The sequence below is a fragment of the Mesorhizobium sp. M0030 genome (genome assembly GCF_040323695.1).
Taxonomy (GTDB): domain Bacteria; phylum Pseudomonadota; class Alphaproteobacteria; order Rhizobiales; family Rhizobiaceae; genus Mesorhizobium.
This window is the reverse complement of record NZ_JAMYVE010000005.1, coordinates 226,380-410,370: the sequence shown is the minus strand read 5'-3', so window position 1 is coordinate 410,370 and position 183,991 is coordinate 226,380. Positions and strand designations below refer to the sequence as shown.

General features: G+C 63.7%; 185 protein-coding genes, 1 tRNA gene and 4 pseudogenes (1 of these 190 running past the window's edge). 111 read left to right on the top strand and 79 right to left on the bottom strand.

The window, feature by feature from the left end:
• Window positions 1-364 precede the first annotated feature (364 nt).
• The 4 genes from NKJ80_RS14085 to NKJ80_RS14070 are packed head-to-tail and all read left to right on the top strand — an operon-like array spanning window position 365 to window position 5,382.
• Complete coding sequence (locus NKJ80_RS14085; RefSeq protein WP_352497745.1) at window positions 365-1,903, top strand: DUF4153 domain-containing protein; 1,539 nt, start codon at window positions 365-367, stop codon at window positions 1,901-1,903.
• 4 nt (window positions 1,904-1,907) lie between these two features.
• On the top strand, window positions 1,908-2,603 hold the full coding sequence (locus NKJ80_RS14080; RefSeq protein ID WP_352497744.1) for a response regulator transcription factor: 696 nt from the start codon (window positions 1,908-1,910) through the stop codon (window positions 2,601-2,603).
• Window positions 2,591-4,186, top strand: a complete 1,596-nt coding sequence (locus NKJ80_RS14075) for a sensor histidine kinase (RefSeq protein ID WP_352497743.1) — start codon at window positions 2,591-2,593, stop codon at window positions 4,184-4,186. The genes NKJ80_RS14080 and NKJ80_RS14075 overlap by 13 nt, the downstream gene beginning before the upstream one ends.
• Before the next feature lie 29 nt (window positions 4,187-4,215).
• Complete coding sequence (locus NKJ80_RS14070; RefSeq protein ID WP_352497742.1) at window positions 4,216-5,382, top strand: NAD(P)/FAD-dependent oxidoreductase; 1,167 nt, start codon at window positions 4,216-4,218, stop codon at window positions 5,380-5,382.
• 209 nt (window positions 5,383-5,591) lie between these two features.
• Here the strand turns inward: NKJ80_RS14070 and NKJ80_RS14065 are convergent, their stop codons facing one another.
• Both NKJ80_RS14065 and NKJ80_RS14060 read right to left on the bottom strand, forming a co-directional pair.
• Window positions 5,592-6,323 carry a DUF72 domain-containing protein gene (locus NKJ80_RS14065; RefSeq protein WP_023687646.1) on the bottom strand — a complete coding sequence of 244 codons (732 nt, stop codon included), beginning with the start codon at window positions 6,321-6,323 and terminating at the stop codon, window positions 5,592-5,594.
• 144 nt (window positions 6,324-6,467) lie between these two features.
• Complete coding sequence (locus NKJ80_RS14060) at window positions 6,468-6,893, bottom strand: GNAT family N-acetyltransferase (protein WP_023687647.1); 426 nt, start codon at window positions 6,891-6,893, stop codon at window positions 6,468-6,470.
• Window positions 6,894-7,060: 167 nt separating this feature from the next.
• On the opposite strand from NKJ80_RS14060, the gene leuD reads away from it, so the two are divergent.
• The 5 genes from leuD to leuB all read left to right on the top strand — a co-directional run bounded on the left by leuD (window position 7,061) and on the right by leuB (window position 10,960).
• Entirely contained in the window at window positions 7,061-7,666 is a 606-nt protein-coding gene (gene leuD / locus NKJ80_RS14055) for a 3-isopropylmalate dehydratase small subunit (protein ID WP_023694556.1), read from the top strand.
• Between the two features lie 64 nt (window positions 7,667-7,730).
• On the top strand, window positions 7,731-8,654 hold the full coding sequence (locus NKJ80_RS14050; RefSeq protein ID WP_023694555.1) for an Ivy family c-type lysozyme inhibitor: 924 nt from the start codon (window positions 7,731-7,733) through the stop codon (window positions 8,652-8,654).
• A gap of 306 nt (window positions 8,655-8,960) precedes the next feature.
• Complete coding sequence (locus tag NKJ80_RS14045) at window positions 8,961-9,344, top strand: RidA family protein (protein ID WP_023683820.1); 384 nt, start codon at window positions 8,961-8,963, stop codon at window positions 9,342-9,344.
• A gap of 13 nt (window positions 9,345-9,357) precedes the next feature.
• The gene (locus NKJ80_RS14040; protein ID WP_023740123.1) at window positions 9,358-9,708 is read left to right on the top strand and encodes a VOC family protein; all 351 of its coding nucleotides are present in this window, start codon (window positions 9,358-9,360) and stop codon (window positions 9,706-9,708) included.
• Window positions 9,709-9,856: 148 nt separating this feature from the next.
• A complete protein-coding gene (gene leuB, locus NKJ80_RS14035; RefSeq protein ID WP_023706813.1) occupies window positions 9,857-10,960 on the top strand; it encodes a 3-isopropylmalate dehydrogenase in 1,104 nt (367 codons plus the stop codon).
• Between the two features lie 8 nt (window positions 10,961-10,968).
• Here leuB and NKJ80_RS14030 read toward each other — a convergent pair whose 3' ends face one another.
• The 4 genes from NKJ80_RS14030 to NKJ80_RS14015 form a co-directional block, all read right to left on the bottom strand.
• On the bottom strand, window positions 10,969-11,367 hold the full coding sequence (locus tag NKJ80_RS14030) for a MarR family winged helix-turn-helix transcriptional regulator (RefSeq protein WP_245259985.1): 399 nt from the start codon (window positions 11,365-11,367) through the stop codon (window positions 10,969-10,971).
• 49 nt (window positions 11,368-11,416) lie between these two features.
• Window positions 11,417-11,734, bottom strand: a complete 318-nt coding sequence (locus NKJ80_RS14025; protein ID WP_352497741.1) for an SRPBCC family protein — start codon at window positions 11,732-11,734, stop codon at window positions 11,417-11,419.
• 302 nt (window positions 11,735-12,036) lie between these two features.
• A complete protein-coding gene (locus NKJ80_RS14020; RefSeq protein ID WP_023687653.1) occupies window positions 12,037-12,759 on the bottom strand; it encodes a DUF805 domain-containing protein in 723 nt (240 codons plus the stop codon).
• Window positions 12,760-13,084: 325 nt separating this feature from the next.
• Complete coding sequence (locus NKJ80_RS14015; RefSeq protein WP_352497740.1) at window positions 13,085-14,923, bottom strand: DEAD/DEAH box helicase; 1,839 nt, start codon at window positions 14,921-14,923, stop codon at window positions 13,085-13,087.
• Window positions 14,924-15,113: 190 nt separating this feature from the next.
• Between NKJ80_RS14015 and NKJ80_RS14010 the strand changes: the two genes are divergently transcribed.
• The 3 genes from NKJ80_RS14010 (at window position 15,114) to NKJ80_RS14000 (ending at window position 17,101) form a co-directional block, all read left to right on the top strand.
• A complete protein-coding gene (locus NKJ80_RS14010) occupies window positions 15,114-15,239 on the top strand; it encodes a hypothetical protein (protein WP_023671697.1) in 126 nt (41 codons plus the stop codon).
• Between the two features lie 107 nt (window positions 15,240-15,346).
• The gene (locus tag NKJ80_RS14005) at window positions 15,347-16,381 is read left to right on the top strand and encodes an aspartate-semialdehyde dehydrogenase (protein WP_023671698.1); all 1,035 of its coding nucleotides are present in this window, start codon (window positions 15,347-15,349) and stop codon (window positions 16,379-16,381) included.
• Window positions 16,382-16,561: 180 nt separating this feature from the next.
• A complete protein-coding gene (locus NKJ80_RS14000; RefSeq protein WP_023814782.1) occupies window positions 16,562-17,101 on the top strand; it encodes a GNAT family N-acetyltransferase in 540 nt (179 codons plus the stop codon).
• Here the strand turns inward: NKJ80_RS14000 and NKJ80_RS13995 are convergent.
• A complete protein-coding gene (locus tag NKJ80_RS13995) occupies window positions 17,017-17,418 on the bottom strand; it encodes an ACT domain-containing protein (protein ID WP_023814781.1) in 402 nt (133 codons plus the stop codon). The two genes, NKJ80_RS14000 and NKJ80_RS13995, sit on opposite strands and share 85 nt — an antisense overlap.
• Window positions 17,419-17,774: 356 nt before the next feature.
• Between NKJ80_RS13995 and NKJ80_RS13990 the strand changes: the two genes are divergently transcribed.
• From NKJ80_RS13990 to NKJ80_RS13980, 3 genes are all read left to right on the top strand, one after another.
• On the top strand, window positions 17,775-18,185 hold the full coding sequence (locus tag NKJ80_RS13990) for a DoxX family protein (protein WP_023687655.1): 411 nt from the start codon (window positions 17,775-17,777) through the stop codon (window positions 18,183-18,185).
• Window positions 18,186-18,199: 14 nt separating this feature from the next.
• Window positions 18,200-18,727: an SRPBCC family protein gene (locus NKJ80_RS13985; RefSeq protein WP_023805919.1), complete on the top strand. Its 528-nt coding sequence runs from the start codon at window positions 18,200-18,202 to the stop codon at window positions 18,725-18,727.
• A gap of 152 nt (window positions 18,728-18,879) precedes the next feature.
• Window positions 18,880-19,143 carry a YMGG-like glycine zipper-containing protein gene (locus NKJ80_RS13980; protein WP_023834710.1) on the top strand — a complete coding sequence of 88 codons (264 nt, stop codon included), beginning with the start codon at window positions 18,880-18,882 and terminating at the stop codon, window positions 19,141-19,143.
• A gap of 86 nt (window positions 19,144-19,229) precedes the next feature.
• On the opposite strand, the gene NKJ80_RS13975 is transcribed toward NKJ80_RS13980, so the two are convergent.
• From NKJ80_RS13975 to NKJ80_RS13945, 7 genes are all read right to left on the bottom strand, one after another.
• On the bottom strand, window positions 19,230-20,075 hold the full coding sequence (locus NKJ80_RS13975) for an acyl-CoA thioester hydrolase/BAAT C-terminal domain-containing protein (RefSeq protein WP_352497739.1): 846 nt from the start codon (window positions 20,073-20,075) through the stop codon (window positions 19,230-19,232).
• Window positions 20,076-20,162: 87 nt separating this feature from the next.
• Window positions 20,163-20,564 carry a 30S ribosomal protein S16 gene (gene rpsP / locus NKJ80_RS13970; protein ID WP_023671705.1) on the bottom strand — a complete coding sequence of 134 codons (402 nt, stop codon included), beginning with the start codon at window positions 20,562-20,564 and terminating at the stop codon, window positions 20,163-20,165.
• Window positions 20,565-20,669: 105 nt separating this feature from the next.
• Entirely contained in the window at window positions 20,670-20,996 is a 327-nt protein-coding gene (locus tag NKJ80_RS13965) for a chorismate mutase (RefSeq protein ID WP_023671706.1), read from the bottom strand.
• A 7-nt stretch (window positions 20,997-21,003) separates the two neighbouring features.
• The gene (gene ffh / locus NKJ80_RS13960; RefSeq protein ID WP_023831885.1) at window positions 21,004-22,590 is read right to left on the bottom strand and encodes a signal recognition particle protein; all 1,587 of its coding nucleotides are present in this window, start codon (window positions 22,588-22,590) and stop codon (window positions 21,004-21,006) included.
• Between the two features lie 382 nt (window positions 22,591-22,972).
• On the bottom strand, window positions 22,973-23,923 hold the full coding sequence (locus NKJ80_RS13955) for a CPBP family intramembrane glutamic endopeptidase (protein ID WP_023702592.1): 951 nt from the start codon (window positions 23,921-23,923) through the stop codon (window positions 22,973-22,975).
• Window positions 23,924-24,070: 147 nt separating this feature from the next.
• Window positions 24,071-24,670, bottom strand: coding sequence for a DUF1236 domain-containing protein (locus tag NKJ80_RS13950; protein ID WP_023671709.1), 600 nt, complete (start codon window positions 24,668-24,670; stop codon window positions 24,071-24,073).
• A gap of 62 nt (window positions 24,671-24,732) precedes the next feature.
• A complete protein-coding gene (locus NKJ80_RS13945) occupies window positions 24,733-25,830 on the bottom strand; it encodes a zinc-binding metallopeptidase family protein (RefSeq protein WP_352497738.1) in 1,098 nt (365 codons plus the stop codon).
• A 293-nt stretch (window positions 25,831-26,123) separates the two neighbouring features.
• Here NKJ80_RS13945 and NKJ80_RS13940 point away from each other — a divergent pair, with 293 nt between their 5' ends.
• A complete protein-coding gene (locus tag NKJ80_RS13940; RefSeq protein WP_023671711.1) occupies window positions 26,124-26,921 on the top strand; it encodes a lytic murein transglycosylase in 798 nt (265 codons plus the stop codon).
• Window positions 26,922-27,021: 100 nt separating this feature from the next.
• Here the strand turns inward: NKJ80_RS13940 and NKJ80_RS13935 are convergent, their stop codons facing one another.
• The 3 genes from NKJ80_RS13935 to NKJ80_RS13925 all read right to left on the bottom strand — a co-directional run bounded on the left by NKJ80_RS13935 (window position 27,022) and on the right by NKJ80_RS13925 (window position 29,310).
• Window positions 27,022-27,330 carry a hypothetical protein gene (locus NKJ80_RS13935; RefSeq protein ID WP_352497737.1) on the bottom strand — a complete coding sequence of 103 codons (309 nt, stop codon included), beginning with the start codon at window positions 27,328-27,330 and terminating at the stop codon, window positions 27,022-27,024.
• Window positions 27,331-27,515: 185 nt separating this feature from the next.
• Complete coding sequence (locus tag NKJ80_RS13930; protein ID WP_023710248.1) at window positions 27,516-27,938, bottom strand: hypothetical protein; 423 nt, start codon at window positions 27,936-27,938, stop codon at window positions 27,516-27,518.
• Window positions 27,939-28,077: 139 nt separating this feature from the next.
• Window positions 28,078-29,310 (bottom strand): argininosuccinate synthase, encoded by a 1,233-nt coding sequence (locus NKJ80_RS13925; RefSeq protein ID WP_023698861.1) that lies wholly within the window; start codon window positions 29,308-29,310, stop codon window positions 28,078-28,080.
• 187 nt (window positions 29,311-29,497) lie between these two features.
• Between NKJ80_RS13925 and NKJ80_RS13920 the strand changes: the two genes are divergently transcribed.
• Window positions 29,498-30,139 carry a LysE family translocator gene (locus NKJ80_RS13920; protein ID WP_023805920.1) on the top strand — a complete coding sequence of 214 codons (642 nt, stop codon included), beginning with the start codon at window positions 29,498-29,500 and terminating at the stop codon, window positions 30,137-30,139.
• Here the strand turns inward: NKJ80_RS13920 and NKJ80_RS13915 are convergent.
• The 5 genes from NKJ80_RS13915 to NKJ80_RS13895 all read right to left on the bottom strand — a co-directional run bounded on the left by NKJ80_RS13915 (window position 30,111) and on the right by NKJ80_RS13895 (window position 33,511).
• Complete coding sequence (locus NKJ80_RS13915; RefSeq protein ID WP_023805921.1) at window positions 30,111-30,578, bottom strand: hypothetical protein; 468 nt, start codon at window positions 30,576-30,578, stop codon at window positions 30,111-30,113. The genes NKJ80_RS13920 and NKJ80_RS13915 overlap by 29 nt on opposite strands.
• On the bottom strand, window positions 30,575-31,807 hold the full coding sequence (gene rlmN / locus NKJ80_RS13910) for a dual-specificity RNA methyltransferase RlmN (RefSeq protein WP_352497736.1): 1,233 nt from the start codon (window positions 31,805-31,807) through the stop codon (window positions 30,575-30,577). Before rlmN ends, NKJ80_RS13915 begins: the two co-directional genes overlap by 4 nt.
• Before the next feature lie 109 nt (window positions 31,808-31,916).
• Window positions 31,917-32,420 carry an invasion associated locus B family protein gene (locus NKJ80_RS13905; RefSeq protein WP_023671718.1) on the bottom strand — a complete coding sequence of 168 codons (504 nt, stop codon included), beginning with the start codon at window positions 32,418-32,420 and terminating at the stop codon, window positions 31,917-31,919.
• Window positions 32,421-32,732: 312 nt separating this feature from the next.
• Window positions 32,733-33,095 carry a YkvA family protein gene (locus NKJ80_RS13900; RefSeq protein WP_352497735.1) on the bottom strand — a complete coding sequence of 121 codons (363 nt, stop codon included), beginning with the start codon at window positions 33,093-33,095 and terminating at the stop codon, window positions 32,733-32,735.
• Window positions 33,096-33,214: 119 nt separating this feature from the next.
• Entirely contained in the window at window positions 33,215-33,511 is a 297-nt protein-coding gene (locus NKJ80_RS13895; RefSeq protein ID WP_023706758.1) for a 4a-hydroxytetrahydrobiopterin dehydratase, read from the bottom strand.
• 104 nt (window positions 33,512-33,615) lie between these two features.
• Here NKJ80_RS13895 and NKJ80_RS13890 point away from each other — a divergent pair, with 104 nt between their 5' ends.
• Window positions 33,616-34,143, top strand: coding sequence for a low molecular weight protein-tyrosine-phosphatase (locus NKJ80_RS13890; protein ID WP_023671721.1), 528 nt, complete (start codon window positions 33,616-33,618; stop codon window positions 34,141-34,143).
• Here the strand turns inward: NKJ80_RS13890 and thpR are convergent.
• Both thpR and NKJ80_RS13880 read right to left on the bottom strand, forming a co-directional pair.
• The gene (gene thpR, locus NKJ80_RS13885; RefSeq protein ID WP_023671722.1) at window positions 34,047-34,643 is read right to left on the bottom strand and encodes an RNA 2',3'-cyclic phosphodiesterase; all 597 of its coding nucleotides are present in this window, start codon (window positions 34,641-34,643) and stop codon (window positions 34,047-34,049) included. The two genes, NKJ80_RS13890 and thpR, sit on opposite strands and share 97 nt — an antisense overlap.
• A gap of 271 nt (window positions 34,644-34,914) precedes the next feature.
• The gene (locus NKJ80_RS13880; RefSeq protein ID WP_023687672.1) at window positions 34,915-35,559 is read right to left on the bottom strand and encodes an arylesterase; all 645 of its coding nucleotides are present in this window, start codon (window positions 35,557-35,559) and stop codon (window positions 34,915-34,917) included.
• Between the two features lie 86 nt (window positions 35,560-35,645).
• On the opposite strand from NKJ80_RS13880, the gene NKJ80_RS13875 reads away from it, so the two are divergent.
• From NKJ80_RS13875 to NKJ80_RS13860, 4 genes are all read left to right on the top strand, one after another.
• Entirely contained in the window at window positions 35,646-36,347 is a 702-nt protein-coding gene (locus NKJ80_RS13875) for an ABC transporter ATP-binding protein (RefSeq protein ID WP_023805925.1), read from the top strand.
• A complete protein-coding gene (locus tag NKJ80_RS13870; RefSeq protein WP_352497734.1) occupies window positions 36,347-38,896 on the top strand; it encodes an ABC transporter permease in 2,550 nt (849 codons plus the stop codon). The genes NKJ80_RS13875 and NKJ80_RS13870 overlap by 1 nt, the downstream gene beginning before the upstream one ends.
• 239 nt (window positions 38,897-39,135) lie before the next feature.
• Window positions 39,136-39,876 (top strand): Bax inhibitor-1/YccA family protein, encoded by a 741-nt coding sequence (locus NKJ80_RS13865; protein WP_023671726.1) that lies wholly within the window; start codon window positions 39,136-39,138, stop codon window positions 39,874-39,876.
• A gap of 118 nt (window positions 39,877-39,994) precedes the next feature.
• On the top strand, window positions 39,995-40,585 hold the full coding sequence (locus NKJ80_RS13860; protein ID WP_352497733.1) for a GNAT family N-acetyltransferase: 591 nt from the start codon (window positions 39,995-39,997) through the stop codon (window positions 40,583-40,585).
• A gap of 110 nt (window positions 40,586-40,695) precedes the next feature.
• On the opposite strand, the gene NKJ80_RS13855 is transcribed toward NKJ80_RS13860, so the two are convergent.
• The 3 genes from NKJ80_RS13855 to acnA all read right to left on the bottom strand — a co-directional run bounded on the left by NKJ80_RS13855 (window position 40,696) and on the right by acnA (window position 45,528).
• On the bottom strand, window positions 40,696-41,082 hold the full coding sequence (locus tag NKJ80_RS13855; protein ID WP_352497732.1) for a DUF2794 domain-containing protein: 387 nt from the start codon (window positions 41,080-41,082) through the stop codon (window positions 40,696-40,698).
• A gap of 583 nt (window positions 41,083-41,665) precedes the next feature.
• Window positions 41,666-42,445 (bottom strand): DUF1223 domain-containing protein, encoded by a 780-nt coding sequence (locus tag NKJ80_RS13850; protein WP_352497731.1) that lies wholly within the window; start codon window positions 42,443-42,445, stop codon window positions 41,666-41,668.
• A 392-nt stretch (window positions 42,446-42,837) separates the two neighbouring features.
• A complete protein-coding gene (gene acnA / locus NKJ80_RS13845) occupies window positions 42,838-45,528 on the bottom strand; it encodes an aconitate hydratase AcnA (protein ID WP_352497730.1) in 2,691 nt (896 codons plus the stop codon).
• Between the two features lie 285 nt (window positions 45,529-45,813).
• On the opposite strand from acnA, the gene ccmA reads away from it, so the two are divergent.
• The 4 genes from ccmA (at window position 45,814) to NKJ80_RS13825 (ending at window position 48,209) form a co-directional block, all read left to right on the top strand.
• Window positions 45,814-46,422, top strand: a complete 609-nt coding sequence (gene ccmA / locus NKJ80_RS13840) for a heme ABC exporter ATP-binding protein CcmA (RefSeq protein WP_023687677.1) — start codon at window positions 45,814-45,816, stop codon at window positions 46,420-46,422.
• 229 nt (window positions 46,423-46,651) lie between these two features.
• Window positions 46,652-47,317, top strand: a complete 666-nt coding sequence (gene ccmB, locus NKJ80_RS13835; protein WP_023698868.1) for a heme exporter protein CcmB — start codon at window positions 46,652-46,654, stop codon at window positions 47,315-47,317.
• A gap of 122 nt (window positions 47,318-47,439) precedes the next feature.
• Window positions 47,440-47,631 carry a heme exporter protein CcmD gene (gene ccmD / locus NKJ80_RS13830; RefSeq protein WP_023671735.1) on the top strand — a complete coding sequence of 64 codons (192 nt, stop codon included), beginning with the start codon at window positions 47,440-47,442 and terminating at the stop codon, window positions 47,629-47,631.
• Window positions 47,628-48,209: a DsbE family thiol:disulfide interchange protein gene (locus NKJ80_RS13825; protein WP_023671736.1), complete on the top strand. Its 582-nt coding sequence runs from the start codon at window positions 47,628-47,630 to the stop codon at window positions 48,207-48,209. Before ccmD ends, NKJ80_RS13825 begins: the two co-directional genes overlap by 4 nt.
• 185 nt (window positions 48,210-48,394) lie before the next feature.
• Here NKJ80_RS13825 and NKJ80_RS13820 read toward each other — a convergent pair whose 3' ends face one another.
• The gene (locus NKJ80_RS13820; protein WP_023671737.1) at window positions 48,395-48,562 is read right to left on the bottom strand and encodes a hypothetical protein; all 168 of its coding nucleotides are present in this window, start codon (window positions 48,560-48,562) and stop codon (window positions 48,395-48,397) included.
• A 286-nt stretch (window positions 48,563-48,848) separates the two neighbouring features.
• Between NKJ80_RS13820 and NKJ80_RS13815 the strand changes: the two genes are divergently transcribed.
• Complete coding sequence (locus tag NKJ80_RS13815) at window positions 48,849-49,769, top strand: SMP-30/gluconolactonase/LRE family protein (RefSeq protein ID WP_023671738.1); 921 nt, start codon at window positions 48,849-48,851, stop codon at window positions 49,767-49,769.
• Between the two features lie 164 nt (window positions 49,770-49,933).
• Window positions 49,934-50,140 (top strand): tautomerase family protein, encoded by a 207-nt coding sequence (locus tag NKJ80_RS13810; RefSeq protein WP_023683852.1) that lies wholly within the window; start codon window positions 49,934-49,936, stop codon window positions 50,138-50,140.
• A gap of 83 nt (window positions 50,141-50,223) precedes the next feature.
• Here NKJ80_RS13810 and NKJ80_RS13805 read toward each other — a convergent pair whose 3' ends face one another.
• The 8 genes from NKJ80_RS13805 to NKJ80_RS13770 form a co-directional block, all read right to left on the bottom strand.
• Window positions 50,224-50,772, bottom strand: coding sequence for an NADPH-dependent FMN reductase (locus NKJ80_RS13805; protein WP_023683853.1), 549 nt, complete (start codon window positions 50,770-50,772; stop codon window positions 50,224-50,226).
• 59 nt (window positions 50,773-50,831) lie between these two features.
• On the bottom strand, window positions 50,832-51,452 hold the full coding sequence (locus tag NKJ80_RS13800; RefSeq protein WP_023683854.1) for a pyridoxamine 5'-phosphate oxidase family protein: 621 nt from the start codon (window positions 51,450-51,452) through the stop codon (window positions 50,832-50,834).
• 59 nt (window positions 51,453-51,511) lie between these two features.
• Complete coding sequence (locus NKJ80_RS13795) at window positions 51,512-52,183, bottom strand: septation protein A (protein ID WP_023687683.1); 672 nt, start codon at window positions 52,181-52,183, stop codon at window positions 51,512-51,514.
• 61 nt (window positions 52,184-52,244) lie between these two features.
• Window positions 52,245-54,236 (bottom strand): signal recognition particle-docking protein FtsY, encoded by a 1,992-nt coding sequence (gene ftsY, locus NKJ80_RS13790; protein ID WP_352497729.1) that lies wholly within the window; start codon window positions 54,234-54,236, stop codon window positions 52,245-52,247.
• Between the two features lie 3 nt (window positions 54,237-54,239).
• Window positions 54,240-55,568 carry a tRNA (N(6)-L-threonylcarbamoyladenosine(37)-C(2))-methylthiotransferase MtaB gene (mtaB, locus tag NKJ80_RS13785; RefSeq protein ID WP_031195600.1) on the bottom strand — a complete coding sequence of 443 codons (1,329 nt, stop codon included), beginning with the start codon at window positions 55,566-55,568 and terminating at the stop codon, window positions 54,240-54,242.
• On the bottom strand, window positions 55,568-56,452 hold the full coding sequence (gene dapF, locus NKJ80_RS13780) for a diaminopimelate epimerase (RefSeq protein ID WP_023687687.1): 885 nt from the start codon (window positions 56,450-56,452) through the stop codon (window positions 55,568-55,570). Before dapF ends, mtaB begins: the two co-directional genes overlap by 1 nt.
• Window positions 56,453-56,525: 73 nt before the next feature.
• Window positions 56,526-56,687 carry a DUF1328 family protein gene (locus NKJ80_RS13775; protein ID WP_023683859.1) on the bottom strand — a complete coding sequence of 54 codons (162 nt, stop codon included), beginning with the start codon at window positions 56,685-56,687 and terminating at the stop codon, window positions 56,526-56,528.
• Window positions 56,688-56,785: 98 nt separating this feature from the next.
• Complete coding sequence (locus tag NKJ80_RS13770; RefSeq protein ID WP_245263098.1) at window positions 56,786-57,409, bottom strand: hypothetical protein; 624 nt, start codon at window positions 57,407-57,409, stop codon at window positions 56,786-56,788.
• A gap of 373 nt (window positions 57,410-57,782) precedes the next feature.
• Here NKJ80_RS13770 and NKJ80_RS13765 point away from each other — a divergent pair, with 373 nt between their 5' ends.
• A complete protein-coding gene (locus NKJ80_RS13765) occupies window positions 57,783-58,322 on the top strand; it encodes a protease inhibitor Inh/omp19 family protein (protein WP_023687689.1) in 540 nt (179 codons plus the stop codon).
• 30 nt (window positions 58,323-58,352) lie between these two features.
• Window positions 58,353-59,537 carry a cell division protein ZapE gene (zapE, locus tag NKJ80_RS13760; RefSeq protein WP_027050498.1) on the top strand — a complete coding sequence of 395 codons (1,185 nt, stop codon included), beginning with the start codon at window positions 58,353-58,355 and terminating at the stop codon, window positions 59,535-59,537.
• A 209-nt stretch (window positions 59,538-59,746) separates the two neighbouring features.
• Here zapE and NKJ80_RS13755 read toward each other — a convergent pair whose 3' ends face one another.
• Window positions 59,747-60,175: a GNAT family N-acetyltransferase gene (locus NKJ80_RS13755; protein ID WP_023687691.1), complete on the bottom strand. Its 429-nt coding sequence runs from the start codon at window positions 60,173-60,175 to the stop codon at window positions 59,747-59,749.
• Window positions 60,176-60,408: 233 nt separating this feature from the next.
• On the opposite strand from NKJ80_RS13755, the gene mdh reads away from it, so the two are divergent.
• From mdh to lpdA, 11 genes are all read left to right on the top strand, one after another.
• On the top strand, window positions 60,409-61,377 hold the full coding sequence (gene mdh / locus NKJ80_RS13750) for a malate dehydrogenase (protein WP_023670541.1): 969 nt from the start codon (window positions 60,409-60,411) through the stop codon (window positions 61,375-61,377).
• 32 nt (window positions 61,378-61,409) lie between these two features.
• Window positions 61,410-62,603: an ADP-forming succinate--CoA ligase subunit beta gene (gene sucC / locus NKJ80_RS13745; protein WP_352497728.1), complete on the top strand. Its 1,194-nt coding sequence runs from the start codon at window positions 61,410-61,412 to the stop codon at window positions 62,601-62,603.
• A gap of 6 nt (window positions 62,604-62,609) precedes the next feature.
• Window positions 62,610-62,981 (top strand): cupin domain-containing protein, encoded by a 372-nt coding sequence (locus NKJ80_RS13740; RefSeq protein WP_023706740.1) that lies wholly within the window; start codon window positions 62,610-62,612, stop codon window positions 62,979-62,981.
• Window positions 62,982-62,984: 3 nt separating this feature from the next.
• A complete protein-coding gene (locus NKJ80_RS13735; protein ID WP_023699238.1) occupies window positions 62,985-63,476 on the top strand; it encodes a DUF1579 family protein in 492 nt (163 codons plus the stop codon).
• A 12-nt stretch (window positions 63,477-63,488) separates the two neighbouring features.
• Window positions 63,489-64,394, top strand: a complete 906-nt coding sequence (gene sucD, locus NKJ80_RS13730) for a succinate--CoA ligase subunit alpha (RefSeq protein WP_023699237.1) — start codon at window positions 63,489-63,491, stop codon at window positions 64,392-64,394.
• 128 nt (window positions 64,395-64,522) lie between these two features.
• On the top strand, window positions 64,523-67,510 hold the full coding sequence (locus tag NKJ80_RS13725; protein WP_023706737.1) for a 2-oxoglutarate dehydrogenase E1 component: 2,988 nt from the start codon (window positions 64,523-64,525) through the stop codon (window positions 67,508-67,510).
• A gap of 48 nt (window positions 67,511-67,558) precedes the next feature.
• A complete protein-coding gene (odhB, locus tag NKJ80_RS13720) occupies window positions 67,559-68,851 on the top strand; it encodes a 2-oxoglutarate dehydrogenase complex dihydrolipoyllysine-residue succinyltransferase (protein WP_023670535.1) in 1,293 nt (430 codons plus the stop codon).
• 16 nt (window positions 68,852-68,867) lie between these two features.
• The gene (locus NKJ80_RS13715; RefSeq protein ID WP_031195599.1) at window positions 68,868-69,605 is read left to right on the top strand and encodes a DUF4241 domain-containing protein; all 738 of its coding nucleotides are present in this window, start codon (window positions 68,868-68,870) and stop codon (window positions 69,603-69,605) included.
• Window positions 69,602-70,108 carry a hypothetical protein gene (locus NKJ80_RS13710; protein ID WP_023818324.1) on the top strand — a complete coding sequence of 169 codons (507 nt, stop codon included), beginning with the start codon at window positions 69,602-69,604 and terminating at the stop codon, window positions 70,106-70,108. The genes NKJ80_RS13715 and NKJ80_RS13710 overlap by 4 nt, the downstream gene beginning before the upstream one ends.
• On the top strand, window positions 70,105-70,860 hold the full coding sequence (locus NKJ80_RS13705; protein ID WP_352497727.1) for an SDR family oxidoreductase: 756 nt from the start codon (window positions 70,105-70,107) through the stop codon (window positions 70,858-70,860). Before NKJ80_RS13710 ends, NKJ80_RS13705 begins: the two co-directional genes overlap by 4 nt.
• Window positions 70,861-70,883: 23 nt before the next feature.
• The gene (gene lpdA, locus NKJ80_RS13700) at window positions 70,884-72,290 is read left to right on the top strand and encodes a dihydrolipoyl dehydrogenase (RefSeq protein WP_352497726.1); all 1,407 of its coding nucleotides are present in this window, start codon (window positions 70,884-70,886) and stop codon (window positions 72,288-72,290) included.
• An 825-nt stretch (window positions 72,291-73,115) separates the two neighbouring features.
• Here the strand turns inward: lpdA and NKJ80_RS13695 are convergent.
• A complete protein-coding gene (locus NKJ80_RS13695; RefSeq protein WP_023702624.1) occupies window positions 73,116-74,177 on the bottom strand; it encodes a TraB/GumN family protein in 1,062 nt (353 codons plus the stop codon).
• Window positions 74,178-74,251: 74 nt separating this feature from the next.
• Window positions 74,252-75,190, bottom strand: a complete 939-nt coding sequence (locus NKJ80_RS13690) for a tyrosine recombinase XerC (protein WP_352497725.1) — start codon at window positions 75,188-75,190, stop codon at window positions 74,252-74,254.
• Between the two features lie 96 nt (window positions 75,191-75,286).
• Between NKJ80_RS13690 and rimM the strand changes: the two genes are divergently transcribed.
• Complete coding sequence (gene rimM, locus NKJ80_RS13685) at window positions 75,287-75,886, top strand: ribosome maturation factor RimM (RefSeq protein ID WP_023730247.1); 600 nt, start codon at window positions 75,287-75,289, stop codon at window positions 75,884-75,886.
• Window positions 75,883-76,581, top strand: a complete 699-nt coding sequence (gene trmD / locus NKJ80_RS13680; protein ID WP_023726048.1) for a tRNA (guanosine(37)-N1)-methyltransferase TrmD — start codon at window positions 75,883-75,885, stop codon at window positions 76,579-76,581. The genes rimM and trmD overlap by 4 nt, the downstream gene beginning before the upstream one ends.
• Here trmD and NKJ80_RS13675 read toward each other — a convergent pair.
• Window positions 76,563-77,315: a sulfite exporter TauE/SafE family protein gene (locus tag NKJ80_RS13675; RefSeq protein WP_023683874.1), complete on the bottom strand. Its 753-nt coding sequence runs from the start codon at window positions 77,313-77,315 to the stop codon at window positions 76,563-76,565. The genes trmD and NKJ80_RS13675 overlap by 19 nt on opposite strands.
• A gap of 326 nt (window positions 77,316-77,641) precedes the next feature.
• On the opposite strand from NKJ80_RS13675, the gene rplS reads away from it, so the two are divergent.
• From rplS to leuC, 8 genes are all read left to right on the top strand, one after another.
• Window positions 77,642-78,202: a 50S ribosomal protein L19 gene (gene rplS, locus NKJ80_RS13670; RefSeq protein ID WP_023747377.1), complete on the top strand. Its 561-nt coding sequence runs from the start codon at window positions 77,642-77,644 to the stop codon at window positions 78,200-78,202.
• Window positions 78,203-78,354: 152 nt separating this feature from the next.
• Complete coding sequence (locus NKJ80_RS13665) at window positions 78,355-78,783, top strand: organic hydroperoxide resistance protein (RefSeq protein WP_352497724.1); 429 nt, start codon at window positions 78,355-78,357, stop codon at window positions 78,781-78,783.
• A complete protein-coding gene (locus NKJ80_RS13660) occupies window positions 78,780-79,277 on the top strand; it encodes a MarR family winged helix-turn-helix transcriptional regulator (RefSeq protein ID WP_352497723.1) in 498 nt (165 codons plus the stop codon). The genes NKJ80_RS13665 and NKJ80_RS13660 overlap by 4 nt, the downstream gene beginning before the upstream one ends.
• A gap of 239 nt (window positions 79,278-79,516) precedes the next feature.
• The gene (locus tag NKJ80_RS13655) at window positions 79,517-80,317 is read left to right on the top strand and encodes a transporter substrate-binding domain-containing protein (RefSeq protein WP_352497722.1); all 801 of its coding nucleotides are present in this window, start codon (window positions 79,517-79,519) and stop codon (window positions 80,315-80,317) included.
• A gap of 169 nt (window positions 80,318-80,486) precedes the next feature.
• The gene (locus tag NKJ80_RS13650) at window positions 80,487-81,302 is read left to right on the top strand and encodes an amino acid ABC transporter permease (protein ID WP_352497721.1); all 816 of its coding nucleotides are present in this window, start codon (window positions 80,487-80,489) and stop codon (window positions 81,300-81,302) included.
• A gap of 58 nt (window positions 81,303-81,360) precedes the next feature.
• Entirely contained in the window at window positions 81,361-81,996 is a 636-nt protein-coding gene (locus NKJ80_RS13645) for a class I SAM-dependent DNA methyltransferase (RefSeq protein WP_352497720.1), read from the top strand.
• Window positions 81,993-82,202, top strand: coding sequence for a hypothetical protein (locus NKJ80_RS13640; RefSeq protein ID WP_197031338.1), 210 nt, complete (start codon window positions 81,993-81,995; stop codon window positions 82,200-82,202). The genes NKJ80_RS13645 and NKJ80_RS13640 overlap by 4 nt, the downstream gene beginning before the upstream one ends.
• A 72-nt stretch (window positions 82,203-82,274) precedes the next feature.
• Window positions 82,275-83,684, top strand: coding sequence for a 3-isopropylmalate dehydratase large subunit (leuC, locus tag NKJ80_RS13635; protein WP_023670518.1), 1,410 nt, complete (start codon window positions 82,275-82,277; stop codon window positions 83,682-83,684).
• Window positions 83,685-83,790: 106 nt separating this feature from the next.
• Here the strand turns inward: leuC and NKJ80_RS13630 are convergent, their stop codons facing one another.
• Window positions 83,791-84,102 carry a hypothetical protein gene (locus tag NKJ80_RS13630; RefSeq protein WP_023670517.1) on the bottom strand — a complete coding sequence of 104 codons (312 nt, stop codon included), beginning with the start codon at window positions 84,100-84,102 and terminating at the stop codon, window positions 83,791-83,793.
• Window positions 84,103-84,265: 163 nt separating this feature from the next.
• Here NKJ80_RS13630 and NKJ80_RS13625 point away from each other — a divergent pair, with 163 nt between their 5' ends.
• Window positions 84,266-85,462 (top strand): GGDEF domain-containing protein, encoded by a 1,197-nt coding sequence (locus NKJ80_RS13625; RefSeq protein WP_023715865.1) that lies wholly within the window; start codon window positions 84,266-84,268, stop codon window positions 85,460-85,462.
• A gap of 37 nt (window positions 85,463-85,499) precedes the next feature.
• On the opposite strand, the gene NKJ80_RS13620 is transcribed toward NKJ80_RS13625, so the two are convergent.
• A complete protein-coding gene (locus NKJ80_RS13620; protein ID WP_352497719.1) occupies window positions 85,500-85,871 on the bottom strand; it encodes a hypothetical protein in 372 nt (123 codons plus the stop codon).
• Window positions 85,872-86,124: 253 nt separating this feature from the next.
• Between NKJ80_RS13620 and NKJ80_RS13615 the strand changes: the two genes are divergently transcribed.
• The 6 genes from NKJ80_RS13615 to NKJ80_RS13590 all read left to right on the top strand — a co-directional run bounded on the left by NKJ80_RS13615 (window position 86,125) and on the right by NKJ80_RS13590 (window position 91,178).
• Window positions 86,125-86,595 carry a hypothetical protein gene (locus NKJ80_RS13615; protein WP_023687710.1) on the top strand — a complete coding sequence of 157 codons (471 nt, stop codon included), beginning with the start codon at window positions 86,125-86,127 and terminating at the stop codon, window positions 86,593-86,595.
• A 240-nt stretch (window positions 86,596-86,835) separates the two neighbouring features.
• On the top strand, window positions 86,836-87,255 hold the full coding sequence (gene sdhC, locus NKJ80_RS13610; RefSeq protein ID WP_023683884.1) for a succinate dehydrogenase, cytochrome b556 subunit: 420 nt from the start codon (window positions 86,836-86,838) through the stop codon (window positions 87,253-87,255).
• Complete coding sequence (gene sdhD / locus NKJ80_RS13605) at window positions 87,255-87,653, top strand: succinate dehydrogenase, hydrophobic membrane anchor protein (protein ID WP_023683885.1); 399 nt, start codon at window positions 87,255-87,257, stop codon at window positions 87,651-87,653. The genes sdhC and sdhD overlap by 1 nt, the downstream gene beginning before the upstream one ends.
• Before the next feature lies 1 nt (window position 87,654).
• Window positions 87,655-89,484 (top strand): succinate dehydrogenase flavoprotein subunit, encoded by a 1,830-nt coding sequence (gene sdhA / locus NKJ80_RS13600; protein ID WP_023687711.1) that lies wholly within the window; start codon window positions 87,655-87,657, stop codon window positions 89,482-89,484.
• A 40-nt stretch (window positions 89,485-89,524) separates the two neighbouring features.
• Window positions 89,525-90,304 carry a succinate dehydrogenase iron-sulfur subunit gene (locus NKJ80_RS13595; protein ID WP_352497718.1) on the top strand — a complete coding sequence of 260 codons (780 nt, stop codon included), beginning with the start codon at window positions 89,525-89,527 and terminating at the stop codon, window positions 90,302-90,304.
• 241 nt (window positions 90,305-90,545) lie between these two features.
• A complete protein-coding gene (locus NKJ80_RS13590; RefSeq protein ID WP_352497717.1) occupies window positions 90,546-91,178 on the top strand; it encodes a YceH family protein in 633 nt (210 codons plus the stop codon).
• A gap of 205 nt (window positions 91,179-91,383) precedes the next feature.
• Here NKJ80_RS13590 and NKJ80_RS13585 read toward each other — a convergent pair whose 3' ends face one another.
• Window positions 91,384-91,809, bottom strand: coding sequence for an OsmC family protein (locus NKJ80_RS13585; protein WP_023745404.1), 426 nt, complete (start codon window positions 91,807-91,809; stop codon window positions 91,384-91,386).
• A gap of 219 nt (window positions 91,810-92,028) precedes the next feature.
• On the opposite strand from NKJ80_RS13585, the gene NKJ80_RS13580 reads away from it, so the two are divergent.
• Both NKJ80_RS13580 and NKJ80_RS13575 read left to right on the top strand, forming a co-directional pair.
• Window positions 92,029-92,244 (top strand): hypothetical protein, encoded by a 216-nt coding sequence (locus tag NKJ80_RS13580; protein ID WP_023726056.1) that lies wholly within the window; start codon window positions 92,029-92,031, stop codon window positions 92,242-92,244.
• Window positions 92,241-92,597 (top strand): YciI family protein, encoded by a 357-nt coding sequence (locus NKJ80_RS13575; RefSeq protein ID WP_023698373.1) that lies wholly within the window; start codon window positions 92,241-92,243, stop codon window positions 92,595-92,597. The genes NKJ80_RS13580 and NKJ80_RS13575 overlap by 4 nt, the downstream gene beginning before the upstream one ends.
• A 12-nt stretch (window positions 92,598-92,609) precedes the next feature.
• Here the strand turns inward: NKJ80_RS13575 and NKJ80_RS13570 are convergent, their stop codons facing one another.
• Together NKJ80_RS13570 and NKJ80_RS13565 are read right to left on the bottom strand one after the other, a co-directional pair.
• Window positions 92,610-94,217, bottom strand: coding sequence for a GMC family oxidoreductase (locus NKJ80_RS13570; protein WP_023742127.1), 1,608 nt, complete (start codon window positions 94,215-94,217; stop codon window positions 92,610-92,612).
• Window positions 94,214-94,804 (bottom strand): annotated as a pseudogene (locus NKJ80_RS13565) (FGGY-family carbohydrate kinase); the annotation flags it as partial. The gene NKJ80_RS13570 and the pseudogene NKJ80_RS13565, both read right to left, overlap by 4 nt.
• 197 nt (window positions 94,805-95,001) lie before the next feature.
• Between NKJ80_RS13565 and NKJ80_RS13560 the strand changes: the two are divergent.
• Window positions 95,002-95,532 (top strand): hypothetical protein, encoded by a 531-nt coding sequence (locus NKJ80_RS13560; RefSeq protein WP_023698376.1) that lies wholly within the window; start codon window positions 95,002-95,004, stop codon window positions 95,530-95,532.
• A 16-nt stretch (window positions 95,533-95,548) separates the two neighbouring features.
• Window positions 95,549-96,187, top strand: a complete 639-nt coding sequence (plsY, locus tag NKJ80_RS13555; RefSeq protein ID WP_023670502.1) for a glycerol-3-phosphate 1-O-acyltransferase PlsY — start codon at window positions 95,549-95,551, stop codon at window positions 96,185-96,187.
• Window positions 96,188-96,209: 22 nt separating this feature from the next.
• Here the strand turns inward: plsY and NKJ80_RS13550 are convergent, their stop codons facing one another.
• Complete coding sequence (locus NKJ80_RS13550; protein ID WP_352497716.1) at window positions 96,210-97,466, bottom strand: ubiquinone biosynthesis hydroxylase; 1,257 nt, start codon at window positions 97,464-97,466, stop codon at window positions 96,210-96,212.
• Window positions 97,467-97,578: 112 nt separating this feature from the next.
• Between NKJ80_RS13550 and tesB the strand changes: the two genes are divergently transcribed.
• The 6 genes from tesB (at window position 97,579) to xth (ending at window position 105,313) form a co-directional block, all read left to right on the top strand.
• Window positions 97,579-98,454: an acyl-CoA thioesterase II gene (gene tesB, locus NKJ80_RS13545; protein WP_023687727.1), complete on the top strand. Its 876-nt coding sequence runs from the start codon at window positions 97,579-97,581 to the stop codon at window positions 98,452-98,454.
• A gap of 218 nt (window positions 98,455-98,672) precedes the next feature.
• Window positions 98,673-99,011 carry a P-II family nitrogen regulator gene (locus NKJ80_RS13540; protein WP_023670499.1) on the top strand — a complete coding sequence of 113 codons (339 nt, stop codon included), beginning with the start codon at window positions 98,673-98,675 and terminating at the stop codon, window positions 99,009-99,011.
• A gap of 31 nt (window positions 99,012-99,042) precedes the next feature.
• Window positions 99,043-100,473 carry an ammonium transporter gene (locus NKJ80_RS13535; RefSeq protein WP_023670498.1) on the top strand — a complete coding sequence of 477 codons (1,431 nt, stop codon included), beginning with the start codon at window positions 99,043-99,045 and terminating at the stop codon, window positions 100,471-100,473.
• A gap of 346 nt (window positions 100,474-100,819) precedes the next feature.
• Window positions 100,820-103,489, top strand: coding sequence for a DNA translocase FtsK (locus tag NKJ80_RS13530; protein WP_023670497.1), 2,670 nt, complete (start codon window positions 100,820-100,822; stop codon window positions 103,487-103,489).
• A 138-nt stretch (window positions 103,490-103,627) separates the two neighbouring features.
• Entirely contained in the window at window positions 103,628-104,308 is a 681-nt protein-coding gene (locus NKJ80_RS13525) for an outer-membrane lipoprotein carrier protein LolA (protein WP_023683897.1), read from the top strand.
• Between the two features lie 198 nt (window positions 104,309-104,506).
• The gene (xth, locus tag NKJ80_RS13520; RefSeq protein WP_023670495.1) at window positions 104,507-105,313 is read left to right on the top strand and encodes an exodeoxyribonuclease III; all 807 of its coding nucleotides are present in this window, start codon (window positions 104,507-104,509) and stop codon (window positions 105,311-105,313) included.
• Window positions 105,314-105,477: 164 nt separating this feature from the next.
• Here xth and NKJ80_RS13515 read toward each other — a convergent pair whose 3' ends face one another.
• Both NKJ80_RS13515 and NKJ80_RS13510 read right to left on the bottom strand, forming a co-directional pair.
• Window positions 105,478-105,933 carry a cyclic nucleotide-binding domain-containing protein gene (locus NKJ80_RS13515; RefSeq protein ID WP_023730228.1) on the bottom strand — a complete coding sequence of 152 codons (456 nt, stop codon included), beginning with the start codon at window positions 105,931-105,933 and terminating at the stop codon, window positions 105,478-105,480.
• Window positions 105,934-106,110: 177 nt separating this feature from the next.
• Window positions 106,111-106,794 (bottom strand): response regulator transcription factor, encoded by a 684-nt coding sequence (locus NKJ80_RS13510; RefSeq protein WP_023670493.1) that lies wholly within the window; start codon window positions 106,792-106,794, stop codon window positions 106,111-106,113.
• A gap of 145 nt (window positions 106,795-106,939) precedes the next feature.
• On the opposite strand from NKJ80_RS13510, the gene NKJ80_RS13505 reads away from it, so the two are divergent.
• Window positions 106,940-107,476, top strand: coding sequence for a L,D-transpeptidase family protein (locus NKJ80_RS13505; protein WP_196813612.1), 537 nt, complete (start codon window positions 106,940-106,942; stop codon window positions 107,474-107,476).
• Window positions 107,477-107,561: 85 nt separating this feature from the next.
• Here NKJ80_RS13505 and NKJ80_RS13500 read toward each other — a convergent pair whose 3' ends face one another.
• Window positions 107,562-107,801, bottom strand: coding sequence for a hypothetical protein (locus tag NKJ80_RS13500; protein WP_352497715.1), 240 nt, complete (start codon window positions 107,799-107,801; stop codon window positions 107,562-107,564).
• A 136-nt stretch (window positions 107,802-107,937) separates the two neighbouring features.
• On the opposite strand from NKJ80_RS13500, the gene gcvA reads away from it, so the two are divergent.
• Window positions 107,938-108,858 (top strand): transcriptional regulator GcvA, encoded by a 921-nt coding sequence (gene gcvA / locus NKJ80_RS13495; protein ID WP_023670490.1) that lies wholly within the window; start codon window positions 107,938-107,940, stop codon window positions 108,856-108,858.
• A 15-nt stretch (window positions 108,859-108,873) separates the two neighbouring features.
• Here gcvA and NKJ80_RS13490 read toward each other — a convergent pair.
• From NKJ80_RS13490 to tsaD, 6 genes and pseudogenes are all read right to left on the bottom strand, one after another.
• A pseudogene (locus NKJ80_RS13490) lies at window positions 108,874-109,294 on the bottom strand (DUF1761 domain-containing protein).
• Between the two features lie 105 nt (window positions 109,295-109,399).
• On the bottom strand, window positions 109,400-110,098 hold the full coding sequence (locus tag NKJ80_RS13485; RefSeq protein WP_023683903.1) for a class I SAM-dependent methyltransferase: 699 nt from the start codon (window positions 110,096-110,098) through the stop codon (window positions 109,400-109,402).
• Window positions 110,053-110,478 (bottom strand): EVE domain-containing protein, encoded by a 426-nt coding sequence (locus NKJ80_RS13480; protein ID WP_023683904.1) that lies wholly within the window; start codon window positions 110,476-110,478, stop codon window positions 110,053-110,055. The genes NKJ80_RS13485 and NKJ80_RS13480 overlap by 46 nt, the downstream gene beginning before the upstream one ends.
• A gap of 88 nt (window positions 110,479-110,566) precedes the next feature.
• A complete protein-coding gene (locus tag NKJ80_RS13475) occupies window positions 110,567-110,863 on the bottom strand; it encodes a YciI-like protein (protein ID WP_023670486.1) in 297 nt (98 codons plus the stop codon).
• Between the two features lie 24 nt (window positions 110,864-110,887).
• Window positions 110,888-111,904, bottom strand: coding sequence for an NAD(P)H-dependent glycerol-3-phosphate dehydrogenase (locus tag NKJ80_RS13470; RefSeq protein WP_352497714.1), 1,017 nt, complete (start codon window positions 111,902-111,904; stop codon window positions 110,888-110,890).
• Entirely contained in the window at window positions 111,901-112,986 is a 1,086-nt protein-coding gene (tsaD, locus tag NKJ80_RS13465; protein WP_352497753.1) for a tRNA (adenosine(37)-N6)-threonylcarbamoyltransferase complex transferase subunit TsaD, read from the bottom strand. Before tsaD ends, NKJ80_RS13470 begins: the two co-directional genes overlap by 4 nt.
• Window positions 112,987-113,106: 120 nt before the next feature.
• Between tsaD and hemC the strand changes: the two genes are divergently transcribed.
• The 8 genes from hemC to NKJ80_RS13425 all read left to right on the top strand — a co-directional run bounded on the left by hemC (window position 113,107) and on the right by NKJ80_RS13425 (window position 120,397).
• Window positions 113,107-114,030, top strand: a complete 924-nt coding sequence (gene hemC / locus NKJ80_RS13460; protein WP_023705005.1) for a hydroxymethylbilane synthase — start codon at window positions 113,107-113,109, stop codon at window positions 114,028-114,030.
• A 1-nt stretch (window position 114,031) separates the two neighbouring features.
• Window positions 114,032-114,745, top strand: a complete 714-nt coding sequence (locus NKJ80_RS13455) for a uroporphyrinogen-III synthase (RefSeq protein WP_352497713.1) — start codon at window positions 114,032-114,034, stop codon at window positions 114,743-114,745.
• Window positions 114,746-114,857: 112 nt separating this feature from the next.
• Window positions 114,858-116,348: a COG4223 family protein gene (locus tag NKJ80_RS13450; protein ID WP_352497712.1), complete on the top strand. Its 1,491-nt coding sequence runs from the start codon at window positions 114,858-114,860 to the stop codon at window positions 116,346-116,348.
• 10 nt (window positions 116,349-116,358) lie between these two features.
• Window positions 116,359-117,966: a heme biosynthesis protein HemY gene (locus tag NKJ80_RS13445; RefSeq protein WP_023736798.1), complete on the top strand. Its 1,608-nt coding sequence runs from the start codon at window positions 116,359-116,361 to the stop codon at window positions 117,964-117,966.
• A 76-nt stretch (window positions 117,967-118,042) separates the two neighbouring features.
• A complete protein-coding gene (locus tag NKJ80_RS13440) occupies window positions 118,043-118,522 on the top strand; it encodes a tellurite resistance TerB family protein (protein ID WP_023687738.1) in 480 nt (159 codons plus the stop codon).
• A 14-nt stretch (window positions 118,523-118,536) separates the two neighbouring features.
• Entirely contained in the window at window positions 118,537-119,253 is a 717-nt protein-coding gene (locus tag NKJ80_RS13435) for a glutamine amidotransferase (protein ID WP_023834670.1), read from the top strand.
• A gap of 187 nt (window positions 119,254-119,440) precedes the next feature.
• Window positions 119,441-119,704: a YMGG-like glycine zipper-containing protein gene (locus NKJ80_RS13430; RefSeq protein ID WP_023670477.1), complete on the top strand. Its 264-nt coding sequence runs from the start codon at window positions 119,441-119,443 to the stop codon at window positions 119,702-119,704.
• A 57-nt stretch (window positions 119,705-119,761) separates the two neighbouring features.
• Window positions 119,762-120,397 carry a LolA family protein gene (locus NKJ80_RS13425; protein ID WP_023705001.1) on the top strand — a complete coding sequence of 212 codons (636 nt, stop codon included), beginning with the start codon at window positions 119,762-119,764 and terminating at the stop codon, window positions 120,395-120,397.
• 30 nt (window positions 120,398-120,427) lie between these two features.
• On the opposite strand, the gene NKJ80_RS13420 is transcribed toward NKJ80_RS13425, so the two are convergent.
• From NKJ80_RS13420 to NKJ80_RS13380, 9 genes and pseudogenes are all read right to left on the bottom strand, one after another.
• Window positions 120,428-123,631: an efflux RND transporter permease subunit gene (locus tag NKJ80_RS13420; RefSeq protein ID WP_023745388.1), complete on the bottom strand. Its 3,204-nt coding sequence runs from the start codon at window positions 123,629-123,631 to the stop codon at window positions 120,428-120,430.
• Complete coding sequence (locus tag NKJ80_RS13415; protein WP_023694469.1) at window positions 123,628-124,734, bottom strand: efflux RND transporter periplasmic adaptor subunit; 1,107 nt, start codon at window positions 124,732-124,734, stop codon at window positions 123,628-123,630. The genes NKJ80_RS13420 and NKJ80_RS13415 overlap by 4 nt, the downstream gene beginning before the upstream one ends.
• 361 nt (window positions 124,735-125,095) lie before the next feature.
• The gene (locus NKJ80_RS13410) at window positions 125,096-126,337 is read right to left on the bottom strand and encodes an MFS transporter (protein WP_352497711.1); all 1,242 of its coding nucleotides are present in this window, start codon (window positions 126,335-126,337) and stop codon (window positions 125,096-125,098) included.
• A 158-nt stretch (window positions 126,338-126,495) separates the two neighbouring features.
• A complete protein-coding gene (locus tag NKJ80_RS13405; RefSeq protein WP_352497710.1) occupies window positions 126,496-127,596 on the bottom strand; it encodes an aminotransferase class I/II-fold pyridoxal phosphate-dependent enzyme in 1,101 nt (366 codons plus the stop codon).
• A gap of 124 nt (window positions 127,597-127,720) precedes the next feature.
• Complete coding sequence (locus NKJ80_RS13400) at window positions 127,721-128,185, bottom strand: Ros/MucR family transcriptional regulator (protein ID WP_023730212.1); 465 nt, start codon at window positions 128,183-128,185, stop codon at window positions 127,721-127,723.
• Window positions 128,186-128,399: 214 nt separating this feature from the next.
• Window positions 128,400-129,104: an ROK family protein gene (locus NKJ80_RS13395; protein WP_023730211.1), complete on the bottom strand. Its 705-nt coding sequence runs from the start codon at window positions 129,102-129,104 to the stop codon at window positions 128,400-128,402.
• Between the two features lie 117 nt (window positions 129,105-129,221).
• Window positions 129,222-130,596, bottom strand: a pseudogene (gene zwf, locus NKJ80_RS13390) (glucose-6-phosphate dehydrogenase).
• Window positions 130,597-130,619: 23 nt separating this feature from the next.
• Entirely contained in the window at window positions 130,620-131,633 is a 1,014-nt protein-coding gene (gene gnd, locus NKJ80_RS13385; RefSeq protein WP_352497709.1) for a phosphogluconate dehydrogenase (NAD(+)-dependent, decarboxylating), read from the bottom strand.
• 41 nt (window positions 131,634-131,674) lie between these two features.
• Window positions 131,675-134,095 (bottom strand): glucan 1,4-alpha-glucosidase, encoded by a 2,421-nt coding sequence (locus tag NKJ80_RS13380; protein WP_352497708.1) that lies wholly within the window; start codon window positions 134,093-134,095, stop codon window positions 131,675-131,677.
• A 204-nt stretch (window positions 134,096-134,299) separates the two neighbouring features.
• Here NKJ80_RS13380 and NKJ80_RS13375 point away from each other — a divergent pair, with 204 nt between their 5' ends.
• The 8 genes from NKJ80_RS13375 to NKJ80_RS13340 all read left to right on the top strand — a co-directional run bounded on the left by NKJ80_RS13375 (window position 134,300) and on the right by NKJ80_RS13340 (window position 143,919).
• On the top strand, window positions 134,300-135,313 hold the full coding sequence (locus NKJ80_RS13375) for an ABC transporter substrate-binding protein (protein ID WP_352497707.1): 1,014 nt from the start codon (window positions 134,300-134,302) through the stop codon (window positions 135,311-135,313).
• 48 nt (window positions 135,314-135,361) lie between these two features.
• The gene (locus NKJ80_RS13370) at window positions 135,362-136,879 is read left to right on the top strand and encodes a sugar ABC transporter ATP-binding protein (RefSeq protein WP_023732918.1); all 1,518 of its coding nucleotides are present in this window, start codon (window positions 135,362-135,364) and stop codon (window positions 136,877-136,879) included.
• A 1-nt stretch (window position 136,880) separates the two neighbouring features.
• The gene (locus NKJ80_RS13365; protein ID WP_352497706.1) at window positions 136,881-137,852 is read left to right on the top strand and encodes an ABC transporter permease; all 972 of its coding nucleotides are present in this window, start codon (window positions 136,881-136,883) and stop codon (window positions 137,850-137,852) included.
• A 2-nt stretch (window positions 137,853-137,854) separates the two neighbouring features.
• The gene (locus NKJ80_RS13360) at window positions 137,855-138,802 is read left to right on the top strand and encodes an ABC transporter permease (protein ID WP_352497704.1); all 948 of its coding nucleotides are present in this window, start codon (window positions 137,855-137,857) and stop codon (window positions 138,800-138,802) included.
• Window positions 138,803-138,928: 126 nt separating this feature from the next.
• On the top strand, window positions 138,929-139,954 hold the full coding sequence (locus NKJ80_RS13355; RefSeq protein WP_023670460.1) for a BMP family protein: 1,026 nt from the start codon (window positions 138,929-138,931) through the stop codon (window positions 139,952-139,954).
• 174 nt (window positions 139,955-140,128) lie between these two features.
• Window positions 140,129-141,640 carry an ABC transporter ATP-binding protein gene (locus NKJ80_RS13350; RefSeq protein ID WP_352497703.1) on the top strand — a complete coding sequence of 504 codons (1,512 nt, stop codon included), beginning with the start codon at window positions 140,129-140,131 and terminating at the stop codon, window positions 141,638-141,640.
• A 282-nt stretch (window positions 141,641-141,922) separates the two neighbouring features.
• Window positions 141,923-142,978 (top strand): ABC transporter permease, encoded by a 1,056-nt coding sequence (locus tag NKJ80_RS13345; RefSeq protein ID WP_352497702.1) that lies wholly within the window; start codon window positions 141,923-141,925, stop codon window positions 142,976-142,978.
• A complete protein-coding gene (locus NKJ80_RS13340; protein ID WP_023694455.1) occupies window positions 142,975-143,919 on the top strand; it encodes an ABC transporter permease in 945 nt (314 codons plus the stop codon). The genes NKJ80_RS13345 and NKJ80_RS13340 overlap by 4 nt, the downstream gene beginning before the upstream one ends.
• Before the next feature lie 19 nt (window positions 143,920-143,938).
• Here NKJ80_RS13340 and NKJ80_RS13335 read toward each other — a convergent pair whose 3' ends face one another.
• Complete coding sequence (locus NKJ80_RS13335; RefSeq protein ID WP_023698402.1) at window positions 143,939-144,706, bottom strand: SDR family NAD(P)-dependent oxidoreductase; 768 nt, start codon at window positions 144,704-144,706, stop codon at window positions 143,939-143,941.
• Between the two features lie 233 nt (window positions 144,707-144,939).
• Between NKJ80_RS13335 and NKJ80_RS13330 the strand changes: the two genes are divergently transcribed.
• The gene (locus NKJ80_RS13330; protein ID WP_023670454.1) at window positions 144,940-145,095 is read left to right on the top strand and encodes a hypothetical protein; all 156 of its coding nucleotides are present in this window, start codon (window positions 144,940-144,942) and stop codon (window positions 145,093-145,095) included.
• A gap of 158 nt (window positions 145,096-145,253) precedes the next feature.
• Window positions 145,254-146,213 carry an LLM class flavin-dependent oxidoreductase gene (locus tag NKJ80_RS13325; RefSeq protein ID WP_023704992.1) on the top strand — a complete coding sequence of 320 codons (960 nt, stop codon included), beginning with the start codon at window positions 145,254-145,256 and terminating at the stop codon, window positions 146,211-146,213.
• A 194-nt stretch (window positions 146,214-146,407) separates the two neighbouring features.
• Here NKJ80_RS13325 and NKJ80_RS13320 read toward each other — a convergent pair whose 3' ends face one another.
• Entirely contained in the window at window positions 146,408-147,076 is a 669-nt protein-coding gene (locus tag NKJ80_RS13320) for a cysteine hydrolase family protein (RefSeq protein ID WP_023704991.1), read from the bottom strand.
• A gap of 326 nt (window positions 147,077-147,402) precedes the next feature.
• Between NKJ80_RS13320 and exbB the strand changes: the two genes are divergently transcribed.
• From exbB to NKJ80_RS13260, 12 genes are all read left to right on the top strand, one after another.
• Window positions 147,403-148,392, top strand: coding sequence for a tonB-system energizer ExbB (gene exbB, locus NKJ80_RS13315; protein ID WP_023687757.1), 990 nt, complete (start codon window positions 147,403-147,405; stop codon window positions 148,390-148,392).
• A gap of 6 nt (window positions 148,393-148,398) precedes the next feature.
• Window positions 148,399-148,857 (top strand): TonB system transport protein ExbD, encoded by a 459-nt coding sequence (gene exbD / locus NKJ80_RS13310; RefSeq protein ID WP_352497701.1) that lies wholly within the window; start codon window positions 148,399-148,401, stop codon window positions 148,855-148,857.
• Window positions 148,854-149,813 (top strand): energy transducer TonB family protein, encoded by a 960-nt coding sequence (locus NKJ80_RS13305; RefSeq protein WP_023713408.1) that lies wholly within the window; start codon window positions 148,854-148,856, stop codon window positions 149,811-149,813. Before exbD ends, NKJ80_RS13305 begins: the two co-directional genes overlap by 4 nt.
• 171 nt (window positions 149,814-149,984) lie before the next feature.
• Window positions 149,985-151,079, top strand: a complete 1,095-nt coding sequence (locus NKJ80_RS13300) for a transporter substrate-binding protein (protein ID WP_023693237.1) — start codon at window positions 149,985-149,987, stop codon at window positions 151,077-151,079.
• The gene (locus tag NKJ80_RS13295; RefSeq protein ID WP_352497700.1) at window positions 151,076-151,690 is read left to right on the top strand and encodes an ANTAR domain-containing response regulator; all 615 of its coding nucleotides are present in this window, start codon (window positions 151,076-151,078) and stop codon (window positions 151,688-151,690) included. Before NKJ80_RS13300 ends, NKJ80_RS13295 begins: the two co-directional genes overlap by 4 nt.
• Complete coding sequence (locus NKJ80_RS13290; RefSeq protein ID WP_023668590.1) at window positions 151,668-152,570, top strand: ABC transporter permease; 903 nt, start codon at window positions 151,668-151,670, stop codon at window positions 152,568-152,570. The genes NKJ80_RS13295 and NKJ80_RS13290 overlap by 23 nt, the downstream gene beginning before the upstream one ends.
• 13 nt (window positions 152,571-152,583) lie before the next feature.
• Complete coding sequence (locus NKJ80_RS13285) at window positions 152,584-153,504, top strand: ABC transporter permease (RefSeq protein WP_023815305.1); 921 nt, start codon at window positions 152,584-152,586, stop codon at window positions 153,502-153,504.
• A gap of 76 nt (window positions 153,505-153,580) precedes the next feature.
• Window positions 153,581-155,176 (top strand): ABC transporter substrate-binding protein, encoded by a 1,596-nt coding sequence (locus NKJ80_RS13280; RefSeq protein ID WP_460221874.1) that lies wholly within the window; start codon window positions 153,581-153,583, stop codon window positions 155,174-155,176.
• Window positions 155,166-156,110, top strand: coding sequence for an acetamidase/formamidase family protein (locus NKJ80_RS13275; RefSeq protein WP_352497699.1), 945 nt, complete (start codon window positions 155,166-155,168; stop codon window positions 156,108-156,110). The genes NKJ80_RS13280 and NKJ80_RS13275 overlap by 11 nt, the downstream gene beginning before the upstream one ends.
• A 187-nt stretch (window positions 156,111-156,297) precedes the next feature.
• Window positions 156,298-158,079, top strand: a complete 1,782-nt coding sequence (locus tag NKJ80_RS13270) for an ABC transporter ATP-binding protein (protein WP_352497698.1) — start codon at window positions 156,298-156,300, stop codon at window positions 158,077-158,079.
• A 128-nt stretch (window positions 158,080-158,207) separates the two neighbouring features.
• A complete protein-coding gene (locus NKJ80_RS13265; protein WP_031196424.1) occupies window positions 158,208-159,158 on the top strand; it encodes a hypothetical protein in 951 nt (316 codons plus the stop codon).
• Between the two features lie 52 nt (window positions 159,159-159,210).
• Window positions 159,211-160,425, top strand: coding sequence for a hypothetical protein (locus tag NKJ80_RS13260; RefSeq protein WP_352497697.1), 1,215 nt, complete (start codon window positions 159,211-159,213; stop codon window positions 160,423-160,425).
• Between the two features lie 48 nt (window positions 160,426-160,473).
• Here the strand turns inward: NKJ80_RS13260 and NKJ80_RS13255 are convergent, their stop codons facing one another.
• The 3 genes from NKJ80_RS13255 to NKJ80_RS13245 form a co-directional block, all read right to left on the bottom strand.
• Window positions 160,474-163,899 (bottom strand): acyl-[ACP]--phospholipid O-acyltransferase, encoded by a 3,426-nt coding sequence (locus tag NKJ80_RS13255; RefSeq protein WP_352497696.1) that lies wholly within the window; start codon window positions 163,897-163,899, stop codon window positions 160,474-160,476.
• A gap of 91 nt (window positions 163,900-163,990) precedes the next feature.
• Window positions 163,991-164,278 (bottom strand): YiaA/YiaB family inner membrane protein, encoded by a 288-nt coding sequence (locus NKJ80_RS13250; protein ID WP_023698730.1) that lies wholly within the window; start codon window positions 164,276-164,278, stop codon window positions 163,991-163,993.
• 111 nt (window positions 164,279-164,389) lie between these two features.
• On the bottom strand, window positions 164,390-165,076 hold the full coding sequence (locus NKJ80_RS13245; protein ID WP_023715889.1) for a PspA/IM30 family protein: 687 nt from the start codon (window positions 165,074-165,076) through the stop codon (window positions 164,390-164,392).
• 107 nt (window positions 165,077-165,183) lie between these two features.
• On the opposite strand from NKJ80_RS13245, the gene NKJ80_RS13240 reads away from it, so the two are divergent.
• Both NKJ80_RS13240 and NKJ80_RS13235 read left to right on the top strand, forming a co-directional pair.
• On the top strand, window positions 165,184-165,792 hold the full coding sequence (locus NKJ80_RS13240; protein ID WP_023815302.1) for a TetR/AcrR family transcriptional regulator: 609 nt from the start codon (window positions 165,184-165,186) through the stop codon (window positions 165,790-165,792).
• A gap of 103 nt (window positions 165,793-165,895) precedes the next feature.
• The gene (locus NKJ80_RS13235) at window positions 165,896-167,857 is read left to right on the top strand and encodes an acyltransferase family protein (RefSeq protein ID WP_081740621.1); all 1,962 of its coding nucleotides are present in this window, start codon (window positions 165,896-165,898) and stop codon (window positions 167,855-167,857) included.
• A 101-nt stretch (window positions 167,858-167,958) separates the two neighbouring features.
• Here the strand turns inward: NKJ80_RS13235 and NKJ80_RS13230 are convergent.
• Window positions 167,959-168,034: transfer RNA gene (locus NKJ80_RS13230), tRNA-Ala, on the bottom strand.
• A gap of 148 nt (window positions 168,035-168,182) precedes the next feature.
• Here NKJ80_RS13230 and NKJ80_RS13225 point away from each other — a divergent pair.
• Together NKJ80_RS13225 and NKJ80_RS13220 are read left to right on the top strand one after the other, a co-directional pair.
• Window positions 168,183-168,473, top strand: coding sequence for a YggT family protein (locus tag NKJ80_RS13225; protein WP_023668602.1), 291 nt, complete (start codon window positions 168,183-168,185; stop codon window positions 168,471-168,473).
• A 13-nt stretch (window positions 168,474-168,486) separates the two neighbouring features.
• A complete protein-coding gene (locus tag NKJ80_RS13220) occupies window positions 168,487-168,798 on the top strand; it encodes a DUF167 family protein (protein WP_023698733.1) in 312 nt (103 codons plus the stop codon).
• Window positions 168,799-168,801: 3 nt separating this feature from the next.
• Here NKJ80_RS13220 and NKJ80_RS13215 read toward each other — a convergent pair whose 3' ends face one another.
• The 3 genes from NKJ80_RS13215 to NKJ80_RS13205 are packed head-to-tail and all read right to left on the bottom strand — an operon-like array spanning window position 168,802 to window position 171,572.
• A complete protein-coding gene (locus NKJ80_RS13215; RefSeq protein WP_023681445.1) occupies window positions 168,802-169,683 on the bottom strand; it encodes a MurR/RpiR family transcriptional regulator in 882 nt (293 codons plus the stop codon).
• A gap of 48 nt (window positions 169,684-169,731) precedes the next feature.
• Window positions 169,732-170,799 carry an ABC transporter ATP-binding protein gene (locus tag NKJ80_RS13210; protein ID WP_023698734.1) on the bottom strand — a complete coding sequence of 356 codons (1,068 nt, stop codon included), beginning with the start codon at window positions 170,797-170,799 and terminating at the stop codon, window positions 169,732-169,734.
• Between the two features lie 2 nt (window positions 170,800-170,801).
• A complete protein-coding gene (locus NKJ80_RS13205; RefSeq protein WP_023688835.1) occupies window positions 170,802-171,572 on the bottom strand; it encodes an SDR family oxidoreductase in 771 nt (256 codons plus the stop codon).
• A gap of 178 nt (window positions 171,573-171,750) precedes the next feature.
• Here NKJ80_RS13205 and NKJ80_RS13200 point away from each other — a divergent pair, with 178 nt between their 5' ends.
• The 4 genes from NKJ80_RS13200 (at window position 171,751) to NKJ80_RS13185 (ending at window position 176,506) form a co-directional block, all read left to right on the top strand.
• On the top strand, window positions 171,751-172,983 hold the full coding sequence (locus NKJ80_RS13200) for an ABC transporter substrate-binding protein (protein ID WP_023736814.1): 1,233 nt from the start codon (window positions 171,751-171,753) through the stop codon (window positions 172,981-172,983).
• 331 nt (window positions 172,984-173,314) lie between these two features.
• On the top strand, window positions 173,315-174,184 hold the full coding sequence (locus tag NKJ80_RS13195) for a carbohydrate ABC transporter permease (RefSeq protein ID WP_352497695.1): 870 nt from the start codon (window positions 173,315-173,317) through the stop codon (window positions 174,182-174,184).
• Window positions 174,181-175,005, top strand: coding sequence for a carbohydrate ABC transporter permease (locus NKJ80_RS13190; protein ID WP_023668609.1), 825 nt, complete (start codon window positions 174,181-174,183; stop codon window positions 175,003-175,005). The genes NKJ80_RS13195 and NKJ80_RS13190 overlap by 4 nt, the downstream gene beginning before the upstream one ends.
• A 25-nt stretch (window positions 175,006-175,030) precedes the next feature.
• Window positions 175,031-176,506 carry a M81 family metallopeptidase gene (locus NKJ80_RS13185; RefSeq protein ID WP_352497694.1) on the top strand — a complete coding sequence of 492 codons (1,476 nt, stop codon included), beginning with the start codon at window positions 175,031-175,033 and terminating at the stop codon, window positions 176,504-176,506.
• A 160-nt stretch (window positions 176,507-176,666) separates the two neighbouring features.
• On the opposite strand, the gene NKJ80_RS13180 is transcribed toward NKJ80_RS13185, so the two are convergent.
• The 6 genes from NKJ80_RS13180 to NKJ80_RS13155 form a co-directional block, all read right to left on the bottom strand.
• A complete protein-coding gene (locus NKJ80_RS13180) occupies window positions 176,667-178,721 on the bottom strand; it encodes a M3 family metallopeptidase (protein WP_352497693.1) in 2,055 nt (684 codons plus the stop codon).
• 88 nt (window positions 178,722-178,809) lie between these two features.
• Window positions 178,810-179,223 carry a hypothetical protein gene (locus NKJ80_RS13175; protein ID WP_023688839.1) on the bottom strand — a complete coding sequence of 138 codons (414 nt, stop codon included), beginning with the start codon at window positions 179,221-179,223 and terminating at the stop codon, window positions 178,810-178,812.
• A 67-nt stretch (window positions 179,224-179,290) separates the two neighbouring features.
• Window positions 179,291-179,935: a carbonic anhydrase gene (locus NKJ80_RS13170; RefSeq protein ID WP_023681438.1), complete on the bottom strand. Its 645-nt coding sequence runs from the start codon at window positions 179,933-179,935 to the stop codon at window positions 179,291-179,293.
• A gap of 149 nt (window positions 179,936-180,084) precedes the next feature.
• Window positions 180,085-180,849, bottom strand: coding sequence for a DUF429 domain-containing protein (locus NKJ80_RS13165; protein ID WP_352497692.1), 765 nt, complete (start codon window positions 180,847-180,849; stop codon window positions 180,085-180,087).
• Window positions 180,846-181,730 carry a pyridoxal kinase PdxY gene (pdxY, locus tag NKJ80_RS13160; protein WP_023668615.1) on the bottom strand — a complete coding sequence of 295 codons (885 nt, stop codon included), beginning with the start codon at window positions 181,728-181,730 and terminating at the stop codon, window positions 180,846-180,848. Before pdxY ends, NKJ80_RS13165 begins: the two co-directional genes overlap by 4 nt.
• A gap of 133 nt (window positions 181,731-181,863) precedes the next feature.
• The gene (locus tag NKJ80_RS13155; protein ID WP_023818268.1) at window positions 181,864-182,115 is read right to left on the bottom strand and encodes a hypothetical protein; all 252 of its coding nucleotides are present in this window, start codon (window positions 182,113-182,115) and stop codon (window positions 181,864-181,866) included.
• A 162-nt stretch (window positions 182,116-182,277) separates the two neighbouring features.
• On the opposite strand from NKJ80_RS13155, the gene NKJ80_RS13150 reads away from it, so the two are divergent.
• The 3 genes and pseudogenes from NKJ80_RS13150 to NKJ80_RS13140 form a co-directional block, all read left to right on the top strand.
• Window positions 182,278-182,910 (top strand): LemA family protein, encoded by a 633-nt coding sequence (locus NKJ80_RS13150; protein ID WP_023681434.1) that lies wholly within the window; start codon window positions 182,278-182,280, stop codon window positions 182,908-182,910.
• 239 nt (window positions 182,911-183,149) lie between these two features.
• On the top strand, window positions 183,150-183,920 hold the full coding sequence (locus NKJ80_RS13145) for a TPM domain-containing protein (protein WP_352497752.1): 771 nt from the start codon (window positions 183,150-183,152) through the stop codon (window positions 183,918-183,920).
• 49 nt (window positions 183,921-183,969) lie between these two features.
• Window positions 183,970-183,991: pseudogene (locus NKJ80_RS13140) on the top strand (TPM domain-containing protein); its annotated part runs 434 nt beyond the window's last position; the annotation flags it as partial.

The window sequence follows — 183,991 nt, the reverse complement described above, 5'->3', positions numbered from 1 at the left end:
GTCCGTTCGCGGCGATTGCCAGGTGGTTCCCCCACTCCGTCTCGGCTTCGCCGAGCCACCTCTCCCCCCTCCGGAGGGAGAGGAAAAAGGAGCCTGGCTGGAAGCGCAGGTCCTGCACGAAAACTGCACATCCCTGCGGAAAACCTCCTCCGCTCCGCCCCGCCGTTTCCATGCGAGCCCGCGACAACAGCGGCATGCAACAGCGAAACGCTCACCTTTGGTCCTTGCCCTATCGCCTGCGCAGCGAAAGCTGGTGGTTGGTCGATCCGCCCCGGGCGGAGGCCCGCCCTTACCTGGAAGCGAGCCTGCTCCCTTTTATCCGCCCACCGGCCGAGCGGACCCAGCCCATCAGGAAAATCCGCGCATGACATCGTTTGCAAGCTTTTCCAGCCGCTTCGGCATCGCCGTCCTGCTCGTCGCCCTGGCGGATTTTTTCTTCTATGGCCAGCCCGCCGGGATCACTGTCCTGCTGTTTGCCATCCTGATCGCCGGCGCGGTGGTCGCTGTGCATCCTGCCGCGCTGAATTCCACCCGACCCTGGCTCAAGCCGGCCGCTTTGTTCGTCGCGCTGCTGCCGCTGGCCGAGAACGTCAGCCCGCTGTCGGTGGCGATAGCTGTCGTGGCGCTGGTGGTGTTTGCGCTGTCCCTGTCCGGGCGGCTGCGGCACGGCATCGCCCGCATTGCCGGCCAGGTCGCGCTGTTCCTGCTGGCGGCGCCGCTGCGCCTTATCCGTGACTTTTTCCAATGGCGCCGCACGGTGCGCCGGCTTGGCGGCCGCCGCATCCGCCTGGCGTCCATCATCGTCTGGGTCATGCCGGTGACGCTGGGCGCGGTGTTCCTGTTCTTGTTCGGCGCCGCCAATCCGGTCATCGAATACTGGCTGTCGCTGATCGACCTGATGAAGCTGCTCGATCTCATCCAACTGGCGCGGATCGTCTTCTGGCTGTTCGTGCTCGCCGGCGTCTGGGCTTTCCTGCGGCCTCGCCTGCCGCGTTTCCCGCGCCGCCTTCCACGCCGCCTTCCACCTTTGACGCCGCCTGCAGCTGTGGCCGCACCGGCCGCGACTAAACCAGCGACAACGATCGAGGCCGTCGTCTTCGGCAAGGCCGCGATCCTGCGCGCGCTGATCGTCTTCAATGCCCTGTTTGCGCTGCAGACCGGGCTCGACGCCGCCTATCTCTGGGGCGGGGCCGCCCTTCCCGACGGGTTGAGCTATGCCGCCTATGCCCATCGCGGCGCGTATCCGCTGATCGCCACCGCGCTGCTGGCCGCCGGCTTCGTGCTGGCGGCGCTGCGGCCGGGCAGCGAAACCTCAGGCGATCCGCTGATCCGCCGGCTGGTCTATGCCTGGGTGGCGCAGAACATCGTGCTGGTCATCTCGTCGATTCTCAGGCTCGATCTCTATATCGGCGTCTATGCACTGACCTACTGGCGCATCGCCGCCTTCGTCTGGATGGGGTTGGTGGCGTCAGGGCTAGCACTGATCATTGCCCGCATCGCGCTTGGAAAATCCAACGAATGGCTGCTCTCCGCCAATCTTGCGACGCTATCGGCGACGCTTTATGCCTGCTGCTTCATCAACTTCGCCGCAACGATCGCCAATTTCAATGTCGACCATTCCCTTGAAATGACCGGCGACGGCACGCCTATCGATACCGAATATCTGCGCTCGCTCGGCGCTGCCGCCATGCCGGCGCTGGACCGCCTCTACATGCACCAATTCGGAAACCAAACCACCTGTCTGGCCGACCAAATGATGATCGACGACACTATCGCCGAGCAGAAGCAGTGGCGCGCCTGGAGCTTTCGCGGCTGGAGGCTCGTGCAGGTTCTCGACAAGAGAGGTCCGCTCGTGCTTCCTCCACCTACCCAGCCCTCGCAACCTTCAGTGCCGGACCGTTAGATCCATGCCGCATCAGATCCTGGTCGCCGACGACGATCCGCACATTCGCGAGATCATCTGCTTTGCGCTGGAGAGGGCCGGGATGAAGACGCAGGCCGTCGCTGACGGCGCAGCCGCCCTGCAGGCGATCGAAGGCCGCGAGCCCGACCTCGTCGTGCTCGATATCGGCATGCCGGAGATGGACGGGCTGGAAGTCTGCCGGCGGCTGAGGCAGCGCTCCGATGTGCCGATACTGTTCCTGTCGGCGCGAGACGAGGAGATCGATCGCATCCTCGGGCTCGAAATGGGCGGCGACGACTATGTGACGAAACCGTTCAGCCCGCGCGAGCTGGTGGCGCGCGTCAACGTCATCCTGCGCCGCGCCCGCCCGGTGGCGCCCGACCCCGCCGACGACAAGAACTTCGCGCATGGCAAGCTCAGCCTGGTGCCGGCCAGCCACGGAGCCAGTTTCGACGGCAAGGCGCTGGCGCTGACGGCGATCGAATTCTCGATCCTCAGGGGATTTCTGGCGCGGCCGACGCATGTGCTGGGCCGCGATCTGGTGGTCGCCAGCGCCTATGCCGCCAACATCCACGTCGCCGACCGTACCGTCGATAGCCACATCCGCAACATCCGCGCCAAGCTGGCGGCGGCGGGCTGTCTCGACGCCATCGAAACCGTGCATGGCGTTGGTTTCCGGCTCGGCCGATGCGGCGCCTGAGCGACGCCAAATGGATCGGCACCAAATGGCGGCCAAGGCTGGCCACGGTGGTTCTCGCCATCCTCATCATGGTGCTGGCGCTGCCGCTGGTCGGCCTGTTCTTCTTCCGGCTTTATGAAAACCAGCTGATCCGCCAGACCGAGGGCGAGTTGATCGCGCAAGGCGCCGTCATCGCCGCCATCTATGCACAGAGTATCAGTGACGCCGCCATTGCCCCGGAGAAGCTAGGGGTGCCGATGCAGGCTGACAGCGGCGATGCCAGCCGCGGCGACGACACGCCTTACCAGCCGATCGAGCCGACACTCGATCTCGCCTCGGACTATTTGCTGCCGACCCGGCCCGCCGGCGTCGCTGCCGCCACCGATCCGGCCTTTGCAGCGATCGGGGCGCGGTTGTCCGGCATCCTCGACACGACGCAAAAGACCACGCTGGCCGGCTTCCGGCTGCTCGACCCACATGGCGTCGTCATTGCCGGGCGCGACGAGGTCGGACTATCGCTGGCCAATGTCGAAGAGGTGCGCGAGGCCCTTGCCGGCCACTACGCCAGCGTGTTGAGACAAAGAATTCCCGACCAGCCGCCGCCGCCGCTCTATTCGGTCAGCCGCGGCACGAAAGTTCGCGTCTTCGTCGCCATGCCGATTGCGGTCGACGGCCATGTCGCCGGCGTGATCTATCTGTCTCGAACGCCGAACAACATCGTCAAGCATCTCTATGGCGAACGCGGCAAGGTGACGCTGGCGGCCATCGCCATGCTGTTCGGCACGCTGCTGATCGCGCTGGTGTTCCTGCGCACCGTCAGCCGGCCCATCTACGCGCTGATGGAGCGCACCAGGCGCATCGCCGCCGGCGACCGCGACGCGATCCGGCCGCTCGACCATCACGGCACGCGCGAAATGGCGGAGCTGTCCGCGGCCTTTCTCGACATGGCCGAAAAGCTGCAGGCGCGCTCCGACTCGATCCAGACCTTTGCCACCCATGTCTCGCACGAGCTCAAATCGCCGCTGACGGCGATCCAGGGCGCGGCCGAACTCTTGCGCGATTCCGGCGAGGCGATGGACGCGGCAGAGCGCAAGCGGTTTTCCGGCAACATCGTCAACGATGCCGGAAGGCTCAATCTGCTGGTACGGCGCCTGCTCGATCTGGCGCGCGCGGAAAACCTGGCGCCGAGCGGCGAAAGCACATCGCTCGATGCGGCGCTGGCGCTGCTTCCGGTCGATGGCCGGCTGGCGGTCAACATTGAGGCGGGTGGCGAAATCGGCCTGCGGATATCAGCCGAGAATGCGGCGATCGTGCTTGCCAACCTGATCGACAATTCGGCCAGGCACGGAGCCACCCAGGTTCTTCTCTCTGCGGCCACCGCCGACGGCAAGGCGACCGTTGCGGTCAGCGATGACGGCGCCGGTATTTCGCCGAGCAACAGGGCCCGCATTTTCGAGCCGTTCTTCACCACGCGCCGTGAGTCCGGCGGCACCGGCATGGGCCTCGGCATCGTGCTGGCCCTCCTGAAAGCGCATGATGGCACGATCGCGCTGGTTGACTCCGGACGCGGCACGCGCTTCGAGATCATTGTGCCGGCGGCGTGAAGCATACCGGCAGCCGGATCGGAGAAAACGTGCGCTACGACATTGTCATCATCGGCGGGGCCATCGTCGGCTCCTCTGTCGCCTATTATCTGCGCGAGGAAGGCTTTACCGGCTCGATTGCGCTGATCGAACGCGATCCGCAATTCGCCCATGCGGCAACGACGCTGTCCATGGCCTCGATCCGTCAGCAATTCTCGATCCCGGAAAACATCCGGCTGTCGCAGTTCACGCTAAACCTGTTCCGGCGGCTGAAGGAGACCTTCGGCGCCGATGCCGATATCGGCTTTCGCGAGGGCGGCTATCTGATCCTGGCCGGCGAGGCCGGGCTGCCGATCCTGAAAGCCAATCACGAGGCGCAGGTCGCAGAGGGCGCCGACATTCTGCTCGAGGATGCCGACCAGCTGGCAAAGCGTTTTTCCTGGCTGTCGACGGAAGGCATCAGCGCCGGCGCCTTCGGCCGCACCGGCGAGGGCTGGTTCGACGCGCATGCCATGCTGACGCTGTTTCGCAAGGCATTGCGCGACAGACAAATCGATTTCATCGCCGCCGATGTCACCGGCATCGAAAGGCAGGGCAACCGCGTCACCGGCATGGACCTCGACAATGGCGAAAGACTGCAAGCCGGCATCGTCGTCAATGCCGCCGGGCCGAATGCCGGCAAGGTGGCCGGCATGGCGGGACTCGTGCTGCCCGTCGAGCCGCGCAAGCGCAACGTTTTCGTCTTCGAGGCGCGGGAAAAATACGCCGACATGCCGCTGCTGGTCGACCCATCCGGCATCTATGTCCGGCCTGAAGGCTCGGTCTATCTCACCGGCGGCGCCGAACCGGAGGAGGGCGATGGCCCCGCCGATCCAGCCGATTTCGAGGTCGACTGGCCGCTGTTCGAAGAGGTGATCTGGCCGGTGCTGGCCACCCGCATCCCCGCCTTCGAGGCGATCAAGCCGACACGCGCCTGGGCCGGCCACTACGACTACAACACGCTCGACCAGAACGCGGTGATCGGGCCGCATCCCGAGGTCGGCAATTTCATCTTCGCCAACGGTTTTTCCGGCCACGGCCTGCAGCAGGCGCCGGCCGTCGGCAAGGCGCTGGCGGAGTTGTTGGTGCATGGCGGGTATCGGACGGTGGATTGCTCGGCGTTTGGGTACGAACGGGTGGCCGAAGGTCGGGCGTTTCGGGAATTGAACGTGATTTGAGGCGGGCGGAATAGGATCGCTCTGTCGAGTTCCCGCCCACCCCCCTCTGCCCTGCCGGGCATCTCCCCCGCAAGGGGGGAGATGGCAGCTTCGGCGAAGGCGCCATTCTTGCAACGTCGGAGATTGGCGAAAACGGTCGCGGCATCTGATCTCCCCCCTTGCGGGGGAGATGGCCGGCAGGCCAGAGGGGGGTGCTGTCCCGCGAGAGTCTAAGCAACCATCGCACTGACAGCCATCGCGTTGCCCAGCGCATGCCCGTTGGCCGTATTGTCAAAAATCCCCCAGACCTCGGCGCCGGAATCTGCTGCTGCTTCCACTTGCCGCGCAAACCGGTCGAGCGTTTCGGCATCGTAACCCGAATAGTAGATCCGCGGCGCGCCGTGCCAGCGGAAATAGGCAAGGCCGGGCCAGCCACCTGGCCCTGCTGCCTCCGGAACCGAAGCCGGGTCGGCGGCGACCCGTGCGACCTGGTGACCGGCCAGCAGTGCGTCCGCCTCGGCACTGAACCAGGTGGGATGGCGCGGCTCGCATGCCAGCCTTGCCCGGATACGCCTGCCCAACATGTCGAAGAAGCCGCCGGCGACCTCCGGCTCGAAGGGCAAGCTCGGCGGCAGCTGCACCAGAAGCACGCTCAGCTTTTCGCCGAGACCTTCGACCTGCCCGAGAAAGTCCTCCGTCAGCCCCTCGCAATCGGCGAGGCGATGATCATGGGTCATGTTCTTCGGTGCCTTGACCGCGAAGCGGAAGTGCTCCGGCACGGCGTGCGCCCAGCGCTCATAGGTCTCGCGGCGGTGCGGCTTGTAGAACGTGGTGTCGATCTCGACGGCCGGAAAGCGTTTTCCGTAACGTTCGAGATGCGAACCGGATTGCGGAAAGTCAGCCTTGTATCGAGACGGAATTCCCCAGCCGGCGGTGCCTATCAGAGATCGGCGATTTCCCATCCTGCGGATTTGGACCGGATGAAGCGCGGGTCAAGGGCGACAAAGGAGGCGTTGCTCCGCGGTGTCCTGAACACCGTTCCGCATTGCCGAGAACCTTGCCCGCCTTGACTGCCCAACCCGATCGGCAATTGCGCTCGACGCTCGTCAGCCCTCGCGGGAGAACCAGAACGCGTCGGCCATTCGCGTCATGCCGATACGCTCATAGAAGCCGACGGCGTCGGGCATCGAGATCAGGCTGATGGCGACCGAAGGCCCAAGCTGCCGGCGGGCCGCGTCCATCAGGCCCTTGCCGATGCCGAGGCCTTGCGCAGATTGGGATACGGCGAGCTCTGAGACATAGCACACCCAGGAAAAGTCGGTGATGGCCCTGATAACGCCTATCAGCGGCCTGCCTTCGATGTCGAGCCGCGCCGTCAGCACCAGGTTCGCGGCCGAAAGCATCGCCTGCAGCCGGGCGTCGTCATCGACGGGGCGTGTTTCGCCGAGCGTGGATTCGACCAGCACGCGGCGGAATTCGGCGACGTCGAGCTCAGGCTCCCGGGCATAGATAATCTTCGATTGTGCGGTCATGGGCGTAAGGTGCACCAGCGGCAGCTGGTTTTAAAGACAGTGCCGCGCCGATCTTTCGATCGGGGCCGCGCACCAACAGTTGCCTTTTATTTGCCGGCGGCTTTGTGTAAACCGGGCGCCAGCAAACCCTGACGCAACGAATTATCGATCAAGAACGGGCAAAAGCCATGGAAAAATTCACCAAGCTCACCGGCGTCGCCGCACCGATGCCGATCGTCAATGTCGACACCGACATGATCATCCCCAAGGATTATCTCAAGACGATCAAGCGCACCGGGCTCGGCAGCGGCCTGTTCGCCGAAATGCGCTACAAGGACGATGGCTCGGAAAACCCCGACTTCGTGCTCAACAAGCCAGCCTACCGCAAGGCGCAGATCCTGGTCGCCGGCGACAATTTCGGCTGCGGTTCGAGCCGCGAACACGCGCCGTGGGCGCTGCTCGATTTCGGCATTCGCTGCGTCATCTCGACGTCGTTCGCCGACATTTTCTACAACAACTGCTTCAAGAACGGCATCCTGCCGATCACCGTCAGCCCCGAAGACCTGGAGAAGCTGATGGACGACGCCTCGCGCGGCTCCAATGCGACGGTGTCGGTCGACCTCGAGGCCAAGGAAATCCGCGGCCCCGACGGCGGCGTGGTCACCTTCGACCTCGACGACTTCAAGCGCCACTGCCTGCTGAACGGTCTCGACGATATCGGCCTGACCATGGAGAAGGCCGGCGCCATCGCCTCGTTCGAGAAGAAGAACGCTGCCGAGCGTCCTTGGGCCTGAGTGGTACGAGATGGCCCGGCCGCCACAAAGCCGGGTTCGTGGCGGCTGAACGGAGGGGACAGTCATGACACGTTTTCTTCTTGCCGGCGCCTGCGCGCTGGCGTGGATGCTGATGCCGGTGGCCGGCGCGCAAGCACAGACCGACACGGTCCTCGTGCCGGCAGAAGATCCGTCCGCCGCCGATCCGGGCGCGTCGAGCAATGCGGCCCTGGCGGACGATGACAGCCAGGGGCCGGTCCCGTTCGAGGGCGGGCAGCTGACCATCACCCAGCCGGAGCAGGATGGCGAAAAGGTGCTGGCCTATGACGGCAAGCAGCTGGCCAGCAATTACGACGTGTTCTTCGACAGAACAGTCAAGGTCGGCGGCGTCGACGTGGCGCTGGTCGATGTCGGCGACGGCGGCAACCAGTGCGGCCCGGCCAAGGTCATCGTCTGGAAGCCGGAAGGCGGCGAGATACAAAGCCTCAAGGTCGAACAGGACGAATGCGGCGCGCCGCCGGCGGCGGTGGCCGACAACGCCATCTTTTTCGTGCCGTATCTGTTGCCGGGCGATACGAAGCAAGCGCTGCAATGGTCGCCCAGCGACGGGCTGACGATCTCGGGCGACCTGACCTACGCGCCGGAGCCGGGTACGGACTGGAAGGACGTCGATCCGGCCAAATACCAGAACATCATCGACGCCTTCCACAATGAGGCCGTCTACAAGGCGGCGCAGACGCTACTCGGCGACACCATGCCCGACATGGCGACCAGCCTGCTGGTCGGCGGCGGCACCGAAAAGACGGCGTCGGGCGCCTTCTACGCCACCGGCTGCGTGCCGCACGCATGCGGCAGCAATGACGGTTTCATGGCGGTCGACCCGGCCAAGCACACGCTCTACTTCGCCCGGCGCGGCGACAATGGCGAGCCGCAGGCGTGGCCTGACGTGAAGACCTGGCCTGCGGATGTGAAGGAAGCAATGGACAAGGCGCAGGAGTCGGGGAACTAGAGTTCGCGGCAGCGCGGCGAACAATCGGTGTTCATGCTTGTTCCGTCGCGATCCGTCACACCCCCCTCTGCCCTGCCGGGCATCTCCCGCTCAAGGGGGGAGATCAGACGTCACTCTGGCTTTCGCCAATCGCAAATGTGGAAAGCGAGAAAGGCGTCCGAACTGCTAATCTCCCCCCTTGAGGGGGAGATGGCCGGCAGGCCAGAGGGGGGTGCTGTCCCGCCGACGACCAAGATTTGCACCTGACTTGGCCCATGGCCTGGCCGGTCCTTTCCTGCAAAGTGTCCGAAACCACAGCGAGGCTCCATGCGCACACTCATCTCCACCGGTTCGCCCTTCGAAAAAACCGCCGGCTATTCGCGCGCGGTGGTGCAGGGCGACTGGTGCTTCGTGTCGGGAACGACCGGCTACGACTATGCGACGATGACCATGCCGGAAACGGTGGAGGCGCAGACGCGCAATTGCCTGGCGACCATCGCGGAGGCGCTGAGGGATGGCGGCTTCGACATGGCCGATGTGGTGCGGGCGCATTACTACATCACAGACCGGGCCATCGTGGACGTCGTCTTCCCCATCCTCGGCGAGGCTTTCGGCGAGATCAGGCCGGCGGCGACGATGATCGTGTGCCAGCTCAACAAGCCGGAAATGAAGATCGAGATCGAAGTCACGGCGCTGCGGCGCACGGCTTGAGGAGGCCAAAGCCATGACGGTCCGGCGCATCGTAGCCAATATCGGGACGCAGGACGCGGCGGCGGCGAAACGCTTCTATCAGGACGTGCTTGGCCTCGATGTGCTGATGGATCAGGGCTGGATCGTCACCTACGGGTCCGACGAACGGATGCAGGTGCAGATCAGCTTCATGGCCCAGGGCGGCTCCGGCACGCCGGTGCCGGACCTCTCCATCGAGGTCGACGATGTCGATGCGGCGCTGCAAGGCATGAGGGCCGCCGGCTTTGCCGTCGAATACGGTCCGGCCGACGAGCCGTGGGGCGTACGGCGGTTTTATGTGCGCGATCCGTTCGGCCGGTTGGTGAATATTTTGTCGCACAAGTGATTTGTTCCTCTCCCCCGCCTCTGGCCACGGCGAGGAACCCAGGTCTTGAGAGGCGGGCGCCGTCGTAGCGTTCTTCATCCCCTTGCGCCGCAAGCTCTTGGCGTTTAGCAAGGCCGCGGTTTCTCCAAACAGCATCGGACGGTTCTCCATGGCTTCGAAAAATCTTCTCCTGCTCGCCGGCGACGGCATCGGCCCCGAGGCGATGGCCGAGGTGAAGAAGCTGATCGCGGCCATGAACGCAAAGCTCGGCAGCGGTTTTGCCACTGATGAAGGCTTGGTCGGCGGCTGTGCCTACGACGCGCATGGCGCGGCGATTTCGGATGGCGACATGGCAAAGGCGATGGCTGCGGACGCCGTGCTGTTCGGCGCCGTCGGCGGGCCGAAATGGGACAAGGTGCCTTACGAGGTGCGTCCCGAGGCCGGGTTGCTACGGCTGCGCAAGGATATGGAGCTGTTCGCCAATCTCCGGCCCGCCATCTGCTATCCGGCGCTGGCCGCGTCGTCCTCGCTGAAGCAGGAAGTCGTCGAGGGCCTCGACATATTGATCGTGCGCGAGCTTACCGGCGGAGTCTATTTCGGCGAGCCGAAGCAGATCATCGATCTCGGCAACGGCCAGAAGCGCGGCATCGACACGCAGGTCTACGACACGTTCGAGATCGAGCGCATTTCCGGCGTCGCTTTTGAGCTGGCGCGCACGCGCAAGAACCACGTGACATCGATGGAAAAGCGCAACGTGATGAAATCCGGGGTGCTGTGGAACGAGGTCGTCACCCAGACCCACGCAGCCAGATATGCTGACGTCAAGCTCGACCACATGCTGGCCGATGCCGGCGGCATGCAGCTGGTGCGCTGGCCAAAGCAGTTCGACGTCATCGTCACCGACAATCTGTTCGGCGACATGCTGTCCGACATCGCCGCCATGCTGACCGGATCGATCGGCATGCTGCCGTCGGCCTCGCTCGGCGCGCCCGATGTGAAGACCAGGAAGCGCAAGGCGCTGTACGAGCCGGTGCATGGCTCGGCGCCCGACATTGCGGGACAGGGCATCGCCAACCCGATCGCCATGATCGCGTCGTTTGCCATGTGCCTGCGCTACTCCTTCGGCATGGTCGATGAGGCCGACAAGCTCGAAGGCGCCATAGCCGCCGTGCTCGACGACGGGCTGCGGACGAAGGATATTATGTCCGAGGGCATGACCGAAGTCGGCACTGTCGCAATGGGCGATGCCATCATCGCCAAGTTCCTGGCTTAGCGGCCGACTCAGCGGATCTCGCCGGCCAGCCGTTTCAGCAGGCCGACGAGTTGCGCCTCATCCACGGCTGAGAAAAAAGCAGCGTCGGCGGCTTCGACGGCGACGATAGCGCGCTGGACTGCGGCCGTCCCCGTCGTGGAGACGCGGATCACCTTGGCGCGGGAATCCCGCGGGTTGGTGTCCCGCACAATCAGTCCCTTTGCCTCGAGCCGGGCGACGACGTCCGATGTCATCTTCACCTCGGTGCCGGCCTGGGCGGCGAGCTGCACCTGGTTGGGCGGCTCGCCATAGCGGCCGAGCCACATCGCCGAAGCCAGCAGCACGAACTGGACATGGGTAAGGTCAAGCGGGGCCAGCGCCGCCGTCATGACGCGCTGCCAGCGCATGGTGGTTCGCCAGAGCAGCAAGCCGGGGCTCTCGGATGGTCCGCTGAAGCGCGTGTTCAGATCCCCCCGATCAGCCACCGTTCGCCAACACCCTTGCCTGCTCGAACAGTTTGGCCATCGAAGTGTCGAAATCGCCGCTGATCTGCGGCCCGAGCTCTGGTCCGACCTCGGCGGCCGATGGGCCGGAAATCTCGAGGCGATGAGTCACTTGAGTGCCACCCTCGACCGGCGTCAGCGTATGCCTGAACAGCAGTTTCGTGTCGCCGAACGAGGTCTCGTCGGCATACGTCACAGTGTCGACAAGATCGACGATCGTCGATTCGAAGGTGTCCTGCCCGACGGGCGTTACAGAGACGCGGGTGCCCTTGGCGAACGGGCCGTGCAGCACGAACGTATCGGACCCTTCGTAGGTGAGGCGGCCTTCGTGCAGCGCCTTGAGCGCGTTCCAGATGGCGTGCGCCGAAAGGGGGGAAATTGCGGTGTACTCGTTGGTTCACATTTGTCTTGGCTCCATCATCCGTTTTCGATCGTCGATTTGATGAGTGCACAGATTATCTGTGCGCAGACTAAACGGCAAGAGAAATATCTTGTTCGTCCGGTCAAAACAGCAGCTGCCTTCCTGGCTGCGACCTAAGCCATTGTTAAATCGCGGCTGTCCGCAAACAGCCGGCAGTTCATTTCTGGTGCGGTCTAGGCTCCGCCTCCTCCAGGCACCGGCCCCCACTGGTTTTCGTGGGCCTGGGTCGGGATCAATCCGAGTATCAGCGCGAGGATCAGCGTAGCCGGAGCGAACATGAAGGTGATTGCGAAGTAAGGTATTGCCAGCCAGCCGGTCAGGCCGATGTCGTGCAAGCGGCGCACGACGAGCCCGACCCAGGGCAGGAACGTCGCTAGCCAAAACAGCCCCCAGACGCCGATCATCACAATCGGCCAGTTGCCGGCATCGAAATTGCCGACGGCCTGGTCGGCGAGGCCGCCGGCAATTCCGACCAGGATGAAGCTGACGGTCCAGAACAGGCAGTAGCCCCAGAATTCCTTGCGGCGGGCGCGTTCGGCGAAGTTGATGTAGTTGCGCGTCACGCCTCGCCAGAAATAACCCGGCAGTCCGCTATCGCGAACCGCGCCGTCTTCCGCCAGGCGGCCGAAATGCTGTGGCGCGGCTGAAGCGGCAGCCGCCTTGGGCGGCGCGGCGCTTGCCGCTGGCGCAGCGGTGGCGGGACTGGCGGGCTGGGCGCGGATTGAAAAAACGTCGCGCGCCTGACCGCTTGCCGGCAGAAACTCGACCACTGCGCCGTTCGCGATCACGGTATCACGGCGCAGATCCTCGCGCGCGAAGGTGTAGCGGTTGCCGTCCGCCCCGGTGATGAAGCCGAAACCCTGGGCCTCGTCATAGTGAAGAACTTCGCCGCGCATTTAGCCTCGCCCCCGTGTAGGCACAGACTGTTCAAAGTTGCGGCGGACTGCAAGGGGTTGGACGAAATGGAGGGTAAACGGTTCAGGCATGAGTTGCTTCATTTTCCCGTCCGTTGGCGCTGCCCCTCACCTGCCTGCCGGCATCCTCTCCCCGTATAATGGCGGGGAGAGGGGTCGCTGTTATTGACGATTCCGCCAATCGCCAACGTTGCAAGAAGAGCGCCAAGGCTGCGGTCAGCCGTTTCTCCCCGTCACTATACGGGGAGAAACGCCAGGCAGGGCAATGAGGGGCAGCGCCTGCATCTGTAATTGGCCGATAAGAGCCTCAAACCGGCCGCTTCTTCGGTTTCTTGTTCTTCGGCGGTCCAGCCTTGTCGAATTTCGGTTTCCCGGCCCAAGGCTTTGCATCGCCGGCGGGCCGTTCCCGCTTCTCGAATTTCGGCTTGTGTGCGCTTTGCGGCGCCTCGAACGGTCGCTTGCCGCGATGCGGTTTCTTGTCCGGCTTCGGCGCCTGGTAGCCGGCCCGCGACAGGTCGGGCGTGCCGTCCAGGCGCTTCACCACGATGTTGCCCTGCAGCTTCTTGTCGGGGCCGATGGCGGCGAGGAAGCGATCGGCCCAGTCGGCCGCGATCTGCACGTAGGTCTCATCCTGCTGCATCTTGATGGAGCCGATCTCGCGCTTGGAGATGTTGCCGGTGCGGCACAGCATCGGGATCAGCCAGCGCGGCTCGGCATTTTGCTTGCGCCCGATCGACAGCGAGAACCAGACACTGTCGCCGAAGTCGTCGCGCCGGCTTGGCGCTTCATCGCGCTCGAATTTTTCGCCCGCCGGTTTGTCACGCGAAGGCGTGAACGGTGCGACATCCGTAAGCTCCTCGGGCGCCGAGCGGCTGGCGCGGCATTGGCGCACGAAGGCGGCGGCCACCTGTTCGGCGCCATGCTTGGCCAGAAGCGCGTCGATGAAGCCGCGCTCGTCCTCGGCAATCGGCTCTTCGAAGGCTGGATCGGCAAGGATGCGCTCGTCGTCGCGCTTGATGACGTCGTCGGCGGAGGGCGGGCTCGCCCATGTCGCCTTCAGCCCTGCATTCTGCAGCAGCCGTTCGGTGCGCTTGCGGGCGCCGTTGGGCACGATCAGCGCGCTGACGCCCTTGCGTCCGGCTCGGCCGGTTCGGCCGCTGCGGTGCAGCAGCGTTTCGGGATTGGTCGGCAGATCGGCGTGGATGACCAGTTCGAGATTGGGCAGGTCGATGCCGCGCGCTGCGACGTCCGTGGCAATGCAGACCTTGGCGCGGCCGTCGCGCATCGCCTGCAGCGCGTGGGTGCGTTCGTTCTGGCTGAGCTCGCCCGACAGTGCGACGACGGAAAAATTGCGGTTGTTGAAGCGTGCCGTCAGATGGTTGACGGCGGCGCGGGTGTTGCAGAACACCAGCGCGTTCTTCGCCTCGTAAAACCGCAGCACGTTGATGATGGCGTTCTCGCGGTCGGGATAGGCGACATTCAGCGCCCGGTATTCGATATCGAGATGCTGCTTTTCCTCGCCGCCGGCCGAGATGCGTACGGCGTCGCGCTGATAGCCTTGCGCCAGCGTGGCGATCGAGCGCGGCACGGTGGCCGAAAACATCAGCGTGCGGCGCTGAGCCGGTGCGGCATCGAGGATGAATTCGAGGTCCTCGCGAAAGCCCAGGTCGAGCATCTCGTCGGCCTCGTCCAGCACCACGGCTTTCAGCGCCGACATGTCGAGGGAGTTGCGGGTGATGTGGTCGCGCAGGCGGCCGGGCGTGCCGACGACGATGTGGGCGCCGCGCTCCAGCACGCGCCGTTCGGAGCGCATGTCCATGCCGCCGACGCAGGACGCGACGGTGGCGCCGGTCGGCGCGTAGAGCCATTGCAATTCGCGCATCACCTGCAGAGCGAGCTCGCGCGTCGGCGCCACGGCCAGCGCCAGCGGTGCGCCAGCCTGGTCAAAACGTTCGGCGCTTCCAAGAAGGGTCGGCGCCAAAGCGAGGCCGAAGGCGACGGTCTTGCCTGAGCCGGTCTGCGCCGACACCAGAGCGTCGGACTCGCCGAGCTCCAGCACGGCCTTCTGCACTGGCGTCAGCTCGGTATAGCCGCGTTTTTCCAGCGCTTCTGCCAGCGCAGGAACAATAGCTTCGAAATTGGACATCTCACTCTTTCGGAATTCAGGGTCTGGGCTCATCATGGAGCACATGCCGGGGCTGACGCACGCCAGCCAAACACTATTTGGGCGTTCGTACTTCTTGCGGCCGCTATTGTACAGGGCAGGCGTGTGCCTGGCCGCAATTGACTCCTGACGCAAACCGCGTAAAAGCCGGCATCGAACGGGATCATTTTCGATGCGCGGCCTTCTGATGGCTCTTCTTGCCTTCGACTTCCCCGGCCACAATCATGGGGCCGGGCGCGTCGGCGCGTCTTACCGTTCCAGCAAAACCATGGCCAAAAAAACCACCACCACGGTGTGATTCCCTTGGCCTAACCACCCTCTCCCGGGTCCGGCCCGGGGGACGGAACCCGCATTGGCCGGCGGGTTTTCTCCAAAAACCAAGCGGAGAGGGACAGGAGATTTCTGATGAGTTTCAAGGTTGCGGTAGTCGGCGCCACGGGCAATGTGGGTCGCGAAATGCTCAACATACTGGAAGAGCGCGGCTTTCCGGTAAGCGAAGTCGTGGCGCTGGCCTCGCGGCGCAGCCAGGGCACCGAAGTGTCGTTCGGCGACCGTTCGCTGAAGGTCAAGACGCTCGACCAGTATGATTTTTCCGACACCGACATCTGCATCATGTCGGCCGGCGGCAACGTCTCGAAGGAGTGGTCGCCGAAGATCGGCAAGCAGGGCTGCGTCGTCATCGATAACTCGTCGGCCTTCCGCTATGATCAGGACGTGCCGCTGATCGTGCCGGAAGTGAACCCGGATGCGATCTCGCTGTTCACCCGCAAGAACATCATCGCCAATCCGAACTGCTCGACGGCGCAGCTGGTCGTGGCGCTGAAGCCGCTGCACGATGTCGCCACCATCAAGCGCGTCGTCGTCGCCACCTATCAATCGGTATCCGGCGCCGGCAAGGAAGGCATGGACGAACTCTTTACACAGACCCGCGCGGTGTTCGTCGCCGATGGCGTCGAGGTCAAGAAGTTCACCAAGCGCATCGCCTTCAACGTCATTCCGCATATCGACGTCTTCCTCGACGACGGCTCGACCAAGGAAGAGTGGAAGATGGTCGCCGAGACCAAGAAGATGCTCGACCCCAAGATCAAGCTGACGGCGACCTGTGTGCGCGTGCCGGTGTTCATCGGCCATTCCGAAGCCGTCAACATCGAGTTCGAAAAGCCGATCACCGCCGACGAGGCGCGCGATATCCTGCGCGAAGCGCCGGGCTGCCAGGTCTTGGACAAGCGCGAGGATGGCGGCTACATCACGCCGCTGGAATCGGCCGGCGAGGACGCCACCTTCATCTCGCGCATCCGCGAGGATTCGACCATCGACAACGGCCTGTCGATGTGGATCGTCTCCGACAATCTGCGCAAGGGCGCGGCGCTCAACGCGGTGCAGATCGCCGAGCTTCTGGTCGAGCGCGGCCTGATCCAGCCGAAGAAGAAGGCGGCATAGTTTATTCGCTCACGGGCCGTATCGCCGCTGCCGCGGCGGGCCCTCCGCGGGGGCGCCGGAAAGCCGGCGGCCCGCAGTCGCGGGCTCGGCCTTCGGCCGAAGCCTTCCTTCTCCCCGTTCACGGGGAGAAGGTCCCGGCAGGGGGATGAGGGCAGCGCTGACCTCTGTTGAGAAACGCCTTTGAACGATCCCACCAAAATCGTGCTGCGACCCGCCACGGCTTTGGATGCCGCGACCATCGCCATTGTCATGCGGGCCGCACTTGGCTCGTTCTCCTGGATGCCGGTCATCCACACGCCGGATGAGGATCTTGCCTTCATCCGCGAGATCGTGCTGTCCCGGCAGCAGGTGACGGTCGCCGAGGCCGGCACCGGCATTGTCGGCTTCATTGCCCTGAGCGGCGATTGGGTGGAACAGCTCTATCTCGACCCCGCCTGGATTGGGCAAGGCATCGGCAGCCGGCTGCTGGTGCAAGCGACCGCCGCGCTACGGATCGTTAAACTGCATTGCTTCCAGGGCAACACCGGCGCGCGTCGCTTCTACGAGCGCCATGGCTTTCGCCCCGAGGCGTTCGGCGCGGGCACCACCAACGAAGAAGGCCTGCCGGATATTCTCTACGTGCGTCGGCTTGATATTCAGCCGGCGTTATCCTTGGCCAGTTGGCGCAATAACTCCATCGCTTCCTCGGCCCGCTCAGCGGGCACGAACAGATGGTCATGATAGAAAGCAGAGACCGGATTGACGCCCATGCCGGCGGCGGCCAGCCGGGCGGTGATGGCGGCGAGGAAGCCGACGGCTTCCAGCGAGGAGTGGACGTTCAGGGTGATCATGCGGCAGCGGAAGGCGGACTGCAGCCCGGCGGCCTGGTCTTCGGGCAAGATCAGCGTCGTGCCCTCCTTCTCGCGAAACAGCATCACCGGATTGAGCGTCTCGGGAACCGGTGCACCGGGGACCAGGGTGGCGAAGACATGGATGCCGGGAAGCAGTTCCGGCGTCATCGCCGCCAGCAGCTTTTTCAGATCAGTCTCGCCGGCCATTCGCTCGTCTCTCGCCCAGCCCTAACAATAGCCGTGACTGGTGGATGTCGATAGTCCGTCAAGGTCGAGGGACAGCACCCCCCTCTGCCCTGCCGGGCATCTCCCCCGCAAGGAGGGAGATCGGCGGTTTCGATGCTCCGCTCATTCATGGAACATTGCCGAAGCGGTCGAGCGTGTAATCTCCCCCCTTGCGGGGGAGATGGCCGGCGGGCCAGAGGGGGGTGTGAAGGATCGCCACGCAGCGGCTTTTGCTTGCTGCTACCCAAAAAGAATCCGCACCCTGTAGGATCGCCGCCCCATCGCTCGTCCTTGGTCCGAAGCCAGCAAACGGCTCGAACCGCTTAGGAGGGAACACCGTGAGTATTTCTCAAACCATGCCCGTCTCGTCGGGCGCCCTGTGGACCGGCCGCGTGCTCAGCGGCCTCATCATCCTGTTCATGATCTTCGACGGCGTCATCAAGCTGCCGCCGCTCGATGTCGTCACCCAGACCATGGTGCCGCTCGGCTGGCCGGCCGATGTCAATGTCGCGCGCACGCTCGGCATTATCGGGCTGATCTCGACCGCGCTCTATGCGCTGCCCCGCACCTCGGTGCTCGGCGCCATCCTGCTCACCGGCTATCTCGGCGGCGCCATCGCCACAAACATGCGCGTCGGCAGCCCGTTGTTTTCGCACACGCTGTTTAGCGTCTATCTCGGCATCATCCTGTGGGGCGGTCTCTATCTGCGCGACCCAAGCGTGCGCGCCCTGATCCCGTTCAGCCGTTAAGCGAGGAGAAAAACATGCTCAGCACCATTCTCATCATCCTGGTCGTCATCATCGTCGCCGTGCTCATCTATGCGGCGACGAGGTCGAATGATTTCGTCACCGCCCGCACCGCCAGCATCAAGGCCGCGCCGGAAGCGATCTTTCCACTGATCAACAATTTCAAGCACTGGCCGGAGTGGTCACCCTACGAAAAGCTCGACCCCGAGATGAAGCGCACGCTGTCGGGCGCTGATGCCGGCAAGGGCGCCGCCTACGCCTGGGAAGGCAATGCCAAGGCCGGCAAGGGACGCATGGAGATCGTCAATTCCGTGCCATCCTCGCTGGTGTCGCTGAAGCTCGACTTCGAGAAGCCGTTCCGGGCCAACAACAGCGTCGACTTCACCCTGAAGCCCTCGGGCGACACCACCGCAGTCACCTGGGCAATGCGCGGCAGCCGGCCCTTCATTGCCAAGCTTTTGGGCCTCTTCATGAATTTCGATACGCTGATCGGCAAGGATTTCGAGGCTGGCCTCGCCAATCTGAAGAAGGCCACTGAAAGGTAAAACGTCCTGCATTTCAACAAGCTCGGCGGCGGTCGTTACGAATGTGACAGGCACGCGCACCGGGATCTCTCACGTCTTCGGGATCAAATCAGCTGTCTGGGAGTTAGAGCCGTGGCGGCGAGGACGGCGATCCGCGTGAGAGAGGAACGACAATGAAAAAAGCGATGATCATTCTGGTACTGGCGACCGCACTGGGTGCGTGCTCGCAAACCGAAAAGGGTGCCGCGGTCGGCGGCCTCGGCGGCGCGGCGGTTGGCGCAGCTGTGGCAAATGATCCGGTTCAGGGCGCCGTCGTCGGCGGCGCCGTCGGCGCCGTGGCCGGCGCGCTGATCGGCCGTGCCAGCGAAAGCGGTCAATGTCGCTACCGCGGCCGCAACGGGCGCACCTACATCGCCAGATGCCCCGACGGTTATTGAACACAGCCAGGTCCAACATCGGAAACCGGCGGCTATGATCGCCGGTTTCGCTGTTGCCCAAGGCAGCTGGACCATGGCTGCCTGCGCTACAGCAATCCCCGGATATGCTCCCAAGCCAGGCGGCCCAGGCGCGTGTCGGCGTCGTCATTGCCGCCATGGGCATGCAGCCTCGAGCGCGGCGTGATTTCGCCCGGCAGCAGAATGCGGTGGCCGGCGTCGGGCACTGAGACGAGGCAGGTGGTCGTTGCTGTGTCCTGGCGACGCCGAACGATCGACTGGGCAAAATCCAGCGATGGCCATAGCGCGTCGTCGCCGCCCGCAACCAGAACAATGTCGGCTGAAATAGCTTCGGCGGGAATGGCAGCCTTGGCCGCTGCGTCCTTGAAGGTTTGCAAGGCACGTAGGAAGAGCCCCCGGTAGGACACCAGACCATCGACATACTCAGCGTTCCAAGCGGGACTGCTTGGGACAAACGGCAAAGGAATCCCCTCGAGCGTCCACGACGATCGTTCCGGCCAGCTGACGCCGTCGCGGCCCGGCCCGATATTGCCCCAGACCACCGATGTCGGGCTGATCGCAACCACGAGGCCGATGCGTGGATCGTGAGCCGCCGCAAGCAGGGAGGCCTCGGCGCCTTTCGAGGTCCCGACATAGACGATGCGCCGGCATCCCATCTGGACAAGATAGTCGGTCGCCGCGAAAAACGTTTCGAGCGGGATCTCGCAAATGCCGGGCACCTGACCTTCGCCGCCAAACCATTGCAGCGCGAGAGCGGATGCTCGTTCCTTGGCAAAGAGCCGGGCGCGGGTGACGTCGATGCGGCCGCTCGATCCGCTGAGCACGACGACGCCTGTCGTGGCGCCGGCGCATCGCAACAGCGTTCCGGCTACGCCGCCGAAAAGGGTCTCTTCCGTGACGGTCCGCTCAGTCATCTTTCGTTCGAACGCATATGACATCGCCGCACATTAGCAAAACGGCGGGCACAGGCCCGCCGTTTTGTCGATGCGATGACGCGATGCTTATTCTGCGGTGGCGGCTTCCGCTTCGGCCGGGGCTGCAGCAGCGGCGGCAACGGCGGCGGCAGCGTCTTCCTGGGCCTTCTTCAGCAGAGAGGCGCGTTCCTGCGCCTTCTTGCCGGGCTCGGCCTTCTTCGGGTTGGAGCGGGCTTCGCGCTTGAGGAGGCCGGCCTCATCGAGGAAGCGCAGCACGCGGTCGGTCGGCTGGGCGCCGTGCGACAGCCAATGCTTGACGCGGTCGGCGTCGACCTTGACGCGCTCGCCGTCCTTGGGCAGCAGCGGGTTCCACGAGCCGATCGACTCGATGAACCGGCCGTCGCGCGGCGAACGGGCGTCGGCGATGACGACGTGGTAGTAAGGGCGCTTCTTCGAGCCCGCACGGGCCAGTCTGATCTTCAAGGGCATTTCATTTCTCCTAAAATTTCTGATCTCAGTGTTGGGTTAATGGCTTTGTCTGGTGCAGGTCGTTGTCCCAAAACCGCTGCGCACTTTTGGGCGACATGCACTTTGTTAGCCGGTTTTGCTTGCGCCGTTGGACGCGGCGATCTGCTCGTGATGGCGGATCACTTCGCGGACGACGAAGTTGAGGAATTTTTCCGCGAAATCGGGGTCGAGATGGGCGTCCTTCGCCAACTGGCGAAGGCGGGTGATCTGCTCCTGCTCGCGCGCCGGGTCAGCGGGCGGCAGGCCATGCTCGGCCTTGAGCACGCCGACCGCCTTGGTGCAGCGGAAGCGCTCGGCCAGCATATGAATGAGGGCGGCGTCGATGTTGTCGATCGAGGCGCGATAGCCGGCCAGGATGGTGCGTGCGTCGGCCATGTCTTTTTCTTCGTTCATAGCGTCCTCACTTCTTCTTTCCGAGGCCGGGCAGACCACCGCCGCCAAGGCCGGGAAGCTTCATGCCGCCGGGCAGACCGGGCAGGCCACCGCCGCTCGGGGCGGGCCGGCCCTTCATGCCGCCAAGACCGGGCATCTGCTTCTGCAAGGCTTCGAGCTGCTTGGGATCCATCTTGGAGAGGTCGGGCATGCCGCCACCCATCATGCCGCCGGGGCCACCCGGCATCATGCCGCCGAGGCCCATCTTGGAGGCAAGGCCGCCCATCATGCCGCGCATCAGGCCGCCGCCTTTGCCCTTGCCGCCCATCGCCTTCATCATGTCGGCCATGCCGCGATGCATTTTCAAGAGCTTGTTGATCTCGGCCGCATCCGTGCCTGAGCCGGCGGCGATGCGCTTCTTGCGCGAATGTTTCAGCATGTCCGGATTGGCGCGCTCGGCCTTGGTCATCGACGAGATGATGGCGAGTTGGCGGCCGAACATCTTGTCGTCGAGGCCGGCGGCCGCCATCTGGTCCTTCATTTTGCCCATGCCGGGCATCATGCCCATGATGCCGCCCATGCCGCCCATTTTCGACATCTGCTGAAGCTGGCCGGCAAGGTCGTTCAGGTCGAACTTGCCCGACTGCATCTTTTTGGCCATCGCCGCCGCCTGCTCGGCGTCGATGTTTTCGGCGGCCTTTTCGACCAGCGAGACGATGTCGCCCATGCCGAGGATGCGGTCTGCAATACGCTTGGGGTGGAATTCCTCCAGCCCGTCCATCTTTTCGCCGGTGCCGATCAGCTTGATCGGCTTGCCGGTGACGGCTCGCATCGAAAGCGCGGCACCGCCACGGCCATCGCCGTCCATGCGGGTCAGCACCAGGCCGGTGATGCCGACGCGCTCGTCGAAGCTTTTGGCAAGGTTGACGGCGTCCTGGCCGGTCAGCGAATCCGCGACCAGCAGGATTTCGTGCGGGCTCGACATCTTCTTGATGTCGGCCATCTCCACCATCAGCGGCTCATCGATATGGGTGCGGCCGGCGGTGTCGAGGATGACGACGTCATGACCGCCGAGCTTGGCTGCCTGGACGGCGCGCCTGGCGATGTCGACCGGGTTCTGGCCCGCAATGACAGGCAGGGTCGCGACTTTGACCTGCTCGCCGAGCTGGCGCAGCTGCTCTTGCGCCGCGGGCCGCCGCGTGTCGAGCGAGGCCATCAGAACCTTCTTGTTCTGGCGCTCGGTCAGGCGCTTGGCGATCTTGGCGGAGGTCGTCGTCTTGCCGGAGCCCTGCAGGCCGACCATCATGATGACGACCGGCGCCGGCGCATTGAGGTCGATGGCGACGCCCTCGGCGCCGAGCATGTCGACCAACTCGTCATGGACGATCTTGACGACCATCTGTCCGGGCTTGATCGACTTGACGACGGCGGCGCCGACGGCCTTCTCGCGCACCTTGTCGGTGAAGGAACGCACCACTTCCAGCGCAACGTCGGCTTCGAGCAGCGCACGGCGCACCTCGCGCAACGCCGCCGAGACATCAGCCTCCGACAGCGCGCCGCGGCCTGTCAGGCCGTTCAGGATGGAGCCAAGGCGCTCCTGAAGTGATTCAAACATTGGTCAACCCGCCGCGCGAGAGCGCCTTGGATTCATGGTGATCCCTGTCGGGCCGATGGCCCTCCACGCCTCTTGTGCGCTCCTGCAGCGATTCAAACATTCCGTTTCCTTTTCTCAGGCACCCCGATGGTGCCCGAGAGGTAGTGCGTTCGCGCCGCTCATCCAAGCAAAGCTCAAAACCAAAAAGCACCCGGGGGCGCTCAGCGCTGCCGGGTGTTGGCCTCCAGGATCTGTTTACAGCACCCACCTCAAAAGGTTTTGGCGTCCTGGTCGGCTTGCTCGGAGGGATACTCGTCGCGGATTTCGGGGCTGTAGACAGGAAATCGGCCGAAGAGTCAAGACAAGGGCGGCTTCCCGGTCTCTGGATCGGTCCCTGTTTAGTTCACCCTGCATCCCGAGGGTCGGCCGTAACCTTCAGCGGCGAGCGCGGGTGCAGAAGCAGCAGGATCGTCAGCAAGGTGCAGACGATACCGATGGCGGCGATGATGACGGCATCCGTCGTCGTCCAGTCCGGACCTTCCAGCGGCTTGGCGTTGAACAGGGCGAAGGAATTGTAGTTCTCCTGATGCGAGATCAGCAGGAAGCCGGTGAGATTGTTGCCGAGATGGGCGCCGAAGGCGGCGCCGAGATTGCCGGTGACATAAACCACCAGCGTCAACAGCAAGGCGAAGGCGGCGATCGAGGCCAGCACGCAGGCGTTGATGGCGGGGGTCGAGCCCGGGCTCCAATGCAAGGAGGTGAACAGCAAAGCGGGCAATAGCGCCCACACGTAAGGGCTCTCGAAGCGCCTGGCCAGGCCGCGCAGCAGATAGCCGCGAAACAGCATCTCCTCGGACGAGGTCTGCAGCAGGGTCAGCGCCACGATCGGGAGCAGGAACAGCAGCCAGGTCGACAGGTTGATCGTGCCGCGGGCGATTTCGGGCTGTAGCCAGTAGAGCAGGATTTCGGAAAGCGCCGATGTGATCAGCACCGCGACCAGGCCCTTGAGGAAGCCCGACAAGGACACGCGGCGGCTGGCGCCGAAAAGCGCCGAGAGCGGCTCGCCATGGACGAAACGCATGGCAAGCCAGAGGCCGAGCCAGATGCCGGTAAACGAAGTGAGTGCGGTGAGTATGCCGATGGGCGAGGCCAGAAAGCCCTGAAGCGGCCCGCGCGGATCGTCCGGCAATACATGCCAGACGATCGCGACATAGGTGCCGCCAAGCACCACAACCAGGGTGATCGCCACCCAGAACAGGACGACGACTGCCGTTCCAATTATCAGCCGCGGCAGGTTCGTCTTTTCGGTGGCCGTGTTGCTATAGCGCTCGAAGGCGGCTGGATCTGATATCACGCGAATTCCTCTGCCGAACGCATCGGGTCGCATGATCTAGGGGATCGTCGGCTCTCGCGCAATTGCTGCTGTTCAGCGACCCTTTTGCCGCCCTCAGCCTCGGCAGGAGGGCGGCACGAGTTCACTTGTCATTCTTTCCAGGCAAAATCAGCGCACGACGTACATGATGCGCCGTGTCTGCGGGTCGACCAGCGCCTGCTGGCCATTCACATAGACGTAGCGGTAGCGGTAGTCGGGGATTTCGCGCAGTTCGACCGTGTCGGGCAAGGTGGCACCGGTCACCACCTCGCCCTCGAGATAGACAGGATCGAGCCGGTGCGTGCTGACATAGGTGCCGACTTCCGCCGGTGGCCTGTCGATGGCGTCGACGGGGCCGTCGTCGGACAGAATCGCACCGGTATAGGTATCGGGATAATCATCCTGCGGCGGTGTAACCACGGTGATGGCGGCGTTGGCGGGGCGGCGTGTCAGAACGACCCGGTTGCCGCCGAAATCGGCCGTGACATAGTCGGAATAGACCCAGCCCTGGCCTCCGGCTTCGGCAATGGTGCACCATTTGCTGTTTTCGATGCAGCCATTGAGCGTCGCCGACTGGCCGGCGGCGAGCACGCCGATCACAGGATATTGCGGGCCGGGGCCGGCGCGCACATTAAGATCGGTGACGGCCGAGACGGCGGTATCGGCGAGTGCCGCACCCGACATCGCGACAAGCGCCCCGGCGACGGCCGGAAACAATATGCGTCTCATGGTTTCTCTCCCTTTCATGGTCCCTCGCGACACCAAACGAAACCAGAACGCATGCGTTCCGGCTAAAATACCGACGCCAGCTCACGATTTGTTCCGGTTTCTTTCGGCAAACCGGTCAAAAGCTCATGCACGAAGCTGAGTTTCTGCGCCGTCACGTCCGAAATGACGAAGGGATAAAGGTCGGGCAGGCCCATGCAGCGGTTGATCGAGTTGGAGGCTTCCGAGAGTACCAGCCAGCGGGCGAGAATCTTTTCGAACGGCTCGGGCACGGCGTTGGGTTCCGCGGGCGCCGCCTGCAACCGGCCGCCGGTGTCGCCTTGCGGCAGCACATTGGTCTCCATCGTCTCAAGCTGGCCGAGTGGAAAATTCAGCGCGTGCACCATCTCCAGCGTGTCGGTGATGTGGAGGTGGTGCGCCCAGGTCTCGGCCCAGTCTTCCCATGGATGCGACGTCGCATAGGCGGAGATGTGGTTCTGCTGCCAGTCGGGCGCAGCGCCATTGGCGTAATAGGCCTTCAGCGCCTGCTCGTAGTCGGGGCGTTCGTCGCCGAACAGCGCCCGGAAGGCATCGAGCCGTTGCGGCTCGTCGCGGATCAGCCGGTCCCAGTAGTAATGGCCAAGCTCATGACGGAAATGACCGAGCAGCGTGCGGTAATTTTCGCCCATCTCGACGCGACGCCGCTCGCGCTCGGCCGAGTCCGCCTCGGCGACGTTGAGCGTGATCAGGCCGTTGTCGTGGCCGGTAAGGATGCGTTCGCCGCCGGGACCGCCGCCGATCGGATCGGCAATGAAGTCGAAGGCGAGGCCGATTTCGTCGCCGTGCTTGTGCTTGGGCACGACCGGAAGGCCGAAGGCGAGCAGCGAATAGACGGCGCGCTTCTTGGCCGCCTCGACGCGAATCCAGCGGCGGCGGTTGCCGTCGACGGAGAGGTCGGGGATCAGCTGGTTCAGCACGCAGGCGCGGCAGTAGGTATGACCCGGTTCGGCCATCCAGTTGCAGGCGCATTCATCCGCATTGGTGCAGTGGAAGATGCCGTCGACGTCAGACAAGGCAAAGCGCGCATGCTCGGGATCGTAAAGCACGAGACTCCCGCAATTCAGGCACTGCGCATTCTCGAAGTAGAGGCGATGGCCGCAATGCGGGCAGTCGAACAGTTTCATGTCGATCTCGATGCGTCAGGCGTTGGCGTATGGCGTCAGAGGAGGAATATGGTGCGGAGCGGCGCCTCGCCCAAACGCCCGCCACGGGCCGCCGTTCCATGCCCCCGTCACCTCTTTTTACCCGAGCAGCGAATTCGCCTGCCCGGCACCGGGCGTTTCGGCCACAATAAGCACTTGATCGTAAGCAAATTCCGCTGCATTGGCCAGGGTAGCGCCGGGGGTACGGTGACAATGGCGCGTTTCGCTGGCAAGTTCGCAACCGGGACGTGATTCAGGCAATCAGGAGAAAAAGCATGGCATTGCTTGCCAAGGGAAAGATTATTGCTGCCGCGGTGGTCGCGGTACTTGCGCTGGCGACGGGCGCGCAGGCGGCGGCCAGCTGCGGCAAGACCGGCGCGGGCTTCGAGGCGTGGAAGCAGGACTTTGCCGCGCAGGCCAGGTCCGAAGGTGTTGGTGGGAAGGGTCTGGCTGCTCTGGCCGGTGCCAGCTACGCGACAAAGACAATCTCCGTCGACCGCGCCATCCACAAGGCGTTCAGCGGTTCGGTGGACGCCTTCATGAAGCGCCGTGGCGGAGCTGCGATCATTTCCAGGGGCCGTGCGCTGAAGAAGTCGAATGCGGCGATGTTCGACAGGATCGAGAGCAATTACGGGGTGTCGCCGGGCGTGTTGCTGGCCATCTGGGGCATGGAAACCGGCTTCGGAGCCTCCCTGGGCAACCAGAACACGGTCTCCGCCATTCTGACGCTTGCCTATGATTGCCGTCGCCCGGGGTTCTTTTACCCGCACGCCATTGCGGCGCTGAAGCTGGTCGATCGCGGCGCGCTGAGCGCCTCGTCGGTCGGCGCTGCGCATGGCGAGATCGGCCATACGCAGTTCCTGCCCGGCAATGTCCTGAAGTATGGCGTCGGCAACGGAAATCTGCGCGACAAGGCGACGGCCTTGGCTTCGACGGCCAACTTCCTCAAGGCTCATGGCTGGCGGGCGGGTGCGAGCGCGAGTGCGAATATGGGGGCCATCGCCGGCTGGAATTCCGCCAGCGTCTACCAGCAGGCCATCGCCCAGATCGCCGACGCGATCGACGGCGGCTGACAGAAATATCCAGATCGAAGAACGGAAAGCCCGGCCATGCGCCGGGCTTTTCTGCAAGGACTGGAGCTTTTGGCGGTCAAACCGTTCAGCAGCCAAGCGGCTACCCGCCTTTTATGACCTTCCAGATGTCCGTGGACTGGTCGAACTGGAGGCGGTTTATGTCGGAGAAGGTCAGCCGGCCGGTCTTCATGGCATCGACAAGGCGGCGGCACAGCAGTGGCGGCATGCGCTCCAGGGAAACGTCCATAAAAGCGGCGATCTCGTGTTTGGCCGATATATTCGATATGGCCACCTTGCTGACGCAGCGATCGAATGCCGCCTCGGGATCCTGTTTCACTTGCTCCTGCCCAGTCTGGCAACCGGCCAGCATGACGACCATTGCAGGCAGGGCCACAAACCACGGCTTCATTGTCAGCTGCCCCCATCGATTGTGAGGAGGCTAGATAAGGGCCCGAAAAGATCAAGCAGGAAAAGCACTGAGTTCTTTGCCGCCGCTCTATTTCTTTGTTTTTACGCAGTTACGGACAAAGTCGGGCATGCTCTTTCTCGAATTGCTCGATCGTTGGCGCAAATGCCGGCTGAGCGCCTGGGCTCTCAATAATGTGCGTAGCCGCTCAACGGGCACTTCTGGGAAATAGGAACCTCGAAGGCGCCTTCAGTACCTTTGCAGCTCCGGAATTTGGAGTTGCGCAGCACCGGCGCGGCCCTGGCAGCCGCCTTTGACTTGCCCTTGATGACCAGCCATATCTCGGTCGGCAGGTCTAGCTGCACTCTGTTCAAATCGGAGTAGCTGATCCGCCCGCTGCGTACTCCTTCGGTGATGCGCTGGCAGAACAGGGCTGGCATGCGCTCCTGCGAGACGCCCATGAAAGAGGCGATTTCGTGCTTGAACGTGATGCTCCACAAATGGACTGCGGAGATGCACCCGTCCTGCTCGCGTTTCGCGGCCGCCTGCGAGGACTGGCATCCGGTAAAGACGATGGCCGCCGCAAGCATGAGAAAAATGGCGTTTTTCACGATCAGAATCCCTCGTCCCGCGAAGGAATTTAGATGAGGCTTTTAAAAGGTCAAACGAAAACCATGTCAGCCAGCTTGGCCTCTTATATTAGAGGTACCAAATAAAAACCCTGCGTGACCGCCGGGTTTTCCTGGAACACTAGTTTGGTTCACCCTTGCGGCTCCTTGCCGCCAGCGTCCTCAGCCGCAGCGCGTTGAGGCGGATGAAGCCGGCGGCGTCCTTCTGGTCGTAGGCGCCGCGGTCATCCTCGAAGGTGACCAGCGCGTCGGAATAGAGCGTCTTCTTTGACTTCCGGCCGGTGACCATGACATTGCCCTTGTAGAGTTTCAGGCGCACCGTGCCTTCGACGTCTTCCTGGCTCTTGTCGATCATCGCCTGGAGCATCAGCCGCTCGGGCGAGAACCAGAAGCCGTTGTAGATCAGCTCGGCGTAGCGCGGCATGAACTCGTCCTTGAGGTGGCCGGCGCCGCGGTCGAGCGTGATCGATTCGATGGCGCGGTGGGCGACGATCAGGATGGTGCCGCCGGGGGTCTCGTAGACGCCGCGCGATTTCATGCCGACGAAGCGGTTCTCGACCAGATCGAGCCGGCCGATGCCATTGTCGCGGCCAAGATCGTTAAGCGCCGTCAGCATGGCGGCCGGCGACAGCTTCTTGCCGTTCAGTGCAATCGGATCGCCCTTCAAAAATTCGATCTCGATCTCGGTGACCTTGTCCGGCGCCTCCATCGGCGAGACGGTGCGCTGATGGACGAATTCCGGCGGCTCGCTCCACGGGTCTTCCAGCACCTTGCCCTCGGAAGAGGAGTGCAGAAGGTTGGCGTCGACCGAGAACGGCGCCTCCCCCCGCTTGTCCTTGGCCACCGGGATCTGGTGCTGCTCGGCGAAGTTGATCAGGTCGGTGCGCGACTTGAACGACCAGTCGCGCCACGGCGCGATAACCTTGATGTCGGGATTCAGCGCATAGGCCGACAGCTCGAAACGCACCTGGTCGTTGCCCTTGCCGGTGGCGCCATGCGCAATAGCATCGGCGCCGACCTCCTGGGCGATCTCGACCAGGTGTTTGGAGATCAGCGGCCGGGCGATCGAGGTGCCGAGCAGGTAGGTGCCTTCATAGACGGCATTGGCGCGAAACATCGGGAAGACGAAGTCGGCGACGAATTCCTCGCGGACATCGACGACGCGGATATCCTTGATGCCCATCATCTCGGCCTTCTTGCGCGCCGGCTCCAACTCGCCACCCTGGCCGAGATCGGCGGTGAAGGTGACGACTTCGGCGCCGAGCTCGGTCTGCAGCCATTTCAGGATGATGGAGGTGTCGAGACCGCCGGAATAGGCGAGCACGACCTTCTTGACGTCTTTTGTCTTGGGCATTGCTGGGGACATTTTGGCGGTTCCGCGATGAGTTTCGGGGGCGAGGTATCACGGCATTTCCGGCCAGCGCAAGGGATGAACGGGCTCCGGCCGCCGCAGCCGCTGGACCAGATGCCACGCCAGTCAGTTGCTGGCGTGAGCGGGGAGGCTGCGTTATAGACCGACGATCATTCGCTAGGGGCCACCGATGTCCTTCATTCCCGATACCACGACGCTGATCCAGTTCGCCATCGCCACCATGGTCCTGGCGATCACGCCGGGGCCGGATATGACGCTGTTCGTCTCGCGCACACTGAGCCAGGGCCGCGCCGCCGGCTTTGCCTCGCTGGCGGGTGCTCTGTTCGGAACGCTGATCCACACAACTTTGGTGGCGGTCGGCATCTCGGCGCTGATCGTCGCCTCGCCAATGGCCTTCCTGGTGCTGAAAATCTTCGGCGCCGTCTATCTGGTGTTCCTGGCCTGGCAGGCGATGACCAAGGGCTCGGCGTTTTCACCGCAGAAGAAGAATGGCCCGCAGATTTCGCTGTTCCGCAGCTGGGCCGCCGGACTCGGCGTCAACCTGCTCAACCCGAAGATCATCCTGTTCTTCATGACGTTTCTGCCGCAGTTCGTCTCGGCTCACGATCCGAACGCGCCGGGAAAACTGTTCTCCCTCGGCCTCATGTTCATCGTGCTGTCGATCCCTGTGACGGCGCCGATGGTGTTTGCCGCGGAAAGGTTTTCGGCGGCGATGAAGGCCAGCCCGCGGGTGACGCGGGTGGTAGACTATCTCTTTGCCGGTGTGTTTTCGGCCTTCGCGCTCAAGGTCCTGACCGCTCAGGCGAAGTAGCGGCCTGCCACCAGCTTCCGGCCCAGCGGCCGGCGCTTAGCCAGTAGAAGATGCCGCCGACCATGCCGCAGCCGATCACCGCGGCGATGGCGCGCGGTTCGGTGACGTCGAAATCCACGTTCTGGTGGACGAAGCCGAGGAAGGCCGCGGCCACCAAGCCGCCCGCGAGTGCATAGAACAGCCAGTCGCGGCGGCTGAGGACCTCGGAGATCAGGATTGCGACCACCGCCGGTATGAAAGCGAAATAGGCGACAAACAGCGCCACGAACGGGATCGAAAAATACAGCGCCGCGGCCGCCGCTGGGTGCGCATCGTCCGGCATATAACCGACGGAAGCCAGGAACAGCACGTTGAGAAAGGCGCTCGCCGCCAATGAGGCGACGACATAGCCGAACAGGATGACAGCGAAACGGAGGATATAGGCGAAGAGGCGGCTCACGCCTCGCCATGCCCCGCAATCATCATGGCTTCCAGCGCCAGGCGGTCGACCTTGCGCATGCGTTCGGAGTCCGATTTGAGCTGCCCGCAGGCGGCCAGGATGTCGCGGCCGCGCGGCGTGCGGATCGGCGAGGCATAGCCGGCATTGTTGATGTAGTCGGCAAACTTCTCGATCGTCTCCCAGTCCGAGCACTGATAGTTGGTGCCCGGCCACGGGTTGAACGGGATCAGATTGATCTTGGCTGGAATGCCTTTGAGCAGCTTGATCAGCCCCTTGGCCTCCTCGATGGAATCGTTGACGTCCTTCAGCATCACATATTCGAAGGTGATGCGCTTGGCGTTGGACAGGCCGGGATAGGCGCGGCAGGCCTCGATCAGTTCCTTCAGCGGATACTTCTTGTTGATCGGCACAAGCAGGTCGCGCAGATCGTCATTGGTGGCGTGCAGCGAGATCGCCAGCATGACCCCTATCTCCTCGCCGGCGCGGAAGATCTCGGGCACGACGCCGGAGGTCGACAGCGTGATGCGGCGCTTCGACAGCGAAAGCCCATCACCGTCGGAGGCGATCAGCAGCGCCTTCTTCACGGCTTCAAAATTGTAGAGCGGCTCGCCCATGCCCATCATGACGACGTTGGAAACTTTGCGGCCCTCGGCCGGGACGATGGCGCCGTCGGGTGTGTCGCGGTCGGGGAAGTCACCCAGCCGGTCGCGGGCGGTGAGCAATTGCGCCAGGATCTCTTCCGCCGTCAAATTGCGCACCAGCTTCTGCGTGCCGGTGTGGCAGAACGAGCAGGTCAGCGTGCAGCCGACCTGCGATGAGATGCATAGCGTGCCGCGGCCTTCCTCGGGGATGTAGACGGTCTCGATCTCGACGGGACGGCCGGCGCCGCGCGGCGGAAAGCGGAACAGCCATTTGCGCGTGCCGTCGGAGGAAATCTGCTCCTCGACGATTTCGGGCCGGGCGACGGTAAAATGCTTGTCGAGTTCGGCGCGCAGATCCTTGGAGATGTTGAACATGCCGGCAAAATCGGAGACGCCGCGCACATACATCCAGTGCCAGAGCTGTTGGGCGCGCATTTTCGCCTGGCGCTCGGGCACGATGCCGGCACTGATGAGGGCCTCGCCGAGCTCGGTCCGGGTCAGGCCGATCAGCGACGGCTTCTCGGGCGTGGCGCGAGTGCGCAACGCGTCGCGTGCGCCCTCATTGGTGAGATCGAAGGAAAGGGTCATATCAGCGCCAATATAAGCGAATTGCGGCCGATTTCATCCATCGTGCCGAAAGAAGCGCGGCGCATAGCACAGGTTGCGGCGAGAGTCATGCGGCGGGAACCGCGCTAGCCTACTTGCACTTGGCGATCGACGTCAGCGCGGCCGAGATGCCTTTCAGCGAAAACACATAGGTCGTCGGATTGCCGCGGCCAGACTTCGCCGAGACCTTCATGTCGGTGCCAGTCTTCATGGCGGCGATCAGCACAGGCTCTTCGGCGGCGTTCTCGACCCAGGCCGACTTGCCGCGGGTGAACATCGAGAACGTCTTCTTGTCGATGGTGACGGTGGCCTTGGAGCCTTCCTGGAATGTGTAGCCGGCGATGAATTGCGGCTCGTAGGACACTTGCTGGCCCGGGCGCTGGCTGACGAAGAAGAACATGTCGCCGTGATCGAGCGTCGGCGGCTGCTTGTCGGTCGGCACGGTGAGCACATAGCAGACCTTGCCGCCCTGCGCCTGGTAGCTGTAGGTGCCCCAGGCATTGTGCTGGCCGATCTTGGTCGCCTGCTGCGCCAGCGCCGGCGCGGCAAAGGCCACCAGGACCAGGCTCGAGACTAGTGCAATCAATCCGCGCATCGCTTTTCCCGTATTCCAAATGGTGCGGGGCAGGCCGGCTTGGCGTCCTGCCCGTCGCTTCATTTTGATTTAATCTGGGTTACCAAACGGTGAATTTCCCTTGGAAAAGGACATTCACCCATGGAAACCACCGCCATTTCCGCGCCGCTTCTTGAAAAAACGGCTTTCGCAATGTCCCTGCGGCGACTTGGAGGCCACGAAAGCGGCAAGAGTTTGACTTTTCGAACGGCCGCAGCGGAACCCGAAGCCAAGCCGCTATCGTCCTGTTTGAGCGGAGGATTTCTTCTGAACCCAGTTGCCAACGACGCCGATTCAGCTCTTGTCGGCGATCGCCTCCTTGGCGGCCTTGCGGTGCGCAGGGGTGATATGGGCGCTTACCGCGGAGATCGCGGCGGTCAGCACGGCGATGTCGTCGGTGAAGCCGAGGCCGAAGACGAAATCGGGTATGACATCGACCGGCAGCACGAAATAGCCAAGCGCTGCCAGCAATATGCCCTTGGCACGCAAAGGCGTCTTCCTGTCGAGCGCGCAATAATAGCCGGCGACGACCTCTTCCATGAACGGAATCTGCCGGGCGGCCTTCTTGGCCGTGCGCCAGAATTTGGCGCGCACTTCACTCTCGTCGCCGAGCTTGCTGCCGAAGCCCAAGAAATCAAAACCGGGCTGCTGCGCCATCAATCCTCTCCTTGCCGGCCGTCGCGCTACGCGTTGCGCGCGGCCGCCACGGGAAATGTGGTGAAAGTCCCGGTCCACTGCAAGAGGATGGCGCCGATTTGGCGTTGCCGCCCCAGCGTTCAGCCGCCTGCATACCCATTCATCTTCTTGGCCAGCGCGATGTCGAGCGCGGTGACACCGCCGGCATCATGGGTGTTGAGCGTCACGTCGACAGTCTTGTAGACGTTCGACCAGTCGGGATGATGGTCCATCTTCTCGGCGGCCAGCGCGACGCGGGTCATGAAAGCGAAGGCTTCGGAAAAATTCTTGAAGACAAAGCTGCGCTTGATGGAGGCGCCATCGGCTGCCTGCGACCAGCCAGGCAGTTCGGCCAGTGCGGCAGCGATGGCGTCCTTGCTGAGTTTCTCTCTCTTCATGATGATTTCCCGTGCTATCCCAGATATCGACCCTCACCATAATGCAAGTCCCCCAAAAGTCCTTTGCGTTTTGGGCTTCCAAATGCACGAACGGCGCATATCGAATGAGCGTAAAGCCGATAAATTCCATACTCTTCGTCTGCCTCGGCAACATCTGCCGTTCACCCCTGGCCGAAGGCGTGTTTCGCGCCGTGCTGGCGGAGCGCGGCCGCGACATGGTGCTGGACGATATCGTGCTGGACTCTGCGGCGACCGGCGGCTGGAACCTCGGCGAAGCGCCCGACCCGCGCTCGATCGCGATTGCGGCCCGCCACGGCATCGACATATCAGGGCAGCGGGCACGCAAGGTCAGGCCGGGGGATTTTTCGCGCTTCGACCTGATCCTCGGCATGGATCGGCAGAATGTCCGCGACCTCAAGGCGTTGGCGCCGGCCGGTGCGCGCGAACGTATTCATCTCTTGGCAGAGTTTGCGCAGGGCAAAACCCGCGACGTGCCGGATCCCTATTATGACGGGGCCGAAGCGTTCGCTTCGGTCTACCGCATGATCCGCGAAGCGTCGGAGGCGCTGGCGACGAGATTGGTGGCGCGGGCGTCGACGCCGGAGAGCGGCCACGCCTCCTCGACAATGTAGGGACCGCCGCCGACCGAATCGCGCGACGACATCAGCACGAAGCGGCCGACGCGAAACGGTAGCGTCGCAAAATTGCCGCGCGCCGACAGGTACTGGGCGACGTCGAGCGGGCTCGAATTGCGCAAGCGTGCCAGCGTAACATGCGGGGTGAACTTGCGCGGGTCGGCGGGCAGGCCGAGCCGCTGGCAGATGCGGTCGATTTCGCTCTGCAGCGCCGAAAGGTCGGGCGAGGCGAAGACGCCGGCCCAGACGGCGTGCGGCTTCTTCTGGCCGAAAGCGCCAACTCCGGACAGGGTGAGCGAGAAGGATGGGCGGTGCACCCGGTCGAGCGCGTTGGCGATTTCGTCGGCGATATGGCCTTCGACGTCGCCGATGAAGCGCAGCGTCAGATGGTAGTTTTCGACATCGATCCAGCGGGCTCCGGGCAGGCCGCCCCTGAGCAGGGACAGCGAAAGAGCGGCGTCACGGGGTATTTCGAGGGCGGTGAAAAGACGCGGCATGGTGAGCCTCCCTTCCTCGAATCGAACTGTGCCCCTAGCGAATCATCGATAGTCAAACGGGGCAAGTGGTTTGTTGGTTGCAGGCATTTTTACGAACAGGCGCCTCCAAGCGATGAATAAGCACTTGCCGTGCCGCTTCGGCGCTTGCATTACCCAGATGCTGCATATGCTCTTCGAGCGCAGCATAAATGACTCGGGTCATCGGCAGCCCGGTCTTTTGTTTCAAAGTTCGCGCGAGGCGAACGCCGCGTTATTCTCGTCAGGCCGGCGTTCAACCGCCACCCTGAACTGCCGCAACAGCCTTCTCCACGGCGGGCAGGATGCGCTCGACCATCACTGCGACGCCCTTCGGATTGGGATGCAGGCCGTCCTCCAACTGCAGGCCGGACTGTCCGGCGACGCCATCGAGAAAGAACGGATAGAGCGGCACATCGTATTTCGCGGCAAGCTTTGGATAGATCGCATCGAAGGCGTTCTGGTAGTCGGCGCCGAGATTGGGAGCGGCGCGCATGCCGGCCAAAAGCACCGCGATCTTGCGCGCTTTCAGCTTCGCCAGCATGTCGTCCAGGTTCTTTTCCGTAATGCTGGGCGAGACGCCGCGCAGCATGTCGTTGGCGCCGAGTTCGAGGATAACCAGCCTTGTCCCATCCGGCACCGACCAGTCAAGCCGCGCCAAGCCGCCGCTCGAGGTGTCGCCTGAAACGCCGGCGTTGGCTACGGTGACGTCATGGCCTTTGGCGCGCAGCGCAGCTTGCAATTTGTCGGTAAAGCCATCGCCAGGCCCGAGGCCGAAACCGGCCATCAGGCTGTCGCCGAAGCCGACGATGGTGAACGTCTCGGCGCGCACGGACGAAATGGCGCCGCAAAGGGTGACGAAAAGGACGAGCCCTGCGGCATTCAAGCGTTTGAAAGACATGTGGCAGGCCCCATATACCCGAGGAATTCTTCCGGCGGCGGCTTCCGGCAAGCAGAGCCTTCATCCTGATATAGGACGCTTTAATTGTGACAGAAGCCGTCATCGCGCTGAAAGACATATCCCTGACCCTGGGCCAAGGGGCTTCGTCCGTGCATGTGCTGAAAGGCGTCAGCCTTGACGTGACGCGCGGTGAGGCGACCGGCATTGTCGGCCCTTCGGGTTCCGGCAAGTCGACCTTGCTGATGGTGCTTGCCGGGCTAGAGCAGGTCGATTCGGGGACGGTGCGGATCGCCGGCGAATTGCTGAACGGCAAAAGCGAGGACGAGACCGCATCGTTTCGGGGCCGAAACATCGGCATCGTCTTCCAGTCGTTCCATCTCATTCCCAACATGACGGCGCTCGAAAATGTCGCGGTGCCGCTGGAACTGGCCGGCCATGCCGATCCGTTCGGTGTCGCGGCGCGCGAGCTGGCAGCGGTGGGCTTGAGCGACCGCGTCACCCACTATCCGGGCGAGCTGTCCGGCGGCGAACAGCAGCGCGTGGCGATCGCCCGCGCGCTGGCGCCGTCGCCGCGCATTCTCATCGCCGACGAGCCGACCGGCAATCTCGATCAGGCGACGGGGCGGCAGGTTGCCGACCTTTTGTTCGCCAAGGCGGCCGAGCGCGGCATGACCTTGGTGCTGGTCACGCACGATCCGGCCCTTGCGGCGCGCTGCTCGCGCCAGGTGTCGATGCGCTCGGGCCGCATCGAGGATGCGCCGGTAGCGCAGGTCAAGGTGCCGGCCTGATGCCTCTGTCGCAGACGCTGAAGCTCGCGTTCCGCTTCTCGCTGCGCGAGATGCGCGGCGGGTTGTCGGGTTTCCTGATCTTCCTTGCCTGCATTGCGCTCGGCGTCGCTGCAATCGGCGGGGTCAATTCGGTGGCGCAGGCGATCACCGCAGGCGTTGCAGACCAGGGCCAGACGCTGCTTGGCGGCGACTTGCGCTTCCAGCTCAACCAGCGCGATGCGACGCCAGCCGAAAGCACCTTCCTCGACCGCCTCGGCACTGTGTCGCACAGCGCCAATATGCGCTCGATGGCGCGGCTGGATGACGGCTCCGACCAGGCGTTGGTTGAGGCCAAGGCCGTCGACGACGCCTATCCGCTCTATGGCGCGCTCGATACCGCGCCGCAGCTTGGCAGAAAGGATTTGTTCGACGAGAAATCAGGCGTCTTTGGCGCCGCCGCGCCCGACCTGTTGTTCGACCGGCTGAATGTGAAGATCGGTGACCGGCTGAAGGTCGGCAGCGCGACATTCGAATTGCGGGCCAGGCTGGTGAGCGAACCGGATGCGGTGTCGGACGGTTTCGGCTTCGCGCCACGGCTGATGGTCTCGACCGCGGGGCTTGCCGCGTCCGGCCTGATCCAGCCGGGCAGCCTGGTCGAGAATGCCTACAAGGTTCGGCTGCCGGCCGGCGCCAGCGAGGCCGATCTCAAGACCATCCAGGATCGGGCGGCGAGCGATTTCCCTGAAGCCGGCTGGTCGATCCGCACGCGTTCCAATGCGGCGCCGGCGCTGTCGGCCAACATCGAGCGCTTCTCGCAATTCCTGACGCTGGTCGGGCTGACGGCGCTGGTCGTCGGTGGCGTCGGCGTTGCCAATGCGGTGCGCGCCTATCTCGACGGCAAGCGCGGCGTCATCGCCACCTTCAAGAGCCTTGGCGCCTCGGGCGGCTTCGTCTTCACCGTCTATCTCGTGCAGATCCTGATGATCGCCGGCCTCGGCATCGCGCTTGGCCTCATCCTCGGCGCCGCCATGCCGTTTGCTGCCAGCGCTGCGCTCCAGTCAGTCATTCCGGTGCCGGCTAAAGGCGGCTTCTATCCCGGTGCGCTGGCTCTTGCCGCGCTGTTCGGGCTGCTGGTGACGCTTGCCTTCGCGCTGTTGCCGCTCGGCCGCGCCCGCGATGTGCCGGCGACCGCGCTGTTTCGCGAAATGGGTTTCGAGGGCCGCGGCTTTCCACGCCTGCCCTATCTTGCCACGGCGGTCGGTATCGCGCTCGCTTTGGCGGCGCTCGCCATCCTGTTTTCCGGCGACCGGCGCATCGCCTTGATCTTCGTCGGCGCGACGATCTTTGCCTTTCTGGTGTTGCGCCTGGTCGGTGCGCTGGTGCAGTGGGTGGCGCGCAAAAGCCCGCGTGTGCGCTCGGTCGCGCTCAGGCTCGCCATCGGCAACATCCACCGGCCCGGCGCGCTGACGCCGTCCGTCGTGCTGTCGCTGGGCCTCGGGCTGACGCTTTTGGTGACGCTGGCGCTGATCGACGGCAATCTCAGGCAGCAGATCTCCGGCAGTCTGCCGGAACGGGCGCCGAATTTCTTCTTCGTCGACATCCAGAATAGCGAGGTCGATGCCTTCTCGACACTGATCGGCAAAGAGGCGCCGAAGGGAACGCTGGTCAAGGTGCCGATGCTGCGCGGCCGGGTGATGGCGCTGAACGGCGTTAGTGTCGACAAGGCCAATGTGCCATCGGAAGGCGCATGGGTGCTGCGCGGCGATCGCGGCCTGACCTACGACGCCAAACAGCCGGCCAATGCGACATTGACCGAGGGCAGCTGGTGGCCGGAGAACTACAGCGGCGAACCGCTGGTCTCGTTCTCCAACGATGAAGGCAAGGCGCTAGGCCTGAAGCTCGGCGATACCGTCACCGTCAATGTGCTCGGACGCAATGTAGCGGCCAGGATCGCCAATTTCCGAGAGGTGCAATGGGAGACGATGGGCATCAATTTCGTCATGGTGTTCTCGCCCAGCACCTTTGCCGGCGCCCCGCATGGCTGGCTGGCGACGCTGACCGAAAAGGATGCCACGGCAGCAGAGGATGCCCGCCTGCTCAACGCCGTCACCCGCGCCTTCCCGGCGGTGACGACAGTTCGGGTCAAGGACGCGCTCGACGTCGTCAACCGGCTGGTCGGCCAGCTCGGCACGGCGATCCGGGCCGCGGCCGGCGTGGCGCTGATCGCTTCGGTGCTGGTGCTGGCCGGCGCGCTCGCCGCGGGAAATCGCGCCCGCATCCACGATGCCGTGGTGCTGAAGACGTTGGGCGCCACGAGGCGCACGCTGATCGCGGCGTTTTCGCTGGAATACATGCTGATCGGCCTGGCCACCGCGGTGTTTGCGTTGGCTGCCGGCGGCATCGCCGCCTGGTACATCGTTGCCCGCATCATGACGTTGCCGTCGCATTTCATGCCGGAGGTGGCAGTGGCGACCTTGGTGTTTGCGCTGGTGATCACAGTCGGCATCGGCCTTGCCGGCACCTGGCGGGTGCTCGGGCACAAGGCGGCGCCGGTGCTGCGCGACCTCTAGGCCCAAAACGGCAAGGTTGGCCGAATCTGCCGTTTCCGATTAAATCTTGGTAATGTGCAGTCATGGAAGCCCAAGAAAACCGGCTTCCGGAGATTCACCAAGCGTTGCAGCCCGTTACGGTCTTGTTCTTGACGTCAAGAACCATCATATTTCGCCACAGGCATGCTGGAGCCCCGCCAGCGGCGCCCAGGTCCGAAAGGGCCTGACACCGTACGGGGCAGAAGCAACAGAGGATTCCAATGGCTGAGCCCATTCGCAACTACCAGACTTCGGCCGTGCCCGGCGCGCGCGCCGACATCGACCAAGGCCTGCGCACTTACATGCTCAAGGTCTACAATTTGATGGGGCTTGGCCTCCTCATCACCGGCGTCGCCGCCTGGGGCGCTTTCCAGCTCGCCGTCACCGGCGACGGACAGCTGACCGCTTTCGGCACGCTGATCTATGCCAGCGCCTTCCGCTGGGTGGTCATCCTGGCTCCGCTCGCCGCCGTCTTCTTCCTGTCGTTCAGGATCCAGTCGATGAGCGTGGCAGCGGCGCAAACCACCTTCTGGGTCTATTCGGGCCTGGTCGGCCTGTCGCTGTCGACCATCTTCCTAGTCTACACCGGCGCCTCGATCACCCAGACCTTCTTCGCCACGGCGGCCGCCTTCGGCGCGCTGTCGCTCTACGGCTACACGACAAAGCGTGACCTTTCGGCCTTCGGCTCGTTCCTGGTCATGGGCGTCGTCGGCCTTGTGATCGCCATGCTGATCAACATCTTCCTGCAGTCGTCGGCGCTCGGCTTCGCTATCTCGGCGATCGGCGTGTTGATCTTCGCCGGCCTCACCGCCTACGACACGCAGACCATCAAGGAAATGTACTACGAAGGCGATCAGGCCGACGTTGCCGGCCGCAAGGCGATCATGGGCGCGTTGAGGCTATATCTCGACTTCATCAACCTGTTCATGTTCCTGCTGCAGTTCATGGGCGATCGCCGCTAGGCGGTCTTCCCATCAGGCAACTGGACCAGCTGATATCAAGAGGGCGGCCCAACGGCCGCCCTTTCCTTTTGTGCCGGCCTTTGCTGTCATGGAGGCACATGAATCGTCTGCATAATTCATGAGCACTATTTCCATCCGCGCGGCCATGGAAGGCGACCTCGGCCGAATCACCGAGGTTTACGCCGATGCCGTGACGCATGGCACCGCGAGCTATGAGCTGGAGCCGCCCAGCCGCACTGAGATGGGTGCGCGCTTCGACAGCCTGACGGCGGGGGGCTTTCCCTATCTGGTGGCGGAACGAGATGGCGCGCTGCTCGGCTACGCCTATGCCGGCGCGTTCCGGCCGCGCCCGGCCTACCGCTTCATCGTAGAGGATTCCGTCTATGTCGCGCCTGATGCGAAGGGCCAGGGCGTCGGGCTGCTGCTGATGCAGGCGCTGATTGAAGCCTGCCGTATGGCGGGCTTTCGCCAGATCGTCGCGGTGATCGGTGACGGCCATGCAGACAGCGCCTCGGTGCGGCTGCATGAAAAGCTCGGCTTTCGCCATTCCGGTCGCCTGGAAGGCTCCGGCTACAAGCATGGGCGCTGGCTTGACACGGTGTTCATGCAGCTGTCGCTGAATGGCGGCGCAACGGTTCCGCCCGATCCGCATTCGCTGCCGGAGCGGAAGTTTCGTGAGAGCCTGAGGAGGGGAATTGAGGAGAACTGAAGAGAACTGAAGAATTGAGGATCCGAATAGCTGAGAACAAACCCTGCGGTATTTCGACCGTTACATCCTCTTTTTTCAATTCTTCAGCTCTTCAATTCCCCAATTTTCAATTAGGCCTGGACAATCTTCAGCTTAGCATCGAAGACGTTGAGCACGCGACCGAGTTCCTGGCCGCGCTTGAGGATTCGGCCGCCGGCGGCGATGACGGCGAAGGCGCCTTGCCGGCGCGCCAGTTTCGGATCCTTGACGATCTGGAACAGCGGCACTTCGCTGGCCCGGCGGAAGACTGAAAACACAGCCCGATCAGACAGATGATCGATGGCATAGTCGCGCCATTCGTTGGCGGCGACCATGCGTCCGTACAGCTTCAGGATCTCGTCGAGTTCACGCCGGTCGAAACGGACCGGCTGGTCGAGGCGTTCGCGTCGCGCCTCGTGCAGCGGGATCAATATTGCGGATGCGTCCCCATCCTCCGTCCCACCGCTGCGATCGGTCATCCCGCGATCCCTTTGAAAATGAATCTCGCTTGCAGAAGTTGGCGTGTTCGCCGTGGAATTGCAAGGCCCGGCTAACCATCCCGGGACTGCGCTGTTTTCGCAACGTCCAGTCACTTTTATAAAACGCGGTGTTTGAATTGGTGATGCCTCGCCACATTTCCGCCTTTTTTTATCCGCGCTCATGCCCCAATGTCCGACGAATTTACCGGCGTTGCCTGAGACGGTTCGGTCCGGCACCGGCTCGTAAACCCCAAGCCCCCCGCCCACGGGTCTGCGTCGGATCGAACCAACCTCGGACTTTCCTCAGGGAGAGACCGGGTGCGACGATCCCAAAACCTAAATGACCGACGTCAGAAGCAAGCTGACGTCGGTTTTTTTGTTTTTGGCTGCTTGAAGAATTTGCTGGAGGCTGCGGTGCCCAGTTTGCGGGCGCATCCCCTCACCCGGATTGCCAGCCGAATTGCAACAGCAATTCGGGCCAATCCGACCTCCCCCGAGCGGAGAGGAGTTCGCGCCAGCGCTGATTCAGCCCCTTCTCCCCTCGGGGAGAAGGTGGCCGAGAGCGGCCGGATGAGGGGGCCTCTTAAGGCTTGTGAATAAACGCAGCGCCCAGAATAGGGCCCGGCAGGCCGTCCTTGCCGACCGACTGCAGCAGTACGGCGCAGCCGCCTTTCTTGGCGATCTCCGTCATCGGCAATTCGTAGCGCTGCGCCTTGCCGTGCCACATGCCGGCGGTCTGGATGCCGGTGACGGCGTTCCAGTAGGTCATGCTGCGGCCGGTGTTCTCGCCCTTGGCGATGGTCACCGTCTGCGGTGGTTCGAAATAGACGATGACGACATGGGCGTCGCTGGGGCCGCTACCGGCGTCGCCGGCATCGATCATGACGCGATCGCTGGTGCGGCTGACCTTGACGCTGACCCGCATGCCTTCACCGGATTTCTCCATGCGGACAAGCGCGCCGTCGACCTCCTTGCGGCTGGCGCCGTTGACATGGCTGCGACCATTGATGACGGCTTGCGGCGTGTAGACGGAGCGGGTGCCGAAGGCGCGCATATAATCATATTGCCGGTCGGTATTGTCCTTGCTGCTCAGCGTGTCCTGCCAGCCGAGATAGTCCCAGTAATTGACGTGGTAGGCGAGCGCGACGACGTTGTCCTTGGCCGCCAGCTCGGCAAAGAAAGCGTCCGCCGGCGGGCAGGAATTGCAGCCCTGGCTGGTGAACAGCTCGACCACGCCCAAGGGCCTGTCAATCTGCGGTTTGTCGGTCTGGGTCGTTCCCGATTCCTCGGCGAACCCGGTCCCGGCAAGCGCCGAGAAGGCCAGCGCAAAAGCCGCAAGCCGCAGAGGGTGTCGAGGTGCCATGATCGTTCCGATTCCCGCCGGTGACGCCGGCCTTGTTCTGGTTGCCCAGATTTGTGGCAGAAGCGACAGTCAACGGGAAGTCACGTTGCGGTGAAATTTTTGCTGCCGCAACCATGGGTATGGCCATCACAGGGGGAGCACTTCACCGCCCGGTTCGATCGGGAGCATGGCATCAGGAGCGTGGGGCAGATCTTGCTGAGCCCAGCCGGTTTTTACTCCTGTCGGACAGGGCGGGGCTTCGATCGGGTCGGGCGATGCTTTGGAGAGACTGGGAGTAGGGAGTAGGGAGTAGGGAGTAGGGAGTAGGGAGTAGGGAGTAGGGAGTAGGGAGTAGGGAGTAGGGGATGTCGTTCCCCGCTACCGCCCAATCCCTACTGCCTAAGCCCTGGCCGCTACGCGGCCAGATCGCGCAGCACGTATTGCAAAATGCCGCCATTCTTGAAGTAGTCGAGCTCGTCCAGCGTATCGATGCGGCAGATGATCGGCACGTTCTTCACGGTGCCGTCGCCATAGGTCACCTTGGCGATCATTGTCTGGCGTGGCTTGATGGTGCTTATGCCGTCGATCTCGACCAGCTCGTCACCCTTGAGGTTGAGCGAGGCCCATGAGGTGCCTTCCTCGAAGACGAAGGGGATGACGCCCATGCCGACCAGGTTGGAGCGATGGATGCGCTCGAAGGACTGGGCGATGACGGCACGGACACCGAGGAGATTCGTTCCTTTAGCTGCCCAGTCGCGCGAGGAGCCGTTGCCGTATTCGACGCCGGCGAAGATGACCAGCGGCACGCCTTCCTTTTTGTATCTCATCGCCGCGTCGTAGATCGATTCCTCTTCCTTCGACGGGTAGTGGATGGTGTAGCCGCCCTCGCGGCCGTTCTCGCCCAGCATGTGGTTGCGGATGCGGATGTTGGCGAAGGTGCCGCGCATCATCACCTCATGGTTGCCGCGCCTTGTGCCGTACTGGTTGAAGTCGGCAACGCCGACGCCATGGTCGGTGAGGTATTTGCCGGCCGGGGAAGCGGCCTTGATCGAACCCGCCGGTGAGATGTGATCGGTGGTGATCTTGTCGCCGAACAGGCCGAGCACGCGCGCGCCCTTGATGTCGCCGATCTTGCCGAAACCGGAGGTCATGCCGGCGAAATAGGGCGGGTTCTGCACATAGGTCGAGTTGTCGTCCCAGGCATAGGTCTGGCCTTCCGGCGCCTTGACGTTCTGCCAGTATTCGTCGCCCTTGAAGACGTCGGCATATTTGCGGGCGAACAGCTCACGTGTGACGTTCTTCTCGATGAACTCCTGGATCTCGGCCGAACTCGGCCAGATATCCCTGAGATAGACCGGCTTGCCGTCGCGGCCTACGCCGAGTGGCTCGGTGGTCAGGTCCTTGGTGACGGTGCCGGCCAAAGCATGGGCTACCACCAGCGGCGGCGACGCCAGATAGTTCGCCTGCACGTCAGGCGAAACGCGGCCTTCGAAATTGCGGTTGCCGGAGAGCACCGCGGCGGCGATCAGGCCCTTATCGTTGATGGTCTTGGAGATCGGCGCTGGCAACGGGCCCGAATTGCCGATGCAGGTGGTGCAGCCGAAACCAACCAGGTTGAAGCCGATCTGGTCGAGCTCCTTCTGCAGGCCGGACTTTTCCAGATATTCGGCGACCACCTGGCTGCCCGGCGCCAGCGAGGTCTTCACCCACGGCTTCTGCTTGAGGCCGAGCCGGTTGGCGTTGCGCGCCAAGAGGCCGGCGCCGATCAGCACACTCGGATTCGAGGTGTTGGTGCAGGACGTGATGGCGGCAATGACGACATCGCCATGGCCGAGATCATGGTCGGTGCCTTCGACGGCATAGCGCTTGTGGATTTCGGCAGCCTTCTTGTACTCGGTCTCCATTGCCTTGGCGAAGCCGGCCGGAATGCCTTCGAGCGGAACGCGGCCTTCGGGACGCTTGGGACCTGCCATCGACGGCACGACGCTGTCGAGCTCGAGTTCGAGCAGGTCGGTGAAGACAGGGTCGGCCGAGCCGGCGTCACGCCACATGCCTTGCGCCTTGGAATAGGCTTCGACCAGGGCGATGCGGCTTTCCTCGCGGCCCGACATTGTGAGGTAGCGGATGGTCTCGCCATCGACCGGGAAGAAGCCGCAGGTGGCGCCATATTCGGGCGCCATGTTGCCGATGGTGGCGCGGTCGGCCAGCGTCATGTTGGACAGGCCCGGGCCGAAGAACTCGACGAACTTGCCGACGACGCCCTTCTTGCGCAGCATCTGGGTGACGGTCAGCACCAGGTCAGTGGCGGTGATGCCTTCCCTGAGTTTGCCGGTGAGGCGGAAGCCGATGACTTCGGGCAACAGCATGGAAACCGGCTGGCCGAGCATCGCCGCCTCGGCCTCGATGCCGCCGACGCCCCAGCCGAGCACGCCAAGGCCGTTGATCATGGTGGTGTGCGAATCGGTGCCGACGCAGGTGTCGGGATAAGCGGTGGTTTCGCCGTCTTCCGTGTTGGTCCAGACGACCTGACCGAGATATTCGAGGTTGACCTGATGGCAGATGCCGGTGCCGGGCGGCACGACGCGAAAATTGCGGAACGCCTGCTGGCCCCATTTCAGGAATTTATAGCGCTCTTCGTTGCGCTCATATTCGAGCTCGACATTCCTGGCAAAGGCCAGTGGCGTGCCGAATTCGTCGACGATGACGGAGTGGTCGATGACGAGGTCGACCGGCACCAGCGGATTGATCTTCTGCGGATCCCCGCCGAGCGCCTTGAGGCCGTCGCGCATGGCGGCAAGGTCGACCACCGCCGGGACGCCGGTGAAATCCTGCATCAGGACACGCGCCGGGCGATAGGCGATCTCGACGCCGGCGGTGCCCTTGTCCGTCAGCCAGCCGGCCACAGCCTGGATAGAGTCCTTGGTGACGGAGCGGCCGTCTTCATTGCGCAAAAGGTTTTCCAGCAGCACCTTCATCGAATAAGGCAGATGGGCAATGCCGGTGAGGCCGTTCCTCTCGGCCTCGACCAGATTGTAATAGACATAGTCCGCGCCACCCACGGTGAGGGTGCGGCGGCAATTGAAACTGTCGAGGGATTTTGACACGTGCGGTCCGTCCTTGTCTGTTCAGCCTGAAAGGGAACGGACGCCGATGGGCATGCAATCACGCGCAAAGGTGCGGGTACGGCCATTTCCGCTGTCCGTTCCCAGCCAACCCGAGCCGTTCAAGGCGGCGCGTGCGCTGGTTCGGCGCAAATTCTGTTCCCGTGCCGACCGCTGGCACGGATGTCCCGCATATAGAGAATTTTCTGGAATAGTTCTAGACAGTTGCGGAGCAAATTTGTGCGATGCGGCAGCTATCGCGCGGTAAAGTTTTCGGGACGGGCAGGCATGCGGCTGATTGCCGAAAATCTGGGCGGCGAACGCGGCGGCGAGACGGTCTTTTCCGGCATCGGTTTTGCGCTCGACAAGGGCCAGGTGCTGGTCGTCACCGGGCCGAACGGTTCGGGCAAATCGACGCTGCTCAGGGTCATCGCCGGGCTGCTGCCGAAGGCGCAAGGCGACGTGCGCATCGAGGGCGGCGGCGAGACGTTTCCGACGATCGCTTCGGCGGTCCACTATCTCGGCCACCTCAATGCAATGAAGACGGCGCTCAGCGTGGCGGAGAATCTGCGCTTCTGGCGCGATTTCAACGGCGATGGGCAGTCGGGTGTCGAAGAGGCGCTGGAGACGGTTGGTCTCGGCGGCATCGGCCACCTGCCTTTCGGCTATCTGTCGACCGGGCAAAGGCGGCGCGCGGCAATTGCGAAATTGCTGGTCAGTCATAAGCCGCTGTGGCTGCTGGATGAGCCGACGGCTGGGCTGGACAAGGCTTCGGAGGCGCGGTTTGCGGGGCTGATGACGAGGCATTGCGCGGAGGGCGGGATTATTGTCGCGGCGACGCACTTGCCGCTGGGATTGGATGGGGCGAAGGAATTGAGGATGGGAGCAACAGGGTGATGTCGGCATTCCCGCCCACCCCCCTCTGCCCTGCCGGGCATCTCCCCCGCAGGGGGGGAGATCAGATGTCATGCCGGCTTTCGCCAATCACCGGCATTGAAAAAGAGGCGTCAGCAACGGAGCTGCCAATCTCCCCCCTTGCGGGGGAGATGTCCGGGAGGACAGAGGGGGGTGTGAAGGAACGCCACCTTCGGCAAGATGGCGATCAAACGGCAGGCGCGGCTTGGCAATGCTAGCCCTCTTCCTGCGCGACATCCGCCTCTCCATCCGGGCCGGCGGCGGAGCGCTCACCAGCGTCATCTTCTTCCTCGCCGTCATCGCCACCATCCCCTTCGGTGTCGGACCGGACCTGAAGCTGCTCGCCCGCATCGGTCCGGCGATCCTTTGGATCGGCGCTCTGCTCGCCTGCCTGCTCGGCCTCGACCGGCTGTTTCAGGCCGATCGCGAAGACGGGTCGCTCGATCTTCTGGTGCTGGGCAATGACCGCCACATGCTGGCGTTGACGGTGCTGGTGAAGTGCCTGGCGCATTGGGCGGGCAGCGTTCTGCCGCTGGTGGTTGCGGCACCTCTGCTGAGCCTGTTCATGAACATGGAGCCGCTCAGCATCGGCGCCACCGCGCTCACGCTGCTGGTCGGCACGCCGGCGATCACTTTCATCGGCGCGGTCGGGGCGGCGGTGGCGGTGGCGCTGCCGCGTGGCGGTCTGCTGATCTCGGTGCTGGTGCTGCCGCTGACCATCCCGGTGCTGATCTTCGGGGTGTCGGCGAGCTACGGCGCGGTGGCCGACCCTGATCCGTTCCTGCAGCCCTTCCTCATTCTTGCCGCGCTGACGCTGTTTCTTGCCGTGCTGGGTCCGGTGGCGGCAGCACTGGCGCTGCGGCATGGAACGGATTGATATGACCGCTGCGGCGCGACGATCAATTGCGAAGCCCCAGCCGCAAAGCTAAGAAAGCCGCAAAGCCATGGGAAGGCCATGATCGAGCACGACGAAGTGACGGTGGAAGGGGAGCGAAGCGCATGAGTGCACACGCACTCTATGTCGCGGCCGCCTATGGCATCACGGTGATCGTGCTGGCCGGGCTGATCGGCTGGATCCTGCTCGACCAGCGGACCCGCAAGCGCGAACTGGCAGACCTCGAAGCGGCCGGCGTGCGGCGTCGCTCGGACAAAGCCGGTACTGGGGCCAGCACTGGGGCCAGCAAGCCATGAGCACGGAAAGCGAAACGACGGCGTCGCCGCGCCGCCGCCTGATCGTGCTGTTGCCGCTGCTGGTTTTTCTCGGCCTCGCCGGATTGTTCCTGTCGCAGCTTTTGTCGGGACGCGATGAGGCGGCAGTGCCGTCGGCGCTGATCGGCCTGCCGGCGCCGCAGACCAACCTGCCGGCGCTGGAAGGGTCAAACCTGCCCGGGCTGGATTCGAAAGCCTTCGCCGGCAAGGTAACGCTGGTCAACGTCTTTGCATCGTGGTGCGCGCCGTGCCGGGAAGAGCATCCGGTGCTCTTGCAGCTGTCGCAGGACAAGCGCTTCGTCATGGCCGCGCTAAACTACAAGGACCAAGCGCAAAACGCGCGCCGGTTCCTTGGTGATCTCGGCAATCCGTTCCAGGCGATAGGTGTCGACGAGGCCGGCCGCACGGCCATCGACTGGGGCGTCTACGGCGTGCCGGAAACCTTCGTCATCGGCAAGGACGGCAAGATTGCCTACAAGCATGTCGGGCCGCTGACAGGGGAGTCGGCGAGGGATGTTCTGTTGCCGCAGATTGAAAAGGCGCTCGCGGCACCGAGCTGACGTTGGCGCCATGCCCCCTCATCGGGCCGCTACGCGCCCCCTCCTCCCCGTGGGGGAGAAGAGGGAAGCATCGGCACAGGCTAGCTCCTCTCCCCGGGGGGAGAGGTCGGATTGCCCGAATTGCTCATGCAATTCGGTTTGGCAATCCGGGTGAGGGGGCGGTGCCCCGCTGAGGTCTGAAATGCTCAGCCGTAGATCTGCCTGTGGACCTGGTAGAGCATTTCCGAGCGGTCGGCGCGCAGGTCGGCCAGATCGCGGCTCGTCAGGTTTTCGATTTCCGCGACGAGGCGGTTATAGTGGCGGCGCTTGGCCATCGAGGTGCGCGCGCGGGAGAAGAGGTTGTCAAAAGCCATAGCAAGGGTCCTTTCGTGCCGCATATCAGCGGTGAATTTGTTCCTCCCTTGGTCGTTCGCACCATGACATAGGAATGGTGCGATGCAAAAAGAAGATGTTGCAATGCACCATTGCACAGGGCGCATAGCGGGTTAATACAGCGCTCCAGCACCATAAACGGCCGGACAGGCTGGCGGGCCATGCCGGCCGGGCACCTTTTGTCTTACAAATTGCGCCTGCGCCACCTTGCCATCGCGCCCGCAGGCTGGCTTGATCCGCGCGTCACGTGATGCCCGGAGGAAATGCATGGCGACCGCAGACTATTACGAAATTCTGGATCCGCGTTTCGCGCGGCTGTTCAACGGCAACGCCCAGGTGGAAAAGCTGTTTACCGGATGTCAGTGGGCGGAAGGGCCGGCCTGGTTCGCCGCCGGCCGCTATGTCGTCTGGTCCGACATCCCCAACAACCGCATGCTGCGCTATGACGAGACCGACGGCAATGTCAGCGTCTTCCGTCAGCCCTCCGGCAATTCCAACGGCAACACCGTCGACCGCCAGGGCCGACTGGTGACGTGCGAGCATTCCGGCCGCCGCGTCAGCCGCACCGAGCATGACGGTTCCGTCACCACCATCGCGGCCGAATGGAAAGGCAAGCGGCTGAATTCGCCCAATGACGCGGTCGTGAAATCCGACGGCTCGATCTGGTTCACCGATCCGAGCTACGGCATCGACACCGACTATGAGGGCGACAAGGCCGAAAGCGAGATCGGCGCTTGCAATGTCTACCGGGTCGATCCGGATACGGGCGAGGTCGAGGCCGTCATCACCGACATGGTCCGGCCGAACGGGCTTGCCTTTTCACTGGATGAAAGCCAGCTCTATGTCGTCGACACCGGCCGCACCCATGGCGCGCAGAACCCCGCGCATATGCGGGTCTTCAACGTCGGCAAGCACGGCAAGAAGGTCTCGGGCGGGAAGGTGTTCGCTGACTGCACGGCCGGTCTATTCGACGGCTTCCGGCTCGACGAGGCCGGCCGCATCTGGACCAGTGCCGCCGACGGCATCCATTGCTACGATCCCGACGGCACGCTGATCGGCAAGGTCAAGGTGCCGGAAGTGACCGCCAATTGCGTGTTCGGCGGCAACAAGCTGAACTGCCTCTACATCGCCGGCACCACGTCGCTCTACATGGTGCGGCTGATGGTGAACGGGGCGAAGACGTATTGAGGCTGCTGGAAACGCTTCTCTGGCGGCCCTTGATGGCGTTTCTGCGCCTGCCGGCGGCGCCTGTAGCGCTGCGGCCGCGGAACCACCGCCAAGCGGTTCGCCGGAGCGGATTTCGAAGCCGCCCAGCGGCGGCGGTATCAGACACAATTCAAGGGGAGGACGTCATGCCATTCGTCAACATCCGCATCGTCAAGGAAGTGATCGCCGCTGATCCCGCTGGCAAGAAGGCCGACATTGCCAAAAAGGTCACGGCGGCGATCATGGACGCCACCGGGCTTAGCAATGACGACGTCTGGGTGGTGTTCGAAGAGGTCAACGCGCGCGACTGGTATGTCGGTGTGACCGATGTCGAGACGTTGCGGAAGGGGTAGCACAGCGGCACGTTGGGGTGCGCCGCACCCTTTCGTTCGTCATCCTAGGGTCTGCGCCGCGTCGCTTCGCTCCTTGCTCCGCCCTAGGATGACGAGGCAACGTTTGCGCGTATAAAACTCGCGAAAACCTGCACCGCTTCGCGCATGGCCCGCAGGTTCTCGTCCTCTCCCAGGATCGCTTCTATCTCCGGCGGTTTCTTGCCGAGCAAGGCAATCTCCAGAACCGCATTCTCACAAAGCGCGAACGACATGGTGCGCATGATCTCGGCCAGCGCGGCGCGGGCATAGAGCGAGCGCGCGGAGGCGTGGGCCAGCATGGCGGGCTTGCCGACTGCGGCGTCGCGCGAGACCAGCCAGTCGAGAGCGTTTTTCATGCCGCCGGGCACGCCATGGGCATATTCGGGGCAGGAGACGATGATGCCATCGGCGCTGGTGACGGCCTCGATCAGCCGCATGGCCTCGGCCGGTGTGCGCTCGCCTTCGTCATCCGGGTTGAAGATCGGCAGCAGGCCGAGCCCGTCATAGACAGTTACGCGGCAATCCGAAGGCGCGTTCGCGGACAGCGCCGCCAGCAGCGCCGAATTGGTCGAGGCGGCGCGCAGGCTGCCGGAGATGGCGAGGAGTTCGATCACGGGGAAACAGGGCTAGGGAAAACCGGCAAAGGACCGCAATGGCGAATCGTACCCGAAATCTACCACAGGGTCTTGCTGTAGGCTTCGTCCAGCGAGCGGTCGAAATCGTCGGCAGTTTCGGCATGCGCCATCTGATCGGACAGGATCTGACCGAGCGTCGGCAACGTCGCGCGGTCGTGCCAGCTGTCCGGCTTCCACAATTCGGAGCGCATGAAGGCCTTGGCGCAGTGCATGTAAGCGGCCTTGACGCTCACCACGACGACGCTTTGCGGTTGCTTGCCGTCGACGGTGAGGCGCTCGCGCAAACCGGCATCGACGGTTATGCGGGCGTCGCCATTGATGCGCAGCGTCTCGTTCATGCCGGGGATGAGAAAAAGCAGCCCGACCGAAGGGTTGAGCAGGATGTTTTCCAGCGTGTCCAGCCGGTTGTTGCCGGGCCGGTCGGGAATGGCGATGGTCCTGTCGTCGAGGACAAGGGCAAAGCCCGGTCTGTCGCCTTTCGGCGTCACGTCGGCATTGCCGGCGCCGTCGGAAGAACCGATCAGCACGAAAGGGCTCTTGCCGATGAAAGAGCGGCAGTGGCCGTCGAGCGCCCTGAGTTCCTTGCGCATCGAGGTGTCGGTCGGCCGCGGGGTCTTGTAGATCGTCCTCAGTTCATCGCGCGTGGTGACGAATTCCATGGCCGTCTCCGTTTATTCTGACGCAATTCCGGACGGCTTCACACTTTCCTGGAATTGCTCTACTTGCCGGCTTCTTCCACCTTCTCGGCCTTATCCTCGATCGAATGGTGCAGGATCAGCGGCATCTGGCTGAAGGTGAACAACAGGGTGATCGGCATGATGCCCCAGACCTTGAAGGTAACCCAGAAGTCGGTGGAAAAATTCCGCCACACCACTTCATTGGCAAGAGCCAGGAACAGGAAGAACAGGCCCCAGCGGAAAGTCAGCTTGCGCCAGCCTTCGGCATCGAGGCGAAAGGCCGAATCGAAGACATAGCCGAGCAGCGATCGGCCGAAATACAGACCGCCGAGCAGCACGCCGCCGAACAGGGTGTTGACGATGGTCGGCTTCATCTTGATGAACACGTCGTCCTGCAGATAGAGCGTCAGCGCGCCGAAGATGAAGACGACGACGCCCGAGACCATCGGCATGATCGGCAAGGTGCGCAGCAGCAGCCAGGAGGCGATCAGCGCGATCGCCGTCGCCGCCATGAAAAGGCCGGTGGCGACGAAGATCGGCCCGCCGAATTCGGCCAGGACAGGAAATTTCTGCACCAGCCAGGCGCCGCGTGCATTGGCGAAGAAGAACACCATCAGCGGCCCGAGTTCCAGCACCAGCTTGAGCAGCGGATTGACGCTTTCTTTCTTCTTTCGCGGGTCGGACGGGTCGCGTTCGAGGATGGGTGGGTTCATGACTTCCTTCTGACGCATGATCTTGTCCAAAAAGCCGTCAGCTCTTCGGGATCATTGCCTGTTACGCTACGCCGGCGATCGCCCTGGCGAATTCGCCGGCCGAGAATGGTTCGAGGTCGTCGACCTGTTCGCCGACGCCGATGAAGTAGACCGGCAGTTTGTGCTTTGCCGCGATCGCGACCAGAATACCGCCGCGCGCCGTGCCGTCCAGCTTGGTCATCACCAGGCCGTTGACGCCGGCGACATTGCGGAAGATCTCGACCTGATTGAGCGCATTCTGGCCGGTGGTGGCGTCGACCGTCTGCAGCACGGTATGCGGCGCTTCCGGATCGAGCTTGCCCAGCACGCGCACGATCTTTTCCAGCTCCGCCATCAGTTCGGTCTTGTTTTGCAGCCGGCCGGCGGTGTCGATGATCAGTACGTCGGAGCCGGCCTCCTTGGCGCGTTCGAAAGCGTCGTAGGCAAGGCCGGCGGCATCCGCGCCGATCTTCGAGGCGATGACCGGAGACTTCGTCCTCTCGCCCCAGATCTTCAGCTGCTCGATGGCTGCAGCGCGAAAGGTATCGCCGGCGGCCAGCATCACCGACAGGCCACCATCGGTCAGTTTGGCGGCGAGCTTGCCGATGGTCGTGGTCTTGCCGGTGCCGTTGACGCCGACCACCAGAATGACATGCGGCTTGTGCGACAGGTCGAGCTCCAGCGGCATGGCGACATGGGCCAGCACCTTCTCCACCTCGGCCGCCATGATGGTGCGGACATCCGCGTCGGAGACATCCTTGCCGTAGCGGCTGGCAGCGAGGGCATCGGTGACGCGCAAGGCTGTTTCCATGCCCAGATCGGCACGGATCAGCACGTCCTCCAGATCCTGCAGCGTCTCCTCGTCGAGCTTGCGCTTGGTGAAGACGCCGGCGATGTTGCCGGTGAGTTCTTTCGAGGAGCGGGCAAGCCCGTCGCGCATGCGCTGGAACCAGGAGCGTCGCGGCGCCGGTTCGGGCGCCTTTTGCGGCTCGGCTTTCTGCTCGACCTTTCTGGTGACGGTGACTTTGCCGACTGACGGTGTCGGCTGTGGTGTCGGCGGAAAACCCGGTTCAGGCATGGGCGCAACCCCCGCCGTGGCAGCCCGGACTTCGACCGGCGCGGGTGTGGCTTCGACCGGAGTGCGCTTTACCTCCCCCTCGATGGGGGAGGTCCCAAGCGAAGCTTGGGGGTGGGGGTGATTTGCGCTGGCGTCAGCGCTGTCACCCCACCGCGCCGCTTCGCGTCGACCCTCCCCATCGAGGGGAGGGTGGGTCGCCTCGTCCTTCTCCCCGTGGCTATACGGGGAGAAGGTGCCGGCAGGCGGATGAGGGGCGGCGCTGACCTCTGAGGTAGGCTGTGCGGGAGGCGCGGACGGTTGCGGCACTTCGATCGGGGCGGCCGGTTCTGCGGGAGTCTCGGCAGGCGTCGGCACTTCGACGGGAGCGGGCTCCAGCTGCGGTTCCGGACGCGATGGTTCGATCTCCGGCTCGGCCGGCGCCGGCGGCACTTCTTGGGGCTGCGGCTCGGGAGCCGGCTCCGGAACGGCTGGCGGCGCAGGAACTTCTTCCGGTGCAGGCGGCTCGGGTATCTCCGGCTCAGGCTGCGGTTCTTCTACCGGCGCGGGCTCCGGCAACGGTTCCGGCTCGGATGGGACGACCGGTTCCGGCGCGGGCGGGATGGTCGGCGTGGGTTCGGGCTTCGGTTCTTCTGGCGCCGACTGCGGCGCAGGCTTTACCTCCCCCTCGATGGGGGAGGCCCCAAGCGAAGCTTGGGGGTGGGGGTGAGTGGCGTCGGCGTCGGCGCTCTCACCCCTCCCCGCCACTTCGTGGCGACCCTCCCCATCGAGGGGAGGGTGGGGCGTCGGCGGCTCGGGCTCCTCGCGCTTCAAGAACTCCGGAACGACCTGCTCGGCCGCCGGCTTCAGCGCCTCAAGCGCATCCCATTTGATCGGCGGCAGGGGAGCGGTTTCGTCGATGCGCTCCTCGACGACTTCCTTCTTGCCGAACGAAAATATGTTCTTGAAAAAACCGGCCATGCTTCAATCGTCGCAGGCGGCGCGGGCAGTGAGCGGGGCCGCTATCAGGCGCACGCCGTCATGGCCGGTGATGTCTGCCTCGACGATCTCGCCCGGCGCGCCTGTGCCGAGCCCGGCAAGCGTGAACCCTTCGGTGCGGCCGACGCCGTCGCGCTCGATAAGGATCGTTTGGCGCGTTCCGGGAAGCGACGACAGATGGCGGCGATACGCAGCCTCACCAGCGGCGCGCAGCTGGGCCGCGCGCTGCTTGACCAATTCGCGGCGGACCTGCGGCATGCGCGCGGCGGGCGTGCCTTCGCGCGGCGAAAACGGGAAGACATGCAGGTGCGTCAGCCCACATTCCTCGACGATCTTTATCGAATTCTGAAACATTTCCTCGGTCTCGGTCGGGAAGCCGGCGATGATGTCGGCGCCGAAGACGATTGCCGGGCGCAATTTGCGCACATCCTCGCAGAAGCGGATCGACTGGTCGCGCAAATGCCTGCGCTTCATGCGCTTCAGGATCATGTCGTCACCTGATTGCAGCGACAGATGCAGATGCGGCATCAGCCTGGGCTCGGTGGCGATGGCGTCCAGCAGATCGTCGTCGGCCTCGATCGAATCGATGGAGGACAGCCGCAGCCGCCTCACATCAGGCACCTGCTTCAGGATGGTCTTCACCAGCTTTCCCAGCTTCGGCGCGCCCGGCAGGTCGGCGCCGAAAGAGGTCATGTCGACGCCGGTCAGCACGATCTCGGCGTAGCCGTTGCCGACGAGACGCTTGACCTGCTCGACAACCGCGCCCATCGGCACCGAGCGTGAGTTGCCGCGGCCATAGGGGATGATGCAGAAGGTGCAGCGATGGTCGCAGCCGTTCTGCACCTGGACGAAAGCACGTGCCCGGCCGTCAATGGCGTCGACCATGTGGCCGGCGGTCTCGCGCACCGAGAAAATGTCGTTGACGCGCGCCTTCTCGCTGTCGTTGACGCCGAAATCCGGCAGCGCGCGGTAGGAGTTGGCCTTCAGCTTCTCTTCGTTGCCAAGCACGAGGTCGACCTCGTCCATGGCGGCAAAATTCTGCGGTTCGGTTTGCGCGGCGCAGCCGGTGACGATGATGCGCGCCGCCGGATTTTCGCGGCGGGCCTTTCTGATCGACTGCCTGGCCTGGCGCACCGCTTCGGCGGTGACGGCGCAGGTGTTGAAGATAATGGCGCCGCCTTTGAGCGCGCCGAGACCTGCGCTTTCGGCCTCGCGGCGCATCACTTCGGATTCATAGGTGTTGAGACGGCAGCCAAAGGTGACGACGTCTATGCCTTGGGAGTTGGGGCCCTTGGTATCGGCAAGCGCAGACATCAGGCCGCGCTTTCGGTGTCGCGGGCCCAGGTGCCGGTCGACGGATCGAAATTGCCGGAAAACTCCCATTCGGCAGCGCCGGTCAGGATGACGTGGTCGTCGTCGCGCCATTCCACATGCAGCGAGCCGCCGCCGGGCGTCATCAGCGTAACGCTGCGGCCGGTGCGCCGGGTGCGGGCAGCGGCGACGACGGAAGCGCAAGCGGCCGAGCCGCAAGCCCTGGTCAGGCCGGCGCCGCGCTCCCAAGTGCGGATGATCATCGTCTCCGGCGACGTTACCTGGGCGATGGTGATGTTGGCGCGCTCGGGGAAGATCGGATGGTTTTCGAGCAGCGGGCCGAAACGCTCGAGTTCGTAGGACCAGACATCGTTGTCGACCCAGAAGATAGCGTGAGGGTTGCCCATCGAGAGAGCCGAAGGCGAATGCAGCACCGGCGCGTCGATGGGGCCGATCTGCAACTCGATCATGCGGGTGTCGCGGAATTCCTCGGCCAGCGGAATGTCCTGCCAGCCAAAGCGCGGAGTGCCCATGTCGACCGAGATGGTGCCGTCGGCATGTTCGACGGCGTTGAGGATGCCGGCGCGGGTCTCGAAGGTGAAAGTCTTCTGGCCGGTTTCGGCGGCCAGCGCCTGGACGACACAGCGCATGCCGTTGCCGCAGGCCTGCGCGCCCGAGCCGTCGGAATTCAAAATGTCGATGTAAAACGCGGTGCCCGGCGTGCGCGAATCGTGGATCGCCATGATCTGGTCGAACCTAGTCGCCGCATCGGCGTTCAGCGCGACAGCCGACGCCGCCGTGACCCTATCGGCACGGCCACGCATGTCGGCGACGATGATTTCGTTGCCGATGCCGTTCATCTTGGCGAAGGGGGCAGTGCCTGCCATGATCTGAGGTAATTCCTGTACGTTTCGCCGCTATATGGCGGAAACGGGCGGGAATTACCAGTGTGGGCTGCGTTTAGGTTACCGCGAAAACGCCGAGCACGATCAGCAGGAAGATGACGAGAACGATGCCGATCAGCACGCGCGCGCCGGTGGCGGCGGCACCGGCCAGCGCCGGCATGCCGAGCAGGCTGGCGGCGGCAGCAACGATGAGAAGAATGATGATCCATTTGATCATGGACAATGCCTCGCAAATTGACTGGCCTGCAGCCGGCTTAAGAACGCATCTGCGGCGCTCTGGTTCCGTTGCCGCGAGGCTCTTTCCGACTGGGCGCGCTATTCGGCAATCTCGAAGTCGGTCGTGAAAGGCGCCGTCTTTTGCGAGTTCTCGTCGTGCATGAGGAAATCCGCGCGGTATTTGCCGGGGGGAACGCCATCCAGGGAGACGTTTAATTTGAAGAACATCTCTCGGTTATGCGAGCGCGAGGCGAGCTGGACCCGGCCAAGCTTTTCGACGGTTCCCAGCTTCTCGCCCGACTGGGAAAGCACGGTAAGGTCAACGTAAAGCGCGATCTGGTTGTTGCCGAGCCCATCCGAGCCGTAGCCGTAACCGACCGGCTCCATATAAAGCACAATCTCTTCGCCCGGCTTGTAGACATGGTTCGGGCGCTCGGCGTAGGCCCCGAACCCGCTGGCCGACATGATGTGTTTCACATTTTGCACGCCAAGCGGCATCGCTTGCCACAGAGCGTCCTCGGCGCTGCGGAATTTGTCCAGCGCGCCGGCACCATCACCCGCCTGCAGTGCCTTTTCGGCTTCAGCGGCGCGATCGGTGATTTCACCCGCGAAAGCGGCCGGCGTCGAAATTACCAGCGCGATCAAAACTGCCAAGATTGATTTCATCTGTTCCCCCTGTTGCGATAGACCATCGGCTAAAACGGCAGTGCCGTAAACGGCCAAATGCAGACTTCAGCCGCGCTCGATCTCGGGAACGTCCCAAAGCTCGCCCGGACGGAAGGCGCGAAACCGCTCACCCAGGCCTTGCGCCTCAAGCGCTTCAGTCAGTTTTGCGCCGGCATTTGCGCTCGACCGCCGATGCGCCGACCTGCCGCGGGCTCCGGTGCCGCTTTCGCAACCAATGTACCGGTTGGAACCGCGCTAGAGCGAAGACATGCCTTTTGTCCGCCAGCCATTTTGCGACAAATTTACAACAATTCGTGGTGCAAACCCTATTTTAACCATATCGGGTTGAAATTTCGCCACCTTCTCCATCTTGGTGAGGGGTGAGATTGTGCGGACGGCTTCCCCCCAGCCGGATCCGACGGAGGTTGGAATGATTTTTTCGAGAAGCGGGCTGATGGCCGTATCGCTGGCAGCGCTCGTTGCGAGCGGCTGTTCGACCTCGCGTTTTTCATCGATGGATGACCAGCAGCCCGCCCCGCTGCAGCCCGCGCCCGCCGGCACGGTGAGCGGAAGCCAACTGCCGCCCCCGGCAGCGCCGGGCACCACCGACCCATCGCAATTCCCGACCGCGCCGGCAGGCGCGCAGGTCGCCTCGCTGCCGCCGGACGGATCGGCGCCGGCCGGAGCCTCCGACCTTACCGCTGCGAGCGTTGCCGGCGTTTGGAACGCCAGCGTGTCCGGACAGAGCTGCAAGGTGGCGACGCCGCAGACCAAATTCGGCGCCGGCTTCCGCGCCGGGCCGCTGCATTGCCCGCCGCCCATCGACGGCATCAAATCGTGGAACGTCGCCGGCAAGCAGCTGACGCTCTATGACGAGAATGGCGGCACGCTGGCGCGGCTCTATTCCTCGGGCGGTTCGAAATTCGACGGCCAGACTACCAACGGCTTGCCGATATCGCTTACAAGATAGGCTGCCTATCCCTAGACAGCGACGTGACCGATGCATCTGCGTGACGGCCTCCAGACCCATGCGACCGTCAGGCAGCGCTACAACCATCTGGTCGCAACCGGCGCCATCGAGCGCGATGCGGCGCAGGAGCGCATTGCCGCCGCGCTCGACCGGCTGACCGACGAGATCTCGGTCAAGCGGCTGGCGCACAAGTCGAGCGCGCTCGGCTGGCTGTTTGCCCGCAAGCGCGAGACGCGCGAGGTCGTCAAGGGCCTCTACATTCATGGCGGCGTCGGTCGCGGCAAGACCATGCTGATGGATATGTTCTTCGAGTTGTTGCCGGTCAGGCGCAAGCGCCGCGTTCATTTCAACGACTTCATGGCCGATGTGCAGGACCGCATCCAGAAGCACCGGCAGGCGCGCAAGAACGGCGACGTCAAGGAGGACGACCCGATCCCGCCGGTCGCGCTTCAGCTTGCCGAACAGGCCTGGGTGCTGTGCTTCGATGAGTTTTCGGTCACCGACATTGCCGATGCGATGGTCCTGTCGCGGCTGTTTTCGGCGCTGTTCGCCAATGGCGTGGTTCTGGTCGCCACCTCGAATGTCGCGCCGCAGGACCTTTATCGCGACGGGCTGAACCGCCAGCTTTTCCTGCCCTTCATCAGCATTCTCGAGCGCCACGCCCATGTGCTGACGCTTGATGCCGACAAGGACTACAGGCTGGAAAAGCTCGCCCGCACGCCGGTTTATGTCACCCCGGCGGATGCCGAAGCCGACCGTGTGCTCGACGAGGCCTGGCAGGCGATGACGCGTGGAGCGCTGACGGCCGAGACCTCGCTGACGCTCAAGGGGCGGCAAGTGAGGATACCGGCTGCCGCCGGGGATGCAGCGCGGTTTTCCTTCGCCGACCTCTGCGAAAAGCCGCTCGGCGCACGCGATTTCCTGGCCATTGCCGGCCGCTTCTCGACCGTCTTCATCGATCACGTGCCGGTGCTGGGCGAAGGCAAGCGCAACGAGGCCAAGCGCTTCATCCTGTTGATCGACACGCTCTACGATCATCACACGCGGCTGGTGGTGAGCGCTGAGGCTCCCCCGCCTGAGCTTTACACGGCCAGGCGCGGCGTCGAGGTGTTCGAATTCGAACGCACCGCCTCGCGGCTGATCGAGATGCAAAGCCGCGACTGGCTGGAGGACTGGGCGGAACGGCAGAAGGACAACGCGGAAGCGCAGGTCTGAGGGTTCCAAGAGGTCATTATGTAGTGATCCTTCGCGCCCCCCTCTGTCCTGCCGGACATCTCCCCCACACGGGGGGAGATTGGCGGTTTCGGCGCTCCGCTCATTCATGCGGCCATTGGAGATTGGCGAAAGGTCGCGTGACGTCCGATCTCCCCCCTCGTGGGGGAGATGCCTGGCAAGGCAGAGGGGGGGCGCTGTCCCGCCGACGCCTAAAGCTCGTACACATACATCACAAACGACTCCGCCGGCCCATGCACCTCCTTGCGCGATTCATAAAGCGCGCGCGCTGGCACATTGTCCGGTTCGGTGCCGACCCAGGCTTCGCCGCATCCCTGCTCGCGGCCGAGCGCGAACATGGCGTCGAGCATCTTTCGCGCGATGCCATGGCGCTGGTAGGCGGGTGAGACGCCGACCTCGTCGATGTAGAGTTCGCTGACCTTGTCCAGGTGGCGGTGGATGACGGCAGCACACTGGCCGACGACGACGCCATCGGCCAGTGCCACAATCATCATATGACCTGAGGAGGCGAGGTAGGCGGACAGTCTGTCGGCCCGTACCGGTTCATCGAACACGTCTTCGGCGATGCGCTTCACAAGGGCGTCATCGCCTGGATATAGTCTTCTGATTTCCACGTTCATTGTGTAAAATCTCTCAAGTCGGCTTACAAATTTTGACGTTTACGTAAATCCCAATGTTTCTAACCGATTGAAATTATTCACTCGAAAATAATCGATTGAATATATTTTCCACCAGGGCTACTGGATGCGGCGAAATCCGCTGACACCACAGCATTCCGGCCTCTTCCTCGACGCCGTCAACCAGATCGCCAGAGATTTGGGCGTCGTCACAGACAAAGGGAAAATTTCCTCACATGGCACGCAACAAGATAGCGCTCATCGGCTCCGGCATGATCGGCGGCACGCTCGCTCACATGATCGGCCTCAAGGACCTCGGCGACGTGGTGCTGTTCGATATTGCCGAGGGCATCCCGCAAGGCAAGGGGCTCGATATCGCGCAGTCTTCGCCGGTCGATGGTTTTGACTCCCGGCTGACCGGGGTCAATGATTATGCCGGGATCGAGGGCGCCGATGTCTGCATCGTCACTGCCGGCGTGCCGCGCAAGCCGGGTATGAGCCGCGACGATCTGCTCGGCATCAACCTCAAGGTCATGGAACAGGTCGGCGCCGGGCTGAAGAAATACGCGCCCAAGGCCTTCGTCATCTGCATCACCAACCCGCTCGACGCCATGGTCTGGGCGCTGCAGAAGTTTTCGGGCCTGCCCAAGACCCATGTCGTCGGCATGGCCGGCGTGCTCGACAGCGCGCGCTTCCGCTATTTCCTCGCCGAGGAGTTCAAGGTCTCGGTCGAGGACGTCACCGCCTTCGTGCTCGGTGGCCATGGCGATTCCATGGTGCCGATGATCCGCTATTCCACGGTGTCGGGCATTCCGCTGCCGGACCTCATCAAGATGGGCTGGACCTCGAAGGAAAAGCTCGACCAGATCGTCCAGCGCACCCGTGACGGCGGCGCCGAGATCGTTGGCCTCTTGAAGACCGGCTCGGCCTTCTACGCGCCGGCGGCTTCCGCAATTTCGATGGCCGAATCCTATCTCAAGGACAAGAAGCGCGTGCTGCCTTGTGCTGCGCATCTCTCGGGCCAGTATGGCGTCAAGGGCACCTATGTCGGCGTTCCCGTTGTCATCGGCGCCGGCGGCGTCGAGCGCATCATCGAGATCGACCTCAACAAGGCCGAGCAGAAGATGTTCGACGCTTCGGTGGCGACAGTGCAGGGCCTGACCGAGGCTTGCGTCAAGATCGCCCCGCACCTCGCCTCGAAGTAATCCCCCAAAGCAGCCGATCCGGAGACATCCAGATGAACATCCATGAATATCAAGGCAAGGCGCTGCTGAAGTCGTTTGGTGCGCCGGTGGCCGAAGGCGTGCCGGTGTTCAAGGCAAGCGAGGCGGAAGCCGCGGCACAAGCGCTGCCCGGCCCGCTCTATGTGGTGAAGAGCCAGATCCACGCCGGTGGCCGCGGCAAGGGGAAGTTCAAGGAACTGTCGCCCGACGCAAAGGGCGGCGTGCGGCTGGCTAAGTCGGTTGCCGAAGTCGTTGCCAACGCCAATGAGATGCTCGGCCACACGCTGGTGACCAAGCAGACCGGCCCCGCCGGCAAGCAGGTCAACCGTCTTTATATCGAGGACGGCGCCGACATCGAGCGCGAGCTTTATCTGTCGATCCTGGTCGAGCGCTCGGTCGGCCGCATCGCTTTCGTCGTCTCGACCGAGGGCGGCATGGACATTGAAGGCGTCGCCCACGACACACCGGACAAGATCATCACCCGCGCCATCGATCCGCTGGCCGGCGTGACGACCATCGACGTCGACATATTGGTGGAAGCGCTGGGACTAAACGGCGATGCCGCCAAGGATGCCGGCACGCTGTTCCCGATCCTCTACAAGGCCTTTGTCGAGAAGGACATGAGCCTGCTCGAGGTCAACCCGCTGATCGTGATGAAAAACGGCCGCCTGCGCGTGCTGGACGCCAAGGTGTCGTTCGACAACAACGCGCTGTTTCGCCACCCCGAACTGATGGAATTGCGCGACACCACCGAAGAGGACGAGAAGGAGATCGAGGCGTCGAAATACGACCTCGCCTATGTCGCGCTCGACGGCAATATCGGCTGCATGGTCAATGGCGCCGGCCTCGCCATGGCGACTATGGACATCATCAAGCTCTACGGCGCCGAGCCCGCCAACTTCCTCGATGTCGGCGGCGGCGCGTCGAAGGAGAAGGTGACGGCGGCGTTCAAGATCATCACCAAGGATCCGGCCGTCAAAGGCATACTGATCAACATCTTCGGCGGCATCATGAAGTGCGACATCATCGCCGAGGGCGTCATTGCCGCAGTCAAGGAAGTCGGCCTGGAAGTGCCGCTGGTGGTGCGTCTTGAAGGCACCAATGCCGAGCTCGGCAAGAAGCTCATCAACGACAGCGGCCTCAACGTCGTGTCGGCCGACGATCTCGACGACGCAGCCAAGAAGATCGTGGCGGCGGTGAAGGGCTGAAGGCGAATGCCTCCGCGCAAGATAAACCTGGTCGAGGCGGCGGATCGAACGATCACCAAGGTCTTCGATCCGCATATTGCCGGCGACGTCAATGACAGCCAGGCCAAGGTCGCCAAGTTCGGCGAGACCTTCGACTGGCATGCGCACGAGCATGAGGACGAGGCTTTTCTCGTGCTGCGGGGCAAGATCGCCATCGATTTTCGCGACGGCCCGGTCGAGCTCGGCGAGGGCGATTTCATTGTCGTGCCGAAGGGCGTCGAGCACCGGCCGCGGTCGCTGACCGCCGAGCCGGTGGTGCTGATGTTCGAGCCGGCAACGACGCTCAACACCGGCAACGCCAAGAGCGACCTCACCGTCTCCGACCTGAAGCGGCTCTGACCCATGAACGCGTTCTCCTTGCTCTCGGCCGATCACCAGCGCCTGCAGGCGCTGGTCGGCGCGTGGCGCGGCGAGGAAGAGGTGGCGGAAACACAATGGGCCGATGGTGGACCGGCGACGTCGGAAGTGCTGGGGGAGGCACAGTTCGGCGGCCTGTTCGTGGTGCAGCGCTATCGCCAGCGCCGCGACGGCACGGTCTCGTTCGGCTCGCACTCAGTGTTCGGATTCGATCAGCAAAACAGCCTCGTCACCATGCACCAGTTCGATTCCATGGGCTTTGTGCCGGCCTCGCCGGCCACAGGCGCATGGAACGGCAGCGAGCTCACTCTTGATCGGTCGTCGCCGCGCGGTTCCGCGCGGGTCACATATATTTTCGACAATGCCGATGCCTACCGCATGCGATTGCATTTCAAACCTGCCGGCAGCGACAGCTGGCAAGACATGGTGAGCGGCGTCTACCGGCGCGTCTCGCCTTCCTCGATCAACGGTTTTTAGAAAAGGGCTCCGATGTCCATTCTCATCGACAAGAACACCAAGGTGCTGGTGCAGGGCCTGACCGGCAAGACCGGCACGTTCCACACCGAACAGGCGCTGGCCTATCACGGCACCAGGATGGTGGGCGGTATCCATCCAAAGAAGGGTGGCGAGACCTGGACCGGCGCCAAGGGCGAAAACCTGCCGATCTTCGCCTCGGTCGCCGAGGGCAAGGAAAAGACCGGCGCCAACGCCTCGGTCGTCTATGTGCCGCCGGCGGGCGCCGCCGAAGCCATCCTCGAAGCCATCGAAGCCGAGATCCCGCTGATCGTCTGCATCACCGAAGGCATTCCGGTGATGGACATGGTCAGGGTCAAGGCGCGGCTCGACCGCTCGACCTCGCGGCTGATCGGCCCGAACTGCCCTGGTGTGCTCACCCCCGACGAATGCAAGATCGGCATCATGCCCGGCAACATCTTCCGCAAAGGCTCGGTCGGCGTTGTTTCGCGCTCGGGAACGCTTACCTATGAGGCAGTGTTCCAGACCACAAATGTCGGCCTCGGCCAGACGACCGCCGTCGGTATCGGCGGCGACCCCGTCAAAGGCACCGAGTTCATCGACGTGCTCGAGATGTTCCTCGCCGACGACGAGACCAAGTCGATCATCATGATCGGCGAGATCGGCGGTTCGGCCGAGGAAGACGCCGCGCAGTTCCTCAAGGACGAGGCCAAACGCGGCCGCAAAAAGCCGATGGCGGGCTTCATCGCCGGGCGCACCGCGCCGGCCGGTCGCACCATGGGCCATGCGGGCGCGGTCATCTCCGGCGGCAAGGGCGGCGCGGAAGACAAGATCGCGGCGATGGAATCGGCCGGCATTAAAGTATCGCCATCGCCGGCGCGTCTGGGCACGACGCTGGTCGAGGCGATCAAGGCCAAGTGAGTAGCGAGTAGTGAATAGCGAATAGGGAAAAGAGAGTAACGGCGCGACCCGGGAAAAATCCCTACTCGCTATTCGCTACTCACTATTCGCTTTTGAAAAGGAGACGGAGCCAGGCTCCGCGGACAAAAATGGCAAGACAAGATCAGGCCAACGACCAATTTTCGCTCACCTCTTTCCTCTATGGCGGCAATGCCGACTATATCGACGCGCTGTACGCGTCCTATGAGGATGATCCAGAGTCGGTAAACCCCGAATGGCAGGATTTTTTCGCCGGGCTGAAGGACGACGCCGGCGATGTGCGCAAGAACGCCAAGGGCGCTTCCTGGGCAAAGCCCTCCTGGCCGCTGCAGGCCAATGGCGAACTGGTGTCGGCGCTCGACGGCAATTGGGGCATCGTCGAGAAGCATCTGGAAAAGAAGGTCAAGGACAAGGCGGTCACCAATGGCGTCGTGCTGTCGGATGCCGACGTGCATCAGGCGACGCGCGATTCGGTGCGCGCCATCATGATGATCCGCGCCTTCCGCATGCGCGGCCATCTGCATGCCAATCTCGACCCGCTCGGCATCGCCAAGCCGCTTGAGGACTATAACGAGCTGTCCCCGGAGAATTACGGTTTCACCGCAGCCGACTACGACCGGCCGATCTTCCTCGACAATGTGCTCGGCCTCGAATTCGGCACCATCCGGCAGATGCTGGAGATCCTGACCCGCACCTATTGCTCGACGCTCGGTGTCGAGTTCATGCACATTTCCGACCCCGAGGAGAAGGCCTGGATCCAGGCGCGCATCGAAGGTGCTGACAAGGAGATTTCCTTCACCGCTACGGGAAAAAAAGCGATCCTGCAGAAGCTGGTCGAGGCCGAAGGCTTCGAGCAGTTCATCGATGTCAAGTACAAGGGTACCAAGCGCTTCGGCCTCGATGGCAGCGAAGGCCTGATCCCGGCGCTGGAGCAGATCATCAAGCGCGGCGGCCAGCTCGGCATGAAGGAGATCGTGCTCGGCATGGCGCATCGCGGCCGGCTGAACGTGCTGTCCCAGGTGATGGCCAAACCGCATCGCGCCATCTTCCACGAATTCAAGGGCGGCTCGGCCGCTCCTGACGAGGTCGAGGGCTCGGGCGACGTCAAGTACCATCTCGGCGCCTCGTCGGACCGCGAATTCGACGGCAACAAGGTGCATCTGTCGCTGACCGCCAATCCTTCGCATCTGGAAATCGTCGATCCGGTTGTGATGGGCAAGGCGCGCGCCAAGCAGGACTATCTGTTCGGCCGCAGCCGCGAGGAGATCGTGCCGCTGGAAGAGCGCGCCAAGGTGCTGCCGCTGCTTCTGCATGGCGACGCCGCCTTTGCTGGCCAGGGCGTAATCGCGGAAATTCTCGGCCTGTCGGGCCTGCGCGGCCACCGCGTCGCCGGCACGCTGCATTTCATCATCAACAACCAGATCGGCTTCACCACCAATCCGCGCTTCTCGCGCTCGTCGCCCTATCCGTCCGACGTCGCCAAGATGATCGAGGCGCCGATCTTCCACGTCAATGGCGACGACCCGGAAGCGGTGGTGCATGCCACCAAGGTGGCGATCGAATTTCGCATGAAGTTCCACAAGCCGGTGGTGGTGGACATGTTCTGCTATCGCCGCTTCGGCCACAATGAGGGTGACGAGCCGGCTTTCACCCAGCCGATCATGTACGCCAATATCCGCAACCACAAGACGACGGTGCAGATCTATGGCGAGCGGCTGATCGCCGAGGGCCATATCAGCCAGGCCGAACTCGACAAGATGAAGGCCGACTGGCGCGCCCATCTGGAGTCCGAATGGGAAGTCGGCCAGCACTACAAGCCCAACAAGGCCGACTGGCTGGACGGCGCCTGGTCTGGTCTGCGCACCGCCGACAACCAGGACGAACAGCGCCGCGGCAAGACCGCCGTGCCGGTCAAGGTGCTGAAGGACATCGGCAAGAAACTGACCGAGGTGCCGAAAGGTTTCGAGGCGCACAAGACCATCATCCGCTTCCTCGAAAACCGCCGCCAGGCGATCGACTCCGGCGAAGGCATCGACTGGTCGACGGCCGAGGCGCTGGCCTTCGGCGCCATCCTGCTCGACGGCAATCCGATCCGGCTCTCCGGCCAGGATTCAGAACGCGGCACCTTCTCGCAGCGCCATTCCGTGCTCTACGACCAGAAGGACGAGACCCGCTACATCCCGCTCAACAATCTGTCGGCGGCACAGGCCGGCTACGAAGTCATCAACTCGATGCTGTCGGAAGAGGCGGTGCTTGGCTTCGAATATGGCTACAGCCTGGCCGAGCCGAAGGCGCTGACGCTCTGGGAAGCGCAGTTCGGCGATTTCGCCAACGGCGCCCAGGTGGTGTTCGACCAGTTCATCTCGTCGGGCGAGCGCAAGTGGCTCAGAATGTCAGGCCTGGTATGCCTGCTGCCGCATGGCTATGAAGGCCAGGGTCCGGAGCATTCTTCGGCCCGGCTCGAGCGCTTTCTGCAGCTTTGCGCCGAAGACAATATGCAAGTCGCCAACTGCACCACGCCGGCCAACTACTTCCACATATTGCGCCGGCAGCTGAAGCGGGACTTCCGCAAGCCGCTCATCCTGATGACGCCGAAGTCGCTGCTGCGCCACAAGCGGGCGGTATCGACGCTGCCGGAGATTTCGGGCGAAAGCTCGTTCCACCGGCTTTTGTGGGACGATGCCCAGCTGCTGCAGAACCAGGCGATCAAGCTAACCAAGGATTCCAAGATTCGCCGCGTCGTGCTGTGCTCGGGCAAGGTCTATTACGACCTCTACGAGGAGCGCGAGAAGCGCGGCATCAACGACATCTACCTGCTGCGCGTCGAACAGCTCTATCCCTTCCCGGCCAAGGCCCTGATCACCGAGCTGTCGCGTTTCCGCAATGCGGAGATGGTGTGGTGCCAGGAAGAGCCCAAGAATATGGGCGCCTGGTCGTTCATCGATCCGTATCTGGAATGGGTGCTGGCTCATATCGACGCCAAGCATCAGCGGGTGCGCTACACCGGCAGGCCGGCGGCGGCGTCGCCGGCGACCGGGCTGATGTCGAAGCATCTGGCACAGCTCGCCGCCCTGCTCGAAGACGCGCTCGGCGAATAGAACAAACCCGGCGAATAGAACAGACAGAGAAGAAACGGAACAGGCACAATGGCTACCGAAATCCGCGTTCCCACTCTCGGCGAATCCGTCACCGAGGCGACCATCGGCAAGTGGTTCAAGAAGGTCGGCGATGCCATTGCCGTCGACGAGCCGCTGGTCGAGCTCGAAACCGACAAGGTGACGGTGGAGGTGCCTGCCGCCGCCGCCGGCACGCTGGGCGAGATCACCGCCAAGGAAGGCGAGACCGTCGGCGTCGGCGCGCTGCTCGGTTCGATCTCGGCAGGCGTCGCCACGGCCGCCCCGGCGTCCAAGCAGGAGACCAAGCCGCAAGCGGTGTCGCAGGCTTCGAGCCCGGACGCAGCGCACACGACCAGGCAGGCCGCGGCCGAGACCGCCAAGATTGCCGGCGATGCTGGGCCGGTCGAGCCGCGCACCATGCCGCCGGCGCCAGCTGCCGCAAAGCTGATCGCCGAGAACAATCTTTCGGTCGACCAGGTTTCTGGCTCGGGCAAGCGCGGCCAGGTGCTGAAGGGCGATGTGCTCGATGCGATTTCCAAGGGCGCGCCGTCGCAGCCGGCCGAAATTCCGAAAGCCGCACCGGCTCCGGTCGCCGTGCGTGCGCCGTCCTCGGGCGACGATGCGTCGCGCGAGGAGCGCGTGCGCATGACCAAGCTGCGCCAGACCATTGCGCGCCGGCTGAAGGAAGCGCAGTCGACCGCAGCGATGCTGACCACCTTCAACGAGGTCGACATGTCGGCGGTGATGGCGCTCAGGACCAAGTACAAGGACATCTTCGAGAAGAAGCATGGCGTGAAGCTCGGCTTCATGGGCTTCTTCACTAAGGCGGTTACGCACGCATTGAAGGAAATCCCCTCGGTCAATGCCGAGATCGACGGCACCGACATCATCTTCAAGAACTATGCCCATATCGGCGTTGCCGTCGGCACCGAAAAGGGTCTCGTCGTGCCGGTGGTGCGCAATGCCGACCAAATGTCGATTGCCGAGATCGAGAAGGATATCGGCCGGCTGGGCATCGCCGCGCGTGACGGCAAGCTCTCGGTCGCCGACATGCAAGGCGGCACGTTCACGATCTCCAACGGCGGCGTCTACGGCTCGCTGATGTCGACGCCGATCCTCAACGCGCCGCAGTCCGGCATTTTGGGCATGCACAAGATCCAGGACCGGCCGGTCGTGGTCGGCGGCCAGATCGTGATCCGGCCGATGATGTACTTGGCGCTGAGCTACGATCACCGTATCGTCGACGGCAAGGAAGCCGTGACCTTCCTGGTCCGCGTCAAGGACAGCCTGGAAGATCCGGAACGGCTGGTGCTTGATTTGTGATCGGAGCTGATCCGTCATGAGCGGCTGGCTGGCGCGGTTTGGGTTCAAGCTGGGTCGAGTAGCGGGTAGCGTATTGAGGCGTTCCCGGCCGGCGGCTTCCGCCGCCATCTCTCCGCCGGCGACATCGACTGAATGGGATTCGGCGCCGGCGAGCAGCAATCTCGGTGTCTTCGCTCTCAGCGAAGCCGAAATGGCGGAGCGGAAGATCATCGTCACCGCGATCGGTGAGCTTGAGCTACCGACCGGCGAAATCATCGCTTGCGATCCACTGATTACCGGGCTGGAACGGCCTGTGTTTAGCCGTAAGGTCAGGCCGGGATGCTATCCAGTCACGTTGCTTGAGGCGCAAGGCCGTGTTGCTGCAGCGGTATTGCGGTTTGGCACTGGCTTGCCGGTGCGGTGGGAGTTGGCTGCCTTCGTCCGCGACGTCGGCACATCGTCCTGGAAGTCTGGATTTATTGTCGATGATAATGTTGCTTCGTTCATGGACAAGTCGGTTCTGACGCTGATGTCCGACCAGGAGGAACTCGACAGCTATCTTGCTGACGTTGCATGCTCGTTCGACAAGTTCCGCATGGATAATCCGGTTGATGGAAATCCGCTTAATATAGCCATGTTCGACACTGGCTTCGGTGATGGGAACTATTATTCCTTCTGGGGACTGGATGCGGCCGGCGAGCCGCTGGTCTTGATGACCGATTTCGAGGTGCTCGAAAACGCCGACGGCCGCGAGAGCAGCCAGAGCAATTCATGACAAACATCGCTTCGCCAATGATCGGATTTATGGCCGGGCTGGCTGTTCTCGCAGCGGGTTACGAGGCGCATGCCGCCTGCCCGCTGGCGCTTGCTGTCTATGGCGATGCCGAAAGCGAGGCCGGCATTGATTTCCGGCCGACGACGGATGCGGTCACCGTCACCAACTCGTTCAAGATGGTGCTCGACAAGGGCATCGTTCTCGACGGCATTGTCATGTGGACATCCGGTGTTTCGCGACCGCAAGGGTCGCTGATGTACAAATGTCCGACCGGCGACGTCACCGGTGACGAGCTTGCCGCCTGCACGGTCTGGCAGGGCGTCATCTACAGCGCCGACGATAAGGGCAATATCGCGCTCCTGGCGGCGGAAGGCACGGACGCGCCGCAGAGCCTGATCTTCCCCGATCTCGGGCCGTCGCTGCAGATGTCGACGGCCTTCGGCCCGAACGGTTTCTCGAAACTGCCATGGGACGTGTTTCTGCTGAAAGGTTGCCAGGAATGAGCGCGTCCAAGAAGGTGCTTCTGGTCACCGGCGGCAGTCGTGGCATTGGCGCGGCCACCTGCCGGCTTGCGGCAAAGGCGCGCTACCGGGTCGCGGTCAACTATGCCTCGAACGAGGCTGCCGCCAAGGCGCTGGTCGACGAAATCGAGGCGGCGGGTGGCGAGGCATTTGCCGTCAAGGGCGACGTCGGCGTCGAAGCCGACATCGTCGCCATGTTCGAAGCCGTCGATAGCGCCTATGGCCGGCTCGACGCCCTGGTCAACAATGCCGGAATCGTCGACGTCAAGGCGCGCGTCGACGAGATGAGCCTGGCGCGGCTGGAGCGCATGATGCGCATCAACGTCATCGGCTCGTTCCTGTGCGCCCGCGAGGCGGTGAGGCGCATGTCGAGCAAGAATGGCGGCCAGGGCGGCGCCATCGTCAACATCTCGTCGGCTGCGTCGCTACACGGCTCGCCCGGCGAATATGTCGACTATGCAGCGTCCAAGGCGGCGATCGACACCTTCACGCTCGGACTGGCGCGCGAAGTCGCGACCGAAGGCGTGCGGGTCAATGCGATACGGCCGGGCATCATCGACACCGAGATCCACGCTTCGGGCGGCCAGCCGGACCGGGTCGAGCGGTTCCGCGACATGCTGCCGATGAAACGAGCCGGCACGGCGGATGAAGTCGCGCATGCCGTTCTCTATCTTTTGTCGGATGAAGCGTCCTACACGACGGGCGCAATCCTGAATGTAAGCGGCGGCCGCTGAGCGCCAAGCTAAGGGAAACGAACATGGCTTATGATGTCGTTATCATCGGGTCGGGACCGGGCGGCTATGTCTGTGCCATCAAGGCGGCACAGCTCGGGCTCAAGGTCGCGGTGGTGGAGAAGAACGCCACTTTCGGTGGGACCTGCCTCAACATCGGCTGTATCCCGTCCAAGGCGCTGCTTTACGCCTCGGAGATGTTTGCCGAGGCCGGCCATTCCTTCGATGCGCTGGGCGTCGAGATACCGGCGCCGAAACTCAATCTGAAGAAGATGATGGCGCACAAGGACGCGACCGTTTCGGCCAACGTCAATGGCGTCGCCTTCCTGTTCAAGAAGAACAAGATCGACTCGTTTCGCGGCACCGGGAAGGTGGTCGCGGCCGGCAAGGTGTCGGTGTCGGCTGAGGATGGCAAGGTCGAGGAGATCGAGACGAAAAATATCGTTATTGCCACGGGCTCCGATGTCGCCGGCATTCCCGGCGTCAAGGTCGACATCGACGAGAAGGTGATCGTATCGTCGACCGGCGCGCTGTCGCTGGAGAAAGTGCCGGGACATCTGGTGGTGGTCGGCGGTGGGGTCATCGGTCTGGAGCTCGGCTCGGTCTGGGCACGGCTCGGCGCCAAGGTCACCGTGGTCGAATTCCTCGACACCATCCTGGGCGGCATGGACGGCGAGGTCTCCAAGCAGTTCCAGCGCCTGCTTTCCAAGCAGGGTTTCGAGTTCAAGCTCGGCGCCAAGGTGACAGGGGTGACCAAGGCCAAAAAGGGCGCCGCCGTTACCTTCGCGCCGGTCAAGGGTGGTGCGGCCGAGACCATCGAGGCCGACGCGGTGCTGATCTCGACCGGACGCCGGGCCTATTCCGACAGCCTCGGGTTGAAAGAAGCCGGCGTCGAGGTCGACGAGCGCGGCCGGGTCAAGACCGACGGGCATCTCAGGACCAACGTGGCCGGCATCTACGCCATTGGCGACGTCATCGCCGGTCCGATGCTGGCGCACAAGGCCGAGGATGAAGGCGTGGCGGTGGCCGAGACCATTGCCGGCCAGACCGGCCATGTGAATTACGACGTCATTCCGAGCGTCGTCTACACCAGCCCGGAAATTGCTTCGGTCGGCAAGACCGAGGAAGAGCTGAAGAAGGCCGGCATCGACTACAAGATGGGCAAATTCCCGTTCACCGCCAACGGCCGGGCGCGCGCCATGCTCCACACGGACGGCTTCGTGAAGATCCTCGCCGACAAAGCCAGCGACCGCGTGCTCGGCGTCCACATTGTCGGCTTCGGCGCCGGCGAGATGATCCATGAGGCGGCGGTGCTGATGGAATTCGGCGGCTCATCCGAAGACCTCGCCCGCACCTGCCACGCGCATCCGACGATGTCGGAAGCGGTCAAGGAAGCGGCGCTGGCGACGTTCTTCAAGCCGATCCATATTTGATTCGGGCAGGAAGTTGCGACACGCCGACTGGACAGCACCACCCTCTGGCCGGCACCCACGCTCCGCCAACCTTCGAGATTATGCGTTCCCATTGGGCGCTGTTCGTGAACTGCCGATCTCCCCTCTCGAGGGGGAGATGTCCGGCAGGACAGCGGGGGCGGTGAAGAATCGCGACGCTCGCGACAGGGGCCCAAAATAAAACGGCCCGCTTTTCAGCGGGCCGTTCTTGGTTGGAATCAAGATGCCAGATCAGTTGGCCAGATTACGGGCTCGGCGCCGGAGCAGGCGCGGGTGCCGGAGCTGGCGCAGGAGCCGGTGCGGGAGCAGGGGCTGGTGCGGGAGCCGGTTCGGCGGGCTTCATCGGCTCAGCCGGTGCAGGTGCGGGCGCCGGTGTGCTGGCTGCCGGCGGCTCTGCGGGTGCAGGATGTTCGCCGCTTCTGCCGAAAACATAGTACGCGACAATCGCAAGGATGACGACGACCAGCGCAATCAGCCAGCCGCTGCCACCACCCGACCTGGGCGCTGGATCGTTAGGGTTCGCCATAAAAGTGTCCTCCGTGGATGAAAAGCATCAATCAACACCCCTCAACGCGCAACCGTTGAACGGGTTCATACTAGGCCTTCAAATTGACGAACGCAGGAAAATTCTGATTCGCAACCGCTTGTTGGCCTGTATTTCCCCCGCAAAATCAATCACGAACGAGGTAGAACGAGCTTAGCTGGCCTTTTCCGCCAAAAATAGGGCCAACCGCCTCCGCTTTGCGAATCAGTTGCGCACCGCACAGAGCCGGGCTTACGTGATTCGGTATTCAAGACGGGCGCTGCTCAGTCGACGGCGGTGACGGTATAGCCGGCTTTGCGAAAATCCTCGACCAGGCCTTCGGGGCCGGGAAGATGCATGGCGCCGACGGCCATGAAGGCATTGCCCTTGGCCAGGATCGGTGCGGCATGGTCGGCCATGACCTTGTTGCGGCCGGTGATCATCGTCCGGTCGAATTCGGCGTAACCTGCGTCGTCTTCGTCGGGCGAGATCGAACGCAACAGCGGCCAGAAGGTGCCGGTGTCGCCGCGCTGGTAAAGCACGATCATGGTTTCGTTGATGTCGTTTATCTTGTCGCCGAGCTTCAGGGTCTCGACCAGCCCCTTGATGTGGAACGCAAGCGGCAGCGAGGCCATGGCGCGCAGCTGGCTGATTGCGGTCTCCAACCCTTCCACCGGCTTGCCATTAGCCTTGGCGTCCTGCGCCAGCTTGACGTCGAGAACCGGTGCGCCGCCTGCCTGACGGGCGACCTCACAGACCGGCAGCGCGACCATGGCCGACAGCAGCCACGGCTTCATCTTGGAGACGCTCGCCGGCGGAATGCCGCGCGCATCGAGCCCTTTGTTCACCACCGCCGCATCCTCCGGCGACAACAGCGACGACAACGTCGTGTTGTCGGTGAACATCATCAGCTCGGGTTCCTTGAGCATGGCCTCCATCATCTTCTGCTTGTCGAGCACGTCGGTGGTCTCGATGATGATGGTGCCGGCAGCGTCATAGGCTTTCCTGGCTGCCGGCGGCAGAGTGGTCACGCGCGGGTCGGTCATGTGCATGGTGCCGAACAGGAAGGATGGCTTTTCGCCTGATTTCTCCAGCTTCCACAACAGGCCCTTGCCGTTCAGCGTCGCTGCTGCTTCCGTCTCGATCCTGGAATAGGTGGCGGGGTCTTCCTTCTGCAGGGCCGACAGCAGATCGGCGCCGGCGCAGGCCGGGGCTTCGGCATGCGCCCTGCCCATGGCAAGCAGCAGCACGACGAGAAAAGACAGGCAAAACACGGCGTTGAGCGCGACGAGCAGCTTCAGCGACACAAGGGCCGCGCGATCGGCAATGGCAAGGGCGCGTTTCATGGTGCGGTTCTAGGACTGAAAAGCGGCGAAACGGTTAACCGGCGTGGGGAAATTGTCCTGGACTTATACAGTGGTCACGCGCGGGGATGCGCGGATTCGTAAATCTCGAGCAGTCTTGCGGTGTCGACGCCGGTATAGACCTGCGTCGTTGACAGGCTGGCGTGGCCGAGCAGTTCCTGGATGGTGCGCAGGTCGCCGCCGCGCCCGAGCAGATGGGTGGCGAAGGAATGGCGCAACGCGTGCGGCGTCGCGGTGTCGGGCAGGTTCAGCGCCGAGCGCAGCCTGGCCATGTCGCGCTGGACGATGGCCGGGTTGAGCGGCCCGCCGCGGGCGCCGCGAAACAGCAGGCCCTTGGGATCGAGATGGTAGGGACACCGTTTTCGGTATTCGGCGATTGCCCGGAGCGCCACCGGCAGCACCGGCACCAGCCGTGTCTTGCCACCCTTGCCGGTGACGCGCAGCACGGTGTCGGCTTCCGATGCCAGGTCGGCGGCGCTGAGGCCCAGCGCTTCGGAAATGCGCAGGCCCGATCCATAAAGCAGCGTCAGCACGGCGGCGTTGCGGGCGGCGATCCAAGGCTCTTCAGCCAGCTGGCAGTCCACCGACACGACATGTTTGGCATCGCTGGCGGTCAGCGGCTTGGGCAGCGATTTCGGCTGGCGCGGCGCGCGCAACGCCGCGGCACCGGCGGCATTGGCGAGACCCCGCCGTTCGAGGAAGCGCAGCAGCGAGCGGATGCCGGCGAGGCCGCGTCCGAGCGTGCGGGCGCCGGCGCCGGCGTTGCGCCGCGCGGCAAGAAAGCCGCGCAGATCGGCCGGGCGGAGAGTGGCGATGTCGGAAAGACCAGGCGAGCCGCCGCAATGCCCTGTGAGGAAATGCAGGAACTGGCGCGTGTCGCGCTCATAGGCTTCGACGGTCGCCGGCGACAGCCGGCGCTCGCGCGCCAGCATCTTCAGCCAGCTTTCGCGCGCTGCCTGGAGGTCGGGTTTTGCCGGGATGAGAAATTCCTGCATGCCGCCATTGTCAGGCAGCCGGGTTAGAAAGCGGTGAAGAACCTGTCATTGAAATGACGCCGGTAGGGCGTTAGAGCAGGGCAAAGGATATCAGCCATGTCGAAGCCCCAGAACCCCGTGCAAATGGCCGTGATCGGCGCCGCCCACGGCATCAAGGGCGAATTGCGGGTGAAGACTTTCACTGGCGAGCCGATGGCGCTGGCCGATTATGGGCCGCTCTATGCCAAGGACGGCCGCGTTTTCCAGATCACCGACATAAGGCCCGCCAACACCGTCGTGGTGGTGCGGTTCAAGGGCATTGCCGATCGCAATGCCGCCGAGGCGCTGGCCGGAACCGAGCTGTTCGTCGACCGCTCGATGCTGCCCGACGATGGCGAGGAGGACGAATTCTACCACGCCGATCTCGTCGGACTTGAAGTCCGCGACGATAAGGGCGCGGTCATCGGCAAGGTGGTGGCGGTGCATAATTTCGGCGGCGGCGACATTCTCGACGTTACCCTCGGCGGGCGCAAAGGCGTGCTGATCCCGTTCACCCAGGCCGCCGTGCCTCAGGTTTCGATCGCCGAAGGTTTTCTCCGCGTCGACCCGGCAGCCGCCGGCCTTGTCGAGGATGAGGATGGCGACGCGCCGCGCGAAGAAGATTTCGACGCGAAGGGCCGACCGCGCGGGCCGCGCGAAGCCGGAGGCAACCGGTGACGTTCAAGGCGTCGGTGCTGACGCTCTATCCCGAGATGTTTCCGGGCGGGCTAGGCCTGTCGCTGGCCGGACGGGCGCTCGAAGTCGGGACATGGTCGCTGGAAGCTATCCAGATCCGCGACTTCGCCAGCGATCGCCATCACACCGTCGACGACACGCCGGCCGGCGGTGGCGCCGGCATGGTGATGCGCGCCGATGTGCTGGCCAAGGCGATCGACCACACGTCGCCGGCGGGCGATCCGCGGCCGCGTTTGCTGATGAGCCCGCGTGGAAAGCCGCTGACGCAGGCGCACGTGCGCGAACTGGCTGGCGGGCCAGGCGCCGTCATCGTTTGCGGCCGGTTCGAGGGCGTCGACCAGCGGCTGATCGAGGCGCGTGGACTGGAAGAGGTCTCCATCGGCGATTTCATCCTGTCGGGCGGCGAGCCGGCGGCGCTCGTACTGCTCGACGCCGTTGTGCGGCTGTTGCCCGGCGTCATGGGCAATGCGGTGTCGGGCGAGGAAGAAAGTTTCGAGAACGGCCTGCTCGAACACCCGCATTACACGCGGCCACAGGAGTTCGAAGGCCGCCCCATCCCCGACGTGCTGGTCTCCGGTAATCACAAGAAGATCGCCGCGTGGCGGCGCGCCGAGTCCGAGAAGCTGACCAGGGAGCGCCGGCCGGATTTGCTCGCCGCTCAGCCCTTGGCAAAATAGTAGACGGCGAGAAACAGGCCGACGGCGATGACGAAGCCGCGTACTGCGTTTTGCGGCACGCGCTTGGCGATCCAGACGCCGGCATAGCCGCCGAGCGCGCCGCCGGGGATCATGACGATTGCCTGAGGCCAGGCAACAACGCCGCCGGAAACGAAGACCAGTATGGCAACGGCGGCGATGACCACGGCCAGCATGTTCTTCAGCGCGTTCAGCCGGTGATAGTCGCCGGATTGCGTCAGGCCGAGCGTCGCCAGCATCATGACGCCCATGCCGGCGCCGAAGAAGCCGCCATAGATGGCGGTAGCGAACTGCGCCAGCGAACCGGCCAGAGAGCCGACCGTGGCTTCATGCCCAGGCTTCGGCGTTGGTTTCAGCCACGGCCCGGCGGCGAACAAGGCGGTTGCGGCCAGCAGCAGCCACGGCACGAGGGCGCGGAACGACGGATTTGAGAGCGCCAGCAGGATGAGCGCACCAGCCAGCGCGCCCAAAGCCGAGATCAGGCAAAGCAGCAGCGCGCCGCGCCAGAAATGCTTGATGTCGGTCCAGTAAGCCAGCGTCGAGGTGATGTAACCGGGAAACTGCGTTACCGAGGACGTGGCGTTGGCGACGATCGGCGGCAGGCCGGCCAGCGTCATGGCGCCGAAGGTTATGAAGGTGCCGCCGCCGGCAACCGCGTTGACGGCGCCTGACAGAAAACCCGCGAGGAAGAGCAGGACTGCGTCGAAAACAGACATTGTGAGGCCGCCGGACAAGTGTGCTGCTCCCGGATTAGGAAGCTTGAAGGGCCGGCGCAACCCTGCACTGGACGATTGCGTGGTGGCATGCGACCAAAAAAGACAGGGCCAAGGCGTGACAAGTCAGTGAAATAGCTGTATGTGCCCGCCCGTACTGGCGAGAAAAATCTCCCGGACCCGTCAACAATGACGGTGTAGTCGCCCCTGCCCAATGTTTCGAAGACAAGATGTCTCGGGGACAAAGGGCATAGCCGAGCGGTCAATGGAACTGCAAGGCGAGTGTCGGACGCTCTGACTGTCGGAAGAACAAGAAGTGGACTTTTGAGATGGATATCATCCGTCAGCTCGAGGCCGAACAGGCCGCCAAGATCGAAGCCAAGCGCAAGCTTCCCGAGTTTCAGCCCGGCGACACCGTGCGCGTCCAGGTCCGCGTGACCGAAGGCACCCGCACCCGCGTCCAGGCCTATGAGGGCGTCGTCATCGCCCGCGCCGGCGCCGGCTTCCAGGAAAATTTCACCGTCCGCAAGATCTCCTACGGCGAAGGCGTCGAGCGCGTTTTCCCGGTCTACTCGCCGATGGTCGAAGGCGTCGAGATCGTGCGCCGCGGCAAGGTGCGCCGCGCCAAGCTCTATTATTTGCGCGACCGTCGCGGCAAGTCGGCCCGTATTTCGGAAAACACCGGCGTGCGCGCCCGCAAGCTCAACGATGAGGAGCGCGACGCGCTGAACGCCGAGAAGGCCCGCATCGAAGCCGAGAAGGTTGCCGCTGCCCAGGCGCTGGCCGCCGAGACGGCCGCCAAGGAAGCCGCCGAGAAGAAGGCCGCCGACGAGGCTGCAAAGGCGGCCGACGAGGCTGCAAAGGCGGCTGAAGCGACCCCGGCCGAATAAATCTGGTCCAAGGATTTTGAAAAGGCGGCTTCGGCCGCCTTTTTTCGTTTCACCAGACTGTGAACGATTGCCGGCCGAGAGTTTGCCACGGCTGTTGACCCGAATTATATTGTACGCTAAATAATCGTGTACAAATCAAATGGAGAACTGACATGGCACTCTACACCACACAGGCTCGCGTCACCGGCGGCCGCGCCGGCCACGGCGAGACCAGCGACGGCCTGCTGAAGGTCGACCTCGCTTTGCCGAAGGAGCTCGGCGGACAGGGTGGCGCCACCAATCCCGAGCAGCTGTTCGCGGTCGGCTATGCCGCCTGCTTCGAAAGCGCCATCCGCTTTGTCGCGCGCAAGCAAAAGCTGCCGCTGCAGGATGCGGCGGTGAGCGCCACCGTCAGCCTGCTTCCCAATGGCGAAGGCTTCAAACTTGGTGTCGCACTCGCCGCGGAGACCAAAGGCCTTGATCAGGCGGCGGCGGAAGGCCTTGTATCGGCAGCGCATCAGATTTGCCCCTATTCCAATGCGATCAAAGACAATATCGAGGTGGCGCTTTCGACCGTGGCGCTTCCGGCAAAGGCAGCATGACGACGAAGACCGAAACCAGGGCCAGCGAAGTCCCGGCGGACACCGGCGGGACGATCGCCGTTCCGCGCCTCGACCAACAGCTCTGCTTCGCGCTCTATTCGGCGAGCGGGCTGATGACCAAGCTCTATCGGCCGCTGCTTGACCCGCTCGGCCTGACCTATCCGCAATATCTGGCGATGCTGGCGCTGTGGCAGCATGCGCCGAGCACGGTCGGCGAACTCGGCGAGGCGCTGGGGCTGGATTCGGCGACATTGACGCCGCTGCTCAAGCGGATGGAAGCGGCTGGTCTCGTCACCCGCCGTCGCGATCCAGCCGACGAGCGCCGCGTGCTGGTCGAACCGACTGCCAAGGGTCAGGCGCTGCGCGCCAGCATCAAGGACGTATCCGCAGGTCTTGCCTGTGCCATGCCGCTCGAAGCTGAAGAGCTGAAGTCGCTGCACCGGACCTTGACTGGATTTGTCGCCAAGCTGCGTGACGCTACGTCACCATCCTGATCCGTCATCTGACGGGTTCCCGTGTGTCCAGGAGGGGCCTGGTTTGCCGGCGGCGCAATCACGGAATAAATTCCGACCACGGGGCGTTCTAAAACCGCGTTGGTTGAAGGCATTGGAATCCGCTTTCACCGGACGCTGAGCACCGGATCGGCTTGCAAGCCGTCTGCGGACGGCTAAAGTCGCGCCTGGATTTTCATGCGAGCCCGGCTGCAAGCGGGCTTCTCATCCTGGAGCGTGTCATGACCAAATCGAAGTTGCTGCTGGCCGCCCTCGCGGCCTGTTTCCTCCCGCCCGTCGCTGCATGGGCGGCCGATGCGCTGCCCGATCTCGGCGGCAAGAAGGTCGTGGTGGTGACGGAAAACGCCTATCCGCCGCTGCAGTTCATCGACGCCAAGACCGGCAAGCAGATCGGCTGGGAATATGACGCGATGGACGAAATCGCCAAGCGCCTGAACTTCAAGGTGGAGTACCAGAACACCTCCTGGGACGCGATGATCCAGGCGGTTTCCGACAACCAGTACAACATCGGCATGACCGGCATCACCATCAAGGACGAGCGAAAGGAGAAGGTCGATTTCTCCGACCCCTATATGCGTTCGGAGCAGTTCATGCTGGTGCGCGCCGATGAAAGCCGCTTCACCGACGCCAAGACCTTCGCCGCCTTCAAGGACGGGTTGATCGGCGCGCAGGCCGGAACGACGCCGTTCTACACCGCCGTCTACAGCGTGCTCGACGGCAATGAGCAGAACCCGCGTATCAAGCAGTTCGAGACCTTCGGCGCTTCGGTGCAGGCACTGAAATCCGGCGACGTCGATGTCGTCCTGACCGACGGCACCGCCGGCAAAGGCTATGTCGATGCCTCCGGCGGCAAGCTCAAGCTGATCGGCGGCCCGCTCGGCACCGAGGATTTTGGCTTCATCTTCCCGAAGGGCTCGGACCTGGTGAAGCCGGTCAACGCGGCGATCGCGGCGCTGAAGGCCGACGGCACGCTGGAGGCGCTGAACAAGAAGTGGTTTCTCGACTACAAGATGGGGCAGTGATGTCCGACTCCTTACCCTCCCCCTTGTGGGGAGGGTCGATCCGCGAAGCGGAGCGGGGTGGGGGTGCCAGCGCCGGCGCTTTGTCACGACCCCCACCCCGGCTCACCAGCTTTGCGATGCAAAGCTTGTTCGCCGACCCTCCCCACAAGGGGGAGGGTGAAGCGCCCTGATGGCCACGCCCCCCGCTTCGACTCTCAAATCCGATTTCCCCTGGTGGCTTGCCGCCGCGATCGCGCTCGCCGTCGTCGCTGCGCTCTCCATTGCCGCCAGCGATCTCTACGCCCAGGTTTTTGCCACCGTCGCCAAAGGCATCGGCATCACCATTCTTGTCACCGTGGTCGCCTTCGCGCTGGCTTCCGCCACCGGGCTCGGCATTGCGCTGATGGCGTTGTCGGGGTCGCGTTGGCTCAGGCAGATCGCTCGTTTCTATGTCGAGATCATCCGCGGCGTGCCGATCCTGGTGCTGTTGTTCTGGATCGCCTTCGCCGGCGCGCCGGCCTTCGTGGCTGCGTGGAATGCGCTGACGGCGCCGCTGCAAAACGCCGGGTATCTCGGCGAGCTTTTGGTGCGCGACGTGTCGCTGTTGTGGCGTGCAATCATGGCGCTGACCATCGGTTATTCCGCCTTCATCTCCGAGGTCTTCCGCGCCGGCATCCAGTCGGTCGAGAAAGGCCAGATCGAGGCTGCCAAGGCGCTCGGGCTGACGCGCACGCAGCGCTTCCGGCTGATCGTCTTCCCACAGGCGATCCGCACCATCCTGCCGCCGCTCGGCAATGACTTCGTCGCCATGGTCAAGGATTCCTCGCTGGTCTCGGTGCTCGGCGTCGCCGACATCACGCAGATGGGCAAGATCTACGCCGCCGGCTCGTTCCGCTTCTTCGAGACCTATTCGATCGTCGCCTATATCTATCTCATCCTCACCGTCAGCCTGTCGCTGGTGCTGCGGGGGCTGGAGCAACGACTGCGGCGGGCGCAGCAGGAATAGAAGTCCGACGCGGGCACGGCTACGATCGCGGAGGACAGGATTCCGGAGGATGCAGGCGATGACGATCGACAAGGCCAATGCGGCGCTGGGCACCGTCTATTCGGCCGACACGCCGGAAGGGCTGGCCAAGGCCTATGCGGACTGGGCCGCGACCTATGACAGCGAAACCGCTTCGCTAGGCTATCTGCTGCCGTTCCTGATCACCGCCTGGGTGGCGCGCCATGTGCAAGTGGGCGAAGGACCGCTGCTCGACGCCGGCTGCGGCACCGGCCTGTCGGGCCCGTCATTGAAGGCGCTGGGTTATCACGACATTGCCGGGCTCGACCTCTCCGACGACATGCTGAAGATCGCCGGCAGCCGCAATGCCTATGGCGATCTGAAGCAGGCAATGCTCGGCGGGCCGCTGCCCTGGCCAGACGGGCATTTCCGCGCCTTCTTCTCGACTGGCGTGTTCACCATCAGCCATGCGCCGGCGTCCGGCCTGCACGAGCTTGTCCGCATCACCAGAAAAGGCGGCCACGCCATCTTCACCGTGCGCGACCAGGTGTTTGACAGCGGCGGCTTCCAGGCCGTGTTCGACGGGCTGGAGCGGGCCGGGAAATGGCGGCCGGCCGAGCAAAGCCCATGGTTCCGCTGCTATGCGATCGCCGAGCCGGACGCGCTGGTGAAGACTTTTGTGTTCGAGGTGCTTTGAGCGCCGCCCTCTTCGCCTTCTCTCACAAGGGGAGAAGCGAAAACACGCCGCAATTGCCGAAAAGCCAAAACATTGGTATGAGCCACGCCATGGAAGAGCTTTTTGGCGATCCGGCCTATAAGGGTTTCGTGCTGCAGGACAGAAAACGCCTGCCGTCGCGTTTCTCTTCGCGCATTTCCGGCGCGCTCACCAGCCAACTTAGCTAAGCCGCTTTCGCCGGGCCGAAGGCTTAGGCGCGTCTGCCCTTCCCCTTTTTGCAAATCGACGGATTTACGCACATGAGCGCACCGCGCACCCTCTACGACAAGATTTTCGACGACCATGTCGTCGATCGCCAGGATGATGGCACCTGTCTGCTCTACATCGACCGCCATCTCGTCCATGAAGTGACCAGCCCGCAGGCCTTCGAAGGTCTGCGCATGACCGGCAGAAAAGTCCGGCATCCGGAAAAGACGCTGGCCGTGGTCGATCACAATGTCTCGACCTCGCCCGAGCGCAAGTTCGGCATCAAGAACGAGGAAAGCCGCATCCAGGTCGAGGCCTTGGCCAAGAACGCTAGGGATTTCGGTGTCGAATATTATTCCGAGAACGATATCCGCCAAGGCATCGTCCACATCATCGGGCCGGAGCAGGGCTTCACGCTGCCTGGCATGACCATCGTCTGCGGCGACAGCCACACCTCGACGCATGGCGCCTTCGGCGCACTGGCGCATGGCATCGGCACCTCCGAGGTCGAGCATGTGCTGGCGACGCAGACGCTGATCCAGCGCAAGGCCAAGAACATGCTGGTGCGTGTCGATGGCCAGTTACCGGAAGGCGTCACCGCCAAGGACATTATCCTCGCCATCATCGGCGAGATCGGCACCGCCGGCGGCACCGGCTATGTCATCGAATATGCCGGTGAGGCGATCCGCGCGCTGTCGATGGAAGGCCGCATGACGATCTGCAACATGTCGATCGAGGGCGGCGCGCGCGCCGGCCTGATCGCGGCCGACGAAACCACCTTCGCCTATGTCAAGGGCAAGCCGCGCGCGCCGAAGGGCGCGTCGTGGGACGCCGCGCTCGAATACTGGAAGACGCTGCAGTCCGACGAGGGCGCGCATTTCGACAAGGTGATCGTGCTCGACGCGGCCAAGCTGCCGCCGATCGTCTCCTGGGGTTCCTCGCCCGAGGACGTCGTTTCGGTGCAGGGCGTCGTTCCCAATCCGGAAGAGATCACGGACGAGAACAAGCGGACGTCAAAGATCCGCGCGCTCGACTATATGGGGCTGACGCCGGGCACGAAGATCACCGACATCACGCTCGACCGCGTCTTCATCGGCTCCTGCACCAATGGCCGCATCGAGGATCTGCGTGCGGTGGCCAAGGTGGTCGAAGGCAAGACGGTGAGTGCGCATGTCGATGCGATGATCGTGCCGGGCTCCGGTCTGGTCAAGGAACAGGCGGAGGCCGAGGGTCTCGACAAGATCTTCATTGCCGCCGGTTTCGACTGGCGCGAGCCGGGCTGCTCGATGTGCCTGGCCATGAACGACGACCGGCTGAAGCCGCATGAGCGCTGCGCCTCGACCTCGAACCGCAATTTCGAAGGCCGGCAGGGCTTCAAGGGCCGCACCCATCTGGTGTCGCCGGCCATGGCGGCGGCGGCGGCGATCGCCGGCCATTTCGTCGACATCCGCGACTGGAAATAGCGCAGACTGTTTCAAGCCTGATCTGAGCTTATGCAAACCCCGAACGGCAAAACCGTTCGGGGTTTTGTTTAATGCGCGCCGCTCTAAGACCCTTGGGGTATATGCCCTAGCCGGCACGCCGGATGATTTCATGAAATTCCTCCCGGCTGCCGGGTTCGTCGGCCGCGACCACCAGCGCCAGTTCGCGCTCGTCGAAGATCTTGAACCACTCGTCCCATTCGACCAGCTCGTAGCCGCCTGCGTTGACCGGGCGTTCAGGTTGATCCTGGTCCTGATAGGCGTGCTGGCCGAAGACGAGCCTCAGCAACGGCTGCGTTCCGGTTTCGGGCGATACATCGACGATCGCCGGAAATCCGGCGCGCCCTGCGGCCCATGAGCGAATTGCTTCGTGGTCGGTCAGCGTGATCGTGTCGGCCATGAATAACTTCTCCTTGATTGCTGTCACGAAACGCCTGCCTCAGGTCCCGGTTCCGTGCAGCAGCTTCATCAGTGGCGACTTGCATATTCGTCCCGGCTTAACCGCTTGTTGGGGCTTGCGCTCTAAGGTCTTCCCTGACGTCAAGCGGGGAAGTCACCGTCCTTTGGACACCGGCCTGTTCATAGCGCTGCTCAATCCGACGATCGCGCTGGCGCTCGGCGCGGCGTTCCTCGTGCTATGGTTCTATCAGCGCCACCGGCCCTATCTGGCTGTGCTCGGCACGAGCTATTGCGTGTCCGCGCCCGGCTTCCTGCTGCAGTATTTCACGCTGCCCGGCGGCATGGTGCTGACCAAGCTGGTCTCCAACCTCTGCTTCACGCTTGCCGCCTGTTGCCTCGTCGGTGCGATCATCTCACGCTACGGCAGGCGCGTGCCCTATATCGCGATCGGCATTCTGGCGGGTGGCGGGATGGTGGCATTCTGCTGGTTCCTGTTCGTCCAGCCGGACTTGACTTGGCGCATCCTGTCGATCAATTTCGGCTTTGGCGGCCTCAGCCTGCTGGTCGCCGCCGAGCTGCGCGCCGTGCGCAAGAACGGCCCGACGGAAAAAATCCTGTTCGTACTGTCGCTGCTGTCCGGGCTGAACTTTATCGGCCGCACGCTGCTCGTCGTCATCTCGCACGGGCCGTTCACCAGCTATGACGGGTTTTATGGCTCGTCCTACTGGACGACGGCGCTTTTGTCGCACGCGCTGCTGTCGTTGCTGATCGCGCTCTGCCTGTTCTCGGCAGCTGCGCTCGACGTGATGAAGGCGCTGAAGACCGAGACGCACACCGATCCCCTGTCTGGCCTGCTCAACCGCAGGGGTTTCGAGGAGCGCGCCTTGCTGGTGCTGCAACACTGCGCCGCCGCCAAGGTGCCGGTCGCGCTGGTGCTGGCCGATCTCGATCACTTCAAGGCGCTCAACGACAAATACGGACATGCCGCGGGCGACCAGGTGATCGCCGACTTCGCCGCCAAGCTTCGCGCGGCCGCCGGCACGCGTGCGGTTGCCGGCCGCATCGGCGGCGAGGAGTTCGCTGTGCTTCTGTCGCTGAGCGATCTTGCCACGGCGCGGCTGTTTGCCGAAGCCGTGCGCACGCACTATTCGGCCGGCAGTGTCGACGGGTTGCCGCCGGGCACCAGGGTGACCGCGAGCTTCGGCGTCGCGGCGCGCACCGGCGACGAAGGGCTGGAGCCGCTGAGGCGGCGCGCCGACGAAGCGCTCTACAAGGCCAAGAAGAACGGCCGCGACAGCGTGCGGCTTTCCTATGAGCGGGCCGAAACGGTGTTCATCCCGGATACAGGCAGCGTCGGTTAGCGTCTCGCTTAAACGGCCTCTCGGCCGTGCCGGATCATCAGCGGCAACGGCTGAGGTTGGGCATTTCGCCGTCGGAGAGGCCGTACATATAGGAGCGGCCCTTCACGAACACCGGCGGCTGGTAGCAGCCACGCCTGGAGATGTGATCCGCCTCGTCTTCATAAAGGACTTCCGGTCCCGCTTCCGGCTGCCCGGCGCTGGTGTAGTCGGACAATTTCTTGGCCAGCCTGCCTTGGCCGACAATGATGCGCTTGTAGCCGGCGGCGCTGTCGATGACGAGATTGCCCAGGGAATCGGCATAGACGCGGTCATGATGGCGCGACCAGGCCATTGCCGGGGCGGCGAAGCCGAGACTGGCTGTCGCCAGCACAAGCGCCGCAAGGCGCGCTCTTCCTGAATTCGAAAGCATGGTGTCCTCTCTGCTGTGGACCCGATCGAATCGGAAATTAACCTTTTCTTAACCTTTGTTAAGAGGGCAGGCGCATCCGGCGGCGATCTCTCGCCAAACATGGTTAATATCCGACGGGATGGAAAACCCGGGCGTCATCATTCGGCCATGCTTGCCCGCACCATCGGCCGCGACGCACACAACTACGCTGACGTTGGGTGAGCTTGATCTTGGTGGAACATCGCGGCTAGTTAGCCGCGCAGGAGGACAGCATATGGCGTTACGCCGGACGTTTCGGGTGACGCTGTTGTCGATCCCCTTGCTGACTGCCGCAGCCTGCGTGCCGCAGAACGGCGCGCCGACGGCGGTGAATACCGTACCACCCACTGTCGCGCCCGCGCCGGCTCAGCAGTCCGCCGCACCTGTGGCGCCCCCGGCTTCCGCAACGGCTCCGACAGCACCTGCCGCACCTTCAGCCAAGATCGTCACCGATCTTACCGCGCCGCGGTCTGCTGTCGGCACGGCAACTTACAGATGCGGCAATGGCGGCATGATCACCATCCAGAACCTCGGCACGGCGTTGCGTGTTGTCAGGCCCGATGGCACGACCGAGGAGTTTGCCGCATCACCCGCCAACCAGTCCAGCCGCTACCAGGAAGCCGCGTCGCATGACGCAATCGTGATCGACGCGCGCGAGGCGCTGGTGATGAAGAGGGGCTCGACACCACAGACCTGCAAACGATAGCCTGGCGTCGATTGCAAAGGAAATGCCGCACTGCAGCGAACGGTGCGCCGGCTTTCGACGGTGGCCAAATCGATTGAAGCGAAACAGCAGCCTTTTGTCAGACTAAATGACGTTTTCAAAACGATTTTCCGGCTTTGACGCGGTGCAAAAAGAGCATTAGAAACCGGCTGTCTGAAGTCATATATCGAGGCGGTAAGTGCCGCTTTCCACCGCGGCTCCGGACATCGAACTGGGGCAGCCATGAGCAAATCACCAGCCACCCGAACCGCCAGACGTGAACGGCCGCTCTCGCCGCACCTGACGATTTACCGCCCACCGATCACCATGACGATGTCGATCATTCACCGCATCACTGGCGGGGCGCTGTATTTCGGCACGCTGCTGGTCGCCGCGTGGCTGATGGCGGCGGCGAGTTCGCAAGGCGCTTTCGATTGGATCAACTGGGCCTTCGGCACCTGGCTCGGCCGGCTCATCCTGTTCGGCTACACCTGGGCGCTGATGCACCACATGCTGGGCGGCGTGCGCCATCTCGTCTGGGACACCGGCGCCGGGCTGGAGAAACACACGGCATCGAAGATCGCCTGGGCGACGCTCGCCGGTTCCATCCTGCTCACGCTGCTGATCTGGGTCGCCGGCTACATGGCGCGGGGAACCTTGTGATGAGCGGCACGAACAACAACGATATGCGCACGCCGCTGGCCAAGGTCCGCGGTCTGGGCTCGGCCCGCGAAGGCACCGGGCATTTCTGGCGACAGCGGCTGACGGCCATTGCCAACATCCCGCTGATACTGTTCTTCGTCGGGTTCCTGATCGCGCTCAATGGCGCCGGCTTCGCCGAGGTGCGGGCGGCGCTCGCCAGTCCGTTCGTGGCGCTGGTGTTGGCGCTGGTGCTCGTTTCCGGTCTCACCCATATGCGTGTCGGCATGCAGGTCATTATCGAGGATTACGTGCATGCCGAAGGCATGAAGCTGGCGCTGATCGCACTCAGCACGTTTTTCACCATCGCGGTCGGCGTCGCCTCGATCTTCGCCCTGCTCAAACTGGCATTCGGAGGCTGATTTGGCCAAGGACGCGAAATCGGCCACCGGCTATACCTTTGTCGACCACAAGTTCGACGTGGTGGTCGTCGGCGCCGGCGGCGCCGGCCTGCGCGCCACGCTCGGCATGGCCGAGCAGGGCCTGCGCACGGCCTGCATCACCAAAGTGTTCCCGACCCGCTCGCACACGGTGGCGGCACAAGGCGGCATTGCCGCGTCGCTGTCCAACATGGGTCCGGACTCCTGGCAGTGGCACATGTACGACACCGTCAAGGGTTCGGACTGGCTGGGCGACGTCGACGCCATGGAATATCTGGTGCGCGAGGCACCGGCGGCGGTCTACGAGCTCGAGCATTACGGCGTGCCGTTCTCGCGCACCGAAGAGGGCAAGATCTACCAGCGGCCGTTCGGCGGACACATGATGAATTATGGCGACGGCCCGCCGGTGCAGCGCACCTGTGCTGCCGCCGACCGCACCGGTCACGCCATCCTGCACACGCTCTACGGCCAGTCGCTGAAGAACAATGCACAGTTCTTCATCGAGTATTTTGCGCTCGACCTGATCATGGAACCGGACGGCACCTGCACCGGCGTCGTCGCCTGGAACCTCGACGACGGCACCATCCATCGCTTCTCCGCCAAGATGGTGGTGCTGGCGACCGGCGGATATGGCCGCGCCTATTTCTCGGCGACGTCGGCGCACACCTGTACAGGCGACGGCGGCGGCATGGCGGCACGGGCCGGCTTCCCGTTGCAGGATATGGAGTTCGTGCAGTTTCATCCGACCGGCATCTACGGCGCCGGCTGCCTGATCACCGAAGGCGCGCGCGGCGAGGGCGGCTATCTCGTCAATTCCGAGGGCGAGCGCTTCATGGAGCGCTACGCGCCGTCGGCCAAGGACCTGGCCTCGCGCGACGTCGTCTCGCGTTGCATGACGCTGGAGATCCGCGAAGGCCGCGGGGTCGGCAAGAACAAGGACCATATCTTCCTGCATCTCGACCATCTCGATCCGGCCGTGCTGCATGAGCGGCTGCCGGGCATTTCGGAATCGGCCAGGATTTTCGCCGGCGTCGACCTGACCAAGGAGCCGATCCCCGTGCTGCCGACGGTGCACTACAATATGGGCGGCGTGCCGACCAATTACTGGGGCGAGGTGCTGAACCCGACTGTCGAGAATCCTGACCGGGTGTCACCCGGGCTGATGGCGGTCGGCGAGGCCGGCTGTGCCTCCGTGCACGGCGCCAACCGGCTGGGCTCGAACTCGCTGATCGATCTGGTGGTGTTCGGCCGCGCCGCCGCAATCCGCGCCGGCCAGGTCATCGACCGCAATTCGGCGATCCCTTCGCCCAACGAAGCCTCGGTCGAAAACATCATGGACCGCTTCGACCGGCTGCGCCACGCCAATGGCTCGACGCCAACCGCCGTTCTGCGTGAGAAAATGCAGAAGGCGATGCAGGAAGACGCCGCCGTGTTCCGCACACAGGAGTCGCTCGAAAACGGCTGCAAGCGCATTTCACAGATATGGACCGAGCTCAAGGACCTGAAAGTCTCCGACCGCTCGATGATCTGGAATTCCGACCTGGTCGAGACGCTGGAGCTGGAAAATCTGATGGCCAACGCCATCACCACGGTCTACGGCGCCGAGGCGCGCAAGGAGAGCCGCGGCGCGCATGCGCGCGAAGATTTTTCGGCCCGAGACGACATTATCTGGCGCAAGCATACGCTGGCCCGGCTAAGCGAGGACGGCCAGGTGAGCCTCAGCTATCGTCCCGTGCACACCGAGCCGCTGGTGGCGGAAAAGGACGGCGGCATCAGTCTTGCCAAGATCGCGCCGAAGGCCAGGGTATACTGACCATGGTGCCGAAGCCCGTCATCCGAAAGGATCTGAGGTAATGGTCGAACTCACGCTTCCCAAGAACTCCAAGGTGCAGCCGGGCAAGACCTGGCCGAAGCCGGAGGGCGCCACCAACCTGCGGGAATACCGCATCTACCGCTGGTCGCCCGACGATGACGAGAACCCGCGCATCGACACCTATTTCGTCGACATGGACGATTGCGGGCCGATGGTGCTCGACGCGCTGCTCTGGATCAAGAACAAGATCGATCCGACGCTTGCCTTGCGCCGCTCATGCCGCGAAGGCATTTGCGGCTCCTGCGCCATGAACATCGATGGCTCCAACACGCTGGCCTGCACCAAGGGCTGCGACGACATTTCCGGCGCCGTCAAGGTCTACCCGCTGCCGCATATGCAGGTGGTCAAGGATCTGGTGCCCGACCTCACCAATTTCTACGCCCAGCACGCCTCGATCCAGCCATGGCTGAAGACAGTGTCGCCAAAGCCAGCCAAGGAATGGCTGCAGAGCCATGAGGACCGCGAAAAGCTCGACGGGCTCTACGAGTGCATCCTGTGCGCCTGCTGCTCGACCTCATGCCCGAGCTATTGGTGGAACGGCGACCGCTATCTCGGCCCGGCGACGCTGCTGCAGGCCTATCGCTGGCTGATCGACAGCCGCGACGAAGCCACGGGCGAACGGCTCGACGATCTCGAAGACCCATTCCGGCTCTACCGCTGCCACACCATCATGAACTGCGCCCAGACCTGCCCGAAGGGGCTCAACCCGGCCAAGGCGATTGCCGAAATCAAAAAGATGATGGTGGAGCGGCGGGTTTAGTTGAGACGAGTTCGCTCGCGGCAATCTCGTACGCGGCGATCCTTCGCGCCCCCCTCTGTCCTGCCGGACATCTCCCCCACGGGTGGGGAGATTGGCCGTCATCGCGGCTTTCGCCAATCTCCAAGGTTGAAGGATGGCGCGCTGTCGGCGAAGCTGCCGATCTCCCCCCGCGTGGGGAGATATCCGGTAGGACAGAGAGGGGGGCGCTGTCTCGCCGGCGCTAGAAAGGATACTCAACCCAATGAGCGAAGAGCTTCCAATCCTTAATTCGGTCGAAGCCCGTGTGCTCGGCTGCCTGATCGAGAAGAAGGAGCTGACGCCGGATGTCTATCCGCTGACGCTGAATGCAGCACTTGTAGCCGCCAACCAGAAGACGGCGCGCGAGCCTGTGATGGCGCTCGAGCCGACAGAGGTGCATCGGACGCTGAAGCTGCTCGAGCAGAAGGGGCTGGTGCGTCAGATGTTCGGCTCGCGCGTCGAGCGCTATGAGCATCAGATGGCGCAGCGCTTCTCGCTGACGAGGCCGCAGACTGCGGTGATCGGCCTGCTTTTGCTGCGCGGGCCGCAGACGGCGCATGAGTTGCTGGCGCGAGCTGAGCGCATGGCGCGGTTTTCGTCCGTCGAGGACCTGCGTGGCGAACTCGACATGCTGATCGGCCGCCGCCCGCCGCTCGTCCAGGAAATACCGCGCGGGCCGGGGCAGCGCGAGGACCGTTTTATGCATCTGCTCGCAGGACCGGTGGACGTCGCGGCGTTATCGGTGCAGCGGAGCGCGCCGGCCTTGCCTGCTTCCGACCTGGAAGCGAGATTGGAGGCTCTGGAGCAGGAAGTCGTAGCCCTTCGCGCCCGGCTTGATGCGCTGGGCGCCCAATAGTATCCGAGACGTCGGCGGGACAGCACCCCCTCTGGCCTGCCGGCCATCTCCCCCTCAAGTGGGGAGATCAGATGTCACGCCGGCCTTCGCCAATTACGAACGTCGAAAGAAGAGTGCCAGCTACCGAGCTTCCAATTTCCCCGGGAGATGCCTGGCAGGGCAGAGGGGGGCGCGAAGAATCGCTACCCCGGGCAAAATCGGCGGATCACCCCAGCTTCGCGTCGAGCGACACTGCGATGGCCCCCAGCGCCTTCGAAACCGGGCACTCCGCCTTGGCCTTCTCGGCCAGTTCCTTGAACTTCGCCGCATCAATGCCCGGTACCTTGCCGATCAGGGTGATGGCGCTGCCGGTGATGCCGGTGCCGGGCACCAGCGTCACCACCGTCTTGGCGTCGAGCTCGGTGGCGGGCGTGCCGTTCTCGGCCAGGAAATGCGACAGCTGCATGGCGTAGCAGCCGGCGTGTGCCGCCGCGATCAACTCTTCGGGATTGGTGCCGGATTTGCCGCTCTCGTCCTCGAAGCGAGCCTTGAACGAATAGGGCGTGCCCTTCAAGGTGCCGCTCTGGCTGTCGAGCGTGCCCGTGCCCTCCTTCAGATTGCCTTTCCAGACGGCGTTTGCGGTGCGGTCCATAAGATTCTCCTTGATTACAGCGACAGCGCCGGCCACGCGGCGTTCCCTCCAACAATAGCGCGGCGGCAGGGGAAGACCACCGCGCTGTTTCGGCCGGATGCGACGCCGGCGAGCCCTGCAAATCTTTTCTGAAAAATGTGCGTGCAAAAATGTCGACTTGCATCGGCGCCGGCCGTCCTGCGAGCGTCCACGGATTCTCGTGGCGGATGGAGATCCAAGATGAACAATCTGTTTTCTGCCCATTGGAACGACGCCGACAAAAGCGCGCGTCTACGCGAGATCGAGTGCTCGCGATCTTCCGGCTTCGGCCGGCTGCTTGCTGCGGTCGCCGTGATCGGCATTGCGGTCTGCGTGCTCGACCACGCTGCTGCCGGCAAGGATGCCGCCGGCACCGTGATCGCCTATGGGTCGTCACAGCAAGGGAGCTGGAAATGAAATATGTCTGTCTGGTCTACGGCGAGGAAAAGGACCTCCATGCCATGACGCCGGAGCGTCTGGCCAAGCTCGACGCCGATTCGATGGCCTATGACCGGTCATTGGACCAGCAAGGCAAGCTGATCATCGCGCAGGCGCTGCAATCGGTGAAGACGTCGAAGACGGTGCGGCGGCGCCAAGGCAAGCGGCTGATCACTGACGGTCCGTTTGCCGAAACCAAGGAGCAGTTGCTTGGTTTCGTCATGATCGAAGCCGACACTCTCGACAAGGCGCTGGAGATCGCCGGCAAAATTCCACTGGCTGAAATCGGCACCGTCGAAGTCAGGGCGATCTACGACGTGCCGGGGTCATAGGCGGCGGCGACGTCATGCAGGCCGGCGGATCATATCCGCCGCCTTCTCGGCGATCATCACCACTGGCGAGGCGGTGTTGCCGGAGACGATGCGCGGCATGATCGACGCGTCGATGATCCGCAGCCCCTCGATACCGGTCACGCGCAGGTCCGGGCTGACGACGGCGCGGTCATCGATGCCCATCCGGCAGGTGCCGACCGGGTGGAAGATGGTCGTGGCGATCGAGCCGATCTGGTGCAGCAGGTCCTCGTCCGACTGGTGGGCGAGACCAGGCAGGATTTCTTCCGGATGGAAGCCGGCAAGAGCCTTGGCGGTCATGATGCTGCGCGCCTGGCGCACCGAACGCAGCGCGATCTCGCGGTCGCGCGCCGTAGAGAGGTAGTTCAGCCGGATCTCCGGCTGCACGGCCAGCTCGCGCGTCGTAGCGTGCACCGAGCCGACGCTCTCGGGCCGCAGATTGCAGACCGACATGGTGATTGCCGGGAACGGGTGCAGCGGGTCGCCCAGCCGGTCGGTAGACAAGGGCTGGACGTGGTACTCCAGGTCCGGCGTCGCCATCGACGGATCGGATTTCGAGAACATGCCGAACTGGCTCGGCGCCATCGACATCGGTCCCGAGCGGCCAAAGGCATATTGCAGCGCGATCTTCGCCTTGCCGCTCAGGCTGTTGGCTAGCGTGTTGAGCGTCAGCGCCGACGACACTTTGTAGACAGTGCGGATCTGCAGATGGTCCTGAAGGTTCTCGCCGACATCGGGGCTGGCGTGAACCACATCGATGCCGAGCGCGGCGAGGCGATCCGGCTCGCCGACCCCGGAAAGCTCCAGCAGTTTCGGCGTGTTGATCGAGCCGGCGGTCAGCAGCACCTCGCTCCTGGCCTTTGCCTCGATGGTTTGGCCGCCGACGCGATAACAAACGCCGATAGCACGCTTGCCCTCGAACAACACCGTCTCGACATGCGCGTTGACGACCAGCCTGAGGTTCGGCCGCCGCAGCGCCGGGCGCAAGAATGCCTTGGCTGTGTTCCAGCGCACGCCCTTGCTCTGGTTGACTTCGAAGAAGCCGGACCCCTCATTGTCGCCGTCGTTAAAATCCTCGCGCGGCATGATGCCGAATTCCTTGGCCGCCTCCTGCACGGTGTTCAGGATCGGCCACGACAGGCGTTGCCGCGCCACTTTCCATTCGCCGCGGGAGCCATGCAGCTCGGTCTTGCCGCCATGATGGTCCTCGGATTTGAGGAAGTAGGGCAGCACATCGTCCCAGCCCCAGCCGACATTGCCCATCTGCCGCCAGCCATCGTAGTCCGCCGCCTGTCCCCGCATGTAGATCATGCCGTTGACCGAGGTGCAGCCGCCCAGCACCTTGCCGCGGGGATAGACCAGCGAGCGGCCGTTCAGGCCGGCTTCGGGGGCAGTCTTCATCATCCAGTCGGTGCGCGGATTGCCGATGCAATAGAGATAGCCGACCGGGATATGCACCCAGTGATAATTGTCGCTGCCGCCGGCCTCGAGCAGCAGCACGCGCGTCGCCGGGTTTTCGCTCAGGCGATTGGCCAGCACGCAGCCGGCGGTGCCTGCGCCGACAATGATGTAGTCGTAGTCGCCATCGAGCCGTTGGGTCATTGCGGTGGTTTACTCGGCGGTGTTCTACTCGGTTCTGCGGCGTGTTCGGCCCAGAACGATCGCAGCGTATCGGCAAGGCCGCAATAGGCGCGATAACGCCTGTTGTAATGGTCCTGCATGGCCGGGTTCGGACGGTAGGCGGCGCTTGACCGGGTCATGGCGTCGACGCCGGCCTCATAGTCGGCGAACAGGCCGGCCGCGACCCCGGCGCCGATCGCCGCACCAAGTGCGCCGGTCTCGCGTGCTTCAGGGACGGTGATCGGCACGCCAAGCCCGTCGGCGAAGATCTGCGGCCAGTGCTCGCTGCGCGAACCGCCGCCGGACAGGACCGCTTTGTCGAAGCTGACACCGGCGTCCTTCAGAACATTGATGTGGCGCCGGTGCTCGAACATCACGCCCTCGAACAGCGCGCGCAGCATATGGCCTTCCCTATGCCAGCCGGCGAGGCCGTAGAAGCCGGCGCGGAACTCCGCCCCTTGTCCCGACCCGTAGAGAAACGGGTGGAACATCGGATCGTCCCAGGTTGGCGTCACCGCGCCGGCAGCCGCGTTGCAGTGGCCGAACGGATCGTCATGATGGGCACCGCGCTCGATGCGAAGTCAGCGTTATCGCCAAGCGGTTGCATCATTAGTGCCCGTGACGAGCGACCTGAACCCAGGACGCCCGATCTCGGCGTCTGGATGATTAGGGGGCCAGCTCTGTTTTCTCATCAGATACAATTCTTGCGTGTTGAAGCAACGCCGGAGTTCTCCTATCGTCGCCGCAATTTTCGGGGGAATTCGACATGCCTTTCCTGATTGCTATTCTCGGCGTGCTGGGAGCCGGGGCGTTCTGGTGGTATCGCATGAAGGCCATGAACGAAGCCGCGCGCGAGGTCGCCGACGTCGTCGGCCGCGTCCAGGGCAACATAAGGCGCAAGAAGCTGCGCAAGCAGGCGGCGCTGTCGCCGCTGACGGCGATCGACGATCCGGTGGTGGCGGCAGCAACGCTGATCATGGCAATCGCGGCGGAGCATGGTCCGATCCTGCCGAAGCGCGAAACGGTTATCCGCGAGGTGATCTCGCAGATTGCGGACAACCAGAAGAAGACCGATGAAGCCGTCGTCTACGCCAAATGGGCCGCGGCGCAGATCGACGACACGACGATCGTCATCGACAAGCTGGCGCCCTTCCTGCGCGAGCGCCTCGATCCGCATGAGCGCGAAGACCTGCTGCAGATGCTGGATCGTGTTGCCAAGAGCGGCGAGCAGAGTTTCAAGGTCGCCGACCAGCGCATGCTGCGACTGCGGCAGAAGCTGGGGTTTGAGGTCAACTGAGAAACAGCCCGGGCGCATGTCATTCTGGATAGCGAGCGTGGTAGGATCGGCTGCCGCTTACCTTATCGGCTCTACGCCTGCCGGCTATCTGGCGGGGAAACTGCTTAAGGGCATCGATATCCGGGAGCACGGCTCCAAGTCCACCGGTGCGACAAATGTATTGCGCACACTCGGGAAATGGCCAGCATTGGTGGTGCTTCTGGTGGACGTGCTGAAAGGGGCGGCAGCGGTCATCTTTGCCCGTTGGTTTTGTTTCTGGTCTTCCGCAACGCCGCCGTCGGCAATATCTGATATGCCCGTTTGGGCTCCTTGGGTTGTATGCCTGGCCGGACTCGCTGTTTTGCTTGGGCATAGCCGTTCGATCTGGCTGAATTTCACCGGCGGCAAATCGGCTGCGACGGGGTTGGGTGTTTTGTTGGCGATGTCCTGGCCTGTGGGTCTAGGCGCGGCGACGGCATTTGCCGTGGTGTTGGCAGTTTCCCGAATTGTGTCCCTGAGTTCGATGCTGGCGGCGCTCACCGCGATCGCCCTCGTCGGCGGCATGGAACAACCATTGCCCTACCGGTTGCTGGTCATCGCCGGCGGCATCTACGTGATCGTGCGCCACCGCGCCAACATTGCGCGGCTGATGTCAGGAGCCGAGCCGCGTCTATGACAAAGCGGCACTCATTCCCGGCCTAAATCGCCTCACCCTTGAGCAGCCGTGGTGTGCCGTTGGACAACCCCGATGCCTGGCGGATGAAGAACTCCTTCAGCCTGGGCATCCGTTCGACGAGGCCGAGGCCTACGTCGCGGAGCTGGCGCAGCGCGCCGATGTCGTTGGAAAACAGCCGGTTCAGCACATCTGTGGTGACGCCCATCTGCACCGTGTCGAAGCGGCGCCATTGCTGGTAGCGCTCGAGCACGTCGAGCGCGCCGATATCCTGTCCCAAGCGATCGGCCTCGACCACCACTTCAGCAAGGGCCGCCACATCCTTGAAGCCGAGATTGAGGCCCTGGCCGGCGATCGGGTGGATGCCGTGCGCGGCGTCGCCGGCAAGTGCTACGCGCGGGGCGACAAAGGCGCGCGCGATGGTCAGGCCGAGCGGCCAGGCGCGCGGCTTGTCGGTGACGCGGATTTCGCCGAGCTTCAGGCCGAAGCGCAATTCAAGCTCCTGCTCGAAGACTAGGTCGTCGCCCGAGACCAGCTTTTCGGCATCCTCGGAACGTTCGACCCAGACCAGCGACGAACGGTTGGTGCCGTCCTCGGTGGGCTTGAGCGGCAGCGTTGCAAACGGGCCGGCCGGCAGAAAATGCTCTTCGGCGCGGCCATTGTGCGGGCGCTCATGCGCCACCGTGCAGACGATGCCGGACTGGCCATATTCCCATTTCACCGTCTTGATGCCGGCCATGTCGCGCAATTTGGAATTGACGCCGTCGGCGGCGACCAGCAGCCGCGCCTCAATCGCCGCGCCGTCGGCCAGATGCACGGTGATGCCGGCGCCATTGCCGTCGAACGATGCGACCGCGACACCTTCGATGATGTCGATGCCGAGCTTTTGCGCGCGGCGGCGCAAGGCGCTGTTCAGGTCCTTGTTGGCGACCATGTGGGCGAACGGTTCGCCCGGCGCGACCTCGCCATCGAAGGTGAGAAACACCGGACGCACCGGATCGGCGGTGCGCGAATCGGTGACGATCATCTCGGTGATCGCCTGCGATTGCCCGACGATTTCCTGCCAGACGCCGAGCTGGTCGAGCATGCGGCAGGCGGCGGCGGCGATCGCCGAGGCGCGGCGGTCCTTCTGCCAGACGCCGGCGGGGGCAGCATCGACGACCGCCACGGCGAGGCCCGGCCGCGCCTGTTTCAGCGACACGGCGGCGGCGAGGCCGACATAGCCGGCGCCAGCGACCAGCACGTCGAGCGGGTTTTTTGCGTCCGTGTTGCGGTTCGCCATGTCAATTCCTTTCGAAGTCTCGACCATCCCCGCCCACTGGGGCATTCCGGCCTTGACTGCCCGCCATTCCTGTCGGAAACCGCCATAGCATCTTACGGCGAGGTCACGAAGCATGACGGCGGCCATGGACGAGCTTCTCAGCATTCTCGACCTCGAGCAGCTGGAACACAATCTGTACCGTGGTCGCAGCCCCAAGCTCGACTGGCAGCGCGTTTTCGGCGGCCAGACGATTGCCCAGGCGCTGGTCGCCGCGCAGCGCACCGTCGAGCCCGAGCGCCACGTGCATTCGCTGCACGGCTATTTCATGCGGCCCGGCGACACCAAGGTGCCGATCGTCTACGAGGTCGACCGCATCCGCGATGGCGGCTCCTTCACCACGCGGCGCGTGGTGGCGATCCAGCACGGCCAGGCGATCTTTTCGCTGGAAGCCTCGTTCCAGCAGGATGAGGTTGGCCTTGAGCATCAGCTGCCGATGCCGCGCGACGTGCCGCCGCCCGACAGCCTGTTGTCGCAGCGCGAATTGCTGGGCAAGTTCGGCGAGGCGGTGCCGGACGGCATCAAGCGCTATTGGGAGCGTGACCGGCCGATTGAGATGAAGCCGGTGATGCTGAAGCATTACACCAGCCGCGAAAAGCTGGAGCCGCAGCAGAACATCTGGATCCGCACCACCGGCCCGGTGCCGGCCGACCGCGGCATCCAGGCGGCGGTGCTTGCCTACCTCTCCGACATGACGCTGCTCGACACCTCGACCTTTGCGCACGGCCGCGCCATTTTCGACCGCGACATCCAGGCGGCGAGCCTCGACCATGCGATGTGGTTCCATCGCAGCCATCCGCTCGATGACTGGATCCTATACACGCAGGACAGCCCCTCGACGCAGGGGTCGCGCGGCTTCACCCGCGGCTCGCTGTTTGCCCGCGACGGCACGCTGATCGCCTCGGTTGCCCAGGAAGGCCTGATCCGGCTGAAACGGCCGCCTGCCGAATAGGCATTTTCGAAAAATTGCCTACTTTTTAATCAGTGACTGTCCGTTGACAGTGCGCACCGTGCCGCCGGGACTCGAGCAATCCGTTTATTTACAATGAGTTAACACCCTGCTTCGGCAACTGGCACGGAGCTTGAATCCTGTTGGGCACTCTCCGGGCTTTTTGGGATCGGTGAAGGTGTGCAAACGCGGGGGACCGCAACAGCAAAGGGTGAAACCTTATGAAAATCGTGATGGCAATCATCAAGCCGTTCAAGCTCGACGAGGTGCGCGAAGCGCTCACCGCCGTCGGCATCCAGGGCCTGACCGTCACCGAAGTCAAAGGCTACGGGCGTCAGAAGGGACACACGGAAATCTATCGCGGGGCGGAATACGCGGTCAGTTTCCTGCCGAAAATCAAGATCGAAGTCGCGGTCAGCACAGACCTGGTCGACAAGGCCGTCGAAGCCATCACGGCGGCGGCCAAGACCGGCCAGATCGGCGACGGCAAGATCTTCGTCTTCGGCATCGATCAGGCGGTGCGCATCCGTACCGGCGAAACAGACACCGACGCACTTTGAGCGGCGAACACGTATTCCAATGGAGAGTTCAATGAATATACCTTCCACCTTGAAGTCAGTGGCACGCTCCGCGCTGCTGGGCTCCTTAGCGCTCGGAGCATTGGGCACGGTTGCTGCCTTCGCGCAGGAGGCGGCTCCCGCCGTCGCGGCGGCAGCGCCAGCAGCGCCGGCTTTTACTGTCGACAAGGGCGACACCACGTGGATGATGATTTCCACCGTGCTGGTGCTGTTGATGACCATTCCCGGCCTTGCGCTTTTCTACGGCGGCCTGGTTCGTACCAAGAACATGCTGTCGGTGCTGATGCAGGTCTTCACCATCACCAGCGTGGTCATGATCATCTGGGTCTTCTACGGCTACAGCCTCGCCTTCACCCCGGGCAACGCCTTCGTCGGCGGCCTTTCGAAGATGTTTCTCTCCGGCGTCAACGTATCGACGCTTTCGGAAACCTTCAGCAAGGGCGTCGCCATTCCTGAACTGGTGTTCGTCGTCTTCCAGATGACCTTCGCCTGCATCACGCCCGCCCTGATCGTCGGCGCATTCGCCGAACGCGTCAAATTCTCCGCCTTGATCCTTTTCGTTATCCTATGGGTGACGTTAATCTACTTCCCGATCGCGCACATGGTCTGGTTCTGGGGCGGCCCGAGCGCCTATGCCGACCCGTCCGGCCTGATCTTCAGCTTCGGCGCCATCGACTTCGCCGGCGGCACGGTCGTTCACATCAATGCGGGCATTGCCGGTCTCGTCGGCGCGCTGATGATCGGCAAGCGCATCGGCTACAAGAAGGACATCATGGCGCCGCACTCGATGACGCTGACCATGGTCGGCGCTTCATTGCTGTGGGTCGGCTGGTTCGGCTTCAACGCCGGTTCGAACCTCGAAGCGAACGCCTATGCGGTGCTGGCGATGATCAACACCTTCGTCGCCACGGCGGCGGCGGCAGTGGCCTGGATCGTGCTTGAATCGCTGCTGCGCGGCAAAGCCTCCATGCTCGGCGCTGTTTCGGGCGCGGTCACCGGCCTCGTCGCGATTACGCCGGCTGCAGGTTTTGCCGGCCCGATGGGCGCTATCGTGCTTGGCATCGTCGCCACCTTCGTCTGCTACTTCTTCGTCTCGGTGGTGAAGAACACGTTCGACTATGATGACAGCCTCGATGTCTTCGGCGTCCACTGCGTCGGTGGCATCATCGGTGCGCTCGGCACTGGCATTCTGGTCAATCCCGCCCTCGGCGGCGCCGGCATCGTCGACTATTCGACGGCCGACTTCGCCGCCGGCTATGCCGGCACGGCCACGCAGCTGCTGGCGCAGGGCAAAGGCGTCCTGGTAACCCTGCTGTGGTCGGGCATCGGCAGCGCAATCCTCTACAAGGTCGTCGACTTGATCATCGGTCTGCGTCCGACAGCCGACGCCGAGCGCGAAGGCCTCGACCTGACTTCGCATGGCGAAGCGGCCTACCACTCGTAAGCCTTGCGGGGCGGCCTCGGCCGCCCCGCATTCTCCCATCCCGTCGTGACGCTCCCGAAAGGAGTTCACGCTTTGAGGCCCGGGTCATTCCGGGCCTCTCTTTTTGGCAACCGTGCTGGCAGGCCTCGGTCCCTGCGCAATCACGTTCTAGTGATGGCCGCCGGCGGGGAGACGTCGACCGGATTGGTTCCGAACTGTTGAGACTGCCTACAGTGGAGTGAGCAAGATCGTGGCTCTGGGTGCGTATAGTTAATGCGGCCTTAACCTTCCCCCCGATAGTCTGACATCCGAATCTGCCGGAGTGCGTCATGCGCCCGGCCACTCCATGACAGACGGGGAACGAAGCATGCGTTCAGGGGCTTCAGCACCGCTCGCGCTGACCGATACGGGGCACGGCATCCAGGCATTCGCGCGGCGCCAGGTCGGGCGGCTGGTCGGCGCCGGCCTGTTTGCGCTGGTCGCCTTTGGCGTCGCGGCGCTGGCGACCTGGAACGTCGCCGATCCCAGCTTCTCGCACGCCACCGCCAACATCGTCACCAACGCCATGGGTTATGCGGGCGCGGTATTCTCCGACCTCGCCATGCAGTTCTTCGGCCTTGCCGCGGTCGCCGCCCTGGTGCCGGCGGTGATCTGGGGCTTTCTCCTGTTTTCGGCGCGCGGCGTCGACAGGCTGCCGAAGCGCGGCCTTGCGTGGTTCGGCTTCGCGCTGCTCGCGGCGGCGATGGCCGGCTGCGTGGTGCCGCCCAAGACGTGGCCGTTGCCGACCGGCCTCGGCGGTGTGTTCGGGGACATGGTGCTCAATATTCCGGGCGTGGTCATTGGCGGCTACCCGACCGGCATCGTTGCCAGCATCATTGCCATGGTGCTCATTGCGCCGGCGCTGTGGCTGTTTGCCTATGGCTCGGCGCTGATTGCGCGCAAGAACGGCTTTGCCGTCATGGAGCGCACCGCGGAGCCCGATCCCCGAGAGGACGATCTGCTCTTCGACGAAGACGAGGACGAGGGCGACGAGGGGATACTGGCGCTCGGCGCCGTTACCCACTGGTGGCTGTCTTTCCGCGCCTGGATGCATCGCCGGGCTGTGCGCCGCCAGCAGGAGCGCGACGAGTTCGAGCCGGAGATGGAGCAGCGCTCCACCGCATGGCGCCGCGCCGCCGAACGGGTCGAATCGGCGGAATTCGCCGAAGCGCGGATGAGCCCGGATGGCCGCGCCCGCGTCGAGCCGGAATTCTTCGCCGCCATGGTCAATGACCGCAGCGTTTCCGTCGATCCGGACGATGACGACGTCCTCGATGCCGGTTTCGACAATGGCGACGAGGAGGTCGAACTCGACGACGAGCCGGTCCAGCGCCGTGCCGCGCCGAACGCCAAGGTGCAGAACTTCCGGTCAGATGCGGCGACCCGCGTCGCCGCACCTGCGCCGCGTCCCGCTCCCGGCGCGCGCGTCCAGCGCGAGGCGCAGACCTCGCTGATCGGCTCGGAAACATTCGAAATGCCGTCGCTGCATTTCCTGTCGGAGCCGAAGAACGTGGTGCGCGACGCCAGCCTGTCCAAGGACGCGCTGGAGCAGAATGCGCGCCTGCTCGAAGGCGTTCTGGAGGATTTCGGCGTCAAGGGCGAGATTATCGCGGTACGGCCCGGCCCGGTGGTCACGCTCTATGAGTTGGAGCCGGCGCCCGGCATCAAATCGTCGCGCGTCATCGGCCTGTCCGACGACATCGCCCGCTCGATGAGCGCGATTGCCTGCCGCGTCGCCGTGGTGCCCGGCCGCAACGCCATCGGCATCGAATTGCCGAATGCCAAGCGCGAGACCGTCTATCTCCGGGAGATCCTGGCCAGCCGCGATTTCGAGACGACCAAGTCCAAGCTGGCGCTGGCGCTGGGCAAGACCATCAATGGCGAGGCGGTGATCGTCGACATCGCCAAGATGCCGCATGTGCTGGTCGCAGGCACCACCGGCTCCGGCAAGTCCGTCGCCATCAACACCATGATCCTGTCGCTGCTCTACAAGCTGACGCCGCAGGACTGCCGGCTGATCATGATCGACCCGAAGATGCTCGAACTTTCCGTCTATGACGGCATCCCGCACCTTCTGACGCCGGTGGTCACCGACCCGAAGAAGGCCGTGGTGGCGTTGAAATGGACGGTGCGCGAGATGGAGGACCGCTACCGCAAGATGTCCAAGGTCGGCGTGCGCAACATCGACGGCTTCAACGCGCGCGTGCAGTTGGCTGAAAAGAAGGGCGAAAAAATCTCGCGCACCGTGCAGACCGGCTTCGACCGCCAGACCGGCGAGGCGATCTACGAGACCGAGAACCTCGATCTCGAGCCGATGCCCTACATCGTCGTCATCATCGACGAGATGGCCGATTTGATGATGGTCGCCGGCAAGGACATCGAAGGCGCGGTGCAGCGCCTGGCACAGATGGCGCGCGCGGCCGGCATCCATGTCATCATGGCGACGCAGCGTCCGTCGGTCGACGTCATCACCGGCACCATCAAGGCCAATTTCCCGACCCGTATCTCCTTTCAGGTGACGTCGAAGATCGACAGCCGCACCATTCTGGGCGAGCAGGGCGCCGAGCAGCTGCTCGGCATGGGCGACATGCTGTACATGGCCGGCGGCGGCCGCATCCAGCGCGTGCACGGCCCGTTCGTCGCCGACGACGAGGTCGAGAAGATCGTCGCCCATCTGAAGCTGCAGGGCGTGCCCGAATATCTCGACGCCATCACCGAGGATGACGGCGAGGACGATGACGAGCCGTCGGGCAAGGGCGGCGCTGGCGGTGGTGGCAACAGCAATTTCGAGGATTCCGACGATCCCTACGACCAGGCGGTCTCGGTCGTGCTGCGCGACGGCAAGGCGTCGACCAGCTATATCCAGCGCCGGCTCGGCATCGGCTACAACCGCGCCGCCTCGATCATCGAGAAGATGGAGAAGGAAGGCATTGTCGGCCCGGCCAACCATGCCGGCAAACGCGAAATTCTGGTGCCGACCGAGGACGACAAGTTCTGATCAGCCGATACGGCCCGGCGGCAACCTTGAACCTTTTGGCGCGTTACAGCGACTGAGCGCTGTCCGGCCCGCCAAACTTAAGTCTAACTGGGGGTCCACGGACTGCAACGAGACACACACCACACGAGAGTGACCGGCATGAAAAACGATCTTTCCGCGATCAGCGATTTCGCTCCAAACCGTCGCCAGTTGCTCGGCCTTGGCCTGATGCTTGCCGGCGCCGCGGCCATCAACGTCGTGCCGGGGTTCCAGCTCTTGGCCTCGGCGCAGGCGGCGGTGCCGCCGACGGCGCAAAAGATCGCCGACCATTTCTCCTCGGTCAAATCGATGAGCGGCGAGTTCGTCCAGTTCGGCCCCAACAACCAGCAGACCGGCGGCAAGTTCTTCCTTGAGCGGCCAGGCAAGATTCGCTTCAACTATGACGGCAAGTCAAATTTCCGGGTGATTTCCGACGGCAAGTCGGTGGTCATCCTCAACAAGCGGCTGAAAACGTCCGATCTCTATCCGTTGTCGAAGACACCGCTGAAGCTGTTGCTCGACACCAAGATCGACCTCTCGGGCGGCCGCGTCAAATCGATCAAGGAAGAGAGCGACCTCACCACCATCCAGCTTGCCGACAAGTCGGTGTTCGGCAATTCGAAGATCACCATGATGTTCGATCCGAAATCCTATGATCTGCGCCAGTGGACCATCACCGACGCGCAGGGCAAGGACACCACGGTGATGATCTACAACACCAAGGAAGGCGTCAGCTTCCCTGCGGATACGTTCGCCATCGACTATACGGCGAACCGCGAGCTGAACACCAACCACCGCTAGATCCGGTCACGCCGGCCTGCAAATGGCGATCTCCTGCGCTTCCGGCGCTCACGTGGTTTAAGTACGCTCCGCTCCAGTTCTCGGAGACCACCATTTTCGACTCGGCCTGACCTGAATCAGGGCCGCCGCCCGCAAAGGCTGGCTTGTGTTTGTGGCGCTCGGCTGGCAGTAGATCGGCGACCTTGTTCGGATCGCCGCATGCCCTTCTCCATCGCCACCTGGAACATCAACTCCGTGCGCCTGCGCATGCCGATCGTCGAGCGGCTGCTGACGGAGCAGGCGCCCGATGTGCTTTGCCTGCAGGAGACGAAGGTTCCCGACGAGCTGTTTCCGGAAAAGGCGTTCCGCAAGGCCGGCTACGAGCACATCGCATTCCATGGCCAGAAGGGCTATCACGGCGTTGCGACGGTGGCGCGGCGGCCGATCGAGATTGTCGAGAAACGGCGCTTCTGCGAGATCGATGACAGCCGGCATCTGTCGGTCAAGGTGCAGGCCGGCGGCAAGGCAATCCTGGTCCACAATTTCTACGTGCCGGCCGGCGGCGACGAGCCCGATCCGGAGATCAACCGCAAGTTCCGCCACAAGCTCGATTTCGTTGCCGAGATGAACGCCATCCGCGCCGCGCATGACGAGGTGTCGGCCTCGATCCTGGTCGGCGACCTCAACATCGCTCCGCAGGAGCACGATGTCTGGTCGCACAAGCAATTGCTCAACGTCGTCAGCCACACGCCGGTCGAGACGCAAAATTTCGACGCGATGCGGATCGCCGGCGACTGGGTCGACCTGATGCGGCTCGACGTGCCGCCAGAGCAGAAGCTCTACACCTGGTGGAGCTATCGCGCGCGGGACTGGGAAGCCTCGAACCGCGGCCGCCGGCTCGACCATGTCTGGTCGTCACCGAACCTGGTGCCGAGCTTTGCCGGCTATGAGATCCTGCGAGAGGCGCGTGGCTGGGAGCGGCCCTCGGACCATGTGCCGGTGATAGCGCGGTTCGACCTGGATTAGGCGGTCCGAGATTCAGGTGAGGCCGGCCTGCAAATGGCCGATACCTGCGCTTCCGGTGCTCGCGTACTTTGAGTACGCTCCGCTCCGGTTCTCGGTATCAGCCATTTTCGACTCGGCCTGACCTGAATCTCGACACACCCAAGCGTGAGCGCGGTCGCGGGGACCTACCCGCCAAACCTTGGCGCCAGCTTCTCGATGCGGGCGATCATGGCCTGGAAATCATCGAGGATGCGCTGGTGCAGTTTCACCGCCACCTCGGGATATTCCTCCAGGATGCGGCGAAACATCTTGCGGCTCAACCTTATCACTTCCGAATCGGTCTCGGCCGAGGCGCTGGTCAGCCGTCTTGAGTCGGCGATCAGCGCCAGTTCGCTGAGGATCGTGCCGGGGCCGGCGGTGCCGATCGGGATGCGGTCGCCATCCTGCTCCCGGTAGAGCACGATGCGGCCACTGACCACGATATAGGCCGAGTCGGCTTCGTCATCCTCGCGGTACAGCTTGCGGTCGGCCTGCAGATGGGTGGCTTCGGCGCCGAAGGCGAGCAGGCGCAGCTGTTCCTGCGTGAAACCCTCAAAGAGCTTCACGGCGGACAGGATGCGGATGTCGTCATCCAGCGCCATCTCTAGCTGCGTCCCCGAACGGTCAGTCCAATCCCTCCCTTAGAGCGCCGCGTGTCCAATTGAACGCGCAAAGGACGCTCTAACACTTCAATCTGCGCAGCGGGCCGATCCAGGCTCCCCCAGCCGGATCCTCCCCGAAACAGTCCCGCCCCGACCGTTTATTGAACAATGAAAAGTTTAAGGAACCAGCTTGTAGCCGCCGCTTTCTGTCACAAGAATTTCAGCATTGGAAGGATCGCGCTCGATCTTCTGGCGCAGCCGGTAGACGTGAGTTTCCAGCGTGTGCGTGGTGACGCCGGAATTGTAGCCCCACACTTCCTCGAGCAGGACGTCGCGCGTCACCACCTTCTGGTCGGCTCGATAGAGATATTTGATGATCGAGGCTTCCTTCTCGGTCAGCCGCACCTTGCCGCCACGCTGGTCGATCAGAAGCTTCTGGCTGGGCTTGAACGTGTAGGGCCCGACCGAAAAGGTGGCGTCCTCGCTCTGCTCGTGCTGGCGCAGTTGTGCGCGTATGCGGGCGAGCAGCACGGCGAAGCGGAACGGCTTGGTGACATAGTCGTTGGCGCCGGCCTCGAGGCCCAGAATTGTGTCGGAATCGGTATCGTGGCCGGTCAGCATGATGATCGGCGCCTTGTAGCCGCCCTTGCGCAGGATCTTCACCGCCTCGCGGCCATCCATGTCGGGCAGCCCGACATCCATGATGAGCAGGTCGATGAGCCCGCCGCGCGCCGCGGCGACGCCTTTGGCGGCGGTCGCTTCCTGCAAGACGTCGAATTCTTCGTAAAGGGCCAGTTGCTCGACGAGGGTTCCGCGCAGGTCGTCATCGTCGTCAACGATCAGAATGGTACGTGATGTCATGGATCAATCCATTGTTTTGAAAAGAATTTTCAGTTGACCGCCCCCCATTTATGCGGAAGCTGACCGGCGCAACAGTCCGATCACAGTGATTTGTTCCGTGACACGATCATACAAGAAAAAACGCGATCGCAATGCAGCCGGCGCAATTTTGCCGAAAGGGCTGCGTGTGCTGGTGGTTCGGGCGAGGCCGGGCAACCCCAGCCAAGGGATATTGCAGGCCGGCAGCAAGGTGTTTGCCTGTGCGCTCGGACGCGGCGGCATCTCGGCCAATAAGCGCGAAGGCGACGGTGCGACGCCGCTTGGCGAGATGCGGATTTTGTCAGGATATTTTCGGGGCGATCATTTCGCGGCCGGCCGCAAAACCCGGCTGGCGATGGCGCCGATCGGCGCCGATCTCGGCTGGTGCGAGGTGCCGGACGACCGCAACTACAACCGGCCGGTGAAAATCCCCTATGGCGCCAGCCATGAGCGAATGCGGCGCGACGACCGCCTCTATGACGCCTGCCTTGTGCTCGACTGGAACATGGCGCCGCGCCGGCGCGGCCGCGGCAGCGCCATCTTCTTCCATCTGGCGCGCCCAGGCTTCACACCGACGCAAGGCTGCGTGGCGGTGACGGCGCGGACAATGGCGCGGCTGTTGCCGCTGGTGTCGGACCGGACGGTGGTGAGGGTGGTGAGGTAGGGAGTAGGGAGTAGGGAGTAGGGAGTAGGATGGCCTCGGCGTCGTTTCAATCCTTCACTACTCACTACTCACTACTCACCATTGCCTAACGCCTTCTCGGCTTCTGCCACCCAGTGTCCAGCAATCCAAGCCGGCCGAGTTCCCGGTCCACGGCCCGCGTCACGTCCTTGCGCTGCGCGCCGACATCGCGCAGTTGGCGATCCGACAGATCCTCCACGTCCTGGCGCGGCAGGTTAATGGCGATTTTCGCCTGGCGAAGCCAGTCCGTTACGGCATGCAACCAATTCGAGCGAGCTGCTGGCGAGTTCAAAACGAAGATGGACATGATGCGCTCCCGTGTTCCGCCAGATATCAAATCCGGCTTGATGGTGTTTCGATGGATGCATCATGCCGCATTGAAATCTATGAGAGAAACGAGTAGTTCTTTTCAGATCGTCAAGTTTTATTTGAGGATAAGGGTGATGTCCCGTCTGTTGCCCGGAACGCGCGCGCTGAGGACTCTGGAAGCCGCCGCCCGCCACCTCAATTTCACCCGCGCTGCCGACGAGCTCGGGCTGACGCCGGCGGCGGTCAGCCACCAGATCAAGGAAATCGAGGATCAGCTCGGGCTGGTGCTGTTCACGCGAACCAGTCGTACCATCCGGTTGACCGAGGCAGGTACGGTGCTGTTCGAGGCCTCGATCGATGCGCTCGACCTGCTCAACCGGGCGGTGTCGCGGGCGCGCAAGCTGACGCGCGGCACGGCATTGCTGAAGGTAACGCTCGACGCGCAGTTCGCGTCAAAATGGCTGATGCGGCGCGTCGACGATTTTCGCAAACTTCAGCCCAATATCGAACTGAGGTTCGACATCGGCTACGAAGTGCGCGATTTCGAACTCGACGACGTCGATGTCGGCATCCGGTTCGGGGTCGGCAAGTATCCGGGGCTTCGCGCCCATCGCCTGTTCGACAACATCCTCATTCCGGTGTGCAGCCCGAGCCTGCTGACCTCCGGCCCGCCGCTGCGCGAACCGCGCGACCTCTTCAACCACACGCTGGCCCATATCGAATGGTCGCGCCAAGGCGTGACATGGCCGAACTGGCGCATGTGGATGGCGGCGGCCGGCATCAACGATTTCGACGACAGCCGGACTATCGTGTTTGGAACCTCTACCGATGCCGTGCAGGCGGCGCTCGACGGCAATGCCGTGGCGCTCGCCGAGTTCGCCATGGTGGCAAACGACCTTTCCCAGGGAAGGCTGGTGCAGCCCTTTGAACTCGGTCTGCGCGTGGGGCCGGAGTTCGGCTACTTCCTGGTCTATCCCGAGAGCACTGCCAACGATCCGCGCATCATCGCTTTCCGTGAATGGATCCTCGACGAAGTCGCCAGGACGCAGACCTGACGACTTCTGCAGGCCTCAGCCGGCGACCGGCGCCCCGAACCAGCCGATCACCGCGCCGATGATCAACAGCACGCCGAGCCAGTGGCCGCCGTCGATCAGGGTCAGGTCCCAGCCGAAATTCTCATAGCGATGGTTGGCCGTCAGCGTCGTGGCGACGAAACCCAGCCAGAGGACGAAGCCGAAGACCAGCCCTGCGACAAGGACCGGCTCGCCGCCGGTCATCGCGCCGACGACCAAGGCTAAGACCAGCGCCATGATCAGCTCGGCGATGAAGGAGATGATGAAGGGCGATATCGATTTCTTTGATCGTTGACGGATCGATCCTGGCCGCCCTCATCCAAGGCTTGCTGAGGGCCGTGTACCAGACGGCGCCAAACAGCCACGCCGCGACGGCCGCGACAATCACCGCCAGCCAGTTCACCACTGAAAAATCCATAAAGTCCTCCCCTCAAGCAAGCCGCCCAAAGCCTGACGGTTCTGGGATAACGACATGCGTATTCTTCAAATCAATGCGCGATGGAACGCCTGTTCGGCAATGCCGTCAAGCGAAGCGCCACACCGTGGTGCGCTTGACCAGGGCGTCCTCCAGCGCCCGCGTCACCGCCACTTCGTAGACGGCGAGCGGCTCCAGTCCCGCCTTCGGCATGTAGGAGCGGCCGGGATCGCCGACGAGGATGTCGGCGCCGCGCGCCTTCAGTGTCGAAAACCACGGCATTAGCGTGTCGGCGAAGGGTTTGTCGTAGAAGACGTCGCCGGCCAGCACCACGTCCCAGCCGGCGTCGGTGCCGATGCAGTCCGTGCCGCAAAACTCGATGGCAACGCCGTTGGCCTTGGAATTGAGGCGGACCGCCGTTTCGCAGAACGGGTCGATGTCGGCGGCGATCACGTGCGCCGCACCCGCCTTGGCTGCGGCGATGGCGACAAGGCCGGAGCCGGAGGCGAAGTCGAGCACGCGTTTGCCCCGCACATCCGACGGATTGTCCAGCACGTAGCGGGCAAGGCCCTGACCGCCGGCCCAGGCAAAGGCCCAGAACGGCGGCGGCAGGCCGATTTCGATCAGCTCGTTCTCCGTGCGCTGCCAGAGGTCATGCGCTTCGTCGGCAAGATTGAGGACAATCTCCGGCACATGCGGCGGCGACATAAGCGCCGTGTTGTCGAGAATGAACTTTTTCGCGCTGTTCGGCGTGAGGACCGTCACGGAGCCGGCGTCAGGCCGCCCATGCGGCAGACTTCCTTCCATTCGGCCGGCGTCACCGGCTGTACGGAAAGCCGTCCAAGCCGCACCAGCGCCATCTCGGCAAGCTTCGGATTGGCCTTGACCTGCTCCAGCGTCGGCGGGTTCGGCACGTCCTTGAAGGCGCGGATGTCGACGCATTCCCAGCGCGGATCGTCGGTGGTGCTGTCGGGGTGGGCAAGCCCGCAGACCTCGGCAATGCCGACGACGTTCAGCCCTTCATTGGAGTGATAGAAGAAGCCGAGATCGCCGATCTGCATCGCCTTCATGTTGTTGCGCGCTGCATAGTTGCGCACGCCGTCCCACTGCGTGCCGGCCTTGCCCTTGGCCTTCAGCGCCTCGAAGGAGAAGACCGAAGGTTCGGATTTGAACAGCCAGTAGTTCATGTCTTTGCTCCAACTACTATTTTTTGCGCAATTCCGGACGGAAAACCGTTACACACTTTTCCTGGGATCACTCTAGGCGCCGCCGGAACTAACTAGCCGCCGGCTTGTTGAAGGTCCAGTTCCACTGGCGGATTTCGACACTTTCGAACAGCCCGGCCTTGGCATAGGGGTCGGCAGCCGACAGCGCCTGCGCACCGGCGAGATCGGGCGCTTCGACGACGACGAGGCTGCCGTTGGGCTTGCCTTCGGCGTCGAGGAACGGGCCGGCAAAGGCCAGTTTGTTGTCGGCGTTCAGGCCTTCGAGAAAGGCGACGTGGACCGGCCGCGTGTCGACCCGCACCTGTAGGCTGCCGGGCTTGTCCTTGCAAATCAACGCAAACAGCATGTTAAACTCCGGTTTGTTTGGGGATCAGAGGTCGGTTTCGGTCTTCAGCGGCCGGGTCATCAATGCCGTGACAGCCTGCCGAATGGTGATCGTGCCGTCCAGTATCGCCGACACCGCAGCGATGATCGGCGCGTCGATGTGGCGCTCGGTGGCGATGCGGGCGGCGATCGCCGCCGTCGGCACGCCTTCGGCGAGCGGCAGTCCCGACAAGGGCTTACCTTGCCCCAGCGCCAGCCCATAGGCGAAATTGCGCGACTGGGCCGAAGAGGAGGTGAGCAAAAGGTCGCCGAGGCCGGAAAGCCCCATCAGCGTCTCCGGCTTGGCGCCGAAGGACGCGCCGATGCGGCGCAGTTCGACGAAGCCGCGTGTCACCATGGCGGCCTGCGCGCTGGCGCCGAGCCCAGCGCCGGTGACGGCGCCAGCGGCAATGGCGAACACATTCTTCAAAGCGCCGCCGATCTCGACGCCGATCAAATCGTCGCTGGAATAGCAGCGCAGATTCTGCGCCGAAAAGCGCGAGGCAAGCTCGGCCGCCAAGGCGTCGTCGCGTGCAGCAACCACGACAGCGGTCGGCAGACCCCTGGCGACGTCGGCGGCAAAGCTCGGACCGGACAGGGCCGAAACCGGAGTTTCGGGCAGAATCTCATCAACGATCGCCGACAGCAGCGCGCCGGTGTCGCGCTCAATGCCTTTGGCGCAGAGAACCAGCGGGATGCCTATCGGCATATGGGGCTTTGCCGTCGTCAGCATGGCGCGCAGCGCCTGTGCCGGCGCCACGGCCAGCACGCAATCGGCATCAGTCAGGGCAGTGCCGATATCGCTGGTCGCCGCAATGCCTGTTTCAATGGCTATGCCGGGGAGATAACGCGGGTTCTCGCCGCGGCGGATCGCGGAAACCGTCTCTTCGTCGCGGGCGTAGAGCCGGACATCGTGACCGGCGCGCAGCATCGCCAGCGCCAGCGCCGTGCCCCAGGCGCCGCCGCCGAGCACGGCGACGCGCCAGCCGGTCTTGTCCCTGCCGCTTGTGTTGCCGGCGCTCATGCTTTCGCTCCGCGCCGGCCGGAGCCGACCATCGGGGCCGAAATGCTGTCCAGCGGCCAGCGCGAACGCGGCACGAAATCGAAGCCGTTCTCTTGCGACAGGCCTGCCCGCAACCGCTCGATGCCGGCCCAGGCGATCATCGCCGCATTGTCGGTGCAAAGCTTCAGCGGCGGCGCGACAAAGGCGAAGCCGGCCTCGGCGCACTGCTTCTGCAGCGTCGCCTTGATCGCTCTGTTGGCGGCGACGCCACCGGCAACGACCAGCGCCGGCTTGGCCTTGTCCGGAAATTCGTCACGGAAGCGGGCAAGCGCGCGGGCCACGCGGTCGCCCAGCGCATCGGCTACCGCCGCCTGGAACGAGGCGCAGATGTCGGCGACATCCTGCTCGCTCAGCGGCTGGATGGCGGTCGCCGCCTGGCGCACCGCGGTCTTGAGGCCGGAGAAGGAGAAATCGGGCTGCGCAGATCCTTTCATCGGCCGCGGAAGGGCAAATCGCATCGCATCGCCCGAGATTGCCGCCTTTTCGACATTCGGGCCGCCGGGATAGGGCAGGCCGAGCATTTTGGCCGTCTTGTCGAAAGCTTCGCCGAGCGCGTCGTCGATGGTCGTCGCCCAGCGTTGGTAGTCGCCGACGTCGCGCACGGCGACGATCTGGGTGTGGCCGCCGGAAACCAGCAGCAGCAGATAGGGAAAGTCGAGCCCGTCGGTCAGCCTTGCGGTCAGTGCGTGGCCTTCCAGATGGTTGATGGCGATCAGCGGCTTGCCGGCGGCCGCTGCAATCGCCTTGGCCGTCATCAGGCCGACGATCAGCCCGCCGACCAGGCCGGGGCCGGCAGTAGCGGCAATGGCGTCGATGTCGGCCAGGGCTACGCCCGAATCCGCAAGAGCGGCCTCGACAATGCCGTCCAGCGCCTCGACATGGGCACGCGCGGCGATCTCCGGCACGACGCCGCCGAAGGCGGCGTGCTCCTCGATCTGGCTGAGCACGATGTTGGACGCAATCACCGGCACGGAATCGCCGTCCAGCGTCACCACGCTGGCGGCGGTCTCGTCGCAACTCGTCTCAATGCCCAGAACGCGGATCAATTCGTCGCTGTCTCCAGAGATTGTGTCGCCGGACTTTCCTAGTTAGTAGAGGCGGGCCTCGCTAGGGAGAGCGCCGGAAACGCAAAGCCAGCCGGGGGTTATCACGGACCGCGCGCCATGCAAACTTTGAAAATAGGAACACGCGGCAGCCCGCTGGCGCTCGCCCAGGCGCATGAGACGCAGGCGCGGCTGATGGAAGCGCATGGCATGCCGGCGGAAGCCTTCGAGGTCGTCGTCATTTCGACCAGCGGCGACCGCATCCAGGACCGGCCGCTGTCGGAAGCCGGCGGCAAGGGGCTGTTCACCAAGGAAATCGAAGAGGCGCTGCTGGCCGGCACGATCGATATCGCCGTGCATTCCTCCAAGGACATGCCGACAGTGCTGCCGGTCGGGCTGGAGCTGTCCGCCTTCCTGCCGCGCGAGGATGCGCGGGACGCCTTCATCGGCAAGGCGGTGGAGCGCATTGTTGATTTGCCGCAAGGCGCCAAGGTCGGGTCGTCTTCGCTCAGGCGTCAGGCGCTGATCCGGCGCATGCGGCCGGACCTAGACGTGGTCATGTTCCGCGGCAATGTGCAGACCAGGCTGCGCAAGCTGGAGGAAGGCGTCGCCGAAGGCACGATCCTCGCTTATGCCGGGCTGAAGCGGCTCGGGCTCGGCCATGTCGTCACCGATCTGATGCCGCTCGATGCTTTTCCGCCGGCGCCGGGACAAGGCGCAATCGGCATCGAAACCCGCATCGGCGACAGCGAGGTCGAAAAGATGCTGGTGGCCATCCATGATGTGTCGACAGGCCAGGCGCTGGCCTGTGAGCGCGCCTTCCTGGCGGCGCTCGATGGCTCCTGCCGCACGCCGATCGCCGGCTATGCGACGATATCGGGCGGCAGGCTGGTTTTCGCCGGGCTGATCATTTCGCCCGATGGCACGCAATCGCATGAGGTCAAGGCCGAAGGCTTGGCGCTGGATGCCGCTGACATCGGCACGGACGCGGCCAGGATGGTGCGGGTCAAAGCGGGCGAAACCTTCTTCGACGGCTGGGTCTGATATGCGTGTCCTGGTGACGCGGCCGCAACCTGGGGCGTCGCGAACCATGCGGCGGCTGCAGGAATTGGGATTTGAGCCGCTCCTTCTGCCGCTGACCGAAACGGTGACACTGCGGGTTGGCGCCGATGCTGCGAGCGACAATGCCGTGGCCGTCGCTGTGACCAGCGCAAATGCGGTGCGGCATGCGCCGAAAGAACTCATTCGTGCGCTCGCCGCCTTGCCTTGCCATGCCGTCGGACGCAGGACGGCTGAAGCGGCACGTTCGACAGGGTTCTTGTCGGTCAGCGAAGGGGCGGGCGACGCCGAGCGGCTGGCCGAGGCGATTGCTGCCGGCCTTTCCGGCAAGGCGGTCGTCTATCTCACAGGGCGCGTGCGGTTTCCGGCATTCGAGGCGCGGCTGCGAAAGGCCGGCGTCGAGGTCCGCACCGTCGAAACCTACGACACGATTTCGCTCGATTATTCCGATGCTGAAATCCGTACACGCCTGTCCGATCAGGCGGTCGACGCGGTGCTGCTCTATTCAGCCAAGGCGGCGGCAGCGTTGCAGGCCTTCGCCAGCCGGGCGGAACTGCGCGATCTCTTTGAAAACATGCAGGCTTTTGCGCTCTCCGAGCGCGTGGCAGCGGCGTTTGACAATGCCGCCGGCAAAAAAATACGCATTGCGCGGGAACCGCAGGAGGAGGCGCTGCTTGAGCTGTTGCACCGCGGCGACTGAGCCCCGTGTCATCACGCCGCCCCTTTTCACCTGATGATGATGTGCTAGACCATTTTTCAAACCATCACGCGCCGTCGGGCGCCCAGACGAAGCAGGATTGCGGAGCCCAGGCATGGTCAAGACGCCGAAGATGCGACATTCGAAAAGCCGCCGCGAGCCGGTGACCATCGAACTCGAACCCGGCGCTGTCTCGCGCATTGCCGATGCGGATGCCGCCAAGACGGATGTCGCCAACTCGGACGACGTCGAGGCCCCGGCAGGGTCGGTTGCGGCTGAGGATGCGGCTGCCATGGCCAATGCGCAGCCGGAGACGCCTGACGAGCCCGTTCATGCCGATCAAGCCGATCTCGAGCCGTGGGAGCACTCCGACGCCGCGGCGCAGGCCGCTCCCGAAAGCGCCGATGCGAAGGCGTCCACCCAGGCGGAGCAGCCTTACCCCACCGCTTCGGATGCGCCACCGCGCGCCAGAACCTCCGACTACAGTTTCGAGGATGCCTCGCCCAAGCCGGGTGCACCCAAGGAAACCCCAAGGACAGCCGGGAACCAGCCCATGGCCGCGCAACCGACGCGCACGAACGGCATTGCCGCCGGCATCATCGGCGGTGTCATCGCGCTGGCTGCCGCCGGGGGGCTGCAGTTTGCCGGCGTGCTTGGCGCTCCGGGCTCAGGGGCGGGCACGGTCTCGCTCGACGGCGTCAATGGCGAGATCGCTTCTCTGAAGCGCGAAATCGCCGACCTCAGGGAAGCCAGCGGCAATGGCGCCGCAACGGCCAAGGTCGACGGGCTGTCTTCGGCGCTGGATCAGGTCAAGGCCGATGTCGCATCGCTGAAATCGGCGGTCGAAAGGGGCGGCGCCGGCGACAATGCCGGGCTTGCCTCGCTTGGCGACAAGGTCAAGCAGATCGAGACCGCGGTCGCCGCCCTTGGCCAGGCCGGTGGTGCAGCGCCCGTCGATCTCGCGCCGCTCAATGAAAGACTGGCGGGCCTCGACGCACTGGTGAAATCGGCCGGTGAGGCAGCCAAGACGCAGGAAGGCAAGATCGCCGCGCTGGAGCAGTCGGTGACGCAGCTCGCCGGCAAGGTCGATGCGCAGGCCTCGCAGCCAAAGATCGCGATGGCCATCGCCGCTTCGGCCTTGAAGGCGGCGCTTGACCGCGGCGCGCCGTTCGCCGCCGAGTTGGAGACCTTCGCGGCGATCTCGCCCGATGCACCGCAGATTGCAGCGCTGCGCCCCTACGCTGAAAAGGGCGTCCCGACCCGCACCGAGATCGCCGGCGAGGCCGACGCCGCGGCCAATGCGATGGTCGCGGCGGCGACGCCGGTCGATGAGAATGCCGGCTTCTTCCAGAACCTTTTGTCGAGCGCCGAATCGCTGGTCAAGGTCCGGCCGATCGGCGCCGTCGAAGGCGCCGGCGCGCCGGAAACCGTGGCGCGCATCGAAGTGGCGGTCAATCAGGGCGACTACGCCAAGGCGCTCAGCGAATACGCAACGCTGCCGGATGCGGTCAAGGCTGCTGGCGCCGACTTTGCCGGCAAACTGAAGGCGCGCATCGACGTCGAGACGCAGGTCGACGCGCTGATTGCAGGTGCGATGAAGGCATGAGGACGACACGATGATCCGCATTCTCATCTTTCTCGCCGCCGTCTTCGCGCTCGGCCTCGGCTTTGCCTGGCTGGCCGATCGTCCCGGCGAGATGGTCGTCACCTTCAACGGTTACCAATACCAGGTCAGCCTGATGGTGGCGGCGGTGGCGATCGTTGCCGTCGTCGCAGCGGTGATGATCGTCTGGTGGCTGATCAAGTCGCTGTGGAACAGCCCGTACACGATCTCGCGCTATTTCCGCGTCCGCCGCCGCGACCGCGGCTACCAGGCGCTGTCGACCGGCATGATCGCAGCCGGCGCCGGCGATGGCGCGCTGGCCCGCAAGAAGTCCAAGGAAGCCGCCAAACTGATCCGCTCCGACCAGGAGCCGCTGATCCAGCTGCTCGAAGCGCAAGCCTCGCTGCTCGAAGGCGACCATGAGGGCGCGCGCGAAAAATTCGAGGCCATGCTCGACGACCCCGAAATGCGGCTGCTTGGCCTGCGCGGGCTCTATCTCGAAGCCGAACGGCTCGGCGACCGCAACGCGGCGCGTCACTATGCCGGCCGCGCCGCTTCCGTCGCGCCGCAACTGGCTTGGGCCGCCGAATCGACGCTGGAAGATCTGACCGGGCGCGGCGACTGGGACGGCGCGCTGAAGCTGGTGGAGGCGCAGAAGTCGACCAGGCAGATCGAACGCGACGCCGCCAATCGCCGCCGCGCCGTGCTGTTGACCGCCAAGGCGCAGGCGCTGACCGACAGCGACCCCAATGCAGCCAAGGCAGCGGCACTCGAGGCAAACAAGCTCGCGCCCGATTTCGCGCCGGCCGCGGTTGCAGCCGCCAATCTTCTGTTCAAACAGAACGATGTGCGCAAAGGCTCGAAGATCCTTGAGGCAGCCTGGAAGGCTGAGCCGCATCCCGAGATCGCCGAGCTCTACACCCACGCAAGGCCGGGAGATGCCGTGGTCGATCGTCTCAACCGGGCGAAGAAGCTGCAGGAGCTGAAGCGCAACAATGCCGAATCGTCGATGACGGTGGCGCGCGCCGCGCTCGATGCGCAGGATTTTTCCACCGCCCGCCGCGAGGCGGAAGCGGCGATCCGCATGGATCGCCGGGAAGGCGCTTACCTGCTGCTGGCCGATATCGAGGAGGCAGAGACCGGCGACCAGGGCAAGATCAGGCAATTGCTGTCCAAGGCCGTCCGCGCGCCGCGCGATCCGGCCTGGGTCGCCGACGGCGTCGTCTCCGAACGCTGGGCGCCGGTATCGCCGGTCAGCGGCAAGCTCGACGCTTTCGCCTGGCGCGCGCCGATGGAGCGGCTGGGCCAGCTCATCGACAGCCATGAAGAAGCGTCCGAAGCCGATGTGCCGGTGCTTGCGGCACCCGCCAAGCCGGCAAAGGAAGCCGAAGTGATCGATCATCCGGCCATCGCCAGGACGAGCAGCGAGGCGCCGATCGAGCCGAAGCCTGCTGTGGGCGACGACCAGGTCACACCGGTCACTTCCGCCGCTTTCGCCGCAATACCACCCGATGCCGAACCCGTCGAACCTGCCGAGGAACTGGCGCGGCTGCCCGACGACCCCGGCGTCGACCCCGATGACGAAGCGGAGAAGTCACCGCGCCGCTTCCGCCTGTTTTGATCCCTGAAGCATGATCCCAAAAAGTGGATACCGGTTTTTGGAAAAGATCATGCTCCAATAAAGTGAAGTGAGCACCATGTTCGAACGCGTCCTGGCCTTTCTGAAAGACCTGCCCTCCGGGGCTGGGGCTCGCGCGAATGCGGACGATCCGCGCGTTGCGGCGTCGGCTTTGCTCTATCATGTGATGAATGCCGACGGCGTACGCCAGGATGTCGAGTGGGAGCGGTTCAAGCAGGTGCTGGCGCAGAGCTATTCGATCAGCGGCGACGAGCTCGATGCACTGGCTGCCGCCGGCGAGCGCGCCGACAATGAGGCGATCGACCTCTATGCCTTCACCAGCGTCTTGAAGCGCCATCTCGACGCCGAGGCGCGCAAGGCTTTCATCGGCCTGATGTGGGAAATCGTCTATGCCGACGGCGAACTGCATGAACTGGAGGACAACACCGTCTGGCGCGTTGCCGAACTGATCGGCGTCGAGCGCCAGGATCGCGTCGAGGCGCGCCGCAAGGCGGCGGCCGCCGCGCCCGACGCCAGCGGAACGTCGAGCGACGAATAGGATTCCGCCTTTCCATGCCGCCCAGACCGAGCTCGAAACCAAAAATCCTGATCGTGCTGCATCAGGAGACTTCGAGCCCCGGCCGGGTTGGCCACATGCTGCTCGAGGAAGGTTTCGACCTCGACATCCGCCGGCCGCCTCTTGGCGACAGCCTGCCGGAGACGCTGGAGGGACACGCCGGCGCCGTGGTGTTCGGCGGGCCGATGAGCGCCAATGACGAAGATGAGTTCGTCCGCCGCGAGACCAACTGGCTCAATGTTCCGCTAAAGGAGAATCGGCCCTTCCTCGGCATCTGCCTTGGCGCGCAGATGCTGGCCAATCATCTCGGCGGCAAGGTCGAGGGGCATGGCGAGGGGCTGGTCGAGATCGGCTGGTATCCGCTGAAGCCGACCGAAGCCGGCAAGAAGCTGCTGCCTTGGCCCGACATGGTCTACCAGTTTCACCGCGAAGGCTTTTCGCTGCCCAGGGATGCGACGCTGCTGGCGACGGCGGAAACCTACCCCAACCAGGCTTTTCGCTATGGCGACAATGCCTGGGGCATCCAGTTCCATGGCGAACTGACCCGGTTGATGATGCAGCGCTGGGTGGTGCGCGGCGCGCACCGTTTCGAATTGCCCGGCGCGCAGCCCGGCCGCGACCATCTCGGCGGCCGGCTGATCTGGGATATGCACCTCAAGCGCTGGCTGAGCGAATTTTTGAGCCTGATCTTCGGCAAGCCTACTGAGGGATAGAGCAAATCCAACTACTCTGAACGGCCGAGCTTGCCCAAAGACGACTTACCTATGGGAGGCGTGTACGATGGATCCGTGACCTTAGCCCGTTCCCGCAGATTTGGATTGCGCCCCAAACACTCCGATGGATCGAAAAACTCCGTGGCGCATTTGAGCTTCGGCTAATAACGGCCCCAGGAGAGAACCAATGAAGAAGACGCTGCTCATTTTAAGCCTACTCATTCCGCTCGCGGCATGCTCCCGCACCGAACAAGGCGCTGCCGTCGGTGGTTTGGGTGGCGCAGCTGTAGGCGCAGCAGTGGCCGGCGACCCGGTAAAAGGGGCGGTTGTTGGCGGTGCGGTCGGAGCGCTGGCCGGGGCGGTCATCGGGCACGCCAGCGAAGCCGGCCAGTGCAGATATCGCGGTCGGAACGGTCGAGTTTACGTTGCTCAGTGCCCGGACGGCTACTGATCTCAAAGGCGCGTGATCTCTTTCGATCACGCGCCTGCTCGGGGTAGGATAACTTGAATGGCATATGACAGCAAAAGACTGCTGGCTTTCTGGTTAGCCGTTGTCAGCGCTGTCGCGATAAACGCCGAACTTTCGACTGCGGCCTTGGCCGCACCTGTAGAAGCGAAGACGATTGCCGATCACTTCTCATCGGTAAAGTCCATGTCCGGGGACTTTGTCCAGTCGGGCCCAAGAGCGGAAAGGACCAAAGGGAAATTTTTCCTCCAGCGGCCGGGCAAGATCCGGTTCAACTATGCAGGCCAATCAGGGGTCAGCGTAATTGCAGATGGAAAATCCTTGGTGGTCTATAACAAGAAGCTCAAGACATCGCGGCTTTATGCTCTCTCGAAGACGCCGCTCAAGCTGCTCCTCGACAATCAGGTCAACTTTTCCGGCAATCGCCTCAAAAGTATCAGGGACGATGGCGCCCAGGTGATCATCAGGCTGGCCGACAAGTCGGCCTTCGGCAATTCGAATATCACTATGGTGTTTGACAGGGAATCGCTCGATCTACGCAGATGGACCCTGACTGACGAGAGGGGCCTTACCTCGACAGTCACCATATCCAACGTGAAGCAGGGCGTTCGCGCTCCTGCGGGCACCTTCACTATCGACTATGCTGCAAACCGTGAATTCAACACCAAAACGAAATAGTCGGCAGCGCCACGAACTGCCCGTGTAACACTACTCGGCGGCCGTCTCGGACGGCACCTCTGCCGGTGCCGAAGACTCGGCCTCGGCATGCGGCTTGCGCCGTGAGAACAGTGACCTGAGCGTGACGTAGAACACCGGCGTCAGGAACAGGCCGACGAAAGTGACGCCCAGCATGCCGGAGAACACCGCGGTGCCGAGCGACTGGCGCATTTCCGCGCCCGGGCCCGTCGCGATCATCAGCGGCACGACGCCGAGGATGAACGAGAAGGCGGTCATCAGGATCGGCCGCAGCCTGAGCCGGCAGGCTTCGACGGCAGCCTCGGCCGCCGACAGGCCGCGTTCCTGCGCCTGCCGCGCGAATTCGACGATGAGGATCGCGTTCTTGGCGGCAAGCCCGATCAGCACGATGAGGCCGATCTGCACGAGGATGTTGTTGTCCAGCCCTCGGAACGACACGCCGAGCAACGCTGCGAGCACGCCGAGCGGCACCACCAGCACGATGGCGAACGGCAGCACCCAGCTTTCATATTGCGCCGCCAGCGCCAGGAACACGAACAGCACCGACAGTCCGAAGATATAGACAGCGGCATTGCCGGTGTTGCGCTCCTGATAGGCGAGTTCGGTCCATTCGTAGGAGGTACCGGCCGGCAACGTCTGTGCCGTGATCGCTTCCATCTTGGCAAGCGCATCGCCGGTGGAAACACCGGGCGCGGCGTTGCCCTGCAGCGGCACCGAGACGTACATGTTGTAGCGCTGGACCAGCGCCGGGCCGGTGACGTCGCGGATCTCGATCAACGTGCCGAGCGGAACCAGCGCGCCGGTCGCCGAGCGCACCTTCAGTTTCAAGATGTCGGCGCGATCGAGGCGGAACGCCTGGTCGGCCTGCGCGCGCACCTGGTAGACGCGCCCGAAAGCGTTGAAGTCGTTGACGTAGGCGGTGCCCAGATTGATCGACAGCGTCTCGAAGATGTTGGGGATCGGCACGTTCAGGATGCGCGCCTTGTCGCGATCGATCGCCAGGAAGAATTGCGGGCTTGACGCGGAGAAAGTGGTGAACACGCCGGTCAGCCCCGCCGTCTTGTTGGCCTTGCCGGCAATTTCATAGGCAAGCGCCAGGATCTGCCGCATGTCGGCGCTGTTGCGCTCCTGGATCTGCAGCTTGAAGCCGCCGGCATTGCCGACGCCGCGGATCGGCGGCGGCGGCAATGCGATAATGAAGGCTTCCTTGATGCTTTGCAGGCTGCCGAACAAATTGCCGATGACCTGGGTCGCGGACTGGCCGGCTTCCAGTCGCTCGTCAAACGGCTTGAACCTGGCGAAGATCACGCCCGCGTTGCTGGCATTGGTAAAGGTGGCACCGGAGAAGCCGGCGAAGGCGACCGCGTAGTCGACGCCCGGCGTTTTCTGGATGATCTGCGACGCCTGCTGGATGACGGCATCGGTCCGCGATAGCGAGGCGCCGTCCGGCAACTGGACGACGACGATCGCATAGCCCTGGTCGAGCGACGGAATGAAACCGCGCGGCACCGTCTGAACCATATAGACCGTGGCGTAGATGAGGGCCGCGAAAACGGCCAGCGTGGCGGCGATCGCTATCCGCGAGCCGACCAACACGCGCACGATGCTCGAATACCAATGGGCGACCTTGTCGAAGCCGCGATTGAAGCCGTCGGCGAGCGCCCGTCCGAACCGCGCCAGGAAAAAGCGCGGCGGCGCCGCAGCAGTGTGGTGCGGCTTGAACAGCAGCGCGGCCAAGGCCGGCGAGAGCGTCAGCGAATTGAATGCCGAGATCGCCGTCGACACCGCGATGGTGATCGCAAACTGCAGGTAAAACTGCCCGGAAATGCCCGGAATGAAGGCTGTCGGCACGAACACCGCTATCAGCACCAGCGAGATCGCGATGACCGCCGTTCCGACTTCGTCCATGGTCAGATGCGACGCCGGATTGGGCGCCAGCCCGCTGGCGATATTTCGCTCGACGTTCTCGACCACGACGATCGCATCGTCGACGACGATGCCGATGGCCAGCACGAGGCCGAACAGCGTCAGCATGTTGAGGGAGAAGCCGGCGGCGTAAAGCACCGCCAGCGTGCCGATCAGCGACACGGGGATCGCCACGATCGGCACGATCGCCATGCGCCACGATTGCAGGAAGACGATGATGACGATGATGACCAGAACCATCGCCTCGAGGATCGTCTTGTAGACCTCCTGGATCGACTCGGCGACGAACTCGGTCGGATTGTAGACGATGTCGTAGCTCAATCCCTTCGGGAAGTCCTGGGAAAGCTCCTTCATCTTGTCCTGGATCTCCGCGGCTGCGGCGAGCGCATTGGTGCCTGGCCGCTGGAAGATGGCGAGCGCCACCGCCGGTTTGCCGTTGAGATAGGAGTTGGTGACGTAATCCTTGGCGCCGAGCTCGATGCGCGCCACGTCCTGCAGCTGGATCAGGCGGCCGTCTTCGGCCGATTTGACGATCACGTATCGGAAGTCCCGTGCGTCGTTGAAGCGGCCTTGCGTGGTGACCGTGTACTGGAACGCCGTGCCGGTATTGGTCGGCGGCGCGCCGATGGAGCCGCCCGACACCTGGACGTTCTGGTCGCGCAGCGCCTGCACCACATCGCCCGAGGTCATCCCCAGGGCGGACAGTTTTTCCGGATCGAGCCAGATGCGCAGCGAATATTCGCGTTCGCCAAAGATGATGAGGTCGCCGACGCCGTCCAACCTGAGCAGTATGTCGCGCACCCGCGAGCGGGCGTAGTTCGAGACGTAGAGCTGGTCGTAGGTATTGTCGGGCGACAGCATGTGCACGACCATCATCAGGTCGGGCGAGCTCTTGATGGTGGTGATGCCGAGGCGGCGGACTTCTTCGGGCAGGCGCGGCTCGGCGACCGACACGCGGTTCTGCACCAGCACCTGCGCCTGGTCGAGATCGGTGCCCAGCTTGAAGGTGATGGTCAGCGCCATCGCTCCGTCGCCCGACGAATAGGACGACATGTAAAGCATGCCCTCGACGCCGTTGATCTCCTGCTCGATCGGCGTTGCCACCGTCGCTGCCACTGTCTCGGCGTCGGCGCCCGGGTACTGGGCGCGAACGACGATGGTCGGCGGCGCGATCTCGGGATATTGCGCGATCGGCAGCTGGGTATAGGCAATCCCGCCGAGGATCAGGAGGACGATCGAAACGACCGATGCGAAGATCGGACGGTCGACGAAGAAATGGGCGAACCTCATTGCTGCAACCCGGCGGTGTCGACCTTGGGCGGCAACGTCACCATCTCGACTTTCACCTTGGTGCCGGGCCTGGCGTGCATCAGCCCATTGACGATGATCGTCTCGTCGCCGGTCAGGCCCGCGCGGATCACCCGGTAGCCGTCGAGAAGCGGGCCGGTGCGCACGGGCTTCGCCGACACCATCCCAGCCTCATCCACCAGGTACACGATGCGGCGATCCTGATCGGCGCCGACCGCCTCGTCGGGCACCAGGACGCCGCTATGCGGCAGCGACCCCGGCACGTTGATGCGCCCGAACATGCCTGGCTGGAGAACGCCGTCGGCGTTGGCAAACCTTGCACGCACCCGCATGGTGCCGGTCGCGTTGTCGATCCGGTTCTCGGCAAAATCGAGCTTGCCCTTGAATACCGCCTCCGCGCGGTCGGCGACGCGAACCACCACCTCGAGCCCGCCGGCGCCTTCCTGCATGCTGCCGCCGCGCTCCTTCGCGTCGCGGGCGTAGCTGAAATACAGGCGCTCATCGACGTCGAAATAGAAGTCGATCGGATCGCGCGTGACGATGGTCGTCAGCAAGGTGGAATCCGGCTGCACGAGGTTGCCGACCGACACCAGCCGGCGGTCGATGCGGCCGGACAAGGGCGCCTTGATCTCGGTGAACTCCAGGTTCAGGTTGGCCGTCGTCAGCGCAGCCGTCGCGCCTTGCATCTGCGCCTGCGCCGAAAGGTATTCCCGCCGACGGTCGTCGACCGTGGCGGCCGAGATATTGCCGGTCTTGGCGAGTTCATCGGCGCGATCCAGCTGCATCTTGGAGAATTCGAGCAGGGACTTGGCGACGTCTACTTGCGACTTGGCGGCATCGTAGGCCGCCTGGTACGGACGCTGGTCGATGGTGAAGAGCAGGTCGCCCTTGTTGACCAGTGCGCCGTCCTGGAAGCTGATCTTGTCCAGATAGCCGCTGACGCGCGAACGGATGGCGACCTCGTCGACGGCTTCGAAGCGCCCGACGAACTCGTCGTCTTCGACGATTTCACGCACCACCGGCTTGGCCGCCGTCACCACCGGCAGTTGCTGGTCCTGCGCAAACGCGTTGCTGCTGAAAGCCATGCCGAGCAGGAATGCCACTGGGACGGCGGAGCGGGCCAGCCAGCCGACCGATCGGCTGGGTCGCCCGCTTGCGTCGCGATGCGATTGCCGATTCCCTGAAGTGTCCATTTGCGTCCCCGCTAGCTGGACCCGGAGGTCGGGTGGTTCTCTTCTATATTTAAGGTTTCTCGTCGAGACCAGAGCACTGCAGTATTGTGCATGGCAACATAATCATTTTCCATATGGACTGAAATGTCCACCCTGTGGCTGCCCCGCCATCTGGCTAGTTCGCCCAGAACCGGCCCATCCGCTTCCGGCCCATCTCAGCCGTCATCGGCGCAAGCTGATTTGGACCGAGCGCCGGATCCTGCGGCTTACTCGATCAGTTGCGGCTGTTGAGATGCCGCACCCTTCGCAGTTGCGGAAACAGCACCGCCCACAGTCCGGCGACGGCAATCGCACCGACGCCGCCGATCACCACCGCCGGCACGGTGCCGATCAGCGCCGCCATGGTGCCGGCGCGGAACTCGCCGACTTCGTTGGAGGCGCCGACGAAGACCTGGTTGACGGCGTTGACGCGGCCGCGAACCTCGTCGGGTGTCCACAGCTGGATCAGCGTCTCCCGGATATAGACGCTGAACATATCGGTGGCGCCGAGGCCGGCAAGGGCCAGGATCGACAGCCAGGTGATGGTCGAGACGCCGAACAGCACGGTGAAGGCGCCGAACCCGGCGACGAAGCCGAGCATGATCTTGCCGGCACTGTCGCGCAGCGGATGCCCGGCAAGCCAGACCGCGACACAGATGGCGCCGATGCCGGGCGCCGAGCGCAGCAGGCCGAGGCCCCACGGGTCGAGTTCCAGAATATCGCGGGCATAGACCGGCAGCAGCGCCGAGGCACCGGACAGAAGCACGGCGAAGAGGTCGAGCGAGATGGCGCCCAGGACGATCTTCTCGCTCCAGATATAGCGGAAGCCGGCAAACAGCGTTTCCATGGTCGGCTTGTCGGTGGCGCTCTGCTGGGCCGGTTTCGGAATGGTGAAGATCAGCAGACCGGCCACCAGCATCAGCACGGAGGCAACGGCGTAAGCGGCTTCGGCCGAGACGCCATAGAGCAGGCCGCCGGCGACCGGGCCGACAATGGTCGCAGTTTGCCAGGCGGACGAGTTCCAGGCGATCGCATTGCCGAAATCTTCCGGCGGAACAAGGTTGGCGAACAGCGACGACGAGGCCGGCCCATAAAAAGCGCGCGCCAGGCCGAACATAGCCAGCACGATGAAGATCGGCAGCGGGCTGACGAGACCGCGCAGCGTGAAGTACAACAGGACAAGCGCACAACCTGCCTCGACTACCGTCGCCAGCGCCATGATCAGGCGGCGGCCGAAACGGTCGGCGACAACGCCGGTGACCAGCACCAGCAGCAGCGACGGCAGGAACTGGACGATGCCGACAATGCCGAGATCGAAGGGATCGCGCGTCAGATCATAGATCTGCCAGCCGACGGCGACGGACACGATCATGGTGGCGAAGGTGGTCAGGAAACGCGCCGCCCAATAGCTCAGGAAGGAGCGATGGCGGAAGGCGGCGTAACGCCGGTCAGGCGGTGTATGGGAATGGGACGTCATGGATACAGGCCCCGTTGCTTGCATTGGCCGGCGGGGCACTTCCCGGAAATGGGCGCTGTTCCGGCCAATGAAACTTATCAAAGTTCGGGGCGCGTATGCGTGAAAATCGGGCCTGGATCAAGCGGCTTTCCAGCCGCTCGCCCGATTGCACGCGCACGTTACTGCCTCAGCGCGGCGGTGATGGCGTCGAGGCCGCCCTGTAATTCCGCCTCTTTCGGCCAGCCGAAACCGACGCGGAAGAAGCGCTTGGGCATATCGAACCAGTGGCCGGGACCGACATAGGTGCCGTGGTTTTCCAAGAGATTGACGTAGAAACGGTCGAGGTCGAAGTCTGGACTGACATTGAGCCTTGGAAATCCGACGACGCCGCCTTGTGGCCGCACCCAGTCGACCAGCGGCTCGCGGTCGATCCAGGCTTGCACGATGTCGCGGCGTTTCGCCATCTCGGGCAGCAGCGCGCCCAAGAAAGCGTCGCGGCGCTCCAGCATGCCGCGCGCAATGCTTTCGTCGATGACGCTGCCGCAAATGCCGATCTGCTCCTTGGCGGCGAGGAAGCGCTCCTGCAGTTCGGCATCGCTGGTGATCAGCCAGCCAATTCGGATGCCGGGAATGCCGAAGGCTTTCGACAGCGACGAGACGCTGATCGCCTTGGGGCTGAGAGAAGCCGCCGCCGGCAGGCGCTGTCCATAGGAGAGGTCGCGATAGGTCTCATCGACCAGCAGATGGCAGCCGCTCGCTTCGGCCAGCGCAATCAGCGCGTCGAGATCGGCCCGGCCCATCATCGTGCCAGTCGGGTTGTGCGGGCAGGTGACGCTGATCAGCTTGGTGTTCGGTTGCATGCTGGCGGCGACCCGGCCGAAATCGATGGCAAAGCCTGCTTCGAAATCGAGATCGACATAGGAGATGGCGCAGCCGATCGCCTTGGGGTTCTCGATGTTGGTGGCGTAGTTCGGCCGGACGACGACAAGGTGGTCGCGCTCCGACAGAAGCGAGGTCGAGATGATGAAGAGCGCGCCCGCCGCACCGGCGGTCACCAGAACATCGTCAGGCGAAATGCCGGAATCCTGCGCCGCGATCAGCGCCCGCAACTCCTTGTCGCCGCGATGCTCGCCGTAGAACAGCGTGAGATCCGGCAGCGACAGGCCGACGTCGGAGAGTTTCTGATCGGCGATCGAGCTTTCGGAGAGATTGAACCGAATGCGATCGTAGCCGTATTCCTCCGGCGCCTCTTTCTCGATCACCATTCTGGCGTAGTTCATCGCTGCTCCCCCAAAGCAATCTCTGTGGTGTACAAAAGCACGAAGCCTGCCAAGGCTCATTCGCTGGCAGGCTTCTGTTCCAGTCGTCCAAACGATTGGCTCAGCGCCGAGGCGCTGAGCCCACTCAGGCCGGGACTTTGGCCTTCCGACCCTTGGCTTTGGCTGGCGGCGCCACTGCGGCCTTGCGGCCGAGGCCGATCGACTTGGCCAGCTCGGAGCGCGACGCCGCGTAGTTGGGGGCAACCATCGGATAGTCGGCCGGCAGGCCCCATTTGGTACGATAGGCTTCCGGCGTCAGGTTGAAATGGACGCCGAGATGGCGCTTCAGCGATTTGAATTTTTTGCCGTCCTCGAGGCAGATGATGTAGTCCGGCGTCACCGACCGCTTGGGATTGACGGCCGGGATCTGCGGCGCCGCCACTGGGGCCGGCGGCTGGCTGAGCCCGCCGATCGACGCCGCAACGCTGGCGATGAGATCGCTCAGGCCGGCAACGGGCAAGCGGTTCTTCTCGACGTAAGCGGACACGATATGGGCGGTAAGCTCGAGCAGGTCGATGTCCTTGTCAGAGTCGTTGCTGTCGTCGGCCAATTTATCTCTCCGTCGCTAGGGGGGTGGCGGAAACTCCCAGAGTGGTCCCAGCGGAGCCGGAAATCCACTCTAGTCATTTGTCTTGCCGCATATGTGCGGTTGCGCCAGATGATTCCATCCGGTGCCACCGATCTAATCGCCAAATCTGCGTAACGCAATGACTTCGTATCGCGCCACACGTCATTTTGAACAACTATACTGAATTTTAATACTATCAGACGATGAGCGCCTTGTCGCGCCATAGTCGAAAACCGCCCTCGAAAGCGCGCGTATTGTCGCCGCGCCTGGATGTGGCGGGCAATTCATCCAGTCTGTCGACATTGCCGCCGCCGATGACGACATAATCCGGCTGCAGCGCCGCACGCAGCCGCCCGACGACGTCGAAAACGTATTTGCGCCATTTCTTCTTGCCGTATTTCTCCAGGCCGCGCTCGCCGACATAATCTTCGAAACTGCCGCCCTTGCGGTACGGCAGATGCGCCAGTTCCATCGGCTGGCCGACATTGTTGAGGATCATCGCCGCGCCCAGGCCGGTGCCGAGGCCGAGGAACAGCATGCGCCCGCCATCGTAGCTGCCGATCGCCTGCAGCAGCGCGTCGTTGACGACCTTGACCGGCTTGCCGAAGGCGGCAGCAAAATCGTAGCCGTCCCAGCCCTTGCCGAGGTTGGCGGGATCGAGCGAAGGCCTGTTGTGCCTGACCGGGCCGGGATAGCCCATCGAGATCACGTCATAGGCCAGCCCTTCGGCCAGCGTCTTCACCGTGGCGACCATCTGCTGCGGTGTCAGGTCCGGTCCGGAATCGGCGCGGCGCATCTCGCCGCCTGCGCTGGTGAGGATTTTTACGTGCGAGCCGCCGACATCGATCGTCAGCACGATCGGTTCCGCCTTGGCCTTCGCGGGCCTGGCTGCCTTGGCCATGTCGTTTCCTCCGCTCACTTGGCGCGTTCCCCGTTTCAGGGAAACGGGGGAATGCTCCAACTCTTTGTTTTTACGCAATTCCGGACGGAAAAACCGCTCGCACTTTCCTGGAATTGCTCAAGTCGGATTGATCCAGCCGTTGGGCGGCCCGAATGAGGCCATGGCGTCGGCCGGCCCCCAGGTCTTCGGCTCATACATATGCGGCGGCGTGGTGTCGCCGAGCACCGGGCCGACAATGCGCCAGGCAAGCTCGCTGGCATCCTGGCGGGTGAACAATTGGCCATTGCCGTTCATGGCATCGCCGATCAGCCGCTCATAGGGCGGCATGTCGCCCTTCGAATCGTCGAGCGCGGTGAGCTCGACCTGCTCGCCGACCATGTCGTCGCCGGGCGCCTTGCGCTGCGCGCCGATCGAGATCGCCACCTGCGGGTCGATGCGGAAGCGCACGTAATTGGCATCGCTGGGCTTGATCGGATCGAAGACGTCGAGCGGCGGCCGCTTCAGCCGCACGATCACTTCGGTCACATGCACCGGCATGTTCTTGCCGGTGCGGATGAAGAAGGGCACGTCCTGCCAGCGCCAGGTGTCGACCATGAAGCGCACCGCGGCAAAGGTTTCGACCGGCGAGTTCGGCTTCACGCCGGGTTCAGCGAGATAGCCTGTGAACTGACCGCGCACGACGTCGTCCTTGGTCAGCGTGCGGATGGCGCGCAGCACCTGCACCTTCTCGTCGATAAGATCGTCGGCCGAGCGGCCGACCGGCGGTTCCATGGCGAGCAGCAAAAGGATGTTGAGCAGATGGTTCTCGATCACATCGCGGATAGCGCCGACATCGTCATAGAATTTGCCACGGCCTTCGACGCCGAAGTCCTCGGCCATGGTGATCTGTACGCTTTCGACGAAGTTGCGGTTCCAGATCGGCTCGAGAAAGGAATTGGCAAAGCGGAAATAGAGCAGGTTCTGGATCGCCTCCTTGCCGAGATAGTGGTCGATGCGGAAGATCGACTGCTCTTCGAACACCAGATGCAGCACGCGGTTCAGCCAGCGCGCCGATTGGAGATCGTGGCCGAACGGCTTTTCCACCATCAGCCGCGCGCCATGCGCGGTACCGGATTGCTCCAGCCCCTGGACCACGGTCTCGAACATGGTCGGCGGCACCGCCATATAGTGCAGCGGCCGCTGCGCCGAGCCGAGCGCCGTCTTCAGCTTCTCGAAGGTCGCGCCGTCGCGGTAGTCGCCGCTGACATAGCGCAGCAGATTGGCGAATTTGGCGAAGATCTTTTCGTCGATCTTGCCGACAGCGTTGACAATGCCGTCGCGGGCCCGCGCCTGCAATTGGTTGATGTCCCAGGCATCGAAGGCGACGCCGATTACCGGCTCGGTCAGCGTTCCCCTTGGCTACCATCTGGTAGAGGGCCGGAAATATCTTCTTGTGGGCAAGGTCGCCGGTTGCTCCGAAGAGCACCAGCGTGTCGGACCGTTCCGGGCTCATCTTGCGCGTCTCCCCTGCGGCCTTCACTTGCCGGCCTTCGGCTTTTCGACATGGCCGCCAAAGGCATAGCGCATGGCCGACAGCAGCTTGTCGGCGAATTCGGATTCGCCCTGCGAGGAGAAGCGGTCGAACAAAGCCGAGGACAGAACCGGCGCCGGCACGCCGGTGTCGATCGCCGCCTTCAGCGTCCAGCGGCCTTCACCGGAATCGGAGACGCGGCCGCCGAACTGGGCCAATGCCGGGTCGCTCTTCAGAGCGCCGGCGGTGAGGTCGAGCAGCCAGGAGCCGATCACACTGCCATGGCGCCAGACCTCGGCCACCTGCGGCAGGTCGATGTCGAACTGATAGTATTGCGGGTTTTCCAAAGGGCTGGTCTCGGCGTCGGCAGTGCGCTGTCTTTTGCCGGCATTGGCCGATTTCAGGATGTTCATGCCTTCGGCATAGGCGGCCATGACACCATATTCGATGCCGTTATGGATCATCTTGACGAAATGGCCGGCGCCGCTCGGTCCGCAATGCAGGTAGCCAAAGGGTGCGGTCCCGCCCGCCTTGTCGGGCGTGGCGCCGGCATCGGCGCCGGGCGCCAGCGTGGCGAAGATCGGATCGAGGTGTTTGACCGCCGTATCGGGGCCGCCGATCATCAGGCAGTAGCCGCGCTCCAAGCCCCAGACGCCGCCGCTGGTGCCGACATCGACATAGTGCAGGCCCTTGGCCGCTAGTTCGACCGCCTGGTCGACGGCGTCGTGATAGTAGGAATTGCCGCCGTCGATGATGATGTCGCCGGGCTCCATAAGTGCCGCCACCTGGTCGGCGATCTTGCCGGTGATCGCCGCCGGCAGCATCAGCCAGGCGCTGCGCGGCTTGGAAAGCTTGCCGACGAACTCCTCCATCGATGCGGCGCCGATGGCGCCATCGGCAACCAGGGCGGCAACGCTTGCCGGGTTGATGTCGTAGACGACGCATTGATGGCCGTCGCGCATCAGGCGGCGCACCATGTTGGCGCCCATCCTGCCCAGTCCCATCATTCCGATCTGCATGGTGTTGTCCTAGTCGCTTGAGGAAAGAAATTGCTGGCGAGTTAGTTCTCAATGCCGACGGTGAAGTCGACATTCTCCCAACGGTCGCCGTCGGGCCAGAAAAAAGTGAAGACGATCGTATTACCCCGCGGAATATCGGTCACCGGCAGATCCGCCATATGGACGCCAAAGACATTCACGGACGTGTTGATTTCATGGCTGGTCTGCCACTGGTCGCCGCTCCAGCGGATCAGTGCCGGCTGCAGCAGTTCAACCCGCAGCGTCTTGCCGGCTTCCATGGTGCGCAGCCTGTTGTTGAAGCGCCATATCCTCAGCGGCGAGCCGGTCTTGTCCCTGACATAGCGCTTGACGCCTTGCGGCGGCATGTCGAAGATGGCGCCGTCGCGGAGCGAGCGCAACAGCTTGATGTGTTCCGAATGCGCCCAGACCAGCGGCATGGCGCTGCCCGACGGCTTGCCCAGCCACAATTCGCGCTCCGGTATGTCGGCGCCGTCCCAGACCTGTTCCGGCAGCAGACCGCCCACACCAGCCGAAGCCTCGAATGTCCTGAGCAGGCTTGCCGCCCTGTCCTTGTTACCGGCGGCCAGCTCGTAGTGGGCGCGTTCGCCGGCCAGCAACGGCCAGGGTCGGCCCTGGCCGTTGCCGTCGAAGGGGGCGCCGTCGGCGTGTTCGCCATACCCGTCGCTGGTGTAGCGGTACCATAGAGGCCCTTGCGGCAGGTCGCAGCGCAGTTGCGCGTCGATGATCTTGACCGTGCCGACGATGCGCGGATCGTCCGCGGCCCTGAGGCCGAAGCGGACCAGCGCCAGCGCGTCCGGGCTGACAATCGCTTCGGCCGGCTTGTCGGTATCGCCCGGCGGACGGTTCTTGATCGGTACGAAGCCGTCCTTCGGCGATGCGGCGCCTGAAGCGTCGGCCGGTGCGATGCGGATGTAGTACCCGTCGACGCCAGCCTCGTGGCACTCCGGTGTGCCGCTGACATAGGTCCAGCGCTCGATCTGGTCGTTCCAGCAATCTGCGACCTCGCGCAAATAGTTAGCCGGCTCGGGTTTGCCGTTGACGTCGAACAGATCGGCGGCGCCAAGCAGTGCCGATATTTCGACGGCGAGCGTGAATGGGCTGTAGCCCGCGTCCTCTTCCCAGCGGTCCTGCCCGGTGACGGGGCCATTGCGCACGATATAGGACGCTGCTTTCTCGACCATCGGCATGAAGGCGGCGAGCTTTGCGCGCGGCAGGTGGCCGGCGCGGTGCAGCGCATCGGCAAGCAGCAGCGGGAAGGCGCATTCGTCCATCTGGATGCCCGGCCAATAGAGCGAGCCGTCGAGCCACACATTTTGTGGCCAGTGGCCGTCCGGCTGCTGGATGGAACGGAGATAGGCGAGGATCTCAAGCGCCTGCGCCGGATCGCCGGCGGCGAGGAAGCCGCCCGCAGTTTCGACGAGGTCGCGCGGCCAGACCAGATGATATCCGCCAAGGTCGTCGTCGCCCTTGCTGAACCCCCAGGGGATCGACAGGCTGGCGACGGCCGCATCGGGCCTCGCCAGCGACAGGTGTGTCGCCAGCACCGCTGTGCTGACGCGGTAGGTGTTGAGGCCGGATGCATCATGGTGGTCGAGCGCCGTCAGGCCTGCCTGCCATTTCCGCCATTTCGCGACATAGACCTTTGCCGCCGGCTCAAAACCGCGTTTCAGGCTGGCGGCGGCGTTTTCGGCCGCTTCATCCGGCGTTGCCCCAAACCCAAGCGCAAGCAAGGCTTCGCTGTTGGCTAAAGAAAAGCCGATCTCGCCGGTCAGCGCGACATTGCCGTCCTCCGCCCTTTGGCAGGTCGGATCGAGCCGGCCGGCGCGGCTGAGTTGCTGCCAGCCGTCGGAAAAGCCTGCATAGCCGGCCGAGCAGTCGCCCCAGGGCAGCGAGGAGGCAAGCGCCAAGCAGGCGCCGTGCCCGGACGCAAACAGCATCGGCTTGCCCTTGTGCTCGCCGATCCAGGCGGTGTTGCCCATGCCGGCATTGACCAGATGCGGCGCCAGCAGGGCGTAGACGCGGTAGTCCGTGGCCACGCCCTCGAGTGCCGTGAAGCTGATTTCCTGCAGCAGGGCCGGGCGCGCCGGATCCGCCAGGATGCGCTTTTCGATCCGGTAACGCGCCGTCGCGTTGACCAGCCGGTAGGCGGGCACGCCTTCCTCGAACGGCTCGATGGCATGCGTGGCGTCACGCTTCTCCTCGGAAAACCAGCCGCCGAGGCCGGTGACCAGCAGTCCCATGTCGCGCGTGCAGGCGCTGTCGAGGCCGGGATAGTAGATTTCATTGACGATGCCATGGCCGAGCGTGAACCAGACGCGACTCGCCGTTGAAAGCGCGGCACCTACGCCGCTCTTGGCGCTTGACGTCCAGCGCGCCGGAATTCCGGGCGCGCCCATTCTTTTGGGTGCACTGGGGGGAAGGGTCGGCGGCGTCGCTGCCATGCATGGTCTCCTGGGCCCTTCCCTAGACCAGCAGGCGAAGGCTTTTCAATCATCGCACCTGAAGTTGATCGCCAAAGCGTAACCGATCGCAGTTGACAAGCGGGCGTATCTGAATTTGTCTGACAATAGATAAAAAACAGGCAGACAACGCCAAAACCATCTGCAACAGTCGGCGGGGCCGACAATCTATGGGAGGATTATGACATGAAGACACTGCTCGTCCTGAGCGCTCTGACGGCGATGCTCGCCTCGGGCACGGCGCTTGCCGACACCAGCGGCAAGAAGATCGCCTTCTCCAACAATTACGCCGGCAATTCGTGGCGCCAGGCGATGCTCGACAGCTACGGCATCGTCACCAAGAAGGCGGTGGAGGATAAGATCGTCGGCGCCGCCGACATCTTCACCACCGCCGACAAGGAAGTGCCGACCCAGGCTGCCCAGGTGCAGAACCTGATCCTGCAGGGTTATGACGCCATCGTCATCAATGCCGCATCGCCGGATGCGCTGAACGGCGCCATCAAGCAGGCCTGCGATGCCGGCATCGTCGTCGTCTCCTTCGACGGGACCGTCACCGAACCTTGCGCCTACCGCGTCGTCGTCGACTTCAAGGACATGGGCAAGCAGGAAGTCGAGCAGATGGCCAAGTTCCAGCCCAAGGGCGGCAATTTGCTGGAAATCCGCGGCCTTGCCGGCACCTCGATCGACGATGCCATCCATGCCGGTATCTTGGAAGGCGTCGCCGCCCATCCCGAGTTCAAGATCGTCGGTTCGGTGACCGGCGACTGGGACCAGACGACGGCGCAGAAGGCGGTCGCGACGATCCTGCCTTCGTTGCCCGACATCGTCGGCATCGTCGACCAGGGCGGTGACGGTTATGGCGCGGCACAAGCCTTTGCCGCCGCAGGCAAGCCGCGTCCGACCATCATCATGGGCAACCGCCAGGACGAGCTGAAATGGTGGAAGGAGCAGAAGGACAAGGATGGCTACCAGACCTGGTCGGCCTCGATCGCGCCCGGCGTGTCGTCGCTGGCCTTCTGGGTGGCGCAGCAGGTGCTCGACGGCCGCACCGACATTCCGCATGACCTTTTGGTGCCGTATCTCGCCTTTACCCAGGACAATTTCGAGACCGAGCTGCCGAAAATCAAGGAGGGCGGCGTCGCCACCCACGAATACAGCCAGGAAGACGCAATCGCGGCGATCAAAGCCAATATCAAGTGATGCATTGCATTCATTGCCAGCGGCATGACCGACCGGATATCGTTGAGCATGCCTGAGGCCAATACGGACATCATCAGACTGGGCGGCGCCGAAAAACATTTCGGCGCCGCCCATTTGGACATCATCAGGCTGAACGGCGCCGAAAAACATTTCGGCGCCGTTCGGGCGCTTAACGGCGTCGACTTCCATGTTGTATCAGGCGAATGCGTCGGGCTGGTCGGCCACAACGGAGCCGGCAAATCGACGCTGATGCATATGGTGGCCGGTACGCTGCAGCCCGATGGCGGTGAGATCGCGGTGCGTGGCAATGCCGAAACCGACTACTCGGTGGCGCGCGCGCTGAAACTCGGCATACGCTGCGTGTTCCAGGAACTGTCGCTCTGCCCTAACCTCAGTATCGCGGAGAATACGCGCATCAACCATCCGGCGCTCACCGGCTTCGGCTGGCGACGCAAGGCGGCTGCTCTCATTGCCGCCAAGCTGGACGAAATCTTTCCGGATCACGGCATCTCGGCAGACGACATTGCCGGCGATCTCTCCATCGGCCGGCGGCAGATGGTCGAGGTGGCGCGCGCCTTCACGGTGACGCGCGATCCGCTCGACTTGGTCATTCTCGACGAGCCGACCTCTTCGCTGGACGCGCATACTGCGGGCCAGCTGCTTGCCTTCGTGCGCCGTTTCGTAGCCACCGGGGGCAGCTGCATCCTGATCTCGCATGTGCTGGGCGAGGTGCTGCAGAATGCCGACCGCATCGTGGTCATGCGCGACGGCAAGGTGGTCGCCACGGACGTTGCAAAAGCGTTCGACCGCGACCGGCTGGTGGCCACCATGGGCGGCGCGGAAGCGCGCGAGAAGATCGCGGCGGAGATCGCCGCCAGGCCGGCGGCGGGCCCGCTCAGGGTGCGGGCGCGGCCCGAGCGGCAGCAGGACGGCAAGGAGCTTGTCGCTCGCGCCGGCGAGATCATCGGGCTTGCCGGGCTTGCCGGCCATGGCCAGACCGACCTGTTGCTGGCGATCTTTGCCGCCGCGACGCGTAGAAGGCTTGATATCGAGGTGACCGCCCCGGTGGCGCTGGTGGCCGGAGACCGCCAATCGGACGGCATTTTCCCGCAATGGTCTATTGCCGAAAACATCGGCATCCGCTCGCTGGCGCGGCTGCGCAAAGGGTTGCTGATCTCGCCGCAGCGCGAGGCCGAGCTTGCTGAGTTTTGGAAGCAGAAGATCGGCATCCGCACGCCTGACATGACCAACAACATCTTCTCGCTGTCCGGCGGCAACCAGCAGAAGGCGCTGTTTGCCCGCGCACTGGGTTCCGATGCGCAGATCGTGCTGATGGACGATCCGATGCGCGGCGTGGACATCGGCACCAAGCTTGAGGTCTACGATCTCGTGCGCGAGGAGGCGGCCAAGGGCCGGACCTTCCTCTGGTACACCACCGAGACCGAAGAGCTCGACAATTGCGACCACATCCATGTCTTCAAGAACGGCCGCATCGTCGCCAATCTCACGCGCGACGAGCTGACCGAGGAAAAGATCATCCAGTCCTCATTCGGCGACGCGGCCTGAGATGACGGCAATCGCTCCCGGCCTGACGACCTCGCCGCGAAGCAGTGCCGCCCGCGCGCGCCTGTTGCGCAGCCTGTTGCCGGCGCTGTCGCTGGCGCTGGTGGTTATCGCCATCGCCTGGCTCAACCCACGCGCCATCAGCTATTTCGGCTTCAGCCTGATGTTGAACCTGGCTATCCCGATCGCGCTGGCGACGATCGCCCAGATGTTCGTCATCGCCGGCAATGAGCTCGATCTGTCGATCGGCACTTTTGTCGGCTTTGTCGGCTGCGTCACCGCGACCTGGCTGAAGGACGCGCCGCTGCTCGGCGTGATCATCCTGCTCGGCTCCATAGGCGTTTATGCGCTGCTCGGCGCACTGATCCATCTGCGCAATCTGCCGTCGATCGTGGTGACGCTGGGCATGAGCTTCGTCTGGCAGGGGCTTGCCATTCTGGTGCTGCCCAAGCCCGGTGGCAAGGCGCCGGACTGGCTCTTGTCGCTGATGGCCTTCAAGCCGCCCTTCATTCCGTTCCCTATCATCGCCGCGCTGGCGATCGCAGCGGTGGTGCATTTTGGGCTGATGCGCACCTCCTATGGCGTTATCCTGCGGGGATCCGGCGGCAATCCGGCGGCGCTCAGGCGCGCTGGCTGGTCGCTGCTGCGCACCAAGATCGTGCTGTTTGCGCTGACCGGCCTGTTCGGCGTTCTGTCCGGCATGGCGCTGATCGGCATCACCACCTCGGCCGACGCCAATATCGGCAATGGCTACACGCTGCTGGCGATCGCCGGCGTCATCCTCGGCGGCGGCGAGTTCGTCGGCGGCCGGGTATCGCCCATAGGGGCCGTGCTTGGCGCGCTGACACTGGCGCTGGCGGCATCGCCTCTGCTCACCTTCATGCACATCCCGCCGGATTGGCAGGTCGCGGCCAACGGCGCCATCCTGATCATCGTGCTGGCGGCCCGCGTCCTGATCAGCCGCAGGGAGAGGTAGCGATGACATTTGTGAAATCGCTTGTCGCCAAACCCTGGATATGGTCGTTCATCGGCGCGATGTTCGTCTGGCTGGCGACCATCGCTTTCACCGGCGGCTATGGCGGCGGCGGAATGGTCACGGCGGCACTTTCGCTTGCCGTGTTCACCGTCATCGTCGGCGTCGGCCAAATGTTCGTCATCACGCTCGGGCCAGGCAATGTCGACCTGTCGCTACCGGCCAATATCGGGCTCGCCAGTGCCGTCGCCATGAAGGTCATGGGCGGCAGCGATTCCATGATCGTGGTCGGGCTGCTCGCCGCGCTCACCTGCGGCGCTGCCATCGGCGCCGTCAACTATCTCCTGATCTGGGCGCTGAGGATCCCGCCGATCATCGCCACTCTGTCGGCCAGCTTCATCATCCAGTCGATCGACATCAGCTATGGGCGTGGCCTGCAGATCAAGCCGCCGCCCGGCTTTGCCGATTTTGCCAACTGGCAAATCCTGGGCATTCCAGTGCTGGCGATCCTTACCGTATTGTTCAGCATCGGTGCGGCCATCGCCTTGCAGCGCATGATCTATGGCCGCTCGGTGCTGGCGATCGGCCAGAACATCCGCGCCGCGTGGCTTGCCGGCGTCAATGTCGGCCGCACCCGCTTCCTGACTTACACGCTGTCGGGCGCGCTCGGCGGCATGGACGGGGCGCTGCTCGCCGGCTATTTCCGCGGCGCCAATGTCGATATCGGCAACGAGTACCTGCTGGCCTCGATCGCCGTCGTCGTCATCGGCGGCACCTCGGTCGCCGGTGGCAAGGCCAATGTTCCCGGCGTCTGGGGCGCGGCGCTGTTCCTGGTGCTGCTTCTGACCATGCTCAACACGTTCGGCGTCAGTGCCGGCGTTCGGCTGTTGCTGACCGGGCTGATCATTGTCGGCGTCATCACCGTAGCCGGTGGCGAGAAGGCGGTACGCTAGCGCCGGCTCCTGCCAGCGACACCGCCAAATTTGACCATGTGGACAAAAGTCCGCACCCGTTCCATAGTTCCGCGTCTGATTTCGGAACAGCCGGCTCGACACGGCTGTCAAACAGAGGGGCACTAGATGGAAAACCGGAAAAACAAATCGCAATCGACCGGCCTGTCGCGGCGCGACGTGCTGGAACTCGGCGCACTTGGCCTGGCCGCAGCCATGCTGCCGGGTGCAGCCTTCGCCAAGGACAAGAAGCTGAAGGTGGCGGCGATCTTCGCCACGCCGATCGAGGAGCCGTGGGACAACCAGATCCACGTCGCCCTGCAGAAGGCCGAGAAGGAACTCGGCATCGAATACAAATGGTCGGAAAAGGTGCAGACCGCCGATTTCAGCCGCGTCATGCGCGAATATGCGCAAGGCGGGTACCAGCTGGTGCTGGGCGACGCCTTCGCCGCCGAGCGTGAATCGCGCCGCACGGCAAAGCAGTTCCCGAAGACGGCATGGCTGTTCGGCTCGGGCGCCGGCCCGGCCGAGCCCAATTTCGGCGTCTTCGACAACTGGATCCACGAGCCGGCCTATCTCTCCGGCATGATCGCCGGCAAGATGTCGAAGTCGGGCACGATCGGCGCGGTGGCGGCCATGGGCATTCCGGAAGTGAACCGGCTGGTCAACGCCTTCTTTGCCGGCGCCAAGGAGGTCAATCCCAACATCAAGAAGAAGGTCGCCTTCATTGGCTCGTTCTTCGATCCGCCCAAGGCCAAGGAAGCGGCGGTCGCCCAGATCGATGCCGGCGTCGATGTCATCTATGCCGAGCGCTTCGGCGTCATCGAGGCGGCGGTGGACAAGAAGATCCTCGCCATCTCCAACATGTCCGACCAGTCGAGCCTCGGCCCCGACACGGTCATAACCGGGCCGGTCTGGGACATGTACCCGACGGTCGAGCAGGCGATCAAGCTGGTCAAGGCCGGTGTCTTCACCGCGCAGGATTATGGCGATTTCTCGCGCATGGCCAAGGGCGGGTCGTTCCTGGCGCCCTACCATAAATTCGACAAGACGCTGCCGGCGGATGTGAAGGATCTGGTCGAGAAGAAGAAGGCCGAGATCCTGGAAGGCAATTTCCGGGTGGATGTCGACGAGAACACGCCGGTTTCGGATTAGCTCGGCGTACCCCTCCCCCTTGAGGGGAGGGTGGCCCGCAGGGCCGGGTGGGGTCCTCCGCGAAGTGCTCCATCCTGCTAAGTCATAGGTTGAGGCAGTTGAGGTGACCCCACCCGCCTCGCTTCGCTCGGCACCCTCCCCTCGAGGGGGAGGGGTATCTCCGCAGGAGCACCTTTGTCCGCCCCTCTCATCGAAATGCGCGCCATCACCAAGAGCTTCGGCGCCGTCAAGGCGAATGAGGCTGTCGATCTAAGCGTCGCCCCAGGTGAGATCCTCGGCCTGCTGGGCGAAAACGGCGCCGGCAAGACGACGCTGATGAATGTGCTGTTCGGCGCCTATGCGCCGGATGCCGGCGAGATTCTTATCCGGGGCAAGACCGTGCGGATCACCAGTTCGGCCGATGCGCTGGCCGCCGGCATCGGCATGGTGCACCAGCATTTTCATTTGGCGCCAAGGCTGACGGTCCTGGAAAACCTTCTGATTGGCATTCCCGGCAAATCCGGCCGCATCGACCGCGCCGGCGGACTTGCCCGGTTGTCCGACATCAGCCGTCAGCATGGGCTGACGCTGGACCCCAACCTGCCTGTCTCCGCGCTGTCGGTCGGCGAGCAGCAGCGGCTCGAAATCGTCAAGGCGCTGTTTCGCGGCGCCAGGCTGTTGATCCTCGACGAGCCGACGGCGGTGTTGGCGCCGAGCGAGGTCGACGGGCTGTTTTCGGCGCTGCGCTCGATGGCGGCGCAGGGGCTCGGCATCATCTTCATCTCGCATAAATTGAACGAGGTGCGGGCGCTCACCCATCGCTGCACCGTATTGCGGCACGGCCGCGTCGCCGGCCGTGTCGACGATCCGGCGAACACGACATCGGCAGAAATGGCGCAGCTGATGTGCGGCCATGAGATCGTGCCGCCGGCAAGAGGACCTTCGACCCCAGGCGCGGCGGTGCTGACGCTCGACGGTATTTCCACCTCACGGCATTCGGGGACGCCGCTGCGCGATATATCGCTTGCCGTTCGCGCGGGCGAAATCCTTGGCATTGCCGGGGTCTCCGGCAATGGCCAGCGGGCGCTGGCCGAGGTGATTTCCGGCACGCGCGCGCCCGACGCCGGCGCGATGACGATAGCCGGCAAACCTGTTACGCGGTTCTCGCCGCGCGAGGTGCAGGCGCTCGGCCTTGGCCGCATCCCGGAAGACCGTATGACGACCGGGCTGGTCACCAATCTGCCGCTCGCCGATTCCATGGTGTTGCCGCGCATTGGTACTGCGGCTTTCAGCAGCCGGGGCCTGCTCAAGCCAGATGCGATCCGCGCCTTCGCCGAAGAACAGATCAAGGCCTATGACATCAGGTGCCCCGGGCCGATGACCCGCGCCGGCGCGCTGTCGGGCGGCAATCTGCAGAAGGCGCTGCTGGCGCGCGAACTGGCTTTCGACCCGAAGGTGCTGATCGTCTCGCAGCCGACGCGCGGCCTCGACATCGGTGCCGCCCGCTTCATCCACGAAAAATTCCTCGACATGCGTGCCAAGGGCTGCGGGATCATCGTCATCGGCGAGGATCTCGAAGAGCTGCTGGTGCTCTGCGACCGCATCGCGGTGATGTATGAGGGCCGCATCGCCGGCACGCTGGACAGCGCCGATGCGACCATCGCGCGGCTTGGGCTGCTGATGACCGGGGCGGAGGGCAGAGCCTAGATGGACTTTCTCACTCGGTTCCTCGCAGAAACTTCAAATAATACTGCCCGCTTTTGGCTGACTTTAAGCGTCAGCGCTGCCCCTCACCTGCCTGCCGGCATCCTCTCGCCGTATAGAGACGGGGAGAGGGGCTCTCACCCATGGTTTCGCCAATCGCCACAGCTGCAAGAGGGGAGTTGCCATAGGGCCCAGATCCCTTCTCCCCGTGTCTATACGGGGAGAAGGTGCCGGCAGGCGGATGAGGGGCGGCGCGACCGTCTGGGCGGCGGAGGGGCATAGCTGATGTTCCGCCTCGAAGCCCGCAGTTCCACCCCCGCCTGGTTCAATCTCGCTTTGCCGCTGCTGGCCATCGGCGCCACGCTTGCCCTGTGCAGCGGCCTCATCGCGCTGGCCGGCGCCGGCGTGCTTGAGGCCTATGGCGTGATGCTGTCGGCCTCGTTCGGCGACAGCTATGCCATCACCGAAACGCTGGTGCGCGCCGCCCCGATGATCTTCACCGGGCTGGCTGTGGCCGTCGCCTTCCGGGCCAAATTCTGGAACATCGGCGCCGAGGGCCAATTGCTGGCCGGCGCCGTGGCCAGCTGCTTCGTCGGCGCCATCCCAATGCCGGGCGCGCTGGCGATCCTGTCGATGGCGCTGGCGGGCGCTGCTGCCGGTGCCGCGGTAGCGCTGGTGCCCGCGACGCTCAGGGTCAAATTCAAGGTGGACGACGTCGTCAGTTCGCTGCTGCTCAATTCGGTCATCTACTATGCGCTGATGGCGCTGATCGAGGGGCCGTGGAAGGACTCGTTCAGCGGCTATCCGATCTCGCCGCCGATCGAGGATTCGGCGAATTTCCCGGTGCTGCTCGAAGGCACAAGGCTGCATCTGGGTGTCATCGCCGCGTTGATCGCGGCCCCGTTGATCTGGTTCCTGATCGTGCGCACCACGCTCGGCTTCCGGATCAGGGTCACCGGCGAAAGCCCGGAAGCCGCCCGCTATGGCGGCATACATGTCGAGCGGGTGCTGATCTCGACGGCGCTGCTGTCGGGCGCGCTGGCCGGGCTTGCCGGCGTCGGCGAGGTCGGCGGCGTGCATTTCCAGGTGATGAGCGACATTTCGCCGGGCTATGGCTATTCCGGCATCGTCGTTGCCATGCTGGCCAGGCTCAATCCGCTCGGCGTCGTACCGGCGGCGATCTTCCTGGCCGCCGTGATGACCGGCGCCGAAGCGATGTCGCGCGCCACCGGCGTGCCGGCGTTCCTCAGCGATGTCATCCAGGGCACGGCGCTGCTCGCCATGCTGGTGGCGCTGCTGTTCACGGCCTATCGCATCCGCCGCGTCGGTGCCGCCTTATGAGCGCGGTGTTCGAACAGATCTTTCAGGTCGGCTTCCTCGCCGCCATTATCCGCATCGCCACGCCGCTGGCATTTGCCACGCTGGGCGAGATGTTCTCCGAGCGGGCCGGCGTGCTCAATCTCGGTATCGAAGGCATCATGCTGCTCTGCGCGATGACCGGCTTCACCGCCGCCAGCCTCAGCGGCAGCCTGTGGCTCGGCGTGCTGGCTGCGGTGTTGACCGGCATGGCGATGAGTGCGCTGCATGCGCTGTTCACCGTGGCGCTCGGCCTCAGCCAGCATGTCTGCGGCATCGGCGTTACTTTGTTCTCGTCCGGCCTTGCCTATTTCCTCTACCGTCTGACCTTCGGCCAGCAATCGGTGCCGCCCAGCATCAAGGGTTTTCAGACGGTGCCGATCCCGCTGCTGTCGGATATTCCGGTTCTGGGGTCAGCGGTTTTCAACCAGTTTGCGCTGGTCTACTTGGCAATCATTGCCATCCCGCTCGCTGCTTTCGTGCTCTACCGCACGCCTTGGGGGCTGTCGGTGCGGATGGTCGGCGAGAACCCGCGCGCCGCTGATTCCGCTGGGGTCAGCGTCATCGCCACGCGCTTCCAGGCGGTCATCCTCGGCGGTGCGCTGATGGGGCTTGCGGGCGCCTTCCTCACCATGGCACAGTTCAACGCCTTCACCTTTGGTGTCGTGTCGGGCCGTGGCTGGGTGGCGATCGCGCTGGTCGTGTTCGGCCGCTGGGACCCGTGGCGCTCTGCGGGCGCGGCGCTGCTGTTCGCCTTCGTCGATGCGCTACAATTGCGCATGCAGGCGAGCGGCCTCGGGCATATTCCCTATGAGACGTTCTTGATGCTGCCGTTCATTTTCACCATCGTCGCGATGGCCGTGATGTCACGCAACGCGGTTGCGCCGTCGGCGCTGCTGAAGCCGTTTCGACGAGAAGAGCGGTAAGGCGCCAAGCCTGGGATACTCACATCGCCGTAAAACCATTATCGACAAACAGATGCGTGCCATTGACGAAGCTGGACTCATCGCTGGCGAGGTACAGCGCTGCCTTGGCCACTTCCTCCGGCTCACCGATGCGGCCCTGCTGTGCGGCCAATGCGGCGTCCGACACGTCGACGCCGAGCTTGCCGAGATCGGCGACCTCGCGCAGGCCGTGCGGCGTGCGGATGAAGCCGGGACAGACGGCGTTGCAGCGTATGTTGCGGTCACGGAATTCGACTGCGATGGCGCGCGCGAACATGTGGCAGGCGCCCTTGGTGGTGTCGTAGAGCACCTCCATGGGTGTGGCCGCCACAGCCGAGATCGACGAGGTGCAGACGATCGAACCGCCACCGGCAGCGATCATGCCCGGCAACACGGCGCGCGTCATCAGGAACATCGAGCGGACATTGACCGCATGGAGCCAGTCCCATTCCTGCACTGTGGTCTCCAGGAACGGCTTTATCACGATGGTGCCGGCATGGTTGAACAACACCGTGGCCGGGCCGAGCCTGACCGTCGCCGCCTTCACTGCGGCCTCGACCTGCGCCTCGTCCGAGACGTCGGCCACCCAGTGTTCGGCGATATGTCCCCGCGCGCGTATCGCCGCCGCAGTGGCTGCCGCCGCCTCGCCATTGCGGTCGATGATCGCCACCTTGGCGCCTTCGGCGGCGAACAATTCCGAGGCCGCTCCGCCCATTCCGGTCGCGCCGCCCGAGATGATTGCAATCTTGCCGGCTAGTCTTGTACCCATGTTCTGTTCCCCGTTCCCGATCGAAATGATCCGCATTTACGCCGGAATGGCGATGCTATCGCCTATGCAGACGTCGGCCAAGCTTGTCGCTCGCTTGTCGCCAACAGGGGGCTCCCAGCAATGCCAAACCAAATAATAAGGAATACTGAGAAAATCGTTCTACATATCCCCAAAAAATAGCACTCGACAAAGTCTACTGATTTTATAGATTAATCCGCAAGACGGAGGTCGATATGTCCTATATCCAGAACGCCGAGACAGACCGCACCAGCCAGAGGCTGGCCAATAGCCAGGCTTTTCGCCCGGCCTATGCCGGCGCTTTCGCCTATCTCGTCTTTGCCCTTGCGTTCGTGTTCACCGGGGCAGTCGTGCTCGGCTTGATTCCCTGACCGATCAGGCCGAAAGGGTGGCGACCTAGCGCTTTCAGTGAGTGACCGGAGTTGATGAACCGAACGCGGACGCGCTTTGGCGCTGATGCTTGTTTTTACGCATGTCGTCGTCTCAAAACCGGGGGCGACATACATCCAACGTGATGGAGGAGATGGCAATGCCGATCGAGTTCACGCATGTTCCCGGTAAAACGCACGCCGCCGATGCCGGTTCGGCCGTACCGTTCTTCTATGATTTCGTCGAGACGGCGACCAAGCTGTCGCTGATCGAGGATTCCGGCTTCCAGAACATCGTCGTCGACGACCCGGCCGGGCTGTTGACCAATATGGACATCGCCGCCCAGGCGCTGGACCGCACCTCGTCGCTGGAAGTGGTGCTGACGCACTGGGCCGGCGTGATCGCGCCTGCGGTTGCGGCGCGGCAACTGGCGGCGCTCGACGCCAGGAGCGGCGGCCGGCTGGCGCTGAGGATCCTGAGCGAGCCGCTGGATGACGACGATGCCGAGACGCGTCCGGTCGGCCACACCGTGGTCTGGCAGCGCATCGACGAATATCTGGTGCTGCTGAAGCGGCTGTGGTCGAACGACCGGCCGTTCGACCATGAAGGTGCGTTCTACAGCATCAAGGGCGGCTACGTACCGCGTAAAGGACCGCACGGTGCCGATATCACCATCCGCATGGGTGGCCAGTCCGGCACGGCGCTGAAGGTCGCCGGCCGCCATGCCGACGTCTTCGAGCTGGCGCCTGGTTCGCCCGACGAGATCCGCCAGCTGATGGAACGGGCGCGCAGCGCCGCCGCCGAGCATGGCCGCGCCGGCAAGCTGCGTTTTGCGCTTCCGGTCCGGGTCCGCTCGGAGGGTGGCGCCTCTACCGTCGGACACAAGGCGGTCGAACTTTCCGGACCACCGGCGCAGATCGCCCTGTCGCTGCTGTCCTATGCGGTGCTGGGCATCAGTGAGTTCATGATCGTTGGCGTCGACAGGCCGCGCGAGATCGCCGGCGTCGGCCGCGAGACGATCGCGCTCTTGCGTAATTCGCTGGCACGCCGTGAGGCGGAGGTGCCGCAGCCCGGCGCGTTTGCCTCGCGGGGCGGGTCGGATATTCACGCAGCTGGGTAGCGAGATCGCGATCGGGAACGCCGGCGGGACAGCACCCCCCTCTGTCCTGCCGGACATCTCCCCCTCAAAGGGGGAGATTGGCAGCTTGAGCGCCGGCTCTCAACGTTGGTAATTGGCGAAAGCCGACGTGATGTCTGATCGCCCTCCTTGCGGGGGATGCCCGGCAGGGCAGAGGGGTGCTGTCCCGCCAGCGTCTAATCACCACTCAGCACTGCCAGCGCCTCCAACACCGCGTCAGATTCCGTCAGCGTACCAAATACCCCGTCCTCCACCGTCACCATATGCAGCGCCGCGTCATGCGCGTATTGGTCGCCGCTGGCGCAGGCATCGGCGATGGTCAGGCACTGGAAATTGCGGTCGCAGGCCTCGCGCAGCGTCGTGTGCACGCAGACATCGGTCGTGCAGCCGGAAAAGATCAGATGGCTGATGCCGCGTGCGCGAAGCACAAGTTCCAGGTCGGTGTAGGTGAAGGCGCTGTTGCAGGTCTTGTTGACGATGATGTCGTGCGGCGCGACGTCGATGTCGGCGACGATCTGAAAGCCGGGGCCGGAGCGCAGCAGCACGTCGGTGCCTTCGAGACCCGCCCGCTTGCGGCGCCATCTCTCGTACGGCGTCATGTCGGCCATGTCGCCGCGATATCCCTGCCTGGTGTGAATGATGGTGAGGCCGGCCGCGCGTGCCGCTGATATCAGTCGGTTGACTGTCGGCAGGATGGCGCGCAGCGGCGCGGGGTCATAACCCTTCCTGGCGAAATAGCCGGTCGGCGAGAGGAAATCCTCCTGCAGGTCGATGACCAGCAGCGCGGTGTTTGCCGGCACCAGCCGGCCGTCATAGGGGAAATCGAACGGTATCGCCTTGATCATCGCAGCCTGCCTCAATTGCTGCCCGGTATCGTGGCCCAGCAACCCTGCGGCCGTCCATCCCTCAGTGCGACGACACCAGGTAGACCGACGCCAGGACGATGTGCCGCTGAGACATCGCGCCGATAATCGTTGGCCAAAAAAGCCATCTTGTTTGTTGACTAGTAAACTCATGTTTTATAGTCAAGCAGGGCACTCGGCCGCCTGAATTGTTTCCAGCGGCTGTGCCGCGTTTGAGAGAAGCCAGAACCAGTGGCTGGATTTTCGGGGTCGACATTCCGTCACCGACCAGCCGATCGGTACGTGCAATGACGAAGCGAGGAAGAAGCGTGTCCAGAAATGGTTTGTTGGCGGCGCTGGCCGCGGTCATGCTGTCGGCCGGCAGCGCTGCTGCGCAAGAGCAGCCAAACACGCAGCCCAGGGTGACGACGGAACCCGCTGCAGCTGCCCGGTCGGCGGCCCAGCCTTCCCCGGTCGCAGTCGAACGGCCCGCACCGGCTGCGCCTGTCGCGCCGGCTTCGCCAACTGCCGGGCAGGCGGCGCCGACCGCGCCACAGCCGGCAACCCAGCCCGGTGCATCCGCGCAGGCCGAGCCTTCGGCAATATCGCTGACGCTGCCGCACGATCTGTCGCCCTGGGGCATGTTCATGGCCGCCGACATCATCGTCAAGGCGGTGATGATCGGGTTGGCCTTCGCCTCGCTGGTCACCTGGACGGTGTGGCTGGCCAAATCGCTGGAGATTCTCTTCGGCAAGCTCGGCGCCCGTCGCGCTGCGCGCGCCATCGGCAATGCCGCCACGCTGCGCCAGGCCGGGCGCGCGCTTGGCAACAGTGGCGGCCCCGGTGCGCTTTTGGTGCGGGCGGCCGAGGAAGAGACTGCCCTTTCGGCCGGTGCGCTCGGCCATGTCACCGGCGACGGGCTGAAGGAACGCGTGACGTCGCGCCTGTCGCGCATCGAAGCGGCGGCGGCGCGGCGCATGTCGCGCGGCACCGGCGTGCTGGCGACGATCGGCTCGACGGCGCCCTTCGTGGGCTTGTTCGGCACCGTCTGGGGCATCATGAACGCCTTCATCGGCATCTCGCAGGCGCAGACCACCAACCTCGCGGTCGTCGCGCCCGGCATCGCCGAGGCGCTGCTCGCCACGGCGATGGGCCTGGTCGCGGCCATTCCCGCGGTGGTCATCTACAACGTCTTTGCGCGGTCGATAGCCGGCTACCGGCAGCTCCTTGCCGATGCCTCGGCCGGGGTCGAGCGGCTGGTCAGCCGCGATCTCGATTTCCGCACGGTGCCGCAGGCGCCCGCGCTGGCGGCGGAGTGATGGGCTATGGCGGCTAGAATTCGCGAGGCTATCGATGGCGATCTCGAGGAAAACCACGAGATCAATGTCACCCCGTTCATCGATGTCATCCTGGTGCTGCTGGTCATCTTCATGGTCGCTGCACCCTTGGCGACAGTCGACGTCAATGTCGATCTGCCGGGTTCGACGGCGACGCCAGCACCCCGGCCGGAAACGCCGCTGTTCCTGACCCTGAAGGACGATCTGACGCTCGCGATCGGCAATGACAGCGTGCCGCGCCAGGCTTTCGCCGCGGTGCTCGACGGCAGAACCAAGGGCGACAAGCAGACCCGCATCTTCCTGCGTGCCGACAAGGCGGTCGGTTATGGCGAGCTGATGGAGGTGATGAACCTGCTGCGCGGCGCTGGTTATCTGAAGATCGCGCTGGTGGGGCTGGAGACGGTGCCGGCGGACGCATCCGCGGCGCACCGGGGCGCCGCCCCGTGACGCAACTGGCCGCCGCCGCACCCGCGGCCGACCCGCCACGCGCCGGCCTGCGCGAAATTGGCTTGTGGGCGGCTGCGGCCATTGTCATTGTCGGCGCGCATGTCGCGATCGCCTATGCCGTCCAGAGCTTCAGCCTGGCCAACATGGCCGATGGCGGCCCGCCGCCGGCTGTGGCTATCGAGCTGTCGCCGATGATGGTGGCGCCGGCGGTGCAGGAGGACTCGATGGCCGACGTGGTGACGCCTGAGCCGCCGAACCAGATCGAGGAGGCGGTTGCCGAACTGAAGCCCGTCGTGGAGCCCGAGCCCGGTCAGCCGGGGCCGGTCGCCGAGAAGACGGAAGCGGTTCAACCCGCCGCTCCGATCGAGACGGCAGCGGCCGAGCAGCCCGATCAATCGCCGCCGCTGGATGAGGTGGTGCCCGACATCGTCCCGACCATAGCGCCGGATGTGGTCATTCCGCCGCCCCAGACCAAGCCGGCGGAGACCAAGCCGGCGGAGACCAAGCCGATCGAGAAGGCGAAGAAGGCTGCCGAAAAACCCAAGCCGAAAGCAAAGAAAGAGAAGAAGGAAAAGGCCGCGCCGGCGAAAGCGGTCGTGACCGCCAGTGTCGATCAAAAGGCAGCGGCGAAGGCGTCGGCGCCGAAGGCTTCGCAATCGAGTGGATCATCAGTCAGTGCAAGCAAATGGAACTCCCAGCTGATCGGATGGATCAATCGGCACAAGCGCTACCCGAGCGCGGCAAGGTCGCGGCGCGCCGTGGGTACCGCAAATGTGACCTTCGTCGTCAGCGCTTCGGGCAAGGTGACCTCCGTCCGGCTGACCCGATCTTCGGGGGACGCCGATCTCGATCGCGCCGCGCTCGGCATTCTGCAGGGTGCGACGGTGCCCGCGCCACCGCCTGAGAAGGCCGGTACGGCTGTCGTGGCGCCTTTGATGTTCACGCTGCGGAACTAGAAGCAGCCGGACAAGGCCGATCCCATGACCACGTACTTTCCCGCTTGACTGACCCGCCGGACCGAATACGCTAGCGCAAAATACCGGCCTTGGTCGCCGGGCGGCAAATATGCCTCGTATGCCTCGCCCTCCGGCGCTGGCTGCGGGGCATTGTCATTTCTGAGGATCGGTTTGAAACGGCGTATCGAGATCGGCATCCTGTATTCCCGCTCGGGCAGCTACCAGTTGGTCTCCGATGCGTGCCGGATGGGCGCCACGCGCGCCATCGCCGACATCAATGCCGATCGGAGCTATGGCATCGAACTGGTTCCGGTCGAGCGCGATCCGCAAAGTAATGCCGATCGCTACGCGACTTTGTGCGAGGACATTTTCAGGACCAGCAGCGCGCGCCATGTCGTCGGTTGTGTCACCTCGTGGAGCCGCAAGGAAACCATCCCGGTGCTGGAGAAGGCCGGCGGCATGCTCTGGTATGCCTGCCCCTATGAAGGGTTCGAGGCCAACGAGCATGTCGTCTACATGCACGCCTGCCCCAACCAGCATCTGGTTCCGCTGATGGCGCATGTCGTGCCGCGTTTCGGCGCCAACGGCTTCCTGCTCGGCTCGAACTACATTTGGGGCTGGGAGATGAACCGCGTGGCGCGCGACCTGATCGCGGATGCCGGCGGCAAAGTGCTGGGCGAGCGCTATCTGCGCATCGGCGAGACCGACGTGTCGCGGTTGATCGCGGAAATCCGGGCGACGAGGCCGAGCTTCATTCTCAACAATCTGATCGGCACCTCGTCGTATGCCTTCCTGGCGGCTTACCGCGAGTTGGGCGATGAGGATGCGGCATTCAGGCCGGAAAACTGCCCCGTCATCTCCTGCAACCTCACGGAAGGCGAGTTGCCGGCGATCGGCGAGACAGGGAAAGGGCATCTGTCGGTCGGGCCCTATTTCGCGCCCCGGCCGGCTGCCTTCGCTTCGTCCTTCGAGGCCTCCGCCTATGCCTCGGTGCAGGTGATGGCCGACGTGCTGTCGCGCAACACTGATGCCGGCCCGGCGGAATTTTCCAAGGCCTTCGCCGAGCGGCGCTTCTCCACCCGGCTCGGGCCGATCGCCATCGACGCCCACTCCCAGCACGCGACGCTGCCAGTGATCATCGGCCGGATCGCCGATGGCTTCTTCGAGGTCGTCAGCCAGGAGGATGAGGTCGCGCCGGATCCCTATCTGTCGCGCTACGACCCCGCCAAGACATTCGGCCGTCCGCGTCTGAGGGTGGTGTCATGACGCGGACGCGCATCCCCAATCTCGGCGGCGCGCGGGCTTTCATCCTGCATCGCCCGCATCCGACGGTGCAGGCCATCACCAGGCAATTGTCGGCCATCGGCCTGGCTACGATCGACTGCTGGCCGGAATTGCCGCCGGAAGCTCTCGCCGCCGATTTCGTCTTCTTCGATGCCGATCTCGGTTTCGACGAGCAGTTCCCGTGGGAAGCCGGTGAGGCGCCGATGCCGCTGGTGGCGCTGATCGGTTCCGAGGCGCCGGGGCGTATCGAATGGGCGCTGTCGCACAAGGCCGATGCGCAGCTGCTGAAGCCGGTCGGCAATGCCGGCGTCTACAGCGCTCTGTTGATCGCGAGACAGAGTTTCGAGGCCCGAAAACATTTAGCCGGCGAGATAGCGTCGCTGCGCCAGCGCGTCGCCGAGCGCCAGACCATCGTGCGCGCGGTGACGGCCTTGTCGAAAGGCAGCGACGACGAGCGCGCCTATGCGCAGCTGCGTTCGCTGGCGATGAGCTGGCAGATCAGCGTCGAGGATGCCGCGCGTCGGATCGTGGCAATGACAAGCGAGGAAGCGACGGGGGAAGAAGGCGGCGATGACCAGTCCCATCGCGCCTGATCTACCGGTGCGCATGCCGGCAAAACCGCGCGCCGGTGTCTGGCGCCGGCTGGTGAAACGCCGCCTCGCGCTGCTCGGCCTGGTCATAGTCGCCATTGTCCTTGCCGGCGCTGTGCTGGCGCCCCGGCTGACCGGCTATGACCCCAACGAGCAGATGTTCGACGGCCTGACCATCGAGGGCTCGCCGCTGCCGCCCAGCGCCCAGTACTGGCTCGGCACCGACCTGCTCGGACGTGACCTCTTGACCCGCATCCTCTACGGCGCCCGCACCTCGCTCATCATCGGCATCGTCGCCAATGGCGTGGCGCTTTTGATCGGCACTTTGGTGGGTGTCACCGCAGGCTATTTCCGCGGCTGGATCGGCAGCGCGCTGATGCGCTTCACCGATCTGATGATGGCGTTCCCGGCGCTGCTGCTCGCCATCTGCCTGGCGGCAGTGTTTCAGCCCAGCCTGTGGATCGTCGCCATGGTCATCGCGCTGGTCAACTGGGTGCAGACGGCGCGTGTCATCTACACCGAGACATCGTCGCTGGCCGAACGCGAGTTCATCGATGCCGAGCGCAGCATCGGGGCGAGTGCGCCGCGCATCCTATTTCGCCACATCCTGCCGCATCTGCTGCCGACCATCATCGTCTGGGGCACGCTCGGCATCTCGACCACGGTTCTGCTCGAGGCGACGCTTTCCTTCCTCGGCATCGGTGTGCAGCCGCCGACCGCGTCGTGGGGCAACATCATTTTCGAGAACCAGACCTATTTCCAGGCCGCCCCCTGGCTGGTGTTCTTCCCCGGCGCCGCAATCCTGGCGTTGGCGCTGGCCTTCAACCTGATCGGCGACGCATTGCGCGACATCCTCGATCCGACGCAAAGGGGCCGGGAATAATGGGGGGCCGGTCATGATCGCCTATCTCGGCCGCCGGCTGATCCAGTCGCTGCTCATCCTGCTTGGCGTCTCGCTGATCACTTTTGCGCTGCTCTACCTCTTGCCGGCCGACCCGGTGCGGCAGATCGCCGGCCGCAGTGCTACGCCGCAGACGGTGGAAAACATCCGCCAGCAACTCGGCCTCGACCAGCCTTTCGTGGTCCAGTATTGGCACTACCTGACGAAGCTCGTCAGCGGCGATCTCGGCCGCTCCTACATACAGCGCTCCGAGGTCACCGAGCTCATCGTCTCGCGGCTGCCGGCCAGCCTGCTTTTGATGGTAGGCGCCATCCTGTGCGAACTGCTGATCGGGCTCTCCATGGGCCTGATCGCCGCCGTCAAGCGCGGCACCGCCACCGACCAGACCCTGATGGTGGCCTCCTTCGTCGGCGTCTCGGCGCCGCAATTCGTCGTCGGCCTGTTGCTGCTCTACGTCTTTGCCGTGCGTCTCAGCTGGTTCCCGATCGGCGGCTATGGCACCTGGCGCCATCTGGTGCTGCCGTCGCTGACGATGGGCATACTCGGCGCCGGCTGGTACGCGCGCATGATGCGCTCGTCGATGATTGACGTCCTGCGCCAGGATTATGTCCGCACGGCGCGGGCCAAAGGCCTGGCGCGCAGCGCCATCATATTCCGCCACGCACTGCCGAATGCCATCCTGCCGGTCATCGCCATGATAGGCATCGACATCGGCATCTTCATGGGCGGCATCGTCGTCGTCGAAAGCGTGTTCGGCTGGCCCGGCATCGGTCAGCTGGCGTGGCAGGCGATCCAGCGCGTCGACATTCCGATCATCATGGGCGTCACGCTGGTCTCGGCCTTCGCCATCGTGCTCGGCAATCTGCTCGCCGACATCATCGCGCCGTTCATCGATCCCCGCATCAAGCTCAGATGAAAATGAAACAGAGAAAGGGAACACAACAATGAAAAAGTTTCTCGCATCCACAGTCGCGGCATCGGCCTTGGCCCTCATGCTCGGCATGACAAGCGTCCGCGCCGAAGACACGGTCGATCCCAACGCCAAGCAAGGCGGCGCCATCACCATCACCTACAAGGACGATGTTGCGACCCTCGATCCGGCGATCGGCTATGACTGGCAGAACTGGTCGATGATCAAGAGCCTGTTCGATGGGCTGATGGATTACGAGCCGGGCACCACCAATTTGAAGCCCGATCTGGCAGAAAGCTACGAGATTTCGCCCGACGGCCAGACCTTCACCTTCAAGCTGCGCCATGGCGTGAAATTCCACAATGGCCGCGAGATGACGGCCGACGACGTGAAATATTCGCTCGACCGCGTCACCAATCCGAAGACGCAGAGCCCCGGCGCCGGCTTCTTCGGCTCGATCAAGGGCTATGACGATGTCGCCGCCGGCAAGGCCGAAGGCCTGTCCGGTGTCACCGTCATCGACCCCTACACGGTCAAGTTCGAACTGACCCGGCCCGACGCCACCTTCCTGCATGTCATGGCCATCAATTTCGCCCATGTCGTGCCGAAGGAAGAGGTCGAGAAATATGGCGCCGATTTCGGCAAGCATCCGGTCGGCACCGGCGCCTTCAAGCTCGCCGAGTGGACGCTGGGACAGCGCATCGTCTTCGAGCGCAATGCGGACTATTGGCACAAGGGCCTGCCGCATCTCGACAAGATCACCTTCGAGATCGGCCAGGAGCCGATCGTGGCGCTGCTGCGCTTGCAGAAGGGCGAGATCGATGTTCCCGGCGACGGCATTCCGCCGGCCAAGTTCCAGGAGGTGATGGCCGATCCCGAGCAGAAGGCGCGTGTCGTCGAAGGCGGTCAGCTGCACACCGGCTACGTCACCATGAACACCACCATGGCGCCGTTCGACAATGTTAAGGTGCGTCAGGCCGTCAACATGGCGCTCAACAAGGCGCGCATCATCCAGATCATCAACGGCCGCGCCGTGCCGGCCAACCAGCCGCTGCCGCCGTCGATGCCGGGCTACGACAAGGACTACAAGGGTTATCCCTATGACGTAGCCAAAGCCAAGGCGCTGCTGGCCGAGGCCGGTCATGCCGATGGTTTCGACACGCAGCTGTTCGCCATGAACACCGATCCCAACCCACGCATTGCCCAAGCGATCCAGCAGGACCTGGCGGCGATCGGCATCAAGGCCAGCATCCAGTCGCTGGCGCAGGCCAATGTCATCGCCGCCGGCGGTGACAAGGCCGGCGCGCCGATGATCTGGTCGGGCGGCATGGCCTGGATCGCCGACTTCCCCGATCCGTCGAATTTCTACGGCCCGATCCTCGGCTGCGCCGGCGCGGTGCCCGGCGGCTGGAACTGGTCGTGGTATTGCAACAAGGATCTCGACGCCAAGGCGGCCGAGGCGGATTCGGTGGTCGACCCGGCAAAGGCCGGCGAACGCGACAAGATGTGGAGCGCCATCTACGACAAGGTGATGGAAGACGCGCCCTGGGCGCCGGTCTTCAACGAACAGCGCTTCACCATGAAATCCGCGCGCATGGGCGGCGCCGACAACCTCTATGTCGACCCGGTCCATATCCCGATCAACTACGACAATGTGTACGTAAAAGATGTGCAATAACTGCGACTACACCATCCATGGGCGCCACCACCATTTCGGCTGGGACAATTCCTTTGTCCCGGCCGAGCGGGTGGCGCCCGGCGCGACCATCGAGTTCCAGTGCCTCGATGCCGCCGGCGGCCAGCTGAACGCCGACAGCACGGTTGCCGAAATCGCCAAGCTCGACTTCGCCGGGGTCAACCCGGTGACCGGGCCGATCTTCGTCGAGGGCGCCGAGCCGGCTGACGCGCTCAAGGTGACGATCGAGATGTTCAAACCGTCCGGCTTCGGCTGGACGGCGAACATTCCGGGTTTCGGCCTGCTCGCCGACGACTTCACGGAACCGGCGCTGAACATCTGGAAATACGATGCAGCCGCGCTCGAACCGGCGCTGTTCGGGAAAAACGCGCGCGTACCACTGAAGCCGTTCGCCGGCACCATCGGCAATGCGCCGGCTGAGATGGGGCTTCACTCGGTGGTGCCGCCACGGCGGGTCGGCGGCAATCTCGACATCCGCGATCTCGCTGCCGGCACGACGCTCTATCTGCCGGTTGAGGTGGCCGGCGCGCTGTTCTCGGTCGGCGATACGCACGCCGCACAAGGCGATGGCGAGGTCTGCGGCACGGCGATCGAGAGCCCGATGGACGTCGTGCTCAAGCTCGACCTTGTCAAGGACGCCAGGCTGAAGACGCCGCGCTTCACCACCGCCGGTCCGGTGACGCGCCATCTCGACGCCAAGGGCTATGAGGTGACGACGGGTATCGGGCCGGACCTGATGACCGGCGCCAAGGAGGCGGTGGCGCAGATGGTCGATCTGCTTGCTGGGCGGTATCAGATCGATCCGGTCGAGGCCTATATGCTGGCCTCGGTGTGCGGGGACCTGCGCATCAGCGAGATCGTCGACATGCCGAACTGGGTGGTGTCGTTCTATTTTCCGCGTTGCGTGTTTGAATGACGGTACGTCGGCGCCGCACCCCCACCCCGCTGCTTCGCAGCGACCCTCCCCACAAGGGGGAGGGTAAAGCGCTGCCACCCTACCTCCCCCTTGTGGGGAGGTCGGACCGGAGGTCCGGGTGGGGGTCAGCGCCAAGGTTTGTGCGAATGGTGCGACGGAACCAATCCGTCGCAGGGCTCCACCCACAATGACCCTCGCCGACAACCCCATCCTCTCCATCGCCAACCTCTCCGTCAGCGTGCGCGGCGAGGACGGCGAGCGCGATGTCGTCTCCAACCTGTCGCTGACGCTGGCGCGCGGCGAGACGCTCTGCATTGCCGGCGAATCCGGCTCCGGCAAGTCGATGACCGCGCTGGCGATCATGCAGCTTTTGCCGCAGCCGGCGGCGCGCATATCGTCAGGCATGATCCGTCTTCGGGATGGGAATCGGGGCGACACCGACCTAGCAACCCTCGAGGAACGCCAGATGCGGCGCATTCGCGGCGACCGCATCGCCATGATCTTCCAGGAGCCGATGACCTCGCTCAACCCGGTTCTGTCGATCGGCCGGCAACTCACCGAATCAATCGAGGCGCATACCAGCCTGTCGTCGGCGCAAGCCCGCCGGCGCGCCATCGAGGCGTTGAAGGCGGTGCGCATTTCGGAGGCGGAAAGCCGGTTAAAGCAGTTTCCGCACGAACTCTCCGGCGGCATGCGCCAGCGGGTGATGATCGCCATGGCGCTGGCGCTCGAGCCCGACGTGCTGATCGCCGACGAACCGACGACGGCGCTCGACGTCACCGTGCAAGGCGAAGTGCTGGAGCTGTTGCGCGACCTGCAGCGCCAGCATGGCACCAGCGTCATCCTGATCACCCACGATATGGGCGTGGTTGCCGAAATGGCCGACCGGGTCATCGTCATGCGCGACGGCCGCATGGTCGAAGAAGGCACGACATCGGATATTTTTGTCCAGCCGCAGGCCGACTATACGCGCGAACTGCTGGCTGCCGTGCCGCGCATCGGCAGTGGCGTCGGTCGACAGAAATCCAGGGATGCGATTGACGTCTTGAAACCGGCCAATGTCGCCGAGATCAACGACCTGCATGTCCGCTTCGATCTGCGTGGCGGCATCTTTGGCCAGGTCACCCGCCGCGTCCACGCCGTCGAGGGCGTCAGCTTCTCGATCGCGCCCAACGAAACGCTTGCTCTGGTCGGCGAATCCGGCTGCGGCAAGTCGACGACCGCCAAGGCGCTGGCCGGACTGGCGCCGTATAGCGGCGACATCGTCATTGGCGGGCGCAATCTCTCCGGTCTTGGCCGCGACGAGCGCAAGGCGGTGTGCCGTGACGTCCAGATGATTTTCCAGGATCCCTTCGCTTCGCTCGATCCGCGCATGCGCGTCGGCGAGCTCGTCGCCGAGCCGCTGGTGATTCATGGCATCGCCTCCAAGGACGAGCGCCGCGAACGAGTGGGGGCGCTGTTCGAGCGTGTCGGCCTGTCGGCCGACCAGATGGAGCTTTACCCGCACGAATTCTCCGGTGGCCAGCGCCAGCGCGTCTGCATCGCCCGAGCGCTGGCGCTACGACCAAAACTGATCATCGCTGACGAAAGCGTCTCCGCGCTCGACGTCTCGGTGCAGGCGCGTGTGCTCGATTTGCTGAAGGAATTGCAGCGCGAATTCGGCGTCGCCTATCTCTTCATCTCGCACGACATGGCGGTGGTCGAGAACATTTCCGACCGCGTTGCCGTCATGTATCTCGGCCAGATCGTCGAGATGGGCACGCGCGACCAGGTGTTTTCCAACCCGCGCCATCCCTACACCAGGCGGCTGATCGACGCCGTGCCGGTGCCCGATCCGGCGCAGCGCAGAACGCGCTTCGCGCGCCTCGACCAGGAAATCCCGAGCGCCACCCGCAGGATCGGGGAGGCGCCGCTGAAGCTGGCGCTGAACGATGTCGGCGGCGGCCATCTGGTTGCTGCGGAAAGCTGAGCCCGCACTGGCTGGCAGCTGTTCTTTTACTTTGTTGAGTACAACCAAGAACTGCCGTCTCGGGTTTACCGCGTCTTAGGTGGACGGCGGCCACTATACGGTCGGAGTTCTTGCCACGGGGAAAAATAGTGCTCAAGGCGGTTCTGCAGCTGCTGCCGGGTCGGTTCATGGATGTGCGCATGCGCGTATCCGCCGACTACGAGACGCGTGTCGTGGAGCGGCCCGGGCGCTGGATGAAGGCGGCCGAGCTGGAGCAGTTGAGCAGCGATCTGCGGCTGGTGGCGTCGAAGACGCTGAAAGTCGGCAGCCTGACCTACGGTGTGTTTTCCGGTGACCGCAGCCGGCTGGAACATTCCATCATCACCATCGTCTATCGCCGCAGCGACGGGCGGCCGATCGCCTTCAACGCGCTGGCGCTGATGGAGATTTCGCTGGCCGGCAAGCCCTATGAAGTCTTGCACCTCGGTCTGGTCATGATCGATCCGGACGAGCGCAGCCGCGGTCTCAGCTGGATCCTCTACGGCCTGACCTGCTTCCTGATGTTTTTGCGCAACCAGTTCAGGCCGATCTGGATCTCCAACGTCAGCCAGGTGCCGGCCGTCGTCGGCATGGTCGCGGAGGCGTTCAGCAATGTGTTTCCCGGACCGCATGCCGGCGCGCGGCGCTCGCTGACCCATGTGCTTCTGGCGCGGCAGATCATGGCGCGGCACCGCCATGTCTTCGGCGTCGGCCCCGAAGCGGGTTTCGACGAAGAGCGTTTCGTCATCACCAATGCCTATACGGGCGGCTCGGACGATCTGAAGAAAACCTTCGACGAGACGGCCAAGCACCGCGAGGAGACCTTTAACGAGTTCTGCCGCAAGGAACTCGACTACGGGCGCGGCGACGATGTGCTGCAGATCGGCCAGATGAGCTTCCAGTCGGCGCGCACCTTTCTCGCCGACACGGTTCCGCGCCGCTCGCTTGCAGCACTTGCCGTGGCCGGCGCGGCCGCCACGCTGCAGCGGCTGGTGCTGCCGGTGGTTCACTGGGCCGATAGCACCCGCCAATGGAATGTGCTGAGACCATGGACACGCTGATGGCTTCATTCGTGGCGTCTCGGTTTATCCGCAAGCTGATGGCAGCCGGCCGATGATGAACCTCGACGGCACGCTCGTCGCCGACACCATCACCTCGCTAGCGGCGCTGGTTGGCCTGCTTGTCGTGATATCGATCATAGGCGGGCGCGACACGGGCGATCCGCTGTCGCGGCGCTTTCTATTCGGCCTCAAGGTGCTGGCAGTGCTGCTTGCCTGCCGCATCCTCGACTGGACCACGGGTCTTGCCTTTTTCCGGTTCGTCACCATCACGGCGGCGGGTCTGCTGCCGCTGGCCGCACTGCTGCTGACCGAGGGGCTGTTGCGCCGGCATGCGCCGTTTGCGCTAAAGTTCTTTGCCGCCGGCGGCGCCCTGCTGTTTCTACTGCTGGCGCCGATCCCGGAACGCTTTGCCGAGCCATGGCGGATGGCGGTACTACTTGCCTTCCAGTTCGGAGGTTTTCTCGCCATCGGCTGGCTGGTGATGACGCGCGATCGCGACAGCCTGTCGGCGGCCGAAAACCGCACGGTCGAGCGCATGGCGCTGTCGCTGCTGTTGATCATTCCGTTCATGGTCACCGACTACCGGCCCGGCCTGTTCGAAGTGCCGGTTCGGCTTGGCGGCATCGCCATCCTGTTCCTGTGTTGGCTGACGATCGGCCTTGGACGCGCGAGCCTCGGCCATCGCGACACGATCGGCGCCTTTACCGTGATTACGCTGAGCTCGGTTTTCGCCGGGCTGGCGCTGGGCGGCATCGACGATCTCGGCTGGCGCGGCAGTGTGCAGGGCGTGGTGATCGTGCTGTCGGCGACGCTGCTGGCAGTCATCTACAATGACAGCGTCAGCCTCACCGCGGAGAAGCGCCGCGACTCGTTGCTGAAGCATATGGCCGAGGGTGATCTCACCGATTCGGCGCGCTTCCTGCGCGGCCTGCAGAGCCATATCCTTGTCGACGGCGCGCTGATCCTGCCGGCAGGGGACCTCGGCGACTTCGACCTGAAGGTGCTGGCCCGTGCACTGGAGCAGGAGCCCGTGCGCTCGCTCGCCGATACGCAGCCGGGGGCGCCAGTCGACCAGGATATACGCGAGCAGCTGGCATGGCTGTTCGAGAAATATGAGGCGACCCATGTGCTGCTGGCGACGCTCGATCCGCTGACCGTGGTGGCGCTCAACATGCCGACGCTTGCCTCATCGCCAGGCCTCGAAATGGAGCTGCGCGCCGTCCAGCGCATGGCGATGCTGATTTCGCAGCGGCAGGCGAAGGGTTGATCATACTGAACGGGCCGGCTCTTGCGTCGGCCCGTTGCCGTAGCCGGGTCAGGCGGCCTTGGTCTTCGAGGCTTCTTCGTCGCGCACCATTTTTGTCACGGCGGCGAAGTCGAGCTTGCCGGAGCCAAGGACCGGTACCTTTGAGACCACCCGCACTTCGGCCGGGACCATCAGGTCCATGGCGCCGTTGGCCTTGGCGTAGGCGAGGAATTCCGCTCGTGTGGCGCCGGATGCCTCGGTGATGAGGATCAGCTTTTCGCCCTTGCGGGCGTCGGGCACCGTAGCGACCGCCGACAGCGAGCCCTTCCACAATTCGCCGGCCAGCGCTTCGACAGCAGCCAGCGAGATCATCTCGCCGCCGATTTTGGCGAAGCGCTTGGCGCGGCCGCGAATGGTGATGAAGCCACCCTCGTCGATAGCGACGACGTCGCCCGTGTCATGCCAGCCGTCCTCGAGCGGTTCGAGCACGCCGGGCTTCTCGGCCCGGAGATAACCGGCCATGACATTGGGACCGCGCACGAACAGCCGGCCGCCTTCGTCGACGCCGGGGACCGGATCGAGGCGGTATTCCATGCCGGGCATGATCTTGCCGACGGTTCCAGAGCGATTGTACATCGGCGTGTTGATGGAGATCACCGGCGCCGTCTCGGTGACGCCGTAGCCCTCGAGGATGCGTAGGCCGAACTTCTCCATATAGGTCATGCGCGTCGCTGTCTTGACCGGCTCCGCGCCGGCAAAACAATAGCGTATCGAGCGGAAGTCGTAGGGGTGCGCGGTGCGGGCATAGCCGGAGAGGAAGGTGTCGGTGCCGAAGATGATCGTCGCGTTCGAGCCGTAGATCAGTTCCGGCACGAGGCGGTAGTGCAGCGGCGAGGGGTAGAAATAGACCGGCACGCCGGAGATCAACGGCAGCACCGTGCCCGCGGTCATGCCGAAGGAGTGGAAGATCGGCAGCACGTTGAACACCTTGTCGCCCGAATGGAAGTCGATACGCGACGCCGCCTGGGCGGCGTTGGCCAGGATGTTGCGGTGGGTCAGAACGACGCCCTTCGGCGTGCCTTCCGAACCCGAGGTGAACAAGATCACCGCCGCATCGCCGGGCTTGCGTTTCGCGCGCGGCGTCGACTTGCGCAGCAAGCCGAGCAGCTTATCCTTGAGACTGATGGTCTTTCTGAGATCGTCGAGCCACACGATGTCGACCGAGCGACCGAGTTCCTCGACTACAGCGCCGAGCTTTGCCTGTTCGACGAACGCGCGGGAGGTAAGCACGGTGCGGACTTCGGCGGCCTTGCAGGCGGACAGAATATTGGCAGCACCTGCGGTGAAGTTCATCATCGCCGGAACCTTGCCGGCGGACATGACGCCGAGCAGTGTCGCGCAAGAGCCGTTGGCGTTGGGCAGCATGATGCCCAGCGTCTGCTGGTCGGCATAAAGGTTCTGGAACTTCTCACCAAGCACGGCGGCAGCCGTGAGCAGCTTGCTGTAGCTGAGAGAACCGGTGACCGGATCCTGAACTGCGAGCTGTTTCATGCCGCGTTCGTTCGCCGTCTCGATGATCTTTTCCAGTACGGTCTTGTCTATGTCCTGGGTGCGGAAAACGAGATCCGACATCACCTGGTAGAGCGCGGAACCCGCCGCGGCGCGGCGCTTGCGGCCCTTCAGCTCCTGCGGCACCTCGAGCTTGACCGGTTCCAGAATAGTCACCTTGACCTTCGGGAACAGGCGGCGGCGCACATGCTGCGAGCTCAGCCGCGAGAAGTAGGTCTTCTCCAGCCCGTCGATGCGCACCGGCACAACCATCGAGCCGGTCTTGTCGGCAACCATGGCGGCGCCGTCATAGACCTTCATCAGGCCGCCGGTCACGGTGATGCGTCCCTCCGGGAAGATCACCAGCGGGTCGCCGCCCTGCACGATCTTGATCAGCGTGCGGGTCGACATCGGCTTGGCCGGGTTGAGCGGCAAGGCGCGGGCAAGTTTCATGAACGGCTTCATCCACCAAGCCTGGGCAATGGTGTAGTCGATGGCGAAGACCGGTTCCTCATCGGTCAGCGTCAAGGCGAGCGGACCGTCGAGGAAGCTGACATGGTTGAGCGCCAGGATCGGCGCCTTGCCGGCCGCCTTGAGGTTTTCCATGCCCTCGACTTCGAGGCGCAGGAAAGCGCGGAACAGGATGGAGACGAAGTCACGGAAGGGGTTCGTCGGCAAATATTTCAGCATCAGCCATGCGGCAATCGCATTGGCCGCGACGAGGCCGAACAGGATGCCGCCGGTCGAGACCTTCGTCTGGATCAGGGCCATGATGATGCCGCCGCCAGTCATGAAGCCGGCATTGACGATACTGACGGCGGCGACGACCCGGGCGCGCCGCGCTTCGGGCGACCAGGCCTGCACGGCGGCGAAGGTCGGCACCACCAGGAAAGCGGCTGCAATGGCCATGCCGGCGAGGTCGATGGCGACGCGGATCGTGTTTGGGCCGGCGAAGAATGCGCCAAGGGTTTCCGCCTGGGGCGACGGCGTCATGCCGGAGATGGTCCAGGCGAGATGCAGGCCGAACAGGGCGAGCAGCGCCGTGCCGACCGGTGCCGGCAACAGCACGATGCGGCCCTGCGACATCCAGGCGGCGATGGCCGAACCGATGGCGATCGAGACGGCGAACACGGCGAGGTAGACGGTGACGGCCATTTCGTTGCCGCCGAGCGAATCCTTGATCAGGACCGGCAGGAGCGAGAGCACGATGGCGCCGATCAGCCAGAACCAAGACGTCATCAGGCCGGCGCGCCAGATGCGCGTGTCGGTGCGCAATTCGGTGACCTGGCGCCAGGTCGAGCGGAAGATGTTCTTGTCGATGACAAGGTCGGGCGCCGCCGAACCGGTGGACGGGATATAGCGGCTGACGAGCCAGCAACCGACGGCGAGCGCCATCATGATCGGTCCGAACACCGCGACGCCGATACCATCGGCGGAAACGACGCCGCCGGCTATGGTGCCGCCGAGAATCGCGGCAAACGTGGCTGACTCGATCCAGGCGTTGGCCTTGGGCAGTTCCTTGCGTTCGAGGTGATCGGGCAGGATTCCGTATTTGATCGGTCCGAACAGCGCCGAGATGATGCCGAACATCAACAGCGCCGTCATCAGCACGGGAATGGACGACAGGGCGATGCCGACGACGGAGACACCCGCCGCGGCGATCTCGGCGAATTTCAGACGCTTGGCTATGAGAGCCTTGTCGAAGCGGTCGGCGAGCTCGCCGCCGAGCGCCGACAAGAGCAGGAAGGGAGCCATGAAGACGGCGCCCGCCAAGGTGACCAGTGATGCCGCCTGGTCCGCCGCCAGCGTGAACAGAATAAGGAACACCAGCGTGTTCTTGAGGAAATTATCGTTGAAGGCGGACAGGAACTGCGTCCAGAACAAGGGCGCAAAGCGCCTGGATGTCATCAGATGAGCTGTGGGACGATTGATCGGGGCGATTTCCATAGCGGCGACTTCCATTGGGCAAGACCGGTGAAAATCCTGACTGGATTGATCAGCGGTCTTGCGCGTTGAGCCTTGTTTAGCGGGAACCCGGTTACACTTCGTTACTGCGGCTGACTTCCATCAGCAACTTCTCGGTCTTGGCGTCTTCCAGCCGGTTGATGAAGCGGCTTGCCTCTTCCGAGTCGCGCAGTGTCTTGGTGATGGTGATCGAGGTGTGCACGAGCATGATGGCGGCCATCGCATAAAACCCCTTGGCGGCGAAGCTCGCCTCCATGAAGTAGATGCCGCCGGCCATCATCGTGGCGGCAAAGGCGAAACTGGCCATGGTGAAGGTCTTCCAGGCGCTTGAGTCCTTGGGGGAATAGGTGTTCGGGGTCATCGATATGGTCCTTTCGTTTCAAGGTTAGGTTGGTTGGGCGTGGGTCTGTTTCAGGCTGGATACAATCAGGCCGGATACAATCAGACTGGATAACAATCAGGCCGGGTACGATCAGGCCGGCTTGGTCATGGTCTTCGTGAGCCGTTCGAGCACGGCGTCGGCGCTGCTTCTCAGCGGCGCGCCGCAGCCGGCGGCCGCAAGCTTCTCTGAGACCGCGGCAGGATCGCCCGACTGTTCCATCTCGGCCATGGCGGCCGCGGTGGCGTCGATCTGCTTTTGCCTGGTGCGCAGGCGCAGCAGCGTCTCCTCGGCGTCCCTGAGCGCCGACAGGCTGGAGCCGGGCGCGCTTTCTCGCAGGCGCTGGGTCGAGTCGACCGCGGCAACGATGCGCTGGCCGCGCTGCAATTCGCGCAGGCGCATTTCGGAGACGCGGATAATCCGCTTGAGACGCTCGATCTCGGTGCCGAAGCTTTTCTGCGCCTCGGCGGAGGCGTCGCGTTCGGCTTCCAGCATGGCGATGGTTTCGGCGGCTTCGCGGGCCAGTTCATTCTGTCCCTGCTCGATCGCGGCGATCGTGCGCTTCTCCAAATCGTCGATGCGGAGGACAAGCTTCTTGAACTGCGCGAGTTCCTGTTCATTCTGGGCGATGGCAATTGCAACCGCCCGGCGGGCGGCCGCGATAGCGTCGGCGCAATCGCGGATCTGCTGGCGCAGGATTATCAGCGCGTTGCGGTCGACGACCGCCTCGGCGGCTTCGTAGCTTCGGCCGCGAACGAGAGCAAAAAACTGTTTCAACATTTCCGTTTCTCCTCTATGAACGTTGTTCATGAGGCAAAGTAGCACATTGCGAACGGCGTTCAAGGAGAAAATGAACGGTGTTCATGATTGCGCATAAGAGAAGGTTAATGGCCGCAAAACGGGACGCCAAACGCGAGGACCTCAAAGGCAGGCTGATCGAGGCCGCGCAAGCGCGCATCCAGTCCTCGGGGCTCGCCGGTCTGCGTGCGCGCGACATCACGGCCGATGCCGGCTGCGCTCTGGGCGCGCTCTACACCGCCTTCGCCGACCTGGACGAGCTCATCCTGCACGTCAATTCGATCACACTGGCCAGGCTGGGGGCGGCCCTGCAGCAAGAGGCGACCGGCGTCGCCGAGCCAAGGGCAAGGCTGAAGGCGCTGGCCAAGGCCTATCTCGGCTTCGCCCGCGACAACCGCATGGCGTGGAAGGCGCTGTTCGAGCACCGTATGGCGCCAGGCGTGGCGGTGCCCGAATGGCATCTGGCCGAACATGCCGTGCTGATCCAGCATCTGGTCGAGCCGCTGGCGGCGCTGCTCCCGGCGGCGGCAACGCCGGAGCTTTTGGCCCGCGCGCGCACGCTGTTCTCCGCCGTGCATGGGATCGTCGCCATCTCGCTCGAAGACCGTTTCATTGGCCTGGCGTCCACCGACCTCGAAAGTGAGCTGCTGGGTTTCGTCGGCACGCTGGTGAGCGGACTGGAGACGGAAAGGGAATGAACTGCTGCGATCGGCTCTTGCCTCACGGCACTCTGCCCTTATGAAGATCGTGGCGCGAACTGCCGGTTGATCCAGGCCGGCTGAGACTGTTGGGGGATACCCGGTGACAATCGATCAGAACCGTCGGTTTCGACCCGAAATACAAGGGTTGCGCGGACTGGCCGTCGCTCTGGTCGTCGTCTTTCACCTGTGGCCCCATGCTCTTCCCGGCGGATATATCGGCGTCGACGTCTTTTTCGTCATCTCTGGCTATCTGATCACCGGGCTGCTGGCGCAGATGGCGCTGCGCGACGGTCGCGTCTCGCTGATCGAATTCTATTCGCGACGAATCCGCCGGCTCCTGCCAGCAGCGATCCTGGTTCTATTGGTGACGCTGCTCGGTACGCTGCTGTTCATTTCCAAGGCGCGCTGGGAGGAAACGGCCAACCAGATCCTGGCCAGCGCGCTCTATGTCGAGAACTGGCGTCTGGCCCACGAGGCAGTCAGCTATCTCGACGCCGACAATCTGCCGACGCCGGTGCAGCATTACTGGTCGCTTTCCATAGAAGAGCAGTTCTACATCGTCTGGCCGGTGCTCATGATCGGCGTGATCTGGCTGGCGCGGCGATGGCATCTCTCCTTGCGACGATGCTTGGCGACGACATTGTCGCTCGTTTTCCTGGCATCGCTGGCCGCCTCGGTCATCCTGACGAAAACGGATTCGGCACAGGCCTATTTCGTCAGCCATACACGCCTGTGGGAATTGGCGTTGGGCGGCCTGCTGGTGCTTGGCGAGCACCGGTTCCGCCTGGGCGCGGGTGCAAGCCGGGTGATGGCGCTTGCCGGCACCGCCGGCATCCTTGCCTCCGCTCTTCTGTTTTCAGCGGCGACACCGTTCCCTGGCCTCAGTGCGTTGCTGCCAACCCTGGCCACCGTGCTCATCATCCTGGCTGGCGAAGGCCAAGCCGGTCGGTTTCGTGGGCTCGATTTGTGGCCGCTTCGGTTCATCGGCGATAGGTCCTATTCGATCTATCTCTGGCATTGGCCGTTGATCACATTCTTCCTGGGACAGGGCTTTTCGCTGACCTTTGCCAGTGGTGCCGGCCTGATTGCGGTGACTGTGGTCCTGTCGGACCTGTCTTATCGCTATGTCGAACAACCCTGCCGGCAATCCCGGGGTGCCTGGTGGAAGCCGCTGGGATATGGCACCATCGCGGTGCTGGCATGCGTGGCGGCATCCGCGGGGCTTCTGCATTTCGTGACGACGCAACCCACCGACATTACGCTGATCGGCACAGCTGCCTACCCCGGGCCTGCCGCCTTGCTGACCGGCGCGACGATTCCGGACGATGTGGACCTCCTGCCGCCGCTGGCCCGGCTAAGGCGGGACGTGTCGGGTTTATTCTCGGCGGGATGTCAGCAAAACTTGAAAGGAGCGAAACCGGTGGGATGTGTGCTGGGCGACCCTGCCGGCACGAAAACCATCGTCCTCGTTGGCGATTCCCACGCTGCCCAATGGGGTCCAGCCTTGAACAAGATCGCCAGGGACCGCAAATTCAAACTGGTTTCTTTCTCGAAATCCGCCTGCGCATTCGCGCGTGCGCCTACCAAGTCGGACGGCAAACCGTATCCATCTTGCTACGAGTGGAGGGAGAAAGTGCTGGCTGAGGTTTTAAAGCTCAGGCCGCTCGCCGTCATCACCAGCCAGTCCAACGCCGGATCGGTTCCGGATGACCTGATGATCGAGGGGCTGCGCAATGTCTGGAGCGAACTGACCGAGGCAGGTTCGCAGATCATCGTCATCCGCAACACGCCCTTGATGCGATTCGAACCCGGCGATTGCCTGAGCGCCACGCCCGCAAAATGCTCCACCAAAAGAAGCGACGCCGAGCTCAACAACCTGTTGGCGCTTGCCGCGGAGGGTCAGAAAAACGTGCGCGTCGTCGATATGACTGACGCTTTGTGCGGACCGGAACTATGCCCGGCGGTCGTCGGCAATATGATCGTCTGGCGCGACACCGGTCATTTGACGGCCACCTATTCGCTTGCGCTCGCGCCTTATCTCGCCCCCAGGCTCGGCCTGTGATGCGATTCCCAAAGCGAAAGGGCCTCGCGCTTTCCCAAGTTGCTCCAGCAGGCACAGAGTCCAGATATTTTTCGGGACGAGCAAAGAAATGGAAATTCCGCTGGTGGAGCTGAGGAGGATCGAACTCCTGACCTCGTCATTGCGAACGACGCGCTCTCCCAGCTGAGCTACAGCCCCGTCCAGCGGATGGCGCATTTATCGAAGGCTGCGGTTTCCTGTCAAGGCGGGGTTTTGCCGAAATCCCTTGTGCCCGATGCTTGTAGGCGACCGGCCCTTGCCGGTTTCGCGCTCAATGGCTACATGTCGGCAACAATCGGAGACCGGCATGCTCGCCCTCATTCAAACAATCGTCATGGCGCTGGACCTGTACTGGTGGGTCATCATCGCCTCGGCGATCTTTTCCTGGCTCTATGCGTTCAACGTCGTCAACTCGCGCAATCAGTTCGTCGGCAGCATCGGCAACATGCTCTACCGGCTGACCGAGCCGGCGCTGCGTCCAATCCGTCGGTTCATGCCCGACCTTGGCGGCGTCGACATCTCGCCGATCATCCTGCTTCTGCTCCTGTTCTTTCTCAGGCAGCTCATTCTCACCACCATAGCGCCGCTGGTCCTGTGAACCTGACGGCGGCATGAGCGCGCCATTCCGCTTGCGCGCCGACGGCATCGACCTGTTTATCCGGCTGACGCCGAAGTCTTCCGTGGACAGGCTCGGAGGCGTGGAGACGATGGCCGACGGGCGCAGCCATTTGAAGGCGCGCGTGCGCGCCGTGCCGGAGAATGGCGCGGCCAATCAAGCATTGCAAAGACTTGTCGCCAAGGCGCTGGGAGTTCCCGCATCGGCGGTGTCGGTCGTTGCTGGCGCTACCGCTCGCTTGAAGACGCTACGCGTGAATGGCGATCCGGCGGCGCTGGTGACGAGCATCAAAGCGCTCGGCCGTTAGTCCTCAATCCCCCAGCGGCAACTTTGGATCGTCGACCTTCAGCGTGTTCACGCTCTGCTTGATGCGGCGCAGGTTTTCCAGAACCCTTGGTCCGCGCGTCTCGGCCACCGAGGTGACGATCATGTCGACGATCGAAAGCAGCGCATAGCGCGACGAGGTCGGCTTGTAGATGTTGCCGTCCTCCAGCGACTGGAACTGGATGACGGTATCGGCGGCCTTGGCCAGCGCTGATTCCGGCGGGGTTACGGCGATGGTGGTGGCGCCATATTGCTGGGCCACCTGCACGGCGTCGATCACCGAGCGCGCATAGCCGGACACCGAGAACGCGATCAGCGTCGTCTCCGATGTGGCGACCGCGGCATACATGCGCTGCAATTGCCCGTCGATCTGCGCCAGCACCGGCACGCCGAGCCTAAACAGCCGGTTCTGCATCTCGGTCGCCATCATCGAGGAAATGCCGCCGGAGCCGATGCACAGCACATTGCCCGAACTGACGATGCGCGCGGCCACGCCCACCAGCGTCTTCATGTCGAGGTTTTCGCTGGCGCGCTGGATGGCGGCGATTGCCGCTTCGGTGATGGCCGACGCAATGCGCTGCTCGCGCGCGTCCCGGTTCAGCGGTTCGGGCGATAGATACTGGCCGCCAATGGCGATCGCCTGCGCCAGGTAGAATTTGAAATCGCGCAGACCCTCGCAGCCGAGATTGCGGCAGAAACGGGTGACCGTCGGCTCGCTGACGCCGACGCGCGCGGCAATTTCCGAGATTGCCGCCTTGGAGGCAAAGTCGAGATCTGTGAGCACGAGACCGGCCAGGCGGCGGTCCGATTTGGTGCCGTCCTGCGACATCAGCTGCAGGCGCGTGATGATGTCGGCCGGCGTTTTCATTTCTGGGTTGTCGTCTTCATCGTGGTATTTTCGTTTTCATGCCGGCGCTCATAGCGGCAGGCCTGTCGCCGTGTCGAACAGATGGATGTTGCCCGGCGCTACCGAGACCGGCAGCAGTTCACCCGGCTTGACCTGGATCCGGTCGCGGAACACGGCGCGCACCGTGTCGGCACCGATCGCACCATAGACATGGGTTTCCGAGCCGGTCGGCTCGACGACATCGACCTTGATCGCCATCGCGTCGACAGCCTCGCCGATGACGAAGTGTTCGGGCCGTATGCCGGCCTCGACCGTGCTGCCAGCCGGCACCGTCTTGCTGCCGAGCGCCAGTCGCCCTCCGCCGGCCGATTCGAACCAGCTTTTCTCGGGCGTCGTCTTCAGGGCGCCGGAGACAAAACTCATCGACGGCGAGCCGATGAAGGAGGCGACGAATTTGTTGGCGGGACGGTCGTAGAGTTCCAGCGGTGCGCCGACCTGCTGGATCTTGCCGCGGTCCATCACCACGATGCGGTCGGCCATGGTCATGGCCTCGATCTGGTCGTGGGTGACATAGACGATGGTCGATTTCAGCCGCTGGTGCAGCGCCTTGATCTCGGTGCGCATCTGCACGCGCAGTTGCGCGTCGAGATTGCTGAGCGGCTCGTCGAACAGGAACACCGAGGGTTCGCGCACGATGGCGCGGCCCATTGCGACGCGCTGGCGCTGGCCGCCCGACAGTTCCCGGGGATAGCGGTCGAGATAGGAGAACAGGTTGAGGACGCCAGAGGCCTTTTTCACCTTGGCGTCGATTGCCGTGCGGCTTTCGCCGCGGATCTTTGGGCCAAAGCCGATGTTGTCGGCCGCTTTCAGGTGCGGAAACAGCGCATAGGACTGGAAGACCATCGCGATGTTACGCTGCTGTGGCGGCAAATCGTTGGCGCGCACGCCGCCGATCAAGAGGTCGCCTGCGGTGATCGGCTCCAGCCCGGCCAGCATGCGCAGCAAGGTCGACTTGCCGCAGCCGGAAGGGCCGACCAGCACGACGAACTCGCCGCTCTTGATGTCGAGGCTGATGTTTTCGAGGATCTTGTGGCGTCCGAAGGATTTCGACAGGTCACGGAACTCGACATCGGTCATGGTCAGGCTCCCAATATGTCGTCGATGAAGGGCAGGAAGCCGGCGGTCAGTCCGGCGTCGACCGGCACCACCGCGCCGGTTATCCCCGATGCGCGATCCGAAACAAGGAAGGCCACCGCTTCGGCCACTTCCGTGGCGTCGACGATGCGGCCGAGCGGATAGAGCCGCTTGAGCTTGCCGAGAACATCCGGGTTCTTGGCCAGCCGATGGTCCCATGCGGCGGTGCGGATCGAGCCGGGGCAGACGACATTGGCGCGCAGCCCGTTGCGGCCGAGTTCCACAGCGACCGCTTTGGCATAGGCATTGATGCCGGCCTTGGCCGCGGCATAGGCCGGGTTGCCGAAGTGGGCGATGGCGTTGACGGAAGAGATGAAGACGACGCTGCCCGAACCGCGCGCGGCCATTGCCTTGATCAGCGGATCGGCGAACAGCATCACCCCGGTCAGATTGAGGTCGAGTTCATGCGTGATCTTGTCGGGGGTCAGCGCTGCAAGAGTCTCGGCGCGCGTCCAGCCGGCATTGTTGATCAGGATGTCGGGCACGCCGTCTTTCTCGAGGATCGCCGTGATCGCGGCATCGGTGGAGATCCGGTCGAGAAGGTCGAAGACGTGGCGCGACGCCAGATGCGGACTGCCGAGCTGGTCTTGCGACTGGTCGCAGCCGACGACGCGCGCGCCTCGTTCGGCCAGCAGCGCCACAATAGCCGAGCCGAGCCCGCCGCCGGCGCCGGTCACCAGCACGGTCTTGCCTGCGAATTCGGCCGTTGAAACCACGCTGCGCGCCTCCCTGGGATCTACGATAATCGGAAAACGCTATTTTAAGAAATGTAATTAAGCAACAGGATAATCCGCTTGCACAGCGCGAAATCATGGATAATGTAGGAAAGTCACATAAAGCCGTGGCCGCCTCAAAGCCGCAAGAGTGCAGACGCAATCAAATGGGAGAGATCGAATGAAGCTTGCAAAATGGACTGTCGGCGTGATGGCCGGAATGAGCCTGCTCGCCCTGGCCGCGCAGGCAGATGCCGGCGAGGTGCGCGTAACCGTCGCCGAATACAGCGCCAAGACCGGCCCGTATTTCGAAGCGGTGAAAAAGGAATTCGAGGCAGCCAACCCGGGTATCACCGTCAAGTTCGAAGTTGTGCCGTGGGACGTGCTGCTGCAGAAGCTGACCACCGACATCACGGCCGGTACCAATGCCGACCTGTCGATCATCGGCACCCGCTGGCTGATCGATTTCGTCCAGCAGGATGTCGCCGAGCCGCTCGACGCCTACATCAAGCCAGACTTCAAGGACCGCTTCATCGACACCTTCCTGTCGCCGTCGATCATGGAGGGCAAGACCTATGGCCTGCCGATCGCGGCCTCGGCGCGCGCCATGTACTACAACAAGGAATTGTTCGAGAAGGCCGGAATCGCCAACCCGCCGGCAACCTGGACCGAGTTGCAGGAGGATGCGCGCAAGATCAAGGCACTGGGCACCGGCACGTTCGGCTTCGGCCTGCAGGGCAAGGAGATCGAGACCGACGTCTATTATTATTATGCGATGTGGTCGCAAGGCACCGAGATTCTCAACAAGGATGGCACGTCGGGCCTCGGCACGCCGGGCGCGCTCGAAGCCGCCAAGCTCTACAAGTCGATGATCGACGAAGGCCTGACGGAACCCGGCGTCACCTCCAACAACCGCGAGGACGTCCAGAACCTGTTCAAGCAGGGCAAGGTCGGCATGATGATCACCGCGCCCTTCCTGTCCAACCAGATCAAGGACGAGGCGCCGAACCTGAAATACGGCGTGGCCGCTATCCCCGCCGGACCGACCGGCGCGCGCGGCACGTACGGCGTCACCGATTCCATCATCATGTTCAAGAATTCCAAGAACAAGGATGAGGCCTGGAAGCTGCTCGACTTCCTGTTCACCACCGAACAGCGCGCCAAGTTCACGCAAGGGGAAGGCTTCCTGCCGGTGAACAAGGAAGAGGCCAAGATGGACTATTACGTCAACAATGCCGATCTGGCAGCGTTCACCGCGCTGCTGCCCGACGCCCGCTTTGCGCCGGTCATCCCCGGCTGGGAAGAAGTCGCCCAGATCACCTCGGATGCCATGCAGAAGATCTATCTCGGCGGCGACCCCGAGGCAGGCTTGAAGGAAGCGGCTGCCAAGGCCAACGCCGTGATCAAGAAATAGGGCGTATCTCCCTGCGCCCGGCGCGCCCCTGAGACCGGGGCGCGCCACACTTTCCTCTCCCTCCGGAGGGGGAGAGGTGGCTCGGCGAAGCCGAGACGGAGTGGGGGAACCACCTGGCAACCGCCGCGAACGGACATAGGAAGGGCAATAGGGGCAAACATCACCTCGCCTTGCGCCCCAAGGGTCGACCCCCCGAGCTTCGCTCGACACCTCTCCCCTGATCGACGGGGGAGAGGAAAGGCATTCTTCTGAAGCGCTGCTAAAGACCGATATGCAAGATTGATCCGAGCTGGCGTGCCAGCGCCACAGAACCACGGTACAAAACCGGCCGATGCAAAATCGCTTCTTGCCCTATCTGCTGACCTTGCCCAGCCTGTTGCTGGCGGCGGTCGTCATCTTCTGGCCGGTCTGGGACCTGATCCAGATATCGACGCATGACGTCAGCCGCTTCGGCCAGCTGCGCGACTTCAACGATTTCGCCAATTATTCCGCCTTCCTCGCCGATCCCGATTTCCTGGCGGCACTCTGGCGCACCGGCCTGTGGACCGTGCTGGTGGTCGGCGGCGCGCTGCTGTTGTCGGTGCCGGTGGCGATGATCCTCAACACCGATTTCTACGGCCGCGGCATTGCCCGCGTCATCATCATGCTGCCCTGGGCGGTGTCGCTGACGATGACGGCGGTGGTCTGGCGCTGGGCGCTCAACGGTGAAAGCGGCATGCTGAACTCGGCGCTGATCGGGCTCGGCCTGATCCATGAAAACATCCAGTGGCTGGCGCGCGCCGAGACGGCATTCCCGATGCAGGTGCTGATTGGCATATTGGTGACGGTGCCGTTCACCACGACCATCTTCCTCGGCGGCCTGTCGTCGATCCCCGACGACCTCTACGAGGCGGCGGCCCTGGAGGGGGCGACGCCGCTGCAGCAGTTCCGCGAGATCACCTTTCCGCTGCTGAAGCCGTTCATCAACATCGCCATCGTGCTCAACACCATCTACGTCTTCAATTCCTTCCCGATCATCTGGGTGATGACGCAGGGCGGGCCGGCCAACTCGACCGACATATTGGTCACCCATCTCTACAAGCTGGCCTTCCGCATCGGCAAACTGGGTGAAGCATCGGCGGTGTCGCTGCTGATGTTCGCCATCCTTTTGATCTTCACCATGATCTATGTGCGGCTTGCCATGCGGGAGCAGCGCACATGACGCCCAAGCTGAAGCGTACGATCATCGCCTGGCTGCTGCTTTCGCCGCTGCTCGTGGTGACGATCTTCCCCTTCGCGGTAATGTTTTTGACCGCGGTCAAGCCGCGGCAGGAGGTGCTGTCGCCGACCTGGTGGCCAAGCGAATTCCACTGGTCGAATTTTGCCGACATGTGGGTGGCGACCGGCTTTGGCCAGGCGCTGGCCAATTCGCTCTATGTCTCTGTTATCGCCACCGTCGGCGCCATCCTGATCTCGGTGCCGGCCGCCTATGCCATGTCGCGGTTTCGCTTTGCCGGGTATGGCGCCTTCCGCCAGTTCCTGCTGATCTCGCAGATGATCTCGCCGATCGTGCTGGTGCTTGGCCTGTTCCGGCTGATGGCCGCCTGGGGCCTGATCGAATCGACGACGGCGCTCGGCGTCATCTACATGGCTTTCAACGTCGCCTTCACCGTGTGGATGCTGCAGAGTTATTTCGACACCATCCCGCGCGATCTCGAGGAAGCAGCGTGGATGGAGGGCGCCGGCCGCTGGCTGACCTTGCGAAAAGTGTTTCTGCCGCTTTGCCTGCCGGCAATCGCGGTCACCGCCATCTTCACCTTCATCAACGCCTGGAATGAGTTCGTCGTTGCGCTCACAATGCTGCGCAGCCAGGAAAGTTACACGCTGCCGATCCAGGTGTTCTCGCTGGTCGCCGGCCGCTACACGATCGAATGGCACCATGTAATGGCGGCGACGCTGCTGGCGACGCTGCCGGTGGCAATCCTGTTCATCTGGCTGCAGCGCTATCTCGTCCGCGGGCTGGCGCTCGGGGCGGTCAAATAACGGCGCCATTCACAACGGAGCTTTCATGCGCATCTTCACCGCCTCGCTGGCGACCGAAACCAACACCTTCTCGCCGGTGCCGACCGACCGGGCGTCGTTCGAGATGGCGTTCTATGCCGGGCCGGGCAAGCATCCAGACACGCCGACCTTGTGCTCCTCGCCGATGGTCGCGCTGCGCCGGCGTGCGACTGCCGAAGGGCTGACCGTCGTCGAAGGCACCGCCACCTGGGCGGAGCCGGGCGGGCTGGTGCAGCGGCAGACCTATGAGGCGTTGCGCGACGAGATTCTCGGCCAGTTGAAGGCAGCCTTGCCGGTCGACGCCGTCATCCTCGGCCTGCACGGCGCCATGGTGGCGCAAGGCTATGACGATTGCGAAGGCGATCTGCTGGAACGGGTTCGCGCAATCGTCGGGCCGGATGTGGTGGTCGCCGTGGAGCTCGATCCGCACAGCCACCTGACGCCGAAGCGCGTCGCGGCATGCAATGTCATGGCCTATTTCCTCGAATTCCCGCACACCGACTTCTATGAGCGCGGCGAACATGTCGTCGAGCTTGGACTGGCGGCTGCGCGCGGCGAGATCAAGCCGGTGATCTCGACCTTCGACTGCCGCATGATCCAAGTGCTGCCGACCAGCCGCGAGCCGATGCGCTCCTTCGTCGACCGCATCAAGGCGCTGCACGGCAAGGACGGCGTGCTGTCGGTCTCGGTCATCCACGGCTTCATGGCCGCGGACGTGCCCGAAATGGGCACGCGCATCCTGGTCGTGACCGACAATGACAAGGCCAAGGGCGATGCGCTGGCGGAGAGGCTCGGGCGCGAGCTTTACGCCATGCGCGAAAGGACGGCGATGACGATGCTGAACACCGAGGACGGCATCGCGCGGGCACTGGCCGTGCGCAAGGAAAACCCCGGCAGGCCGGTTGTGATTGCCGACATCTGGGACAATCCCGGCGGTGGCGTCGCCGGCGACGGTACCGTTGTGCTGCGCGCAATGTTGGAACGGGGCGTTGACAATTTTGGCGTGGCGACGATCTGGGACCCGAACGCTGTCACCTTCTGCCAGGCGGCAGGCGAAGGCGCCGTCATCGACCTGCGCTTCGGCGGCAAGGCCGGGCCGCTTGCCGGCGAACCGATCGACGCCAAGGTGCGGGTGCTAAAGGCGGTTCCTGAGGGCTGGCAGAGCTTCGGGCCAAGCCGGGTGACGCTCGGGCCGACGGCGCTGGTGCGCATCGAAGGCACCGAAATCGACATCATCCTCAACACCAACCGCACGCAGACCTTCGAGCCGGATATTTTCTCGAACATTGGCATCGATCCGTTGTCGAAGGACATATTGCTGATCAAGTCGACCAACCATTTCTACGCCGGCTTTGAACCGATCGCGGCGGAGATCATCTATGTCTCGGCGCCGAGTTCGTATCCGAGCAATCCGGCGGTGACGGATTACAAGAAGCTGACGCGGCCGGTGTGGCCACGGGTGGCGGATCCTTGGCGCTGGTGATCTCCCCGCTTGAGAGGGAGATGTCGCCAAAGGCGACAGAGGGGGTCCTCGCGCGTGAAGCGCCGACCTTCATCTGCCGCAGGAGGTCGAGCCCAGTCGGACCGACCCCCTCTGGCCGCTTTGCGGCCATCTCCCCCTCGAGGGGGGAGACAAGGCGGCGCTATAGCAATCCCCGCTTCACCATCATCGCTTCCGGCGAAGGCATCTTGCCGCGGAACGCCGTGTAAAGTTCCTCCGGATCCTTCGACCCGCCGGCGGCATAGATATTCTTCCGAAGCCGCTCCGCCAGCGCCGGGTTGAAGGGATCGCCAGTCTCCTCGAAGGCGGCGAAGGCGTCGGCGTCGAGCACTTCCGACCACATGTAGGAATAGTAGCCGGCTGAATAACCGTCGCCGGAGAAGATATGGCCGAAATGCGGGGTGCGATGACGCATGGCGATGGTGTCGGGCATATCAAGCTTTTCCAGCGTTTCGGCTTCGAAACGCAGCGGTTCCGCCGGCGCATCCGGCCGCGCGTGATACGCCATGTCGATCAGCGCCGACGCTGTGAACTCGACCGTGGCGAAACCTGCGCCGAACGTGCGGGCGGCCAGCATCTTGTCGAGCAGCGACTTCGGCATCGGCTTGCCGGTCTTGACATGCAGCGCATGCTTTTCCAGCACTGCGGGCACCGTCAGCCAGTGCTCGTAGAGCTGCGAAGGCAGTTCGACGAAATCGCGGGAAACCGAGGTGCCCGCCACCGACGGCCAGGTGACGTCGGTCAGCATGCCGTGCAAAGCATGGCCGAATTCGTGGAACAGGGTCTTGGCCTCATCGACCGACAGCAGCGCCGCTTCCCCCGCCGGCGGCTTGGCGAAGTTCATGATGTTGTAGATCACCGGCTTTGAGCCATCCCCAAGCTTGTAGCCAGACTTCAGCGCGCTCATCCAGGCGCCAGAACGCTTCGAGGATCGGGCGAAATAGTCGGCGAGGAACAGGCCGCGCTCGCTGCCATCGGCGTTCTTCACCACGAAGACGCGCGCGTCGGGATGCCAGGCGGCGATGCCCTTCTTCTCCTCGAAAGTGATGCCGAACAGTTTTGTGGCGACGTCGAAGCAGGCGTCGATGACCCGGTCGAGTTGCAGATAGGGTTTCAGTTCCGCCTCGTCGAAGTCGAATTTTTCGGCGCGCAATTTCTCCTGGTAGAAGCGCCAGTCCCAGGCGGCGAATTTTTCGTTGCTGCCTGCCTTGGTCGCCAGCCGCTCCAGCTCCTTCTGGTCGGCGGCGGCCTTCTCCAGCGCTTTCTCCCAGACCGGGTCGAGGAGGTCGTGCACCGCCTTCGGCGTCTTGGCCATGGTGTCGTCGAGCTTCAGCGCGGCGAACGAGGCATAGCCGAGCAGCCTGGCCTTTTCGGCGCGCAATTTCAGCATGTCGCGCACCACTGAGGTGTTGTCGCTGGCGCCGCCATTCTGGCCGCGCATGGTGAAGGCGCGGAAAGCGGTCTCGCGCAGATCGCGGCGTTCAGAAAAGGTCGTGAACGGCTCATAGATTGAGCGCGACAAAGTGACGGCGTAGCGGCCCTTCTGGCCGCGCGTCTCGGCGGCTTCGGCCATCGAACTCTTCACGAAGTCCGGAAGGCCGGCAAGATCAGCCTCGTCGAGGAACAGCGCCCAGTCGCGCTCGTCGGCCAGCACGTTCTGGCCGAAAGTGGTGCCGAGCGAGGACAGCTCCTCGCTGATGTTGGCCAGCCGCTTCTTGCCGTCGGCGTCGAGTTTTGCGCCCGATCGCACAAAGCCTTTCCAGGTCTTCTCCAGCACCCGCAGCGTCTCGACGTCGAGTTTTAGCGTCTCCCGGCGCTGGTAGAGGTCGTCGATGCGGGCAAACAGTTTCTCGTTCATCGAGATCGCCGAGAAATGCCGCGACATCTTCGGCGAGATATCGCGTTCCAGCGCCTGGATCGCATCGTTGGTGTGGGCGCCGGCCCGGCACCAGAAGATCGACGAGACATGGTCGAGCGGCTCACCGGCGAGCTCGAGGGCTGCCAGCGTATTCTCGATGGTGGGCGCATCCTTGTTGCCGGCGATCGCATCGATTTCGGCCTCATGAGCCTTCAGCGCCGCGTCGAACACCGAGGAGAAATCGCCGTCGCCGATGCTGGCAAAATCCGGCAGGCCGAGCGGCCCTTGCCATTTGGTCAGCGGATGGGCGGCGATATCGACGGTTTTCGTGGACGGCATGGGGGATCTTTCGATGATTGGCGGAGCTTGCTGACCGATGTAGGGCGATGACTGGCGCGGCGCAACAGCGCGGCCGTTCAAGCCCGCGTCAGAAGCCGTCGCAATTTTCCGCGATCGCCGCTTGCGAACTGGCGGTGATGCGGTTGCCGGTGACGGCGAACGTTTCCTGCATCAGCATGTCATTGTTGGGGAAATCATAGCAGGCGATGACAGTGGTGACGCCGGCCTCGCTCTTTTCGACGCGATGCCGGATTGCGGCGCCGGCGACCGCGCCCTTCCATTCGTCGATCGACGCGATGAACTCCTGCTTCGACTGTACGACGCCGAGATCGTCGAGCTTGATGCGGACATCGTCGGCGAGCAGGTCCGACAATTCGGTGCGATCGGCGACCAGCAGCGCCGAATACCAGCGGTCGATAATGGCGCCGTCATCGGAGCGGGCAGGGACGAGCGAAATCAGCAGCGCCGCTACGGCGAAAGCGATCGCAGGCCAAACCCGCATTCTTGCCTCCTCTTATTTGACCATGCCCTTATCCGAAAACCGGTTCCCACTTTTCGGGATCATGGGTCTACGTCAAATCCGGCCGCTCGAAGTCGCCGGTGTCCTTGTTCATCACCCAGAGCTCGCCGGTCGAGATGTCGAACCAGGCGCCATGCAGCGACAGCCGCCCCTTGCCTTCGAGGATGGAGACGCAAGGGAAGGTCCTGAGATTGGCGATCGAATAGCGGATGGAAATCCGCTCCAGCGCCGTCTGCCGTTCGGTTGCCGTCATGAACGTGCTGGACGAAACGGTTTCGGCCGCCGGCGCGATCAGGCTCATCCATTTGCCGATGAAGTCGCCGGGCGACAGCGGCGCCGAATTGGTGTCGAGCGCGGCGCGGATGCCGCCGCAGCGGCCATGGCCCATCACCACGATGTTTTTCACCTTCAGGCTCTGCACGGCGAATTCGAGCGCGGCCGAGGTCGAGTGGAACTCGCCGTCCGGTGCATAGGGCGGCACCAGATTGCCGACATTGCGCAGGACGAACAGTTCGCCCGGACCGGCGTCGAAGATCGCCTCGGGGGCAGAGCGGGAATCGCAGCAGGCAACGATCATGGTTTCGGGCGCCTGCCCCTCGCGGGCGAGCTCGCGATAGCGTCCGCTCTCGGTGAGATAGCGGCCATTCATGAAGTTGCGGTAGCCGGTCCAAAGATGTTCGGGGAGATGGGGCATGGGCTAGGGATGAAGCCTTTCGGGGTTAGCGACGGCAGCTCATTTCAAGTTAGAAAGGCTCTAACGGCAAATGCCCGTCGCGGGCAATGCCGAATTGCGGATGGCTTCGTCGCAAATCGCCATGCCGCACGCATGGCTCGCCGCTTGCCTCACGCCCAGATCGCCAGGGGAATGCCCAAACGGTCGGCAAGCGGCGGGTCGGGAAACGGCTTTGCCTCGCCGCCGGCAATGCGTCCGGCAATCAGCATCATCGCTGCGGCGTCGAGGAAATCGTCGGCGGCAGCACCGCGTTGCGGCGGCTGGTCAAGGAAAGCTCTGGTATATCCGTGCCGGCAGAGCAGTGCCTTGCGCTCTTCCATCCCGGCACGATTGACTGCGCCCTTGATCTTCTTCGGCAGCGTCATGGGTTTTTCGCCGTTCAGCCGGCAGAAGGCCACTTCGGGGTGCGATTCGAAGACGCGGCGGCGCAGTTGCGGACGTGCGATCAGCAGCGCGTCGATCTCGCGGATCTTGGCAAAGATGCCGAAGGCCTGGATCGAGACGCCGCGTGGCGGATCGGAGGTCGCCTTGGCCACCTCGCTGGCGCGCCGATGCGCCTCATACCAGGCCTCGACCGTGGTGAAGTCGCTGATGTCGGCGTAGAGGGTCGCGCGGGACGGGATAGAGAAGACGCTGGATTGCCGTGCTCCGAGCATTGGCCGTACCAAGGTCTCCGGCCCGCGCCCGCCTCTTTGCGAGACGTCCGGCAGGCCGATCGGCATGTCGACGGCCACTGTCGCATCGGCGGGCAAGGCGTCGAGCAGGGCCGCAAAGCTGGGAAAGACGCGGACTGACGGCGCGGCATTCAGATCCCGGCGGACGGCGATCCAGCCGGCCTTGCAGCCGTCTACGCCGACGACCACGGTCGAGGTCACGCCCGGCGGTCCCGCCCCGGATGCGTGAGGTGGCGCAGCTGCACCATCGCCATCGGATGCGACAGGCTCTGGGCATCGGTTTCAAGCTGCAACTCGTCGCCGCCACGCTTGGCGGTTCGCGCCAGGATTTCGTAGACGGCGGCGGTGGTCGATTGCAGCGCCTTGATCGGCGGCTGCCCCGACAGGATGCGGGCGAGGTAGACGGCCGCAGTCAGGTCGCCGAGGCCATTCGGCGGCTTGTCGATGAGGCGGTGTTCGGCCAGCAGCGCCTGGGTGCCGTCAAGCAGCAGATTGCCGGTGCCGCCGGTCATCATCGACTGTGCCGACGTCACCAGCATTGTTGACGGTCCGGCATGGAGGGCGGCCGAGATCACCGATTTCAGATCGGGCAAAGGCGCGCCGGCCATCCACTCCAGCTCATAGCGGTTGGGGGTGGCGATGTCGGCGATCGGCATCAGCCGGTCGCGCATCGCGGCGGCCGTCGGCTCGGGCACATAGAGCCCGCCGGAATCGCCCATCACCGGATCGCATATATAGATCGCGTCCGGCGTCTTGGCCTTGACCGCCGCAACCAGCGAGGCGACGGCCTCGGCCTGGCCGGCCTCGCCGAGATAGCCCGACAGCACCGCGCCCACCTCGCCCAGCCAGGGCGCGCGCTCGAGATCGGCCATCAGCGCCTTGAACTGGTCGAGCGGCGGCACGATGCGCGTGGCGCGGCCATGGCCCGGATGCCAGGGCAGGATGACCGTCGGTACCGCCCACACCGGAAAGCCCAGCGTCTCCAGCGCAAACACGGCGGCGCGGTTACCGACCGAGCCGCGGGCGACATGGCTGGAAATGACGATGACCGCGCGCGGCGCGTCGGCTTTTTCGCTGTTCATGGAAAATCCTAGATACGGATAATTTTTCGTTGAATCGTCATCCTGATCTATCTCTTTGGTTGGAGCATGATCTCCGGACAAAACGGTTCCCGTTTGTCCGAGAAAACCGGTTCCCACTTTTCAGGATCATGCTCTAGCTGCCCCGGGAGACGTAGTACACGAGCCAGATCAAAAGGCCGAGGGCGACGATGAGCCCAAGTGCGCGACCGATGCGGGTGCCCCAGACCTCGATCGGATCGGATCGGTCGGCCTCGGCTGCGGTAACATGATCGCGCGCGCCTTTCGCTGCCCGTGACACCAGCGATGCGCCGCCAACGCCGCCCTCGTTCGCCACGCGCTCGATAATGCGGCGCGATTCGCTGTCATCGTCGCGGCCTTCCGCCATGATCCTGTCCTGTTTGCCGGCAACCATACCGTGTTCGCGCGATCAATCACAGGCCTCGCCGGCGCATGAATGCGCGCCAGGAATGCGCGCCAGCGGCAGACATTTTCTTGAGCGCGGATTGTGCTAATGCTTCGCATGCAACTTCTGTCGAGGGACCTCACCATGTTTGCCCAGCGCCTTGCCTTCCCTTTCCGCAGTCTGCCGGCCGTGCTGATGATGGCCGTCGTGCTGCCTCTGCTCGCCGGCTGCGGCTTCAACACCATCCCGACGGCGGAGGAAAACGCCAAGGCGGCATGGAGCGAGGTGCTGAACCAGTATCAGCGTCGGTCCGACCTCATTCCCAATTTGGTCGAGACGGTGAAGGGCTATGCCTCGCATGAAAAGGACACGCTCGATGCGGTGGTCGAGGCGCGCGCCAAGGCAACGCAGATCACGGTGACGCCGGAAACGCTGAAGGACCCCGAAGCGCTCAAGAAGTTCCAGGATGCGCAATCAGGGCTGACCAGCGCGCTGTCGCGGCTGATCGCGGTGTCGGAGGCCTATCCCGACCTCAAGGCCAACCAGAATTTCCTGGCGCTGCAGGCGCAGCTCGAAGGCACCGAGAACCGTATCGCCGTGGCGCGGCGCGACTACATCCTGGCGGTCAAGGATTACAATCTGACGCTGAGGACCTTTCCGTCCGTGCTATGGGCAACCTTCTGGTTCCGCAGCAACGAGCCCTTCGCCAACTTCACCGTCGAAGAAGACAAGATGCAGCCGCCGAAGGTCGATTTCGGCACGAAGCAGGGCGGATGATGACGCCTGGGTGAGCTTGGCCTTTGCCAGCCTTGCGTTCCTTCACACCCCCCTCTGTCCTGCCGGACATCTCCCCCTCAAGGGGGGAGATCAGCTGTCTTCTGTCCTTGCGCCAATTATCAGCGTTGCCGGCTGAGCGTCGGCAGCGAGATTGCCAATCTCCCCCCTCGAGGGGGAGATGTCCGGCAGGACAGAGGGGGACGCGAAGGAACGCCAACCTTGGTGTTCTTCTCGCCTTTCTGGCCGTCTTCCTGCCCCTCACCGCCTTCGCCGCCGACCTCCCCGCGCTGACCGGCCGCGTCGTCGACAATGCCGGGATCATCGATGCAGGCACCAAAGCCGCGCTCACCCAGAAACTCGCCGACTTCGAGACAAAAGGCTCCGACCAGATCGTCGTCGCAACCATCCCCAGCCTCGACGGCGAGGAGATTGAGCCTTACGCCAACCGGCTGTTCCGCTTCTGGAAGCTCGGCCAGGCCAAGGAAAACAACGGCGTGCTGCTGCTGGTGGCGCCGAACGACCGCAAGATGCGCATCGAGGTCGGCTATGGGCTGGAAGGCACGCTGACTGATTTGCACACCAAGCTGATCATCGAAAACGACATGGTGCCGGCGTTCCGCGCCGGCGATTTCTCCGGGGGCATTTCCAAGGCCGTCGACGACATGGTGATGGTGCTGGAAGGCAATCCGGAGGAATTGGAGGCGCGCGGCGAGCGCAACCAGAAGCCGCCCATCAATACCGACAATCTGTTCTTCGGCGTCTTCATCAGCATCTGGGCAATCATGTTCTTCGGCAGCATGGCCGCCTCCATCCTGCCGCCGATCTTCGGCCAAAAACTCGGTCCCGGCCGCTATCGCTGGCTCGGCATGACATTCGAGCCGCACAAGCGGTCATCCAGCGGCGGCTGGTCTTCGGGCGGGGGCGGCTGGTCGTCGGGTTCAAGCGGTGGTGGCGGCTTTTCCGGCGGCGGCGGTTCGTCCGGCGGCGGCGGCTCCTCGGGAAGCTGGTGAAGAGATGACCACACGCATCGCCAATCCCTGGCATGGCCGCTTCGCCACGATGACCGGCGCTGCCTTGCTGG

Bases quoted from the DNA above. Each gene is read 5' to 3' on its own strand.
- NKJ80_RS14085 (WP_352497745.1), top strand. From the start codon at position 365: ATGACATCGTTTGCAAGCTTTTCCAGCCGCTTCGGCATCGCCGTCCTG.
- NKJ80_RS14080 (WP_352497744.1), top strand. From the start codon at position 1,908: ATGCCGCATCAGATCCTGGTCGCCGACGACGATCCGCACATTCGCGAG.
- NKJ80_RS14075 (WP_352497743.1), top strand. From the start codon at position 2,591: ATGCGGCGCCTGAGCGACGCCAAATGGATCGGCACCAAATGGCGGCCA.
- NKJ80_RS14065 (WP_023687646.1), bottom strand. From the start codon at position 6,323: ATGGGAAATCGCCGATCTCTGATAGGCACCGCCGGCTGGGGAATTCCG.
- NKJ80_RS14060 (WP_023687647.1), bottom strand. From the start codon at position 6,893: ATGACCGCACAATCGAAGATTATCTATGCCCGGGAGCCTGAGCTCGAC.
- leuD (WP_023694556.1), top strand. From the start codon at position 7,061: ATGGAAAAATTCACCAAGCTCACCGGCGTCGCCGCACCGATGCCGATC.
- NKJ80_RS14050 (WP_023694555.1), top strand. From the start codon at position 7,731: ATGACACGTTTTCTTCTTGCCGGCGCCTGCGCGCTGGCGTGGATGCTG.
- NKJ80_RS14045 (WP_023683820.1), top strand. From the start codon at position 8,961: ATGCGCACACTCATCTCCACCGGTTCGCCCTTCGAAAAAACCGCCGGC.
- NKJ80_RS14040 (WP_023740123.1), top strand. From the start codon at position 9,358: ATGACGGTCCGGCGCATCGTAGCCAATATCGGGACGCAGGACGCGGCG.
- leuB (WP_023706813.1), top strand. From the start codon at position 9,857: ATGGCTTCGAAAAATCTTCTCCTGCTCGCCGGCGACGGCATCGGCCCC.
- NKJ80_RS14020 (WP_023687653.1), bottom strand. From the start codon at position 12,759: ATGCGCGGCGAAGTTCTTCACTATGACGAGGCCCAGGGTTTCGGCTTC.
- NKJ80_RS14015 (WP_352497740.1), bottom strand. From the start codon at position 14,923: ATGTCCAATTTCGAAGCTATTGTTCCTGCGCTGGCAGAAGCGCTGGAA.
- NKJ80_RS14010 (WP_023671697.1), top strand. From the start codon at position 15,114: ATGCGCGGCCTTCTGATGGCTCTTCTTGCCTTCGACTTCCCCGGCCAC.
- NKJ80_RS14005 (WP_023671698.1), top strand. From the start codon at position 15,347: ATGAGTTTCAAGGTTGCGGTAGTCGGCGCCACGGGCAATGTGGGTCGC.
- NKJ80_RS13995 (WP_023814781.1), bottom strand. From the start codon at position 17,418: ATGGCCGGCGAGACTGATCTGAAAAAGCTGCTGGCGGCGATGACGCCG.
- NKJ80_RS13985 (WP_023805919.1), top strand. From the start codon at position 18,200: ATGCTCAGCACCATTCTCATCATCCTGGTCGTCATCATCGTCGCCGTG.
- NKJ80_RS13980 (WP_023834710.1), top strand. From the start codon at position 18,880: ATGAAAAAAGCGATGATCATTCTGGTACTGGCGACCGCACTGGGTGCG.
- NKJ80_RS13975 (WP_352497739.1), bottom strand. From the start codon at position 20,075: ATGACTGAGCGGACCGTCACGGAAGAGACCCTTTTCGGCGGCGTAGCC.
- rpsP (WP_023671705.1), bottom strand. From the start codon at position 20,564: ATGCCCTTGAAGATCAGACTGGCCCGTGCGGGCTCGAAGAAGCGCCCT.
- NKJ80_RS13965 (WP_023671706.1), bottom strand. From the start codon at position 20,996: ATGAACGAAGAAAAAGACATGGCCGACGCACGCACCATCCTGGCCGGC.
- ffh (WP_023831885.1), bottom strand. From the start codon at position 22,590: ATGTTTGAATCACTTCAGGAGCGCCTTGGCTCCATCCTGAACGGCCTG.
- NKJ80_RS13950 (WP_023671709.1), bottom strand. From the start codon at position 24,670: ATGAGACGCATATTGTTTCCGGCCGTCGCCGGGGCGCTTGTCGCGATG.
- NKJ80_RS13945 (WP_352497738.1), bottom strand. From the start codon at position 25,830: ATGAAACTGTTCGACTGCCCGCATTGCGGCCATCGCCTCTACTTCGAG.
- NKJ80_RS13940 (WP_023671711.1), top strand. From the start codon at position 26,124: ATGGCATTGCTTGCCAAGGGAAAGATTATTGCTGCCGCGGTGGTCGCG.
- NKJ80_RS13935 (WP_352497737.1), bottom strand. From the start codon at position 27,330: ATGAAGCCGTGGTTTGTGGCCCTGCCTGCAATGGTCGTCATGCTGGCC.
- NKJ80_RS13925 (WP_023698861.1), bottom strand. From the start codon at position 29,310: ATGCCCAAGACAAAAGACGTCAAGAAGGTCGTGCTCGCCTATTCCGGC.
- NKJ80_RS13920 (WP_023805920.1), top strand. From the start codon at position 29,498: ATGTCCTTCATTCCCGATACCACGACGCTGATCCAGTTCGCCATCGCC.
- rlmN (WP_352497736.1), bottom strand. From the start codon at position 31,807: ATGACCCTTTCCTTCGATCTCACCAATGAGGGCGCACGCGACGCGTTG.
- NKJ80_RS13905 (WP_023671718.1), bottom strand. From the start codon at position 32,420: ATGCGCGGATTGATTGCACTAGTCTCGAGCCTGGTCCTGGTGGCCTTT.
- NKJ80_RS13900 (WP_352497735.1), bottom strand. From the start codon at position 33,095: ATGGCGCAGCAGCCCGGTTTTGATTTCTTGGGCTTCGGCAGCAAGCTC.
- NKJ80_RS13895 (WP_023706758.1), bottom strand. From the start codon at position 33,511: ATGAAGAGAGAGAAACTCAGCAAGGACGCCATCGCTGCCGCACTGGCC.
- NKJ80_RS13890 (WP_023671721.1), top strand. From the start codon at position 33,616: ATGAGCGTAAAGCCGATAAATTCCATACTCTTCGTCTGCCTCGGCAAC.
- thpR (WP_023671722.1), bottom strand. From the start codon at position 34,643: ATGCCGCGTCTTTTCACCGCCCTCGAAATACCCCGTGACGCCGCTCTT.
- NKJ80_RS13880 (WP_023687672.1), bottom strand. From the start codon at position 35,559: ATGTCTTTCAAACGCTTGAATGCCGCAGGGCTCGTCCTTTTCGTCACC.
- NKJ80_RS13870 (WP_352497734.1), top strand. From the start codon at position 36,347: ATGCCTCTGTCGCAGACGCTGAAGCTCGCGTTCCGCTTCTCGCTGCGC.
- NKJ80_RS13865 (WP_023671726.1), top strand. From the start codon at position 39,136: ATGGCTGAGCCCATTCGCAACTACCAGACTTCGGCCGTGCCCGGCGCG.
- NKJ80_RS13860 (WP_352497733.1), top strand. From the start codon at position 39,995: ATGAGCACTATTTCCATCCGCGCGGCCATGGAAGGCGACCTCGGCCGA.
- NKJ80_RS13855 (WP_352497732.1), bottom strand. From the start codon at position 41,082: ATGACCGATCGCAGCGGTGGGACGGAGGATGGGGACGCATCCGCAATA.
- NKJ80_RS13850 (WP_352497731.1), bottom strand. From the start codon at position 42,445: ATGGCACCTCGACACCCTCTGCGGCTTGCGGCTTTTGCGCTGGCCTTC.
- ccmA (WP_023687677.1), top strand. From the start codon at position 45,814: ATGCGGCTGATTGCCGAAAATCTGGGCGGCGAACGCGGCGGCGAGACG.
- ccmB (WP_023698868.1), top strand. From the start codon at position 46,652: ATGCTAGCCCTCTTCCTGCGCGACATCCGCCTCTCCATCCGGGCCGGC.
- ccmD (WP_023671735.1), top strand. From the start codon at position 47,440: ATGAGTGCACACGCACTCTATGTCGCGGCCGCCTATGGCATCACGGTG.
- NKJ80_RS13825 (WP_023671736.1), top strand. From the start codon at position 47,628: ATGAGCACGGAAAGCGAAACGACGGCGTCGCCGCGCCGCCGCCTGATC.
- NKJ80_RS13820 (WP_023671737.1), bottom strand. From the start codon at position 48,562: ATGGCTTTTGACAACCTCTTCTCCCGCGCGCGCACCTCGATGGCCAAG.
- NKJ80_RS13815 (WP_023671738.1), top strand. From the start codon at position 48,849: ATGGCGACCGCAGACTATTACGAAATTCTGGATCCGCGTTTCGCGCGG.
- NKJ80_RS13810 (WP_023683852.1), top strand. From the start codon at position 49,934: ATGCCATTCGTCAACATCCGCATCGTCAAGGAAGTGATCGCCGCTGAT.
- NKJ80_RS13800 (WP_023683854.1), bottom strand. From the start codon at position 51,452: ATGGAATTCGTCACCACGCGCGATGAACTGAGGACGATCTACAAGACC.
- NKJ80_RS13795 (WP_023687683.1), bottom strand. From the start codon at position 52,183: ATGAACCCACCCATCCTCGAACGCGACCCGTCCGACCCGCGAAAGAAG.
- ftsY (WP_352497729.1), bottom strand. From the start codon at position 54,236: ATGGCCGGTTTTTTCAAGAACATATTTTCGTTCGGCAAGAAGGAAGTC.
- mtaB (WP_031195600.1), bottom strand. From the start codon at position 55,568: ATGTCTGCGCTTGCCGATACCAAGGGCCCCAACTCCCAAGGCATAGAC.
- dapF (WP_023687687.1), bottom strand. From the start codon at position 56,452: ATGGCAGGCACTGCCCCCTTCGCCAAGATGAACGGCATCGGCAACGAA.
- NKJ80_RS13775 (WP_023683859.1), bottom strand. From the start codon at position 56,687: ATGATCAAATGGATCATCATTCTTCTCATCGTTGCTGCCGCCGCCAGC.
- NKJ80_RS13765 (WP_023687689.1), top strand. From the start codon at position 57,783: ATGATTTTTTCGAGAAGCGGGCTGATGGCCGTATCGCTGGCAGCGCTC.
- zapE (WP_027050498.1), top strand. From the start codon at position 58,353: ATGCATCTGCGTGACGGCCTCCAGACCCATGCGACCGTCAGGCAGCGC.
- NKJ80_RS13755 (WP_023687691.1), bottom strand. From the start codon at position 60,175: ATGAACGTGGAAATCAGAAGACTATATCCAGGCGATGACGCCCTTGTG.
- mdh (WP_023670541.1), top strand. From the start codon at position 60,409: ATGGCACGCAACAAGATAGCGCTCATCGGCTCCGGCATGATCGGCGGC.
- sucC (WP_352497728.1), top strand. From the start codon at position 61,410: ATGAACATCCATGAATATCAAGGCAAGGCGCTGCTGAAGTCGTTTGGT.
- NKJ80_RS13740 (WP_023706740.1), top strand. From the start codon at position 62,610: ATGCCTCCGCGCAAGATAAACCTGGTCGAGGCGGCGGATCGAACGATC.
- NKJ80_RS13735 (WP_023699238.1), top strand. From the start codon at position 62,985: ATGAACGCGTTCTCCTTGCTCTCGGCCGATCACCAGCGCCTGCAGGCG.
- sucD (WP_023699237.1), top strand. From the start codon at position 63,489: ATGTCCATTCTCATCGACAAGAACACCAAGGTGCTGGTGCAGGGCCTG.
- NKJ80_RS13725 (WP_023706737.1), top strand. From the start codon at position 64,523: ATGGCAAGACAAGATCAGGCCAACGACCAATTTTCGCTCACCTCTTTC.
- odhB (WP_023670535.1), top strand. From the start codon at position 67,559: ATGGCTACCGAAATCCGCGTTCCCACTCTCGGCGAATCCGTCACCGAG.
- NKJ80_RS13715 (WP_031195599.1), top strand. From the start codon at position 68,868: ATGAGCGGCTGGCTGGCGCGGTTTGGGTTCAAGCTGGGTCGAGTAGCG.
- NKJ80_RS13710 (WP_023818324.1), top strand. From the start codon at position 69,602: ATGACAAACATCGCTTCGCCAATGATCGGATTTATGGCCGGGCTGGCT.
- NKJ80_RS13705 (WP_352497727.1), top strand. From the start codon at position 70,105: ATGAGCGCGTCCAAGAAGGTGCTTCTGGTCACCGGCGGCAGTCGTGGC.
- lpdA (WP_352497726.1), top strand. From the start codon at position 70,884: ATGGCTTATGATGTCGTTATCATCGGGTCGGGACCGGGCGGCTATGTC.
- NKJ80_RS13695 (WP_023702624.1), bottom strand. From the start codon at position 74,177: ATGAAACGCGCCCTTGCCATTGCCGATCGCGCGGCCCTTGTGTCGCTG.
- NKJ80_RS13690 (WP_352497725.1), bottom strand. From the start codon at position 75,190: ATGCAGGAATTTCTCATCCCGGCAAAACCCGACCTCCAGGCAGCGCGC.
- rimM (WP_023730247.1), top strand. From the start codon at position 75,287: ATGTCGAAGCCCCAGAACCCCGTGCAAATGGCCGTGATCGGCGCCGCC.
- NKJ80_RS13675 (WP_023683874.1), bottom strand. From the start codon at position 77,315: ATGTCTGTTTTCGACGCAGTCCTGCTCTTCCTCGCGGGTTTTCTGTCA.
- rplS (WP_023747377.1), top strand. From the start codon at position 77,642: ATGGATATCATCCGTCAGCTCGAGGCCGAACAGGCCGCCAAGATCGAA.
- NKJ80_RS13665 (WP_352497724.1), top strand. From the start codon at position 78,355: ATGGCACTCTACACCACACAGGCTCGCGTCACCGGCGGCCGCGCCGGC.
- NKJ80_RS13660 (WP_352497723.1), top strand. From the start codon at position 78,780: ATGACGACGAAGACCGAAACCAGGGCCAGCGAAGTCCCGGCGGACACC.
- NKJ80_RS13655 (WP_352497722.1), top strand. From the start codon at position 79,517: ATGACCAAATCGAAGTTGCTGCTGGCCGCCCTCGCGGCCTGTTTCCTC.
- NKJ80_RS13650 (WP_352497721.1), top strand. From the start codon at position 80,487: ATGGCCACGCCCCCCGCTTCGACTCTCAAATCCGATTTCCCCTGGTGG.
- NKJ80_RS13645 (WP_352497720.1), top strand. From the start codon at position 81,361: ATGACGATCGACAAGGCCAATGCGGCGCTGGGCACCGTCTATTCGGCC.
- leuC (WP_023670518.1), top strand. From the start codon at position 82,275: ATGAGCGCACCGCGCACCCTCTACGACAAGATTTTCGACGACCATGTC.
- NKJ80_RS13630 (WP_023670517.1), bottom strand. From the start codon at position 84,102: ATGGCCGACACGATCACGCTGACCGACCACGAAGCAATTCGCTCATGG.
- NKJ80_RS13620 (WP_352497719.1), bottom strand. From the start codon at position 85,871: ATGCTTTCGAATTCAGGAAGAGCGCGCCTTGCGGCGCTTGTGCTGGCG.
- NKJ80_RS13615 (WP_023687710.1), top strand. From the start codon at position 86,125: ATGGCGTTACGCCGGACGTTTCGGGTGACGCTGTTGTCGATCCCCTTG.
- sdhC (WP_023683884.1), top strand. From the start codon at position 86,836: ATGAGCAAATCACCAGCCACCCGAACCGCCAGACGTGAACGGCCGCTC.
- sdhD (WP_023683885.1), top strand. From the start codon at position 87,255: ATGAGCGGCACGAACAACAACGATATGCGCACGCCGCTGGCCAAGGTC.
- NKJ80_RS13595 (WP_352497718.1), top strand. From the start codon at position 89,525: ATGGTCGAACTCACGCTTCCCAAGAACTCCAAGGTGCAGCCGGGCAAG.
- NKJ80_RS13590 (WP_352497717.1), top strand. From the start codon at position 90,546: ATGAGCGAAGAGCTTCCAATCCTTAATTCGGTCGAAGCCCGTGTGCTC.
- NKJ80_RS13585 (WP_023745404.1), bottom strand. From the start codon at position 91,809: ATGGACCGCACCGCAAACGCCGTCTGGAAAGGCAATCTGAAGGAGGGC.
- NKJ80_RS13580 (WP_023726056.1), top strand. From the start codon at position 92,029: ATGAACAATCTGTTTTCTGCCCATTGGAACGACGCCGACAAAAGCGCG.
- NKJ80_RS13575 (WP_023698373.1), top strand. From the start codon at position 92,241: ATGAAATATGTCTGTCTGGTCTACGGCGAGGAAAAGGACCTCCATGCC.
- NKJ80_RS13570 (WP_023742127.1), bottom strand. From the start codon at position 94,217: ATGACCCAACGGCTCGATGGCGACTACGACTACATCATTGTCGGCGCA.
- NKJ80_RS13560 (WP_023698376.1), top strand. From the start codon at position 95,002: ATGCCTTTCCTGATTGCTATTCTCGGCGTGCTGGGAGCCGGGGCGTTC.
- plsY (WP_023670502.1), top strand. From the start codon at position 95,549: ATGTCATTCTGGATAGCGAGCGTGGTAGGATCGGCTGCCGCTTACCTT.
- NKJ80_RS13550 (WP_352497716.1), bottom strand. From the start codon at position 97,466: ATGGCGAACCGCAACACGGACGCAAAAAACCCGCTCGACGTGCTGGTC.
- tesB (WP_023687727.1), top strand. From the start codon at position 97,579: ATGACGGCGGCCATGGACGAGCTTCTCAGCATTCTCGACCTCGAGCAG.
- NKJ80_RS13540 (WP_023670499.1), top strand. From the start codon at position 98,673: ATGAAAATCGTGATGGCAATCATCAAGCCGTTCAAGCTCGACGAGGTG.
- NKJ80_RS13535 (WP_023670498.1), top strand. From the start codon at position 99,043: ATGAATATACCTTCCACCTTGAAGTCAGTGGCACGCTCCGCGCTGCTG.
- NKJ80_RS13530 (WP_023670497.1), top strand. From the start codon at position 100,820: ATGCGTTCAGGGGCTTCAGCACCGCTCGCGCTGACCGATACGGGGCAC.
- NKJ80_RS13525 (WP_023683897.1), top strand. From the start codon at position 103,628: ATGAAAAACGATCTTTCCGCGATCAGCGATTTCGCTCCAAACCGTCGC.
- xth (WP_023670495.1), top strand. From the start codon at position 104,507: ATGCCCTTCTCCATCGCCACCTGGAACATCAACTCCGTGCGCCTGCGC.
- NKJ80_RS13515 (WP_023730228.1), bottom strand. From the start codon at position 105,933: ATGGCGCTGGATGACGACATCCGCATCCTGTCCGCCGTGAAGCTCTTT.
- NKJ80_RS13510 (WP_023670493.1), bottom strand. From the start codon at position 106,794: ATGACATCACGTACCATTCTGATCGTTGACGACGATGACGACCTGCGC.
- NKJ80_RS13500 (WP_352497715.1), bottom strand. From the start codon at position 107,801: ATGTCCATCTTCGTTTTGAACTCGCCAGCAGCTCGCTCGAATTGGTTG.
- gcvA (WP_023670490.1), top strand. From the start codon at position 107,938: ATGTCCCGTCTGTTGCCCGGAACGCGCGCGCTGAGGACTCTGGAAGCC.
- NKJ80_RS13485 (WP_023683903.1), bottom strand. From the start codon at position 110,098: ATGGAAGGAAGTCTGCCGCATGGGCGGCCTGACGCCGGCTCCGTGACG.
- NKJ80_RS13480 (WP_023683904.1), bottom strand. From the start codon at position 110,478: ATGAACTACTGGCTGTTCAAATCCGAACCTTCGGTCTTCTCCTTCGAG.
- NKJ80_RS13475 (WP_023670486.1), bottom strand. From the start codon at position 110,863: ATGCTGTTTGCGTTGATTTGCAAGGACAAGCCCGGCAGCCTACAGGTG.
- NKJ80_RS13470 (WP_352497714.1), bottom strand. From the start codon at position 111,904: ATGAGCGCCGGCAACACAAGCGGCAGGGACAAGACCGGCTGGCGCGTC.
- hemC (WP_023705005.1), top strand. From the start codon at position 113,107: ATGCAAACTTTGAAAATAGGAACACGCGGCAGCCCGCTGGCGCTCGCC.
- NKJ80_RS13455 (WP_352497713.1), top strand. From the start codon at position 114,032: ATGCGTGTCCTGGTGACGCGGCCGCAACCTGGGGCGTCGCGAACCATG.
- NKJ80_RS13450 (WP_352497712.1), top strand. From the start codon at position 114,858: ATGGTCAAGACGCCGAAGATGCGACATTCGAAAAGCCGCCGCGAGCCG.
- NKJ80_RS13445 (WP_023736798.1), top strand. From the start codon at position 116,359: ATGATCCGCATTCTCATCTTTCTCGCCGCCGTCTTCGCGCTCGGCCTC.
- NKJ80_RS13440 (WP_023687738.1), top strand. From the start codon at position 118,043: ATGTTCGAACGCGTCCTGGCCTTTCTGAAAGACCTGCCCTCCGGGGCT.
- NKJ80_RS13435 (WP_023834670.1), top strand. From the start codon at position 118,537: ATGCCGCCCAGACCGAGCTCGAAACCAAAAATCCTGATCGTGCTGCAT.
- NKJ80_RS13430 (WP_023670477.1), top strand. From the start codon at position 119,441: ATGAAGAAGACGCTGCTCATTTTAAGCCTACTCATTCCGCTCGCGGCA.
- NKJ80_RS13425 (WP_023705001.1), top strand. From the start codon at position 119,762: ATGGCATATGACAGCAAAAGACTGCTGGCTTTCTGGTTAGCCGTTGTC.
- NKJ80_RS13420 (WP_023745388.1), bottom strand. From the start codon at position 123,631: ATGAGGTTCGCCCATTTCTTCGTCGACCGTCCGATCTTCGCATCGGTC.
- NKJ80_RS13415 (WP_023694469.1), bottom strand. From the start codon at position 124,734: ATGGCTTTCAGCAGCAACGCGTTTGCGCAGGACCAGCAACTGCCGGTG.
- NKJ80_RS13410 (WP_352497711.1), bottom strand. From the start codon at position 126,337: ATGACGTCCCATTCCCATACACCGCCTGACCGGCGTTACGCCGCCTTC.
- NKJ80_RS13405 (WP_352497710.1), bottom strand. From the start codon at position 127,596: ATGAACTACGCCAGAATGGTGATCGAGAAAGAGGCGCCGGAGGAATAC.
- NKJ80_RS13395 (WP_023730211.1), bottom strand. From the start codon at position 129,104: ATGGCCAAGGCAGCCAGGCCCGCGAAGGCCAAGGCGGAACCGATCGTG.
- gnd (WP_352497709.1), bottom strand. From the start codon at position 131,633: ATGCAGATCGGAATGATGGGACTGGGCAGGATGGGCGCCAACATGGTG.
- NKJ80_RS13380 (WP_352497708.1), bottom strand. From the start codon at position 134,095: ATGGCAGCGACGCCGCCGACCCTTCCCCCCAGTGCACCCAAAAGAATG.
- NKJ80_RS13375 (WP_352497707.1), top strand. From the start codon at position 134,300: ATGAAGACACTGCTCGTCCTGAGCGCTCTGACGGCGATGCTCGCCTCG.
- NKJ80_RS13370 (WP_023732918.1), top strand. From the start codon at position 135,362: ATGCCTGAGGCCAATACGGACATCATCAGACTGGGCGGCGCCGAAAAA.
- NKJ80_RS13365 (WP_352497706.1), top strand. From the start codon at position 136,881: ATGACGGCAATCGCTCCCGGCCTGACGACCTCGCCGCGAAGCAGTGCC.
- NKJ80_RS13360 (WP_352497704.1), top strand. From the start codon at position 137,855: ATGACATTTGTGAAATCGCTTGTCGCCAAACCCTGGATATGGTCGTTC.
- NKJ80_RS13355 (WP_023670460.1), top strand. From the start codon at position 138,929: ATGGAAAACCGGAAAAACAAATCGCAATCGACCGGCCTGTCGCGGCGC.
- NKJ80_RS13345 (WP_352497702.1), top strand. From the start codon at position 141,923: ATGTTCCGCCTCGAAGCCCGCAGTTCCACCCCCGCCTGGTTCAATCTC.
- NKJ80_RS13340 (WP_023694455.1), top strand. From the start codon at position 142,975: ATGAGCGCGGTGTTCGAACAGATCTTTCAGGTCGGCTTCCTCGCCGCC.
- NKJ80_RS13335 (WP_023698402.1), bottom strand. From the start codon at position 144,706: ATGGGTACAAGACTAGCCGGCAAGATTGCAATCATCTCGGGCGGCGCG.
- NKJ80_RS13330 (WP_023670454.1), top strand. From the start codon at position 144,940: ATGTCCTATATCCAGAACGCCGAGACAGACCGCACCAGCCAGAGGCTG.
- NKJ80_RS13325 (WP_023704992.1), top strand. From the start codon at position 145,254: ATGCCGATCGAGTTCACGCATGTTCCCGGTAAAACGCACGCCGCCGAT.
- NKJ80_RS13320 (WP_023704991.1), bottom strand. From the start codon at position 147,076: ATGATCAAGGCGATACCGTTCGATTTCCCCTATGACGGCCGGCTGGTG.
- exbD (WP_352497701.1), top strand. From the start codon at position 148,399: ATGGCGGCTAGAATTCGCGAGGCTATCGATGGCGATCTCGAGGAAAAC.
- NKJ80_RS13295 (WP_352497700.1), top strand. From the start codon at position 151,076: ATGACGCGGACGCGCATCCCCAATCTCGGCGGCGCGCGGGCTTTCATC.
- NKJ80_RS13290 (WP_023668590.1), top strand. From the start codon at position 151,668: ATGACCAGTCCCATCGCGCCTGATCTACCGGTGCGCATGCCGGCAAAA.
- NKJ80_RS13285 (WP_023815305.1), top strand. From the start codon at position 152,584: ATGATCGCCTATCTCGGCCGCCGGCTGATCCAGTCGCTGCTCATCCTG.
- NKJ80_RS13280 (WP_460221874.1), top strand. From the start codon at position 153,581: ATGCTCGGCATGACAAGCGTCCGCGCCGAAGACACGGTCGATCCCAAC.
- NKJ80_RS13275 (WP_352497699.1), top strand. From the start codon at position 155,166: ATGTGCAATAACTGCGACTACACCATCCATGGGCGCCACCACCATTTC.
- NKJ80_RS13270 (WP_352497698.1), top strand. From the start codon at position 156,298: ATGACCCTCGCCGACAACCCCATCCTCTCCATCGCCAACCTCTCCGTC.
- NKJ80_RS13260 (WP_352497697.1), top strand. From the start codon at position 159,211: ATGATGAACCTCGACGGCACGCTCGTCGCCGACACCATCACCTCGCTA.
- NKJ80_RS13255 (WP_352497696.1), bottom strand. From the start codon at position 163,899: ATGGAAATCGCCCCGATCAATCGTCCCACAGCTCATCTGATGACATCC.
- NKJ80_RS13250 (WP_023698730.1), bottom strand. From the start codon at position 164,278: ATGACCCCGAACACCTATTCCCCCAAGGACTCAAGCGCCTGGAAGACC.
- NKJ80_RS13245 (WP_023715889.1), bottom strand. From the start codon at position 165,076: ATGTTGAAACAGTTTTTTGCTCTCGTTCGCGGCCGAAGCTACGAAGCC.
- NKJ80_RS13240 (WP_023815302.1), top strand. From the start codon at position 165,184: ATGGCCGCAAAACGGGACGCCAAACGCGAGGACCTCAAAGGCAGGCTG.
- NKJ80_RS13225 (WP_023668602.1), top strand. From the start codon at position 168,183: ATGCTCGCCCTCATTCAAACAATCGTCATGGCGCTGGACCTGTACTGG.
- NKJ80_RS13220 (WP_023698733.1), top strand. From the start codon at position 168,487: ATGAGCGCGCCATTCCGCTTGCGCGCCGACGGCATCGACCTGTTTATC.
- NKJ80_RS13215 (WP_023681445.1), bottom strand. From the start codon at position 169,683: ATGAAAACGCCGGCCGACATCATCACGCGCCTGCAGCTGATGTCGCAG.
- NKJ80_RS13210 (WP_023698734.1), bottom strand. From the start codon at position 170,799: ATGACCGATGTCGAGTTCCGTGACCTGTCGAAATCCTTCGGACGCCAC.
- NKJ80_RS13200 (WP_023736814.1), top strand. From the start codon at position 171,751: ATGAAGCTTGCAAAATGGACTGTCGGCGTGATGGCCGGAATGAGCCTG.
- NKJ80_RS13195 (WP_352497695.1), top strand. From the start codon at position 173,315: ATGCAAAATCGCTTCTTGCCCTATCTGCTGACCTTGCCCAGCCTGTTG.
- NKJ80_RS13190 (WP_023668609.1), top strand. From the start codon at position 174,181: ATGACGCCCAAGCTGAAGCGTACGATCATCGCCTGGCTGCTGCTTTCG.
- NKJ80_RS13185 (WP_352497694.1), top strand. From the start codon at position 175,031: ATGCGCATCTTCACCGCCTCGCTGGCGACCGAAACCAACACCTTCTCG.
- NKJ80_RS13180 (WP_352497693.1), bottom strand. From the start codon at position 178,721: ATGCCGTCCACGAAAACCGTCGATATCGCCGCCCATCCGCTGACCAAA.
- NKJ80_RS13175 (WP_023688839.1), bottom strand. From the start codon at position 179,223: ATGCGGGTTTGGCCTGCGATCGCTTTCGCCGTAGCGGCGCTGCTGATT.
- NKJ80_RS13170 (WP_023681438.1), bottom strand. From the start codon at position 179,935: ATGCCCCATCTCCCCGAACATCTTTGGACCGGCTACCGCAACTTCATG.
- pdxY (WP_023668615.1), bottom strand. From the start codon at position 181,730: ATGAACAGCGAAAAAGCCGACGCGCCGCGCGCGGTCATCGTCATTTCC.
- NKJ80_RS13155 (WP_023818268.1), bottom strand. From the start codon at position 182,115: ATGGCGGAAGGCCGCGACGATGACAGCGAATCGCGCCGCATTATCGAG.
- NKJ80_RS13150 (WP_023681434.1), top strand. From the start codon at position 182,278: ATGTTTGCCCAGCGCCTTGCCTTCCCTTTCCGCAGTCTGCCGGCCGTG.